206 protein-coding genes and 2 tRNA genes (2 of these 208 cut by a window edge) are annotated in these 227716 nt (G+C 66.2%); 121 read left to right on the forward strand and 87 right to left on the reverse strand.

Going from position 1 to position 227716, the window contains the following annotated elements:
* From QX108_RS17320 to trmB, 10 genes are all read left to right on the forward strand, one after another.
* Positions 1-373: the 3' portion of a Fur family transcriptional regulator gene (locus QX108_RS17320; protein WP_172113526.1), read on the forward strand. The gene continues 80 nt to the left of window position 1, outside the view; only the last 373 of its 453 coding nucleotides appear in the window; its start codon lies beyond the left edge, outside the window; the stop codon is at positions 371-373.
* Complete coding sequence (locus QX108_RS17325) at positions 366-1085, forward strand: HAD family hydrolase (RefSeq protein ID WP_315723013.1); 720 nt, start codon at positions 366-368, stop codon at positions 1083-1085. Before QX108_RS17320 ends, QX108_RS17325 begins: the two co-directional genes overlap by 8 nt.
* Before the next feature lie 56 nt (positions 1086-1141).
* Positions 1142-2545: a tRNA (N6-isopentenyl adenosine(37)-C2)-methylthiotransferase MiaB gene (gene miaB, locus QX108_RS17330; RefSeq protein ID WP_315780867.1), complete on the forward strand. Its 1404-nt coding sequence runs from the start codon at positions 1142-1144 to the stop codon at positions 2543-2545.
* A gap of 4 nt (positions 2546-2549) precedes the next feature.
* The gene (locus QX108_RS17335; protein WP_172113529.1) at positions 2550-3587 is read left to right on the forward strand and encodes a PhoH family protein; all 1038 of its coding nucleotides are present in this window, start codon (positions 2550-2552) and stop codon (positions 3585-3587) included.
* 63 nt (positions 3588-3650) lie between these two features.
* Positions 3651-4160, forward strand: coding sequence for an rRNA maturation RNase YbeY (gene ybeY / locus QX108_RS17340; protein WP_315780869.1), 510 nt, complete (start codon positions 3651-3653; stop codon positions 4158-4160).
* A 2-nt stretch (positions 4161-4162) separates the two neighbouring features.
* Positions 4163-5338 carry a hemolysin family protein gene (locus tag QX108_RS17345; protein ID WP_315723021.1) on the forward strand — a complete coding sequence of 392 codons (1176 nt, stop codon included), beginning with the start codon at positions 4163-4165 and terminating at the stop codon, positions 5336-5338.
* Positions 5339-5349: 11 nt separating this feature from the next.
* Entirely contained in the window at positions 5350-6945 is a 1596-nt protein-coding gene (gene lnt, locus QX108_RS17350; RefSeq protein ID WP_315781355.1) for an apolipoprotein N-acyltransferase, read from the forward strand.
* Between the two features lie 234 nt (positions 6946-7179).
* Positions 7180-7596 (forward strand): helix-turn-helix domain-containing protein, encoded by a 417-nt coding sequence (locus QX108_RS17355; protein ID WP_006615449.1) that lies wholly within the window; start codon positions 7180-7182, stop codon positions 7594-7596.
* Positions 7597-7920: 324 nt separating this feature from the next.
* The gene (locus QX108_RS17360; protein ID WP_315780871.1) at positions 7921-9051 is read left to right on the forward strand and encodes a M20 family metallopeptidase; all 1131 of its coding nucleotides are present in this window, start codon (positions 7921-7923) and stop codon (positions 9049-9051) included.
* Positions 9048-9782, forward strand: a complete 735-nt coding sequence (gene trmB / locus QX108_RS17365) for a tRNA (guanosine(46)-N7)-methyltransferase TrmB (protein WP_315780873.1) — start codon at positions 9048-9050, stop codon at positions 9780-9782. The genes QX108_RS17360 and trmB overlap by 4 nt, the downstream gene beginning before the upstream one ends.
* A gap of 10 nt (positions 9783-9792) precedes the next feature.
* Here trmB and QX108_RS17370 read toward each other — a convergent pair whose 3' ends face one another.
* A complete protein-coding gene (locus tag QX108_RS17370; protein ID WP_315723027.1) occupies positions 9793-10869 on the reverse strand; it encodes a DUF2336 domain-containing protein in 1077 nt (358 codons plus the stop codon).
* 426 nt (positions 10870-11295) lie between these two features.
* Here QX108_RS17370 and rimP point away from each other — a divergent pair, with 426 nt between their 5' ends.
* From rimP to rpsO, 7 genes are all read left to right on the forward strand, one after another.
* Positions 11296-12057, forward strand: coding sequence for a ribosome maturation factor RimP (rimP, locus tag QX108_RS17375; RefSeq protein WP_315780875.1), 762 nt, complete (start codon positions 11296-11298; stop codon positions 12055-12057).
* Between the two features lie 14 nt (positions 12058-12071).
* Complete coding sequence (gene nusA / locus QX108_RS17380) at positions 12072-13685, forward strand: transcription termination factor NusA (RefSeq protein ID WP_315723031.1); 1614 nt, start codon at positions 12072-12074, stop codon at positions 13683-13685.
* A 66-nt stretch (positions 13686-13751) separates the two neighbouring features.
* Entirely contained in the window at positions 13752-14465 is a 714-nt protein-coding gene (locus tag QX108_RS17385) for an RNA-binding protein (protein WP_172132526.1), read from the forward strand.
* A gap of 77 nt (positions 14466-14542) precedes the next feature.
* Entirely contained in the window at positions 14543-17302 is a 2760-nt protein-coding gene (gene infB, locus QX108_RS17390; RefSeq protein WP_172113538.1) for a translation initiation factor IF-2, read from the forward strand.
* Positions 17303-17463: 161 nt separating this feature from the next.
* Positions 17464-17880 (forward strand): 30S ribosome-binding factor RbfA, encoded by a 417-nt coding sequence (rbfA, locus tag QX108_RS17395; RefSeq protein WP_172113685.1) that lies wholly within the window; start codon positions 17464-17466, stop codon positions 17878-17880.
* Entirely contained in the window at positions 17880-18974 is a 1095-nt protein-coding gene (gene truB / locus QX108_RS17400) for a tRNA pseudouridine(55) synthase TruB (protein WP_315723037.1), read from the forward strand. Before rbfA ends, truB begins: the two co-directional genes overlap by 1 nt.
* Before the next feature lie 2 nt (positions 18975-18976).
* Positions 18977-19246 (forward strand): 30S ribosomal protein S15, encoded by a 270-nt coding sequence (rpsO, locus tag QX108_RS17405; protein WP_009025947.1) that lies wholly within the window; start codon positions 18977-18979, stop codon positions 19244-19246.
* A 209-nt stretch (positions 19247-19455) separates the two neighbouring features.
* Here the strand turns inward: rpsO and QX108_RS17410 are convergent, their stop codons facing one another.
* On the reverse strand, positions 19456-19608 hold the full coding sequence (locus tag QX108_RS17410; protein WP_315729253.1) for a hypothetical protein: 153 nt from the start codon (positions 19606-19608) through the stop codon (positions 19456-19458).
* Here QX108_RS17410 and pnp point away from each other — a divergent pair.
* Positions 19607-21763: a polyribonucleotide nucleotidyltransferase gene (gene pnp / locus QX108_RS17415; protein ID WP_315723040.1), complete on the forward strand. Its 2157-nt coding sequence runs from the start codon at positions 19607-19609 to the stop codon at positions 21761-21763. The two genes, QX108_RS17410 and pnp, sit on opposite strands and share 2 nt — an antisense overlap.
* A 270-nt stretch (positions 21764-22033) precedes the next feature.
* Positions 22034-22483 (forward strand): GNAT family N-acetyltransferase, encoded by a 450-nt coding sequence (locus QX108_RS17420; protein ID WP_315780878.1) that lies wholly within the window; start codon positions 22034-22036, stop codon positions 22481-22483.
* 81 nt (positions 22484-22564) lie between these two features.
* Here the strand turns inward: QX108_RS17420 and QX108_RS17425 are convergent, their stop codons facing one another.
* The 4 genes from QX108_RS17425 to fabA all read right to left on the reverse strand — a co-directional run bounded on the left by QX108_RS17425 (position 22565) and on the right by fabA (position 27530).
* A complete protein-coding gene (locus QX108_RS17425; RefSeq protein WP_315780880.1) occupies positions 22565-24538 on the reverse strand; it encodes an autotransporter outer membrane beta-barrel domain-containing protein in 1974 nt (657 codons plus the stop codon).
* Between the two features lie 228 nt (positions 24539-24766).
* On the reverse strand, positions 24767-25567 hold the full coding sequence (gene fabI, locus QX108_RS17430; protein ID WP_315780882.1) for an enoyl-ACP reductase FabI: 801 nt from the start codon (positions 25565-25567) through the stop codon (positions 24767-24769).
* 141 nt (positions 25568-25708) lie between these two features.
* Entirely contained in the window at positions 25709-26932 is a 1224-nt protein-coding gene (gene fabB / locus QX108_RS17435; protein ID WP_315780884.1) for a beta-ketoacyl-ACP synthase I, read from the reverse strand.
* A gap of 76 nt (positions 26933-27008) precedes the next feature.
* Positions 27009-27530 carry a 3-hydroxyacyl-[acyl-carrier-protein] dehydratase FabA gene (gene fabA, locus QX108_RS17440; protein ID WP_172113547.1) on the reverse strand — a complete coding sequence of 174 codons (522 nt, stop codon included), beginning with the start codon at positions 27528-27530 and terminating at the stop codon, positions 27009-27011.
* A 475-nt stretch (positions 27531-28005) separates the two neighbouring features.
* Here fabA and irrA point away from each other — a divergent pair, with 475 nt between their 5' ends.
* A complete protein-coding gene (gene irrA / locus QX108_RS17445) occupies positions 28006-28479 on the forward strand; it encodes an iron response transcriptional regulator IrrA (RefSeq protein WP_042340464.1) in 474 nt (157 codons plus the stop codon).
* A 117-nt stretch (positions 28480-28596) separates the two neighbouring features.
* Here irrA and QX108_RS17450 read toward each other — a convergent pair whose 3' ends face one another.
* On the reverse strand, positions 28597-29118 hold the full coding sequence (locus tag QX108_RS17450) for an SH3 domain-containing protein (protein ID WP_315781358.1): 522 nt from the start codon (positions 29116-29118) through the stop codon (positions 28597-28599).
* A 352-nt stretch (positions 29119-29470) separates the two neighbouring features.
* On the opposite strand from QX108_RS17450, the gene QX108_RS17455 reads away from it, so the two are divergent.
* Positions 29471-30472 carry a 2-hydroxyacid dehydrogenase gene (locus QX108_RS17455; protein ID WP_172113548.1) on the forward strand — a complete coding sequence of 334 codons (1002 nt, stop codon included), beginning with the start codon at positions 29471-29473 and terminating at the stop codon, positions 30470-30472.
* A 211-nt stretch (positions 30473-30683) separates the two neighbouring features.
* Here QX108_RS17455 and QX108_RS17460 read toward each other — a convergent pair whose 3' ends face one another.
* A complete protein-coding gene (locus QX108_RS17460) occupies positions 30684-31487 on the reverse strand; it encodes a molybdopterin-synthase adenylyltransferase MoeB (RefSeq protein WP_315780887.1) in 804 nt (267 codons plus the stop codon).
* Between the two features lie 140 nt (positions 31488-31627).
* On the opposite strand from QX108_RS17460, the gene QX108_RS17465 reads away from it, so the two are divergent.
* Together QX108_RS17465 and QX108_RS17470 are read left to right on the forward strand one after the other, a co-directional pair.
* Positions 31628-33001: a peptidoglycan-binding protein gene (locus QX108_RS17465; protein ID WP_315780890.1), complete on the forward strand. Its 1374-nt coding sequence runs from the start codon at positions 31628-31630 to the stop codon at positions 32999-33001.
* 449 nt (positions 33002-33450) lie between these two features.
* Positions 33451-34254 carry a ParA family protein gene (locus QX108_RS17470; RefSeq protein ID WP_315780892.1) on the forward strand — a complete coding sequence of 268 codons (804 nt, stop codon included), beginning with the start codon at positions 33451-33453 and terminating at the stop codon, positions 34252-34254.
* A 320-nt stretch (positions 34255-34574) separates the two neighbouring features.
* Here QX108_RS17470 and QX108_RS17475 read toward each other — a convergent pair whose 3' ends face one another.
* Positions 34575-35057, reverse strand: a complete 483-nt coding sequence (locus tag QX108_RS17475) for a cyclic nucleotide-binding domain-containing protein (RefSeq protein ID WP_315780894.1) — start codon at positions 35055-35057, stop codon at positions 34575-34577.
* Between the two features lie 60 nt (positions 35058-35117).
* A complete protein-coding gene (gene mutM, locus QX108_RS17480) occupies positions 35118-35999 on the reverse strand; it encodes a bifunctional DNA-formamidopyrimidine glycosylase/DNA-(apurinic or apyrimidinic site) lyase (RefSeq protein ID WP_315780895.1) in 882 nt (293 codons plus the stop codon).
* Between the two features lie 105 nt (positions 36000-36104).
* On the opposite strand from mutM, the gene ubiE reads away from it, so the two are divergent.
* The 12 genes from ubiE to QX108_RS17540 all read left to right on the forward strand — a co-directional run bounded on the left by ubiE (position 36105) and on the right by QX108_RS17540 (position 54891).
* Positions 36105-36866 carry a bifunctional demethylmenaquinone methyltransferase/2-methoxy-6-polyprenyl-1,4-benzoquinol methylase UbiE gene (gene ubiE, locus QX108_RS17485; RefSeq protein WP_315780896.1) on the forward strand — a complete coding sequence of 254 codons (762 nt, stop codon included), beginning with the start codon at positions 36105-36107 and terminating at the stop codon, positions 36864-36866.
* Positions 36863-38437: a 2-polyprenylphenol 6-hydroxylase gene (gene ubiB, locus QX108_RS17490; protein ID WP_315723065.1), complete on the forward strand. Its 1575-nt coding sequence runs from the start codon at positions 36863-36865 to the stop codon at positions 38435-38437. Before ubiE ends, ubiB begins: the two co-directional genes overlap by 4 nt.
* A gap of 273 nt (positions 38438-38710) precedes the next feature.
* Positions 38711-40126 carry a bifunctional phosphopantothenoylcysteine decarboxylase/phosphopantothenate--cysteine ligase CoaBC gene (gene coaBC / locus QX108_RS17495; protein ID WP_315723067.1) on the forward strand — a complete coding sequence of 472 codons (1416 nt, stop codon included), beginning with the start codon at positions 38711-38713 and terminating at the stop codon, positions 40124-40126.
* A complete protein-coding gene (dut, locus tag QX108_RS17500) occupies positions 40123-40581 on the forward strand; it encodes a dUTP diphosphatase (RefSeq protein WP_315723069.1) in 459 nt (152 codons plus the stop codon). The genes coaBC and dut overlap by 4 nt, the downstream gene beginning before the upstream one ends.
* Before the next feature lie 194 nt (positions 40582-40775).
* Complete coding sequence (locus QX108_RS17505; RefSeq protein ID WP_315780899.1) at positions 40776-43283, forward strand: sensor histidine kinase; 2508 nt, start codon at positions 40776-40778, stop codon at positions 43281-43283.
* Positions 43280-44809 (forward strand): tRNA (adenosine(37)-N6)-threonylcarbamoyltransferase complex ATPase subunit type 1 TsaE, encoded by a 1530-nt coding sequence (gene tsaE / locus QX108_RS17510; RefSeq protein WP_315780901.1) that lies wholly within the window; start codon positions 43280-43282, stop codon positions 44807-44809. Before QX108_RS17505 ends, tsaE begins: the two co-directional genes overlap by 4 nt.
* Positions 44810-45068: 259 nt before the next feature.
* Positions 45069-45374 carry a PilZ domain-containing protein gene (locus QX108_RS17515; protein WP_172113558.1) on the forward strand — a complete coding sequence of 102 codons (306 nt, stop codon included), beginning with the start codon at positions 45069-45071 and terminating at the stop codon, positions 45372-45374.
* Positions 45375-45527: 153 nt separating this feature from the next.
* Positions 45528-46250, forward strand: a complete 723-nt coding sequence (locus QX108_RS17520; RefSeq protein WP_172113559.1) for a nucleotidyltransferase family protein — start codon at positions 45528-45530, stop codon at positions 46248-46250.
* Positions 46251-46699: 449 nt separating this feature from the next.
* Positions 46700-49846, forward strand: a complete 3147-nt coding sequence (addB, locus tag QX108_RS17525; protein WP_315780904.1) for a double-strand break repair protein AddB — start codon at positions 46700-46702, stop codon at positions 49844-49846.
* The gene (addA, locus tag QX108_RS17530; protein WP_315780906.1) at positions 49840-53313 is read left to right on the forward strand and encodes a double-strand break repair helicase AddA; all 3474 of its coding nucleotides are present in this window, start codon (positions 49840-49842) and stop codon (positions 53311-53313) included. The genes addB and addA overlap by 7 nt, the downstream gene beginning before the upstream one ends.
* Before the next feature lie 99 nt (positions 53314-53412).
* Positions 53413-53736, forward strand: a complete 324-nt coding sequence (gene trxA / locus QX108_RS17535; protein ID WP_006611141.1) for a thioredoxin — start codon at positions 53413-53415, stop codon at positions 53734-53736.
* A gap of 141 nt (positions 53737-53877) precedes the next feature.
* Entirely contained in the window at positions 53878-54891 is a 1014-nt protein-coding gene (locus QX108_RS17540; protein WP_315781360.1) for an ATP-dependent DNA ligase, read from the forward strand.
* On the opposite strand, the gene QX108_RS17545 is transcribed toward QX108_RS17540, so the two are convergent.
* The 12 genes from QX108_RS17545 to aroA all read right to left on the reverse strand — a co-directional run bounded on the left by QX108_RS17545 (position 54892) and on the right by aroA (position 67092).
* The gene (locus QX108_RS17545) at positions 54892-55632 is read right to left on the reverse strand and encodes a metallophosphoesterase family protein (RefSeq protein ID WP_315723082.1); all 741 of its coding nucleotides are present in this window, start codon (positions 55630-55632) and stop codon (positions 54892-54894) included.
* A 12-nt stretch (positions 55633-55644) separates the two neighbouring features.
* The gene (locus tag QX108_RS17550) at positions 55645-56982 is read right to left on the reverse strand and encodes a folylpolyglutamate synthase/dihydrofolate synthase family protein (protein WP_315780909.1); all 1338 of its coding nucleotides are present in this window, start codon (positions 56980-56982) and stop codon (positions 55645-55647) included.
* Positions 56979-57917, reverse strand: a complete 939-nt coding sequence (accD, locus tag QX108_RS17555; RefSeq protein ID WP_315723086.1) for an acetyl-CoA carboxylase, carboxyltransferase subunit beta — start codon at positions 57915-57917, stop codon at positions 56979-56981. Before accD ends, QX108_RS17550 begins: the two co-directional genes overlap by 4 nt.
* A gap of 94 nt (positions 57918-58011) precedes the next feature.
* Positions 58012-58848 carry a tryptophan synthase subunit alpha gene (gene trpA / locus QX108_RS17560; protein ID WP_315780911.1) on the reverse strand — a complete coding sequence of 279 codons (837 nt, stop codon included), beginning with the start codon at positions 58846-58848 and terminating at the stop codon, positions 58012-58014.
* Positions 58845-60068 (reverse strand): tryptophan synthase subunit beta, encoded by a 1224-nt coding sequence (gene trpB / locus QX108_RS17565; protein WP_315780913.1) that lies wholly within the window; start codon positions 60066-60068, stop codon positions 58845-58847. The genes trpA and trpB overlap by 4 nt, the downstream gene beginning before the upstream one ends.
* Positions 60065-60724: a phosphoribosylanthranilate isomerase gene (locus QX108_RS17570; RefSeq protein WP_315780915.1), complete on the reverse strand. Its 660-nt coding sequence runs from the start codon at positions 60722-60724 to the stop codon at positions 60065-60067. Before QX108_RS17570 ends, trpB begins: the two co-directional genes overlap by 4 nt.
* 80 nt (positions 60725-60804) lie before the next feature.
* Positions 60805-61197, reverse strand: coding sequence for a lipopolysaccharide assembly protein LapA domain-containing protein (locus tag QX108_RS17575; protein WP_315723096.1), 393 nt, complete (start codon positions 61195-61197; stop codon positions 60805-60807).
* 77 nt (positions 61198-61274) lie between these two features.
* Positions 61275-61598 (reverse strand): integration host factor subunit beta, encoded by a 324-nt coding sequence (locus QX108_RS17580; RefSeq protein ID WP_172113569.1) that lies wholly within the window; start codon positions 61596-61598, stop codon positions 61275-61277.
* A 169-nt stretch (positions 61599-61767) separates the two neighbouring features.
* Positions 61768-62748: a signal peptide peptidase SppA gene (gene sppA / locus QX108_RS17585; RefSeq protein WP_315723098.1), complete on the reverse strand. Its 981-nt coding sequence runs from the start codon at positions 62746-62748 to the stop codon at positions 61768-61770.
* Positions 62749-63161: 413 nt separating this feature from the next.
* Positions 63162-64871, reverse strand: coding sequence for a 30S ribosomal protein S1 (gene rpsA / locus QX108_RS17590; RefSeq protein ID WP_011923367.1), 1710 nt, complete (start codon positions 64869-64871; stop codon positions 63162-63164).
* A 248-nt stretch (positions 64872-65119) separates the two neighbouring features.
* Positions 65120-65758 carry a (d)CMP kinase gene (gene cmk / locus QX108_RS17595; RefSeq protein WP_315780919.1) on the reverse strand — a complete coding sequence of 213 codons (639 nt, stop codon included), beginning with the start codon at positions 65756-65758 and terminating at the stop codon, positions 65120-65122.
* Positions 65755-67092 (reverse strand): 3-phosphoshikimate 1-carboxyvinyltransferase, encoded by a 1338-nt coding sequence (gene aroA / locus QX108_RS17600; protein ID WP_315780921.1) that lies wholly within the window; start codon positions 67090-67092, stop codon positions 65755-65757. The genes cmk and aroA overlap by 4 nt, the downstream gene beginning before the upstream one ends.
* A gap of 149 nt (positions 67093-67241) precedes the next feature.
* On the opposite strand from aroA, the gene QX108_RS17605 reads away from it, so the two are divergent.
* The 3 genes from QX108_RS17605 to QX108_RS17615 all read left to right on the forward strand — a co-directional run bounded on the left by QX108_RS17605 (position 67242) and on the right by QX108_RS17615 (position 68223).
* A complete protein-coding gene (locus QX108_RS17605; protein WP_172113573.1) occupies positions 67242-67649 on the forward strand; it encodes a TIGR02300 family protein in 408 nt (135 codons plus the stop codon).
* Between the two features lie 81 nt (positions 67650-67730).
* A tRNA-Ala gene (locus QX108_RS17610) sits at positions 67731-67806 on the forward strand.
* A gap of 165 nt (positions 67807-67971) precedes the next feature.
* Positions 67972-68223: a GIY-YIG nuclease family protein gene (locus tag QX108_RS17615; RefSeq protein ID WP_315780924.1), complete on the forward strand. Its 252-nt coding sequence runs from the start codon at positions 67972-67974 to the stop codon at positions 68221-68223.
* Positions 68224-68227: 4 nt separating this feature from the next.
* On the opposite strand, the gene QX108_RS17620 is transcribed toward QX108_RS17615, so the two are convergent.
* Entirely contained in the window at positions 68228-68686 is a 459-nt protein-coding gene (locus QX108_RS17620) for a MarR family transcriptional regulator (RefSeq protein WP_315780926.1), read from the reverse strand.
* A gap of 174 nt (positions 68687-68860) precedes the next feature.
* On the opposite strand from QX108_RS17620, the gene QX108_RS17625 reads away from it, so the two are divergent.
* The 9 genes from QX108_RS17625 to QX108_RS17665 all read left to right on the forward strand — a co-directional run bounded on the left by QX108_RS17625 (position 68861) and on the right by QX108_RS17665 (position 76708).
* Positions 68861-69286, forward strand: coding sequence for an organic hydroperoxide resistance protein (locus tag QX108_RS17625; RefSeq protein ID WP_172181901.1), 426 nt, complete (start codon positions 68861-68863; stop codon positions 69284-69286).
* Positions 69287-69441: 155 nt separating this feature from the next.
* On the forward strand, positions 69442-70644 hold the full coding sequence (locus tag QX108_RS17630; RefSeq protein ID WP_315780928.1) for a CaiB/BaiF CoA-transferase family protein: 1203 nt from the start codon (positions 69442-69444) through the stop codon (positions 70642-70644).
* A 192-nt stretch (positions 70645-70836) separates the two neighbouring features.
* Complete coding sequence (gene ugpB / locus QX108_RS17635) at positions 70837-72153, forward strand: sn-glycerol-3-phosphate ABC transporter substrate-binding protein UgpB (protein WP_315723112.1); 1317 nt, start codon at positions 70837-70839, stop codon at positions 72151-72153.
* 85 nt (positions 72154-72238) lie between these two features.
* Positions 72239-73120: a sn-glycerol-3-phosphate ABC transporter permease UgpA gene (ugpA, locus tag QX108_RS17640; protein WP_315780930.1), complete on the forward strand. Its 882-nt coding sequence runs from the start codon at positions 72239-72241 to the stop codon at positions 73118-73120.
* Positions 73120-73968, forward strand: a complete 849-nt coding sequence (ugpE, locus tag QX108_RS17645; protein WP_315780932.1) for a sn-glycerol-3-phosphate ABC transporter permease UgpE — start codon at positions 73120-73122, stop codon at positions 73966-73968. Before ugpA ends, ugpE begins: the two co-directional genes overlap by 1 nt.
* 113 nt (positions 73969-74081) lie before the next feature.
* On the forward strand, positions 74082-75161 hold the full coding sequence (locus tag QX108_RS17650) for a sn-glycerol-3-phosphate import ATP-binding protein UgpC (protein ID WP_315780934.1): 1080 nt from the start codon (positions 74082-74084) through the stop codon (positions 75159-75161).
* Between the two features lie 132 nt (positions 75162-75293).
* Positions 75294-75719 (forward strand): Hsp20 family protein, encoded by a 426-nt coding sequence (locus QX108_RS17655; protein WP_006613108.1) that lies wholly within the window; start codon positions 75294-75296, stop codon positions 75717-75719.
* A 58-nt stretch (positions 75720-75777) separates the two neighbouring features.
* Positions 75778-76041 (forward strand): DUF1150 family protein, encoded by a 264-nt coding sequence (locus QX108_RS17660; protein ID WP_009026315.1) that lies wholly within the window; start codon positions 75778-75780, stop codon positions 76039-76041.
* Between the two features lie 160 nt (positions 76042-76201).
* Positions 76202-76708 carry a GNAT family N-acetyltransferase gene (locus QX108_RS17665; protein ID WP_172132551.1) on the forward strand — a complete coding sequence of 169 codons (507 nt, stop codon included), beginning with the start codon at positions 76202-76204 and terminating at the stop codon, positions 76706-76708.
* A gap of 441 nt (positions 76709-77149) precedes the next feature.
* Here the strand turns inward: QX108_RS17665 and ptsN are convergent, their stop codons facing one another.
* From ptsN to QX108_RS17700, 7 genes are all read right to left on the reverse strand, one after another.
* The gene (ptsN, locus tag QX108_RS17670; RefSeq protein ID WP_008962742.1) at positions 77150-77611 is read right to left on the reverse strand and encodes a PTS IIA-like nitrogen regulatory protein PtsN; all 462 of its coding nucleotides are present in this window, start codon (positions 77609-77611) and stop codon (positions 77150-77152) included.
* A 328-nt stretch (positions 77612-77939) separates the two neighbouring features.
* A complete protein-coding gene (gene hpf / locus QX108_RS17675; protein WP_172113584.1) occupies positions 77940-78542 on the reverse strand; it encodes a ribosome hibernation-promoting factor, HPF/YfiA family in 603 nt (200 codons plus the stop codon).
* A gap of 72 nt (positions 78543-78614) precedes the next feature.
* Positions 78615-80252, reverse strand: a complete 1638-nt coding sequence (rpoN, locus tag QX108_RS17680; protein ID WP_315780937.1) for an RNA polymerase factor sigma-54 — start codon at positions 80250-80252, stop codon at positions 78615-78617.
* 211 nt (positions 80253-80463) lie between these two features.
* Entirely contained in the window at positions 80464-81498 is a 1035-nt protein-coding gene (gene lptB / locus QX108_RS17685; protein WP_315780939.1) for an LPS export ABC transporter ATP-binding protein, read from the reverse strand.
* A gap of 389 nt (positions 81499-81887) precedes the next feature.
* Complete coding sequence (locus tag QX108_RS17690; RefSeq protein ID WP_315723129.1) at positions 81888-82580, reverse strand: LptA/OstA family protein; 693 nt, start codon at positions 82578-82580, stop codon at positions 81888-81890.
* A gap of 4 nt (positions 82581-82584) precedes the next feature.
* Positions 82585-83286: an LPS export ABC transporter periplasmic protein LptC gene (gene lptC, locus QX108_RS17695; protein ID WP_172113588.1), complete on the reverse strand. Its 702-nt coding sequence runs from the start codon at positions 83284-83286 to the stop codon at positions 82585-82587.
* 148 nt (positions 83287-83434) lie between these two features.
* Entirely contained in the window at positions 83435-84049 is a 615-nt protein-coding gene (locus tag QX108_RS17700) for a ribonuclease D (protein ID WP_315723132.1), read from the reverse strand.
* Positions 84050-84517: 468 nt separating this feature from the next.
* Here QX108_RS17700 and QX108_RS17705 point away from each other — a divergent pair, with 468 nt between their 5' ends.
* From QX108_RS17705 to QX108_RS17750, 10 genes are all read left to right on the forward strand, one after another.
* A complete protein-coding gene (locus tag QX108_RS17705) occupies positions 84518-85489 on the forward strand; it encodes a TRAP transporter substrate-binding protein (RefSeq protein ID WP_172113590.1) in 972 nt (323 codons plus the stop codon).
* Positions 85490-85608: 119 nt separating this feature from the next.
* Positions 85609-86154 carry a TRAP transporter small permease gene (locus QX108_RS17710; protein WP_172113591.1) on the forward strand — a complete coding sequence of 182 codons (546 nt, stop codon included), beginning with the start codon at positions 85609-85611 and terminating at the stop codon, positions 86152-86154.
* The gene (locus QX108_RS17715; RefSeq protein WP_315780943.1) at positions 86145-87437 is read left to right on the forward strand and encodes a TRAP transporter large permease; all 1293 of its coding nucleotides are present in this window, start codon (positions 86145-86147) and stop codon (positions 87435-87437) included. Before QX108_RS17710 ends, QX108_RS17715 begins: the two co-directional genes overlap by 10 nt.
* Positions 87438-87588: 151 nt before the next feature.
* A complete protein-coding gene (locus QX108_RS17720; RefSeq protein ID WP_315780945.1) occupies positions 87589-88002 on the forward strand; it encodes a hypothetical protein in 414 nt (137 codons plus the stop codon).
* On the forward strand, positions 87989-88222 hold the full coding sequence (locus tag QX108_RS17725) for a hypothetical protein (RefSeq protein ID WP_315723140.1): 234 nt from the start codon (positions 87989-87991) through the stop codon (positions 88220-88222). The genes QX108_RS17720 and QX108_RS17725 overlap by 14 nt, the downstream gene beginning before the upstream one ends.
* A 14-nt stretch (positions 88223-88236) precedes the next feature.
* Positions 88237-88749 (forward strand): hypothetical protein, encoded by a 513-nt coding sequence (locus QX108_RS17730; protein WP_315780947.1) that lies wholly within the window; start codon positions 88237-88239, stop codon positions 88747-88749.
* Positions 88746-89147: a hypothetical protein gene (locus tag QX108_RS17735; protein WP_315780949.1), complete on the forward strand. Its 402-nt coding sequence runs from the start codon at positions 88746-88748 to the stop codon at positions 89145-89147. The genes QX108_RS17730 and QX108_RS17735 overlap by 4 nt, the downstream gene beginning before the upstream one ends.
* A gap of 164 nt (positions 89148-89311) precedes the next feature.
* Complete coding sequence (locus QX108_RS17740; protein WP_315780951.1) at positions 89312-89698, forward strand: hypothetical protein; 387 nt, start codon at positions 89312-89314, stop codon at positions 89696-89698.
* 130 nt (positions 89699-89828) lie between these two features.
* Positions 89829-90821 carry an NAD(P)-dependent oxidoreductase gene (locus QX108_RS17745; RefSeq protein WP_315781362.1) on the forward strand — a complete coding sequence of 331 codons (993 nt, stop codon included), beginning with the start codon at positions 89829-89831 and terminating at the stop codon, positions 90819-90821.
* A gap of 1206 nt (positions 90822-92027) precedes the next feature.
* On the forward strand, positions 92028-92462 hold the full coding sequence (locus QX108_RS17750) for a hypothetical protein (protein WP_315723150.1): 435 nt from the start codon (positions 92028-92030) through the stop codon (positions 92460-92462).
* A gap of 45 nt (positions 92463-92507) precedes the next feature.
* Here the strand turns inward: QX108_RS17750 and QX108_RS17755 are convergent.
* The 3 genes from QX108_RS17755 to QX108_RS17765 all read right to left on the reverse strand — a co-directional run bounded on the left by QX108_RS17755 (position 92508) and on the right by QX108_RS17765 (position 94672).
* A protein-coding gene (locus tag QX108_RS17755; protein WP_315780953.1) for an IS5 family transposase occupies positions 92508-93244 on the reverse strand; the annotation gives its coding sequence in 2 pieces (ribosomal slippage) (positions 92508-92906 and positions 92909-93244; 735 coding nt in all).
* A 75-nt stretch (positions 93245-93319) separates the two neighbouring features.
* The gene (locus QX108_RS17760; RefSeq protein WP_315780955.1) at positions 93320-93616 is read right to left on the reverse strand and encodes a hypothetical protein; all 297 of its coding nucleotides are present in this window, start codon (positions 93614-93616) and stop codon (positions 93320-93322) included.
* Between the two features lie 969 nt (positions 93617-94585).
* Positions 94586-94672 (reverse strand) — tRNA-Leu (locus QX108_RS17765).
* 225 nt (positions 94673-94897) lie between these two features.
* Between QX108_RS17765 and QX108_RS17770 the strand changes: the two genes are divergently transcribed.
* Entirely contained in the window at positions 94898-95866 is a 969-nt protein-coding gene (locus QX108_RS17770; RefSeq protein ID WP_315780957.1) for a complex I NDUFA9 subunit family protein, read from the forward strand.
* Between the two features lie 155 nt (positions 95867-96021).
* Here QX108_RS17770 and QX108_RS17775 read toward each other — a convergent pair whose 3' ends face one another.
* Positions 96022-96828: an undecaprenyl-diphosphate phosphatase gene (locus tag QX108_RS17775; protein WP_315780959.1), complete on the reverse strand. Its 807-nt coding sequence runs from the start codon at positions 96826-96828 to the stop codon at positions 96022-96024.
* Between the two features lie 357 nt (positions 96829-97185).
* On the opposite strand from QX108_RS17775, the gene QX108_RS17780 reads away from it, so the two are divergent.
* Both QX108_RS17780 and queG read left to right on the forward strand, forming a co-directional pair.
* Positions 97186-97878 carry a glutathione S-transferase family protein gene (locus QX108_RS17780; protein WP_315723158.1) on the forward strand — a complete coding sequence of 231 codons (693 nt, stop codon included), beginning with the start codon at positions 97186-97188 and terminating at the stop codon, positions 97876-97878.
* Positions 97827-99005, forward strand: a complete 1179-nt coding sequence (gene queG / locus QX108_RS17785; RefSeq protein ID WP_315781363.1) for a tRNA epoxyqueuosine(34) reductase QueG — start codon at positions 97827-97829, stop codon at positions 99003-99005. The genes QX108_RS17780 and queG overlap by 52 nt, the downstream gene beginning before the upstream one ends.
* Positions 99006-99016: 11 nt before the next feature.
* On the opposite strand, the gene QX108_RS17790 is transcribed toward queG, so the two are convergent.
* The gene (locus QX108_RS17790) at positions 99017-99802 is read right to left on the reverse strand and encodes an alpha/beta hydrolase (RefSeq protein ID WP_315780962.1); all 786 of its coding nucleotides are present in this window, start codon (positions 99800-99802) and stop codon (positions 99017-99019) included.
* A gap of 323 nt (positions 99803-100125) precedes the next feature.
* Between QX108_RS17790 and infC the strand changes: the two genes are divergently transcribed.
* Positions 100126-100665, forward strand: coding sequence for a translation initiation factor IF-3 (infC, locus tag QX108_RS17795; protein WP_172113690.1), 540 nt, complete (start codon positions 100126-100128; stop codon positions 100663-100665).
* 72 nt (positions 100666-100737) lie between these two features.
* Here infC and QX108_RS17800 read toward each other — a convergent pair whose 3' ends face one another.
* Positions 100738-101103, reverse strand: a complete 366-nt coding sequence (locus QX108_RS17800) for a hypothetical protein (protein WP_315780963.1) — start codon at positions 101101-101103, stop codon at positions 100738-100740.
* A 262-nt stretch (positions 101104-101365) separates the two neighbouring features.
* Here QX108_RS17800 and rpmI point away from each other — a divergent pair, with 262 nt between their 5' ends.
* The 7 genes from rpmI (at position 101366) to QX108_RS17835 (ending at position 108039) form a co-directional block, all read left to right on the forward strand.
* Positions 101366-101566 carry a 50S ribosomal protein L35 gene (gene rpmI, locus QX108_RS17805; RefSeq protein ID WP_008539890.1) on the forward strand — a complete coding sequence of 67 codons (201 nt, stop codon included), beginning with the start codon at positions 101366-101368 and terminating at the stop codon, positions 101564-101566.
* Positions 101567-101643: 77 nt separating this feature from the next.
* Positions 101644-102003 carry a 50S ribosomal protein L20 gene (gene rplT / locus QX108_RS17810; protein ID WP_172113603.1) on the forward strand — a complete coding sequence of 120 codons (360 nt, stop codon included), beginning with the start codon at positions 101644-101646 and terminating at the stop codon, positions 102001-102003.
* A gap of 143 nt (positions 102004-102146) precedes the next feature.
* Positions 102147-103229, forward strand: a complete 1083-nt coding sequence (gene pheS, locus QX108_RS17815) for a phenylalanine--tRNA ligase subunit alpha (RefSeq protein WP_315723164.1) — start codon at positions 102147-102149, stop codon at positions 103227-103229.
* Positions 103230-103384: 155 nt separating this feature from the next.
* The gene (locus QX108_RS17820) at positions 103385-103882 is read left to right on the forward strand and encodes an endonuclease domain-containing protein (RefSeq protein ID WP_315780966.1); all 498 of its coding nucleotides are present in this window, start codon (positions 103385-103387) and stop codon (positions 103880-103882) included.
* Positions 103879-106287 (forward strand): phenylalanine--tRNA ligase subunit beta, encoded by a 2409-nt coding sequence (pheT, locus tag QX108_RS17825; RefSeq protein WP_315780968.1) that lies wholly within the window; start codon positions 103879-103881, stop codon positions 106285-106287. The genes QX108_RS17820 and pheT overlap by 4 nt, the downstream gene beginning before the upstream one ends.
* The gene (locus QX108_RS17830; RefSeq protein WP_315780970.1) at positions 106284-107060 is read left to right on the forward strand and encodes a sulfite exporter TauE/SafE family protein; all 777 of its coding nucleotides are present in this window, start codon (positions 106284-106286) and stop codon (positions 107058-107060) included. The genes pheT and QX108_RS17830 overlap by 4 nt, the downstream gene beginning before the upstream one ends.
* A gap of 34 nt (positions 107061-107094) precedes the next feature.
* Positions 107095-108039 (forward strand): MBL fold metallo-hydrolase, encoded by a 945-nt coding sequence (locus QX108_RS17835; RefSeq protein WP_315780972.1) that lies wholly within the window; start codon positions 107095-107097, stop codon positions 108037-108039.
* Between the two features lie 159 nt (positions 108040-108198).
* Here the strand turns inward: QX108_RS17835 and QX108_RS17840 are convergent, their stop codons facing one another.
* Positions 108199-109602 carry a flavin monoamine oxidase family protein gene (locus tag QX108_RS17840; RefSeq protein ID WP_315780974.1) on the reverse strand — a complete coding sequence of 468 codons (1404 nt, stop codon included), beginning with the start codon at positions 109600-109602 and terminating at the stop codon, positions 108199-108201.
* A gap of 191 nt (positions 109603-109793) precedes the next feature.
* On the opposite strand from QX108_RS17840, the gene QX108_RS17845 reads away from it, so the two are divergent.
* Complete coding sequence (locus QX108_RS17845; protein WP_315780976.1) at positions 109794-110801, forward strand: YiiX/YebB-like N1pC/P60 family cysteine hydrolase; 1008 nt, start codon at positions 109794-109796, stop codon at positions 110799-110801.
* Positions 110802-110877: 76 nt separating this feature from the next.
* Here the strand turns inward: QX108_RS17845 and QX108_RS17850 are convergent, their stop codons facing one another.
* Positions 110878-111153 (reverse strand): metal-sensitive transcriptional regulator, encoded by a 276-nt coding sequence (locus QX108_RS17850; RefSeq protein ID WP_315723178.1) that lies wholly within the window; start codon positions 111151-111153, stop codon positions 110878-110880.
* A gap of 50 nt (positions 111154-111203) precedes the next feature.
* Here QX108_RS17850 and QX108_RS17855 point away from each other — a divergent pair, with 50 nt between their 5' ends.
* The gene (locus tag QX108_RS17855; protein ID WP_409998527.1) at positions 111204-113891 is read left to right on the forward strand and encodes a heavy metal translocating P-type ATPase; all 2688 of its coding nucleotides are present in this window, start codon (positions 111204-111206) and stop codon (positions 113889-113891) included.
* A 246-nt stretch (positions 113892-114137) separates the two neighbouring features.
* The gene (locus QX108_RS17860) at positions 114138-114890 is read left to right on the forward strand and encodes a sulfate transporter family protein (protein ID WP_315780980.1); all 753 of its coding nucleotides are present in this window, start codon (positions 114138-114140) and stop codon (positions 114888-114890) included.
* On the opposite strand, the gene QX108_RS17865 is transcribed toward QX108_RS17860, so the two are convergent.
* The 4 genes from QX108_RS17865 to nth form a co-directional block, all read right to left on the reverse strand.
* Positions 114828-116447 carry a DHA2 family efflux MFS transporter permease subunit gene (locus tag QX108_RS17865; protein WP_315780982.1) on the reverse strand — a complete coding sequence of 540 codons (1620 nt, stop codon included), beginning with the start codon at positions 116445-116447 and terminating at the stop codon, positions 114828-114830. The genes QX108_RS17860 and QX108_RS17865 overlap by 63 nt on opposite strands.
* Positions 116444-116965: an isoprenylcysteine carboxyl methyltransferase family protein gene (locus tag QX108_RS17870; protein WP_315723185.1), complete on the reverse strand. Its 522-nt coding sequence runs from the start codon at positions 116963-116965 to the stop codon at positions 116444-116446. Before QX108_RS17870 ends, QX108_RS17865 begins: the two co-directional genes overlap by 4 nt.
* A complete protein-coding gene (locus tag QX108_RS17875; RefSeq protein ID WP_315780984.1) occupies positions 116962-118014 on the reverse strand; it encodes a type III polyketide synthase in 1053 nt (350 codons plus the stop codon). Before QX108_RS17875 ends, QX108_RS17870 begins: the two co-directional genes overlap by 4 nt.
* Before the next feature lie 385 nt (positions 118015-118399).
* Entirely contained in the window at positions 118400-119233 is an 834-nt protein-coding gene (gene nth / locus QX108_RS17880) for an endonuclease III (protein WP_315780985.1), read from the reverse strand.
* Positions 119234-119255: 22 nt separating this feature from the next.
* Here nth and QX108_RS17885 point away from each other — a divergent pair, with 22 nt between their 5' ends.
* Together QX108_RS17885 and QX108_RS17890 are read left to right on the forward strand one after the other, a co-directional pair.
* Entirely contained in the window at positions 119256-119789 is a 534-nt protein-coding gene (locus QX108_RS17885; protein ID WP_315780986.1) for a DUF2244 domain-containing protein, read from the forward strand.
* A gap of 568 nt (positions 119790-120357) precedes the next feature.
* Entirely contained in the window at positions 120358-121257 is a 900-nt protein-coding gene (locus tag QX108_RS17890) for a bifunctional helix-turn-helix domain-containing protein/methylated-DNA--[protein]-cysteine S-methyltransferase (protein ID WP_315780987.1), read from the forward strand.
* A gap of 1818 nt (positions 121258-123075) precedes the next feature.
* Here the strand turns inward: QX108_RS17890 and QX108_RS17895 are convergent.
* The 8 genes from QX108_RS17895 to dnaK all read right to left on the reverse strand — a co-directional run bounded on the left by QX108_RS17895 (position 123076) and on the right by dnaK (position 130322).
* On the reverse strand, positions 123076-123699 hold the full coding sequence (locus QX108_RS17895; protein WP_172132578.1) for a 2,3-bisphosphoglycerate-dependent phosphoglycerate mutase: 624 nt from the start codon (positions 123697-123699) through the stop codon (positions 123076-123078).
* Positions 123700-123723: 24 nt separating this feature from the next.
* Entirely contained in the window at positions 123724-124542 is an 819-nt protein-coding gene (gene dapB, locus QX108_RS17900; RefSeq protein WP_315780988.1) for a 4-hydroxy-tetrahydrodipicolinate reductase, read from the reverse strand.
* 82 nt (positions 124543-124624) lie between these two features.
* On the reverse strand, positions 124625-124927 hold the full coding sequence (locus QX108_RS17905) for a DUF1330 domain-containing protein (RefSeq protein WP_315780989.1): 303 nt from the start codon (positions 124925-124927) through the stop codon (positions 124625-124627).
* A gap of 33 nt (positions 124928-124960) precedes the next feature.
* The gene (gene pyrF / locus QX108_RS17910; protein WP_315780990.1) at positions 124961-125692 is read right to left on the reverse strand and encodes an orotidine-5'-phosphate decarboxylase; all 732 of its coding nucleotides are present in this window, start codon (positions 125690-125692) and stop codon (positions 124961-124963) included.
* Positions 125693-125698: 6 nt separating this feature from the next.
* Positions 125699-126277: an NAD(P)H-dependent oxidoreductase gene (locus QX108_RS17915; protein ID WP_315780992.1), complete on the reverse strand. Its 579-nt coding sequence runs from the start codon at positions 126275-126277 to the stop codon at positions 125699-125701.
* A 45-nt stretch (positions 126278-126322) separates the two neighbouring features.
* Positions 126323-126925 (reverse strand): class I SAM-dependent methyltransferase, encoded by a 603-nt coding sequence (locus tag QX108_RS17920; RefSeq protein WP_315723208.1) that lies wholly within the window; start codon positions 126923-126925, stop codon positions 126323-126325.
* A 228-nt stretch (positions 126926-127153) separates the two neighbouring features.
* The gene (gene dnaJ / locus QX108_RS17925; RefSeq protein ID WP_315723210.1) at positions 127154-128284 is read right to left on the reverse strand and encodes a molecular chaperone DnaJ; all 1131 of its coding nucleotides are present in this window, start codon (positions 128282-128284) and stop codon (positions 127154-127156) included.
* Positions 128285-128426: 142 nt separating this feature from the next.
* Positions 128427-130322 carry a molecular chaperone DnaK gene (gene dnaK, locus QX108_RS17930; RefSeq protein WP_172113627.1) on the reverse strand — a complete coding sequence of 632 codons (1896 nt, stop codon included), beginning with the start codon at positions 130320-130322 and terminating at the stop codon, positions 128427-128429.
* Positions 130323-130843: 521 nt separating this feature from the next.
* On the opposite strand from dnaK, the gene QX108_RS17935 reads away from it, so the two are divergent.
* On the forward strand, positions 130844-131779 hold the full coding sequence (locus tag QX108_RS17935; protein ID WP_315723213.1) for a hypothetical protein: 936 nt from the start codon (positions 130844-130846) through the stop codon (positions 131777-131779).
* A gap of 14 nt (positions 131780-131793) precedes the next feature.
* On the opposite strand, the gene QX108_RS17940 is transcribed toward QX108_RS17935, so the two are convergent.
* Complete coding sequence (locus tag QX108_RS17940; RefSeq protein ID WP_315780995.1) at positions 131794-133320, reverse strand: hypothetical protein; 1527 nt, start codon at positions 133318-133320, stop codon at positions 131794-131796.
* 180 nt (positions 133321-133500) lie between these two features.
* On the opposite strand from QX108_RS17940, the gene pncA reads away from it, so the two are divergent.
* Complete coding sequence (gene pncA / locus QX108_RS17945) at positions 133501-134220, forward strand: bifunctional nicotinamidase/pyrazinamidase (protein ID WP_315780997.1); 720 nt, start codon at positions 133501-133503, stop codon at positions 134218-134220.
* A gap of 19 nt (positions 134221-134239) precedes the next feature.
* On the opposite strand, the gene QX108_RS17950 is transcribed toward pncA, so the two are convergent.
* A complete protein-coding gene (locus tag QX108_RS17950) occupies positions 134240-134935 on the reverse strand; it encodes a class I SAM-dependent methyltransferase (RefSeq protein WP_315780999.1) in 696 nt (231 codons plus the stop codon).
* A gap of 249 nt (positions 134936-135184) precedes the next feature.
* Between QX108_RS17950 and QX108_RS17955 the strand changes: the two genes are divergently transcribed.
* Positions 135185-136270 carry a glycosyltransferase family 2 protein gene (locus QX108_RS17955; RefSeq protein WP_315781001.1) on the forward strand — a complete coding sequence of 362 codons (1086 nt, stop codon included), beginning with the start codon at positions 135185-135187 and terminating at the stop codon, positions 136268-136270.
* On the forward strand, positions 136267-136866 hold the full coding sequence (locus QX108_RS17960) for a class I SAM-dependent methyltransferase (RefSeq protein WP_315781003.1): 600 nt from the start codon (positions 136267-136269) through the stop codon (positions 136864-136866). Before QX108_RS17955 ends, QX108_RS17960 begins: the two co-directional genes overlap by 4 nt.
* On the opposite strand, the gene QX108_RS17965 is transcribed toward QX108_RS17960, so the two are convergent.
* The 3 genes from QX108_RS17965 to hrcA all read right to left on the reverse strand — a co-directional run bounded on the left by QX108_RS17965 (position 136867) and on the right by hrcA (position 140415).
* Positions 136867-138384, reverse strand: a complete 1518-nt coding sequence (locus tag QX108_RS17965; RefSeq protein WP_315781005.1) for a hypothetical protein — start codon at positions 138382-138384, stop codon at positions 136867-136869.
* A gap of 202 nt (positions 138385-138586) precedes the next feature.
* Entirely contained in the window at positions 138587-139207 is a 621-nt protein-coding gene (gene grpE, locus QX108_RS17970) for a nucleotide exchange factor GrpE (RefSeq protein WP_172113634.1), read from the reverse strand.
* Positions 139208-139326: 119 nt separating this feature from the next.
* Positions 139327-140415: a heat-inducible transcriptional repressor HrcA gene (gene hrcA, locus QX108_RS17975; protein ID WP_172113635.1), complete on the reverse strand. Its 1089-nt coding sequence runs from the start codon at positions 140413-140415 to the stop codon at positions 139327-139329.
* 175 nt (positions 140416-140590) lie between these two features.
* On the opposite strand from hrcA, the gene rph reads away from it, so the two are divergent.
* The 3 genes from rph to hemW are packed head-to-tail and all read left to right on the forward strand — an operon-like array spanning position 140591 to position 143089.
* Positions 140591-141304: a ribonuclease PH gene (rph, locus tag QX108_RS17980; RefSeq protein ID WP_172113636.1), complete on the forward strand. Its 714-nt coding sequence runs from the start codon at positions 140591-140593 to the stop codon at positions 141302-141304.
* On the forward strand, positions 141301-141945 hold the full coding sequence (gene rdgB / locus QX108_RS17985; RefSeq protein WP_315723230.1) for an RdgB/HAM1 family non-canonical purine NTP pyrophosphatase: 645 nt from the start codon (positions 141301-141303) through the stop codon (positions 141943-141945). Before rph ends, rdgB begins: the two co-directional genes overlap by 4 nt.
* Positions 141932-143089 (forward strand): radical SAM family heme chaperone HemW, encoded by a 1158-nt coding sequence (hemW, locus tag QX108_RS17990; RefSeq protein ID WP_315781008.1) that lies wholly within the window; start codon positions 141932-141934, stop codon positions 143087-143089. The genes rdgB and hemW overlap by 14 nt, the downstream gene beginning before the upstream one ends.
* A gap of 40 nt (positions 143090-143129) precedes the next feature.
* On the opposite strand, the gene QX108_RS17995 is transcribed toward hemW, so the two are convergent.
* On the reverse strand, positions 143130-144350 hold the full coding sequence (locus tag QX108_RS17995) for a penicillin-binding protein activator (RefSeq protein ID WP_315723234.1): 1221 nt from the start codon (positions 144348-144350) through the stop codon (positions 143130-143132).
* 304 nt (positions 144351-144654) lie between these two features.
* On the opposite strand from QX108_RS17995, the gene rsmI reads away from it, so the two are divergent.
* From rsmI to QX108_RS18015, 4 genes are all read left to right on the forward strand, one after another.
* Positions 144655-145614, forward strand: coding sequence for a 16S rRNA (cytidine(1402)-2'-O)-methyltransferase (rsmI, locus tag QX108_RS18000; RefSeq protein ID WP_315781011.1), 960 nt, complete (start codon positions 144655-144657; stop codon positions 145612-145614).
* A complete protein-coding gene (locus QX108_RS18005; protein WP_315781013.1) occupies positions 145601-146011 on the forward strand; it encodes a YraN family protein in 411 nt (136 codons plus the stop codon). Before rsmI ends, QX108_RS18005 begins: the two co-directional genes overlap by 14 nt.
* Before the next feature lie 33 nt (positions 146012-146044).
* Positions 146045-146986, forward strand: coding sequence for a glutathione synthase (gene gshB, locus QX108_RS18010; RefSeq protein ID WP_172113642.1), 942 nt, complete (start codon positions 146045-146047; stop codon positions 146984-146986).
* Positions 146987-147106: 120 nt separating this feature from the next.
* Positions 147107-147922 (forward strand): exodeoxyribonuclease III, encoded by an 816-nt coding sequence (locus QX108_RS18015; RefSeq protein ID WP_315723242.1) that lies wholly within the window; start codon positions 147107-147109, stop codon positions 147920-147922.
* A 72-nt stretch (positions 147923-147994) separates the two neighbouring features.
* On the opposite strand, the gene QX108_RS18020 is transcribed toward QX108_RS18015, so the two are convergent.
* Both QX108_RS18020 and QX108_RS18025 read right to left on the reverse strand, forming a co-directional pair.
* Positions 147995-148438 carry a cyclic nucleotide-binding domain-containing protein gene (locus tag QX108_RS18020; RefSeq protein WP_172113644.1) on the reverse strand — a complete coding sequence of 148 codons (444 nt, stop codon included), beginning with the start codon at positions 148436-148438 and terminating at the stop codon, positions 147995-147997.
* 66 nt (positions 148439-148504) lie between these two features.
* Positions 148505-149191, reverse strand: coding sequence for a response regulator transcription factor (locus QX108_RS18025; RefSeq protein ID WP_006612692.1), 687 nt, complete (start codon positions 149189-149191; stop codon positions 148505-148507).
* A 276-nt stretch (positions 149192-149467) separates the two neighbouring features.
* Between QX108_RS18025 and QX108_RS18030 the strand changes: the two genes are divergently transcribed.
* The gene (locus QX108_RS18030; protein WP_315781016.1) at positions 149468-149989 is read left to right on the forward strand and encodes a L,D-transpeptidase; all 522 of its coding nucleotides are present in this window, start codon (positions 149468-149470) and stop codon (positions 149987-149989) included.
* A gap of 20 nt (positions 149990-150009) precedes the next feature.
* Complete coding sequence (locus tag QX108_RS18035) at positions 150010-150795, forward strand: hydratase (protein ID WP_315781019.1); 786 nt, start codon at positions 150010-150012, stop codon at positions 150793-150795.
* Between the two features lie 25 nt (positions 150796-150820).
* Here QX108_RS18035 and QX108_RS18040 read toward each other — a convergent pair whose 3' ends face one another.
* Positions 150821-151507 carry a YggS family pyridoxal phosphate-dependent enzyme gene (locus tag QX108_RS18040; RefSeq protein ID WP_315723250.1) on the reverse strand — a complete coding sequence of 229 codons (687 nt, stop codon included), beginning with the start codon at positions 151505-151507 and terminating at the stop codon, positions 150821-150823.
* A gap of 113 nt (positions 151508-151620) precedes the next feature.
* Here QX108_RS18040 and QX108_RS18045 point away from each other — a divergent pair, with 113 nt between their 5' ends.
* The gene (locus QX108_RS18045; protein ID WP_315781021.1) at positions 151621-153321 is read left to right on the forward strand and encodes a diguanylate cyclase domain-containing protein; all 1701 of its coding nucleotides are present in this window, start codon (positions 151621-151623) and stop codon (positions 153319-153321) included.
* A gap of 24 nt (positions 153322-153345) precedes the next feature.
* Here QX108_RS18045 and QX108_RS18050 read toward each other — a convergent pair whose 3' ends face one another.
* Positions 153346-154332: a GGDEF domain-containing protein gene (locus QX108_RS18050; protein ID WP_315726533.1), complete on the reverse strand. Its 987-nt coding sequence runs from the start codon at positions 154330-154332 to the stop codon at positions 153346-153348.
* A gap of 325 nt (positions 154333-154657) precedes the next feature.
* On the opposite strand from QX108_RS18050, the gene leuS reads away from it, so the two are divergent.
* From leuS to holA, 3 genes are read left to right on the forward strand one after another with little or no spacing between them, the layout of a single operon-like run.
* The gene (gene leuS / locus QX108_RS18055; RefSeq protein WP_315781024.1) at positions 154658-157282 is read left to right on the forward strand and encodes a leucine--tRNA ligase; all 2625 of its coding nucleotides are present in this window, start codon (positions 154658-154660) and stop codon (positions 157280-157282) included.
* Complete coding sequence (gene lptE, locus QX108_RS18060) at positions 157269-157820, forward strand: LPS assembly lipoprotein LptE (RefSeq protein WP_172113650.1); 552 nt, start codon at positions 157269-157271, stop codon at positions 157818-157820. The genes leuS and lptE overlap by 14 nt, the downstream gene beginning before the upstream one ends.
* An 18-nt stretch (positions 157821-157838) precedes the next feature.
* On the forward strand, positions 157839-158867 hold the full coding sequence (gene holA, locus QX108_RS18065) for a DNA polymerase III subunit delta (protein WP_315723257.1): 1029 nt from the start codon (positions 157839-157841) through the stop codon (positions 158865-158867).
* Between the two features lie 399 nt (positions 158868-159266).
* Here holA and QX108_RS18070 read toward each other — a convergent pair whose 3' ends face one another.
* The 7 genes from QX108_RS18070 to hemJ form a co-directional block, all read right to left on the reverse strand.
* Positions 159267-160160: a ParB/RepB/Spo0J family partition protein gene (locus QX108_RS18070; RefSeq protein WP_315723259.1), complete on the reverse strand. Its 894-nt coding sequence runs from the start codon at positions 160158-160160 to the stop codon at positions 159267-159269.
* Between the two features lie 158 nt (positions 160161-160318).
* Positions 160319-161170 carry a ParA family protein gene (locus tag QX108_RS18075; protein WP_172113653.1) on the reverse strand — a complete coding sequence of 284 codons (852 nt, stop codon included), beginning with the start codon at positions 161168-161170 and terminating at the stop codon, positions 160319-160321.
* Positions 161171-161201: 31 nt separating this feature from the next.
* Positions 161202-161849, reverse strand: coding sequence for a 16S rRNA (guanine(527)-N(7))-methyltransferase RsmG (gene rsmG / locus QX108_RS18080; RefSeq protein ID WP_315781027.1), 648 nt, complete (start codon positions 161847-161849; stop codon positions 161202-161204).
* Between the two features lie 17 nt (positions 161850-161866).
* Entirely contained in the window at positions 161867-163756 is a 1890-nt protein-coding gene (gene mnmG, locus QX108_RS18085) for a tRNA uridine-5-carboxymethylaminomethyl(34) synthesis enzyme MnmG (protein WP_315781030.1), read from the reverse strand.
* Between the two features lie 235 nt (positions 163757-163991).
* Positions 163992-165326, reverse strand: a complete 1335-nt coding sequence (mnmE, locus tag QX108_RS18090) for a tRNA uridine-5-carboxymethylaminomethyl(34) synthesis GTPase MnmE (protein WP_315781032.1) — start codon at positions 165324-165326, stop codon at positions 163992-163994.
* Between the two features lie 404 nt (positions 165327-165730).
* Positions 165731-166996 (reverse strand): transcription termination factor Rho, encoded by a 1266-nt coding sequence (gene rho / locus QX108_RS18095; RefSeq protein ID WP_008965552.1) that lies wholly within the window; start codon positions 166994-166996, stop codon positions 165731-165733.
* 239 nt (positions 166997-167235) lie between these two features.
* Positions 167236-167658: a protoporphyrinogen oxidase HemJ gene (gene hemJ / locus QX108_RS18100; RefSeq protein WP_315781034.1), complete on the reverse strand. Its 423-nt coding sequence runs from the start codon at positions 167656-167658 to the stop codon at positions 167236-167238.
* Between the two features lie 414 nt (positions 167659-168072).
* On the opposite strand from hemJ, the gene QX108_RS18105 reads away from it, so the two are divergent.
* Genes QX108_RS18105 through dnaQ form a run of 4 tightly spaced genes read left to right on the forward strand, consistent with a single transcriptional unit; the run spans position 168073 to position 170898 of the window.
* Entirely contained in the window at positions 168073-168912 is an 840-nt protein-coding gene (locus QX108_RS18105; RefSeq protein WP_172113658.1) for a pyruvate, water dikinase regulatory protein, read from the forward strand.
* A gap of 10 nt (positions 168913-168922) precedes the next feature.
* Positions 168923-169531 carry a Maf family protein gene (locus tag QX108_RS18110; RefSeq protein ID WP_315723272.1) on the forward strand — a complete coding sequence of 203 codons (609 nt, stop codon included), beginning with the start codon at positions 168923-168925 and terminating at the stop codon, positions 169529-169531.
* A 35-nt stretch (positions 169532-169566) separates the two neighbouring features.
* The gene (coaE, locus tag QX108_RS18115; RefSeq protein ID WP_315781036.1) at positions 169567-170166 is read left to right on the forward strand and encodes a dephospho-CoA kinase; all 600 of its coding nucleotides are present in this window, start codon (positions 169567-169569) and stop codon (positions 170164-170166) included.
* 33 nt (positions 170167-170199) lie between these two features.
* Positions 170200-170898: a DNA polymerase III subunit epsilon gene (dnaQ, locus tag QX108_RS18120; RefSeq protein ID WP_315781038.1), complete on the forward strand. Its 699-nt coding sequence runs from the start codon at positions 170200-170202 to the stop codon at positions 170896-170898.
* 60 nt (positions 170899-170958) lie between these two features.
* On the opposite strand, the gene secB is transcribed toward dnaQ, so the two are convergent.
* The gene (gene secB / locus QX108_RS18125) at positions 170959-171447 is read right to left on the reverse strand and encodes a protein-export chaperone SecB (protein ID WP_172113662.1); all 489 of its coding nucleotides are present in this window, start codon (positions 171445-171447) and stop codon (positions 170959-170961) included.
* A 390-nt stretch (positions 171448-171837) separates the two neighbouring features.
* Here secB and QX108_RS18130 point away from each other — a divergent pair, with 390 nt between their 5' ends.
* From QX108_RS18130 to QX108_RS18140, 3 genes are all read left to right on the forward strand, one after another.
* Positions 171838-172539 carry a Tim44/TimA family putative adaptor protein gene (locus tag QX108_RS18130; protein WP_315723280.1) on the forward strand — a complete coding sequence of 234 codons (702 nt, stop codon included), beginning with the start codon at positions 171838-171840 and terminating at the stop codon, positions 172537-172539.
* A 164-nt stretch (positions 172540-172703) separates the two neighbouring features.
* Complete coding sequence (locus tag QX108_RS18135; RefSeq protein WP_315781040.1) at positions 172704-174335, forward strand: murein transglycosylase A; 1632 nt, start codon at positions 172704-172706, stop codon at positions 174333-174335.
* A 12-nt stretch (positions 174336-174347) separates the two neighbouring features.
* On the forward strand, positions 174348-174923 hold the full coding sequence (locus QX108_RS18140) for a Smr/MutS family protein (RefSeq protein ID WP_315723284.1): 576 nt from the start codon (positions 174348-174350) through the stop codon (positions 174921-174923).
* Positions 174924-174926: 3 nt separating this feature from the next.
* On the opposite strand, the gene QX108_RS18145 is transcribed toward QX108_RS18140, so the two are convergent.
* The 5 genes from QX108_RS18145 to hslV form a co-directional block, all read right to left on the reverse strand.
* Positions 174927-176048, reverse strand: a complete 1122-nt coding sequence (locus tag QX108_RS18145) for a hypothetical protein (protein ID WP_315781042.1) — start codon at positions 176046-176048, stop codon at positions 174927-174929.
* Positions 176049-176267: 219 nt separating this feature from the next.
* Positions 176268-177572 carry an ATP-dependent protease ATPase subunit HslU gene (hslU, locus tag QX108_RS18150; protein ID WP_315723288.1) on the reverse strand — a complete coding sequence of 435 codons (1305 nt, stop codon included), beginning with the start codon at positions 177570-177572 and terminating at the stop codon, positions 176268-176270.
* A gap of 6 nt (positions 177573-177578) precedes the next feature.
* Entirely contained in the window at positions 177579-178091 is a 513-nt protein-coding gene (locus tag QX108_RS18155) for a GNAT family N-acetyltransferase (protein WP_315781045.1), read from the reverse strand.
* A 12-nt stretch (positions 178092-178103) separates the two neighbouring features.
* Positions 178104-178703, reverse strand: a complete 600-nt coding sequence (locus QX108_RS18160; protein WP_315723293.1) for a DUF2585 domain-containing protein — start codon at positions 178701-178703, stop codon at positions 178104-178106.
* A gap of 3 nt (positions 178704-178706) precedes the next feature.
* Complete coding sequence (gene hslV / locus QX108_RS18165; protein WP_006612664.1) at positions 178707-179267, reverse strand: ATP-dependent protease subunit HslV; 561 nt, start codon at positions 179265-179267, stop codon at positions 178707-178709.
* 198 nt (positions 179268-179465) lie between these two features.
* Between hslV and hisB the strand changes: the two genes are divergently transcribed.
* The 7 genes from hisB to coaA all read left to right on the forward strand — a co-directional run bounded on the left by hisB (position 179466) and on the right by coaA (position 184242).
* Positions 179466-180059 (forward strand): imidazoleglycerol-phosphate dehydratase HisB, encoded by a 594-nt coding sequence (gene hisB, locus QX108_RS18170; protein WP_315781047.1) that lies wholly within the window; start codon positions 179466-179468, stop codon positions 180057-180059.
* A gap of 25 nt (positions 180060-180084) precedes the next feature.
* Positions 180085-180609 (forward strand): DUF2628 domain-containing protein, encoded by a 525-nt coding sequence (locus QX108_RS18175; protein ID WP_172132602.1) that lies wholly within the window; start codon positions 180085-180087, stop codon positions 180607-180609.
* The gene (hisH, locus tag QX108_RS18180) at positions 180606-181256 is read left to right on the forward strand and encodes an imidazole glycerol phosphate synthase subunit HisH (protein ID WP_315781050.1); all 651 of its coding nucleotides are present in this window, start codon (positions 180606-180608) and stop codon (positions 181254-181256) included. The genes QX108_RS18175 and hisH overlap by 4 nt, the downstream gene beginning before the upstream one ends.
* A gap of 59 nt (positions 181257-181315) precedes the next feature.
* Positions 181316-182050: a 1-(5-phosphoribosyl)-5-[(5-phosphoribosylamino)methylideneamino]imidazole-4-carboxamide isomerase gene (gene hisA, locus QX108_RS18185; protein ID WP_315781052.1), complete on the forward strand. Its 735-nt coding sequence runs from the start codon at positions 181316-181318 to the stop codon at positions 182048-182050.
* A gap of 11 nt (positions 182051-182061) precedes the next feature.
* Positions 182062-182838: an imidazole glycerol phosphate synthase subunit HisF gene (hisF, locus tag QX108_RS18190; RefSeq protein WP_315723304.1), complete on the forward strand. Its 777-nt coding sequence runs from the start codon at positions 182062-182064 to the stop codon at positions 182836-182838.
* A gap of 90 nt (positions 182839-182928) precedes the next feature.
* Entirely contained in the window at positions 182929-183252 is a 324-nt protein-coding gene (locus QX108_RS18195; RefSeq protein WP_315723306.1) for a phosphoribosyl-ATP diphosphatase, read from the forward strand.
* A 33-nt stretch (positions 183253-183285) separates the two neighbouring features.
* Positions 183286-184242: a type I pantothenate kinase gene (gene coaA / locus QX108_RS18200; protein WP_315723308.1), complete on the forward strand. Its 957-nt coding sequence runs from the start codon at positions 183286-183288 to the stop codon at positions 184240-184242.
* Between the two features lie 515 nt (positions 184243-184757).
* Here coaA and QX108_RS18205 read toward each other — a convergent pair.
* From QX108_RS18205 to QX108_RS18215, 3 genes are all read right to left on the reverse strand, one after another.
* A complete protein-coding gene (locus QX108_RS18205) occupies positions 184758-186998 on the reverse strand; it encodes a PAS domain-containing hybrid sensor histidine kinase/response regulator (protein WP_315781055.1) in 2241 nt (746 codons plus the stop codon).
* Between the two features lie 136 nt (positions 186999-187134).
* On the reverse strand, positions 187135-187614 hold the full coding sequence (locus QX108_RS18210) for a hypothetical protein (protein WP_315781056.1): 480 nt from the start codon (positions 187612-187614) through the stop codon (positions 187135-187137).
* 101 nt (positions 187615-187715) lie between these two features.
* Positions 187716-189254 carry a YifB family Mg chelatase-like AAA ATPase gene (locus QX108_RS18215; RefSeq protein ID WP_315781058.1) on the reverse strand — a complete coding sequence of 513 codons (1539 nt, stop codon included), beginning with the start codon at positions 189252-189254 and terminating at the stop codon, positions 187716-187718.
* A gap of 228 nt (positions 189255-189482) precedes the next feature.
* On the opposite strand from QX108_RS18215, the gene QX108_RS18220 reads away from it, so the two are divergent.
* Complete coding sequence (locus QX108_RS18220) at positions 189483-190568, forward strand: DUF2336 domain-containing protein (RefSeq protein WP_172132611.1); 1086 nt, start codon at positions 189483-189485, stop codon at positions 190566-190568.
* Positions 190569-190584: 16 nt separating this feature from the next.
* On the opposite strand, the gene QX108_RS18225 is transcribed toward QX108_RS18220, so the two are convergent.
* From QX108_RS18225 to QX108_RS18235, 3 genes are all read right to left on the reverse strand, one after another.
* A complete protein-coding gene (locus tag QX108_RS18225) occupies positions 190585-191352 on the reverse strand; it encodes an outer membrane lipoprotein carrier protein LolA (RefSeq protein WP_315726535.1) in 768 nt (255 codons plus the stop codon).
* Between the two features lie 176 nt (positions 191353-191528).
* Positions 191529-194003 (reverse strand): DNA translocase FtsK, encoded by a 2475-nt coding sequence (locus tag QX108_RS18230; RefSeq protein WP_315781061.1) that lies wholly within the window; start codon positions 194001-194003, stop codon positions 191529-191531.
* Positions 194004-194014: 11 nt separating this feature from the next.
* Positions 194015-195229 carry an aminotransferase class I/II-fold pyridoxal phosphate-dependent enzyme gene (locus QX108_RS18235; protein ID WP_315781063.1) on the reverse strand — a complete coding sequence of 405 codons (1215 nt, stop codon included), beginning with the start codon at positions 195227-195229 and terminating at the stop codon, positions 194015-194017.
* 898 nt (positions 195230-196127) lie between these two features.
* Here QX108_RS18235 and bamA point away from each other — a divergent pair.
* Positions 196128-198632: an outer membrane protein assembly factor BamA gene (bamA, locus tag QX108_RS18240; RefSeq protein WP_315781066.1), complete on the forward strand. Its 2505-nt coding sequence runs from the start codon at positions 196128-196130 to the stop codon at positions 198630-198632.
* Between the two features lie 864 nt (positions 198633-199496).
* On the opposite strand, the gene QX108_RS18245 is transcribed toward bamA, so the two are convergent.
* A complete protein-coding gene (locus tag QX108_RS18245) occupies positions 199497-200255 on the reverse strand; it encodes an SDR family oxidoreductase (RefSeq protein ID WP_315781068.1) in 759 nt (252 codons plus the stop codon).
* Positions 200256-200437: 182 nt separating this feature from the next.
* On the opposite strand from QX108_RS18245, the gene QX108_RS18250 reads away from it, so the two are divergent.
* Positions 200438-201964 (forward strand): malonyl-CoA synthase, encoded by a 1527-nt coding sequence (locus QX108_RS18250; protein WP_315781070.1) that lies wholly within the window; start codon positions 200438-200440, stop codon positions 201962-201964.
* 7 nt (positions 201965-201971) lie between these two features.
* Here QX108_RS18250 and QX108_RS18255 read toward each other — a convergent pair whose 3' ends face one another.
* Positions 201972-202229, reverse strand: coding sequence for a hypothetical protein (locus QX108_RS18255; RefSeq protein ID WP_315723327.1), 258 nt, complete (start codon positions 202227-202229; stop codon positions 201972-201974).
* A 572-nt stretch (positions 202230-202801) separates the two neighbouring features.
* Here QX108_RS18255 and sdhC point away from each other — a divergent pair.
* The 10 genes from sdhC to QX108_RS18305 all read left to right on the forward strand — a co-directional run bounded on the left by sdhC (position 202802) and on the right by QX108_RS18305 (position 214712).
* Positions 202802-203200, forward strand: a complete 399-nt coding sequence (sdhC, locus tag QX108_RS18260) for a succinate dehydrogenase, cytochrome b556 subunit (protein ID WP_015663402.1) — start codon at positions 202802-202804, stop codon at positions 203198-203200.
* 20 nt (positions 203201-203220) lie between these two features.
* Positions 203221-203595 carry a succinate dehydrogenase, hydrophobic membrane anchor protein gene (gene sdhD, locus QX108_RS18265; RefSeq protein WP_172113083.1) on the forward strand — a complete coding sequence of 125 codons (375 nt, stop codon included), beginning with the start codon at positions 203221-203223 and terminating at the stop codon, positions 203593-203595.
* Positions 203596-203598: 3 nt separating this feature from the next.
* A complete protein-coding gene (gene sdhA, locus QX108_RS18270; RefSeq protein WP_172113060.1) occupies positions 203599-205437 on the forward strand; it encodes a succinate dehydrogenase flavoprotein subunit in 1839 nt (612 codons plus the stop codon).
* A gap of 34 nt (positions 205438-205471) precedes the next feature.
* Complete coding sequence (locus QX108_RS18275) at positions 205472-206254, forward strand: succinate dehydrogenase iron-sulfur subunit (protein ID WP_172113059.1); 783 nt, start codon at positions 205472-205474, stop codon at positions 206252-206254.
* Between the two features lie 121 nt (positions 206255-206375).
* Positions 206376-208526, forward strand: coding sequence for an ATP-binding protein (locus QX108_RS18280; RefSeq protein ID WP_315781073.1), 2151 nt, complete (start codon positions 206376-206378; stop codon positions 208524-208526).
* A gap of 60 nt (positions 208527-208586) precedes the next feature.
* Positions 208587-210542, forward strand: a complete 1956-nt coding sequence (locus QX108_RS18285) for an ABC transporter ATP-binding protein/permease (RefSeq protein WP_315781075.1) — start codon at positions 208587-208589, stop codon at positions 210540-210542.
* Between the two features lie 136 nt (positions 210543-210678).
* Entirely contained in the window at positions 210679-211506 is an 828-nt protein-coding gene (locus tag QX108_RS18290) for an FkbM family methyltransferase (protein WP_315781077.1), read from the forward strand.
* A gap of 91 nt (positions 211507-211597) precedes the next feature.
* Positions 211598-212083, forward strand: a complete 486-nt coding sequence (locus QX108_RS18295) for a pyridoxamine 5'-phosphate oxidase family protein (protein WP_315781079.1) — start codon at positions 211598-211600, stop codon at positions 212081-212083.
* On the forward strand, positions 212083-212301 hold the full coding sequence (locus tag QX108_RS18300) for a hypothetical protein (RefSeq protein WP_315781081.1): 219 nt from the start codon (positions 212083-212085) through the stop codon (positions 212299-212301). Before QX108_RS18295 ends, QX108_RS18300 begins: the two co-directional genes overlap by 1 nt.
* Before the next feature lie 245 nt (positions 212302-212546).
* The gene (locus QX108_RS18305; protein WP_315799597.1) at positions 212547-214712 is read left to right on the forward strand and encodes an OmpA family protein; all 2166 of its coding nucleotides are present in this window, start codon (positions 212547-212549) and stop codon (positions 214710-214712) included.
* Positions 214713-215131: 419 nt separating this feature from the next.
* Here QX108_RS18305 and QX108_RS18310 read toward each other — a convergent pair whose 3' ends face one another.
* The 6 genes from QX108_RS18310 to QX108_RS18335 all read right to left on the reverse strand — a co-directional run bounded on the left by QX108_RS18310 (position 215132) and on the right by QX108_RS18335 (position 224629).
* On the reverse strand, positions 215132-219013 hold the full coding sequence (locus tag QX108_RS18310; protein WP_315781083.1) for a CHAT domain-containing protein: 3882 nt from the start codon (positions 219011-219013) through the stop codon (positions 215132-215134).
* A gap of 775 nt (positions 219014-219788) precedes the next feature.
* Positions 219789-221126, reverse strand: a complete 1338-nt coding sequence (argG, locus tag QX108_RS18315; protein ID WP_315781085.1) for an argininosuccinate synthase — start codon at positions 221124-221126, stop codon at positions 219789-219791.
* Between the two features lie 102 nt (positions 221127-221228).
* Entirely contained in the window at positions 221229-222008 is a 780-nt protein-coding gene (locus tag QX108_RS18320) for a phosphatase PAP2 family protein (RefSeq protein ID WP_315781087.1), read from the reverse strand.
* Between the two features lie 39 nt (positions 222009-222047).
* Entirely contained in the window at positions 222048-222527 is a 480-nt protein-coding gene (locus tag QX108_RS18325) for a hypothetical protein (RefSeq protein WP_315781089.1), read from the reverse strand.
* Positions 222528-222689: 162 nt separating this feature from the next.
* Positions 222690-223901, reverse strand: coding sequence for a 23S rRNA (adenine(2503)-C(2))-methyltransferase RlmN (gene rlmN, locus QX108_RS18330; protein ID WP_315781091.1), 1212 nt, complete (start codon positions 223899-223901; stop codon positions 222690-222692).
* 101 nt (positions 223902-224002) lie between these two features.
* Complete coding sequence (locus tag QX108_RS18335) at positions 224003-224629, reverse strand: invasion associated locus B family protein (RefSeq protein WP_172113049.1); 627 nt, start codon at positions 224627-224629, stop codon at positions 224003-224005.
* A 335-nt stretch (positions 224630-224964) separates the two neighbouring features.
* Here QX108_RS18335 and QX108_RS18340 point away from each other — a divergent pair, with 335 nt between their 5' ends.
* The 4 genes from QX108_RS18340 to QX108_RS18355 all read left to right on the forward strand — a co-directional run.
* Positions 224965-225939, forward strand: a complete 975-nt coding sequence (locus QX108_RS18340; RefSeq protein ID WP_315781093.1) for an NADPH:quinone oxidoreductase family protein — start codon at positions 224965-224967, stop codon at positions 225937-225939.
* A gap of 512 nt (positions 225940-226451) precedes the next feature.
* Positions 226452-227444, forward strand: coding sequence for a hypothetical protein (locus tag QX108_RS18345; protein ID WP_315781094.1), 993 nt, complete (start codon positions 226452-226454; stop codon positions 227442-227444).
* Positions 227445-227450: 6 nt separating this feature from the next.
* Positions 227451-227579: a hypothetical protein gene (locus tag QX108_RS18350; protein ID WP_315781095.1), complete on the forward strand. Its 129-nt coding sequence runs from the start codon at positions 227451-227453 to the stop codon at positions 227577-227579.
* 12 nt (positions 227580-227591) lie between these two features.
* Positions 227592-227716, forward strand: the start of a protein-coding gene (locus tag QX108_RS18355; protein WP_172113046.1) for a TAXI family TRAP transporter solute-binding subunit. It continues 1051 nt past the right edge of the window; the window shows 125 of its 1176 coding nt (coding positions 1-125); it begins with the start codon at positions 227592-227594; its stop codon lies off the right edge, out of view.

Consider the following 227716-nt stretch of genomic DNA (forward strand, 5'->3'; position numbering starts at 1 on the left):
CGAGCAACGCCGGGTCATTGCCCGTGTGCTCGCCGAAGCCTGCGACCATCCCGACGTCGAAGAGCTCTACCGGCGCTGCGTCGCCGTCGACGACAAGATCTCGATCTCGACGGTCTACCGCACCGTGAAGCTGTTCGAGGACGCCGGCATCATCGAGCGTCATGACTTCCGTGAGGGCCGCGCCCGCTACGAGCAGATGCGCGACAGCCATCACGATCATCTGATCAACCTGCGGGACGGCAAGGTGATCGAGTTCACCTCCGAGGAAATCGAGAAGCTGCAGGCGGAGATCGCGCGCCGGCTCGGCTACAAGCTCGTCGATCATCGGCTCGAGCTCTATTGCGTACCGCTCGACGAAGAGACGAATGGCTGACGTCACGCCGGCTTCCAACCTCGATCTGGTCATTTTCGATTGCGATGGCGTGCTGGTCGACAGTGAGGTGATCTCCTGTCAGGCCCACGCCGACGTTCTCACGTCGTGTGGCTATCCGATCACGGCCGATCAGGTGTTCGATCGCTTCCTGGGACGCTCTTCCAAGCAGGCGACATTCGAAGTCGAGGCTGAGCTCGGCCGCAGCCTTCCCGACGATTTCAATGCCAGGCTGCAGGACCAGCTGTTCCGCGCCTTCGAGCAGGATCTGCGCGCCGTGGACGGCATCGGCCAGGCGCTCGACGGCATCGACGTGCCGGTCTGCGTCGCCTCCTCCGGCTCCCACCAGCGCATGCGCGTGAGCCTCGGCGCGACCAGGCTGTATGATCGCCTTGCTCCGCACATCTTCTCGTCCTCCCAGGTCGAGCACGGCAAGCCCGCTCCGGACCTGTTCCTGTTCGCGGCGGCCCAGATGAAGGCGCGGCCCGCGGCCTGCGTGGTGGTCGAGGACAGCCTCGCCGGGATCCGGGGCGCGCTGGCCGCCGGCATGACCGTGCTCGGGTTTCACGGCGGCAGCCATTGCCGTCCCGGCTATGCCGACAGTCTGCGGGCGGCCGGTGCAACGCTGGTTTTCGACGACATGCGGCAATTGCCACTCATTCTCAGCAGGCTCGGCGAGAAAACCGTCCCCCTCGCTGGATTTTCGGCCGTCTAGCCTATATCTGAGCCCCGCGCCGAAATTGGCGTGCCCCCGACCGCATGCAAGGGTTCATGACGCCGCCGCGCAAGCTGCACATCAAGTCCTATGGCTGCCAGATGAACGTCTACGATGCCCAGCGCATGGTGGACACGCTGGGGGCCGAGGGCTTCGTCGAGACCGCCGATGCCGGCGACGCCGACCTCGTGATCCTCAACACCTGCCATATCCGCGAGAAGGCCTCTGAAAAGGTCTATTCGGAGCTCGGGCGTCTCAGGGTGGCCAAGGAGGAGGCTGCAAAGTCGGGGCGCGCGATGCAGATCGCCGTGGCCGGTTGCGTGGCCCAGGCCGAGGGCACCGAAATCATCGCGCGCGCCCCGACGGTCGACGTCGTGGTCGGGCCGCAAAGCTACCACCATCTGCCGGAGTTGCTGGCACGTGCTGGACGGGGCGAACCGGCGATCGAGACTGAATTCCCGGCGGAGGACAAGTTCGGCCTGCTGCCCAGGCCGAGCCGCGAGGCCATCCGCGCCCGCGGCATCTCGGCCTTCGTGACCGTGCAGGAAGGCTGCGACAAGTTCTGCACCTTCTGCGTGGTGCCATATACCCGCGGCAGCGAGATGTCGCGCCCGGTGGCGCGGATCGTCGATGACGTCATTCAACTGACCGAGAACGGCGTCCGCGAGATCACGCTGATCGGCCAGAACGTCAACGCCTATCACGGTGAAGGTCCCGACGGCCGCGCCTGGACGCTCGGGCGGTTGCTCTATCGCATCGCTGAGATTCCCGGCGTGGCGCGGATCCGCTACTCGACGAGCCATCCCAACGATGTCGACGACGACCTGATTGCGGCGCATCGCGACCTCCGATCGGTGATGCCGTTCGTGCACCTGCCGGTGCAGTCCGGTTCCGACCGGATCCTCGGCCTCATGAATCGGAAACATAACGCGTCCGACTATCGCAAAGTCGTCGACCGTTTTCGCGCGGCCCGCCAGGACATTGCATTCTCTTCGGACTTCATCGTCGGGTTCCCCGGCGAGACCGAGGAAGATTTTCGTGCCACCCTCGCGCTGATCGACCAAATCGGCTACGCTGCAGCCTATTCATTCAAGTATTCGCCGCGTCCGGGAACCCCGGCCGCGGACATGCAGGAGATGGTGTCAGCGACCGAGATGGACGAGCGATTGGAGCGCCTCCAGAGCTTGATCGACAGCCAGCAGGCGGCCTTCAACAGGGCTGCAATTGGCGCGGTTGTCGACGTGCTGTTCGAACGCGCGGCCCGCAAGCCCGGTCAATTGGTCGGACGGACAGCCTATCTGCAGCCGGCCCATGTGATGGCGTCCGACGACATCATCGGTCAGGTCCTCCCCGTGCGGATCGACAGCCTCGAGCGCTACAGCCTGCTCGGCGAACTCGTCACGACGACAACGGCTCCGATTCCGGACGCCGCCCTGCCCCTTGTGTCCATCGGAGGCTGAGCACTTGCCCAAGAGCGCATCGGATTCCTCTTCGCTCGCTCCCAGCCGCAAGTTCGACCGCGACATGTCCATGCCCCCCGAGACTCAGGTCGTCATCGATTTCGACGACAACCGCGCCGCTTCAGCCCTCGTCGGGCCCTACGGCCAAAACCTCGCTTTGCTCGAGCGCAGGCTCGGCGTCGTCGTCGACTCGCGCGGCAACCACATCACGATCGGCGGCTCGCGTGACGGCTGCGATGCCGCGCGCCGGGTGCTGGAGTCGCTCTATGCCCAGGCCGTCAAGGGACAGGATCTGGCGCAGGGCGATGTCGAAGGCGCAATTCGCGCCGTGGTCGCGCAGGGATCGCTGTTCGAGTTCGACGCCAAGGGCGCCAAGAGCGGGTTCGAGAGCATCAACCTGCGCAAGCGGCCCGTGCGCGCCCGCACGGCCGCGCAGGATTCCTACATCCGCGCGCTGAAGCGCCATGAGCTGGTGTTCGGCATCGGCCCGGCCGGCACCGGCAAGACCTGGCTCGCGGTTGCGCATGCCGCGCAGCTGTTCGAGCGCAAGGAAGTCGATCGCATCATCCTGTCGCGGCCTGCCGTCGAAGCCGGTGAGCGGCTCGGCTTCCTGCCCGGCGACCTGCGCGAGAAGGTCGATCCATATTTGCGCCCGATCTACGACGCGCTCTACGATCTGATGGATGCGCGCGTGGTCGAGCGCGCGCTGCAGGCCGGCGAGATCGAGATCGCGCCGCTCGCCTTCATGCGCGGACGCACCTTGACCAATGCCGCAATCATCCTCGACGAGGCGCAGAACACGACATCGATGCAGATGAAGATGTTCCTCACGCGTCTCGGCGAAAACAGTCGCATGATCATCACCGGCGATCCCTCGCAGGTCGACCTGCCCAACGGCCAGACGTCGGGCCTCGCGGAAGCTGCGCGGCTACTCGACGGCGTCGAAGGGATCGCGCAGGTGAGGTTCACCGGCGAGGACGTCATTCGCCACGAGCTGGTCGCGCGCATCGTTGCAGCCTATGAAGGCCCGAAGGCCCGCTGACCTCAGAGCAAGCACGCCGATCGGCGCGTGATATCAGCGCCATCCGCACAGAACTCGATCAGGATGCCACAAAGTCCCATTCCAACCACCGAGGTGATCGTCGCAGCCGAGTGCTGGCAGGACCAGCCTGACGCCGAGGACGTCATACATCGCGCCATCATCGCCGCAGCGGAGACGGTGGACGCCGACGTCGGCGAGGCCGAGGTCGCAGTGATGCTGACGGACGATGCCGGCATCCGCACCCTGAACAACAATTGGCGCGGCATCGACAAGCCGACCAACGTATTGTCGTTTCCGGCGCTGCAGCCGACCGGACCGCGGAGCGATGACGATGCGCCGCGGATGCTCGGCGACATCGCGATCGCCTATGAGACGATGCGACGCGAGGCCGACGACGAGCAGAAGCCGTTCGACCAGCATCTCAGCCATCTCACGGTGCACGGCTTCCTGCACCTGATCGGCTATGATCACGAGACCGACGAAGAGGCCGAGGAGATGGAGGCGCTGGAGCGCGAGATCCTGGCCCATCTCGGCATCCCCGATCCCTACGCCGACCGGGAACGGACGAATTGACCATGGCCGATTCCGAGCCCATCCACGACAACCCGCGCAACACGCGCAATCTTCCGGCCGTGGTGCCGCCCTCCGAGCTCGGCCGCTCGCCGAGCGAAAACTGGCTACTGCGCGCGCTGCGCAATTTGTTCGGCTGGAAGGGCGGCGGCTCGGTCCGCGACGACCTGCAGGTCGTGCTCGATGCCTCGACACCCGACGACATCGGCTTCTCCGCAGTCGAGCGCACGCTGCTGCGCAACATCCTCGATCTGCATGAGCGTCGCATCGCCGACGTGATGGTGCATCGTGCCGACATCGTCGCGGTCCGGCGCGACATCACGCTCGGCGAACTGATGAGCCTGTTCGAGAGCGCGTCGCATTCGCGCCTCGTCGTGTACAACGACACGCTCGACGACCCCGAAGGCATGGTGCACATCCGCGATCTGCTCGCCTACACCACCGCGCAGGCGCGCGTTCCGGATGACGTGAAGGCGCGGCGCAAAAAGCCGCTGCCGGCCGGTCTCGATCTCAAGGCCGTCGACCTGTCGATGCCGCTGTTCGAGGCCAACATCATCCGCAAGCTGCTCTACGTGCCGCCGTCGATGCGCGCGATCGATCTGCTGGCGCAGATGCAGGCCTCGCGCATCCACCTGGCGCTGGTGGTCGACGAATATGGCGGCACCGACGGGCTGGTTTCGATCGAGGACATCGTCGAGCAGATCGTCGGCGAGATCGACGACGAGCACGACAGCGACGAGCCGCCGGCGATCATGCGCCAGGCCGACAACGCCTTCATCGCCGATGCCCGCGCGAGCCTCGACGACGTCCGCCGCGTCATCGGCGAGGAGTTCGTCACCGGTGAAGCCGGCGAGGGCGTGGAGACGCTGGGCGGCTATCTCGTCAACCATGTCGGCCGGCTGCCCGTACGCGGCGAGTTGATCTCCGGCCCCGGAAATTTCGAGGTCGAGGTGCTCGACGCCGATCCGCGCCGCGTCAAGCGCCTGCGGATCGCGCCGCGCAAGGAGCGGCCCGTGCCAAGGCCGCCACGCGAGAGCCGCCGCCGCGAGGCCGCGCCGGACGTGACTGCACCGGACACGGGCGCACCGGCTGAGCCGCCGCGGCCGGCAGAGGCCGGCCCGGTGCCGCATGGTGACGGCAGCAGCCCAGCCCAAGGCGGCGACGGAGCGAACTCACAGTGATCCGTCCCTCGATGATCCGCGGCCTCGCCCTTGGCGTCGTGCTGGCCTGGGGCTGGAAGCGCGCCGGCATCGCGATCGCCGCCGGCGCCCTCTCCGCACTGGCGATGGCGCCGTTCAACGCTTGGCCCGTGCTTGCACTCACCTTCCCGGTGCTGGTCTGGCTGATCGACGGCGCGGCAGCGGGGCGGCGCCGCGGCATCCCGGCTGCAGCCCTCACCGGATTCTGCTTCGGCATGGGCTATTTCGTGCCGGGCCTGTACTGGATCGGCAACGCGTTCCTGGTCGATGCGCAGACGTTCGCCTGGCTGATGCCGTTCGCCGTCCTCGGCCTGCCGGCCTATCTGGCGCTGTTCCCGGCATTGGGCTTTGCCGTGGCGCGGCTGATGTGGACGCGCGACTCCACCCGCATCCTCGCGCTGGCGGTCTGCCTGACCGCGAGCGAGTGGCTGCGCGGCCACGCGCTGACCGGCTTTCCCTGGAACGCCTTCGGCTATGCGCTGTCGCAGCCGCTGGCCCTGGCGCAATCCACCTCACTGATCGGCCTCTGGGGCATGACGTTCCTGACGGTCGCGATCTTCGCCAGCCCGGCCGTGCTGATCGACGGCAAGACCTGGCGCGCCCGCTTGCGGGTGCCGGCCGCTGCCGCCGCTCTCCTCGTCCTGATGGGCGTGTTCGGCGCCGTCCGGCTCGGCCTGAACCCGACCGCCTTCGTTTCCGACTTCAGGCTGCGGATCATGCAGCCCAACCTGCAGCAGGACGTCAAATTCAACTACGGCGCCAAGGCCGAGGTGATGCGGCGCTATCTGGCGCTGTCGGACCGCGCCGCGGGGCCGAAGGCGACCGGCGTGCGCGACACCAACGTCCTGATCTGGCCGGAATCTGCGTTTCCCTTCTTCCTGACCCGTGAGGCGGACGCGATGGGGCAGATCGCCGATCTGCTGTCGCCGGGCACGGTTCTGATCACCGGTTCGGTCCGCGCCCCGGACGGGCCCCGCAACACGCCGATCACCCGGGCCTACAATTCGATCTATGTGATCGATCACGACGGCACCGTGCTCTCGGTCTACGACAAGCTCCATCTGGTGCCGTTCGGCGAGTTCCTGCCGTTCCAGAACCTGCTGGAGCGGATCGGCCTGGAGCAGCTGACGCGGGTGCAGGGTGGCTTCATTGCAGGCACCGTGCGACGCAACCTGGACGTGCCACACGCACCGCGTGTTCTTCCTTTGATCTGCTACGAGGCGATCTTTCCGAGCGACGGCGTGCCCCACGAGGAACGTCCGGGTTGGATCGTCAACCTGACCAATGATGGCTGGTTCGGTATCTCGACCGGTCCTCATCAGCATCTGCAGCAGGCGCAGTGGCGCGCCATCGAACAGGGCCTTCCATTAGTTCGATCAGCGAACACGGGTATCTCAGCGGTGATCGATCCTGTCGGCCGCATCACGTCGCAACTCTCTCTCGGCGCCGAAGGCGTGCTCGATTCCGCGCTGCCTCTTGCGCTGCAGCCCACAGTTTACGCGCGATTAGGCGACATTCCGGCCGCAATCCTGTTAGTGCTCGCCCTGAGCACTGTCGTTCGCAGACGTGTTGCTCAAAAGCTTCCCTGACGACAGCAAGATCTGAATTCTTTCCGGCTGCGTAAGATTTTTTTTGACAAGCAAAACCCCAAGTGTTGACAGATAGCTGCTGCAATTCGCATTCTCGCGCGGCAGCATGAGCCGTCCAGTCTGTTGCTCAGCCCGTCTTCGTTAGTACGATCTGCGCGCAGAAATTGACGGTGTGAGCGCCTGAGGCATACTGCGACCGCCTCGTTCCGAGGCCTGATTCTAAGGAGTTGAGAGATGTCGACGAAAGCGCCCAACCCTGTTGACAAGCATGTCGGCAGCCGGGTGCGGATGCGCCGTATCATGTTGGGCATGAGCCAGGAAAAACTTGGTGAGGCTCTCGGACTCACGTTCCAGCAGATACAGAAGTACGAAAAAGGCACCAATCGAGTCGGCGCCAGCCGGATCCAGCAGATCTCAGAAGTCCTGCAGGTCCCTGTCTCGTTCCTGTTCGAAGGCGTCCCCAGTGGCGGGACCAACGGTGAGGCTTTCGGCGAGGGCGCTTCTCCCGCCTATGTATCTGATTTTCTGGCAACCTCCGAAGGACTGGCGTTGACCCGCGCATTCACGCGGATCCACGATTCCAAGCTTCGGCGCAGCATCGTCGACCTGGTCGAGCAGATTGCTGATCGCGAGGCTCCGGAGGAAGGCTAGCTGATGCGCCGGCGCTGACATTCCTATTGCGGACACTCTCATATGAATGTCAGCGCCTCGGGGGGCCATTAGCAGACCACGTTTGGCGAACGACGCACTGGGCACGCGCCGTTCCGCCGGACGAATGAGCCGATAGACAGACCAGATCACGACCAATAGAGCGCGATGGCTATCCCTCGGGAAATGCTGTCGCGCTCTAAATCATTTTGTGCGCATGTGGCGCGGGAGCTGGCGGCACGCCGGCTCGCCCGGGCGAAAACCGGCACTCAGCGCCATCCTCCCCGACTACCATTTGCTAACCATAGAGAACTGCTCGCAAAGCTCATGATCGCTGACAGCAATCCGTTCGATAGTCGCACAATTCTTGAAGGCATCCGCCGCTGGGTGGAGATCGAGACCCCAACCGAGGCGCCCGATCGCGTCAACGAGCTGGCTTCGCTGGTCGCCGAGGGCTATCGCGGGCTCGACGCCTCGGTCGAACGGATCGCCGGCCGCGATGGCTGCGGCGACCATCTGCTGGTGCGCTCGGCGTGGGGACAGAACGAGCCGGGCATCCTCGTGCTCAGCCATCTCGACACGGTGCATCCGCTCGGCTTCATCGAGCGCCTGCCGTTCGCGATCGACGGCGACGTCGCGTTCGGCCCCGGCATCTACGACATGAAGGGCGGCGCCTATCTCGCTTATCACGCCTTCCGTCAGCTCTGCGCCAACGGAGAGCGACCGCCGCTCGGCATTACTCATTTGTTCGTCTCGGATGAAGAGATCGGCAGCCCCACCTCCCGCGCGCTGATCGAGGAGGAAGGTCGCAGGGCCAAATACGTGCTGGTGACCGAGCCGGCGCGCGACGGCGGCAAGATCGTCACCGGACGCAAGGGCGTCGCGCGCTTCGACGTCGCGATCCGCGGCGTCCCCGCCCACGCCGGCGCGCGTCCACAGGATGGACGCAGTGCGATCCGCGAACTCGCCAACGTGATCCATGCGCTCGAAGCACTGAACGATCCCGCGCGCGGCGTGACGGTGAATGTCGGCGTGGTCCGGGGCGGTACGCGCCCGAACGTGATCGCAGAGGAAGCCTATGCGGAGGTCGACGCGCGGCTGCCGACGCCTGCGGATGCCGACGAGATCGTGCCCAAGATTCTTGGTCTCACATCCCGCAGCGAGGGCGTCACCGTCCAAGTGAAGGGCGAGGTCAACCGGCCTCCCTATGTCAAAGGCAACGCGGGCGCAGCCTTGTTCGAGCACGCCAGATCGCTGGCGGAAGAGATCGGCTTCGAGCTCGCCGACACCTACACGGGCGGCGGCTCCGACGGCAATTTCACCGCGCCCTTCACCGCAACGCTCGATGGGCTCGGCGTCGACGGCAAGGGCGCGCATACGCATTACGAGCAGATGTACATCTCCTCGATCGAGCCGCGGACGCGGCTTCTCCATCGTCTCTTCCAGACCCTGCGATGAGCGCCACAACCACCATGCCCGTCGATGACGATGACACCGGCAATGAGGCTCTGCATGGCCAGGGCTCGTTCTTCGGCCGGCGCAAGGGCCACAAGCTCCGCGCGCACCAAGCCGACCTGGTCGAGAACCTGCTGCCGCACCTCGCGCTCGATCTTTCCGCCTCTGCCGAATTCGTGCTGCCGGCGCTATACGATCCCCCCGTCGAAGCGCTGCGGCTGGAGATCGGCTTCGGCGGCGGCGAGCATCTGGCTGCAGAAGCCAAGGCGCATCCGACCACCGGCTTCATCGGCTGCGAGCCCTACGTCAACGGCATGGCCAAGATCCTGTCCGCGATCGAGGCCGACAACATCGGCAATGTCAGGCTGCTGGCGGGCGACGCCGCCGAGCTGCTCGCCTGGCTGCCGCCGCAGTCGCTGCAGCGGATCGACCTGATCCACCCCGATCCCTGGCCGAAGCGACGGCACTGGAAACGGCGCTTCGTGCAGGACGCAACCATCGCCGCGATGGCGCGCGCGCTGAAGCCTGGCGGCGAATTCCGCTTCGTCAGCGACATCGCCGACTATTGCGCCTGGACCTTGTGGCACCTGCTGCGCTCGCCCGACTTCGTCTGGACGGCGGAGCGAGCCGATGATTGGCGACTGCCCTGGGCGGGCTACACGATGACGCGCTACGGCCGGAAAGCGACGCGCGAAGGCCGCGTCGCCAACTACCTGATCTTCCGGCGGCGCTAGTTCCAGCGCGTCAGTGCCGCGTTCTCCAGAATGCAACGACGCGCTCGGCGGTCGATGACAGCAGACGCGCGTAGTTGAGCTTGATCGCATCGATGTCGCGCTGTGCCGGCACGCGCTTGCGCCCGAGCCGGAGCACGATCAGCGCCTGCACGGTGCCCCAGTCGAGCCCGATCTTGCGCCCGAGAATGAGCAGCGGGTCATGGCGGTCGCCGGAGACGAGACGATCGAGCGTTGCGAGCTTGAGCCCGGTCATCGCAGCCAGCGCAGCGATGACCTCCTCATATTTGTGCGCGCGCGCAAATCCGAGCAGTGCGGCCTCGTCGAGCGCGTTCGCTTCATAGAGCGCCAGAATGATCCGCTGCGCGGGAACGAAATTGCGCTTGCCGTCGCTCCGGCCGGCCGCATCGCCGGGCTTCGCCACGGCCAGCCTGATCTTCGCCTGCCGCTCCGGTCCGACCACATCGAACAGCCGCCGCTTGACGACGTCGAGCGCGCCATCGAGCAGTCTCTTAAGATGATCGTCGGAGAGATCCTCGCGCTTGCCGACCGTGAGCGTCAGCACGCCGTCGAAGCTCGCGCGATTGATCAGCTCGGTATAGCCGGGCGCGGAGAACGCCGCACCGGCATTGGCTGCGGTCCGCCGCACCACATCCCTGTCACCACGCCGCACCAGCACGTCGGTCATGTCGGCCGACAGACGTGGACGCTCGGCTATGGCCAGCAGATGGCCTTGGCCCTTGTCGCGCGCCACGTCGATGAGCACGTCGTCGTCGAGCACGGGAGAACGACGCAGCAGCGGACCGGCCACCGCAACCTCGTCGTCACGGGCGAGCTGGCCGACGACGGCACGCGGCGCCCGGGCAAGCCGCGACAGCCGCTCGGCCAGATCGATCCGCGTTTGCTGATCCGCGAGCGGGACCAGATCGATCAGCAACCCATCGAACAGATTGATGTGCTCGGGACGCAGCCTGCCGGCATCTTCGAAAAACAGGTCGGCGATGCGGCGTGTCGCCTCGAGGCCGCGCTCGGCGTCACGATGCCTCACGATCCCGTCGAGTCCGGGGATCAATGCGGTGGCGGGGGTCATGATGTCTACCCGATACGCAACACAACAGACGTCCGCGCGCTCCGCCCCCCCTCATGCTCCAGAGCAAAGCGCCCGAATTCATTCTGTTTTTAGCGGATCTTGGTGAATGAAGGGTTAGACACCTGATGTCGAGCCGTTGCGTGCGTCCCCGGCCGGATCGCCGACGCGACGGGCTTTCTGCAGTTCCGGGCCTGTTTGGCGGAGACGACCCTTTTGGCCGAGACGACCCTTGCCGTCAGGCGCCAAAGCGGCTATATGAGCGCCATCAAACATCATCTCATATACGATCGCGTAGTGAGGGTGGGCCCTTCCGGACCCGCTCTTTTTTGTTACCTGGATCGCCCTGCCATCGGCGCGATCGATCCGGTGAGCGCGATCGGCCAGGCCTGACGGCCGCAAGCAGCAAGACACGCGATCGACGCCTCGATGACGGAACCGACCCTCGCAACCGCTGAGACCGACCTTCTGACCGAGCCCCGGCTCGTCGTCGAGCCGGGCGTGGCGGCGCGCGTGGCTGCCGTGGCCGACCCGGTGTTGCAGGCAATGGGCTACCGGCTGGTGCGGATCCGCATCTCCGGCGAGTCCGGCTGCACGGTGCAGGTGATGGCCGAACGTCCCGACGGCACGATGCAGATCGAGGATTGCGAGGCGGTGTCGCGGGCCCTGTCGCCCGTGCTCGACATCGCCGACCCGATCGACCGCGCCTATCGTCTCGAGATCTCCTCGCCGGGTATCGACCGGCCGCTGGTCCGCCGCTCCGATTTCGAGCGTCACATCGGCCATCTCGTCAAGATCGAGATGGCCGTGGCCTATCAGAACCGCAAGCGCTTCCGCGGCATCATCAAAGGCGTCGAAGGCGATGGCGTGCGCATCACCCGCGACGACGTGGCGAAGGACCAGGACCCGGACGTCGTGCTACCGATGGCGGACATTGGCGACGCCAAGATGGTGCTGACCGACGAGCTGATCGCCGAGTCCATGCGCCGCGGCAAGGCCGCCGAGCGCGAGAAGAAGCGCGACCTCGGATTGGCGCCACCGCTGGCGCCCCACGCCAAGCCGGCGGCCCAGGCCAAGCCGAAACCGAAGTTGAAGGACAAGCAGCCGGTCAAGAAGCCGCTGCCGACCAACACCAAGAAACATCGCCTCGCCGCCGACCGCGCGCGCAGAGGCGAGATCGATCCTGATTAGAGGAGACTAGACCCATGGCCGTCAGCGCCAACCGGTTGGAACTGCTGCAGATCGCCGACGCCGTCGCGCGCGAGAAGTCGATCGACCGCGGCATCGTGATCGCCGCCATGGAAGACGCGATCGCCAAGGCCGCCCGCGCCCGCTATGGCAGCGAGACCGACGTGCATGCCGAGATCGATCCGCGCAAGGGTGAGCTGCGGCTGTCGCGCCACATGCTGGTGGTCGAGAAGGTCGAGAACCCCTCCAACCAGATCTCGCTCGATGATGCCCGCCGCGCCAATCCGGGCGCGCAGATCGGCGACACCATCGCCGACACCTTGCCGCCGCTCGAGTATGGCCGCATCGCCGCGCAGTCGGCCAAGCAGGTCATCGTGCAGAAGGTGCGCGAGGCCGAGCGCGACCGGCAGTACCAGGAGTTCAAGGACCGCATCGGCGACATCGTCAACGGCGTCGTCAAGCGCGTCGAATATGGCAGCGTGATCCTCGACCTCGGCCGTGGCGAGGCGATCATCCGCCGCGACGAGATGCTGCCGCGCGAAGTGTTCCGCAACGGCGACCGCGTCCGCGCCTATGTGTTCGACGTGCGCCGCGAGACCCGCGGTCCGCAGATCTTCCTGTCGCGCACCCATCCACAATTCATGGCCAAGCTGTTCGCGCAGGAGGTGCCGGAAATCTATGACGGCATCGTCGAGATCAAGGCGGTCGCCCGCGACCCCGGCTCGCGCGCCAAGATCGGCGTCGTGTCGCGCGACTCCTCGGTCGACCCGGTCGGCGCCTGCGTCGGCATGCGCGGCTCGCGCGTGCAGGCCGTGGTGAACGAGCTGCAGGGCGAGAAGATCGACATCATCCCGTGGTCGCCCGACATCGCGACCTTCGTGGTCAACGCGCTGGCGCCGGCGGAAGTCGCCAAGGTCGTCATCGACGAGGACCGCGAGCGCATCGAGGTCGTGGTGCCCGATACCAACAACCAGCTGTCGCTGGCAATCGGCCGCCGCGGCCAGAACGTCCGCCTTGCGTCGCAGCTGACCGGCTGGGATATCGACATCCTCACCGAGCAGGAGGAATCGGAGCGCCGCCAGGCCGACTTCGAGAACTCGACCCGCGTGTTCATGGAATCGCTCAACGTCGACGAGGTCGTCGGCCAGCTGCTGGCGTCCGAGGGCTTCACCTCGGTCGAGGAACTGGCGCTGGTCGATCTGAAGGATCTCGCCGGCATCGAGGGCTTCGACGAGGAGACCGCGACCGAGTTGCAGACCCGCGCCCGCGAATTCCTGGAGCAGCAGGAGGCCGAGCTCGAGGCCAAGCGCAAGGAGCTCGGCGTCGAGGACGCCGTGAAGGCGGTGCCCGGCGTGACCACCAAGATGCTGGTCAAGTTCGGCGAGAACGACATCAAGACGGTCGACGATCTCGCCGGCTGCGCCACCGACGATCTGGTCGGCTGGACCGAGCGCAAGGACGGCGGGGAAGCCACCAAATTCCCCGGCATTCTCGACGGCCTCGACGTATCCCGCGACGACGCCGAAGCCATGGTGATGCAGGCCCGCGTCAAGGCGGGCTGGATCAGCGAGGCCGATCTCGCCAAGGCGGAGGCCGATGCCGAGGATGAATCCGAAGAACAGACCGCCTGAGCCATGGACGCCGTGATGACAGCCGCCATGACCATGATCGCTTGAGATGAGGAGCCGCATCACCGCATGCTCGCTTTGGCCGACCCCGAGCTCGACAATGGACCGCGGACCGACAAGTCCGCGACCATGCGCATGTGCGCGGTCAGCCGCGAGGTGCGGCCGATCGGCGAGCTGATCCGCTTCGTCGTCGGCCCGTCGGGCGAGGTCGTGCCCGACATCAAGCGCAAGCTGCCCGGGCGGGGGTTGTGGATCACCGCATCACGACAGGCGGTTGCGGAAGCGGTGCGGCGTCACCATTTCAGCCGCGGGTTCAAGGCGAACGTCCGCGTCCATCCGACACTTGCTGAGGATCTCGAGGCCTTGCTGGCCCGCAGCGCGATCGAGGCGCTGGGCATCGCCGCCAAGGCGGGCCAGGTCGTCTCGGGTTTCTCCAAGGTGGAAGCGGCGCTGTCGCAGCGCCAGTCCCGGACCACATTGGCGGCCCTGATCCACGCAGCGGACGGCGCAGCCGACGGGATTCGCAAGCTCGACGCGCTGGTCCGGACGCCTGACGGCGACCAGGGCCAAGCCCTGCCATTTCCGATCATCTGCTGCCTCACTTCGGCAGAATTGGATTTGGCACTTGGGCGCTCAAATGTGATACATGCTGCCGTGCTCGCAGGCCCGGCGAGCAGGACATTCCTGTCGCGCAGCCAGACACTGGTCCGATACCGGTCGGCCGACGCTGACAAGATTGCCGGAACCGCGGCCACGAAATCTGCTTCGACTTCGACGACATAGCTACGAATACGCGACGATTGCACGAATGGGACGGTGCGGCAGACCCGCACGCTGGTAAACGAGATTAGGACGACTGAATGGCCGATCAAAACACTCCGGGCGACAAGAAACTCGGTGTCCCGAGCAAGACCTTGACGCTCAAGCCGCGCGTCGAGACTGGCACGGTGCGTCAGAGCTTCCCACACGGCCGGAGCAAGCAGGTGGTGGTCGAGAAGCGCGGCACCAAGCGCCGCGTCGGCGATGGGGCGCCCGATGCGCCGCATGCGCCGGAGCCGACCGTCGCCAAGGCGCCACCGCCGCCGCCTCCGAGCAACCGCCCGTCCGGGCCGCGTTCGTCCGGACCTCAACGCAGCGGATCCGGCGTCGTGCTGCGGACCCTGACCGAGGATGAGCGCTCGGCCCGCGCCAGCGCGCTGGCCGATGCCCGCGTCCGCGACATCGAGGAACGCCGTCAGGCCGAGGAGGAAGCCCGCCGCCGCGCCGAGCGCGAAGCCGCCGAACGCGCCGAGCGCGAGGCTGCCGAGGCGCGCCGCAAGGCCGAGGAAGAACGTCATCGCCATGAAGAGGAAGCCAAGCGCAAGGCCGAGCTCGAGGCCAAGAAGCGCTTCGGCGAAGGCGAGGCGCCCCGCCCGACGACATCGTCAGCGCCGCAGCCCACGGTGACCGCGCCGGCCAGGCCCGCGCAGGCTCCGGGTCGCCCGCAAGGCGCGCCGGGCAGCCGGCCGCAGCAGATCGGCACCAGCTCGCGCCCCGGTGGCGCGCAGCCCGCCGGCGCACGTCCTGCCGGAGCCCGCCCGGCCGGCGGTGGCCCGCTCGGCCGCGCACCGGGTGTCGCCGCAGGTCCCGACGAGGATGAGGGTCCGCGGCAGATCCGCCGGGGTCCCGGCGGCGCCGCGCGTCCGGCCCCGCCGCCGAAGACCACGCACAAGCCAGGCCCGCAGAAGCAGCGCGGCCGCTTGACCGTTGTCACGGCGCTCACGGCCGATGACGTGCGCGAGCGCTCGATCGCCTCGTTCCGCCGCCGCACCCAGCGCCTGAAGGGCCATGCCGCCAATGAGCAGAAGGAAAAGCTGATCCGCGAGGTCACGATTCCGGAAGCGATCACGATCCAGGAGCTCGCGAACCGCATGTCGGAGCGCGCGGTCGACGTGATTCGTCTGCTGATGCGCCAGGGCGCGATGCACAAGATCACCGACGTGATCGATGCCGACACCGCGCAGCTGATCGCCGAAGAGCTCGGCCACACCGTCAAGCGCGTCGCCGCGTCGGACGTGGAAGAGGGCCTGTTCGACGTCGTCGACGATTCGACCGACACCGAGCCGCGTTCGCCGGTCGTGACCGTCATGGGCCACGTCGACCACGGCAAGACCTCGCTGCTCGACGCGCTGCGCCACGCCAACGTGGTCTCGGGCGAGGCCGGCGGCATCACCCAGCACATCGGCGCCTATCAGGTGACGGCGCCGGATTCCGGCAAGAAGATCACCTTCATCGACACGCCCGGCCACGCCGCGTTCACCGCGATGCGCGCCCGCGGCGCCAAGGTCACCGACATCGTCGTGCTGGTGGTCGCGGCCGATGACGGCGTGATGCCGCAGACGATCGAGGCCATCAACCACGCCAAGGCGGCGAAGGTGCCGATGATCGTGGCGATCAACAAGATCGACAAGCCCGATGCCCGTCCCGAGCGCGTCCGCACCGAGCTGCTGCAGCACGAGGTGCAGGTCGAATCGCTGGGCGGCGAGGTCGTCGACGTCGAGGTGTCCGCCAAGAACAAGACCAATCTCGATCGTCTGCTCGAGATGATCGCGCTGCAAGCCGACATCCTCGACCTGAAGACCAATTCGGATCGTCCGGCCGAGGGCACCGTGATCGAAGCCAAGCTCGATCGCGGCCGTGGTCCGGTCGCCACCGTGCTGGTCCAGCGCGGCACCCTTCGTGTCGGCGACATCATCGTCGCCGGCGCCGAGATGGGCCGCGTCCGCGCGCTGATCTCCGATCAGGGCGAGACCCTGCAGGAGGCGGGTCCGTCAGTGCCGGTCGAGGTGCTCGGCTTCAACGGTCCGCCGGAAGCCGGCGATCGTCTCGCCGTGGTCGAGAACGAAGCCCGCGCCCGCCAGGTCACCAGCTATCGTGCGCACCAGAAGCGCGAGAACGCCGCTGCCTCGATCTCCGGCATGCGCGGCTCGCTCGAGCAGATGATGTCGCAATTGAAGACCGCGGGCCGCAAGGAATTCCCGCTGGTCATCAAGGCCGACGTGCAGGGCTCGCTGGAAGCCATTCTCGGCTCACTGGAGAAGCTCGGCACCGAGGAGGTCGCCGCCCGGATCCTGCATGCCGGCGTCGGCGGCATCAGCGAGTCGGACGTGACGCTGGCCGAAGGCTTCAACGCCGCGATCATCGGCTTCTCGGTCCGAGCCAACAAGGAAGCCGCCGCGCTCGCCAAGCGCAACGGCATCGAGATCCGCTACTACAACATCATCTACGACCTCGTGGACGACGTGAAGAAGGCGATGAGCGGTCTGCTTGCGCCGACGCTCCGCGAGACCATGCTCGGCAATGCGCAGATCCTCGAGGTGTTCAACATCTCCAAGGTCGGCAAGGTCGCCGGCTGCCGCGTCACCGACGGCACCGTCGAGCGCGGCGCCAATGTCCGCCTGATCCGCGACAACGTCGTGGTTCACGAGGGCAAGCTGTCGACCCTGAAGCGCTTCAAGGACGAAGTGAAGGAAGTGCAGGCCGGCCAGGAATGCGGCATGGCTTTCGAGAGCTACGGCGACATGCGTGTCGGCGACGTCATCGAGTGTTATCGCGTGGAGACCATTCAGCGCTCGCTGTAAGTCCGAATCCTACAGAGCGCGCTGCGATCAAGTGAGCAGCGATTCCGCGCATCTGCGGAATCGCTGCGCATCTTGAACTTAACCAAGCGTCGTTGAACTCAATCAGAATGATCCTCTCGCCCGCGCTCACGCCGGGCGATGATCCGTTGGATTTTTGAAAAATGCCTCGCCATCACCAGAGAGGGAGCGCAGCTTCCGGCGGCTCGCAGCGTCAGCTGCGCGTGGCCGAGACCGTGCGTCACGCTGTCGCCGACATTCTCAGCCAGGGTCACGCGCATGATCCGGACCTGGAGGGACACATCATTACGGTGCCCGAAGTCCGCATGTCCCCAGACCTGAAGCTCGCCACGATCTACATCATGCCGCTCGGCGGACGCGACACCGACGTCGTGCTCGCCGCGCTCGAGCGCAACAAGAAGTTCCTGCGCGGCGAAGTCGCGCGCCGCGTTAACCTGAAATTTGCACCTGACATCCGCTTCCGCGTCGACGAGCGATTCGACGAAGCAGAACGGATCGAGAAATTACTGCGAACACCTGCGGTGCAGAGAGACCTCCATTCGGATTCGGAAGAGAGCTGATGACCATTCCCCCCGAAACCGGCACTGTCGATGCGCTGAGCGCCGAGCCGACCGTTGTCAAAACCAGCAATTTTTCCGACGGGCGCACGCCGCGCGACAACAACGACCCGCGCAGCAGACAGAAGCAGGGTAACCAGCCTCGCCGCGACCGCCGCGACGTCCACGGCTGGGTCGTGCTCGACAAGCCGATCGGCATGACGTCGACGCAGGCGGTGGCCATCCTGAAGCGCCTGTTCCAGGCCAAGCGCGCCGGCCACGCCGGAACGCTGGATCCGCTCGCCTCCGGAGGTCTGCCGATCGCGCTGGGCGAAGCCACCAAGACCGTTCCGTTCGTGATGGACGGCCGCAAGCGCTACCGCTTCACGGTGTGCTGGGGTGAGGAGCGCGATACCGACGACACCGAGGGCCGCGTGGTCCACACCAGCGAGCAGAGGCCGGACGCGGAGGCCATTCGCGCGCTGCTGCCGCAATTTACCGGCCGGATCGAGCAGACGCCGCCGCGCTATTCCGCCATCAAGATCCAGGGCGAGCGCGCCTATGACCTCGCCCGGGATGGCGAGGTCGTCGAGTTGCAGCCGCGCCCGGTCGAGATCCACGAATTGACCCTCGTCGACCAGCCCGACCCCGATCACGCGGTGTTCGAGGCGGAATGCGGCAAGGGAACCTATGTCCGGGCGCTGGCCCGCGACATGGGCCGAATCCTCGGCTGCTACGGCCATATCAGCGCGCTCCGGCGGACCCTGGTCGGGCCGTTTACCGAGAACGACATGATTCCGCTGGAACAGTTGGAGGCTTTGTGCAATAGAGCCGCGTCCGGTGAGGGAAGCCTCGCCGACGCACTGCTGCCCGTTGAGACCGCGCTGGACGACATCCCGGCACTGGCCGTCACTCGGGCTGATGCGGCAAGGCTCCATCGGGGCCAGGCCGTCTTGTTGCGCGGACGGGATGCGCCCCAAAGTAGCGGCACAGTCTATGTCACGGTCGCAGGCCGCCTTCTGGCGCTTGCCGAAATTGGCAATGGCGAACTCATCCCCAAGCGCGTGTTCAACCTGACCGGACTGACTGCCAGCTCCGGTCGCAACGAAAGAGACTGACGATGTCGGTGACCGCAGAGCGCAAGGCGGAAATCATCAAGGCGAATGCCACCAAGGCCGGTGACACCGGTTCTCCCGAGGTGCAGGTCGCGATCCTGTCTGAACGCATCAACAACCTGACCAGCCATTTCAAGACCCACGGCAAGGACAACCACTCCCGCCGCGGCCTCCTGAAGCTGGTGTCGACCCGCCGTTCGCTGCTGGACTATCTGAAGAAGAACGACGAGGCGCGCTACAAGGCGCTGCTCGAGAAGCACAACATCCGTCGTTGAGCTTCGCTGTGGAATGAGCGCGCGCGAGTTCGCGCGCGTGATGGCATGGTCCCGAGAACCCCGCAGATCGCGGCGTTCGCTAAGTCCGGGATCATGCGGTCTGGCCGGAATCCGGAAAGAAGCGATACGCTGACCCGCCGATTCCGCCCAGGCCGTGCAGTACGCCTCAGCAGCAATCCGGCCGCTGGGCGTGACGGGCAAGGTGCCCGTTATTTACGAGAAGGATGGACGCCATCCGAAATAAGAAAACCATGGCAGGATCGCAGGGCGCTGACCGTATTCCAGCGTCCTGCAATCTTGCGCATGGTTTTTTTGTTTCCGGGGGGGCCGCCTTCGATCATCTCATGAAAGAAGATACCCATGTTTACCAAGCATTCCGTCGAGATCGACTGGGGTGGGCGTCCGCTCAAGCTGGAAACCGGCAAGATCGCCCGCCAGGCTGACGGCGCCGTCGTCGCCACCTACGGCGAGACCGTCGTGCTCGCGACCGTCGTCGCCGCCAAGGCGCCGCGCGAAGGCGTCGACTTCCTGCCGCTGACCGTCGACTATCAGGAAAAGACCTACGCTGCCGGCCGCATTCCCGGCGGCTATTTCAAGCGCGAGGGCCGTCCGACCGAGAAGGAGACGCTGGTCTCCCGCCTGATCGATCGTCCGATACGCCCGCTGTTCGTCGACTCCTGGCGCAACGAGACGCAGGTCATCGTGACCGTGCTGTCGCACGACATGGAGAACGATCCGGACATCGTTGCGCTGGTCGCCGCCTCCGCTGCGCTGACCCTCTCCGGCGTGCCGTTCAAGGGCCCGATCGGCGCCGCCCGCGTCGGCTTCGCCAATGACGAATACATCCTCAATCCGACGCTCGACGAGATGGCCGACACCCAGCTCGACCTGGTCGTCGCCGGCACGTCCGACGCGGTGCTCATGGTGGAATCGGAGGCCAAGGAGCTCAACGAGGACATCATGCTCGGCGCGGTGATGTTCGGTCACCGTCACTTCCAGCCGGTGATCAACGCGATCATCGAGCTCGCCGAGAAGGCCGCCAAGGATCCGCGCGACGTCGCAATCATCGACAACAGCGCGATCGAGAAGGAGATGCTCGGCATCGCCGAGCAGGACCTGCGCACCGCCTACGCGATTCCGATCAAGCAGCAGCGCTATGCCGCCGTCGGCGCCGTCAAGGAAAAGGTGATGGCCTACTTCTTCCCCGAGGGGCAGGAGCCGAAATACGACAAGCTCCGGGTCGCCGCGGTGTTCAAGGAGCTCGAGGCCAAGATCGTCCGCTGGAACATCCTGGACACCGGCAAGCGCATCGACGGCCGCGACGCCAAGACGGTCCGCAACATCGTCTGCGAGGTCGGCGTGCTGCCGCGTGCGCACGGCTCGGCGCTGTTCACCCGCGGCGAGACCCAGGCGCTGGTCGTGACCACGCTCGGCACCGGCGAGGACGAGCAGTACATCGACGCGCTGTCGGGAACGTACAAAGAGACGTTCCTGCTGCACTACAACTTCCCTCCCTACTCGGTCGGTGAGACCGGCCGCCTCGGCGGTACCAAGCGCCGCGAGATCGGCCACGGCAAGCTCGCTTGGCGCGCCATCCACCCGGTGCTGCCGCCGCACCACGAGTTCCCCTACACGACGCGCGTCGTGTCGGAGGTGACCGAGTCCAACGGCTCGTCGTCGATGGCCACCGTCTGCGGCTCCTCGCTGGCGCTGATGGATGCCGGCGTGCCGCTGAAGCGGCCGACCGCGGGCATCGCGATGGGCCTGATCCTGGAGGGCAGCCGCTTCGCCGTGCTGTCCGACATTCTCGGCGACGAGGATCATCTCGGCGACATGGACTTCAAGGTCGCGGGCACCGAGAGCGGCATCACCTCGCTGCAGATGGACATCAAGATCGAGGGCATCACCGAGGAGATCATGCGCGTGGCCCTCGGCCAGGCGCGTGATGGCCGCATCCACATCCTGGGCGAGATGTCCAAGGCGCTGACCGCAGCCCGCGCCGAGCTCGGTGAATACGCGCCGCGCATCGAGACCTTCAAGATCCCGACCGACAAGATCCGCGAAGTGATCGGCACCGGCGGCAAGGTGATCCGCGAGATCGTCGAGAAGACCGGCGCCAAGGTCAACATCGAGGACGACGGCACCGTGAAGGTCGCGTCCAGCGACGGCGAGGCGATGAAGGCCGCCATCAAGTGGATCAAGTCGATCGCCTCCGACCCGGAGGTCGGCCAGATCTACGACGGCACCGTCGTCAAGGTGATGGAGTTCGGCGCCTTCGTGAACTTCTTCGGCACCCGCGACGGCCTCGTGCACATCTCGCAGCTGGCCGACAAGCGCGTGCAGAAGACCTCCGACGTCGTCAAGGAAGGCGACAAGGTCAAGGTCAAGCTGCTCGGCTTCGACGACCGCGGCAAGACCCGGCTGTCGATGAAGGCGGTCGACCAGACCACCGGCGAGGACCTCGAAGCCAAGCAGAAGGACGCGCCCGCCGAGGCGCGCGAAGCCGCCGGCGAGTAAAGCCGCGCGGGCTTGGATGAGACACATTGGATGAGACACAAAGGGCGGCTTTCGAGCCGCCCTTTTTGTTTGCCGGTCGATCCGCGTCATTTCGAGCGCAAGCGAAGCAATCCAGGGACGCGCCCGAACCAAGGGACGCGCCCGGGAGGACTCTGGCGTGCTTCGTCGCCGAGCCCGGCATCGGGCCGCGCATCGGGATCCGCTGGCTCCTCGCAATGACGATGAAGAGGGCTTACCTTCCCTCGACGTCCCGCTGGAGGCCTACGTCCGATGTCCGAGCCGATCATCCGTCCCGCGAGGCCGGACGAATATGACGCCATCGCAAGTCTCTGGATGGAAAGCTGGTGCTCGACCGGGCTGGAGCGCCCGAGCGACGCGCTACTGGGCCTGCTGAAAATGCGCGTGCCGCGCGAGGTGGCCGGCGGCTGGAGTCTCTATGTCGTCGATGACGGCGGCGCGCTCGCGGCGATGCTCGCGATCGACATGCCCAAGCTCTATCTCGACCAGCTGATGATCGCTCCCTCTCATCAGGGCCGCTCGCTCGGCCGCCGTCTGCTCGGCTTCACCCGCGAGCTGCTGCCCGACGAGGTCTGGCTGCGCTGCGCCGAGGGCAACGAGAAGGCGTGGCGCTGGTACGAACGCGAGGGCTTCGTGCTGGAGAAGGCCGAAGCCGATCCGGTGCATGGCCGGATGATGAAGTACTATCGCTGGAAGCGTTGAAGCCGGCCAACGTCCGATCGCGTCGCGTGCATTTGCGACACGGCGGGGCCTTGCTGCCATGATGCGGCTGCACCTCGCCGGTCACAATTTGAGCTTCAGCACTGCATGGCCGGATTGCTGCACGAGACCGGATGAGGTCGCACTGACGCCATAGCGCATGCTCAACTCCAGGCGATCGGTGCCTGCAGTCGCGACTCCGAGGCCTGCCGAGTAGGTCCAGGGCGACAGGCCGAGGCCGCTGGTGACGAAGCCGTCGCCACCGCCCGAGAAGGCGGCACCGATCTGCAGCCGCTGGTTCAGAGCATTGTAGCCGGCACCGACATCGGCCGTCAGACGGACCTGGCGTGCGACCTGATAGACGGCCTTCAGGCCGGCGGTGGCCGTCAGCTCCTGATAGGTCTGGGGATCGACATTCAGGCTGAAGCCGCCGGCGCCGCTCTCGCGATAGGCGTTGCTGCGGACCATGCCATAGTCGAGGCGCAGCGACGGAATGAGCGCGAAACTGTCTGCCAGCGAGATGCGCGTCTTGAGGCCGGCGCCTCCATGGCCCGAAGAGGAGCGATAGCTTCCGCCGGCCGACATGTTCGCGAAGCTGAGCGAACGGCTTTCGCCATTGTCGCTCCATCCGCCGTCGAGCTGATAATCCAGCATCAGGTCGGGCCGGATCGCGTAAGCTCCGTACAGTCCGAGCTGATAGGATGACAGGCCGAGACGGTTCGGCACGGCCTCATCGCTTCCGGTGATCGTCTGCCGCGAATAGCCGAACACACCGCCGACCATCGCCCGCGGCGAAAGCGCGGCATCGGCGCCAAAAGCCAGGCCGCCACCAGAGGCACCGTAGCCCGCAATGCCATCGCGGTCCGCCTGCCGTGCGGTGCCGCCGAGCGGCTGCATCCAGACATGCCGGCCGGTACAGCCGATATCGTCGAGCCGGTTGATCATCGTCTGCCGAAACGCCTGCTGCGTCACGTAGGTCGCCTGCGACGCCGCGCCGGTGAGCACAGGCAACGTCTGCTTGACGGCATTGCTGAGCGAAGGGCCGCTGAGATTGTCGAGCGCGGCAAATCCCGGCGCCATCGACCCGCTCCAGCCCGCCGACGTCGTCGACAACCGGTACAGCATGTCGGCGGCCTCCAGGCCGACGCGGCCGCCGGCCGACCGAAGCGCCGTGCCATAGGGCTGGATCAGCGCCATCGTCGCCAGATCGCCGGTCATGCTTCCCGTGAGATCATAGGTCGAGGTGACCATCTGCGCATTCGACGCGTTGCCGCTCATCGCACCGTAGAGGCTGGTCAGGCTGCCACGGGACAGCGTGTTGAACAGGACGCTTCCCTCCGGGGTGACCGAGCCGAGCAAGGTGAAGCCACCCGCTGTACTGCCCGCCGGCGCAATCCCGGCACCCCAGAAATAGCCGTTCTGATAGCTGGTGATGACGAACCGGCCGGGCGCCTGGGTGCCGAACAAGGCCGGGCTGACGATCCGCCACGGCGTTCCCTCCGTCCAAGCCCATTGCGGCACCGAATTGGCGGGCACCGGGGCTGATGGCGGTGGCGTGAAAGTCGCGGGATCGTAGGGCAGCATGTAGGCCCAATGCGTCACCAGCAGGCTGTCGCCGGTGATCATCTGCATCTCCATGCTGGTCACACCGTTGACCGCGCGCATGTATCCCAGCCCGACCGTCGCCGTGCCGCCTCCGGTCGGCGTGAACAGCATCGTGATCTGGCCGCTGGTGGTGACGAAGCCCTGGATGGTCGAGGTATCGGTCAGCAGCGCCGGACCGATCCTGAGCTGGGCGACGCTGGTCCCGGTGAAGGCGCCATTTGTTGCGGTGCCCAGAGTCCACAGCGTCTGATCACCGATGGGAACAGGGTTCGTGAAGCCGGTCTTCGGCGAGATGTAAGCCAGCAGCTGCGCCGTCGGCACGTACCAGTTCGTATTGGAGATCGTGGAGTCCCATACGGTCGATTGCGCCTGCGCCGGGAGGGCGCAGCCTGCGACACCTGTAGCGCCCATCATCGCGGACATCACGATGACGGAGGTTCTCCAACGCAGCATCGCATCGCCCCCACGACTTGTCTTGCTGCCGGCGCAACCGGCTTTCTGACAGCCGAGGCTGACGCATCGAAGATGCTGCAGTCTCGCATCGAGCGAAAACGTCGCTGCCGGAGTAGCGCCAAATAACGCCTGATTATCCGCGCGGACGGATCGTCTTCAACTGGGAAAAATCGAGCGGATCATCCAAGGCTGCCTTCGGGCAGCAGCCGGGAGCGGCGAAGGCAGGGGCTATTCGCCCTTGAGGTCCTCCGGCCGCGGCATCGAGATGACGTTGTAGCCGGAATCGACGTAGTGGATTTCGCCCGTCACGCCGCCGGACAGCTCCGACAGCAGATACAGCGCGGAGCCACCGAGTTCCTCCAGGGTGACGCCGCGACCGAGCGGCGAGTGCTTCTGCTGGAACGCGAACATGAAACGCGCATCGCCGATGCCGGAGCCGGCGAGCGTACGTACGGGCCCGGCCGAGATCGCGTTGACGCGGATGCCGCGGCGGCCGTAGTCGGCGGCGAGATAGCGCACCGACGCCTCCAGCGCCGCCTTGGCGACGCCCATCACGTTGTAGTTCGGCATCACCCGGTTCGAGCCGTCGAAGGTCAGCGTGATCATGCTGCCGCCGCTCTCCGGCATCAGCTCCGCGGCGCGCTTGGCGATCTCGGTGAACGAGAAGCAGGAGATCAGCATCGTGCGCGAGAAGTTTTCGCGCGAGGTGTCGGCGTAGCGGCCCTTCAGCTCGTTCTTGTCGGAGAAGGCCACGGCATGGACGATGAAGTCGAGCCCGCCCCAGGCCTCGCGCAGCGCAGAGAAAACGCCGTCGACACTGGCGATGTCCTCGACGTCGCAGGGCAGCACGTGCTTGACGCCGAGTTCGTCGGCAAGCGGACGCACGCGCTTGCCGAGCGCGTCGCCCTGATAGGTGAAGGCCATCTCGGCGCCGTGCGCAGCCAGCGTCTTGGCGATGCCCCAGGCGATCGAATGGTCGTTGGCGATGCCCATGACCAGACCGCGCTTGCCTGCCATCAGACCCTGCATGCTCACTCTCCTTCGTCATGCCGGGGCCGACCCAGCCGGGATGATCGTCAGTCTCCGAAGACGCCGATAGCCGGACAGCGGTGCGAAAGAGCTTCGCGCTGTTGTCCGGCCGGCGCCGAGGAACCAGTACCGTTCAAAATTCTAAGCGTCGAGGTGCTTGAAGACCAGCGTCGCGTTGGTGCCGCCGAAGCCGAACGAGTTCGACAGCACGGTGCCGAGCTTGGCGTTGTCGATGCGCTTGCGCACGATCGGCATGTCGGCGAACACCGGATCGAGCTCGGTGATGTTGGCGCTCTCGCAGATGAAGCCGTTCTTCATCATCAACAGCGAGTAGATCGCCTCCTGGACGCCGGTGGCGCCGAGCGAATGACCGGTCAGCGCCTTGGTCGCGGCGATCGGGGGGCATTTCTCACCGACGCCGAATACCTTCCGGATCGCCTCCATCTCGGGCGGATCGCCGGCCGGTGTCGAGGTCGCGTGCGGATTGATGTAGTCGATCCTGGTCTTCACCGTCGACAGCGCCATCTGCATGCAGCGCTCGGCCCCCTCGCCCGACGGCGCGACCATGTCGTAGCCGTCCGAGGTCGCGCCATAGCCGACGATCTCGCCATAGATCTTGGCGCCGCGTGCCTTGGCGCGCTCGAGCTCTTCCAGCACGAGGACGCCGGCGCCGCCGGCGATCACGAAGCCATCGCGGCTCACATCATACGGACGCGACGCGGTCGCGGGCGTGTCGTTGTGCTTGGACGACATCGCGCCCATGGCGTCGAACAGCACCGACAGCGTCCAGTCGAGCTCCTCGCAGCCGCCGGCGAACATCACGTCCTGCTTGCCGTACTGGATCATCTCATAGGCATTGCCGATGCAATGGTTCGAGGTCGCGCAGGCCGACGAGATCGAGTAGTTGACGCCCTTGATCTTGAACCAGGTCGCGAGCGTCGCCGACGCTGTCGAGGACATCGCTTTCGGCACTGCGAAGGGGCCGACCCGCTTCGGACCCTTGGTGCGGGTGATGTCGGCGGCCTCGACCAGCGTGCGCGTCGACGGCCCGCCGGATCCCATGATGATGCCGGTGCGGATGTTGGACACGTCGGAGGATTCGAGTCCGGAATCCTGAATTGCCTGCTCCATCGCGACGTGATTCCACGCCGCGCCTTCACCGAGGAAACGCATCGCGCGACGGTCGACCACCTCGGTCGGATTCAGCGTCGGCGCACCTTGCACCTGCGAACGAAAACCAAGCTCGGCATATTTCTCAGCACGGGAGATGCCGGACTTCGCCTCGTAAAGGCTCGCCAACACCTCCTGGGTGTTGTTGCCGATCGACGAGACGATGCCCATGCCCGTGATGACGACCCGCCTCATGATGTCCGCCTCGCCTTGCTCGTGTGTTCTGTTGCAGTCACGCCTGCTGCACTGTCGGTCGTCGCAGCCCGTCGGTTCAAGACGGCGCGGCGCCCTGCTTGAACAGGCCGACCTTCAGGTCCTTGGCGCGATAGATAATCTCGCCATCCATCGAAAGCCACCCGTCGGCAATGCCGAGCACCAGCTTTGAGCGCATCACCCGCTTGATGTCGACGTTGTACACAACCTTGCTGGCGGTCGGCAGAACCTGGCCGGAGAATTTGAGATCCCCGAGGCCGAGCGCGCGGCCGCGTCCTGCGCCGCCGGTCCAGCCGAGGAAGAAGCCGACCATCTGCCACATCGCGTCGAGGCCGAGACAGCCCGGCATGACGGGATCGTTCTTGAAATGGCAGCCGAAGAACCAGAGATCCGGCTTCACGTCGAGCTCGGCGCGGACCAGACCCTTGCCGTACTCGCCGCCGGTCTCGGTGATCTCGACGATCCGATCGAACATCAGCATCGGCGGCAGCGGCAGCTGCGCATTTCCGGGGCCGAACAGCTCCCCGCGGCCGCAGGCCAGCAGGTCTTCGTATTCATAACTGCCGCGCCGATCCAGCATGCTTGATGCGCCTTTCTCAACGATCCCCGTCGAACGATCCCAGGTGGAAAATGTGCCGCGCGAGATGCTCCTTCGCGCGTCGACCCGTCCATGCCCCCCGCCTGCCTTGCCGCCATTCCCCCGGCGCGAACGTTCCACGATCGCGCCGGACGACGATGACCTCTGCCGGCTGGCGGCCCCGCGCCGGATGATCGAAATGGCAATGGCTGCCATGTCGTCCGGCCGCGCCCGCCAAGGCAGGTCAAATCGGGTCCGCGCGCTCTCTAACATAGGGGATTGCGGCGTCAATGCGCGTGTCCGGGTAATTTGACGGCGGACCGGGACGCGCAACCGGGCCGCGTACGAATTGCAGTTTAGGGGCGTTCTAGATAGGTTAGTTGCGATAAGCTTGCATCTGACGGGGTTTCTTCCTATATCGGGATGGGTCAGTGTGAATTTTTTGGTGCTTGAAGTGGACGCCAGCAACAACGCTTCGATGAGTGGTCACGACCGGGCCAGTCCGGAAGGGCTGGGGACTGGGCGGCAGCCTGCGCTCAATGGCTGCCCGTGGCATGACGTCAACGAAATGCTGCAGACTGCGGGGCTGCGTCCGACGCGCCAGCGCATGGCTTTGGGCTGGCTGCTGTTCGGCAAGGGTGCGCGGCATCTGACCGCCGAAATGCTGTACGAGGAAGCGACGCTGGCCAAGGTTCCGGTGTCGCTGGCCACCGTCTACAACACGTTGAACCAGCTGACGGATGCTGGATTGCTGCGTCAGGTCAGCGTCGACGGCACCAAGACCTACTTCGATACCAACGTCACGGCGCACCACCACTTCTATCTCGAGAACAACCACGAGCTGGTCGACATTCCTGACCAGCATCTGGCGCTGTCGAAGCTGCCGGAGGCTCCGGAGGGTTACGAGATTGCGCGCATCGACATGGTGGTCCGGCTGCGCAAGAAGCGCTGAGACGCGGCAACGATCTCAGACAATCATCTCGGTCGAACCGATGCCCGCGCCCGGCGCGGGCATTTTGATGTCGAGAGTGCATCGGCATCGTGGCCAACACCGCCCGTCGACGACGCGTCAGTTCACCTGCTCGTCGGCATAGACGCCCCACAGTCGCTGCTGCTGGATCCAGCCCTCGAAGCCATTGCCGAGCACGCGGCACCAGCCATTGCCGCACTTCTTCACCTGCGCCACGACCCCTGCCTGCAGCCGCGCCGTGACCGCGCTGGTCGCGTCGGCGCTCTCATAGATCGGCGCGAGCTCGTCCTTGTTCTTCATCGTGACCACAGCGGTGCGGCGTCCGGACAGCAGCGAGTGGTAGACCCAGCCTTCCGAGCCCTCGGAATCGCGCACACGGCGCCAGTTCTCATATTCCGCGGTGATCTCCACCGGCAGTCCGGAGCGGGTGTAGACCCAGGCCACGTCGTTGTCCTTGGTCGGACCGGCGCGGACGTTCACATGGTCGGATTTCAGGCTGACATAGCGCGGCACCGGCAGTCCGCTGGCGCTGAGAGCCGAATCCTTGGCCAACGCACCGCCGACCCCATCGAGCAGACAGACAACGAGAACTGCGACCGCACCGAAACGCCCCAACGCCATTGAACTCAACTCGCTCTCCCTCGCAAGGAACGCGCACTCGTCGCGTGCGATCCTTCGCCCGATCCCCATTGAACCGCCCGGCTGCCCCCCTTCGTGCACAGAGAGGGCTTGCCGAAAGCGCCAGTCCCGACCCGCCGTTGGCTTCTTGTCTTGGCCCGGCCTTCTGCTAGACAGGACCGAACACAAGCGGCCAGGAAGCGCCTGAGAATCGCTCGCGAAACCCTGTCAGGGACGGATCGGCCCACCCGCGAGATCCGACACGACCAGTCCAGGGAAGCGCTCTTCTCAAGCGACGACGGTAGTTTCGGCGAACCCGGTTAATGAGGTCTGAAGGATCTCATGAGAGCAGCACATGTCAGGTAGGAAAAAGCCCCTCGTCGTGGTGACACGCAAGCTGCCGGACTCCGTCGAGACCCGCATGCGCGAGCTGTTCGACGCGCGGCTCAATCTCGACGACGAGCCGATGAGCCAGGAGCAGCTCGCGGACGCCGTGCGGACCGCCGAGGTGCTGGTTCCGACCGTGACCGATCACATCACCGCGGACATTCTCAATCAGCCCGAATGCAAGCTGCGCATGATCGCCAATTTCGGCAATGGCGTCGACAATATCGACGTCGCGGCGGCGGTGGCGCGCGGCATCACCGTGACCAATACGCCGAAGGTCCTCACCGAGGACACCGCCGACATGACCATGGCGCTGATCCTGGCGGTGCCACGGCGGCTGATCGAGGGTGCCTCGATCCTGACCGAGGGCAAGAATTGGGCGGGCTGGTCGCCGACCTGGATGCTCGGCCACCGCATCGGCGGCAAGCGCCTGGGCATCATCGGCATGGGCCGCATCGGCCAGGCGGTGGCGCGACGCGCCCGCGCCTTCGGCCTGCAGATCCATTATCACAACCGCCGCCCGGTCGCCCCCGTGATCGCCGACGAACTCGGCGCCACCTATTGGGAAAGCCTCGACCAGATGCTGGCGCGGATGGACATCATCTCGGTGAACTGTCCGCACACCCCGGCGACGTTCCATCTGCTGTCGGCGCGAAGGCTGAAGCTGATCCGCAAGGATGCCTACATCGTCAACACCGCGCGCGGCGAGGTGATCGACGAGGAGACGATGACGCGGCTGATCGAAGCCGGCGACATCGCCGGGGCCGGCCTCGACGTGTTCGAGCACGAGCCCGCCGTCAATCCTCGCCTGGTGCGGCTGGCGAAAGCCGGCAAGGTGACCCTGCTGCCGCATATGGGCTCGGCGACCATCGAAGGCCGCGTCGAGATGGGCGAGAAGGTGATCATCAACATCAAGACCTTCCTCGACAACCACCGCCCGCCGGATCGCGTGCTGCCGAGCATGCTGTAGGCCCGCCAGCCAGCCTCACACACGGTGTCGTCCCGGCCTTGAGCCGGGACCCATACCGCGTGATGTCTGTAACGGGCATGCCGCCCGTACCCGCGCCTCATGGCCTTCACGGAGTATGGGTCCCGGATCGGCGCTCACCGACGCGTTGCGTCGATGAGCTTGTCCGGGACGACGGCGGATGTACGGCGAGCCACTCGGCCCGCGCCACGCATCACTTCCGATGCGCGCTCAAATCCGCAATCACCAGCCCATCGCCATTGAGCGGATTGGCCGGATCACGCCCATAACGCAGCGTCTCGAAGCGCATGGTGCGCGCGTCCAGCATCAAGAGCCGGCCCACCAGGCCCTCGCCAAAGCCGACGATCTCGCGAATCGCCTCCAGCGCCATCATCGATCCGAGCATGCCGGCAAGCGCGCCCATCACGCCGGCTTCGGCGCAGGCCGGCACGGTGCCGGGCGGCGGCGGCTCCGGGAACAGGCAGCGATAGGTCGGATTGAATGCGCCCTTGTCATTGCGCTCATGCGCGCGGATCGTCGTCAGCGACGCATCGAAGGTCCCGAGCGCGCCTGTGATCAATGGCTTCTTCGCCAGGAAACAGGCATCGGATGCGAGATAGCGGGTGTCGAAATTGTCCGAGCCGTCGAGCACGAGATCGTAGCCGCTGATCAGCTCGAGCGCGTTGTCGGCGTTGAGCCATCCACGATGCGCCACGACATCGACATGGGGATTGAGCGCGTTGATGCGCTCCGCGGCGCTGTCGACCTTCGGCCTGCCGATGTCAGGCGTCGCGTGGATGACCTGGCGCTGCAGATTCGACAGCGACACCACGTCGTCATCGACCACGCCGATCGTGCCGACACCGGCGGCGGCGAGATACATCAGTGCCGGCGCGCCGAGCCCGCCGGCGCCGATCACCAGCACCGACGCACGCTTCAGCGCCGCCTGACCGGGACCGCCGACATCGCGCAGCACGATGTGACGGGCATAGCGCTCCAATTCCTCGTCGCTCAGCATCGTACAGGTGTCCTTCCGCTGTCGCATCGCGATCAGCCGACCATGGAGACGGGAGATCTCCCCACTGAACCGCCGCCGGATTGTGACCGACCAAGCAGATGTGCTTATTTACGTCAGCGGCAAGAGCAGCGGGATTTGTCATGAGACGGCTGGCCACGGCAACCTTCATCTGCGCGATCGCCGCGTGCGCGTCAGCGCAAGCGCAGACCACGCCCGCACCCGTACAAGGCCAGCAGCCCGGCATCAAGCCCAAGCCCGTCGCGGCCCAGGCGATCCGGCCGGGCGTGCAGGCCCCCGCCGACACCGCCAATGCGATGGGACAGGCCGAGCGGCTGGCGCTGCAATCCGATCTCGCCTGGGTGGGCCAATACAATGGCGCGATCACCGGCGACGTCAGCGAGCGCATGGTCAATGCGATCAAGGAGTACCAGAAGCTCAAGGGCGGCAAGCCGACCGGCGTGCTCAACCCGCAGGAGCGCGCCGTGCTTGCGGACACCGCACGCCGCAAACAGGAGAGCGTGGGCTGGAAGATCATGACGGAGCCCACCAGCGGCGCGCGCGTGGGCATTCCGACCAAGCTGGTGCCGCAGCAGACCAGCGACGGCAACGGCTCGAAATGGACCTCCCCCACCGGCACCGTGCAGGTCGTGCTGTCCCGGCGCAAGGAGGCCAATCCGACCACGGCGGCGCTGGCCGACCGCGAGAAGAAGGAGCCGGGCCGCACCGTCGACTACAGCGCCGTGAAGCCCGATTTCTTCGTGCTGTCCGGACTGCAGAACCTGAAGAAGTTCTACATCCGCGGTACCTTCAGGGGCGATGAGGTGCGCATCCTGACCATCCTCTACGACCAAGCCACCGAGAACACGGTCGAGCCGGTCGTGATCGCGATGTCGAGCGCCTTCAACGCCTTCCCGCCGGCGGCGCTGGCCGCTCAGCCGGCGCCGCGACGCAAGGTCGATTACGGCACCGGCCTCGTCGCCAGCCAGGACGGTGCCATCATCGCGGACCGCGAGGTCACCGATGGCTGCGTCGCGATCACCATTCCCGGCTTTGGACATGCCGAGCGCGTCGCAGAGGACAAGGAGCGCGGGCTGGCGCTACTGCGCATCTATGGCGCGCGCGGTCTCAAGCCCTTGATGCTGTCCGGCGGCAACGCGAAATCGACCCTCGACATCGTCGGCATCGCCGATCCGCAGAGCCAGGGCGGTGGTGCCGGAATCAGCAACGTGAAGGCGCAGCTCACCGGCAATGGTTCGGGCGACACCTCGCTGGCGCCGGCGCCTGGCCTTGGCTTCTCGGGCGCGGCTGCGCTCGACGGCGACGGCAAGTTCGCGGGCGTCGTGCTGCTCAAACCCGCCATGGTGGCGGGAGCTGCCGCGGTGCCGGCAGCTCAGGCCGCGCTGGTCAGCGTCGATGCGACCCGCGCCTTTTTGACGTCGCATGGCGTCAAGCCCGATGGCAGCTCACTCGACGCCAAGGCTGCAACGGTCCGGGTGATCTGCGTTCGCAAATAGCGCACGCCCCCGAGGGTCTGCCGCCTCCCCGGCGAAGCGCGCATCGCAGCGCGAGCAGGCGTTTACGCAAAATTAAGCATGTCATTTTACAAAAAATTAAGGGCCCAACGGCGGCCGGCGGGGATCTGACGTGCAGCATCGCGACTGCATCGGATGATGCTCGTCGATGCCGAGCGCTCCTGCGCGGCGCGATCGCTCAACTTCCTAGCACCTTGCTATCAACTCGGAACGGCTCCCGCCGTAGTCAACCGGTCTGTCCAATCGCAGGCCGAGCGTGAGATAGTTCGAACAGTTTCTGTCGGCGTGCTGATTCGGACCACCGCGATCCTTTCATGTTGGATCGGGCCGGGACTGTCCTGAGCGAGAATAGCTCCGCATAGTGCAATCGCGATGCAACTCAGCTTTGGCGTTCTCATTAGTTCCGTCAACATCCGAAGGACTGTTCCCCGATGTACACGATCGTTTTGGCCACGCAGAAGGGCGGCAGCGGCAAGAGCACGCTCGCCATCGGTCTCGCCGTGGCGGCCCAGCAGGCCGGCCACAAGGTGCGCGTGATCGAAACCGACCGCCAGGGCACGCTCACCAAATGGCAGGCGCGCCGCAGCGCCGGCGAGCCGATCGTCGAGGCCGTGTACGATGCGAAGATGATCGAGCCCCGCCTGGAGGCATTGGCCCGCGACGGCGTGACCGTGTGCGTGATCGACACAGGCGCCGGCATCACCGCCTCGACGACAGCGGCGATCCGCTATTGCGATCTCTGCCTGATCCCGGCGCGTCCCAGCGTCGCGGACATCGAAGCCACGGCGCCGACGCTCAGCGTCGTCCGCGCGTGGCGCAAGCCGTTCGCCTTCGTGCTCAACCAGGCGCCCATCCGCGGTGGCCACCGCATCAGCGACGCGACGTCAGCGCTCGATGCCGATGCGCCGCGCGACATCGCCGAGGTGCTGGCCCAACCTTTCATCATGATGCGCAACGACCATCAGGATGCGCTTGCCGCCGGCCTGGGCGTCAGCGAGTTCGACACCGAGGGCAAGTCGGCGCAAGAGATCAAGAGCCTGTGGCGCTGGACCGCCGGCAAGCTCGCCGGCGACCACGTCATGCACGAGGCGGGCGAGCTGAAGGACGCCAGCGAGCACGCCGAGCTCGAATTTCCGATCATGCTGACGCCGCAGCCGGAAGAACCGAAGCTGCCGGTGGCTCGCGTGTACCCGACCTGGGCCGACAACGGCATCAACTGGAAGGCGGGCTTGTAGTTCTCTGCTTGGATAGAAGCCTTCGCCGCAAAGGCGGTATGCTCCCTCGCCCCGCTCTTGCGGGGAGAGGGTTGGGGTGAGGGGCAGCCGTACGGGAAGTTTGCATGTGAGCCTCCTCTACAGTCACGTTGAACGATCTCCGCTAATTAGTTGCTCGGTCATGCCCGGGCTCGTCCCGGGCATCCACGCCGTGCCGAACATGCCGAACGACGTGGATGGCCGGGACAAGCCCGGCCATGACGACTTGGAAACAGTCGGGCACCAAAGTCCGATCGTCGGTGCAGTTCGCCTACTCGCAGCACGGCTGGGAAAGAACCGCGCTATCGGGTCCCGCCCTCCCGCATCTCCAGCATCTTGATGCGCGCATCCGCGCGACGCAGGCGGCGGCACAGCTCGCGATTGATGTTCTGCATCACGATGACATAGGCCTGGATATCGGCCTTGTAGAACGCATAGAGCTCGCGTGCCGTCAGCTCGTACAGCACCGTCGGCGTCTCCGCCACGACCGTGGCCGACCTGTTCTGCATCTCCAGCAAGGTCATCTCGCCAAAGAAGTCGCCAGGCTCCAGATTCGACATGTGAATCACACCGCCTGTCGGCAGACGCTCGCTGACCTCCAGTGTGCCGCCGTGGACCACGAACATCGAACGTCCCGGCTCGCCCTCGGCGACGACGGTGGCGCCTGCCTCAAAGCGACGTTCGACCAGCATGGACATGAGCCGCTCGAGACTCGCGTCCGACAGTCCGCCGAAGAACGGCGTGGCGAGCAGGAATGCCTTCAGGTCGGGCGAGCTGACAGCCATGGCGCGAGTATACGCCCGCACCGGGCCCCTACAAGCGCACCGCGGGGGAAGCGCCGCACCTCAGCGCTGGCACTTCGGGCACCAGAAGGTCGAGCGGCCGTTCTGCACGAACCGCTTGACCACGCCGCCGCAGCCGTCCGTCCGGCACGGCTCGCCCTCGCGGTCATAGACCTGGAACGAATGCTGGAAATAGCCGAGCTCGCCGGTGGTCTGGCGATGGTCGCGCAGCGACGAGCCGCCGGCACGGATCGCCTCGTTGAGCACGGTGTGGATGGCATCGACCAGCCGCCTGGCGTGATCCGTCGGCTCGCCCTTTTTTGTGGCCAACGTCGCGGCCAGCCGCCGCGGCGAGAGGTGCGAACGGAACAGCGCCTCGCAGACATAGATGTTGCCGAGCCCGGCGACGACGCGCTGGTCGAGCAGCGCCGCCTTGAGGCTGGTCTTCTTGCCGGCGCAGGCGCGCGCCAGCATCGCGGCGTCGAACGCATTGCCGAGCGGCTCCGGCCCCAGATCCTTCAGATGCGGCTCGGTCTCGATCTCGCCGCGGCCGATGATCTTCATGAAGCCGAAGCGGCGCGGGTCGTTGAAGACGATGTCGGCGCCGGAGGACATGTGAAACACGACGTGGTCGTGCACGCTGTCCTTGCCGCGCGGAGTGTGAAACTCGCCCGGCGTCTCCTCGTCATCCTGCTTGATCACCCGGAACGAGCCGGACATGCCCAGATGCATCAGCAGCACGTCGCCGGAGCCGAGATCGGCCAGGAGATACTTCGCGCGACGGCCGAGTCCCCTGACGGTCTGGCCCTGCAGGCGCTTCGCAAAATCGGGCTGAAACGGAAACCTCAAATCGCCGCGCCGGGCCTCGGCGGTGACGATGACGGCCCCTTCCATGACCGGCTGCAGCCCGCGCCGGACGGTCTCGACTTCGGGCAGCTCGGGCATCCCTGTTCATTTCACCTTTTGCAACGGCGACCATTCACCTTGTCCGGCTGACGTGATAGCGCCTTGGCCGCACCGGCGCTATGGTGCCGTATCGGAGTAAGGGTGATGGATCAGACGGACCAGACCACTCATTTCGGCTTCAGGGACGTGCCGCTGGGCGAGAAGCAGGCGCTGGTGAACGACGTGTTTCACAGCGTGGCCTCCCGCTATGACCTGATGAACGACCTGATGTCCGGCGGGCTGCACCGCGTCTGGAAGGACATCATGATCAACACGCTGAACCCGCCGAAGAGCGACGCGCCGTTCGCGCTGCTCGACGTCGCCGGCGGCACCGGCGACATCTCCTTCCGCGCCGCCAAGAAGGCCGGCGCAGGATTCCATGCGACCGTGTGCGACATCAATGGCGACATGCTCGAGGTCGGCCGCCAGCGCGCGGTGAAGCAGTATCTCGACGACAAGGTGTCGTTCGTCGAGGGCAATGCCGAGAAGCTCGCCTTCCCCGACCGCTCCTTCGACGCCTATACGATCGCCTTCGGCATCCGGAACGTGCCGCAGATCGAGTTGGCGCTCGCCGAGGCGTATCGCGTGCTCAAGCATGGCGGCCGCTTCCTGTGCCTGGAATTCTCCACCGTCGAGGTGCCCGGGCTCGACAAGCTCTACGACCTGTTCTCGTTCAACGTGATCCCGCAACTCGGCCGCGCCGTCACCGGCGATGCCGAGTCCTACCGCTACCTCGTCGAATCGATCCGCCAGTTTCCGCGCCCCAACGCGTTCGCCGAGATGATCTCGGCCGCGGGATTCTCGCGCGTGTCCTGGCAGACCCTCTCCGGCGGCATCGTCGCGCTTCATTCCGGCTGGCGTTTGTGATCTCTGCCCTCACTCATATTACGCGGCTCGCCCGGGCCGCCCTGGTGTTCGCGCGCGAGGGCGTGTTCGGCGCCGTCGATCCCAGCCTGGCGCCACCGCCCGGCCAGCTCGCACTGAAGCTGGCGCGCCTGGTCGAGCGACCCGGCGCCAAGTCCGGGCCAAGATTGTCGCGGGCGCTGGAGCGGATGGGGCCGGCCTATCTCAAGCTTGGCCAGTTCCTGGCGACGCGGCCCGACGTCGTCGGCGTCATCATGGCGCGCGACCTCGAATCGCTGCAGGACCGGCTACCGCCATTCCCGCAGGCCGAGGCCGAGGCGGTCATCGCCACCGCGCTCGAACGTCCCATCAGCCAGCTGTTCACCTCGCTCGGCCCTCCGGTCGCGGCCGCGTCGATCGCGCAGGTGCATCGTGGAGAGGTCGAGCGCGACGGCATCCGCCACGCGGTCGCAGTCAAGGTGCTCAGGCCGAACGTCGCAGCGCGGTTCCGCCGCGACCTCGCGGACTTCTTCTTCGTCGCCGAGAAGGCCGAGGCGCATTCGTCGGAAGCGCGCCGTTTGCGCCTGGTCGAGGTCATCAACACGATGTCGCGCTCGGTCGCGATGGAGATGGACCTTCGCTTGGAGGCGGCCGCGCTGTCCGAGATGGCGGAGAACATCAAGGACGATCCGGACTTCCGCGTGCCCGCGGTCGACTGGGACCGCACCGCCAACACCGTGCTGACCATGGAGTGGATCGACGGCATCGCGCTGAACGACCACGTCCGGCTCGCTCAGGCCAATGTCGATCTGCCCGATGTCGGCCGCAAGGTGATCCAGAGCTTTCTGCGCCACGCGCTGCGCGACGGCTTCTTCCACGCCGACATGCATCCGGGCAACCTGTTCCTGGACAAGCAGGGCCGCCTGGTCGCGGTCGATTTCGGCATCATGGGCCGGCTCGGCATGAAAGAGCGGCGCTTCCTGGCCGAAATCCTGCTCGGCTTCATCACCCGCGACTATCGCCGCGTCGCCGAGGTGCATTTCGAGGCCGGCTACGTGCCACCACACCATTCGGTGGAGAATTTCGCGCAGGCCATCCGCGCCATCGGCGAGCCGATCCACAACCGCACGGCCGAAGAGATCTCGATGGCCAAGCTGCTCACGCTGCTGCTCGAGGTCACCGGCCTGTTCGACATGCGTACCCGCCCCGAGCTGATCCTGCTGCAGAAGACCATGGTGGTGGTCGAGGGCGTGGCGCGCGGCTTCGATCCCAAGCTCGACATCTGGAAGGTCGCCGACCCCGTGGTCCGCGAGTGGATCGAGCGTAATCTCGGGCCCATCGGCCGCATCGAGGGCGCCGTCACCGGCATCGGCGAGTTGGCGCGACTGACCGCCACCGTGCCGGTGCTCGCCGCCCGCGCCGCCGCCGTGCTCGAGAACCTGGAGACGATGACCCGCGACGGCCTCCGTTTGTCACCGGAAACCATCGCCGCGATGGGCCGCACCGAAGGCAAGAAGAGCCGCTGGCGCGCCATCGCGCTGTGGGTCATCGCGCTGACGTTCATCGGCATCCTGTTCGCGGTGCTCAGGCTTTGATGCGACGACAGCGCCGCCCTCTCCACGGGGTCATTCCGGGGCGCCCGCAAGGGCGAGCCCGGAATCCATATCCCCGAGCCGTCGTTTGACGAAGACGGGCGCCACTGCGATCTCGCGACCCACAGCCTTTCGTGGTTATGGATTCCGGGCTCGCGCTGCGCGCGCCCCGGAATGACGGCAGCTGAGAGCTGGGCTCCATGGGCCGCCTTCTGATTGCACTGCAATCAGTTTATGCTAGCATTGCTTTCACAACGACAATGCTGGGAGGCGGTCATGGCGAGCCTGACCATCCGCAAGCTCGACGATTCGCTGAAAACCTACCTGCGCCTGCGCTCCGCGCAGAACGGCCGCTCCGTCGAAGAGGAAGTCCGCGTCATCCTGCGCGCCCTGATCGAGCCGGTCGATCCGTCCGAGCCGCCTTCGGCTCCCGCTCCGGCCGAGCCGCTCGTGCCGCAGCCCGGCCTCGCGCGCGAGGCCCGCGTCACCCTGATCATCGGCGGCGGCATCGCCGCGTACAAATCGCTCGACCTGATCCGACGCCTCCGGGAGCGCCACATCCAGGTCCGCTGCGTCATGACGAAAGCGGCCACGCAGTTCGTCACCGAGCTCGCGGCGTCGGCGCTGTCCGGCGACCGCGTCTTCACCGACCTGTTCGACGCGCGCAGCGAGTTCGACGTCGGCCACATCCGGCTGGCGCGCGACTGCGATCTGATCGTGGTGGCGCCCGCGACCGCCGACCTCATGTCGAAGATGGCGCAGGGCGCGGCCGATGATCTCGCCAGCGCCATCCTGCTCGCCGCGAGCCGGCCGATCCTGCTGGCGCCGGCGATGAATCCGATGATGTGGAGCAATCCCGCAACGCGGCGCAACGCCGCGACGCTGCAGCGCGACGGCATCCACATGATCGGGCCGAACGCCGGCGAGATGGCCGAGAAGGGCGAGGCCGGTGTCGGCCGCATGGCCGAGCCGACCGAGATCGCCGACGCGGTGGTCGCGATGCTGAAGCCGCCTGTGCCGCGCCCGCTCGCCGGCCGGCGCGTGCTGATCACGGCGGGACCAACCCATGAGCCGATCGACCCGGTGCGCTATATCGCCAACCGCTCCTCCGGCAAGCAGGGCTTTGCCATCGCCGCCGCCGCGCAGGCCGCGGGCGCCGACGTGCGGCTGATTTCGGGACCCGTCGAGCTCACCGATCCCAAGGGCGTCAGGGTCACGCATGTCGAATCGGCGCGGCAGATGCTCGACGCGGTCGAGGCGGAATTGCCGGCGGATGTCGCGATCTTCGCCGCGGCAGTGGCCGACTGGCGCGTGGCCAATGAAGGTGGGCAGAAGCTGAAGAAGACCGAGAAGGCGATCCCGCCGCTGCAGCTGGTCGAGAACCCCGACATCCTCGCCACCATCTCGAAGCTCAAGGAGAAGCGTCCCGGCCTGGTCATCGGCTTCGCGGCCGAGACGGAACATCTGATCGACAACGCCAAGGCCAAGTTCGCGCGCAAGGGCTGCGACTGGATCGTCGCCAACGACGTTTCGCCGGCAACCGGCGTGATGGGCGGCGACCGCAACACCGTGCATCTCTTGACGAAGGACGCCGACGGCGTCCATGTCGCGTCGTGGCCGATCATGACCAAGGACGAGGTTGCGACCGCCTTGGTCGCCGAGATCGCCAGAACCGTGGGGCCTTCTGCGTGAGCCAGACCATCGCGATCGACGTACAGATCCTGCCGCATGGCCAGGGGCTGCCGCTGCCGGCCTACCAGACCGCGCATGCCGCCGGCATGGATCTGCTCGCGGCCGTTCCGGCCGATGCGCCTGTCGTGCTCGGCCCCGGCAGCCACGTCATGGTGCCGACGGGACTCTCGCTTGCACTGCCCGACGGTTACGAGGCGCAGGTGCGGCCGCGCTCGGGGCTCGCGGCACGGCACGGCGTCACCGTGCTGAACTCACCCGGCACGGTCGACGCGGACTATCGCGGCGAGGTCTGCGTGCTGCTGATCAATCACGGCCAGGACGCGTTTACGATCAAGCGCGGCGAGCGCATCGCGCAGATGGTGATCGCGTCGGTCGTGCGCGCCGAGCTCACGATCACTACGACGTTGTCGGAGACGGCGCGTGGCAGCGGCGGCTTCGGCTCGACGGGCCGTTGAACTACGGGGACTTCGCCACAGTTCCGACTCGGCTATGCCCATCGATGAACGCATTTTCATCCCGTGCAACCACCGTTCACGGTCTGGACTCTTACCGCTGGAGTCCCGAAGCGGTTATTGTTGATTGATTCGTGAAACGGCGCGGTCGACGCGATATCGGCGCCGCGCGGAACTTCGTGCGGTTTGGGGCAAATATGTCGGGCGTGATCGTGGTGATGCGTCAGACGCTGCTGTCGTGCACGTCACTCGCGCGCAAAGGCCTGATGGGTCTCGCTGCGACTGCGCTTGCGCCGGCAACACCGGTCCTCGCAGGCGATGGCGTGCCGGCGGATACCATCTCTACGCTGTTCGAGCTGAGCCGGTCTGATGTCGCCGAGGTCACGGCGATGCTGGCGCTGCTCGGCTTCTCCGTGGTCGCGGCCATCGCGCTGGTGCGCACGCGCCTGGCTGCTGCGCGAAAGGAGGCGCGGCTGCGCGCGGATGTCGCCGAGCTGCAGTTGCAGGCCGACCGCTACCGCGCGCTGCTGTTCGCCGAGCCGCAGATCCTGATCGCCTGGCCGGCCGGCGGCCATCGTCCGCAGATCTCCGGCGACACCTCGATGCTGGTGCCATCCGATCAGCCGCAGCGCATTCTCGCCTTCGGAACCTGGCTGCCGCCGGAGCCCGCATTGCAGCTCGACCGCGCGGTCGAGGCGCTGCGCGAGGCGGGTGAAGGGTTCATGCTCAATCTCACCACCTCGCACGGCCATGCGATCGAGGTGATGGGACGTGCCATCGGCGGCCAAGCCATCGTACGGATGCGCGAGCTCTCGGGCCTGCGCCGCGAGCTGGCCGAGACCCAGCTCAGATTGAAGGCGCTCGGCGAGGAGACGGAATCTCTGCGCGCGCTGGCCTCCGCCCTGCCCTGGCCGATCTGGGCACGGCAGGCCAACGGCGCGCTGTCTTACGTCAACGCCGCCTATGCCCGCGCCGCCGACGCGCGCGACATCCCCGATGCGATCAGCCGCAATCTCGAGCTGCTCGATTCCGCCGACCGCACCGACCTGCAGCGTGCGCTCGGCGCCGGCGGACATTTCGAAGGCCGGCTGCCGATCGTCATGGGCGGCGAGCGCCGCATCCACGACGTGCGCGCCTTCACGCTCGGCGGCGGCAGTGCCGGGGTCGCCATCGACGCCAGCGAGGTCGCGGCGCTGACCGACGCGCTGGTGCGCATGCACGAGGCGCACCGCCGGACGCTCGACCAGTTGTCGTCAGGCGTTGCCGTATTCGACGGCCAGCGTCGCCTCGCCTTCTATAACGACTCCTATCGCCGGCTCTGGGATCTCGATCCGACGTTCCTCGACGGCCAGCCGGATGATTCCTCGGTGCTCGACCGCCTGCGCGCCGCGCGCAAGCTGCCCGAGCAGGCCGACTTCCGCGCCTGGAAGGCCAAGCTGCACGAGGCCTATCGCGCGGTTGAGGCCGCCAAGGACACCTGGTTCCTGCCCGACGGGCGCGCCATGTCTGTGATCACCACGCCCAACCCCGAGGGCGGCGTCACCTATCTGTTCGACGACGTCACCGAGAGCTTTGCGCTGGCCCGCCGCTATGACGGCCTGATCCGGGTCCAGCGGGAGACGCTGGACAGCCTCGCCGAGGGCGTTGCGGTGTTCGGCAGCAACGGCCGGGTCGAGCTGTTCAATCCGGCCTTCGCCAAGATGTGGCGGCTGTCGCCGGATCGCCTGCGCGAGCATCCGCATATCGACACCGTCGAATCCTGGTGCCGCTCGCTCTATGACGACAGCGTCGCCTGGCGCACCATCCGCGAGGCCATCACCTCGATCGAGAACCGCCTCGACGTCGCGCTCAAGCTCGAGCGCAAGGATGGCAGCGTGCTCGACTGCATGAGCCGGCCGCTGCCGGACGGCGCGACCATGCTGACGTTCCAGGACATCACCGACACCGAGAACGTCGAGCGTGCGCTGCGCGAGAGCAACGAGGCGCTCGAAGCCGCCGGCCAGATGAAGATCGACTTCGTCCACCACGTCTCCTACGAGCTGCGCGCGCCGCTGACCACGATCATCGGCTTCGCGCATTTCCTGTCGGATCCGTCGACCGGCCCGCTGACGCCGAAGCAGGCGGAGTATCTCGACTACGTCACCAAATCGACCAATGCGCTGCTGGCGCTGACCAACAACATTCTCGACCTCGCCACCATCGATGCCGGCGCGATGAAGCTCGAGCTCGGGCCCGTGGACGCCGCCAAGGCGATCGAGGCCGCCGCCGAGGGCGTACAGGACCGTCTCGCGACCGACCGCATCCGCCTCGAGGTCGAGGTCGCCGCCGACGTCGGCAGCTTCGTTGGCGACGAGCGCCGCGTCGTGCAGGTGCTGTACAATCTGCTCGCCAACGCCGTCGGCTTCTCGCCGCAGGATTCCACCGTGATCGTGTCCGCTCGCCGCACCGACCACAGCGTCGCCTTCGCGGTCACGGATTCCGGGCCGGGCATTCCGGCCGATATCAAGGACCAGATGTTCGACTGGTTCGTCAGCCGCTCGCAGGGCTCGCGCCATCGCGGCGCCGGGCTCGGCCTGTCGCTGGTGCGCTCCTTCGTCGAGCTGCACGGCGGCAAGGTGCGGATGGATTCGGTGGTCGGCAAGGGCACCACGGTCACCTGTGACTTCCCGACCGACCACATCGCGCAACGCAACGCTGCGGAATGACCGACCGACAGACATTCACGACCGCGCTGGCGGACGAGACCGCAACCGCCGCCCTGATGGCCGACCTCGCCTTGCTGATCGGCCCGGGCGTGCTGATCACGCTCACGGGCGATCTCGGCGCCGGCAAGACCGCTGCGGCGCGGGCGATGATCCGCTATCTTGCCTCCGACGACGAATTGGAGGTGCCCAGCCCGACCTTCACCCTGGCGCAGAGCTACGACCTGCCGAGCTTCCCTCTGGTCCATGCCGATCTCTATCGGATCAGCGACGCCTCCGAGCTGGAGGAGATCGGACTGTCGCCATTGCCCGAAGCGACGGTGGTGCTGATCGAATGGCCCGAGCGCGCCGGCGATGCACTGCCGCAGGATCGCATCGACATCGCGCTGCGCCACGATCCGTCCCAGGGTGACAGCGCGCGCAGCGTCGAGATCGCCGGCACCGGCAAGGCGGCTGCGATCGTTGCGCGGCTGAAGGCGCTGCGCGACTTCCTCGCCGAGGCCGGTCACGCCAAGTCGCGCCGCGAGCGCATGGCCGGCGATGCCTCGACCCGCTCCTATGCACGGCTGCACAAGGGCGAACGCGTCTTCATTCTGATGAACTCGCCTAAGCGCCCCGACGGCCCGGCGATCTACAACGGCAAGCCTTATAGCGGCGCCGTGCATCTCGCCGAGGACGTCCGTCCCTTCGTGGCGATCGCAGGCGCGCTGCGCAGCCGCGGCATCTCAGCGCCGAAGATCAACGACGCCGATCTTGACCACGGCTTCCTGATCACCGAGGACCTCGGCCGCGAGGGCGTGATCGAAGGCGAACGGCCACGGCCGATCGTCGAACGCTATGAGGCCGCGACCGATCTCCTGGCCGCGCTACACGCGCAGGACGTGCCCTCGGTGCTGCCGCTGGCGCCGCAGGTGACCTACGAGGTCCCAACCTTCGACGTCGACGCGATGCTGATCGAGATCAGTCTGATGCTCGAATGGTACCTGCCGGATCGCGGGGTGGAGCCGTCGCAGGTGCTGCGCGCGGAATTCCTGGAGATGTGGCGCGACCTGCTGGAAGCACCGCTCGCCGGCAAACAGACCTGGGTGATCCGCGACTATCACTCGCCCAACCTGCTGTGGCTCCCGGCGCGCGAGGGCATCGCGCGGGTCGGCGTCATCGACTTCCAGGACGCGGTGATGGGTCCGCCGGCCTACGACGTGGTCTCGCTGACGCAGGACGCCCGCATCGATGTGTCGGCCGATATCGAGCAGGCCCTGCTCGCCCGCTACGTCGCCGCCCGGGCCGCCGCATCCACCGACTTCGACGCCGACGCCTTCCATGCCGACTACGCCATCCTGTCCGCCCAGCGCAACACCCGCCTGCTCGGCACCTTCGCCCGCCTCAACCGCCGCGACGGCAAGCCGCACTACCTCAAGCACCAGCCCCGCATCTGGGACTATCTGCACCGCTCGCTGGCGCACACCGCGCTCGACCCGGTGCGGGCGTGGTACGCCGCAAACGTGCCGCCGCCGGCGGGCGTGAGCTGAGGCACGATCGCGCCTCCAGAAAGGCCGTCGTCCCGGCGAACGCCGGGACCCATACCGCGGACGCTATCGAGGGACGGGACTGGCAGTTGACCGCCTCACCACGGCCGGTGGCTATGGGTCCCGGCTCGAGGCCGGGACGACGGGGGTGTGGGCGGCGGCTCCGCGTCAAACCACACCCCCCGTAGCTTTACCGGTTCTTAGCCATCCCCCTTTACCTTGCCCCCACGGTGCCCAGCGCCGGGCGTGAACGGAGGTTGCGATGGCAGAGCGGATGAAGGGCGAGCGCGTCGTCTTCGAGCGCGGCATTCCGGCTTTCATGATGGGCATCGACGGCACCTGGCGGCGCAACTGCACCATCGAGGACGTCTCCGAGACCGGCGCCAAGCTGACGGTCGAGGGCTCCGTCGAGGGCCTGCATCTGAAGGAATTCTTCCTGCTGCTGTCGTCGACCGGCCTCGCCTATCGGCGCTGCGAGCTGGCCTGGGTCAATGGCGACCAGATCGGCGTCACCTTCCTGAAGCAGGGCAAGAAGAAGAGCAACAAGCGGGCCACCGCCGAGGCCTGATCAGATCGCCGCCTGCGTCATCTTGCGTCGGGGACGGCCAGCGCCGCCGTCGCATATTCGTCATCGGGCCGGGCTATCGCAGCCGATCGAGACGTTGCACTTTTTCACGTGCTATGATTCGCTCGCGCCACTTCTGATCGAGATTGTCCGAAAATGCCCGTCAAGCCGCACAAAGCCATGGTCCTCGCCGCCGGTCTCGGATTGCGCATGCGACCGCTGACGGAGACGATGCCCAAGCCGCTGGTGCGCGTCGCCGGCCGTCCGCTGCTCGACCACGTGCTCGACCGCCTGGCCGATGCCGGCGTCACCGAGGCCGTCGTCAATGTGCATTACCTTGCCGACCAGATCATCGAACACACGGCGACGCGCAGCTCACCGCGCGTGACCATCTCCGACGAGCGCGACCAGGTGCTCGGCACCGGCGGCGGCGTCGTCAAGGCGCTGCCGCTGCTCGGCCACGCGCCGTTCTTCCATGTCAACTCCGACACGATGTGGATCGAGGGCGTGCGCCAGAACCTGGCGCGCCTCGCCGATGCGTTCGACCCCGAGCGCATGGATATCATGCTGCTGATGGCGCCGACTGCGACCTCGATCGGCTATTCCGGCCTCGGCGACTACGCCATGCTCGCCGACGGCAGCCTGCGCAAACGCAGGGAGCACCAGGTGGTGCCGTTCGTCTACGCCGGCGCGGCGATCATCTCGCCTGCGATCTTCGACGGCGCGCCGAAGGGCGAGTTCTCGCTGACGAAGATGTTCGACAAGGCCAATGAGCAGGACCGCCTGTATGGCCTGCGCCTCGAAGGCGTCTGGATGCATGTCGGCACGCCGGCTGCGGTGATCGAGGCGGAAGAGGCGCTGCTGGAGAGCGCGGCGTAATATTTGGCCGACGCCGTCTCCTCAAGTTCGGTGTCGTCCCGGCCAAGCGCTGGCGTCGCGCAGCGAGGCCAGCGCGCAGAGCCAGGACCCATAGCCACCGGCGGGCGTGTTGCGACGGCTCGTCGTGACCATCCCGCAACAAACCCAAGCCTGTGGTTATGGATCCCGGGTCGGCGCCTCCGACCGCGCTGCGCGCCGTCGAAGGCTTGCCCGGGACGACACCGAATGTAAGGACGCCGCCTGATCAACTCACTGACGCCGGTGGGGACACGCTGACCGGAAGGTACGCCTCGCGCCAGGAAGAACTGCCGCGCCTGACCGGGCAATCACGGCGACCGTGCACCGTTGCGCGCCGTCCGACCTATCAACACCCATCCACACCCCCGATATGACCTTGCGCGCCGCGCTCCCTATATAGACGCCCACAGACAACCCGCGAATCGCAGGCCATGCGCGTCTTCACCGTTCCCATCTCGGCGCCGTTCCTGCGCAGCGTGATCGCGGCGCTGGTGGACGGCCGGCTGGTCGACGGGTTCGAGGCGCGCAGCGACCCGGCGCGCCTCGCCACGGCGACGCTGTATCTGCCGACACGCCGCTCGCTCCGCGTCGCGCGCGAAATGTTCCTGGACGAGCTGAAAACCGATGCCGCGGTGCTGCCGCGCCTGGTCGCACTCGGCGACATCGACGAGGACGAGCTCGCCTTCGCGGAGGATCGCGACGCGTTCCTCGGGCCAGCACCGCTGGAGATCCCGGAACGGCTCGACGATCTGCAGCGCCGGCTCACACTGGCGCGGCTGGTCGCGGCCTGGGCCAAGACACCGGTTTCAGCGCCTTTGGTGATCGGCGGTCCCGCCTCGACGCTCGCGTTGGCCGGAGACCTCGCGCGTCTGATCGACGACATGGTGACGCGCGGCGTGTCGTGGGACGCGCTCGACGCGCTGGTGCCCGATCAGCTCGACAAATACTGGCAATATTCGCTGGAGTTCCTGCGCATCGCGCGCACGGCGTGGCCGGCTTATCTTCAGGAGATCGAGCGGATCGAGCCGGCCGCGCGGCGTGATCTCCTGATCGCCGCCGAAGCGGCGCGCCTCTCGGCGCATCCCGACGGTCCCGTGATCGCGGCGGGCTCCACCGGCTCGATGCCGGCGACTGCAAAATTCCTGCTCGCGGTGGCCAAGCTGCCGCATGGCGCCGTGGTGCTGCCCGGGCTCGACACCGATCTCGACGACGCCGCGTGGAATTCGATCGGTGGCGCCCGGGATCGCGCGGGCCGCGTGTTGACGCCGCCCGCGGTCAACCATCCGCAATATGCGATGCACCTGCTGCTCAAGCGCTTCGGCCTGGAGCGGCGCGATGTCATTCGACTCGTGCCTCCCGGTCGCGGCGGCCGCGAGGTGCTGATTTCGGAAGCGATGCGGCCGTCGGAGGCGACCGCGGTGTGGCACGAGCGGCTGCGCCAGTTCGACATCGCCGCCAACATCGCCGAAGCGATGGACAATCTGTCCGTGGTCGCTGCACCCAATCCGGAAATGGAGGCGCTGGCGATCGCCACCGCCATGCGCGAGGCGCGCCATCTCGGCAGATCCGCCGCGCTGGTGACGCCGGACCGCGCGCTGGCGCGCCGCGTGATGGCGGCGCTGACGCGCTGGCACCTGACCTTCGACGATTCCGGCGGTGACGCGCTGCTGGAAACGCCGGCCGGCATCTTCGCGCGCCTTGCCGCCGAAGCCGCCGCGCGCGGCCTCGAGCCGCCGACGCTGCTGGCGCTGCTCAAGCATCCGCTGTGCCGGCTCGGCCGCGCCGCGACTGGCTGGAAGACTGCGATCGAGACCTTGGAGCTCGCTCTGCTCCGCGGGACACGACCTCAAGCGGGGTCCAGCGGTCTGGCGCGCGACTTCGCGCGTTTCCGTGACGAGCACACCAAGCTGCACCAGGGCGAAGCATCGTCGCTGCACCGTGCCGAGCCGCGCGCGCGGCTCCGGCCAGAGCAGCTCGACCAGGCCGGCGCGCTGATCGCGCAATTGCAGGCAGCGCTCGCACCGCTGGAAAATCTCGCTTCTCCTCGCCCGCAGGACTTCGCCGAGCTCGCCGCTCGGCATCGCGAGGTGCTGATCGCGCTGTCGACCGATGATGTCGCTCTCACCACCGCCTTCACCGACCGCGACGGCGCGGCGCTGGCGCGCTGCTTCGACGATCTCCTCGCCTCCGGCGAGCGCTGCGGCCTGATGGCGCCGCTGTCGGATTATCCGGACCTGTTCCACACCGCCTTCTCCGATCGCGCGGTGCGCCGCCCCGAGCGCCACGGCGCGCAGCTTCAGATCTACGGTCCGCTCGAAGCGCGTCTGATGCAGGCCGACCGCATGATCATCGGCGGTCTCGTCGAGGGCATCTGGCCGCCGGCGCCGCGCATCGATCCCTGGCTGAGCCGCCCGATGCGGCATCAGCTCGGCCTCGATCTGCCCGAGCGCCGCATCGGTCTCTCCGCGCACGACTTCGCGCAGCTGCTGGGTGCACCCGAGGTGATCCTGACCCACGCCGCGAAATCCGGCGGCGCGCCGGCCGTGGCGTCGCGCTTCCTGCACCGCCTCGAAGCCGTCGCCGGCGCCGAGCGCTGGAAGGCGGCGGAGGCGCGCGGCGACACCTATGTCCGCTATGCCGAGGTGCTGGACCAGCCCCGCGAGGTGAAGCCCGTCGAGCAGCCGGCGCCGAAGCCGCCGCTGGAGGCCCGGCCGCTGCGCATGTCGGTGACCGCGATCGAAGACTGGCTGCGCGATCCCTACACGATCTTCGCGCGCTACATTCTCAGGCTCGATCCGCTCGATCCCGTCGACATGCCGCTGTCGGCCGCCGATCGCGGCTCGGCGATCCACGAAGCGATCGGCGAGTTCACGCAGACCTATGCGAAGGAGCTGCCGCTACACCCGGCGCATGCGCTGCGCGTCATCGGCGAGAAGCACTTTGCGCCGCTGATGGAGCGGCCCGAGGCGCGCGCGCTATGGTGGCCGCGCTTCCAGCGCATCGCCGGCTGGTTCGCGGCCTGGGAGACCGCGCGGCGCGAGCAGATCGGCGCGATCACCGCGGAGATCCGCGGCGAGATCGGCATTCCCCTCGGCAAAGACCGCACCTTCATGCTGTCGGCGCGCGCCGACCGCATCGAGCAGCGCGCCGAGGGCACCTACGCCATTCTCGACTACAAGACGGGACAGCCGCCGACGGCGAAGCAGGTGCGCATGGGCCTGTCGCCGCAGCTGACGTTAGAGGCAGCGATCCTGCGCGAGGGCGGCTTCGACGGCATTCCCGCCGGCAGCATGATCAGCCAGCTCGTCTACGTCCGACTGTCCGGCAACAATCCGGCGGGCGAGGAGCGCATTCTCGAACTCAAGATCAACAAGAGCGACACGCCGCAGCATCCGGACCAGGCCGCGCAGGAGGCGCGCAACAAGCTGGAAGAGCTGATCCGCAGCTTCGAGGATCCCAACCAGGGCTACACCTCGCTGAACCTGTCGATGTGGGCGAACCGCTACGGCAGCTATGACGACCTCGCGCGCATCAAGGAATGGTCGGCCGCCGGCGGCCTGGGAGTGGAGGAATGGTGAAGGCGCCCCGCCCCATTCCGCAGGCCGTGCGTGACGCGCAGACCCGCGCCTCGAACCCGGCGGCGTCGGCCTTCGTGTCGGCCAATGCCGGATCGGGCAAGACCCATGTGCTGGTGCAGCGCGTGATCCGGCTGCTGCTCGACGGCGTGCCGCCGGAGAAAATTCTCTGCATCACCTTCACCAAGGCCGCCGCCGCCAACATGGCCGAGCGCGTGTTCTCGACGCTCGGCCATTGGGTCACGCTCGACGACGACGCGCTCGACGACGCGATCAAATCCACCGGCATTGTTGCATCCGACAAGAAGCTCCGCGCAGCAGCGCGAAAGCTGTTCGCCAGCGCGCTGGAGACGCCGGGCGGATTGAAGGTGCAGACCATCCACGCGCTGTGCACGCGGCTGCTGCAGCAGTTTCCTTTCGAGGCCAACGTGCCGGCGCGGTTCTCGGTGCTCGACGACCGCGACCAGACCGAGATGATGGAGCGCGCCAATCTCAAGGTGCTGCTCGATGCCTCCAGGGCGCCGGACAGCGCGATCGGGCGTGCATTGCAGGTGGCTATGGCCAATGCCGCCGATTCGACGTTCAAGGAGGTCGTGCGCGAGGCCTGTCTGAGCCGCGATCATTTCATGGCCTGGACTGACGGTGCCGGCCGTGTCGAGGTCGCCGCGCAGCATCTCGGCGAAGTGCTCGGCATCCGCGCTGATGAGACGCTGGAGGCGATCGAGCGCGACATTCTCGATGGTCCCAATCTGCCGCGCGCGGATTGGACCGAGATTGCCGCGCGTCTCGACGGCGGGGCCAAGACCGATCAGAAGCAGGCCGATCAACTGCGTGCGGCGCTGGCGTTCTCGGGCAGCGATCAGGTCGACGAATATCTTCGCGTCTTCCTCACCGACGACAAGGAACCGCGCAAATCGGTGCTGACCAAGAGGCTCGCCGAGAACAATCCCGGCCTTGCCGGGCTGTTCGAGTCGGAAGCGCGCCGGCTCGATCGCCTGATCGAGAAGCGCCGCGCCGCCGTCGTGCGTGACCGCACCGAGGCGCTGCTGCAGATCGCGACCGCCGCCGCGGCGAACTATCGCCGCGAGAAGGAGGAGCGCGGGCTGCTCGACTATGACGACCTGATCGACAAGACATTGGCGATGCTGAACCGCGTCTCCGCCGGCTGGGTACACTACAAGCTCGACCGCGGCGTCGATCACGTGCTGATCGACGAGGCGCAGGACACCAGCCCGCGGCAGTGGGATATCGTCGCCCATATCATCGAGGAGTTCACCTCAGGCGCAGGCGCACGCGACGGGCTGACGCGCACGATCTTCGCGGTCGGCGACGAGAAGCAGTCGATCTTCTCGTTCCAGGGCGCCGACCCGCACGAGTTCGACGCACGGCGGCGGCAGTTGCAGAAGCGCTTTACCGATGCCGGCCTGCTGTTCGATCCGGTGTCGTTCACCTATTCGTTCCGCTCCGGGCCGACCGTGCTGCACGCGGTCGATCACGTGTTCAGGGAGCGCGAGGTCTACAGCAGCATCCATTCGCCCGATATCGGCTACCCCATCCACAACGCACTTACCGATGCCGGGCCGAGCCTGGTCGAGCTGTGGTCGTTGTGCGAGCGCGACGACCGCAAGGAGATCGAGGGCTGGCGCGCGCCGTTCGACGGCGTCTCGGTGACGAGCCCGGAAGTGAAGCTGTCGCGGCGCATCCAGGCCGAGATCAAGCGGCTGATCCGCGTCGGCACCATGACCGGCCATGACGGCGCGCGGCGGCGGCTGAGCTATGGCGACATGCTGATCCTGGTGCGCCGGCGCGGCAATGCGTTCGATGCCGTGATCCAGGCGCTGAAGCACGCCGGCATTCCCGTCGCGGGTGCCGACCGCCTCAAGCTCACCGAGCACATTGCGATCATCGACCTGATGAACCTCGCCGACGCGCTGCTGCTGCCGCAGGATGACCTCGCGCTGGCGACCGCACTGAAGAGCCCGCTGTTCGGGCTCGATGATGATGACCTGTTCAAGCTCGCGTGGCAGCGCCGCGGCAGCTTGCGCGAGGCGCTGAGTGCGCAGGCCGCTGACGACCCGCGGCTGCAAGCGGTCGTGCGACGCTTGCAGCAATGCGAGCGCCGAGCGGCCGAGGACACGCCGTTCGCCTTCTATGCCTGGCTGCTCGGCGGCGATGGCGGGCGGCTTCGCATCCTGGCGCGGCTCGGCCATGAGGCCAATGACGCGCTCGACGAATTCCTCGAGCTCGCGCTGTCCTACGAGCGCAAGGCGCCGGCTTCGCTGCAGGGTTTTGTCGCCTGGCTGCGCGCCGCCGATACCGAGGTGAAGCGCGACATGGAGATCTCGCGCGACGAAGTGCGTGTGATGACCGTGCACGGCGCCAAGGGCCTCGAAGCTTCCGTGGTGTTCCTGGTCGATACGACGTCGTCGCCGGCGGATTCGCAGCGGCTGCGGCTGATCCACGTGCCGCATGGCAATCAGGAGATCGTGGTCTGGGCCGGCCGCAAGGCCGACGATCCGCAAGCCGTGGCGGCGGCGCGCGCGGCGATGCTGAAGGAGACCGAGGACGAATATCGCCGGCTGCTCTATGTCGCGATGACGCGCGCCGCGGATCGGCTGGTGATCGGCGGGTGCATGCCGGGCAACATGAACAACGTCCGCGGCGGCAGCTGGTACGACCTGATGGCGCGCGGCCTCGACGCGGCGGGCCTGCAGGTCGAGGTGATCGAGACCGAGGACGGACCGGTGAAGCGCTACGCGCGGGCCGAGGACATCGTCGAGACCGCCAGGGACGAGGCGCGGCAGATCGTGGAGACAGCCGTCGAGCTGCCGGCCTGGCTGCGCACGGCCGCAATCGAGACGCCCGGCGAGGTGGCCGTGCTCCGGCCGTCCGATCCCTCGGCCGACGAGCGGCCGGTCCGCTCGGGCGAATCGCTGGCCGCTCGCAGTCTTGCGATGCAGCGCGGCACGCTGGTGCATCGCTTGCTGCAGTCACTGCCCGACGTGGCGCCGAAGCGGCGGCGCGATGCCGCGTTGCGTTATCTGCTGCGCAATGCACCGGACTGGCCGGAGGACGAGCGCGAAAAGCTGACCGAGCGCGTGCTGACGGTGATCGCCGAACCGCGCTTTGCCGCGGTGTTCGCGCCCGGCAGCCGGGCCGAGGTGTCGATCGTCGGCCGTTTGGCGCTCCCCGGTCAGCCGCGCGCGCTGGTGTCCGGCCAGATCGACCGTCTGGTGGTGGCCGAGGCTGAGGTGCTGATCGTCGACTTCAAGACCAACCAGCAGCCGCCCTCGGACCTCGCAGAGGTGCCGCAAGCCTATGTCCGCCAGCTCGCGCTGTACCGCGCCGTGCTCGGCCAATTGTACCCGGGACGGGCCGTACGGGCCGCCCTGCTCTGGACCGAAGCCCCTGAATTCATGGAGCTTCCAGCCTCCGCGCTGGACGCCATGCTGCCATCCCAGCACGACTGAGTGAGCGTGCTTGACCCGGCATCAGGCCATTCATACTTTGACACCCACGCAGAGGCGGCGCATCCGTGCCGCTCCCTCCAACCCAATGAGGTAAATTCCATGGCCGCCGTAGCCAAGGTTTCCGACGCCGATTTCGAAAGCGAAGTGCTCAAGGCCGACGGTCCGGTCGTGGTCGATTTCTGGGCCGAGTGGTGCGGTCCGTGCCGCATGATCGCGCCGGCCCTCGACGAGATCGCGAGCGCGATGGGCGACAAGGTCAAGATCGTCAAGCTGAACGTCGACGAGAGCCCGAAGACGGCCTCGAAGTATGGCGTGATGTCGATCCCGACCCTGATGGTGTTCAAGGGCGGCGAGATGGCCTCCCGCCAGGTCGGCGCTGCGCCGAAGGCCAAGCTGCAGCAGTGGATTTCGTCGTCGATGTGACGACTAGGAACCAGGATTTTTCTCGAACGGCCGGCGGATTCGCCGGCCGTTTGCGTTGAGGGGTATGTTTTCGCGTTTTCGGATGTCGCCATGCCCGCCCGTGCTCATCGCTCGCCCTCCCGCAAGTCAGGCCTTCTGGCCATGGAGGCGCGCTCGGTGGAGGCGATCCCACGCGGCGAGGAATGGCAGTACGAGCCGAAATGGGACGGCTTCCGCTGCCTGCTGTCGCGCGACGGCGCTCATGTGACGATGCAGTCCAAGGCCGGCGAGGACCTCGCGCGCTACTTCCCGGAGATCGTCGCCGCCGCGCGCGAGCTCAAGGCGATCAGCTTCACGCTCGATGGCGAGCTGGTGGTGCCGCAGGCGACATCGTTCTCGTTCGACGCGCTGCTGCAGCGAATCCATCCCGCCGCCAGCCGGGTCAAGAAACTATCCGTGGAGAAGCCGGCGCTGTTCCTCGCCTTCGACCTGCTGGCGACGGCGAAGGACAAAGAGCTGGTCGCGCAGACGCTGCACGAGCGGCGCCCGGCGCTGGAAGCGTTCGCCAAGGCGAATTTCACTGCTCATCTGACCTTCCGGCTCTCGCCCGCGACCACACGCTTCGCGACGGCGCAGGACTGGCTGGCGCAGTCCGGCGGCGGGTCCGACGGCGTGATCGCCAAGCGGATCGACCTTCCCTACCAGGCGGGAAATCGCGACGGCATGCAGAAGATCAAGCGGTATCGCTCCGCCGATTGCGTGATCGGCGGCTTCCGCTATGCAACCAACAAGGGCGCGAACGGCCGCAAGCTGGTCGGCTCGCTCCTGCTCGGGCTCTACGACGATGACGGCCTGCTGCACCACGTCGGCTTCACGTCCGCGCTGAAGGCGGCGGAGAAGCCCACGCTGACCGACAGGCTCGAACCGCTGATTGCACCGCCCGGCTTCACCGGCAATGCGCCGGGCGGGCCGAGCCGGTGGTCGACTGAGCGCTCGGCGGAATGGTGTCCGCTCAAACCGAAGCTGGTGATCGAGGTCTGCTACGACCACTTCTCCGGCGAGCGTTTCCGCCACGGCACCTCGATCCTGCGCTGGCGTCCGGACAAGGCGCCGAAGCAATGCACGTTCGAGCAGCTCGCGCAGAAGGTCGCCGATCCCATGAAGCTGCTCGCCTGATCAGCGGATCCAGCCGGTCGCCAGCGCCGAGGCGAACTCTGCGTCGCCATTGGAGCGCGCCAGCTCGGCCATCGCGCGATGATCGTAAGGGACATGGCGGAAGCTGACGCTCCAACCGGCCGGCGTCAGCTCCAGGATCGCGTAGCGCGCGTCGGGGCTGCCGGCCTGCACGACATGCGGATGGGGGACGTTGTAGGAATAGCCGGGGCTGCCGACGCTGCCAGGATTGACGATGAGGCGGCCGTCACGCAGCCGCACGGCCCGCGCGGTGTGCGTATGGCCGCACAGGATCAGCGATTGCGAAATACCGACGGCCCGTTTCTCGATCTCATCGAGCGTCGCGCAGGTGATCGCGCCGTCCGGCGCCACGCTCTCCAGCCAGTAGACGTTATCGTCCTCAGGCGTCGCATGGCACAGAAACACCTGATCGCGATAGACCGCCGTCGCCGGGATCGTGCGCAGCCAGTCGAGATGCCCAGCGTCGAGCTGCGGATAGGCCGGGCGCTCCCACGCGCCCATTGTCTCGAACGGGCGGTCGATCAGCCAGCGATCATGATTGCCGCGCACATGCACGGCATCGAGCGCCATCAGCCTGTCGAGCGACTTTCGCGCATCGAGCGGGCCGCTCGCCATGTCGCCGAGATCGACGATCTCGGTCACGCCTTGCGCACGGATATCGGCGAGCACGGCTTCGAGTGCGAGATGATTGCCGTGGACGTCGGCGATCGCGGCGAAGCGCATATGGTGTTGTCCTCAGGTCGGCGGCGTGCCGTTGAGGTCGAGCACGTGGCCTGCGAGATAAAGCGACCCCGTGATCAGAATACGCGGCGGCACCTCATAGGCAAGCCGCGCGATGCCGGCGAGCGCGGACGCCACGCCGTCCGCGATCTCGACGCGCATGCCGAGCGTGCGCGCAGCCGCCGCGAGATCAGTGGGCGCCATCGCCTTGCTCTCGTTCGGGATCGGCACGACGATGATGTGGCGCGTCAGCCCGGCGAAATTGGCGAGGAAGGCCGCGGCATCCTTGTTGCCCATCATGCCGACGATGACGACGAGCTGCCGCGAGATACGCTCTTCGAGATCGCCGATCGCGGCGGCGACGACGCGGCCGCCTTCGGCATTGTGGCCGCCGTCGAGCCAGATCTCCGCACCCTGCGGCGCGATCGCGGTGAGCGCGCCGTTCGACAGCCGCTGCATCCGCGCCGGCCACTCGGCATTGACGATACCGTCCTCGAACGCCTTCGTCGTCAGCTTGAACTGATCGAGCGCGCGCAGGGTCGCGATCGCGAGCCCCGCATTGTCGAACTGATGCCGGCCGAACAGTTTGGGCGCCGGAAGATCAAGAAGACCGCGATCGTCCTGATAGACGAGACGGTTGCGCTCGACGCTGACGTGCCAGCTCTCGCCGGCGGCAAACAGCGGCGCGCGCTGCCGCCTGGCCTCCCGCTCGATCACCGCCATCGCGTCCGGCTCCTGCGCCGCCGAGACCACCGGGCAGCCGCGCTTGATGATGGCGGCCTTCTCGGCCGCGATCAGCGCGCGGGTGTCGCCGAGGAATTCCATGTGGTCCATGCTGATCGGCGTCAGCACGGACGCCGCGACCTGCTCGACCACGTTGGTCGAATCGAGCCGGCCGCCGAGTCCGACTTCCAGGAGCACGACATCTGCCGGATGTCTCGCGAACAATACGAACGCCGCGACGGTCTTGACCTCGAAGAAGGTGATCGGCGCGCCGGCGTTCACCTGCTCACAGGCGAGCAGAGCGTCGATCAGTTCATCATCCTCGACAAGCACACCGCCGCCGACCTGGCCGAGCCGATAGCTCTCGTTGATGCGCACCAGCCAGGGCGAAGTGAAGACATGAACGCGCAGCCCCGCCGCTTCGAGGATCGCGCGGAGATAGGCGACCGTGGAGCCCTTGCCGTTGGTTCCGGCGACATGGATCACCGCCGGCAGCTTGCGCTCGGGATGATCCAGCTGCGCGAGCAGCCGGTGCATGCGTTCCAGCCCGAGCGAGATCTTGCTCGGATGCAGCGCGGAGAGGCGCGTGATCAGCTCGTCGAGCGAAGGCTTTGCGGCGGAAGCGTTCACGCGCTCGTTGCGACCGCCGGCGCTTCCGCCGCTTCGGCGGGCTTGGCCGGCGGCGGCAGCTGCGGCGCGGGTTTTGGCTGTTCGACGGCCGGCGCCTTGGTCAGCAGCCGGCACAGCCGCGCCAGGGTCGGGCGCAGGTCATGACGGTGCACGACCATGTCGACCATGCCGTGGTCGAGCAGATATTCGGCACGCTGGAAGCCTTCGGGCAGCTTCTCGCGAATGGTCTGCTCGATGACGCGGGCGCCGGCGAAGCCGATCAGCGCGCCGGGCTCGGCGATGTGGACGTCGCCCAGCATCGCATAGGACGCGGTGACGCCGCCGGTGGTCGGATTGGTCTGCACGACGATGTAGGGCAGTTTGGCTTCGCGCAGCATCTGCACGGCGACCGTGGTGCGCGGCATCTGCATCAGCGACAGGATGCCTTCCTGCATGCGGGCGCCGCCGGAGGCCGCGAACACGATGAACGGCGACTTCTTCTCGAGCGCGAGCTCCAGCCCGCGCACGATGGCTTCGCCCGCGGCCATGCCGAGCGAGCCGCCCATGAAGTCGAAATCCTGCACCGCGATGACGACGCCCATGCCTTCGAGCTTGCCGAAACCGACCTTCACGGCATCGTTCATGCCGGTGCGCGCCCGCGCATCCTTGATGCGATCGGCATAGCGGCGCTCGTCACGGAATTTCAGCGGGTCGGGCGTCACCTCGGGCAACGCGACGTCGAACCAGGTCTCGTTGTCGAACATCGACTTCAGCCGCGCGCCCGCGCCCATGCGCATGTGGTAGTTGGAGCCGGGAATGACGAACTGGTTCGCCTCGACGTCCTTGTAGAACACGAGCTGTCCGGAATCCGGGCACTTGATCCAGAGGTTCTCCGGCGTCTCGCGGCGCAGGATGTTGCGGATCTTCGGCCGGACCACGTTGGTAAGCCAGTTCATGAAAAGCTCCGTTTGGCGGTCGCCCGGATATATGGCGGGACGGCAGCGCCACGGCAAGCCATGCCGCGGCGCTCCCTACACGAGTGGTTGATGGCTATTCCGCGGCCTGCTGGGCGCCCCGGACGCCCCGGGCCAGGGCGGCTGCCAGGTCGGCGACCGCGCTGACGGTCTTGGGCGTGGCGCGGCCTTCGGCGTCCAGGCTCGCCTTCAGCGCGTCGACCAGGGCGGTGCCGACCACGGCGCCGTCGGCATTGGCAGCGATGGCGCGGGCGGTCTCCGGTGTCCGGATGCCGAAACCGACGCAGACGGGCAGCGCCGTGTGACGCTTGATTCGCGCCACGGCGGCGCCCACGGCAGAGGAATCCGCGGCAGCCGCGCCGGTGATACCGGTGATCGAGACGTAGTAGACGAAGCCGGAGGTGTTCGCGAGCACGGCCGGCAGCCGCTTGTCATCGGTGGTCGGTGTCGCCAGGCGGATGAAGTTGAGCCCGGCCTTGAGAGCCGGAATGCACAGCTCGGTGTCCTCCTCCGGCGGCAGGTCGACGATGATCAGGCCGTCGACGCCGGCGCTCTTGGCGTCATCGAGGAACGTGTCGACGCCGTAGATGTAGATCGGATTGTAGTAGCCCATCAGCACGATTGGCGTGTCAGCGTCGCTCTCGCGGAAGCTGCGCACGAGACCAAGCGTCTTCTTCAACGTCATGCCTGCCTTCAGCGCGCGCAGGCCAGCCGCCTGGATCGACGGTCCATCAGCCATCGGATCGGTGAACGGCATGCCGATCTCGATGATATCAGCGCCCGCCTGCGGCAGCGCCTTCACGATCGCGAGCGAGGTCTCCGGATCGGGGTCGCCCCCCATCACGAAGGTGACGAACGCCGAGCGGCCTTCCTTCTTCAACTGCGCGAAGCGCGCATCCATCCGGCTGGTCACTGTGCCCTCGCCCTTCCACGCAGAATGTCGCCGACCTGCGGCACGTCCTTGTCGCCGCGGCCGGACATGTTGACCACCATCAGGTGGTCTTTCGGCTTCTTCGGCGCGAGCTCCATCACCTTGGCGATGGCATGCGCCGGCTCGAGCGCCGGGATGATGCCCTCGAGCCGCGACAGCAGCTGGAACGCGGCCAGCGCTTCCTCGTCCGTCGCCGAGAGATAGTTCACGCGGCCGACGTCGTGCAGCCAGGAGTGCTCCGGTCCGATGCCCGGATAGTCGAGGCCGGCCGAGATCGAATGCGCCTCGTCGATCTGGCCGTCCTCGTTCATCAGCAGATAGGTGCGGTTGCCGTGCAGGACGCCGGGACGGCCGCCGGCGATCGAGGCGGCGTGCAGATGGGTGAGGCCATGGCCCGCGGCTTCGACGCCGTAGATCTCCACCGAGGGATCGTCGAGGAACGGGTGAAACAGGCCCATTGCGTTGGAGCCGCCGCCGATACAGGCAATCAGCGAGTCCGGCAGGCGGCCTTCGGCCTCCTGCATCTGCGTGCGGGTCTCGGCGCCGATCACCGACTGGAAGTCGCGCACCATCATCGGATAGGGGTGCGGGCCGGCGACCGTGCCGATGCAGTAGAACGTGTTGTGGACGTTGGTGACCCAGTCACGCAGCGCCTCGTTCATCGCGTCCTTCAGCGTCTTGGCGCCGGACTGCACCGGCACCACCTTGGCGCCCAGCATCTCCATGCGGATCACGTTGGGCTGCTGCCGCTCGACGTCGACGGCGCCCATGTAGACCACGCAGTCGAGCCCGAAGCGCGCGCACAGCGTCGCCGTCGCCACGCCATGCTGGCCGGCGCCGGTCTCGGCGATGATGCGCTTCTTGCCCATGCGGCGCGCGACCATGATCTGGCCGAGCACGTTGTTGACCTTGTGCGAGCCCGTGTGATTGAGCTCCTCGCGCTTGAAGTAGATCTTGGCGCCACCGAGATGCTCGGTCAGGCGCTCCGCGAAATACAGCGGCGAGGGACGGCCGACATAGTGCTTGAGATAGCCGGTCATCTCGGCATGGAACGCCGGGTCGGCCTTGGCCTCGGCATAGGCCTTTTCCAGATCGAGGATCAGCGGCATCAGGGTTTCGGCGACGAAGCGGCCGCCGAAAATGCCGAAATGACCGCGGTCATCCGGACCGCTGCGGTAGGAATTGGGAATGGCTGTCGTCATTGAACGCTCAACTCTTCAGCGGCCCGCGCCGCGCGAATGAAATTCCTGATCAAGTCGCAATCCTTCACGCCCGGCGTCCGCTCGACGCCGGACGACACGTCGACGCCGCCAGCGCGCGTGGTCCGCACGGCCTCGGCGACGTTATCGGCGCTCAGGCCACCCGAGACCATGAAGGGTCGATCGAGCGTCAGCCCTTGAAGCACATGCCAGTCGAACGTGGCCCCCAGTCCGCCCGGGCGCGTCGCATCCTTCGGCGCCCGCGCGTCGAACAGGATGCGGTCGCAGACGTCGGCATAGCCGGCCAGCGGCGCGAGGTCGGCGGCCGTCTCGACGGGAATGGCCTTCATGACCGGCAGGCCGAAGCGCTGCTTGAGGTCGCGAATCCGCGCGATGCTCTCGCGGCCATGCAGCTGAAGGAGATCCGGGCGCAGGGTCTCGACGATGTTCTCGAACGTCGCATCATCGGCATCCACCGTGAGCGCAACCTTGAGCGCGCGTCCCCTGGACTGCTGGCCGAGCTCGCGCGCGGCGGTCAAACCGACATGGCGAGGCGACGGCGGAAAGAACACGAACCCCACCATGTCGGCACCGGCGTCGAGCGCCGCGCCGAGCGTGTCGGGCGTGGTCAGGCCGCAGATTTTGACGAGCAGGGACATCACTGAACAACGCACGTCCGGGCGGAAAGGATCACCAGCGCCCGACAGCTTCCGAAGGCCGGCCGGGCATTGCGCGCCTTCTACAACGCGGCGCCCTGCTTGTCTCGCCCATAAGGGGCGAACAGCCGGGCCGGAGCAACCGGAACCAGGGATTGTGCCGAGCCTTGGTTGGCACGTGCCGCTGCGCTCAGTTGCGCGATCTGGGCCCGGGCCGCGTCAGCCTCGGCCTGATGGCGGCGTGCGGCCCGTCGCCAGCGGCGCTGGCCGATCCAGGTCGCGCAGCCGCCGGCGATCACGCCCAGGATCGCAACTGCGAGGATCAAGGCAAACAGCGGGACCGAGGCCGCAAGCGCCGGATCCGTCGCGTTGAACGGATCGAACGATACGGTAACGAAATGCCGATTGGCGACGGCAAAGACGACGAACAACACCAGAAGCGGAAGGACGATCACAACCGTGAGGAATTTTCGCATGCGCTCGCTCGTATCAGTCTGGCTGGACTCGCCTCGAAATCAGCCGCGAACGACCGGCACGTTCGGCGCGAAACGCGTCACTCGTCGGTATCGTCGGACTCGGCGCCAGCGCCACCGGGATGGTCCCGATTCAGCCGCTCGCGCATTTCCTTGCCCGTCTTGAAGAACGGGACGCTCTTCTGGTCGACCGGGACATGGGCGCCCGTCCGTGGATTGCGCCCGGCGCGGGCCGGCCGGTGCTTGACCGAGAACGCACCGAAGCCACGCAGCTCGACACGATCACCGCGGGCGAGCGCCGCGACGATCTCATCGAGGATCGCATTGACGATGTTCTCGACATCCCGCTGGTAGAGGTGCGGGTTGTGCTCGGCGATACGCTGAACAAGCTCGGATTTGATCATCGAGAAAATGTACCCGGGGAGACAGTCCCATTTCCGTGAAAATATGCAGGACTGTCAAGACGCTAAATCATTCATCGGGCCCGTGAATCGGCTTTCGTGGCCCAATCTCGGGTCACGCCGCGGCACACGCTCCACGTGTCAATCGTCATGACCATGGTCTTGGCGGGTTTCAATTCCCCGGCGCGGGCGTCCACAGCGCCAGCATGCCGTCGAGGCCGATCCGATCGACGGCCTGGACGACGCCGGTGCGCTCGATCTGCCGCGCGATGCCGGACAGACCGACGGCGTCGAGCGCCACCGAGGTCGCGGTCCGCAGGAAGGTGAGGTCGCCGAAGCGCGGCACCAGCTTGTAGTCGCGGACCGGCAGATCTTTCTTCACGTTCTTGTTGGCCACCAGCCAGGCGACCGCGGTCTTCTCGTCGCCGAGTTCGTCGATCAACTTGAGCTCGATCGCCTGCCGTCCGGTAAAGACGCGGCCGTCGGCCACCTTCTCCAGCTGCTCATCGTTCATGGCGCGGCGATCCTTCACCAGCCCACGGAACCAGGCATAGGAATCCTTGACCAGGGCGTCGAGCGCGGCGCGCGCTTCCGGGCTGGTCGGCTCATAGCCGTTCGGCGCGGCCTTCAGCGGCGAGGATTTCACCTCCTCGATCTTCACACCGACCGTCTTCAGCAGCTCGCTGACATTGGGATACTGGAACAACACGCCGATCGATCCGACCAGCGAACTCTGCTGCGCGACGATGTGATCGGCGGCGATCGCGCCGATGTAACCGCCGGAGGCGGCGAGCCCCTCGACCACGACGACGAGCGGCTTCTTCGCCTTCAGTCGCACCAGCGAATCGTAGAGCTGCTCGGAGCCCGCGGTGGTGCCCCCCGGGGAGTTGATGTGAACGACGACGGCCTCGGCCGAAGAGTTCTCGAGCCGCTCGAGCGCCTCGACGCGCTCATGGTCGCTGCGGATCAGGCCCTCGATGTTGACGCGGGCAATCGAGCCGGAGGTGGACAGCGCGGTGCGCCCGCGCGGCGACATCGCGAGGCCGACGGCGGAAAGAGCAGCAACCGCAATCAGCACCGCGACCACGCGCCAGAACGTCAGCTTGCGGCGCAGCCTGCGGCGATCGACGATCACATCGGAATCTAGCGACATGGACAGCTCCTGGAAGTCTCGGCGCGTTTTGCATCCGCAGCCTGAATATCTCGTTATCCGATTACATCAATCGCGGCGCAATTTGAAGAAAGGAAGGCTCGCCCCGGGGCCACCGAAGGGTCGGGGGGCTCGGCGCAGGCTTGCCGTTTTCGACCATCGAATTTTGCGCTCATCTTTCTCCACGTCGTCATGGCCGGGCTTGTCCCGGCCATCCACGTCGTTCGGCTTCTTGGGAGCCACGTGGATGCCCGGGACAAGCCCGGGCATGACGGAGTAACTAAGCTCCAGGTTCGTTCGCCGCGACATATGAGCATAGGCGATAGGTGGGACGCGGTCTGGACGACATGTCTCGGCGCCACAAAAAAAGCCCCGGCCGGAGCCGGGGCTTTGATCTCGTCACGCGGTCCGAAGCCTTACTTCGAATCGCGGTTCTTGAGGGCGGTGCCGAGAATGTCGCCCAGCGTCGCGCCCGAATCGGACGAGCCGTACTGCGCGATGGCTTCCTTCTCTTCCGCGACTTCCAGCGCCTTGATCGACACCTGGACCTTGCGGGCCTTCTTGTCGAACTGGATCACGCGGGCATCGACCTTCTCACCGACGGCGAACCGCTCGGTGCGCTGATCGTTGCGATCGCGCGCCAGCTCGGAACGCTTGATGAAGGTGGTGAAGTCGGTGCCGGTGATCTTGACGTCGATGCCGCCGTCCTTGACGTCCAGCACTTCGCAAGTCACGACCGCACCCTTCTTGACATCGCCCGGCTCGGCGAAGGGGTCGCCTTCGAGCTGCTTGATGCCGAGCGAGATCCGCTCCTTCTCCACGTCGACGTCGAGCACCACGGCCTTGACCATGTCGCCCTTCTTGTAGTTGTCGATGACCTGCTCGCCCGGCAGCTTCCAGTCGAGGTCCGACAGATGGACCATGCCGTCGACGTCGCCTTCGAGACCCAGGAACAGGCCGAACTCGGTCTTGTTCTTGACCTCGCCCTCGACCACCGAGCCCGTCGGATGCTTCTCGACGAAGACCTCCCACGGATTGCGCATGGTCTGCTTGAGACCGAGCGAGATGCGGCGCTTGACGCTGTCGACCTCGAGCACCTGCACTTCGACCTCCTGCGAGGTCGACACGATCTTGCCGGGGTGCATGTTCTTCTTGGTCCACGACATCTCGGAGACGTGGATCAGGCCTTCGATGCCCGGCTCGAGCTCGACGAACGCGCCGTAGTCGGTGATGTTGGTGACGCGGCCATGGAAGCGGGCCTGCAGCGGGTACTTGGCCTCGATGCCCTGCCACGGATCGTCCAGCAGCTGCTTCATGCCGAGCGAGATGCGGTGCGTCTCGTGGTTGATCTTGATGATCTTGACCTTGACCGTCTGACCGATGGAGAGCACCTCGGTCGGATGGTTGACGCGGCGCCACGCGATGTCGGTGACGTGCAGCAGGCCGTCGATGCCGCCGAGGTCGACGAACGCACCGTAATCAGTGATATTCTTGACGACGCCGTCGATGACCTGACCCTCTTCGAGGTTCTGCACCAGCTCCTGGCGCTGCTCGGCGCGGGTCTCTTCCAGCACGGTGCGGCGCGACACGACGATGTTGCCGCGGCGACGATCCATCTTGAGGATCTGGAACGGCTGCGAGTTGTTCATCAGCGGCGCGACGTCGCGGATCGGACGGATGTCGACCTGCGAGCGCGGCAGGAAGGCGACTGCGCCATCCAGATCGACGGTGAAGCCGCCCTTGACCTGGTTGAAGATGACGCCGTTGACCTTTTCGTTGTTCTGGAACGCCTTCTCGAGCTTGCCCCAGCTCTCCTCGCGGCGCGCCTTGTCGCGCGACAGCACGGCTTCGCCGAGCGCGTTCTCGATGCGGTCGAGGAACACTTCGACCTCGTCACCGACCTTCAGCTCGCTGTCGCGGCCGGGACCGGAAAATTCACGCAGCGCCACGCGGCCTTCGGTCTTCAGACCGACGTCGATGACCGCCATGTCCTTCTCGATCGCGACGACCTTGCCCTTGACGACGGAGCTTTCCTGAAGGTTGCCCTTCGTGAAGGACTCGTCCAGCATCGCGGCAAAATCATCGCGGCTGGGATTGTAGGAATTAGCAGAGATACTCGAAGCCATTGGTTCTCCAGATGCGGACATTCTCGCCAGCTTGGGGTTGATCGGCGCATCGGATGGGCAGTGCCTGGAGGTCCACAAATCCCCAGACGTCCGCGGGTGCGCAAAAAGCGCAACGACGCGGGCCGGCAATGCCTGCACATGCGATACGTATGAAGTTCGTCCGGCTGATCGGACCCGATTGAACCGCAATCGAGCTATCGACGGTCAAGGGCGGGAGCGGGCAGTTCCTCCAATGACATCAGCGGAAATCAAACCCGCTGACGGCCCGCTCGAACGGCCTCGACGATGTCGATGGCGGCCCGGACGCCGCCCTCTATATCCAAATGGGAGTTATCAAGCAAGTAAGCATCCGGGGCTTGTTTCAAAGGGGCAACGGCCCGGTTCTGGTCGCGTTCGTCGCGCGCCAGGATGTCGGCCAGAATGGCCGTCTCGTCGGCCGGCTCGCCCCGGAAGCGCGCCTCGAGGGTGCGGCGATGTGCCCGGATCTTGGGGTCGGCCACGACGTAGATCTTCACCTCAGCGTCCGGACAGATCACGGTTCCGATGTCGCGGCCGTCGAGCACGGCGCCCGGCGGCTGGGAGGCGAACTGGCGCTGGAACGCCAGCAGCGCCTCGCGCACTTTGGGGAGTGCCGAGACCACCGAGGCCGCCGAGCCGACCTCATGCGAGCGGAACGCCGGATTGTCGAAGGTCGAAGGATCCAGGGTCATGGCGACCTCAGCCGCCCGCGCTTCGTCCTTGAGGTCGATGCCGGCCGTCAGCAGCGCATGCGCGACCGCCCGGTAGATCACGCCCGTATCCAGATGCCTGAGGCCATAATGCGCCGCGAGGCGCTTGGCCATGGTGCCCTTGCCCGAGGCAGCCGGTCCGTCGATGGCGATGATCATGCGAAATCCGCGCCCGCCTTGCGCATCAGCGGGATGAAATCGGGGAAGCTGGTGGCGATGAAGGCGGTGTCGTCGACCGTGACCGGCTTGTCGGAGGCGAGGCCCATCACCAGCGCGGACATCGCGATGCGGTGATCCATGTGGGTGGCGACGAGGCCGCCGCCAGGAACGTGACCGCGGCCCTCGACGATCAGATCGTCGCCGGAGATCTCGACCTTGACGCCGTTCACGCGCAGCATCGCCGCGGTGGCTTCCAGCCGGTCGGATTCCTTGACCCGCAGCTCGTGCAGGCCGCGCATCACGGTCGTGCCCTCCGCATAGGCCGCGGCGACGGCAAGGACGAGGTATTCGTCGATCATCGACGGCGCGCGCTCCGGCGGCACCACGACGCCCTTGAGCTTCGAGGCGCGCACACGCAGCCGGGCCATCGGCTCGCCGGCATCGCCGCGGACGTCGTCCTCCTCGATCGAGGCACCCATCTCGCGCAAGGTCGTGAACAGGCCGGTGCGCAGCGGGTTGGTCATGACGTCCGACAGCACGAGATCCGAGCCGTCGACGATCAGGGCGGCGACCAGCGGGAACGCGGCCGAGGACGGGTCGGCCGGCACGATGACCGGCGCGCCGCGCAGCTCAGGCTGGCCGGTCAGCGCGATCCGCCGGCCATGCGATCCTTCCGGCGTGGTGACGATCTCGGCGCCGAAATGCTTCAGCATCAGCTCGGTATGGTCGCGGCTCGCCTCCTGCTCGATCACCGTGGTGACGCCGGGGGCGGAGAGGCCGGCCAGCAGCACGGCCGACTTGATCTGCGCCGAGGCGACCGGCGTGCGGTACTCGATCGGAATTGGATTGCTGGCGCCCTGCAGGGTTAACGGAAGCTTGCCGCCCTCGGCGCTGGCGGTCACCTTGGCGCCCATCAGCGCCAGCGGATCGAGGATGCGGCGCATCGGCCGGCTGCGCAGCGAGGCGTCGCCATCGAACACGGCGGTGATCGGGCAGCCGGCGACCGCGCCCATGACCAGCCGGCAGCCCGTGCCGGAGTTGCCGAAATCGAGCGTCGCGGCGGGCTGGGCGAAGCCGCCGACGCCGACGCCATGCACGGTCCAGGCGAATTCGCCCGCACGTTCGACCTTGGCGCCAAGCGTCTGCATCGATTTGGCGGTATTGAGGACGTCCTCGCCCTCCAACAGGCCGGAAATCCGGGTTTCACCGACCGACAGCGCACCCAGGATCAGCGCCCGATGCGAGATCGACTTGTCGCCGGGCACGCGAATCGTGCCCGCAAGAGGGCCGGACGCGCGGGATTCGAGTGGGGTCGGGGCGGCTGACGTGCTCACGGCGGGATCCTCGTGTTTCCGAGCGGCAGGTATCACAGGGCCCCGCGCCCGTCACGGGCCGTGATTTCCGGTTGAAAGCGCTATTGACAGCGGCGCGGCAACTAGCCAAGTGAGACACCGCTTTTCAGACATTGCCAGGACGCCTGCACGTGGCCAAATCCGAGCTCGGAACCAAACGCATTTGCCCGACTACGGGCAAAAAGTTCTATGACCTCAACAAGAATCCGGTGATTTCGCCCTACACCGGCGAGGTCGTGCCGATCGCGCCCGTGGCTCCGACCCGCGCCATGCGCGGCGAGGCGGCTCGGGCCGCGGCGACGGCCGACGTGGCGCCGGAGGCCGCGGAGGCCGAGGAGCTGGTGTCGCTCGAGGAGGCCGATGCCGAGGAGAACACCGGCAAGGTCAAGGCGGTCGTTCCCGAATCGGAAGACGACATCGAGATCGACGAGACGCTCGACGACGACGAGGATGATGACTCGACCTTCATCGCCGACGAGGAAGAAGGCGACGAGGATGTCACGGACATCATCGGCGATGTCGGCGGCGACGAAGAATAATCGTTGAAGGTACTTGAGATCAGCCGCGAACTGTGGTTCACGGTGCTCCCCGGCGGTCACCCAGACCGCCGGTTCGGTTCAGGGGCCATAGCTCAGCTGGGAGAGCGCTTGCATGGCATGCAAGAGGTCGGCGGTTCGATCCCGCCTGGCTCCACCACGCTTCGCCCTCCGGGCTACGCGTGGCGCAGCCACGACGGAGCCCGAAGGGCGAAGCGTGGTGCCCGGCGAAGCCACTTGGCGAAGCCGGGCTTAGAATGGCTGACAAACTCCTTTTTTCACCACAGACTGCGCGCCAGCGGCCCATTGCAGCGAGCGCCTCTCCATGTGGTACGTCTACATCATCCGGAGCCTCGCCTTTCCCGAGCAGGAATACATTGGCGCGAGCGCGGACATCAAACAGCGCCTGAAGGATCACAACGCTGGGCGCTCGGCCCATACCTCCGAATTCGCGCCTTGGATGCTCGTCTGGTATTGCGCCTTTCCTGACAAGCACCGCGCGTTGGCGTTTGAAGCCTATTTGAAGTCGCATTCAGGCCGCGCCTTTTCGAGGAAGCGCCTGCTCGGTCCGGCTTGAGCCCTCACTCCACCGCCGCCTCCAGCCGCTCCCGCAGCTTCACCAGCCTGCCGTGCAGATCCGCCAGCTCCGCGATCGAGCAGCCTGTTGCGTCCAGGATCGCCGGGGGCACGATGGCCCGCGCCTTCTCGCGCAACGACGCACCCTGCGCGGTCAATGTGACCAGCACCTGGCGCTCGTCCTGCGCCGATCGCGTCCGCTTGAGCAGATGCAACGCCTCCATCCGTTTCAGCAGCGGCGTCAGCGTGCCGGAATCCAGGAACAGCCGCTCGCCGATCTCCTTCACCGACAGACCATCGCCCTCCCACAGCACCAGCATGACCAGATACTGCGGATAGGTCAGGCCAAGGCGGTCGAGCAGCGGCTTGTAGACGCGGTTGAACGCGTGGGCCGTCGAATAGACCGCGAAACAGAGCTGGCTGCCGAGCTGGAGCGGCACGTCGGCTGTCGTCTTCTTGGGCATGGTCACACCAGGAATGGATCGTCCGGCACATCTTGGGCGTTGCGGGAGGGCGGCGGCAACGACGGGGAAACGCCAATCACGATTATTCTACCGAACAATTATATTGTGCGCAATCGAATTGCGTGCAATATACGCCTCACTGAATTCCACTCCACACCCACCCGGAGACACCCCATGTCCGTGAACGTGCTCTACAAGACCAGCGCCAAGGCCACCGGCGGCCGCGACGGCGAGGCCGCGACCCTCGACGGCTCGCTGAGCGTCAAGCTGTCCACCCCGAAGGAGCTCGGCGGTGGCGGCGGCCCCGGCAACAATCCGGAGCAGCTGTTCGCCGCCGGCTACGCCGCCTGCTTCATCGGCGCGATGAAGTTCGTCGCGTCCCAGGGCGGCCCGAAGGTTCCGTCCGATGCGTCGGTGACGTCCACGGTCGGCATCGGCCCGCGCTCCGAGGGCGGCTTCGGCATCACCGTCGAGCTCGCGGTCTCGCTGCCCGGCCTTGCCAAGGCGGATGCCGAGGCGCTGGTCGAGAAGGCCCATCAGGTGTGCCCTTACTCGAACGCCACCCGCAACAACGTCGACGTCAAGCTGTCCGTCGTCTGAGGTTGAATTCCGCCCTGCGGCAGGGGTTGCGTCGCGCTCCTGCCGCAGGCCGGCCCTCCGTTTTCGCCAGGGCGGCATTCGCGCAAGCTCGTTTGCGCGAGCGCTGCGGCAATGCTTAATGACCGCGAGTTGAAACCAACCTCGCGATCGTCCTGATGACCCCTCAATTTGCTCCCGGCGCCATGGCCGGCCTGCGCGTGATCGATCTCACGCGCGTGCTCGGCGGCCCCTATTGCACGCAGATCCTGGCCGATCACGGCGCCGACGTGATCAAGGTCGAGCCGCCCGCCGGCGACGAGGTCCGCGACTGGGGCCCTCCGTTCCACGACGAGGACGCGGCCTACTTCGTCGGCATCAACCGCAACAAGCGCTCGATCGGCCTCGACCTCGCCTCCGAGGGCGGCCGCGTGGTGCTCTTGAAGATGCTCGAGACCGCCGACGTGCTGATCGAGAACTTCAAGCCCGGCACCCTCGAGAAATGGGGCATCGGCAGCGACGTGCTGCGCGAGAAATTCCCGGGGCTCGTGCACTGCCGCATCTGCGGCTTCGGCGCCGACGGGCCGCGCGGCGGCAATCCCGGCTATGACGCGATCATCCAGGCGATGACCGGCATGATCGCGGCGACCGGCTCGCCCGAGAGCGGCCCGATGCGAATCGGCGTGCCCTTGGTCGACATCACCACGGGCCTCTATGCCGCGATCGGCATCCTGATGGCGCTGTCGGAACGGCAGCGGTCGGGACAAGGCCAGTTCCTCGAAATCACGCTATACGAAACTGGCCTGGCGATCATGCATCCGCACACCGCCAACTACTTCATGCACGGCAAGCCACCGTCGCTGACCGGCAACGAACATCCGAATCTCGTTCCCTACGCCATCTTCCCGACCAAGACCGACGACATCTTCATCGGCGTCGGCAATGACGGCACGTTCCGCAAGCTCGCCAAGGAGATCGGCCGCCCCGAGCTCGGCACCGATCCGCGCTTCGCGCGCAACCGCGACCGCGTCGCCAATCGCGAGGCGCTGCGCGCCGAGCTCGCCGCCGTGTTCCGCCAGTTCGAGGCCGAGCCGCTGTGCGACCGCCTGCTCGCCGCCGGCCTGCCCGCCGGCCCGGTGCAGAAGATCGATCAGGCACTGACCAATCCGCACACGCTCTACCGCGGCGATGTCATCGAGAAGGACTGGTACAAGGGGGTGGCCTCGCCGATCCGGCTCGGACGCACCAAGCCGAGCCTGCGCTCCACGCCGCCGAAATACAGCGAGCACGCCGAGGAGGTGCTGAGCGAATTCGGCTACTCGCCGAGCGAGATCGAATCGCTGCGGGCCGCTGGAACCGTCTGCACGGAACGCAAACGCTGACCGCATCGCACGCGCTCCCGTCGCCGCGTCGCACCACGGCGCGGTAACGGAGAGATGCGATTTACCGCTTTTCGCGGACGCACTGCGCGTGGCTTTCCCGCGTCAGGTCATACGTCTATACATTCACATAACTGTCATCTGGCGCTGTTAACGGCCGCCACGACCGATGACGTTCATGGGAGGATCTTTTTGATGTCATTTCGACAATTCGCTGCTGCGACTGCCGTTGCAGCCACCTTTGGTTTTGCGGCGTCACCCGCACTCGCGGTGACTGAAATCCAGTGGTGGCACGCCATGACCGGCGGCAACAACGACATCGTCAACAAGCTCGCCGAGGAATTCAACGCCTCGCAGAGCGACTACAAGGTCGTGCCGACCTTCAAGGGCGCCTATCCCGACACGATGAATGCCGGCATCGCCGCGTTCCGCGCCGGCAATGCGCCTCACATCATGCAGGTGTTCGAGGTCGGCACCGCGACAATGATGAGCGCCAAGGGCGCGATCAAGCCGGTCTACGAGCTGATGAAGGAGGCCGGCGAGCCGTTCGACCCGAAGGCCTATCTGCCGGCGATTACCGGCTACTATTCGACCTCCAAGGGCGACATGCTGTCGTTCCCGTTCAACTCGTCTTCGATGGTGATGTGGATCAACAAGGACGAGCTGAAGAAGGCCGGCGTTGCCGAGATCCCGAAGACCTGGCCGGAAGTGTTCGACGCCGCCAAGAAGCTGAAGGCTGCCGGTCACGAGACCTGCGGCTTCTCCAATGCCTGGGCGTCCTGGGCCCATATCGAGCAGTTCTCGGCCTGGCACAACGTGCCGATCGGCACCAAGGCCAACGGCCTCGACGGCTTCGACACCGTGCTCGAGTTCAACAGCCCGCTGCACGTCAAGCACCTGCAGAACCTCGTCGAGCTGCAGAAGGACAAGACCTACGACTATTCCGGCCGCGGCTCGGCCTCCGAGAGCCGGTTCGGCTCCGGCGAATGCGCGATCTTCATGACCTCGTCGGGCTACTACGCCACCGCCAAGAGCACCGCGAAGTTCGACTTCACCTCGGCGCCGATGCCATATTATCCGGACGTGCAGGGCGCACCGCAGAACTCGATCATCGGCGGCGCCTCGCTGTGGGTGATGGGCGGCAAGACGGCGAACGAGTACAAGGGCGTCGCCAAGTTCTTCACCTTCCTGTCGGACACCAACCGCCAGGCCAAGCTGCATCAGGAGTCCGGCTATCTGCCGATCACCACCGCGGCCTATGAGAAGACCAAGACGGACGGCTTCTACGACAAGAACCCCGTGCCGCAGACGCCGCTGAAGGAGCTCACCAACAAGCCGCCGACCGAGAATTCGCGCGGCCTGCGCTTCGGCAACATGGTGCAGATGCGTGACGTCTGGGCCGAGGAGATCGAGGCCGCACTCGCCGGCAAGAAGACCGCCAAGGAGGCGCTCGATTCCGCCGTTGCCCGCGGCAATGCGATGTTGCGCACCTTCGAGAAAACGGCCAAGTAAGGAAACGGCAAAGTCAGGCCGTCCCAGAGGCTTCCTCTCCCACCGGAGGGGAAGCCTCACTTCTATCCCTCACGCGGCGCGCTCCATGGAAAAGTCGGTCGTCTTCAACGGCAAGCTCCTGCCCTACCTGCTGCTGGCGCCGCAGCTCGCGATCACGCTGATCTTCTTCTACTGGCCGGCCAGCCAGGCGATCTGGCAGTCGTTCCTGCGCGAGGACGCCTTCGGCCTCAATTCCGAATTCGTCGGGCTCGAGAACTACCAGGCGCTGTTCGCCCAGCCGGAGTATTACACCGCCATCGGCACGACCGTGGTGTTCTCCTCGCTGGTGACCGTGTTGTCGCTGGGCGTCGCGCTCTTGTTCGCCACCCAGGCCGACAAGAATCTCAAGGGCGCCTCGGTGTACAAGACGCTGATGATCTGGCCCTATGCGGTGGCGCCTGCGATCGCCGGCGTGCTGTGGTTCTTCATCTTCCATCCGACCTTGGGCACCCTTGCCCGGCCGCTGCGCGTCATGGGCTTCGACTGGAATCCGATGCTCAACGGCACGCACGCGATGATGCTCGTCGTGATGGCGGCGGTCTGGAAGCAGGTCGCCTATAATTTCCTGTTCTTCCTGGCCGGCCTGCAGGCGATCCCCAAGAGCGTGATCGAGGCGGGTGCGATCGACGGCGCCGGTCCGCTGCGCCGGTTCTGGACCATCATCTTCCCGCTGCTGTCGCCGACCACCTTCTTCCTGCTCGTCGTCAACATCGTCTACGTGTTCTTCGAGACGTTCGGCATCATCGATGCGGTGACCTCGGGCGGACCGGCCGGCTCGACCACCACGATGGTCTACAAGGTCTTCGCCGACGGACGGCTCGGCGGCGACCTCGGCGGCTCGGCGGCGCAGTCCGTGGTGCTGATGGTCATCGTGATCGCGCTGACCGCGATCCAGTTCCGCTATGTCGAGCGCAAGGTGCAGTACTGATGGTCGAGCATCGCCCGCTGCGGGACCTCGTCGCCTATATCGTGCTGTCGCTGGGCGTGCTGATCTTCGCCTTCCCGGTCTATGTCGCCTTCATTGCCTCGACCTACGACGCGGCAACCGTCGTCAGCGGCAATTTGCCGCTCACGCCGGGCGGCCGGATGCTCGAGAACTACTATCGCGCGGTCTTCGTCGGCGGCTCGCGCTTCATGAACCAGCCGGTCGGCGTGCTGCTCCTGAACTCGTTCGTCACCGCGATCGGCATCGCGGTCGGCAAGATCCTGATCTCGATCCTGTCGGCGTTCGCGATCGTCTACTTCCGCTTCCCGTTCCGCAAGACGGCGTTCTGGATCATCTTCATCACCCTGATGCTGCCGGTCGAGGTCCGCATCTACCCGACCTACAAGGTCGTCGCCGACCTGCGCATGCTCGACACCTATGCCGGGCTGATCCTGCCGCTGATCGCGTCCGCGACCGGCACGCTGCTGTTTCGGCAGTTCTTCATGACCATTCCGGACGAGCTGCTGGAGGCCTCGCGCATCGACGGTGCCGGACCGCTGCGGTTCTTCTGGGACACGCTGCTGCCGCTGTCGATGACGACGGTCGCGGCGCTGTTCGTGATCCAGTTCATCTACGGCTGGAACCAGTATCTCTGGCCGCTGCTGATCACGACCAAGGATTCGATGCAGACCATCGTGATCGGCATCAAGAAGATGCTGACCACCACCGACGAGCTCGCCGAATGGCAGCTCGCGATGGCGACCGCCGTGCTGGCGATGCTGCCGCCGGTCGCCGTCGTCGTCTTCATGCAGCGTCTGTTCGTGAAGGGTCTGGTGGAGACGGAAAAGTGAAGAGGAGGCGAATGGCGAATAGCGAGTGGCGAATAGGGATATTCGCCCGACGGTTCGCTTCAGCCCCTTCCCTATTCGCTACCCCCTATTCGCTATTCGCTTCCAGGTAACCCATGGCCAACGTCACGCTCCGCAACATCCGCAAGATCTATCCCGGCGGCTTCGAGGCCATCAAAGGCATCGATTTCGAGGTCGGTGACGGCCAGTTCTGTGTGCTCGTCGGCCCCTCCGGCTGCGGCAAATCCACGCTGCTGCGGATGGTGGCCGGACTGGAGACGGTCTCGGCGGGCGAGATCGACATCGGCGGCCGCGTCGTCAATGCGATCGAGCCGGCCGAGCGCGACATCGCGATGGTGTTCCAGAACTACGCGCTCTACCCGCATATGACCGTCTACAACAACATGGCGTATGGGCTGCGCAATCGCGGCATGGCGGAGACCGAGATCAAGACACGCGTCGACGACGCCGCACGGATCCTCGAACTCGGCACCATGCTGGAACGGAAGCCGCGGCAGCTGTCCGGCGGCCAGCGCCAGCGCGTCGCGATGGGCCGCGCGATCGTGCGCCAGCCGAAAGTGTTCCTGTTCGACGAGCCGCTGTCGAACCTCGACGCCAAGCTGCGCATCGCGATGCGGGTCGAGATTCGCAAGCTGCAGCGCCGGCTCGCGACGACGGCCATCTACGTCACCCACGATCAGCTCGAAGCGATGACGCTGGCCGACATCCTGGTCGTGATGAATGGCGGCAAGGTCGAGCAGATCGGGAATCCACTCGAGATCTACCAGAAGCCGGCGACGACCTTCGTGGCGTCCTTCATCGGCGCGCCGCCGATGAACCTGATGCCTGTCGATGGCGTCCGCGCCCAGCTGCTCGGCGCCGACGCGGTTCCCGCAGACGCCGGCCAGCTTGGAATTCGGCCCGAGGATTTCGAGCTGGGAGACGCCGTGCCGGCGGGCGGGATCGGCCTCGACCTTCGGGTCGACGCCATCGAGCATGTCGGGGCGGAGACCTATCTCTACGGCGCGCGCCAGGACACCGGCAGTGATGACAGGCTCGTCGCCACCGCAAACGACGTCATCGTGCGGCTGCCGGGCACCGCGGCTCCCGATGTCGGCACCCGGATCCGGGCGGTTGCGCCCCGGGCCAAGCTGCATCTGTTCTCGGCCGACGGCCGGCAAAGGCTGTCAGTCTAGCTCTTCCACAGCCACGTGGTTCCGGCCCTCGGGGGTGCTTGAACGCCCCGGGGATCGTGACCATATTGCTGCTCAAGGGATGCCATCAGGGTCCCGAAACGTCAAAGTCGCTTCGAGAGGACTTTGTAAACCATGTCTCGTGTTCCTTCGCTCTCCAGCCCGTTCCTTCTGGGCTTCGACGAGATCGAGCGTGTGCTCGACCGCGTCGTCAAAGGTGCCGACGGCTATCCGCCCTACAATATCGAGCGGTTCGAACGCACCAATGGCCAGCCCGAGCGTCTGCGGATCACGCTGGCGGTGGCGGGTTTCACCCGCGACCAACTCGATGTCACCATTGAGGAAAACCAGCTCGTCATCCGCGGCCGGCAGCAGGACGACAAGACCCGGCAATACATTCATCGCGGCATCGCCGCGCGCCACTTCCAGCGCACCTTCGTGCTGGCGGAGGGAATGCATGTGCTCGGTGCGGACCTGAAGAACGGGTTGTTGTCGGTCGATCTGGCCAGGCCGGAGCCTGAGCGGATCGTTAAGACAATAGCGATCAATGAACACGAATAATGGTTCGATGGAACGAGTAGCGGACTCGACCGCTTGAGTCTCAGAAGGAGTCGAGACCATGACTGAAGGTAATGTTGCGTCGGAATCCCCCGTCTCCCTGGAGTCGCTGGCCACCTTGGGCGAGGGCCACATCGCTTACGTGAAGCAGATCCGCTCCGAGGACGTGCCGGGGCTGTTTCCGCAGGCACCCCACATCGCGCCGGGACTGAAGCTGTTCGCCTTGCATGCCGCTGACGGCACGCCGATCATGCTCACCGACAGCCGCGAAGCCGCGATTGCGAATGCGTGGAGCCACGAGCTGCAGGCCGTAAGCGTCCACTAGGCCAGACCGGGAGGTCATGCGCGACGGCGTCTTGCGAGACGCCGTTGTTGTGAGACTCAAGCGGCTCATGCACCCTCTACGAGGGCGGTCCCCAGCCAGGGGACGGCCCTTTTTTCTTGCCAGTTTTTCTTGCCAGTTTCTTGCCATGACGATCGTCGAGATGAGTCCGTTGATCACACCGGTGAGCGCGGCCGAGCTACGAAGCGACGCTTCGCTATCGACGGGTCTGCTCGCGCTCAACAATGCGCATGCGTCCGAGCTGTCCTGGCTGACGCCCGAGGCGCTCGCACGTCTGATCGGGCAGGCGTGGCGCGCTTGGCGGATCGGCGACGCCGATGCACTGATCATCGCGCTGGACCAGAACGTCGACTACGACAGTCCGAACTATCGCTGGTTCCGCGCCCGCTATGATCGCTTCATCTATGTCGATCGGATCGTGGTGGCGCAGAGTGCGCGCGGCCAGGGACTCGCGCGCCTGCTCTACGACAGCCTGATTCGCGACGCGCAAACAGCGGCGCACCAGCGCATCGTCTGCGAGGTCAATCTCGACCCGCCCAATCCGCAGTCCGATGCCTTCCACGCCGCGCTCGGCTTCGAGCCGCTGGCGACAGCCGGCATCCACGGCGGCACCAAGACGGTGCGCTATCTGATCAAGCCGTTGACCTAGCGCGCAATGCGTTTGGACGGACTCGCATGATGCTCCGGACTGCCGCAATCACCGCTCTCCCCGTTCCCTCCCCCCTTGTGGGGGAGGGTCAGGGAAGGGGGTAGCCGCGGGCGCAATCGACGACGCATTGGCGGATGGCTTCAACAACGCGTCCGGCGTTCGGCCTCGGATGCGCATCGGTGACGCGAAGAGCTGAGATCCTTATTTGAGGAACGACTCGCTCGGCATTTTCCCTTGCCGCTGGCGCGATCCGTTGTGCTGGCGGTCGCTCACCAACTGCGTGCGGCATCCTGGGCCACCCCCCTCCCTGACCCTCCCCCACAAGGGGGGAGGGAACGGAGAGACTGGTGATTGTCGAAGTCTCAGCATGAGGCTATTGCGCGGGAACGCAACACGCGCTGGAAGCAGGCAGAAGCGGGCAACCAGGCGCGGAAGCAGTCGTCAGGCCGCCGAGGCCGGCGGCAGGGCCAGCACCGAATAGATCGCCTGGGCATCGCGCGAGGCGCGGAGCTTCTTGGCGACGTCCTGGTCGCGCAGCAGGCGCGCGATGCGCGCCAGGGCCTTCAGATGGTCGGCGCCGGCACCTTCCGGCGCCAGCAGCAGGAACACCAGATCGACCGGCTGGCCGTCCATGGCCTCGAAATCGATCGGCCGCTCGAGGCGGGCGAACAGGCCGAACAGCTTTTCCAGCTTCGGCAGCTTGCCGTGGGGGATCGCCACACCATAGCCGACGGCGGTGGTGCCGAGCTTCTCCCGCTGCAGCAGCACCTCGAACACGTTGCGTTCGTTCTGCCCGGTCAGCGCAGCGGCACGCGCCGCAAGCTCCTGCAGCGCCTGCTTCTTACTGATGACCTTCAAAGCCGGCAGGATCGCCTCGGGTGCGACCAGATCGGTAATCGGCATAGGGCGTTCCGAGGTGATTGAACCGTCAGTGTGCGAAATAGGTCGGGACAGACCAGCGTCAAGAAGCTGAGGCGGCAGGCGGGCTTAACCCGTGTCCGATGCGAGGGGCTTCTACCCCAACGCAACGGCCGTGCCAACACCCGCAAGCATGTTCCCGCTGCCTATCCTTAAAGATCGCCGGAGCGTGGCAGCCTGAAGGCACCAACGTTCCGACCGCCTCATCGCACCCGTTCACGACCGTGGCGTGACGTCGCAATCGGCCCGCCAACCACCTGATCAGGAACCGATTTTCCCCTTGCCGCGCGGCCTTCCGACCGCGTCCGTACGTCTACGGCTTCACGGCGGGAGGATCGACCCAGCCGATGTTGCCGTCGGCGCGGCGGTAGATGATGTTCACCCGGCCGCTGGAGCCGTGCTGAAAAACCATGCAGGGCGCGCCCGAAAGATCGAGCTCCATGACCGCTTCCGACACCGACAGCCGCTTCAGCGCGGTGGTGTTCTCGGCGATGATCACGGGACTGTAGCCGGTGATCTCCTCGTCGCTTTCGGCCGGCGCCTCGATCACGTAGCTCGGCGCATCGAGCACCGCGCCATCCAGACTGGCCAGAGCCGCGCTGGCTGCATGGGATTTGCGTGCCGAGCGGTCCTTCAGCCGGCTCTTGTAGCGGCGCAGCCGCTTCTCGATCATCAAGAGCGCCTGGTCGGCGCTAGCATAGGCGTCCGGCGCGTTGGATTCGGCCTCGAGCGTGATGCCCGAATCAAGGTGCAGTGCGCAATCGGTCTTGAACCCGAAACCATCCTTGGAGAGCGTGACGTGACCGGAATAGTTGCCGTCGAAATATTTGCGCAGCACCTCGTCGGTGCGCTCGCTGACGCGCCCACGCAGCGCTTCGCTGACGCTGATGCTCTTTCCGGAAATCCGCAGGGTCATGTGTCGCCTCGATTCATGTGAACCGAGTATGACACTAAGCCTATTTGGTTAAGGCGCAATCTTGAGCTGCGGTCAAACTGACGCGGTATCCCGGGTGCGATCGGCGCTGGCCGGCGACGACAGGGCATGGGCCAGCATGCTCTGCTTGTCGCGGCGGCGCTGCACCGAGGACGGGATTCGCATCGCCTCCCGGTATTTCGCGACCGTGCGGCGCGCAATATCGATGCCCGCGGCGCGCAGCTTCTCGACGATCGTGTCATCCGAGAGAATTGCGGAGGGATCTTCCGCATCGATCAGCTGCTTGATGTGGTGGCGCACCGCTTCCGCCGAATGCGCTTCGCCGCCATCGGCCGACGCAATCGAGGCCGTGAAGAAATACTTCAGCTCGAAAGTGCCGCGATTGGTCGCCATGTATTTGTTGGCGGTGACACGCGACACCGTCGATTCGTGCATCTGGATCGCATCCGCGACGGCCTTGAGGTTCAAGGGCCGCAGATGCGCGACGCCGTGCGTGAAGAAGCCGTCCTGCTGGCGCACGATCTCGGTCGCCACTTTCAGGATCGTGCGCGCGCGCTGATCGAGTGCACGCACCAGCCACGTCGCATTCTGCAGGCAATCGGTGAAGTAGGACTTGTCGCCGTCCTTACGGATCGTCTTCGAGAGCTCGGAGTAATACACCTGATTCACCAGGACGCGCGGCAGCGTGTCGCTGTTGAGCTCGACCAGCCAGCCGCCATCGGGACCGGGGCGCACATAGACGTCGGGCACCATGGTCTGCGTGCGCGTCGTGCCGAATTTGAGACCCGGCTTCGGGTCGAGCCGTCGGATCTCGCCGATCATGTCGACGAGGTCCTCGTCATCGACGCCGCACAGCTTGCGCAAGGCGGCAAAGTCGCGCTTCGCCAGCAGGTCGAGATGCTCGACCAGCGCCTGCATCGCCGGATCGTAGCGATCGAGCTCGCGCAGCTGGATCGCGAGGCATTCGCTTAAGTTGCGTGCGCAGATGCCGGGCGGATCGAAGGTCTGCAACACGCCAAGCACGGCATCGACATCGGCCTGCTCGGCGCCGAGACGATCGGCGGCCTGGCCGAGATCAGCCGGCAGATAGCCCGCCTCATCGACGAGATCGATCAGATACTGGCCGATCATGCGGTCGGCCGGCGAGACGAACGCCACCGCGGCCTGCTCGGCGAGATGATCGGACAGCGTCGTCTCTGCCGCCACGAAGGCTTCGAGATTGTAGTCCTCGTCACCGGAAGCGCCGCCGCCCCATTCGGTATAGGTCGTGGGCGCGGCGTCCTGCGCGGTGCGTGCCGCCGCTTCCGCAGGCTCCTCGGAAAATACGTTTTCGAGCCCGGAATCGAGCGTTTGTTCGATCTCCGTACGGGTGCCGAGATCGCGGCTCATCCAGTCCTCGGGCGCGCTCTCGTAACTCTCGCCGCTGCTGCCGCCACCCTCGGCGAAATCTTCGCCGCCGCCTTCGCCGCCCTCGGAGAACTCGCCGCGCTCGGACATCTGCTGCTCGCCGGCGACCGGCGCCTCGGGACCGTCGCTCGCGCGCTCCAGCAGCGGGTTACGCTCCAGCTCCTCTTCGACGAACGTGGAGAGGTCGAGATTGGACAGCTGCAGCAGCTTGATCGCCTGCATCAGCTGGGGCGTCATCACCAGCGACTGCGACTGGCGGAATTCTAGTCTCTGCGTCAACGCCATGGGAGCAAGAACATTCCCTTACTGGTCCAATTCTTGCTTATCCTAATCTGCGCGCGATGTACACGGCTTGACGAATAAGAAAAACGGAGTATGGCGCGGCGAGAGGACGAGGTTACCGGTCCTCGCAAGTCCCTTCGAAACAGCGTTAAGCGCAGTATTTTCCTCGGCTGTCGCAGGGGCGACAAAGCCGACAAACAGCGCGTCCGGTATCCTACAGCCTGAACTCCTCGCCCAGGTAGAGCCTGCGCACGTCGGGATCGGCGACGATCTCCTCGGGGCTGCCTTCGGTGAGAATCTGCCCGGCATAGACGATGTAGGCGCGGTCGGTGAGCCCCAGCGTCTCGCGGACATTGTGGTCGGTGATCAACACGCCGATGCCGCGATTGGTGAGATGGCGCACCAGCTGCTGAATGTCGCCGACCGCGATCGGATCGATGCCGGCGAACGGCTCGTCCAGCAGCATGTAGTTCGGGCGCGTCGCCAGCGCGCGCGCGATCTCGACACGGCGGCGCTCGCCGCCGGACAAAGCGATCGACGGCGATTTGCGCAAGCGCGTGATGGTGAATTCTTCCAGCAGCGCATCGAGCTCGCGCTCGCGCTTCTTGCGTGACGGCTCCACCACTTCGAGGACGGCGCGGATGTTCTGCTCCACGGTGAGGCCGCGGAAGATCGAGGCTTCCTGCGGCAGATAGCCGATGCCGAGCCGCGCGCGCTGGTACATCGGCAGCCGTGTGACGTCGTGACCGTCGAGCTCGATGGCGCCGCAATCGGCCTTGATCAGCCCGGTGATCATATAGAACACGGTGGTCTTGCCGGCGCCGTTCGGGCCGAGCAGGCCGACGGCCTCGCCGCGGCGGACATAGATCGAGACGCCGCGCACCACCTGGCGGCTGCCAAAGCTCTTCTCGATCGAATGCACCGCGAGGAAGCCGGGACGGCGCAACAGCTGCACACCGCCGCCCGCACCGTTGCTGCGCGGCTTGGCCGGCGTCGGCGACGATTGCGGACGCTTGCGCTGGATCTGCTCGGTATTCTGCGGCGAGCGCGGATTGATGCGCATCGCGGGCTGCGGCTCGCCGCGAGCGGACTCATTGCGGACGGAGTCGGCGAGCACAGCCAGGGGATCGTCGACCTGCGACGGATTGAACGGATCATCCATGGCCGTGATGTCGTCGCGCCGCCGCGCCGAGCCACGCTGGCCGCGCTTGGCGGGACGCCCACGAAACATGCCCAGTAGATCCACCATCCCCGCTTCGCTTACGCCCTTCGAGGCTGCCCGTCACCGGCCGCAGCGCTGGCTCGCCCGCTCACCGCGAGCGAACGCATCTCACCTCACTCGCGGATCACAGGAGCCGCGAGGCCGGCCAAAGCGCGAGCAACGCCCGCGCTCCGGAGTTCATCGTTTGACGGCGAAGTCGCGGTCGCGAGAGCAGGCGACCGCTCGCAAGATCGCAATCGTGTCCGGCATCACCCGCCGCGGTCCAGGCAGCGGCGTTGAGATACGCCAACTGTACCGTCCTGCAACAGAATCCGCCGACCGCTAGATAGAGGCGCTTGCGGCAGGGTTCAACTGCAGCCGCGAGCGTTCCGTTAAATAATTGAGATCACTCAGTTTGTGATCACTTGGCTTTAAGATCACTTGGGTTTGCCTGGACCGAGCTGGAGCGGCGGGGCAGACCCGGCGCCCGAGGCTGTCGACGGACCGCATCCGCCGCCGGTGCCCGAGCCTGAGCCCGCATTCGGCAGCAGCACCTGCACGCCCCTGCCGCTGTCGGATTCGACCCGCGACACGCCGGTCGTCATGTCCACCGTGAGACGGTCGCCGCGCATCACGTTCTTGCACTGGGTCAGCACCACGCCGCCCTGCATCGTGATCATGTTGGTCTTGGTGTCGTAGACTGCGGTCTCGCCGGTCACGACCTGGTCCTTCTGCGTCACCTTGACGTCGCCGCGCGCCTCCAGCCGGCGGATCGCCGAGCTGCCGTCCGGACCCGGCGTCGCAGCCGGCGTGGCCTTCGTCGACTTGGCGCCGCCCGCCTGGGCACCGCCGTCATAGAACACCACCAGCGACTTCGAGGTCATGGTGGTGTCGCCCTGCACGACCTTGACGTTGCCGGTGAAGGTCGCCTCCTTCTTCTTGTCGCGCATCTCCAGCGAAGCCGCCTCGATCTGGATCGGCTGGTCGCGGTTCTGCGAGAACCCCTGCAGCGCGTTCGGCACGCCGGTGGTGGCGCTCTGCGCCTGCAGCGAATCGGCGAGCGCGATCAGCACCAGCGCGGCGACGCCGGCACCGCGCAACGCTGCGGGAATCAAACGGCAGGTCGTCATGGGATCACTTCACGTTGCGGGCCGTACGGCCAGGATCGGCGCTCGCCGTCGTGGCCGGCGGCGGAGTCATGTTCTCGAGGTTCATCACCACATTGCCTTCGAAGCGGATCACCTCGCCATTCTCGGTGATGCGCAGCCGGTCCGCCGACAGCGTGCCATTGGTGAGCTTGACGTCGACGCGCTCGTCCGAGCTCACGGTGCCCTTGGCCATGTCGACCGAGGCCCGGCTCAGCCGCGCCTCATAGCCGGTCGACGTCGTCAGCAGGATGTCCTTCTTCAGCTCGAGCTGTTGCTGCTTGGTATCGAACACGCCGGTATTGGCCTTCAAGGTCACCGTCGACTGGTCCTCCATGAGCACCTTGGCGCGGAGGATGTTGAGCTCGACGTGATCGGGGTCGGTGAGGTCCTGCACCGCGCTCTTGGCGACGAGGTCGTAGGGCCGCTGGTCCGGCGTGAAGCCGGTCAGATGCGGCGTCTCCATCGTGATCTTGCGGCCGGAGATCACCACGTTGCCGGAGAGATTGCCGGTATCGACGGTGACGCGGAAATCGTTGAACAAGGCGACGTAGAGAATGACGGTCATCGCCACGCCCACCGCCGCCGGCACCGCGATTCGCATCGCGCGCACGAGGCGGCTGTGGCGCGCCGCGACGGCGAAGCGCGCCTGCAGAGTGGGGTCATAGGCGGGGTTATGGACCGAGTTCACCAGGGCTCCGACGGGCACAAGACGCGCGCAACAGTGAGCATTCTACCATGGCCATGCCCGCCATTGCAGCCTGGAACTGGCGCGAAATCGCGACGCAGGGCCCCTCTCGATCATTAAGAGAGATTAATGATCGTGAACGGGCCGGGCCTCAGGAATGCGCGAAGATGTCCTCTGCCTCGAAACCGCCGAGATCGAGCGTCGCCCGGTGCGGCAGGAACGCGAAACAGGCCTGGGCCAGCGCCAGCCGCCCTTCCCGCGCCAGCATCACGTCCAGCTTCTCGCGCAGCGCATGCAGATGCAGCACGTCGGAGGCGGCGTAGGCGAGCTGCGGCTCGCTCAATGTATCGGCGCCCCAGTCGCTCGACTGCTGCTGCTTCGACAGATCGACGTTGAGCAGCTCGCGGACGAGATCCTTGAGGCCGTGGCGGTCGGTATAGGTGCGCGCCAGCCGCGAGGCGATCTTGGTGCAATACACCGGCTGCGGCATCACGCCGAAGGTATGATACAGCGTCGCCACGTCGAACCGCGCGAAGTGGAAGAGTTTCGTGATGTCGGGATTGCCGAGCAGCGCCTTCAGGTTCGGCGCGTCGGTGTGCCCCTTGGGGATCTGCACCACGTCGGCCGAGCCGTCGCCGGGCGACAGCTGCACCACGCAGAGCCGGTCGCGGTGCGGATTGAGCCCCATCGTCTCGGTGTCGATCGCGACCGAGGTCGTGTAGCGGGACAGATCGGGCAGGTCGCCACGGTGCAGGCGGACGGTCATGGATGTCAAAACCTCGGTCGAATCGTGTCGGACGCGACGGGCCGAAGCGACGCCGCAGGAAGCGCTCAGGAGCCGGCTGTAGCCCGGCGCCGGTAACCAACCTGCAAACGCGCGGGCGCCGGCCCGGGATCTGCTGAGGGAATGCCAGCCCGGCCGCCCCGACGCAAGGGCCGGACCGGAGGCCGAAGACCGCCGTCGAGACCAGCCGGCCGCGTCTCGGCGGTTGTGCTGCGGGACGATCACCTCCCGCAAGAGCGGGCTCATCCGCCCGTTTGCATCGCAGCAAGAACGCCGCCCGTCGATCGATGCAAGTCTTGCATTGATCGATGCTGCCTTTGGCTTGGACAGACAATGCCGGCCCCCCTAGGCACGACGATGGCGCTTGACTTCGGATCTGGAGTGGAGCGACCCAAGGCGGCCGACAGCACCTGCCCAACGACGGCACAATCACATGAGGAGGAAACCGAGATGAAGACACTGACAGGGATCATTGCGGCCGCCGTGCTGGCGGTCTCATCGCCCTTGGCGAGCGCCCGCGATTTCCGCTCCGCCGACGTGCATCCCGCCGACTATCCGACCGTCGAAGCCGTCAAGTTCATGGGCAAGCAGCTCGCGGCCGCGAGCGGCGGCAAGCTCGGCGTCAAGGTGTTTCCGAACGGGGCGCTGGGCTCCGAGAAGGACACGATCGAGCAGCTCAAGATCGGCGCGCTCGACATGATGCGCATCAACTCCTCGCCGCTCAACAATTTCGTGCCCGAGACCGTGGCGCTGTGCCTGCCCTTCGTGTTCCGCGACACCCAGCACATGCGCAACGTGCTGGACGGCCCGATCGGCGACGAGATCCTCGCCGCCATGGAGCCCGCCGGCCTGATCGGCCTTGCCTATTACGACAGCGGCGCGCGCTCGATCTACACGGTCAAGGCGCCGGTCAAGTCGCTCGCCGACCTCAAGGGCCTGAAGATCCGCGTCCAGCAGTCCGATCTGTGGGTCGGCATGATCCAGAGCCTCGGCGCCAACCCGACCCCGATGCCCTATGGCGAGGTCTACACCGCGCTCAAGACTGGCCTCGTCGACGCCGCCGAGAACAACTGGCCGTCCTACGAATCCTCGCGCCATTTCGAGGCCGCCAAGTACTACAACATCACCGAGCACTCGCTGGCGCCGGAAGTCCTCGTGATGTCGAAGAAGGTCTGGGACACGCTCAGCAAGGAAGACCAGGCGATGGTCCGCAAGGCCGCGAAGGAATCCGTGCCGGTCATGCGCAAGCTGTGGGACGAGCGCGAGCAGGCTTCCCGCAAGATCGTCGAAGCCGCCGGCGTCCAGGTCGTGACGGTCGCCAACAAGCAGGAATTCGTCGACGCGATGAAGCCGGTCTACCAGAAGTTCGCCGGCGACGAGAAGCTCTCGAGCCTCGTCAAGCGCATCCAGGATACGAAGTAAGCGACTTCGACGTCTCGACGTCAAAGTCGCAACGTCGAAGACATCGACCAAGAACAACAAACAGACATCCGGCGTCGCCATCCGGCGGCGCCGGAGCAAAGCCAGGGGAGGGACGGGGAATGACGGACCCACATGTCGGAGACCACGAGCACGGGGAAGGACGGCCGTCGCGCGGTCCGCTGTCGCGGATCAACGCGATCATCGCGCGGCTCGGCATGTATCTGTCCGTCGCGGGCCTGCTGGTCATCGTCACCATCGTCTTCTACCAGGTGTTCGGCCGCTACGTTCTGAACTCCAGCCCGACCTGGACCGAGAATCTGGCGCTGGTCCTGATCCTCTATGTCACCCTGATCGGCGCCGCCGTCGGCGTCCGCGACGCCGGCCATATCGGCATGGACAGTCTTCTCGTCATGCTGCCGGACGCCACGCGCGAGAAGATCGAGCTGGTGATCCACGTGCTGGTCGCGCTGTTCGGCATTGCGATGGCCTATAACGGCTGGATCCTTGGCGCCTCCGTCGGCACCGTGAAGATCGCCAATCTCGGCCTGCCCGAGCTCGTCCGCTACATCCCGCTGGTCGTGTCCGGACTGCTGATCGTCTCCTTCTCCATCGAGCACATCATCGCCCTGCTGCGCGGTGAAGAGGTCGTCCCGTCATGGAACTGATCATTCTCGGCGCCACCTTCTTCGGCTTCCTGATCCTCGGCGTCCCCGTGGCGTTCGCGATCGGCCTCTCCGCGATCTGCACCATTCTCTACGAAGGCCTGCCGGTCGCCGTCATCTTCCAGCAGATGATGTCGGGGATGAACATCTTCTCGTTCCTGGCCATCCCGTTCTTCGTGTTCAGCGGCGAGCTGATGCTGCATGGCGGCGTCGCCGACAAGATCGTGCAGCTCGCCAAGAACCTCGTGGGGCACATCCGCGGCGGGCTCGGCATGTCCAACGTCGTCGCCTGCACCTTGTTCGGCGGCGTCTCCGGCTCGCCGGTCGCCGACGTCTCGGCGATGGGTGCGGTGATGATCCCGATGATGAAGAAGGAAGGGTTCGACACCGACTACGCCGTCAATGTCACCACCCACGCCTCCCTCGTCGGCGCGCTGATGCCGACCAGCCACAACATGATCATCTATGCGCTCGCCGCCGGCGGCAAGGTGTCGATCGGGGCGCTGATCGCGGCGGGCCTGCTGCCGGCGCTGGTGCTGATGGTCTGCATGCTGGTCGCGGCCTACGCCGTCGCCGTGAAGCGCGGCTATCCCGCCGGCAAGTTTCCCGGCTGGTCGGAGGTGGCCCGCTCGTTGGCCGCGGCGCTGCCGGGCCTGCTGATCGTCGGCATCATCCTGGCGGGCATCCTGTCCGGGGTGTTCACAGCGACCGAGTCCGCCGCCGTCGCGGTCACCTACACGATCCTGCTGACCTTCTTCATCTACCGCACCATGACCCTGCAGAACTTCCTGCGGGCCGCGGCCAAGGCGGTGAAGACCACCGGCGTGGTGCTGCTGCTGATCGGCGTCTCCACCATGTTCCAGTACCTGATGGGACTTTACGAAGTCGCCGATTTCGCCGGCGACCTGATGAACAAGGTCTCGTCGCAGCCCTGGATCATCTTCCTGCTGATCAACGTCATCCTGTTCCTGCTCGGCACCTTCATGGACATGGCGGCGACGATCCTTATCTGCACGCCCATTTTCCTGCCGATCGCGATGAAGGCGGGCATGGACCCCGTGCAGTTCGGCATGCTGATGCTGATCAACTGCGCGCTCGGCCTCAACACCCCGCCGGTCGGCACCACCCAGTTCGTCGGCTGCGCCATCGGCGGCATCTCGGTCGGCGCCGTCATGCGCACCATCCTGCCGTTCTACGGCGCGCTGATCGCAGCACTGATGTTCGTGACCTACGTTCCCGGCTTCTCGCTGTGGCTGCCGCGGCTGCTGATGGGGTATAAGGGGTAGCTGTGCCGAGGTTCGCCGGCTTCGGCCGGCGAACCTCGGGCGCATCCCCTGCTGCGTTCGTTCTCGACTTGCCGCCACTGCCTGCCAAGCACTCGACATCTGTCGTCGGTAGCAATACGGGTGAACGAGCATGGCCGCACTGTCACACTTCTTGAATCTCGATCTCGTGCTGACGTCGCGCGCCGACCTCACGCCGCTGATCACGCATCTGGACCAGAGCATCTACGTTCTGCATCATCAGGAACACGAGCAACAATTTTTGCTGGTGCTGGAGATCAACGATGCAGGATCCCGGCATCCGACCGCATGCACGGAGCAGTTCCTGACCGTGATCGAAGCGCTGCCCGAGCCCGCAAAGGCGCTGTGGGACAGCTGCACGTCGCGCACGTTCTCCTATGGCTTCGAAGGCGGTCGCGACTTCCCCGCGCTCGACGTGACGATCCCTGCCGATCTCCTGCTCCGGATCGCTGGGCTCGGTGCGGATGTCGGCATCACCGTGTATCCCTGTCAGATCGGCGACGAAGATGGCCCCGAACGGAAGGACGCCCGAGATGCACTACCCTGACGGTCAGATCGCGAGACTCGGCGACGAGGTGAGCGTCGCTGGCATGAGCGGCAGGGTCGTCTGCTCGATCGACACCAGCGAGTACTCCGACGACTATCCGGAACAGGCCTGGGCCTATCTGCAACGGGGTGTCATGATCGTTTGGGACCGGCAGGGCCTGACACATTATGACGAACCGGAGGCCGGCATGATCCTGGTCCGGCGTCACCGAGAGGTTTAGTTGGGACGAGCGCCATGAGATTTTTGCCGCGCGCCGAGACGCGTGCGCTGGAGCAGAGGCTCGGGCGAGAGGTCGCTTCCCACGGCGAGCCCAAATCCATTCTCTACTACAAGAGCGGCAGGCGCGACTATTCCGCCGCTGCAAATGCGATCGCGCACGCGGCCGGAGCCATGTCCGAGGCGACGCTGCTGTTCCTGTTCAGTGTGAGCGGCGACGGCTACGGCGAGCACGACGCCCATGACGAGCGATGGCGCGATTACCGGCGATGGCGGACCGCGCATGGCGAGACCCGCCGGCTGTACGACGCGCCGGGTCACCGGTTCGAGGCAGGCGAAGCGGCGCTGCTGTCCGAACTGATCGGCTTCACGCTCGATCTCGGCTGGGATGCGGTGTTGACCGCGACGCCTGGACGCCAGCTACTCGTCCTCTCTCATGACGACCGGCTGGAGGTCTATCGCGGCTTCGGCGGCGGCGCGCTCGTCAGGCAGCTGATCGCGGTCGACGGCTGGCAACGCGCCGAACGATGATGAAGACAGGGGCGACCATGGCCGGCCGGCGACCTCTGTGCATCGTGATCCGCATCCCCAGCACCACGCTGTCGCGCGACGAGTTGGAGGCGGCGTTGAGAGGCCGGCTCAGCCGCTACGAGCCATCCGGGGATGGCACCTCGGCCTACGCCCAGATCGACATCGCGGATGAACCCGATGCATGGGCCGCGGCACTCGATTGCCTGCAATCGGCGGGAGACGCCTTGCGACGCCTGAACGCCGACGGCCGCATTAAATCGCCGGTCCTCGACATCGCCGTGCCCTTTCCGTCGTCACTGGCGGCGACCTCCTTGAAGGTCCCTGCCGCCCTGGCAGCGGTCGCCGGTCAGGCCGGCATCAGCATCGAGATTTCGATCTATTGCACATGTGACAATTGACGTTCGGCCCCATCGATGTGCCGCCCGTCGGGACGGCATGCCGCGCCAGCAGTGGATGGCGCCATGGGTCCGCTGCGTCGAACCGCCTTGCAACGACGGACACAAATGAAGAAGGCAGGCCGGAGCGGGCGAGGTGTCCGGACGCCGGCGACGAGGAGCCCGTCATGAAGCCGTTGCTGGAACAGGTCGACCGCGAGCTGATGCAGGACGACCTGCTCATCCGTGTCGCCTCCGGCCTGTGCGGCGGCGTGGTGACGCTGGTCGGCGTGCTGCTGCTGGTGGGCTTCGCGGCCCGCGGCGTCGACCGGTTTCCCGGCGGATGGCCGCTGGCGATGACGATCGTCATCCTGGCCTTTGTCTTTGGCGTCCCGCTGCTGCTGCGCAGCGTGACCTCGCGCCGCACGGCGCTCGGACGCTTCCTCGCCCGTCACGCCACACTGGGCGCGCTGCGCCATCCGGATGATTTCACGCTGTGGATCATGCTGCCGGCGATCGCGCTGACGGTGATGCTGCGCCGGCTGGGCGTCAGCGGCGAGGCGGAGACCGAGTAGGCGGCCATTGCCCTGATCGCGGCAGATTCATGGGTTTGCCACCCGCGTCGGTTCGGGTCACGGTCCGGCGCGCGGCGCCCTGCTCTCGATCCATCCGCATCGCCGACATCACCGGCAGGTCGTTTGCGCGATCGACACCGGCGAATATTCAGACGACTATTCCGAGCGTGCCTCCGCCAACCGGCAGCGCTGGCGACCATCGTCGAGATGGTCAGGGCCCAATGAAGAGGAACTTGCAATGGGCGCAATCGGATTCATCGGTTTGGGCGTCATGGGCGAGCCGATGTGCCGCAATCTCGCTCTCAAGTCCGGCGCCACGGTGCTCGGCTTTGATCGCGCGGATGCACCGCTGCAGCGACTCGCCGCGGTCGGCGTCGTCAGGGCCACATCGCTCGCGGAGCTGGCGCGCGAGGCGGAATTGATCTTCATGGCGTTGCCGAGCGGCAAGCATGTCCAGGCCGTGTGCGACGGCGACGACGGCCTGCTCCGTCACGCCGAGGCGCGTCACACCATTGTGGACCTCGGCACCTCGCCGGTGCAGGCCACCCGCGAGCTCGCGGCGCGTTTCGCGGCCAAGGGCGCCGCCTACGCCGATGCACCGATCGCCCGCACCCGGCAGGCGGCCGAGGACGGCACCTTGAGCGTGATGGTGGGGGCCGATGCGGCGACGGTTGAAAGAGTGCGGCCGCTGATCGCGATGTTCGCCACCGACATCACCCATTGCGGCGGCGTCGGCGCCGGCCAGGTCGTGAAGATCCTCAACAACATGGTGCTGATGCAGACCGTGGTGGCGCTCGGCGAAGCGCTGGAGACCGCCAAGCGCGCCGGCCTCGATCCCACGCTGCTGTTCGAGACCCTCGCCAAGGGCTCCGCCGACAGCTTCGCGCTACGCAACCACGGCATGAAGGCGATGCTGCCCGACACATTTCCCGAGCGCGCGTTCTCGACCGAATATGCGCGCAAGGACATCGGCTACGCCCTCGATCTCGCCAAGTCCGTGCAGATCGATCTGCCGGGCGCGGAGCTCGCCGAGCGACGGCTCGGAGAGGCGATCGCGGCGGGGTATGGCGATCTGTACTGGCCGGTGCTGGCGCGCGTGATCGCGGCGTCACGCACGGAGTGACTCATCGAGCCTTCGTTGGCCGCTCTCGACCGCGGAGAGCGTCTGTGACGGCGAGCTGATAGGGGCATCCTCTTGCGTCTATAAGCCCGAAGCCTCGCCGCATCGCTGGAGCCGATCCAGGGCTCTCTTTTGCCGGCTTCGATGAGACAAGCGGAACGGGCGGCCTGCCCCTTGCGGATATGACACGGTATGGGTCCCCCGCCTCGCGGGGAGGACACAGGCGGTTGATCCTCGCGGGACATCTTCTTCGACAATCCCGTACACAACCAGCGCCCCGCCTTACATGAAAGACCTAAAGTGTTGTAATAACACAGATAATTTACAAGATGATCCCCGAGACATTTCCGCAAGCTCGATCTCTCAGACCTGGGTGCGTTGCGGCTCGGAGGCAACTCGCCATCGTGCGTCGCATCGCCGGCAGAGACAGGAGGTCGAGTTGTCGGAAAACAATGCGAAGTATTCAGCCCTGGTCGAGATCGCTAAGTGCAGCGGCGATCTTAAGCGAAACTATGGCGCCAATCGGGGCGCGCTGCTGACGTTGCTGCTTGCATATATGATCACACGACCCGTCCGCGTGGTGGGATTGGCATCAGCCATCGTTCTAAGCAGCCCCCTTTGGGCCGCTAAACTCAGCTGGTTCGGTTGGGCCGCCCGCTTGCTGCACAACTGATTCCATAGAAAGACAAGCTACTGACAACTTAGATGGTAGAAAAACTAGAACGGCCCATGCGAGATGCGCGCCCAATTCCCACCTGAGATGATCAAGGATCTTGTCCGGCTTCTGGCATCAGCAACTGCTGAGACCAAGGCCTACGATGTACCCGCACTATGCCGCCGAACGAGTCTTCGTGATGGAAGCGAAGACGAAGCATACTCTAGCAGATTCCGGTATGCGCAAAGCCGCCTCCGTCACCTCCCCTGGTTGGCGGCCGTCGTTACTGATGATCCGGGAGCTGCGGCGTTGCGCAACGCATCGATAGGAGCTGGGTGCGCGCGCATGGCCGCCGGCGGGCGGCTGCCGAGAAGCAACAACCCGGCATTAACCGCGGCGTCAATTTGAAGGATGACGCGCTCCGCATGCCGTATGATCAGTCCCAGCCGGAGCCGGGTCGCAGTGCCGCGCTGAACTTCACGTAAGGGGGCTAAAGGCTGCACGACGCGGGAGGCTCATGCGCGGCGCGCGAGGATCACAAGGAAGCGCAAGATATGCTCGATGACGTGTTGAGCGGCTTGATCGGTGGCCTTCTCGCGAAGAGCATGTCGAAGGTGTTTCCACCGCAGGAGGAACACGAGTTGGCTCACGTTCCCTTTGATGCCATCCGGCAGCGGAACAAATGGCTTTATCGCGGTGCAGGAGGCGCCTTCTTGCTTGGTTTTCTCCTGCCGCTGCTGGCTCTCGCGACGGGGAGCGCGAACGCGCCCTGGCGCAACGAATGGCTGTGTGGCGTCATCTTCGGTCTTCCATTCCTGACCTTCTACGTCCTCTTGGGGGCGATCTGGGCGTTTCGTGGAAGACCACGGCTGCGAGAATTCGTGTTCTATGCCGAGAGACAGATGGAGACGAACATATTTGTATGCCACACGATGGGCGTACCTATTGCGGTGCTGGGCGTAGCGTCGCTTGTGTTGACGCTCAGCTAGCCGAGAGCAGAACTCCTGCTAGGGCGTGGACTCATAAGCCCTGGCCTAGAGGCGGGTTGAGCCGAGTGCGACTGCCGCGAGAAAGTTGCGAGCGAGCTTGTCGAAACGGGTCGCGATGCGCCTGAAATGCTTGAGCTTGCAGAAGAAGCGCTCAACCAGATTTCGCTTGCGATAGATGCGGCGGCTGACGGAGCGTTGGACCACTCGCTGGCTGGTGGAGGGAATATGAGCCCTAGCTCCGTGGGCTCTGATCATGTGCAGGAGGGCATCGGCGTCGTAACCACGGTCGGCCACAACATCACGGCATTTGAGCCCTTGGAGCAGAAATGGCGCAGCACGCAGATCGTGGGCCTGCCCCGGGGTTAGCATCAGCCGGACCGGCAGTCCGTTCTCGTCGACGACCGCATTGATCTTGGTGCTCAGTCCTCCACGAGAACGGCCAATGGCGTGATCCTCGCCCCCTTTTTACCCCCAGCGGCGTGCTGATGGGCGCGGACGATAGAACTGTCGATCAGCGCCATCGACTGCGGCGAGCGAGCTGCCAACACCTCGAAGATCTGGACCCAAACGCCTGCCTTGGCCCAGCGGTTAAAGCGGTTATAGACCGTCGTGTAAGGGCCATAGCGTTCCGGAAGATCTCGCCAGGGCGAGCCTGTCCGCAGCACATAGAAGATGCCGTTGAGAACCCGCCGGTCGTCGACCCGACCGACACCGCGCGGCTTATTCGGCAGCAAGGGCTTGATCAAAGCCCATTCTCGATCGCTCAGGTCAAACCGCGCCATTTCGCCCCCCCAAATCACCTAAGGGGAGTGAATCACCGTCCGTCAGCTAACGGAATCCATTTATGAGTACAGAACCTAGTCGGCCGACCTGCGCTTTCCATAGACGTCACATAGCACGACAGCCATCGACCGATGCCCCGGTCTGGCATCGACAAACATCTCGTCCGCGAGTTGCAGCCGGTTCATGAACTTGACCTGAAAGTCGCTCCAGCCGCCATCGCACCAGGCGCGAAGCAGCAAGGGCCCATTGGTCTGCTCGTCTCTCAGCTCGTAACCGAGGGAGTGAGGTTCTACGAGATGGCGTCTGCCTTGATAGACGAAGGCCAATAGTGCTCGCGTCGCGATCGCATCACAGATGATCCTGGTGCTCATGGGCCCTCACGACGAACTAAACGCTCCCTCATCCTGGCATTGCTTTTAGTCCGCATAGCAGCCATCTCCAAACTGCCCGTCGTGCCAGTCTGTCGCAACATCTGGGCTTGCACCGTCGGGCAAATCAGCTGCACATTTCCGCGCGTCCCTGCTGCCGCATGAGGGGCGTGTCGCGACCGTCACGAGACGTTGGCAGTGGGATGCGATGGGCGTGTGTCGTTGCAGCGTGAGCTAATCGCGCGGACGAACGGCGATGCACGCACGGTCAAGTCGCGTGGTCCTGATATCCCGATGCTGATATCAACTCATGTCGAAGCTTCGCCTCGCGTGGGGATGGTGGCCAGCAAGCCGGCGCACCAGGGAGAACGCGAAGCAGCCGTTAAAACCGTTGCGCAGGGAGGGCCGGATGATCCGGCGCGTACCTGTGGTTCCTGCCGCCAGCATTTTTTCTCGCTGGCGGGCCATGGGTGCAGTCGGCACCCGGCTCTCCCTGCGCCCTCAGAATTTCGAGGGCGAGACCATCAGCACAGCTCGGGCGCGGATGCGTCGCGAGGCTGACAGATCTTGCCTGAACGAGAAAGACCACGGCGGTCATGGTGATCATTCAACACGAAGGCGGTGCCCACCCTCCCCTGGAGGGGGAGGGTCGCCTCACGGAGAGCGAAGCGAAACGTGAGGCGGGGTGGGGTGATCTCTCCTCTGGCGCTGGCGTGCGTGGAGAGATCACCCCACCCCGCTCGCCCGCTTCGCGGGCGATCGACCCTCCCCCTCCAGGGGAGGGTGGGAGCTCGCGGCCGCCCCGACATCCCAAAATCGAAACCGAGCTCAAAGCGTCAGCCGCAATGCGCGACAATGCCTGCTCGCATGAGCGACATATCATGCGCCGTCAGCATCTTCGGGATGTCAGGGGAAATTCTAGAAGCCGAGCCTCAGCTCGGCGGCGCCACGCGGAGCTCGAAGAGCGAAGCGTGGTGCCCAGGAAAGGACTCGAACCTTCACGGCCGTTAAGCCACTGGCACCTGAAGCCAGCGCGTCTACCAATTCCGCCACCTGGGCATGTGGAGGCGGTGTGTACGGATCGAACGGCGGCTTGTCAAACCGCTCGGAGCCCAAGATGACAATTTTTCTCACCCCAGGCGCAAAAACACGGCTCCCTTTTCCGCGGTGCGGGCGATGGGCTATACAACGGCGCAAGATGGCGGGCCGCGGGGTGCGAATCGCCGCTGACAGGCTTCTCGTCCGGGGCGGATCGACCGCCCGGCTATCCCAGGAATGATCCCAATGGCATCGAATCTGGACACCCTCGTCACCGTGTTCGGCGGCTCCGGCTTCGTCGGCCGCAACGTCGTCCGGGCGCTGGCCAAGCGCGACTACCGCATCCGCGTCGCGGTGCGCCGGCCGGAGCTCGCCGGCCATCTGCAGCCGCTCGGCCGCGTCGGCCAGATCCACACCGTGCAGGCCAATCTGCGCTATCCCGACTCGGTCGCGGCGGCGCTGCGCGACAGCCATGTCGCCATCAACCTCGTCGGCATCCTGACCGAGAGCGGCGCGCAGACCTTCGACGCCGTCCAGGCGGAAGGCGCCGCCACCGTCGCCAAGGCCGCGGCCGCCGCGGGCGCCCGGCTGGTGCATGTGTCGGCGATCGGCGCCGACGCTGAATCGGCTTCCTCTTACGCGCGCGCCAAGGCCGCCGGCGAAGCCGCCGCGCTGGCCGCGGTGCCGGAGGCCGTGATCATGCGGCCGTCGGTGGTGTTCGGCCCCGAGGACCAGTTCACCAACCGCTTCGCGGGCCTCGCCCGCATCGCGCCGTTCCTGCCGCTGGTCGGCGGCGGCGAGACCAAAATGCAGCCGGTCTATGTCGGCGACGTCGCGAATGCCGTGGCCGACGCCGTGGACGGCAAGGCGCAGGCCGGCGCAACCTATGAGCTGGGCGGACCGGAGGTGCTGAGCTTCCGCGAGATCCTCAAGATCATCCTCGACATCACCGACCGCGACCGCGCGCTGCTGCCGCTGCCGTTCGGGCTGGCGAAGCTGCAGGCCACGTTCCTGCAATTCGCGCCGGGCCCGCTGAAGCTGACGCCGGACCAGGTCGAACTGCTGCGCCACGACAACGTCGTGTCGGAGGCCGCGAAGGCGGCCGGGCTGACCTTGCAGGGCCTCGGCATCACGCCGGATTCGCTCGAGGCCATCGGCCCGCAATATCTCTGGCGCTTCCGCCCGGCGGGGCAGTTTCAGCGCAAGAATGCGTGAGGGGCACAGCTGTTAACCGCCGTCATTGCGAGGAGCCAACGGGTCCGCGCAAAGCGCGGCCCGATGACAGGCTCCGCGACGAAGCAATCCAGAGCCGCGCGGCGTAGCCCTGGATTGCTTCGCTTCGCTCGCAATGACGAGTGGTGAGAGGCGGACTACTTCCCGAGCGCCAGCGCGATCAGGCCCAGCGTGCCGACGATGACGCGCCACCAGGCGAACAGCACGAAACCGTGGCGGGTGACGTAGCCGAGGAAGGCCTTCACCACGATCATCGCGGTGATGAAGGACACGACGAAGCCGATCGCGATGAGGCCGAGGTGATCCGACGTCATCTCGGCGCGGCTCTTGTAGAAGTCGTAGACGAAGGCGCCGACCATGGTCGGGATCGCCAGGAAGAAGGAGAACTCCGCGGCCGAGCGCTTGTCGCCGCCGAGCAGCATCGCCGCCACGATGGTGGCGCCGGAGCGCGACACGCCGGGAATCATCGCCATGCACTGCGCGACGCCGATCCACAGATACATCAGCAGCGGATAGCGCGTGGCGTCGTGCTCTCGCGGCTTGAGGTCGATCTGGTCGACCCACAGCAGGATGGCGCCACCGACGATCAGCGAGAAGCACACGACCCAGGGATCGAACAGCAGCGCCTTGATGTATTTGCCGGCGATCAGGCCGACGATGACGGCAGGCAGGAACGCGATCAGCACGCCGATGATGAAGCGGCGATCATCGGGATTGGTGAGGGCGCCGATGGCGACGCGGGACAGCTTGAAGAAGTACAGCGCGACGATGGCGAGGATGGCGCCGAGCTGGATCAGGATCGCAAAGCTCTTCCAGAAGCCTTCATCGCCGAGCCCGAAGAAGCGTTCCGCGAGCAGGAGATGGCCGGTCGAGGACACGGGAAGAAACTCGGTGACGCCCTCGATGATGCCGAGAAGCACCGCCCGCAGCGTATCTGACATCATTGATCCGATCCATGATTGCCGGCAAAACGCCGCCCTTCTCGCCTATTCGGCTGCCGCCCGCAATTGCAAAAAGCGCTGCGGGCGGCCACATCGGATGAATGAACCGGCGCGTCGTCGGCGATACGAATCAGCAAGAGGTGACGCCGGAACGCGGATCCGGCGGGGTGATTCGCGGTCCCGGACACGCCGTTTCCCGCATGCCGGCCCGTCGCCCTACTGCTTACACTTTCGCCGACCATGCGCTAATGGTCCGATTCGCAAAGCCGCCGTGCGCCGGTATCGGGACCAGGACTCGGTGCGAACCGATGCTTGATTGTTCGTTAAGCGCCAGTCACCGCGGAATCGTCGAAAGGCTCCATGTACACGCTCTACCACCATCCCTTCTGTCCGCATTCGCGTTTCGTCCGGCTGGTGCTCGGCGAATACGGGCTCGACCTGCGCCTGGTGGAGGAACGCGCCTGGGAGCGCCGCGAGGCGTTTCTCGTGCTCAATCCGGCCGGCACGACGCCGGTGCTCTCGGTCGACGGCATGCCGGCGGTGCCCGGCGTCGGCGTGATCGCCGAGTTCATGGATGAGACCTGCGGGCCGGATGCGGGCGACCGCCGGCTGATGCCGACCTCGCCGGCCGAGCGCATCGAGGTGCGCCGGCTGATGGACTGGTTCAACACCAAGTTCTTCGAGGAGGCCTCGAACCTGCTCGTCACCGAGCGCATCTACAAGCGTTTCATGAACGAGGAGGACGGCGGCGGACCGCCGTCGACCGACGTGATTCGCGCCGCCAAGACCAATGTGCGCTATCACCTCGCCTATATCGGCTGGCTGGCGCAACGGCGCAATTTCCTGGCCGGCGACCGCCTGACCTATGCCGACCTCGCCGCCGCCGCGCATCTCTCCGCGATCGATTATCTCGGCGACGTGCCATGGATCGAGGACGACGCCGCCAAGGCATGGTACGCGCGGGTGAAGTCGCGACCCTCGTTCCGGCCGCTGCTGTCCGACTGGCTGGCCGGCGTGCCGGCATCGCGCACCTACGTGGATCTCGACTTCTGAGCGGCGCCGCGCCAGACGCCCTGAGGGCGGCGCTGGCGGCCGAGGCGCTGGAGCTCGGCTTCGATTGCGTCGGCATCACCGCGCCGGTCGTGAGCCCCGAGCGCACCGCCGCCTTCGAGCGCTTCCTCGCGTCGGGCCAGCACGGCGACATGGACTGGCTGGCGCGAGAGCCCGCGCGCCGCACCGATCCGAAGACGCTGTGGCGCGAGGTTCGCTCGGTGATCATGCTGGGCGTCAATTACGGTCCGGACGAGGACCCGCGTGCGATCCTCGCCCAGCGCAGCCGCGCCGCGATCTCGGTCTATGCCCGCGGCGACGACTATCACGACGTCATCAAGAAGAACCTCAAGACCTTGGCGCGCTGGCTGGTCGCGCAGGCCGGCTGCGACGTGAAGGTGTTCGTCGACACCGCCGCCGTGATGGAGAAGCCGCTGGCGGAAGCAGCGGGGCTCGGCTGGCAGGGCAAGCACACCAACCTGGTGTCATCAGGCTTCGGCTCGTGGCTGTTCCTGGGCGCGATCTACACCACGCTGGAGTTGCCGGCCGACGCGGCGGAGAAGGATCATTGCGGCTCATGCCGGGCCTGCCTCGACAGCTGCCCGACGGCGGCGTTCCCGGCGCCCTACAGCCTCGATGCGCGGCGCTGCATCTCGTATCTGACCATCGAGAACAGGGGGCCGATCCCGCGCGAGTTCCGCCGAGCGCTGGGCAACCGCATCTATGGCTGCGACGACTGCCTCGCCGCCTGCCCGTGGAACAAGTTCGCCCAGGCAGGACGTGAGGCGAAGCTGGCCGCGCGCGAACAGCTGCGGGCGCCTGATCTGGCCGAGCTGGCGTCGCTCGACGACGCCGCGTTTCGCGCGCTGTTCACGAAGTCACCGGTTAAGCGCATCGGCCGCGACCGCTTCCTGCGCAACGTCCTGATCGCGATCGGCAACTCCGGTGACGTGGCGCTGCTGCCGGCCGCCGAGCGGCTGACCGCCGATCCGAATCCGCTGGTTCGCGGCGCCGCTGTCTGGGCGCTCGGTCAGCTGCTCGACCCGACCTCATTTGCCCAACGTGCGACCGGCGCACTGGCAACGGAGGCCGACGACAGTGTCCGTGCGGAGTGGCAAGTGCGATGCTGACGACGGTTGCCTCAGCCCATCTCGCCGACGGCCGCCAGCATGCGCGCAATGTCCTGCGGCCGCGACAGCCGGTGGTCGCCATCCTGGATCATGGTCAGCACCACATCCTCTGCCGGCAGGCGGTGGGTCAGCGCAAAGGCATGCTGCCAGGGCACGTCCGGGTCCTGCGCACCCTGCAGGATGCGCACCGGGCAGCCGACATTGATGGCGCTGCCGAGCAACAGGTGGTTGCGGCCGTCCTCGATCAGCGCCCGCGTGATCGGATAGGGCTCGCCATACTCGGACGGGCGCATCCAGACGCCATGGGTCTCGATCTCGGTCCGGATCTCCTGAGAGAAGCCCTTCCACATCAGCTCCTCGGTGAAGTCGGGCGCCGGGGCGATCAGGACCAGGCCGGCCAGCGTCGCGTCGCCCGGGGCCTTCAGCAACTCGCGGGCCAGCAGCAGCGCCATCCAGCCCCCCATCGACGAGCCGATCACCACCTGCGGCCCGCGGCAGAACTGCCGGAACACGGCTACGCTCTCCTCCAGCCAGCGGCCGATGGTGCCGTCGACGAAGCGCCCGCCGGATTCGCCATGGCCGGAATAGTCGAATCGGACGCAGGCGCGGCCGCGCTCGGCCGCCCAGGCGTCGAGCGCGAGTGCCTTGGTGCCCTTCATGTCGGAATTGAAGCCGCCAAGCCAGAACAGCCCCGGCGGCGTGCCCGGACGCGCCCGCACCGCGATCTGGCGCGACTGCTCGCCGGCGCCGACAGCGATGAAGGCAGGGAGATCGGTCGATTGGATAGCTTGGTTCATGGATCGTTACCTGGTGGCGGACGTTGTGTGGGCGAGCCGGCCGTTTCCGTCAATCGGGTCGCGGGGATACCGTGCGGCTTGCGAAAGCGATGCGCGCACTCTATGTCCCCGGGCGGAACCACAAGGCTCGGCCCGCGCAGTGAGCGCCCGTCCTGGCCGGCTGGTCCCTTTTGGGGGAATAAGCCGTCACGCTGACTGCGCGTGCGACGCAAGTGCCGCGAGGACGGGGCGGAATTTCGACGCACCGAGCACGCGCGACCTTGCCCGCAAAGGCATCTTCCTTCAAACTAGCCGCCTTCTTCCACAACCTTGGAGAACTACCCATTCGCCGCCCCAATCGAGCCCCGCCCGCTGCCGTCAAAGACGGGCCGCGCACCAATGATGAGATTCGCAATGCGCAGATCCAGCTGATCGACGCCGAAGGCACCAACCGTGGTGTCGTCGAGACCGTTGTCGCGATCAAGATGGCGGCCGAGGCCGGCATGGACCTGGTCGAGATTTCGCCGAACAATTCGCCTCCCGTCTGCAAGATCATGGACTACGGGAAGTACAAATATTCGGCGCAGAAGAAGGCCGCCGAGGCCCGCAAGAAGCAGAAGGTCGTCGAGATCAAGGAGATCAAGCTCCGTCCGATGATCGATGACCACGACTACGACGTGAAGATGCGGGCGATGCAGCGCTTCTTCGAAGAGGGCGACAAGGTCAAGATTACCCTGCGCTATCGCGGCCGCGAAATGGCGCACCAGGAGATCGGCACCAAGCTGCTCGACAAGGTGAAGTCCGACGTGGCGGCGTTCGCCAAGGTCGAGCAGGACGCCAGGTTCGAGGGCCGTCAGGTCGTCATGGTACTGGCCCCGCGCTAGCCCCACGGGATACCGACGCGCCAAACCGGGCCCGCCACGCGATTGGCGGGCTTTTCTCTTGGAGCGGCCCGGTCAGGACCGCGTCGCCTGCCACCGCCCGCTGCAGGTCCCGGCCGAGCCTTTTCCGCTCCAGCGGCCGAAGCCCGAGGTCGCGCCCAGCCGCCCGTTACCGCTGGCCGAGGAGCCGCCCTGCGAGACCCGCACCGTGACGGCGCCGCCGCGGCCGACCGTGCCGGTGATGTTGGCGGAGCCCGCCGAGGTCACCCGCCCGCCGCTGATCTGTACCGGGAAGCTGTAGCCCTGGTCGCAACTGCCGGCCTCGGTGATGATCAGGACGGTCCAGGGACCGTCGAAGCCGGCGGCGCGAGCCGGAGCGGACGACACGATTGCGGCCGCGGCCAGGGCGGCGGCGGCAGTGGAGGGGACGATGCGGACCATGAGCGGACCTCGGCTTGGTTAATGGAAGCTGATCATGGGTCGGAATAGCTGATTCCGTGGTTCGACGTTGCCAAGCGCCATTGTCTCTGGCATAAGCGCGGCCTTCGTCGCCCGGCTGATCAAGGGCTGCCGTGGCGATGACCTGTGCGGGTGGATCCTGGTTTGGATCCGAAACCTGAGCACAACCAACGCTCTAACGAGCAATTTCGCCGGACGGCGCCGCTCTCGCGGGCGGCTTGCCGTTGGCATGAAGGAGAGCCAAATGCCCAAGCTGAAGACCAAATCCGGCGCCAAAAAGCGCTTCAAGGTGACTGCCACCGGCAAAGTGATGCACGCCCAGCGCGGCAAGCGCCACGGCATGATCAAGCGGACGAAGAAGCAGATCCGGCAGCTGCGCGGCACCCGCGTGCTGTTCAAGACCGACGGCGACAACGTCAAGAAGTACTTCTTGCCGAACGCCTGACCGGCCTCTCGCTTCCGAAACCCTGGCCGCCTCAAAGCCGCGGCTGATCGTCATCTCTGAATCCAAGGATTTCCGTCATGTCTCGCGTCAAACGCGGTGTGACCGCTCACGCCAAGCACAAGAAAGTCTTCAAGGCCGCCAAAGGCTATTACGGCCGCCGCAAGAATACGATCCGCACCGCCAAGCAGGCCGTCGAGAAGGCCGGCCAGTATGCGTTCCGCGATCGCAAGCGCAAGAAGCGCACCTTCCGCGCGCTCTGGATCCAGCGCCTGAACGCCGCCGTGCGTCCGTTCGAGCTCACCTACAGCCGATTTATCGACGGCCTGTCCAAGTCCGGCATCACCGTCGACCGCAAGGTGCTGTCGGATCTCGCGATCAACGAGCCCGCCGCGTTCGAGGCGATCGTTGTGAAGGCCAAGGCGGCGCTCGCCGCCTGATCGCCTTCCGCATCGTGAGGACTTCAAAAGCGGCCGACGCTCTCGGCCGCTTTTTGCTGTCCGGTGCCATCACTGCTTTCGCTTGACCCCTGTCGCCGTCGCGGCGACAACCCAGCCGCCTTTTGTCCGCGGAGATTTTGCCCGTGTCCGACCTCGCCTCGCTCGAAACCTCGATCCTCGACCAGATCGCCGCCGCCGGCGACGAAGCCGCGCTGGAGGCGGTGCGCGTCGCTGCCCTCGGCAAGAAGGGCTCGATCTCGGCGCTGCTCGCCACGCTCGGCAAGATGTCGCCGGACGAGCGCAAGACGCAGGGCGCGGCCATCAACCTCGCCAAGGACAAGGTCACGCAGGCGCTGACCGCGCGCCGCGACGTGCTGAAGGCCGCAGCCCTCGATGCGCGCCTCGCCGCCGAGACCATCGACGTCACTCTGCCGCTGCAGGATACGCCGGCCGACACGGGGCGCATCCATCCGCTCAGCCAGGTGATGGACGAGCTGACCACGATCTTCGCCGACATGGGCTTCTCGATCGCGGAAGGTCCCGATGTCGAGACCGACGACTACAACTTCACCAAGCTGAACTTCCCGGAAGGCCATCCGGCGCGCGAGATGCACGACACGTTCTTCTTCAATCCGAAGGAGGACGGCTCGCGCATGCTGCTGCGGACCCACACCTCGCCGGTGCAGGTGCGGACGATGCTGAGCCAGAAGCCGCCGATCCGCGTGATCTGCCCGGGCCGCACCTATCGCATCGATTCGGACGCGACCCACACGCCGCAATTCCACCAGGTCGAGGGCCTGGTCATCGACAAGGGCTCGCATCTCGGCCACCTCAAATGGATCCTGCACGAGTTCTGCAAGGCGTTCTTCGAGGTCGACCACATCAACATGAAATTCCGGCCGTCGTTCTTCCCGTTCACCGAGCCGTCGCTCGAGGTCGACATCCAGTGCCGCCGCGACAAGGGCGAGATCCGCTTCGGCGAGGGCGAGGACTGGCTGGAGATCCTCGGCTGCGGCATGGTGCACCCGAACGTGCTGCGTGCCTGCGGCATCGATCCCGACGAGTATCAGGGCTTCGCCTGGGGCATGGGCATCGACCGCATTGCCATGCTGAAATACGGCATGAGCGATCTGCGCCAGCTGTTCGAAGGCGACGTCCGCTGGCTGTCGCATTACGGCTTCAAGCCGCTGGAGGTGCCGACCTTGGCGGGAGGATTGAGCACGTGACGATTGTCGGGCTCGATATCTCGGCCCGGACGGTCGGACTCCCTCTCCCGCTTGCGGGGGAAGGCTGGGTACTTTGCATGCTTGGCTCGGCAAACACCGGTCTCTCCGTTCCCTCCCCCCTTGTGGGGGAGGGTCAGGGAGGGGGGTAGTCCAGGATGCCGCACGCAGACGTCACCGAGCGCCAGCGCAACCGAGCGAAGCAACTTCGCCGTGCGATGACGCGCGCCGAGACGCTGCTGTGGCGCCACATCAAGGCGAACCGGATCGATGGCATCGGCTTTCGCCGGCAGGTGCCTTTTGGCAACTACATCGCAGACTTCGTCTGCTTTTCGGCAAAGCTCGTGATCGAACTCGACGGCGAGTCGCACGACTTTTCCGAACGTCAGTCGAAGGACGCCGCCCGCGATGCATTCTTTGCAGCGGAAGGTTTTCAGGTCCTCCGCTTCACCAATGAGCAGGTGACCTCGAATCTGGAAGGGGTCGTTGAAGCTATCCGCCAAGCGATCGACGCTCGCGCCCGCGGTTTACCCCCCTCCCTGGCCCTCCCCCACAAGGGGGGAGGGAACGGAGAGAGCGGTGCGAGCAGCCAAGATAATTCACCAGACAATTCACACGATATGCACAACAGCAAGATCCGAGGCATGCAGCCATGAAATTCACGCTGTCCTGGCTGAAGGACCATCTCGACACCGATGAGCCGGTGGAGAAGCTCGCCGACAAGCTCACGATGATCGGCCTCGAGGTCGAGCATCTCGAGGACAAGGCGAAGCTGCTCGCGCCGTATAAAATCGCGCGCGTCGTCTCCGCCGAGCAGCACCCGAACGCCGATCGCCTGCGCATCTGCATGGTCGACACCGGTGATGGCGGCGCGCCGGTGCAGGTCGTCTGCGGCGCGCCGAATGCGCGCGCGGGGCTGGTGTCGGTGTTCTCGCCGCCGGGCACCTACATTCCGGGCAAGAACATCACGCTGTCGGTCGGCACCATCCGCGGCGTCGAGAGCCGCGGCATGCTGTGCTCGGCGGCCGAGCTGCAGATCTCGGACGATCACGACGGCATCATGGAGCTGCCGGCGGATGCACCGATCGGCAAGCCTTACGCGGAATGGGCCGGCCTCGGCGATCCCATGATTGAGATCAATTTGACGCCGAACCGCCAGGACTGCACCGGCGTGCACGGCATCGCGCGTGATCTCGCCGCGGCCGACATGGGCAAGCTCAAGGACCCCGGCATCAAGCCCATCAAGGGCGAATTCCCCTGCCCCGTGACCGTCGCGGTCGAAGACAACAAACTGTGTCCGGGCTTCGCGCTGCGGCTGGTGCGCGGCGTCAAGAACGGCCCGTCGCCGAAATGGCTGCAGCAGCGGCTGACCTCGATCGGCCTGCGTCCGATCAACGCGCTGGTCGACATCACCAACTACATGACCTTCGACCGCGCGCGTCCGCTGCACGTGTTCGACGCCAAGAAGGTCAAGGGCAATCTGGTCGTCCGCCGCGCCCGCGACGGCGAGACCCTGCTCGCGCTCGACGGCCGCACCTACACGCTCGACAAGTCGATGTGCGTGATCGCCGACGATGCCGGCGTCGAATCACTGGCCGGTATCATGGGCGGCGAGGCCTCGGGCTGCGACGCTGATACCACCGACGTGCTGATCGAATCGGCGCTGTGGAATGAGATCAACATCGCCCAGACCGGCCGCAAGCTCGGCATCAATTCGGACGCGCGCTACCGCTTCGAGCGCGGCGTCGACCCGGCCTTCATGGTGCCGGGCCTGGAGATGGCGACCAAGCTCGTGCTCGATCTGTGCGGCGGCACGCCGTCCGAGACCGTCGTCGTCGGCAACGCCTATGGCGATGACCGCATCATCGACTTCCCCATCACCGAGGTGAAGCGTCTCGCCGGCATCGAGGTGCCCTTCCCGGAGATGCGGCGGATCCTGACCCATCTCGGCTTCACGCTGGCCGGCACCGGCCCGGTCGTGAAGGTCGCGGTGCCCTCGTGGCGCAGCGATGTGCACGGCAAGGCCGATATCGTCGAGGAAATCGTCCGCATCGTCGGCGTCGACAAGGTGCCGATGACGCCGTTCGAGCGCGGCGACGCGCCACGCAAGCCGGTGCTGACGCCGCTGCAACTGCGCACCCGCCGCGCCAAGCGCGCGCTCGCCGCGCGCGGCATGGTCGAGGCGGTGACGTGGTCGTTCATCTCCAAGCCTGCGGCCGAACTGTTCGGCGGAGGGAAGGCCGAGCTCGCGCTCGCCAATCCGATCGCGTCCGATCTTTCCGACATGCGCCCGAGCCTGCTGCCGAGCCTGATCGCCACCGTGCAGGCCAATGCCGACCGCGGCTTCGGTGACGTCGCGATCTTCGAGGTTGGGCAGATCTTCAAGGGCGATCGCCCGGAGGATCAGTTCGTGGCCGCCAGCGGCATTCGCCGCGGCATCGCATCCTCCAAGGGACTCGGCCGCCACTGGAGCGGCTCGCAGGCGGCGAATGCCTATGACGCCAAGGCCGATGCGCTCGCAGTCCTCGCCGCGGCCGGCGCACCGATGGCCTCGCTCCAGATCGTTGCGGGCGGCCCGCCCTGGATGCATCCGGGACGGTCCGGCACCATCCAGATGGGCCCGCAGAACGTGCTCGGGCATTTCGGCGAGTTGCATCCGCGCACGCTGGAAGCGCTGAAGGCCGACGGTCCGCTGGTCGCCTTCGAGGTCATCCTGGATCGCATCCCCGCGGCCAAGGCGAAGCCGACGCGCGCCAAGCCGGTGCTGGAGCTCTCGGCGTTCCAGCCGGTGTCGCGCGACTTCGCCTTCATCGTCGATCGCAAGGTCAAGGCCGGCGACATCGTGCGTGCGGCGCAGGGCGTCGACAAGAAGCTGATCACGGACGTCACCGTGTTCGACGTCTACGAGGGCAAGGGCATCGACGACGGCAAGAAGTCCGTCGCGATCGCCGTGACCTTGCAGCCGCGCGACAAGACGATGACGGACGAGGAGATCGACGCCGTCGCGGCGAAGATCACCGCCGACGTGGCCAGGAAGACCGGCGGCACGTTGCGCGGATGAGCCTGTCCGGGCTCATTCCGTCCGACCTCAGCCCGTTTGCGACGGTCGCATTGGCGATCACGGCCTTGATCGCAGCGACCGCGCGCGGCTTCTCCGGATTCGGCTCGGCGCTGATCTTCATGCCGCTCGCGAGCAGCTTTGCTGCGCCCCGGCTCGTCGCGCCGTTGCTGCTGGTGATCGACTTCGTCTCGATGGCACCGACCGTGCCGGCCGCATGGCGCGAGGCCGATCGCAAGGCAACCGCCGTGATCGTCGCCGGCGCCCTGGTCGGCGTGCCACTCGGCACCTGGTTCCTCACCCGGCTCGATCCGGTGACGGTGCGCTGGATCATCACGGGCTTCGTGATCGCGCTCCTCGCGCTGCTGCTTTCCGGCTGGCGCTATCGCGGCAAGGAGTACACGGCGCTGTCGGTCGCCGTGGGCGCCGTCTCCGGCTTCTGCAGCGGCGTGGCGCAGACCGGCGGCCCGCCGATCGTCGGCTATTGGCTGGGACGGCCGATCCCCCCCAAGATCGCGCGGGCGAACATCGTCCTGTTCTTCGGCGCCTCGGATCTCTTTGCCATGATCAGCTATGCGAGCAGCGGCCTGATCACCTGGGATTCGCTCAAGCTCTCGCTGCTGATCGGCCCGGTCTATGCGCTCGGCGTCGCGTTCGGCGCCTCGCTGTTCGGTCGCGCCAGCGAGCACGTGTTCCGCGCCATCTGCTATGCGCTGATTGCGATTGCCGTGATCGCGGGCCTGCCCGCTCTCGACGGCGTGCTCGGTCGGGGCTAGCTTCCCCCACAACGAGACCGACCGGGAGGACGCCATGATCGATCGCCGCACAATGCTCTCGCTTGCGTTGGGCACGGCCGGAGCCGTTGCAGCGCGATCCGTGTTTGCGCAAGGCACGAAGACCGGCACACGCATCGTATTCCTCGGCACCAAAGGCGGGCCTCGGGTCGGTGAGGGCGCATCCAATCCGGCCAACCTGGTCGTCGTCAACGGCACGCCCTTCGTGATCGATTGCGGCATTGGCGTCAGCCGCCAGCTCGTCAGAGCCGGCGTGCCGATTCCGTCGGTGAAATACATTCTGATCAGTCACCATCATTCGGATCACAATCTCGAATACGGCAACCTGGTCTACAATGCCTGGGCCGCGGGATTGTCGACACCCATCCAGTCGTTCGGGCCGAAGGGGCTGGAAGCAATGACCAGGAGTTTTTGGACAACCAACAAGTTCGATGTCGACACCCGCATCGAGGACGAGGGCCGCCCCGATCCGCGACCGCTGCTGATTGCGAAGGACATCGATGACGATGGCGTCGTCCTGAAAACGGCGGACGTCACGGTGACCGCGTTCCGCACGCCGCATCCGCCGATCACCGACAATTTCGCCTACAAATTCGAGACGGCAGACGGCACGATCGTGTTCTCGAGCGACACCGCCTACAATCCGAAGCTCGCAGACTTCGCAAGGGGCGCCGACGTGCTCGTGCACGAATGCCTGTACGTGCCGGCCGTCGACCGGCTGGTGCTGAAGACGAAGAACGGATCGACGCTGAAGAAGCATCTGCTCGAAAGCCACACCACCACCGAGGATGTCGGCCGCATCGCTGCGGCGGCCGGTGTGAAGGTGCTGGTGATGAGCCACTTCGTTCCGGGTGACGATCCCGAGGTAACCGACGAGGATTGGACGCGCGACGTCAAGAAGAACTACGCAGGCCGCATCATCGTAGCGAAGGACCTGATGGAGCTGAAGCTGCCGGTGTAGGGTAGGCAAAGCAGCTGCCGTCAGGCGGCAGCGTGCTCACCATCGAACCGCAAACTCATCAGCAGGATGGTGGGCCCGGCGCCACAACGATCTCGAACGCGGACACAGCACGGCTGCGCCTTTGCCCATCCTACAGTCGTCAAGATAAAATCGTGCGGCTCAATCCTCCGGGGAAGCCGCCCGCCCCTTGCGGCGGCGGTTGCGCGGCCGCTCGTTCTGTTCCGCCTCGGGATCCTTCAACGCTCCGATCCGGCGCAGCGCAGCTTCGGCGGCGCGCTCGCCGGAATCCCAGGCGCCGTCGACGGTGCCCCACAATGTTTCATGCGTGGCTTCGCCGGCGAGAAACAGTGGCCCCAGGGGCTCGCTGAGGATCTTGCGGGCGCCCTGGCTGCCGGGCGCCGCCGCCGACATCGCACCGAGCACGCCCGGCACCTGGCTCCAACGCGTTGCCGCGGAGGACTTCACGGCAGCGGCAGCTTCACTGCCGAACAGCTTGCCGATCCACTCTTTGGCGAAAGCGGTCATGGCCGCCTCGCCCTGGGCCGAGAGGTCGCGACCGAACGAACCGGCGACATCGACGGTGCACAGCGACGAGCCGCCGATATTGGCGAGCAACAAGCCCGTCCGATTCGAGTTGCTCTGCTCGACGATCACCTCGTCGCGCGACAGGCCGAGCGGATTGCCCGACAGCATCAATGCGATGTGATCATAGCTGCCCAGGCTCAGCTTCGCCGCGGCCTCGAGCTGACGCTTCGGCAACTCCGGCGTGAACTTGATCGCGCCCGACGCCAGCACGTTCGTCGATACCGTGAGGATGACGGCGCGCGCTGCGATCCGTCCCGCTGGCGTTTCCACGGCGACCTCGCGGTTGCTCCACACGATGCGCGTTGCCGGCGTCGACAGCGACACCGGCAACGATTCGCCGAGCTTGCCGACCAGCGTGCCCAAACCCTGGCGGCACGCGAGCGGGGCGCTGCGGTCCTGGGCACGCGCCTTGTCAATGGCCGAAAGATCAGCGAGATCCTTGCCGGTCGCGCCGGCGCCGAGCACGAAGGCTGTGGTGTTCCCCCAGTCGCCGAGGTCCTTGGGCAGCGCCGCCGCGCAGGACGTATCGAGCTTGCCGCGCGCGGCCTCGTCGATGGCGCGGTTGGCGCGCACCAGGCCGGCGAGGAACTGCTCGGTCTCTCCGGGCCGCGCGTTGCGGCGGCCGACGCGGATCTTCTGGCCGATGGGCGCTGCCACGACGTCGACGCCAACACCGCGGGCGAGCTTGCCGATCGGATTGCTGTCGGCATTGAACAGCCAGCGTGCACCGCGATCGAACGGCAGGCCGAACGTCGCGGCATCCGTGCTGCAGCGGCCGCCGATCTGCGGCGATGCTTCGATCAGGATCACCTTGCGGTTGGCGGCGACGACACGGCGGGCCGCAGCGATGCCCGCAGCTCCCGCCCCGATCACGACGATGTCAGCTTCGCGTGGAACGGCCGCCTGCGCGCTGCGGAGGACGGGCATGGCGGCAAGCCCCGCGGACGCAGAGAGGAAGCCGCGGCGCGTGAAGTTCATGTCATGGTTTCCGAAAGCTTTTGAAGGCAACGAATTCGTCGAATTTGCCGCATCTATCGCGCTGCGGCAACCGGGATGGTAAACGTGATACCGTCTGCGACGCTTCGACTATGAACCAAATTGCAACCGCAATCGACCATCATGGAAGAAGGGAAAAGCAGGCGGCCGGCAAGGACCGCCCGGGGAGCGTTATGGGTATCGTGCTCGATCAGATCGGCAGGCTGATTGCCGCCTATCTCCAGAAGGAGATCCCGGGCTATGAGCCGTTCACGCCCAGCGATCCCGACTATCTGCGCAAGGACGTTCAGCCCGGCGACGTGCTGCTGGTCGAAGGCAACAGCCGCATTTCCGGCATCATCAAATACCTGACACAGTCGACCTGGTCGCATGCCGCGCTCTATGTCGGCCCGATCGACGGCGCTGTCGAGCCTGACGGCGAGCCACATGTGCTGGTCGAGGCCTATGTCGGCGACGGCGTGATCTCGGCGCCGTTGTCTAAATACTTCGCCTATCATACGCGCGTCTGCCGGCCCGTCGGCCTCACCTACGAGGATCGCCACACGGTCTGCCGCTACGCCATCAACCGCATCGGCTTCGGCTACGACACCAAGAACATCGTCGACCTGATGCGCTATCTGATTCCAATGCCGATCCCGCAACGCTGGCGTCGGCGCATGATTGCGCTGGGCTCGGGCGATCCGACCAAGATGATCTGCTCGGCCCTGATCGCGCAGGCATTCGACGCCGTCCGCTATCCGATCCTGCCGAAGATTACGCGCGCGCCGTCGCGGCGGGCCAAGCGCGAGATCCTGCACATCCGCGATTCATCGCTGTACATGCCGCGCGACTTCGACATCTCGCCGTATTTCGAGATCGTCAAACCGACCATCGTCAACGGCTTCGACTACACCACGCTCCACTGGGCCGACAAGCAGAAGCCGCTCGCGGAGGTAGCGGGCGAGTTCGCCGTGTTTCCAGGAGCCGTCACATCGCCGCCGCTCGTTCCTGAAGCGGCTGACGAAGAAGCGGCGCAGCCGGTTGAGGCTGAGGAAGTGATGATCGAGAAGGTGAGCGAGCGGCTGGTTGTCAGCGAGCATTTCCTCGTCGCCGAGCCCGTGCGGAAGGTCGCGCCGCGCCGAGTTGCACCGCGGCGCGAGTACAGTCCGAGGACTGACACAAGGGTCTCACATCGAGCGTAGCGCGTTCTCCCCGTTCTCCAGGGGGAGAGGATTGCATCGCGATCGCGGCTAACAGCCCGCTTCCGAACGACGGACCTTACCGGTCCGACCGGCTGATCACATCCATCAGTTCCGCGATCTTCTGGCGCTGGTCGGCCTTGTCACCGGAGGCGATCGCGTGCTCGACGCAATGCCCGACATGGTCGCGCAGGATCTCCTCCTCGACACGACGCAGCGCGGCGCGCACTGCCGAGATCTGTGTCACGATGTCGATGCAGTAGCGGTTGTCCTCGACCATCTTGGAGAGGCCCCTGACCTGCCCTTCGATCCGGCTCAAACGTTTCTGACAGGAAGTCTTGATGTCGTCGCGCATGGGCTCTATATACCCCTACAGGGTATAGGTTTCAAGAGGCGAGGCTGGCAATGTCGGAAACCGAACGCGGGCATGGTGTCGCATCGAAGCAATCCGGCGAATGCGGCTGTGGATCCGGGACAGACACGGCTGAAACCAGACAAACCCCGACGGCTGCAGAGGCGTGTTGCAGTGATCGTGCCGAACCCGCCTCGACGGACGCCGGTGGTTGCTGTGGCGGACACGACCATGCGCCGCCTGCTCCGGTGAAGGCCAAGGACCCGGTCTGCGGCATGTCCGTCGACCCGCTGACGTCGAAGCACCGCTTCGAGCACGCTGGGCAAACGTTCCATTTCTGCTCTGCGGGCTGCCGCACCAAGTTCGCCGCCGACCCCGCAAAGTATCTCGCGCCCGCTGCAGCTCCAGCGTCCTGCTGTGGCGGCCACGATCACCATGCGCATCCGCAAGATGACACGAAGGTCATCGACCCCGTCTGCGGCATGAGCGTCGATCCCGCCACGTCGAAGCATCGCTTCGACCACGACGGCCACACCTTCCATTTCTGCTCTGCGGGCTGCCGCACCAAGTTCGCCGCCGAGCCTGCAAAATATCTCGGCGAGCGCGAGCCACCGCCGGAGATGCCGGCGGGGACCATCTACACCTGCCCGATGCATCCGGAGATCCGGCAGGAAGGCCCGGGCACCTGCCCGATCTGCGGCATGGCGCTCGAGCCGGATGTGATCAGCCTGGACGACGCGCCCAATCCCGAGCTCGCCGACATGACCCGACGGTTCTGGATCGGCGCGGTGCTGGCAGCACCTGTGGTCGTGCTGGAGATGGGCGGGCACCTCGTGGGCGGTCATGGCCTGATCGATCCCATGTTGTCGAACTGGATCCAGTTCGCGCTGGCGACGCCAGTGGTGCTGTGGGCCGGATGGCCGTTCTTCGTGCGCGGCTGGCAATCGGTCCAGACCCGCAATCTCAACATGTTCACGTTGATCGCGATGGGCACAGGGGTGGCCTATGTCTACAGCGTGATCGCGACCTTGATACCGCAGGCGTTTCCACCGGCATTCCGCGGCCATGGCGGCACTGTCGCGGTGTATTTCGAGGCGGCTTCCGTCATCACCATCCTGGTGCTGCTCGGCCAGGTGCTGGAGCTGCGCGCGCGCGAGGCGACCTCTGGCGCGATCAAGGCGCTACTGCAGCTCGCGCCGAAGACGGCGCGGCGGCTCGACGCCGACGGCAACGACCACGAGGTCGAGATCGCCGAGCTCGCGGTCGGCGATCGCCTGCGTGTGCGGCCCGGCGAGAAGGTGCCAGTCGACGGCGTCATTCTCGAAGGCCGTTCCTCGCTCGACGAGTCGCTGGTGACGGGCGAGTCGATGCCGGTGACCAAGGATGAAGGCGAGCGCGTCATCGCCGGCACCCTGAACCAGACCGGCAGCTTCGTGATGCGCGCCGACAAGGTCGGCCGCGAAACCCTGCTGTCGCAGATCGTGCAGATGGTCGCCGACGCGCAGCGCTCGCGCGCGCCGATCCAGCGGCTCGCCGATCAGGTCGCGGGCTGGTTCGTGCCGACGGTGATTGCCGCCGCCATCACCGCCTTCGTCGCCTGGTACGCATTCGGCCCCGAGCCGCGCTTCGCCTTCGGGCTCGTCGCCGCCGTGAGCGTGCTGATCATCGCCTGCCCCTGCGCGCTCGGCTTGGCTACACCGATGTCGATCATGGTCGGCGTCGGCCGCGGCGCGCAGGCGGGCGTGCTGATCAAGAGCGCCGAGGCGCTGGAGCGGCTGGAGAAGGTCGACACGCTGGTCGTCGACAAGACCGGCACGCTCACCGAAGGCAAGCCGAAAGTCACCGCGATCGTCACCGCTGATGGCATCGACGAGGCCGACGCGCTGCGGCTCGCCGCCAGCGTCGAGCGCGCGAGCGAGCATCCGCTCGCCGAGGCGATCGTCCGTCACGCCAGCGAGCGCAAGCTCAAGCTGGCCGAGGTCAAGAACTTCGACGCCCCGACCGGCAAGGGCGCGCGTGGCGAGGTCGATGGCAAGGCGGTGGTGCTCGGCAACCCGACCTATCTCGCCTCGCTCGGCATCATGACCGATGCGCTCGGCGTCGAGAGCAAGCGTCTGCGCGAGGAGGGCGCCACCGTGATCACGATGGCCGTCGACGGCAAGCCGGCGGCACTGTTCGCGATCGCCGATCCGGTCAAGGCGTCGACGCCCGAGGCGCTGAAGGCGCTGGCGGCCGACGGCATCAAGGTGATCATGCTGACCGGCGACAACCGCACCACGGCGACCGCGGTCGCGCGAAGAATCGGGATCACCGAGGTCGAGGCCGAGGTGCTGCCGGAGCAGAAGAGCGCAGTGGTCGCGCGTCTCCGCGCCAGCGGCAAGGTGGTGGCGATGGCCGGCGACGGCGTCAACGACGCGCCGGCGCTGGCGGCGGCCGATGTGGGCATCGCCATGGGCACCGGCACCGACGTCGCGATGGAGAGCGCCGGCGTCACCTTGCTGCAGGGCGATCTCGGCGGCATCGCGCGGGCGCGCAAGCTGTCGGCGGCTGTCATGAGCAACATCCGCCAGAACCTGTTCTTCGCGTTCATCTACAACGCCGCCGGCATCCCGATCGCGGCGGGCATCCTCTATCCCGTGTTCGGCATCCTGCTGTCGCCGATCATCGCGGCCGCCGCGATGTCGCTGTCGTCGGTGAGCGTCGTCGGCAACGCGCTGCGGCTGCGAGCGACGCGGCTGTGAGGAGGCGTACAGCCTATCCTTCGTCATTGCGAGGAGCCAACGGGTCCGCGCGAAGCGCGGCCCGATGACAGGCTCCGCGACGAAGCAATCCAGAGTCCCGCCCACCACCCTGGATTGCTTCGCTGCGCTCGCAATGACGGACGAAGCAGTCTGGGCGCATCGTCTTGCGGTGGGGAGGATGGACTTGCCGAAGCCCTCGGCCATGTCTACCTCCTGACGCGGGGTTCGCAGAGAGGGTCCACGACCATGATCGATGCCGCCATCAAGGCGCTTTCGCAGATTCTGTCGCCGCCGATGCGCTCGATCCTGTGGCGCTCGATCGGGCTGGCATTGGTGCTGGTCACGGTGCTTGCCATCGGCCTGCAGCGGCTGCTGACCTGGCTCGCCACCGCTGGCGAGGGCTGGGCCGAGACGATGCTCGGGCCGAATTCGCACGGCACGCTGGAGGTGCTGACCTGGATCATCTCGATCGCGGCCGGCTTCGGCGTCGTGTTCGGCGGCATCATGCTGATGCCGGCGATCACCTCGGTGATCGCGAGCCTGTTCGTCGATGACGTCGCCGACCTGGTCGAGCGCGAGCACTATCCGGCCGAGCGGCCCGGCGTCGCGCTGCCGTTCGGCATCGCCATGATGGAGGGCCTGAAGGCCGCCGGCCTCACCATCCTGATCTATCTGGTCGCCCTGCCCTTCGTGTTCCTGGCCGGCGCCGGCTTCGTGATCTTCTTCATCGCCACCGCGTGGCTGCTCGGCCGGGAATATTTCGAGCTCGCCGCGATGCGCTTCAGGCCGCCGGCGGAGGCCAAGGCGATGCGGCGCGACAATGCGGTGACCGTGTTCACGGCCGGACTGATCATCGCCGCGTTCGTCACCATTCCGATCGTGAACCTGGCGACGCCGCTGTTCGGCATGGCCTTCATGGTCCACCTGCACAAGCGGCTATCGGGGCCGCGGCCCGAGCTGATCGAGCCGTCGCCGGAGCGCCGGCTGCGCAGCCTCTAGCGCCATCATCCGCGGCGACAGGCTGGCGGGCTTGTTGCGGGCGAAGGGAATGAGAACGAAGCCGAGCAGCGCCACGCCGGCGAGCATCGCCCAGGCCTCGTTGACGCAGAGCGCGAGCGAGGCCTTCTCCACCAGCGGCCGCACATAGGCGATCGCCTGCTCCTCCGTGACGCCACGCGGCCGGTTGCGTAACAGCTCCGGTGCGAGCCCGATCGCCTTGGCGGTCGCGGTGTCGCCGGCCATCAGGCGGTCACGGAACGCCTGCGCATGCAGCGTGACGCGGCCATAGATGACGGTGTCGATCAGCGCGATACCGATCGCGCCGCCGAGATTGCGCATCAGGTTGAACAGGCCGCTGGCATCGGCGACCTCGGCCGGCGGCAGATCGCCGAGCGCGATCCGCGTCGGCGGCAGCAGGCAGAACATGATGCCGATGCCGCGCACCACCTGCGGCCAGAACATCTCCTGATAGTCGGCGGTCGGCGGCTGGAAGGCGCTGGCGGCGAGACCGATGCTGAACAGCGCGAAGCCGAACGCGGTCAGGACCCGCGCGTCGACCTTGCCGTCGAGCGCCGTCACCAGCGGGGCCGCGACCAGTTGCGCGACGCCCGTCACCAGCATGATCTTGCCGATCTCGAACGCATCATGGCCGCGCGCGAAGGCGAGGAACACCGGCATCAGATACACCGAGCCGAACAGGCCGATGCCGAGGCAGAAGCTCGACAGGCAGCCGAGCGTGAACGAGCGGCGCTGGAAGCTGCCGATGCGCAGGATCGGATCGCCTGACGCCAGCAGGCGCTGGATCAGCAAGGTGAGACAGGACGCGCTGAGCACCAGCAGCGCAATGCAGTTCGACGACAGCCAGCCGCCCTTCGGCGCCTCCTTCAGCCCGAGCTCGAGGCTCCCCAGGGAGACCGCGAGCAGCATCAGCGCGAACAGATCGAGCTTCTCCAGCTCGCCCAGATCCATCCGCTGCTTCGGCAGCAGGCTCGGCGTCATCAGCGCGGCGATGATGCCGGGCACGATGTTGATCAGGAACAGCCAGGGCCACGACCAGGTGTTGGTGATGAAGCCGCCGACCACCGGGCCGATGGTCGGCGCGAGCACCGCGACCACGCCGCCGATCGTCGTCGCCACCGCATGCAGCCGCGACGGAAACAGCAGGAACACCGCGGAGAACACCACGGGGATCAGCAGGCCGCCGAAGAAGCCTTGCAGCACGCGGAACGCCAGCAGCATGTGGAAGCTGACACTGAACGCGCAGCCGAGCGACGCCAGCGTGAACACGCTGACGGCGCCGGTGAACAGCCAGCGCAGGGTGAACACGCGCGTCAGCAGGCCGGTCAGCGGAATCGCGATGATCTCGGCGATCAGATACGCCGTCTGGATCCAGCTCATCGCGTCCGGCGTGATGCCGAGCGCCTCCTGGATGGTCGGCAGCGACGTCGCCACCACCTGGATGTCCAGGATCGCCATGAACATGCCGACGCACATCAGGACGAAGCCGAGCCAGGTGGCGAGGCTCGGCGTCTCCTCCGGCGCGGCCGCAGCACTCATGCGGTCTGGCCGCCACCGATGCCGCCGCCGGAAACGCCGGAGAGCGCCTCGGATTCGGCGCGGATGCGGATGAACAGCACGGCGGCGTTGAGGCCGGAGAAGATCAGCGCGATCAGCGGCAGATGCAGCGCCAGCGGCAGCAGCGCGATCTCCGCCGTCACGACCATGTAGTTCGGATGCGAGATGTAGCGGTACGGTCCGTCGCTGACCAGCGGCGCGCCGGGCAGGATGATGATCCGCGTGGTCCAGCGCGGGCCCAGGGTCGCCAGCACCCACCAGCGCAGGCCCTGCAGCAGCACGAAGGCTGTAAGCAGCCAGGAATCGACCTCCTGGTCGACGCCGAGCAGCCACAGCGACACCAGCCAGGCGGCGTGCATCGAGATCATCAGCGGATAATGATCCGCACCGACCTCGACCGCGCCCATGGCGCGGAGGCGGCGGGTGTTGTGGCGGGCGAGCACGAGCTCGCCGAGCCGTTGCATGGTGACGAGGGCGAGGACGAAGGCGGCGAAGGTCATGCGGCGTGCCTCAGTGAAACGCAGCTTGCGGTGAACCCGGGTCCGAGCGCCGTCAGCACCGAGCGCGGCGGCAGGCCTTTCGCCCGTGCGCGCTCCAGCACGAACAGCACGGTTGGCGCGGACATGTTGCCGTAGTCGGCGATGATCTCGCGCTCATGATCGAGCGTGCCCTGCCCGATCGACAGCGCGCGCTCCAGCGCGGTGATCACCTTGGCGCCGCCGGGATGGCAGACGAAGCGATCGACGTCGGCGGCGGACAGCTTCATGTTGCCGAGGATCTCGTTGACCGCCGGACCCATGTTCTCGGTGACGAAGTCCGGAATGGTGCGCTGGAAGATCACGCCGAAGCCTTCGGGATCGACGCTCCAGCCCATGATGTCCAGCGTATCCGGCCACAGCTTCTCGCCGGCCGCCTCGACACGCGTCGCGCCACCGTCGCCGGCGCGCAGGATCGCGGCCGCGGCGCCATCGCCGAACAGGCTGAGCGCAACGATGTTGGCCTTGCTCAGCTCGTCGTGACGCACGGCCAGCGTGCACAGCTCGAACGTCACGAACAGCACGTTGGTGCCGGGCCGCGCCTGCGCCAGCCGCGCGGCGATCGACAGGCCGGAGACGCCGCCGGCGCAGCCGAGCCCGAACACCGGCACGCGCGAGACGTCGGAGCGAAAGCCTATGCGGCCGGCGACGCGCGCTTCCAGGGTCGGCGTCGCGATGCCGGTCGAGCTCACGCTGACGATGGTGTCGATCTCATCAGCTCTGAGATCCGCCTGCGCCAGTGCCTTGTTGGTCGCCTCGACAAACAGCGCCTCGGCGCCGTCGAGATAGGCCTCGGTGCGCTCCGGCCAGCCGCGCCGCTCCATGTACCATTCGATCGGCTTGACGCCGTAGCGGGCGCGGATGCCGGTGTTGGCGAACAGGCTCGCCATCGTGTCGAACTGCGGGAAGCGCGGCGACAGCACCACGCGCGCGGCTTCCATCACCTCGTTCTGACGGAACTGATGCGGAGGCACAGCGGTCGCGAGCGACACGAGGGCGGCAGTGTGGTCCATGCAAATAATCCTTCCCCGTCCCGGCGCAGAAAGTCCGAGAACGCGGAAGTTGTCACGCGCCGCTCACATCGCCCGGATTACGCCTGTCATCTTATGACCAATGCGGGCAGCGATGTGGCCCGGCCATGGTGAGAGCGCGTCAGCGCGTGACGCTAAAGTGACTGTCAAATGCGATTTGGAGCTGCAACCTGAAAGGGAGATTCACGTAGGCCCCGCTGTCATCGTCCGCGAAAGCGGACGATCCAGTACGCCGCGGCCCCTCGGTTCAATCACGACTGCCGCGGCGTACTGGATGCCCCGCCTTCGCGGGGCATGACAGTTGTGGATACGGCAAGAACGCACCCCGGAGAAAACAGCTGCGGACGCAGCGAGACCTTCGTCTTCCTCAGGCGGTCTTCTCCGGCCAGCGGCAGAGGTCCTTGATCAGGCACAGCTCGCAGCGCGGCTTGCGGGCAAGGCAGGTGTAGCGGCCGTGCAGGATCAGCCAGTGATGGGCGTGCAGCATGAACTCGGCGGGGATCACCTTCTCCAGCCCGAGCTCGACCTCCAGCGGCGTCTTGCCGGGCGCCAGACCCGTGCGGTTGCCGACGCGGAACACGTGGGTGTCGACCGCCATCGTGTGCTCGCCGAACGCCATGTTGAGCACGACATTCGCGGTCTTGCGCCCCGCGCCCGGCAGCGACTCCAGCTCGGGCCGGGTGCGCGGCACCTCGCCGCCGAACTCGGCGATGAGCTTCTGCGATAGCGCGATCACGTTCTTGGCCTTGGTGCGGAAGAGGCCGACGGTCTTGATGTAGTCGCGCACCGCGTCCTCGCCGAGCGCCAGCATCTTCTGCGGCGTGTCGGCGACCGCGAACAGCGGCCGCGTCGCCTTGTTGACCCCCGCGTCGGTCGCCTGCGCCGACAGCACGACCGCGACAAGCAAGGTGTAGGGATTGACGTGTTCGAGCTCGCCCTTCGGCTCCGGATTGGCCTGCGCGAACCGGCTGAAGGCTTCGCGGATCTCGGCCGGGGTCCAGGGTTTCGTGGCCTTCAACCCTTTCTTGACCGGCTTGACCGAGCTTGCCCCCGCCTTTGCAGCCGGGCTGATCTTGCCGGCCTTCTTCGCCGTTTTGGATGCGGATTTGGACGCTGCTCCCGGCGCGGCCTTGGCCGCCTTTTTGGCGGGCGTGCGAACCGGGACCGGCTTGGCGCGTTGGGGGCGGGTGATTTTGGCCATGATCCGGGTATACTGAGGCCCCATGACGCCAGGCAATGCTTTTGCGTATCAGGAGACCGGCAACGCCGCCGCTGATCCCGAGCTGTTCTCGGCCCGGCTGACGCCGCATCGCTCGCTCGGCCGCACCGGCTTCCTGGTGCTGATGGCCGTGGTCTGCGCCATCAGCTTCATCGGCGGCATCGCCTCGGTGATGATGGGCGCCTGGCCGGTGCTCGGCTTCTTCGGCCTCGACGCGCTGGCGATCTACTGGGCCTTCCGCGTCAACTTCCGCCGCGCCAACGCCTACGAGGACGTGACGATCACCCTGACTGAGCTTCGCCTGCGCCGCGTCAGCCACAAGGGCCACGTCATGGAATGGCGCTTCAACCCGCTCTGGGTCCGCCTCGACCAGGAAACCCACGAGGAGTTCGGCATCGAGCGGCTGTATCTGGTGGCGCGCGGCCAGCGCGTCGCGATCGCGAGCTTCCTCGGGCCGGAGGAGAAGGCGAGCTTTGCGAAGGCGCTCACGGCGGGGCTGCAGGCCGCAAAACGCGGCCCGGTGCTGAATCCGCTCTAACTTTCCCACTCCACCACACGCACCGTCATTCCGGGGCAAGGCCGCAGGCCTTGAACCCGGAATCCCGAGCTTGCCTGGCGTTCTTTTCCAACAACCGCGATTCCGGGTTCAATCGCCAATGCGCGTCGCGCATTGGCGATTGCCCCGGAATGACGACGAGGATGTCACAACGCTCGCCCCAACATCGGTGCGCTCCCTCTCCCCGTCCTTCACGGGGAGAGGGTCGGGGTGAGGGCCGCCACAACCACCGACCGCGCCGAAGGCCCGCCACCTCGCCGCCCGGCGGCAGTACCGCCGTCATCTCCGCTGTCGTTCCGGGGCGCGCGCAGCGCGAGCCCGGAACCCATACCCACAGGACGTCGTGTGGGGCACGCCGCTCATGGGCATCTCGCCTCACCCTTCATCCTGAGGGTATGGATTCCGGGCTCATTCGCGCTTGCGCGCGAATGCCCCGGAATGACGGAGCAAACCAACCACGGGCACGGGCCCAGGCCACTCACATCCACCCCTAGCCCCCCGATCGGAAATCGGGTGGAGTGCCCTCCCCGGCCGCCCTACATCCGGACTCATGATGACCCTCGCCATTCACGATTCCGCCCTGGCCAAGCCGGGCCCGCAACAATCCGCTGCGCTGCGCGACTACGACGCCGTGCGCCGCGCGATCGCGTTCATCTCCGAGCACTGGCGCCGGCAGCCGACCATCGAGGACATGGCCGACGCCGCCAGCCTGACGCCGGACGAGCTGCACCATCTGTTCCGGCGCTGGGCCGGGCTGACGCCGAAGGCGTTCATGCAGGCGCTGACGCTCGACCACGCCAAGGGCCTGCTGAAGGGCTCAGCGAGCGTGCTCGACGCCGCGCTCGACTCCGGCCTGTCGGGCCCCGGCCGCCTGCACGACCTGTTCGTCACCCACGAGGCGATGTCCCCCGGCGAATGGAAGACCGGCGGCGCCGGCACGACGCTGCGCTACGGCTTCCACCCCTGCCCGTTCGGCATGGCGCTGGTCATGGCGACCCCGCGCGGCCTCGCCGGCCTCGCCTTCGCCGACCCCGGCGAGGAGGCGTCCGCACTCGCCGACATGAAGAGCCGCTGGCCCCGCGCCGAATACGTCGAGGACGTCCCCGGCACCGCCGGCCTCGCGCAGCGCATCTTCGACAAGGCGCTGTGGCGCCCCGAGCAGCCGCTGCGCGTCGTCCTGATCGGCACCGATTTCGAGGTCCGTGTCTGGGAAGCCCTGCTCAAGATCCCCATGGGCCGCGCCGTCTGCTACTCCGACATCGCGACGCGGCTGGAGTCGCCAAAGGCCTCGCGCGCGGTGGGCGCGGCAGTGGGGAAGAACCCGATCTCGTTCGTGGTTCCGTGTCATCGCGCGCTGGGGAAGACGGGCGCGCTGACGGGATACCACTGGGGCCTGACGCGCAAGCAGGCGATGATCGGGTGGGAGGCTGGGCAGGTGGGGATGGGTTAAAAGAGCCAAGATGCCACATGTGAATCACGTCAGGCTGCCTCTCACAAGCGTTCCTTCTTGCTAGTAATGAGCCCGATTTGGCGCAGCGTTCTTGGCCGTACCGCTACCTAAGCAGTATTTCGTCCCGCGCGATAGAACCCGGACGTACAGACGATCGACTACACTGAGAACCTCTCTGCACGGGTATGGCTTAGTGTCATGTAACCTGACCTACGCTTCTTTCACCGCTAAAGAGGGCATGGATGTCCCACTGAGGTTGAGAACTGACTTATGACTCGGCTTCGCAAAAGCGTTCAGCACTGCATCAGTCTGATTGGACTGTTCGCGGTCATTGCGCTCACAGTCGAGCCAACAAGTGCATGTCGTGTATTTTATTCGGCGGAGAACCGCGTCTCAACAGCATATGTTCAAGGCGAGGTGAATGCGGTCGTATTAGTTCAAATCAAACGGGCAAACTACACGAGTGAGCAGCGGTATGACGCTCACCCGTGGCAGGCGACCGCGTCTATCGAGAATATATTATGGGGCACCTACTCGGGCGGGCCGGTGACCATCGACGGAGGCAACGGCTCAGCATCATGCGATCTCGGATTCTCAATACCGAGTGCAGGCGACGAATGGATTGTCTACATCTCGAAGATAAGTAATCTTGCGTGGATCGCTCTCCCCAAACAAGTGGCGCTCCAAGTCGATCCAAGCATCCGAACGCAAATGCACGATCCAGGCTATTACGTCGGGTTGCTTCTCATTGTGCTGATGACGGGCTGCGTGGTCACCGGACTCTTCCGAGCATGGTTACGACCATCCCATAAGGAGGCGTAAGTGCGCCACTACGGTTAAGGGAAGTTTCCAAGCCCCCGTGTGTCGCTCGCTCCCGGATCATGGATCATCGATAGCAGAGTCTCGGGCACATTCATCTTTCGGGGCCCGTTTCCAAGAAAGCTCATTGCTATTTTTCCGAATTCATGTTTCTATCCTGCATCCCGCCTCAACGAGAGGGGCGTTGCGCGCGATCGTCACGACACGCGAGGTGGGGAGGCGATGGCCGCGGTCTGCCGCAGCGTGTCCTGATGGGCGCGCCGACGAACGGTGGGACCGTGGACGTGAAGTCGCAGCGTCCTGACACCCCGATGCTGGTGTCCCGCGCAATGCGCAAGCATTGTCGCGCATGGTGGCCAACAAGCCCGGCGCACCAGGGAGACTGCGTATAAGCGTGAAGACCATCGCGCAGGGAATGCCGGTTGTTCTCGGCTGAACCTGTGGTGACTGCCGCCTGCTTTTTTTCTGCAGGCGGGCCATGGGTGCGGCCAGCATCCGGCATTCCCTGCGCCCTCTCGATTGTTAGAGGGACATGGTTCGAGCACGACTCGGGCGGATGCGCCGCGAGGTCGTGGAGCTGTGGGCGGGGCTGTTTGAGATGTGAATCGGGGAGATGATCGGCGGACGACTACGCGGAGGAGCCGTGGCACGTGATCACGGCACTACTTGGCCTCAGTACCGGTCGTCGTTGAGTCACTCAGGCCGTCATGGCCGGGCTTGACCCGGCCATCCATCTGCTTGGAAAGAGTCTCGCGAAGGGGATGGATGCCCGGGTCAAGCCCGGGCATGACGAGCTAACAGATGAGTAGGGTCTCTGGGGTGACGTCGCTTAGGAGGCACTGCCCGTGGGTGCGGCCCCTCACCCCAGCCCTCTCCCCGTAAGAACGGGGCGAGGGGGCGCACCGGCGGCGGGGCCGGGAGTGGGGCTTCAACTCACGAAGGGCGCCATGACTCACAAAAGGCGCGGTCAACTGCCGGGACTGGTCGCGCGTGCGACGGCTAGCCCGCCAGATCCAGCTTGGACTCCACCGTCGAATCGGCCTTCAGCCGGTAGATGATCGGCACGCCGGTCGCCAGCTCGCGCTTCAGGATGCCTTCCGGCGTCAGCTTCTCCAGCACCATGATCAGCGCGCGGAGCGAGTTGCCGTGGGCCGCCACCAGGGTGCGCTGGCCGCGGAGGACGCCGGGGAGGATCTCCTGCACGTAGTAGGGCAGCGCGCGGGCGAGGGTGTCCTTGAGGCTTTCGCCGCCGGGCGGGGGGACGTCGTAGGAGCGGCGCCAGACGTGGACCTGCTCCTCGCCCCATTTGGCGCGGGCGTCGTCCTTGTTGAGGCCGGAGAGGTCGCCATAGTCGCGCTCGTTGAGCGCGAGGTTCTTCGACGTCGGCAGGCCGGGCTGGCCGAGCTCGTCGAGGATCAGCTTCAAGGTGTGCTGGGCGCGGGTCAGCTCGGAGGTGAAGGCGACGTCGAAGGTCAGGCCTTGCGCCTTGAGCTTGCGGCCGGCGTCCTTGGCCTCGCTGACGCCCTGCTCGGTGAGGTCAGGATCCTTCCAGCCGGTGAACAGGTTCTTCAGGTTCCACTCGCTCTGGCCGTGGCGCACCAGCACCAGGAGACGTTCGCTCATGCTAACAGATCCACTTGCGTTGACTTAAAACAGGTCCTTGAGGCCGAGCACGTCGTCCATCGTGTAGTAGCCCGGCGGCTTGCCATGGGCCCACAGCGCTGCCTTGAGCGCGCCATGGGCGAAGATCATGCGGTCCTCGGCCTGGTGCGACAGCACGAGGCGCTCGGAGGGACCGGCGAAGATGACGCTGTGATCGCCGGCTGCGGTGCCGCCGCGCAGCGAGGCGAAGCCGATGTCGCCGGAGCGGCGCGCGCCGGTGTTGCCGTCGCGGCCGCGCGCGGAGTGATCCTCCAGCGCGATGCCGCGGCCGTCGGCGGCGGCGCGGCCCAGCATCAGGGCGGTGCCCGAGGGCGCGTCGACCTTGTGCTTGTGATGCATCTCGAGGATCTCGATGTCGAAATTCGCGTCGAGCGACTTCGCCACCTGCCGGACCAGCGCGGCCAGCAGATTCACGCCGAGGCTCATATTGCCGGACTGCACCACGATGGCGCGCTTGGTGACGCTCTTGATGACGGCGTCGTCCGACGCCGACAGGCCGGTGGTGCCGACGACATGGACGATGCCGCGCTCGGCGGCGATGGCGACATTGGCGATGGTCGCGGCCGGCACGGTGAAATCGAGGATGCCGTCGGCGTCGGCCGACATCGCCCAGAGATCGGCCGACAGCTTGATGCCGTTGGCCGGAAGGCCGGCGAGCATGCCGGAATCCTTGCCGATCAGCTCAGAGGTCGGTGCCTCCAGCGCGCCGGCCAGCACCGCGCCCTCGCTGTCAGCGATCGCACGCACCAGGGCCCGGCCCATGCGGCCGCCGGCTCCTGCAACGATCAAGCGCATCCTGGACATGTCGTATTCCTCCGCCCCGTCAGGGGCTATAGCCGGGGCCGCTGGCGGCGGCAACCGAGGCCGCCGCGGAGCCGACCTGCGCTCAGGGCTGCGGGCCGTCATAGCCCTCGATGATCACCAGATCGCCTTGCGAATGCGGCACGCGCATCGCGACCAGGCGCTGGTATTCCGGGGAATTGTAGCACGCGAGCGCGGTGGCGTAGTCCTCGAACTCGATCACGACGTTGCGCGAGCGCGAGGTGCCTTCGCGGGTCTCGTACTGGCCGCCGCGGACCAGGAACTTGGCGCCGTATTGATGGAACACCGCGCCGTTCTGCGCGACGTACTCCTTGTAGCCGTCCATGTTGTGCACGTCGATGCGGGCGATCCAATAGGCCTTGGGCATCCCTGGGGTCTCCTTGTTGTCGGGCGCTTCTGCTTACGAGCGATTGGTCTTGCCGACCAGCGCAACGGCGGCGGCGATGTCGGCGACGATGGCCTCCGCAGCGGCAGCGGGATCGGCGGCGCCCGTGATCGGGCGGCCGACGACGAGGCGGTCGGCACCGCCGGCGATCGCGAGCGCCGGCGTCATGATCCGCTTCTGGTCGCCGACGTCCGAGCCTGCGGGGCGGATCCCCGGCGTCACCAGCTGCATGTCGGGGCCGACCAGCAGGCGGACCAGCTGGGTCTCCTCCGGCGACAGGATCAGGCCGTGGATGCCGATGTCGCGGGCCTGCACGGCGCGGTGGGCGACGAGCTCCTTGACGGTCATCGCGTAGCCGGCGGCGGCGAGGTCGGCATCGTCGTAAGAGGTCATCACGGTGACGGCGAGCAGCTCGAGAGAGGAGCCGGCGGCGCCGGCGAGCGCGGCTGTCATGCTCTGCGAGAATCCGTGCACCGTGAGGAAGCGGGCGCCGAGCTTGGCGATCTGCCGCGTGGCGCGCTCGACCGTGGTCGGGATGTCGTGCAGCTTGAGGTCCATGAAGACGTGCTTGCCGTTAGCCGCGAGGCGCTCGGCGAGGCCGAGGCCGCCGGCATAGGTCAGCTCCATGCCGATCTTGTAGAACGTCACGCTGTCGCCGAGCGTAGCGATCATCGCCTCGGCCTCGGCCACGCTGGGCAGGTCGAGGGCGACGATCAGGCGGTCGCGTGGAGCAATCTCGGTCGGCATGTCACCTCACGGGGTCTGTTGCGCTGTTTCGATCAGCTGCCGCACCAGCGCGTCGAGCGCGTTGACGTCGGCCGGCAGCCTGAGCCGATCCATGTCGTTGTAGGCGTTGTCGGCGAAGGCCAGCGCGAGCTGGTTCGGGATCACCGTGGCGTTGCAGGCCGTCAGCATCAGCCGCAGGGCCGAGAGCGCACGGGCGCCGCCGAAGCGGTTTTCGGAGGCGGCCGCGATCGCGAACGGCCGGCCGCGGAACACCGCGCCGCGGCCCTCCGGCGGCTCGTCGACGCGCGACAGCCAGGCGATGGCGTTGCTGAGCAGCGGCGGCACCGAGCCGTTGTATTCGGGCGTCACCAGCAGCACGCCATCATGCGCGTCGATCATCCGTTTCAGATCGATGGCCGCGCGCGGCACGCCGGAGCCAGCCTCGAGGTCGGCATCGTAGATCGGCAGCGGAAAATCGGCGAGCGAGATGCGGGTGACGTCGGCGTCGGCCTGCACGAACCGATAGGCGGCAGCTGCGGCCAGCCTCGCATTGTGCGAGCCGGCGCGGGTCGAGCCGGGAATGACGAGGATTTTCAGCGCGGACATCGTGCGGCCGGGAAGCGACCCGCCGCGCAAAACCGCGGCTGCCGGTCAGGGCTTGCGATACACCCAGACGCGCGCCGGCGGAAGGTTCATCCAGATGCGCTCGGACGCCTGGGTGGTGACGCCGGGCAGCGACTTCGGAATCGGCGGCACGACGGAATAGGTGAACTGCACGAATGGCGCGTTCGGCGACATCGCCGCGAACGCATCGCGGACCAGCTTCATGCGCGTCAGCATCGGCTTGGTCACCAGCGGCAGGCCGGAGACGACGGCCGAGGCCGGCGCGCCCAGCACGTTCCACAGCGTGTCGCGGAGACGATAGGCGTCGCCCTGCACCACCTTGGCCTGCGGGTAGCGGTCGCGCAGCAGCGCGCAGAAACTCGGATTGTATTCGACCAGGACAAGCCGCTTCTGATCGATGCCGTGCTCGACCAGTGCGGCCGTAATCGCGCCCGTGCCGGGCCCGAGCTCGATCACCGGACCGGTGCCATGAGGATCGACATACTGCGCCATGGTCCGGGCCAGCAGCCGTCCCGACGGCATGACGGCACCCATGTGCAGCGGCTTCTCGATCCATGAGCGGAGGAAGCGCACTTCGTCGTCCAGACGGAGAGGCTTTTTCGACGCACGCACGGACGTTTGCAGGGGCATCTCAGTACCAGACGGGACCGTTTTCACGGCGATGTCAGAAAAGAGTCACAAAGACGTATAGGTCGCAGGCGGGGCGGTCAAGCCGAACCGTAACTCACGATTAAGGCTGCTGGGTCCGCAGTCTTGCGGATGCATCTGGTCTTTTTTTGCTGTGCAGAGCAGCAGACGCCGTGAAATCCCGCGACTGAGATCATTCGGCAACATCCCGGCCGACCGCCGCGCTCAGGCTCAGCTCGCCGCCTTGCCGAAGAAATCCTTGACCTTGGTAAAGAAGCCGGCGGCTTCCGGCTGGGTGGCACCGGACGACAGCTTCTCGAACTCGGCCAGCAGCTCCTGCTGCTTCTTCGTCAGGTTCTGCGGCGTCTCGACGACGACCTGGACATACATGTCGCCGGTCTGGCGCGAGCGCAGCACCGGCATGCCCTTGGCGGCGATCCGGAAGCGGCGGCCGGACTGGGCGCCAGCGGGAATCTTCACCTTGGTCTTGCCGTTGTCGATGGTCGGCACCTCGAACTCGCCGCCCAGCGCGGCCGTCACCATCGAGATCGGCACGCGGCAATGCAGGTCGGCGCCGTCGCGCTGGAAGAACTCGTGCTGAGACAGCGACAGGAAGATGTAGAGGTCGCCGGGCGGCCCGCCGCGCAGGCCCGCCTCGCCCTCGCCGGCAAGACGGATGCGGGTGCCGTCCTCGACGCCCTGGGGAATGTTGACCGACAGCGTACGGTCGCGCGTGACGCGGCCGGAGCCGGAGCATGACGGGCAGGGATCCTCGATCATCTGGCCGCGGCCGTGGCAGCCCGGACAGGTGCGCTCCAGGGTGAAGAAGCCCTGCGCCTGGCGGACGCGGCCGGCGCCGCCGCACATCGCGCAGGTCTTCGGCTTGGTGCCGGCCTTGGCGCCGGTGCCCGAGCAGGAGTCGCAGGTGACCGAGACCGGAATCTCGATCTGCGCGGTCTTGCCGAGGAACGCCTCCTCCAGCGTGATCTCCATGTTGTAGCGCAGGTCCGCGCCGCGCTCGCGGCCGGTGCCGCCGCGCCGCTGTCCGGCCATGCCGAACAGGTCCTCGAAGATGTCGGAGAACGACGACGCGAAGCCGGCGCCGAAGCCATGCGGACCGCCGCCCGCGCCCTGCTCGAACGCGGCGTGGCCATAGCGGTCATAGGCGGCGCGCTTGTCGGCGTCGCGCAGCACCTCATAGGCCTCGTTGATCTCCTTGAACTTCACCTCACTGGAGGCATCGCCCGGATTCTTGTCCGGGTGCCATTTCATGGCGAGCTTGCGGAACGCCGTCTTCAGCTTGCCCTCGTCGGCATCGCGTTCGACTTCCAGGGTCTCGTAATAGCAGCGCTTGGTGGACATCAATCAAACCCGCCCGAACATCGTCAGACCTGAACGGCTCGCGCGCATCCGCGCGCCGGTTCAATGAAAATGACCCCCATCCAACGAGACGCTGGCTGCGCTCTTTGGCATGGGGGTCATGGCTATCAGCCTCTACCGTCGTTTAAGCAGATTTCTTCTTGTCGTCGTCGACCTCGGTGAACTCCGCGTCGACGACGTCATCCTTGGCAGCATCGCGGGCCGCGTCGCTCTCGGCCTGCTGCTTGTACATGGCCTCGCCGAGCTTCATCGACGCCTGGGCCAGGGTGTTGGTCTTGGCCTTGATCGCCTCGGCGTCGTCGCCCTTCAGCGCTTCCTTCAGATCGCTGACGGCGTCTTCGATGGCGCGGCGCTCGCTCTCGGCGACCTTCGAGCCATGCTCGGCCAGCGCCTTCTCGGTGGAATGCACCAGCGCGTCGGCATGGTTCTTGGCGTCGACCGCCTCGCGGCGCTTCTTGTCCGCGGCGGCATTGGCCTCGGCGTCCTTGACCATCTTGTCGATGTCGGCTTCCGACAGGCCACCCGAGGCCTGGATGCGGATCTGCTGCTCCTTGCCGGTCGCCTTGTCCTTGGCCGAGACGTTGACGATGCCGTTGGCGTCGATGTCGAACGTCACCTCGATCTGCGGCATGCCGCGCGGCGACGGCGGAATGCCCATCAGGTCGAACTGGCCGAGCATCTTGTTGTCGGCCGCCATTTCGCGCTCACCCTGGAAGACCCGGATGGTGACCGCGTTCTGATTGTCCTCGGCGGTCGAGAACACCTGGCTCTTCTTGGTCGGGATCGTGGTGTTGCGGTCGATGATGCGGGTGAACACGCCGCCCAGCGTCTCGATGCCCAGCGAGAGCGGGGTCACGTCGAGCAGCAGCACGTCCTTGACGTCGCCCTGCAGCACGCCGGCCTGAATCGCAGCACCGATCGCCACCACCTCGTCGGGGTTGACGCCCTTGTGCGGCTCCTTGCCGAAGAACTGCTTCACCATCTCCTGGATCTTCGGCATGCGGGTCATGCCGCCGACCAGCACCACTTCGCCGATCTCGCCGGCGGTCAGGCCGGCATCCTTCAGCGCCTTGCGGCACGGCTCGATGGTCTTCTCGACGAGGTCGGCCACCAGCGCCTCGAACTTGGCGCGGGTCAGCTTCATCGTCAGATGCTTCGGACCGGACTGGTCCGCGGTGATGAAGGGCAGGTTGATCTCGGTCTGCGTGGTCGACGACAGCTCGATCTTGGCCTTCTCGGCAGCTTCCTTGAGGCGCTGCAGAGCGAGCTTGTCGTTGCGCAGGTTGATGCCCTGCTCCTTCTGGAATTCGTCGGCGAGGTAGCTGACCAGACGCATGTCGAAGTCTTCGCCGCCGAGGAAGGTGTCGCCGTTGGTCGACTTCACCTCGAACACGCCGTCGCCGATCTCCAGGATCGAGACGTCGAAGGTGCCGCCGCCGAGGTCGTACACGGCGATGGTGCCGGCCTTGGTCTTGTCGAGGCCGTAGGCGAGGGCAGCCGCAGTCGGCTCATTGATGATGCGCAGCACCTCGAGACCGGCGATCTTGCCGGCGTCCTTGGTGGCCTGACGCTGGGCGTCGTTGAAATAAGCGGGGACGGTGATGACCGCCTGGTCGACCTTCTGGCCGAGATGGGCCTCCGCGGTCTCCTTCATCTTCTGCAGGATGAAGGCGGAGACCTGCGAGGGCGAATAGGTCTTGCCGTCGGCCTCGACCCAGGCGTCGCCGTTGCCGGCCTTGACGATCTTGTAGGGGACGAGCTTCTTGTCCTTCTCGACCATCGGGTCGTCGTAGCGGCGGCCGATCAGGCGCTTCACTGCGAAGAAGGTCCGCTCGGGGTTGGTCACCGCCTGGCGCTTGGCCGGCTGACCGACCAGACGCTCGCCATCGTCACTGAAGGCGACGATCGACGGCGTGGTCCGCATGCCCTCGGCGTTCTCGATGACTTTCGACGATTTGCCGTCCATGACGGCCACGCACGAATTCGTGGTGCCGAGATCGATCCCGATGACCTTTCCCATGGTCTCATATCCTTCTTTTTGCGGCAGGTTGGGTGGGGCCCTGACGGCGCCCCCATCCAAAACCCCCTCAGATCAAATGCTCGCGATATTGCGACGATGAGCGTCATATAGGAGGGGGGGAGGCACCCGCAAGGACCGGAGGAGACCCGCGAGCGCGGAAAAGCCGCGGATTTTTCGGCGCTCCGTGAAAGCCCCGACGGGGAGGCGGAGTGCCCGCCCGGCGTCGCGCGCGTTGCGGACAGAGCGCCGGCTCCGTGACTGCGCCCGACCCGCCATCAGCGCTCCCTCGGGCCGCAAAGTCGCCCTCATTCGGGCACGGCCGGCAACCTCGATCATGCTTAGCGAAACCATAAAGCTCCGTGGCCAAGAACCTGAACGCGTCCCTGCCGGCGGAACTTCTGGTCGCACCCATCGACCTGTTGCGGCCGCGGTAAACCCGCTACAAGGCACCCATCCGAGGACGGCCACCGCGGGGACGATCACGGCCGTCGAACTGGTTTGTGAAACGAGGCAGCTTCCTCATGATGTTCTCCCGACTTCTCGCCGCGGCGCTGGTCTCGATCTCCCTGCTGCGACCGGCGCTGGCGGCGGATGCCATTTTCCCGCCCGGCGTCCGCATCGGGCTCGCACCGCTGGTCGGGCTCAGCAAAGCCAAGACCTTCTCCGGCTTCGAGACCGAGGATCAGAGCGTCAAGGTCCTGCTGACCGAATTGCCGGCCGGGGCCTATGGCGAGGTCAAGAATGCGTTCACCGCCAATCCGGCCGGCACCGGCGGCATCAAGCCGGAAAGCATCGAGACATCAGCGGGCACCGCCTACTACACCGTGGAGAACGGCCGTGACGGCGCCACCCCCGTGCGGCGCTACTCCATGATCCTACCCGGCACCGGCTTCTCCGGCTATGTGGCCGTGCAGATTCCGGAGACCGCTAGCAAGATCTACACCGACGACGCCGTGCGCCAGATGTTCGCCTCCGCGGTGGTCCGCAAGGACGTGCCGATCGACGAGCAGTTGTCGATCATGCCCTTCAAGGTCACCGAGCTCTCCAATTTCAAGACCGTCCGCACCCTGGGACCGGGCGCGCTGATCCTGGCGGACGGCGACGAGGACAAGGGATTCGAGGCGGCCCCGTTCGTGGTGATCGGGCTGATCGCCGGCGTGGCGCCCGAGGCGGGCGACCGGGCGCGCGTGGCGCAGCAGGCGGTGACGACCATTCCCGGCGTGCGCGATGCCCGCATCACGATGTCCGAGCCGATCCGCATCGACGGCCTGCCGGCCTATGAGACGCGGATCGACGCCACCAGCGGCAAGGACAATACGCCGGTCACCGTCGTGCAGTGGTTGCGCTTCGGCGGCCCGAACACGCTGCGGATCATCGGCAGCGCGCCGCGCGACCAGTGGTCGGCGGCCTTCCCGCGCTTCCGCGCGGTCCGGGACGGGATCCAGCCAAGGGGCTAGCCCACGGCCGAGGTTCACTCAGGCTCGCGGACATAGATGTCGATGTCCTGCACCGTCTCGGTGCGGCGATAGCTCCGCATCAGGCGATCGAGCTCGGGGCTGGCGTGAAGCCATTGGCCCCAATCGCCGGTCAGATTGTCGACCAGGACGATCGACGGCCGCGAGCGCCTGATATCGTCGGCGAGCCAGCGGCGTTCCCGTTCCGTGTACGGATCGAGCCGCGCCAGCACGTGCGCGTCGGCTCCGCTGTCCCGGGCGAATTCCTCATAGCTCGACGCCAGCAGGCACTGCTCGCGCGAGGCCCATACGCCGCCGACGGCGCGCGTCAGCGGATGGGGAATGCCGGGATCGCCCGACACCACCATGATGGTCGGATGCGCGATGCCGAGACGGGCGATCGCCGGCTGCAGAAAGCGCGCGTCGAGGGCGCGGTTGAACCAGACCAGCGCCGGCACCAGCAGCGCTGCGCCGACCACCCATGTCGCCAGGCCCCGCCGCGCCGGGGCGCCCGCTTGGACCGAAGGGGCGGCGGTGACGGCGTAGAAGAAGCCGAGCAAGGCAAAGGCCAGCATCGGATAGGAATGGTAGGGCCAGCCCTTGCGCTGCAGAAGATAGACCATAAGGAACGCGGCCGAGGCGCTCAGCAGCAACATCAGGGTCGGCGTCACGCCGCTGCTGCGCTTCAGCAGCAGCGTCGCGACCAGGGTGAGCGCATAGAGCAGGATGGCCGGCTTCGCAATCATGGTCGGTAGCGGCAGGCCGATCGAATAGACGTCGCGGAGAACCGGCCACATGTCGCTGAAGAATTCCGGAAACAGCAGCACGGTGCAGAGGCTGTAGACCGACACCAGCAGCGCCGCGATGAGGTTCTCCGGGGCGAGCAGCAGGCGCGCCGACCTCAGATGCACCGCCACGACGCCGAGCACGCACAGCATGGCCAGCGCGAAATGCGGCTTGAAGCAGAGCGCCAGTCCCAGCCCGATGCCGGCAATCGCGCTCGCCCAGAGCGGCGGCGTCTCGCGGTTGATCCGCAGCGCCAGCACCGCAAGCGCCGGCACGAGCTCGATCACCGCGATATGCTCGCGCTGCCCGAAGCACTGGGCGGGCAGCACGGCAAGAACGGCGAGCGTAATCAGCGCCAGCGGCCATCGCTGGCGGGGCGCCAGCGCCGCGGAGTCGCGCAGGATGAGCATGCTCACGGCGAGCGACGACGCGATGGCCACGAACAGCAGGACGTCGAGCACCAGCTCCGCGGGCACGCCAATGCCACGCGCGATCAGGATCGCCGGGACATAGACCAGCACCGCCATCGGCGGATTGGTCTCCATGATCTCCGAATACAGCCGCTGGCCGTCGAGCCAGCGCTCGCCTGCGATCAGCAGCCAACTCACATCCGTGTTCGCGGCCACCAGATGCCGCATCAGGATGCCGGCAGCGAACAGCAGCAACAGGGGTACCCAGACCGGCAACGCCGGCCATCGCAGCGTGGCGTTGCGCAGCGGCTGCAGTTGACCGCCGTCCGCATCGAGATTCGTGGTCATGGTACCGGTCCCCACCCGTAGATTTACGGACCATACCCATGCACCTTTAACGAATTGCTGCTTTCACTCGTGACAATCTTGGGTTTAAGATTGGTAACGCAGTGCGGTTGCCTGCGGCGGCGGAAGAGATCCGGCAGGCCCGATCGACACGTCCGTTCGAGCTGCCTCGACCCCGGGAGGATGAGAATGAACCGACGGCAGATTCTCCGGCTGCTCGGCAGCTCGGCCTTTGCAGCGTCGATCGCCGGGCAGGCTGGCGCAGCCGCGTCGATCAAGCCCGACGACACCTCGGCGCTGCTCGTGATCGACGTGCAGAACTGCTTCCTTCCGGGCGGCAGCCTCGCGGTGAAAGACGGCGAGCAGGTCGTGCCCGTCGTCAACAGGATCGCGAAGGCGTTCAGCCATGTGGTGCTGACGCAGGACTGGCACACGCCGGCGCATGTCTCGTTCGCCTCCAGCCACCCCGGCAAGAAGCCGTTCGAGCTGATCGACCTGGCCTATGGCAAGCAGGTGCTGTGGCCGGATCATTGCGTGCAGGGCACCGACGGCGCGGCGCTGTCCAAGGATCTCGCGATCCCGCAGGCCGAGCTGATTCTGCGCAAGGGCTTCCACAAGGACGTCGACAGCTACTCGGCGTTCACCGAGGCGGACGGGAAGACCAGCACGGGGCTCGCGGCCTATCTCAAGGCGCGCGGCATCAGCAAAGTGTTCGTGGCCGGACTGGCGACCGATTTCTGCGTCGCCTGGACCGCGCTCGACGCGCGCAAGGCGGGGCTCGACACCTACGTGATCGAGGACGCCTGCCGTGGCATCGACACCCAGGGCTCGCTGGCCAAGGCCTGGACCGACATGACGGCGGCCGGTGTGAAGCGGATCACCTCCGGGGACATTGCTGCATGAACGGCAGCAGCGCTGGAGATCAGGATTTGCGCGCCAGCGCGGCGTATTGAGCCCCGAGCGGCAGCCAGCCGAGCATGTCCTCGAGCGGCCGCAGCCGCGCCAGCGCCCGCGGGAAAAACAGGCTGTACTGGATCTGCGGCGAGCTCCAGCCCGCGGCCTGCAACGATCTCGACAGCTGGCGCGCGAAGATCAGCTTGGCGTTCTCGTCGAACGGGCAGGTGTTGACGGCGTGGACCGTCAGCGGATTAAGCGGATTGTGCTCGAACACCGCGATCAGGCCCCCCGGACGCGTGATCCGGTGCAGCTCGCGCAGCCAGGCCACGTGCTCCTCGTGAGGGATGTGGTGGAACACGCAGGCCGAGAACACCACGTCGAAACGATCGGACTCGCAGGGGATGCGGTCGTTCTCGATCAGCAGGGTTTCGCCGCTGCCGGGATGACGCTGCCGCGCGAGCGCGAGGCTTCGCTCCGAAACGTCCGACGAGATCAGCGTCGCCTCTGGAAAGTACCGCCGGAAGAACGGAATCGAATTGCCGATGCCTGCGCCGAAATCGCAGATCTGCGACACCTGCAGCCGATCGCGATCGGTGATCTGCTCGAGCAGCCTGATCTTGTATTCGGCGAAATACGCCGGATCCTCGCCAGTGATCGCGATATTCGCACGATGCTGTTGGTCATAGGCGTCAGCGAAGCGGTCGAATTCAGCTTTGTCCATCGTCCACACTGCTGCGTCTGAAGCGGTGCTCGAAGAAGGCAGGCGCCAGCCCAATACCGTCCTGTCCTGTATAGCCGGCAATGTTTAACTCCAGGCTGCCATTGCGCGGATCAATAGATCGCGCCTACTCCGAAGTACTACGTAGATTGCGCGCGCTGCTAGCTAATTTCGTGAACAATTAACGCGTCGTCATCAACGATCGCGACATGCCGCCAAGCTGTCCTTTCCGGTAATATGAGGCCCTCAAATTTGTCAGACGCGCAGGACGAGATGCCGCGCCCCGGCAAGATGTTCGTCTCGATCGTTGTGCCCTGCTACAACGAGGAGGAGGGCCTGCGCGAGTTTCACCGCCAGATGACCGCGGCCGCGCGGGCGCTGTGCGGCAACCGGTTCGAACTGATCCTGGTCGACGACGGCTCCACCGACAAGACCTGGCAGGTGATCAACGCGCTGCTCGCCGAGGATCGCAACGTCGTCGCCGTCAAGCTGGCGCGCAACCACGGCCACCAATTGGCGCTGACCGCAGGGCTCTCCACCGTGCGCGGCGACCTGGTGCTGGTGATCGACGCCGACCTGCAGGATCCGCCCGAGCTGCTGACGCCGATGTACGAGATGATGGCGCGCGAAGGCGCCGACGTCGTCTATGGCCAGCGCCGCAGCCGCGCCGGCGAGACCCGCTTCAAGAAATGGTCGGCCGAGGCCTTCTACCGCCTGCTCGCGAAGATCACCCGCGTCCACATTCCCGTCGACACCGGCGATTTCCGGCTGATGAGCCGGCGCATCTCGGACCAGCTCGTGCAGATGCCGGAGCACGATCGCTTCATCCGCGGCATGGTGGCCTGGCTCGGCTACAAGCAGGTGGCCTACGAATATGACCGCAAGCCGCGCTTCGCCGGCAGCACCAAATATCCACTGCTGAAGATGATCAGCTTCGCCGCCGACGCGCTGGTCAGCTTCTCGATGGTGCCGTTGCGGATCGCCACCTATGTCGGCGCGCTGCTGACGACCGGGCTGACCTTCGTCGGCATTGCCGCAATCATCAGCTGGATCTTCTCAGGCACTGTGCCCGGTTGGACCAGCTTGACTCTGCTCGTCGTCATGATCTCCTCGGTGCAGCTGCTGGTGCTCGGCCTCATCGGCGAATATGTCGGGCGGATCTACATCCAGTCCAAGAACAGGCCGCTGTTCCTGATCTCGCGGATTCATCGGCGCGGCCGCGTGCCACAGCTGTCGACCGATTCGCTGGAGACGATCGAGAGCCCGCCGCTCAACACCTTGCTGGCGCATTCCGGGCCGGAGCTGCGCCGCTCGGTCTATGACGAGGCCTCCTCGTGAAGGAGCTATTGAAGCATCCGGCGCTGTACCAGGCCTATCAGAACGCCGGCGGCTTCTTCGGCGCGCGGCTGAAGGCGATCCGGGACTATCTGACCCTGCGTCCGGGCATGCGCGTCATCGATATCGGCTGCGGCCCCGGCTACATCCTGCGTCATCTTCCCGACGGAATCGACTATACGGGCTTCGACGTCGACGAGGCCTATATCGCGCATGCGCGGCGGTCCTTCGGCCATCTCGGCACGTTCCATTGCCGGCATTTCGATGCGGCCGCGGCCCTGGAGTTTGCCGGCGCCGATGTCGTGATGATGAACGGCGTGCTGCATCACATCGCCGATGACGAGTTGAAGACAACGCTCGCCAACATCCGCGACGTCCTCGCCGCCGATGGCGTGCTGTTCACGCTCGACGGCTGCTATCGCGACGGACAATCGCGGATCGCGAAATGGCTGCTCGACAACGATCGCGGTCACTTCGTCCGCGATCGTGACGGCTATTACGACCTGCTGCGCAGCGCCTTCGCCCGCGTGAAACTCGAGATCAGGGACAACTACTCGCGCGTGCCCTACACCTTCGCAATCGGCGTCGCGCAGAAATAATCACTCCGCCCGTTCGAGGATGTCGACACCCTCGACCGTTCCGACCAGCCGATACGACTTGAGCAGCTCTGACAGTTCGGCATCGGCGCGCGTCCAATCACCCCAGCCGCCCCTGAGATTGTCGACCAGCACCAGGTCGGGATTGCCGTTCCTGAAGTCCTCGACCAGCCAGTTTCGCTCCAGCGCCAGATACGCGTTGAGCCGGGCGTCGGTCGCCGCGTCCACCGACGTCCGCTCGCGCGTCAGCCGGACGAACTCGCGAATCCACAGATTCTCCTGACGCGACACCCAGACGCCGCCGATGTCCCGCACCAGCGGATGACCGATCGCCGCCTCGCCGCTCAGCACCAGCAGGCGCGGATGCGGCTTGAGCTTGGCCAAAGCCTCCGGCAGTGGACCGACGCCAATTCTCGTGTTGAACCATTGCAGGCCGAGGGCAAAGGCCGCGATCAGAATCACGGCCGTCGCTGCGCCGAAGCGGCGCGGCTGCGAGGTGGCGTCAGTGTCCGTCAGCACGGCGTAGCCCATCGTGAGCATGGCGACCGCGACCATCGGATAAGAATGATACGGCCAGCCGCGGCGCTGCAGAAAGAACGAGATCGCAAATCCGAGGGAGGCAAGAATCAAGGCGAGCAACGGCCCATCGAGCCTGCCGCTCCGTCGCGTCAACGCGACGGTCGCGAGCGCGACGACGAGGAGAAGCGTCGCCATGTTCAGGAAGATGACGGACGGCGACATCGACCACGACAGATAGGTGTCGCGCACCAGCGGATAGGTGACGGTGAAGTACTCGGGATAAAGCAGGTAGGTGCCGAGACTGACGGCCGACACGATCATGCCGGCGATGATGTTCTCGGGGGCGAACGTCTGAAGCCATGCGCGGGAACGGACGACACCCGCCAGAATGCAGAACAGGGCGGGGAACGTGAAGAATGGTTTGAAGGCGAGCGTGATACCGACCCCGATTCCGGCAACGATGACCGCCCAGGCCGGCACGGGCTCGCGCTCGCTGCGCAACGCATACACCGCGAGCCCCGGCAGGAAGGTGAGCGTGGCGATATGCTCACGCTGGCCGAACACGTGCATCGGCAGGATCGTCAGGACGGCCGCAGCCCAGATCGCGAACGGACCCCAGCTCAGGGCTGCCGATGATTGCGACAGCCGGATGATGCGTGAGGTGACGTAGAGCGAGCCGGCCGCCAGCAACAGCAGCTGCGCGTCGATGACATGACGCGGATCGACATGCAGCAGGCGCCCCAGCGCGACGCCCGGCAGATAGGCGAACGCCGCCATCGGCGGATTGATCTCGATGATGTCGCGATAAAGCTTCTGGCCGTCCAGCATGCGCTCGCCGACCACCAACAGCCAGCTGACGTCGGTATTCAACGGAACGACCTGGCGCAGCAGGATGGCGATGATGAACACGGCGCCGATCATCAGCCACGGCGTCATGGCCAGCCGCTCACGCGCCGGCGGAGCCAGCGACTGGCGCGTCACAGCTTCGAACTGGGAGCTCATGGAACGATCCTCTGCGAGAGTCGGCCTGACGCTAGCGGAGGTTGGTTAAGGCGCAATTTGCCGGTGCCGGGGATCTGTCTGGTGGGGGCGGCAACGCCGACACATGCCAAGTCAGACGGCATTGAGGCGCCGCATCCGATTCCGGATCGGCGCCTCTCGTCTTCAAATGAAGCTGGACGTCAAAACCGCAGCAGCGGCCGCGTCAGGCCGCGCTGTTCGACTGGTCGTTGCCGGCCGCCGGCGCCGCCTTGGCGCCGCCCTTGGACACGCCGACCAGCGCCGGGCGCAGCACGCGCTCGCCGATCATGAAGCCGGCCTGGACGACTTGCACCACGGTGCCCGACGGCACCGACGCATCCGGGACCTCGTACATCGCCTGCTGGAAGTTGGGATCGAACTTCTGCCCCGTCGGATCGAACTTCTTGACGCCGTTCTTCTCCAGCGTATTGAGCAGCGAGCGCTCGGTGAGCTCGACGCCCTCGATCAGCGACTTCAGGCCGGGATCGGCATTGTCCCGCGTTTCCGCCGGCACGGCATCGAGCGCGCGCTGCAGATTGTCGGCGATGTCGAGCACGTCGCGCGCGAAGCCGGTGATGCCGTACATCCGCGCGTCGGCGACCTCGCGGGCGGTCCGCTTGCGCAGGTTCTCCATCTCGGCCAGCGTGCGCAGCATCCTGTCGCGTGCTTCGGCGGCCTCCTTGGCGAGAGCCTCCGCTGAGCCGGTCTCGGGGTCGTCAGGCATGATGTAAGGTTTGGAGACCACGGGTTCGCTGGCCTGCGCCGGGTTTTCCGGATCGTTCTTGTGCAGGTCGGGATCGGTCATTGACAGACTCGCAAGTTCGGCTGACGGGTTTGTGATATGGGCGGGATATCGTGCTTTGGGCGTGGAAAATCAAGCACGGCCTGACGGCGGCGCCCTTTGCGGGTTAACCATGTCGAATGTCAGCCGCCCAACAGACGGCTGACCAGACGTGCCGCGTAATCGACGGTCGGAATCACGCGGGCATAGTTCAGGCGGGTCGGGCCGATGACGCCGAGCACGCCGACGATGCGTCCGGTGGCGTCCGAATAAGGCGAGACGATCGTCGACGAGCCGGACAGCGAGAACAGCTTGTTCTCCGAGCCGATGAAGATGCGAACACCTTCCGCGCTCTCCGCACGCCCGAGCAGATCGACGACGCCGCGCTTGGTCTCGAGATCGTCGAACAACCGGCGGACGCGTTCGAGATCTTCGAGTGCATGCAGATCCTCGAGCAGATTGGCGTGACCACGCACGATGAGCTGACGGTCGTCGCTGTCACCGCCCGACCAGCTGGCGACTCCTGCGGCGATCACCTTCTGCGTCAGCTGATCGAGCTCGGCCCGGTCGCGCGCCAGTGCCGTCTCGAGCTCGAGCCGGGCTTCCGCCAGGGTCCGTCCGCGAATCCGCGAATTGAGGAAATTGGCGGCCTCGGTGAGCGCCGAGGACGGCACGCCGGGCGGCAGCGTCAGCACGCGGTTTTCGACCTGACCGTCCTCGCCGACCAGCACGACCAGCGCGCGCTCCGGCTCCAGGCGGACGAATTCGATGTGCTTCAGCCGCGTGTTGGACTTGGCGGTGAGAACCACGGCGGCGGCACGGGTCAGACCGGAGAGCCGTGTCAACGCCTCGTCCAGCGCCGCTTCCACGGACTGGGCGCGGCCGACGGAGGCAAGCTGGCTCTGGATCGCCTGCCGCTCGGCCTCGGTCATGTCGCCGACCTGCATCAGGGCGTCGACGAAGAAGCGCAAGCCCGCCTCGGTCGGCAGCCGGCCGGCCGAGGTATGCGGCGCATAGATCAGGCCGAGCTGCTCCAGATCGGCCATCACGTTGCGCACGGAGGCCGGCGACAAGGGAACCGCGATCAGCCGCGAAATGTTGCGCGAGCCGACGGGCTCGCCGGTCGCGAGGTAGCTCTCGACGATCTGGCGAAAGATCTCGCGCGACCGCTCATTGAGCTGCGCGAGCCCCGCGGGCGGTGTCATCAGGTTGATCGGATCGTGGTGGGCCACCAGATATCCTCCTCACCCATCTGCATGTAATTTGGCCATGCGGCGGCTCGGTGGCAAGCCGATCTTGAGCGGGTGCTCCGGCGCTGATTCGCGCCCGATTATGCCCTTGCCGCTGCGGGTCCCGGCTCCTACAAGGCCGATCAGATGGGCCTTCTGCCTTTTTACGGAGAGAATCATGCGGCCGAGCCGCCGTGCACCGGATGAATTGCGGGCCGTGAGCCTGGAACGCGGCGTCGTCAAATATGCCGAGGGCTCCTGCCTGGTGAAGTTCGGCGACACCCATGTCCTGGTCACCGCCACGCTCGAGGACAGGCTGCCGCCCTGGCTCAAGGGCCAGGGGCGCGGCTGGATTACCGCCGAATACGGCATGTTGCCGCGCGCCACGCTGGAGCGGACCCGGCGCGAGGCCTCGGCCGGCAAGCAGACCGGGCGCACCGTCGAGATCCAGCGCCTGATCGGCCGCTCGCTGCGCACCGCGATCGACCTGGAAGCGCTCGGCGAGCGCCAGATCACGGTCGATTGCGACGTGCTGCAGGCCGATGGCGGCACCCGCACCGCCTCGATCACCGGCGCCTGGGTCGCGCTGGCCGACTGCATCCGCTGGATGAAGTCGCGCAACATGATCAAGACCGAGGTGCTGCGCGCCAACGTCGCCGCGATCTCCTGCGGCATCTACAACGGCACGCCGGTGCTCGATCTCGACTATGCCGAGGATTCCGAGGCCGAGACGGACGCCAATTTCGTCATGACCGGCGACGGCCGCATCATCGAGGTGCAGGGCACGGCGGAGAAGACCCCGTTCACCGAGGCCGAGTTCCTGGCGCTGATGGCGCTGGCACGCAAGGGCGTCGCCCGGCTGGTCGATTTGCAGAAGATGGCGGTCGCGTGAGCAGCAGCCACCGCAAGCTCACCGGCCGCATCGTCATTGCGACCCACAATCCCGGCAAGCTCGCCGAGATGCGCGAGCTGCTGGCGCCCTACGGCATCGAGGCGGTTTCGGCCGGCGAGCTCGGGCTCGGCGAGCCCGACGAGACCGGCGAGACGTTCGAAGCCAATGCCCGCATCAAGGCGGTGGCCGCGGCAGAGGCTGCGCAACTGCCGGCCTTCGCCGACGATTCGGGCATCGTGGTGCATGGGCTCGACGGCGCGCCGGGCATCTACTCGGCGCGCTGGGCCGGCCCGGGCAAGGACTTCACTGCGGCGATGACGCGGATCGAGCGGCTGCTGCAGGAGCGTGGCGCTGTCAGCGCCGACCGCCGCGGCGCCCATTTCGTCTCGGCGCTGTGCGTCGCCTGGCCTGACGGCCACATCGAGGAGGTCGAGGCGCGGGTCGACGGCACCCTGGTCTGGCCGCCGCGGGGCACGGCCGGCTTCGGCTACGACCCGATGTTCCTGCCCGACGGGCACGATCGCACCTTCGGCGAGATGACCAGCATCGAGAAGCACGGATTGCCGCCGCTCGGCCTCGGCCTGTCGCACCGGGCCCGCGCCTTCGTGAAGCTCGCGGAGATCTGCCTTGACCAGCGCTGACAGCGAAGCGTTCGGCGTCTATGTGCACTGGCCGTTCTGCCTGTCGAAATGTCCGTATTGCGACTTCAACAGTCACGTCCGCCACGCCGCCATCGACCAGGAGCGTTTCGCCCGCGCCTTCGCGCAGGAGATCGCGACCACCGCCGCCCGCATTGGACCCCGCACCGTCACCTCGATCTTCCTCGGCGGCGGCACGCCGTCGCTGATGCAGCCGCAGACCGTCGGCGCGATTCTGGATGCGATCGGCAAGCACTGGCGCGTCGCCGGTGACGTCGAGGTGTCGCTGGAAGCCAATCCGACCAGCGTCGAGGCGACGCGCTTTGCCGGCTATCGCGCCGCCGGCGTCAACCGCGTCTCGCTCGGCGTCCAGGCGATGGACGATGCCTCGCTGAAGATGCTGGGACGTCTGCACACGGCGGAGGAAGCGATGCAGGCGGTGGCGATCGCGCGCGGCGCGTTCGACCGCTATTCCTTCGACCTGATCTATGCCCGGCCCGACCAGACGCCGGCGATGTGGACCGAGGAGCTGGAGCGCGCGATCGGCGAGGCCGCCGAGCATCTGTCGCTGTATCAGCTCACGATCGAGGAGGGCACGCCGTTCTTCGGGCTGCATGCCGCCGGCAAGCTGAAGACGCCCGACGAGGGCCTGGCGCGCACGCTGTACGACGTGACGCAGGAGATCTGCGCCCGTCACGGCCTGCCGGCCTATGAGATCTCCAACCATGCCCGTCGCGGCGCGGAGTGCCGGCACAATCTCGTCTATTGGCGCGGCCAGGAATATGCCGGCATCGGTCCCGGCGCCCATGGCCGGCTCGACATTGACGGCATCCGGCACGCCACCGCGACCGACAAGCGGCCCGAGGCCTGGGTGATGCGGGTCGAATCCACTGGACACGGCGTCATGACGGACGACCTGCTCAATCGCGAGGAGCGCGCCGACGAGTTTCTGCTGATGGGGCTCCGGCTCGCCGAAGGCATCGACCCACGGCGTTATGCCGCGATCTCGGGGCGAGCACTCGATCCGCGCCGCATCGCGCTGCTGCGCGAGGAGGGCGCGATCGCGGTCGACACCGACGGACGGCTGCGCGTCACGCAGGAGGGTTTTCCGGTGCTGGACGCCGTCGTCGCCGATCTCGCCGCCTGAGGCGGCCGGCGCACTCGTCTTCGTTTGCGTCGCGCTGAAGCTAGGTCGCGCTGAAGCTCTTGGGCGCACCGGCCACGGCCTGCGCGCCGCCGCTGCCGACGCGCATGACCGCGAGCCCGCGCTCGTTGGTGCCGTCGCTGCGGAACCGAAACAGCCCGTCGATCCCGGCAAAGCCGGATGAGTTGGTCAGCACGTCCGGCGCGAAGCGTTGTGCGCCTTGCGTGCGCGCCAGCGCGGCAACCAGCGCCACGGCATCATAGGCCAGCGTTGCCGTGCGCACGGGATCGCCGCCAAAACGCGTGCGGTAGCGGCCGGCGAAGGCACGGAAGCCCGAAGGATCGGGCGCGGCATAGACACCGCCTTGCATGCTGGCGCTGTTGTAGACGCGCGGATGGTCCCACAACCCGGTGCCCAGCAGCTGGATGTTGCGCAGGTTCGCACCGGCCGCCGTGAGCGCATCGGCGGTTGCCACGACCGAATCGCCGTCGTCGGCCAGCAGCAGCGCATCGGCGCCGCCGAGCGCCTGCGCCACGGCCCGTGCGGGCATCGTGCGGTCGCCGGAATATTTCTCGAACGCCACGATTCGTCCGCCGCGGCGGGTGACGGCCGTCTTGAAGGCGCCCTCGACGACGGTGCCATAGGCATTGTCCGGGAGCAGCGCGGCAAAGGAACGTTTTCCCACGCTCGCGGAATAGTCGACGATGCGGGTGGCATCGGACTCCGGCAGGAAGCTCAGCAGATAGACGCCCCGTCCGGCGACGCTCGAATCGGTCGAGAAGGCGATCACCGAGACGTTGCGCGTCCGCGCCACCTGCGCGGTCGCCGGCACCGAGCCGGCGAACAACGGCCCGAGGATGATCTCCGCGCCTTCGTCGCACGCCTGTTGCGCGCTTTGCTGCGCGCCTTGCGGACTACCGGCGTCGTCCTTGATCAGGAGCTGGATGTTGGGGTTCTGAAACTCGGCCAGCGCCATCTCGGCCGCGCTCTTCATCGATTGCGCGGCGACGCCGGCGTTGCCCGATGCCGACAGCGGCAGGATCAGCCCGACCTTGACCTGACCGTTACCGGCCACCGCCGGCTGCTGCGGCGGTCCGGCGGGCGCCGTGGGCTGCTCGAATGGGTTCGAAAGCTGGCCGAAGCCCTGCTGGACGTTAGAACATGCCGACAGCAGCGGCGCGCCGAGGATCAGGCCAAGCGCCGTTCGCCGGGCAACCCCCTGGGGTCCCGGACCGTGAGAACTGGGATGACGCGGGCCCACCATGGCATCTCTTCGCTCGGCCGAGACCGGCCACAAGTTCCCCAACCGCACGTCCCCCAGGCCGTGCTGATTCACTCATATTGTCGACGAATAGTTAAGCAAAACAAAAGGCTGTCAGAGCCACACAGAATATCAAATCGACGTTTTGCACGGCCTATCCCCTGCTCGAAGCAATGCCCTTTGAAGTGCATTTTCGAACTTGAAGCTCTGATGAACGGCGCGGCCGGTCATGCTGGTTGGACCTTCACATTCATAGAACCACTGTTCCACGGTGGCATTCCCAGCCCCGGCCCTTTAAATTACCCCGATGGGCGCCAAGGCAATCCCGAACATCTCGCCGGACGACGGCAAATCTTCCACCTCATGGACATATCTGGTGGCGGGGCAGCGCGTGATGGCGCAGCGGGCGCGGCCGGGCCTGTACCTCGTGGCAACACCGATCGGCAATCTCGGCGACATCACGCTGCGCGCACTGGAGACGCTGGCCGGCGCTGACATCATCTTCTGCGAGGACACGCGAATCACGCGGCGGCTGGCCGAGCGCTACGGCCTAGGCGCCGAGCTTGCCGCCTACCACGAGCACAATGCCGAAGCGGTCAGGCCGAAGATTCTGCAGCGCCTGTCCGAGGGCGCGGCCATTGCGCTGGTGTCGGACGCCGGCACGCCGCTGATCTCAGACCCCGGCTACAAGCTGGTTCGCGCCGCCTGCGAGGCTGGACACGGCGTCACGGCCCTGCCGGGCCCCTCCGCGGTGCTCGCCGCGCTGAGTGTCGCGGCGCTGCCGACCGACCGGTTCTTCTTCGAAGGCTTTCTTCCCGCCAAGCAGCAGGCGCGGCGCACGCGGCTGGCGGAGCTGGCGCGCGTCGAGGCCACGCTCGTGATGTTCGAGGCGGGAAGCCGCGTGCAGGAAACGCTCGCCGATCTCGCCGACGTCATGGCGGGGCGGCAGGCCGCGATCTGTCGCGAGCTCACCAAGCTGCATGAGGAAGTTCTCCGCGGCCCCGTGCGCGCGCTCGCCGCCCAGGCCGACGAGCTCGAAACGCGCGGCGAGTTCGTGCTGGTGATCGGGCCGCCGCCGCGCGATGCCGCGGTGCTGACGCAGGATGCGCTGGACGCGCTGCTCAAGGATCTCCTGCCGCGGTCGAGCGTCAAGGACGCGGTCATGCATGCCGTCGAGTTGTCGGGCCGGCCACGCCGCGAGGTCTATGCGCGCGCGCTCGAGCTTGCCAAGGACGCGCGGTCGGGAGAGGCCGATGGCGAAGACTGAGCGTGCGTCCCCCGACAAGCCCGTCAAGACCGCCGCGCCGGAGCGCGTCGCCGCCTTCCGCACCGGCCTCTCGGCCGAAGCCCGCGCCGCCGCACTGCTGATGGCCAAGGGCTATCGAATTCTCGCCAAGCGCTTCCGCACGCCACATGGCGAGATCGACATCATTGCGCGCAAACGCGACCTCGTCGCCTTCGTCGAGGTCAAGGCGCGCGCCTCGCTCGACGACGCCGCCTATGCGGTGACGCCGCGCCAGCAGCAGCGCATCATCAATGCCGCGCAGGCCTGGCTGATGGCGCATTCCGATCATGCCGAATTGGAGCTGCGCTTCGACGCGATTCTGGTTGCGCCGCGCAGCCTGCCGCGCCATCTGGTGGCGGCCTTCGACGCCAGCACCTGACATGAACTGATCGCAGAGAGCAGGGACCTGCCCATGAAACTGAACGTCGCCGTCCAGATGGACCCCATCGCGCGCATCAACATCCGCGGCGACTCGACATTTGCCATGCTGCTCGAAGCACAGCGGCGCGGCCATGGCCTGTGCTACTACACGCCGGACAAGCTGTCGCTGCGGGGCGAGGAGCTGTACGCTCCGGTGCAGGCGCTGACGGTGCGCGACCAGGTCGGCGACCATTTCACGCTCGGCGAGCCGAAGCCGACGGCGCTGACCTCGTTCGACGTCGTGCTGCTGCGGCAGGATCCGCCGTTCGATCTCGCCTACATCACCTCGACGCATTTCCTCGAGCGCATCCATCCGAAGACGCTGGTGGTGAATGACCCCGCCAGTGTGCGCAATGCGCCGGAAAAGCTGTTCGTGATGAACTTTCCGCAGCTGATGCCGCCGACCTTGATCTCGCGCGATCTCGACGAGATCAACGCCTTCCGCGATCAGCACGGCGCCGTGGTGATGAAGCCGCTGCACGGCCATGGCGGTGCGGCGGTGTTCCGCGTGATGCCGCAGGACATGAATTTCGGCTCGCTGTTCGACATGTTCTCGGTGACGTTCAGGGAGCCCTGGGTGATCCAGCGCTTCCTCCCCGAGGTGAAACATGGCGACAAGCGCATCATCCTGGTCGACGGCGAGTTCGCCGGCGCCGTCAACCGCGTGCCGGCGGCTGACGATCTGCGCTCCAACATGGTGCGCGGCGGCGCCGCGCAGGCGACCGATCTCAGCGCGCGCGAGCGCGAGATCTGCGACACGCTGGGTCCGGAGCTGCGCGCGCGCGGCCTGCTGCTGGTCGGCATCGACGTGATCGACGGCAATCTCACCGAGATCAACGTGACCTCGCCGACCGGCATCCGCGCGATCTCGCGGCTTGGCGGCCCAGACATCGCCGCGCGCGTGTGGGACGTGATCGAGGCCAAGCGGCGCTGATGTCCTCACGCATCATGGCTGGGGATAAGCTCGCGGATATCACGGCCTGCGCTGTCTCCGGCCCGTTTCGTCGTCAGCCCGAGCGCTGACGACGGCTCAATTCATGCTATCGCAGATCCCATGCGTCTCGTCCTGACCACCTGGAACATCAACTCGGTGCGCCTGCGCATCGACCTCGTCGCCAAGCTCATCAAGCAGGTCAGGCCCGATGTGCTGTGCCTGCAGGAGACCAAGTGCATCGACGATGCCTTCCCGCTGAAACGGTTCAAGCGGCTCGGCTATGAGCACATCGCGCTGAACGGGCAGAAGGGCTATCACGGCGTCGCCGTGATCTCGAAATGGCCGTTCGAGGATACGAACGTCCGCACGTTCTGCGACAAGGTGGACTCACGCCACATTACGGTGGCGTTCGGCGAGAAGGCGCGGCTGGCGCAGCCGCTGGTGTTGCATAATTTCTACGTGCCCGCCGGCGGCGACATTCCCGATCCCGCGCTCAATCCGAAGTTCGAGCACAAGCTGCAATTCCTCGACGAGATGAAGTCGTGCGAGCCGCTGCATCCACGCGGCGACGACCGCCACATCCTGGTCGGCGATCTCAACGTCGCGCCGCATGAGCACGACGTCTGGTCGCACAAGCAGCTGTTGAAGGTGGTCTCGCACACGCCGATCGAATGCGAGAAGCTCTTGGCGGCTCAGACCCAGGGCGAATGGGTCGACGTCGCGCGCGAGCGCATCGCGATGTCGGAGAAGGTCTATACATGGTGGAGCTATCGCGCCGCCGACTGGACCATCGGCAATCGCGGCCGCCGGCTCGACCACATCTGGGTGTCGCGCGCGCTGAAGGACCGTGTCAGCGATTTCAGCATCCTGCGCGACGCCCGCAGCTGGGAGCGTCCGTCGGACCACGTGCCGGTCACGGTGACCTTGGACGTTTAACAGCGTCCGAATTCTTGCACGGGCTCGCTGCGATCTCCGTTCACCTCTCCCCGCCGGGGAGAGGTGAAGATCTCACGACGTCAGCTTGGCGCCGGCCATCAGGATGTCGTTGGCGATTCGGCTGGCGCGGTGGGCGAATTCGTCGCGCAGGCGGCGCGCGGCCACGGCGTCGCTCTCCAGCACGCGCTGAAACAGGCTGCGAGAGATGCGCACCACGGTGGAATATTCCAGAGCGGTGGCCGTCGCCGGGCGGCGCATCTCGACCAGCAGCGCCAGCTCGCCGATCAGCATGCTGGGCCTGGCGACGATCTCGGCGCCGCCTTCGTCGCTGACACTCAGCGCGCCGCGCTGGACGACATAGCCGCAATCGGCCGTGTCGCCCTCGCGAAACAGGGTCTCGCCGCTCTGGATGTTACGCTGCTCGGAGCCGATCGCGATCATGCGCAGTGAATCGCTTCCCAACAGACGCAGGGTCGGGACGCGCTCCAGCAGCGCAATATCGTCTTCGATCGACATCGAGGGCCCGGGGAAGGCGAAATGGAACCAATATCATAGACGGCAAACCGCCAATCCCCGAACGTATCACGGCACCAGCTTGTAGCCACCGGCCTCCGTCACCAGAATCTCTGGATTCGCGGCATCTTTCTCGATTTTCTGCCGCAGACGGTAAATGTGGGTCTCCAGCGTATGGGTGGTGACGCCGGAATTGTAGCCCCAGACCTCCTGGAGCAGGGTCTCGCGCGACACCGGCTGCTGGCCGGCGCGGTAGAGGAAACGCAGGATCGCCGTCTCCTTCTCGGTGAGGCGGACCTTGCGGGCGTTGGCGCCGGTCAGCATCTTCGAGCCCGGCCGGAAGCTGTAGGGGCCGACCGAGAACACCGCGTCCTCGCTCGCCTCGTGCTGGCGCAGCTGGGCGCGGATGCGCGCCAACAGGACGGCGAAGCGGAAGGGCTTGGCGACGTAGTCGTTGGCGCCGGATTCGAGGCCGAGGATCGTGTCCGAATCAGTGTCGTGTCCGGTCAGCATGATGATCGGCGCCTTGAAGCCGCCCTTGCGCAGCGACCGCACCACCTCGCGGCCATCGGTATCGGGCAGGCCGACATCCATCAGCACCAGATCGGGGGAATTGGCCTTTGCCGCGCTGGCGCCCTTGGCGCCGGTGTCCACCGCCTGGGCCTCGAACTCGTCATGCAGCGAGAGCTGCTCCATCAGGGTGTCGCGCAGATCGGTGTCGTCGTCCACGATCAGGATCTTGCGGGCATTGGCCATTGGTACAATCCTCTTGGTGGCGCCGGCGGGAATCCGGGAGGTGGCGCCGTCAACGGTGGGCAAACAGGCTCATCAGCCCTGTTTCGTCTTGAAGTAGGGGGCTGTTACCGATTCACAAGCGCCGGCTACTCTACTCCAGAATTGGGCAGGGAATGCGATGAATGTCCTGGTCGACCCTCGCGGCGGACCATTCGCCGACATTAAGGCAATTGCCGGGCAATGCATGGCAATGAAAAGGCACGTTGTTTCATATCTTTATCGACGAGAGTTGGTGGCATGCCAGCATCGCTGATCGCGATCAGCACCAAGGCCGGGTGCCGGCAGCGCGGCTGGCTCAAGGTCTGGGGCTACGTCATCCCGGTCGCTCTCGGCCGCGGCGGCATCCTGGCCAACAAGCGGGAGGGCGACGGCGGCACTCCGCGCGGCACCTTCTACCCGCGCCGGCTGTGGTGGCGCGCCGACCGGCACCCGCGCCCGCGCACCTCGCTGCCGGTCCGGCTGATCGGCTCCGAGGACGCCTGGTGCGAGGATCCCGCCGACCGGCACTACAACCAGCCGATCCGGCTGCGCGGCGACCAGCCCGGCGACCGGCTGGCGCGCCCGGACCATCTCTACGACTTCATCATCGAGATCGACCACAACACGCGGCCCCGGATCGCGGGGCGCGGCAGTGCCGTGTTCCTGCATCTGGCGCGGCCGCATTTTGGTCCGACGGCCGGCTGCGTGGCGATGACCCACCCGGCGATGCTGCGGCTGTTGCAAAGGATCGGGCCGCGCACCAGGATCGTCATCGCATAAGAAGAGACGGGGAGGACATCATGCGCGCGACCGATCAGCCTGCCGGCGCCTCGGCCATCCTGCGCTCGCATTGGCAGCAGGGGAGCAAGCTCGCCGAACTGCCGCCGGAGCTGCGTCCCCATGACCGCGCCGCCGGCTATGCGATCCAGGCTGCGCTCGAGAACCACTCGGACAAGCCGTTGTTCGGCTGGAAGATCGCGGCCACCAGCGAGGCGGGACAACGCCATATCAATGTCGCCGGTCCGATGGCCGGGCGGATCCTCGCCGAGACGGTGCTGCCGGTGGGCGGCGCCGCTTCCATGGCCGGCAACGCCATGCGCGTGGCCGAGCCGGAATTCGCCTTCCGCCTCGGTGTCGACCTGCCGCCGCGGCCCACACCTTATGATGTCGCCGAGGTGCTCGCCGCCGTCGCCACGCTGCACCCCGCAATCGAAATCCCGGATTCGCGCTTCACCGATTTCGTCGGCGCCGGCGAGGCGCAGCTGATCGCCGACAATGCCTGCGCGCACCAGTTCGTGCTGGGCGAGCCGACCACGGCGGATTGGCGCAGCCGCGACCTGGTCGAGGAGCGCCCGCGAATCAGCCTGCGCGGCGAGACCTTCATCGGCCATGGCCGCAACGTGCTCGGCGATCCCCGCGTGGCTCTGGCCTGGCTGGTCAACGAGCTGCGGCAGCTCGGCATCCCGGTTCGAGCGGGGCAGGTGGTCACCACCGGCACCTGCCATCCGCCGCTGCCGATCGACAGCGGCGACGTGATGGAGGCCGACTTCGGCGATCTCGGACGGGTGTCGGTCCAATTCGAATGAGAGGCAGGAAGGTGAGGCAAGTGCCTCAGCGATGCCCGAAGATCGCCGAGCCGACCCGCACATGGGTCGCACCAAACTGGATCGCGGTGGCGAAGTCCGCGCTCATGCCCATCGAGAGATTCGCAAGACCATTGCGCGCCGCGATCTTGGCCGTCAGGGCGAAATGCGGGCCCGGCGCCTCATCGACCGGTGGAATGCACATCAGGCCTGAAATCTGAAGGCCGTAATCCTTGCGGCAGGCCGCAAGGAAGGCGTCGGCGTCGCCGGGCGCGATGCCCGCCTTCTGCGGTTCCTCGCCGGTGTTGATCTGGACGAACAGCTGCGGATGCCGACCCTGGGCCGCAATCTCCTTGGCGAGCGCCGCGCACAGGCTCGGGCGGTCGACCGAGTGGATCGCGTCGAACAGCGCGACCGCCTCCTTCGCCTTGTTGGACTGCAGCGGTCCGATCAGGTGCAGCACCAGACCCGGATGCGCCGCCATCAGCGCCGGCCACTTGCCCTTGGCCTCCTGGACGCGGTTTTCACCGAAATCCCGTTGGCCGGCCACGATCACCGGCTCGATCGCATCGGCTGCGAAGGTCTTGGAGACGGCAATCAATGTCACCGAGGCGCGTTCACGCTTCGCATCGCGGCAGGCGCGCAGGATCTCCTGCTCGACGGCGGCGAGGGCGGGAGGGGCAGACGAGGTTGAGGCATTCGAGGCATCGGGCACGATGGAGGTCCGTGGATCGGTAGATTTACGGGTTTGGGTGCAATTTTACAGAGTTCGAGAAAGGGTTCTTGAACCCTTCTCCTTACCCTTCACGGCCGGGGTAGGGGAAAGAAATGCCAAGCATCCGCTTCAATCGCAATAGAGTGAAGCTGAACCGGCTGATGGGGATCCGCGCACGCCTGGCGTTGCTCGCCCTGATCCTGGTGGCGCCGCTGATGTTGGAGCGCGCCCGGTCGCTGGAAAGCGCCAGGACCCGGCAGATCGCGCTCGCATCCGAGGAATTCTTTGCTCTCGCGCGGCAGAGTGCCGACATGCAGCGCGAGGTCATCATGTCGGTCGAGACGGTGCTGAAGTCGACCGCCTACGTTCGGGCGTCGGCCACCGGCGTCAGCCGCAGCTGCGACATGATGCGGGCCAGCCTGCCGGCGACGCTGCCCTGGATCCGCACCCTGATGATCGCCGGCCGCGACGGCCGCATTCAGTGCTCCACCAACAATCAATATGTCGGGCTCGACTTCAGCGACCGGCCGTATTTCCGCGGCGCGCAGGAATCGCGCGACTTCGTCTTCAGCGATTATCTGCTGTCGAAGCCGACGCACATGCCGATCGTGATGGCCGCCTATCCGGTCGGTGCGATCACCGGTGAGCCGGATGCGGTGATGCTCGCCAGCGTGAACCTGGAATGGATGTCCAAGATCATGAGCAATCTTGGCAATCGCCCGGGCATCACGGCGGTGCTGATCGACAGCGAGGGAACCGTGCTGGCGGCGCCGGCCGACCGGACCGAGCTGATCGGCCGGCCGCTCGACAGCGTGCCGCTGCTGTCGGCCGTCGCCGAGACGGCGATGAGCTCGAGCAAGCCGACGGAGACGATGAGCTTCACCGCCGCTGACGGCTCCAAGCGCGCCATCACCTTCACCCGCATCGCCGACACCGGCTCGCGCCTGATCGTCAGCATCGACGAGACCCGCGTGACCGCTGCGATCGACCGCGAGATCCGCAACGCCTATCTGCAGGCGGGCCTGGTCTGCCTGATCGTGCTATTGGGTGCGCTGATCGCCGCCGAGAAGCTGATCGTTCGTCCCGTCAGCATGCTCGCCGCCACCGCCAAGCGCTTCGGCCATGGCCACTGGTCGGCGCGGGTCGCGACCAAGCATCTGCCCTCCGAGTTCGTGCCGCTGGCGAAATCCTTCAATGCGATGGCCGCCAAGCTGGGCCAGCGTGAGCGCGAGCTGATCGCGGCCAACGACCGGCTGACGGTGATGGCGTCGATCGACATGCTCTCGGGCCTCGCCAACCGCCGCGGCTTCCAGAACCGGATCGACATCGAGTGGGCGCGCGCCGAGCAGAACGGCAGCGAGCTGTCGCTGCTGATGATCGATGTCGATCATTTCAAGCTCTACAACGACACTTATGGACATCCCGAGGGCGACGCCTGCCTGTCACGCCTCGGCGAGACGCTGTCGCAGATCGCAGGCTCCACGACCGCCTTTGCAGGCCGCTATGGCGGCGAGGAATTCTGCCTGCTGCTGCCGGGCATGAATGCGAGGCAGGCGCTCGAGATCGGCGAGCAGGTCCGCGCCGCCGTGCTCGACCTGGAGCTGCCGCATGCGACCTCGGCGCATCGGTGCGTCACCGTCAGCGTCGGAGTCGCCTCGACGCGCGCGCACGAATCGCTGACGTCCGCCGATCTGATCGAAGCCGCCGATGCCGCGCTCTATGCCGCCAAGCATCGCGGCCGCAACACGGTGGCTGCGCATGGCTTCGGCGATGTCGACGACGACGACAGCAGAGACGTCGCGCGCGCCGGCTGATCCGGCGGGACGCCCCTGCGAGGATCAGCCGACCGCCAGCTTGCGGTCGAGCTCGAGCTCGGTGACGACGCGATTGCGGCCGAGCTTCTTGGCCAAGTAGAGCGCACGGTCACAGCGATCGATCAGATCGGCCATCGACTCGCCGAACTGGAACTGGCCGACGCCGATCGACACCGTGATCTGCGGCAATACCTCGCCGGTCGAGCGCCGGGTGAACTGGCAATCGGCGATGGTGCGGCGGATACGCTCGGCGATCGCCGTGCAGCCTTCGAGGTCAGTCTGCGGCAGCACCGCAATCAGCTCCTCGCCGCCGTAGCGGGCCGGCAGATCCTTCTCACGCACGCGCTCACGCAGTGCCTTGGCCACCAGACGCAGCACCTGGTCGCCGACGCCGTGGCCGTAATTGTCGTTGAACTTCTTGAAGTGGTCGACGTCGATCAGGAGAATGCTGAGCGGCTCGTCGCGCTCCATGGCCTCGATCTGGACGAGACGGAAGAATTCTTCGAGCGCGCGCCGGTTCGGCAGGCCCGTTAGCGTATCGGTGCGCGCGCGCTGCTCCGATTTGTTGAGCGAGTCCCTGATGGTGTCGAGCTCGCGCGACTTCTCGGCGAAGCTCGCCTCGAGCTTCGCGGCGCGCGCGGTCGCCTGGGCGAGCTCGCTGACGAGGCTCTCGATCAGGATCTTCGGATCGACGCCCTGCTCGCTGCGTTCGGCGACGCCGTCGATCGCCTCCATATGCGTGCGGTTGTCGGCGATCGCGGCAGTCAGATAACTTTTGGCGGAGTCCATCACGCCATGCAACTGCTGCGAGACTTTATGGACGACGGCCGCTTCCGTGCCCTGCTGGCCGATATAGGTGTCGAACAGCGCCTGATTGGTGGTCTTGTCGAACTTGCGCTTGTTGCTGACGAGGATGTCGACCGCGCGCTTGAGGTCGGACGCCGAGCCCAGTGAGTATTTGAACCACAGATGGAAGTTGTTAGGCGTCGGTGGCACGCGCTGTTGAGCCATGGATTTCATGGCCTTTTCCGCGACAGTCGTCGCGTACTCGAAGTCAAGCTCGTCGAACGTAGCGCCGGACACGATGAGGAGTGATCCCAGATGCGGGCTTGAAGCCTGGATGTATGCACTCAGTCTCCCATTCAAGTCTTAACCGCGCCTCAACCCGACCTCCGACACCCCCGGCGAGGCCCGCAAAAAACGCGCGATTACCGTCGCTTAGCAGCTGCACGAAATGGTATCATCATCTGCCGCCCCATTGACCGAGGTGCCGCTTTTGTGGCCTAGTCCGCCGTCGAAAAACTGACGCGAATCCTCGAAAATTATAAGCGATTCCATGACATCCGAACGCTACAACGCCCGTGAAGCCGAGCCGCGCTGGCAGCGCGAGTGGGACGACAAGGCGATCTTCGCCACCAAGAACGACGATCCGCGTCCGAAATACTACGTACTCGAGATGTTTCCCTATCCGTCGGGTCGCATCCATATCGGCCATGTCCGTAATTATACGCTCGGTGACGTACTGGCGCGGTTCATGCGCGCCAAGGGCTTCAACGTGCTGCATCCGATGGGCTGGGACGCGTTCGGCCTGCCGGCGGAGAACGCCGCGATCGAGCGCAAGGTGGCGCCGAAGGCGTGGACCTACGACAACATCGCGGCGATGAAGAAGCAGCTGCGCTCGATCGGCCTGTCGCTCGACTGGGCCCGCGAGTTCGCGACCTGCGACCCGTCCTACTACAAGCACCAGCAGAAGATGTTCCTCGACTTCATGCAGGCGGGGCTGGTGGAGCGCGAGAAGCGCAAGGTGAACTGGGATCCGGTCGACATGACCGTGCTCGCCAACGAGCAGGTCATCGACGGCCGCGGCTGGCGCTCCGGTGCGGTGGTCGAACAGCGTGAGATGAACCAGTGGGTGTTCAAGATCACGAAGTACTCGCAGGAGCTGCTGGACGCGCTGGACGGCCTGGACCGCTGGCCGGACAAGGTGCGGCTGATGCAGCGGAACTGGATCGGCCGCTCCGAGGGCCTGCTGATCCGCTTCGCACTTGATCAGGCGACGACGCCGGCCGGCGAGACCGAGCTGAAGATTTTCACCACCCGTCCCGACACGCTGTTCGGCGCCAAGTTCATGGCGATCTCGGCGGACCATCCGCTGGCGCAGGCAGCGGCCGCCAAGAATCCGGAGCTCGCCGCGTTCATCGCCGAGATCAAGCGCATCGGCACCGCGCAGGAGGCGATCGACACCGCGGAGAAGCAGGGCTTCGACACCGGCATCCGCGCCGTGCATCCGTTCGACCCGAGCTGGACCCTGCCGGTCTATGTCGCGAACTTCGTGCTGATGGAATATGGCACCGGCGCCATCTTCGGCTGCCCGGCACATGACCAACGCGACCTCGACTTCGTCAACAAATACGGCCTCGGCAACACGCCGGTGGTCTGCCCGGAAGGACAGGACCCCGCGAGCTTCGTCATCACCGACACCGCCTTCGACGGTGACGGGCGGCTGATCAATTCGCGCTTCCTCGACGGCATGACCATCGCGCAGGCCAAGGACGAAGTCGCCAAGCGGCTGGAGAGCGAGCAGCGCGGCGGCGCTGCCGTCGGCGAGCGCCAGGTCAATTTCCGCCTGCGCGACTGGGGCATCTCGCGGCAGCGCTATTGGGGCTGTCCGATCCCGGTGATCCACTGCGCCAAATGCGATGTCGTGCCTGTGCCGGCCAAGGACCTGCCCGTGGTGCTGCCGGATGACGTCACCTTCGACAAGCCGGGCAACGCGCTGGACCATCATCCGACCTGGAAGCACGTCACCTGTCCGACATGCGGCGGCAAGGCCACGCGCGAAACCGACACCATGGACACCTTCGTGGATTCGTCCTGGTACTTCGCGCGCTTCACCGATCCGTGGAACGAGAGCGCGCCGACGACGCCTGAGGTCGCCAACCGGATGATGCCGGTCGACCAGTATATCGGCGGCGTCGAGCACGCGATCCTGCACCTGCTGTACAGCCGCTTCTTCACCCGCGCGATGAAGGCGACCGGGCACGTCGCGATGGACGAGCCGTTCGCCGGCATGTTCACGCAGGGCATGGTGGTGCACGAGACCTACCAGAAGGCCGACGGCACCTTCGTCAATCCGGCCGAGGTCAAGATCGAGATCGGCGGCAATGGCCGCCGCGCGGTGCTGACCGCGACCGGCGAAGACATCACGATCGGCCCGATCGAGAAGATGTCGAAGTCGAAGAAGAACACCGTCGACCCCGACGACATCATCGAGAGCTACGGCGCCGACGTCGCGCGCTGGTTCATGCTGTCGGACTCGCCGCCGGATCGCGACGTGATCTGGAGCGACGAGCGGGTGCAGGGCGCGGCGCGCTTCGTCCAGCGTCTCTGGCGGCTGGTCAACGAATCGGTCGCGGCAACGGCGGAGGTCCCCTCCTCCCGTCCCGCCACGTTCGGCCCGGACGCGCTGGCGCTGCGCAAGGCCGCCCATGGGGCGCTGGACAAGGTGACCGGCGGCATCGAGCGGCTGCACTTCAACGTCTGCCTGGCGCATATCCGCGAATTCGCCAATGCGCTGGCCGACGTGCTGGCAAAGCCGGCCAAGCCGGCGCCGGACCTGGCGTTCGCGATTCGCGAGGCGGCGGGCATCCTGGTGCAGCTGTTCTCGCCCATGATGCCGCATCTGGCCGAGGAATGCTGGCAGGTGCTGGGTCACTCCGGCCTGATCTCGGAGGCCTCCTGGCCGCAAATCGAACGAGATTTGCTGGTTGAGGACAGCATGACCCTGGTCGTGCAGGTCAACGGCAAGAAGCGCGGAGAAGTCACAGTCGCCAGCAACGCGCAGAATCCGGAAATTGAGTCTGCCGTTTTGGCCCTCGATGCAGTAAAACTGACGCTGGACGGCAAGCCCGTCCGCAAGGTGATCATTGTTCCCAAGAGGATCGTGAATGTCGTCGGCTAGGTTTCGGATCGCTGCACGCCTGGTTGCCGTGGCCGCATTGGCCGGGCTGACGGCCGGCTGCTTCCAGCCGATGTATGCCGAGCATGCCGACGGCACGCCGGGCCTGCGCGAAAAGCTGATGGGTATCGAGCTGCCGCCGGTCGACAAGCCGAACGCCTCGCCGGAGGCGCGCATCGGCGTCGACATCCGCAACGCGCTTGCGTTCAAGCTCTATGGCACCGCGACCGGCACCGCTCCGACCCACAAGCTGGTGCTGAGGTTCCAGACCAGCCGGTCCTCCCTGATCGTCTCGCAGACGACCGGCCTGCCGACCACCGAAAACGTCGGCCTCGACGTGCAGTACAATCTGGTCGATCTGGCCACGAACAAGTCGGTGATGACCGGAACGACGTTCGCTCGGACGTCCTACGACATCCCCGGCTCGTACCAGCGCTTCGCCCGTCAGCGCGCGTTCCGCGATGCCGAGGATCGCGCCTCCGAGGAGGTGGCCGAGAAGATCAAGACGCGGCTCGCGGCCTATTTCACCGCGGGCACCTGATCCACGGCTGACAACGCCGTGGTCGCGCTGCGCGGACGAGACATCGATGCCTTCCTGGCCAGACCGGACGCTGCGCGTCCGCTGATCCTGCTGTATGGCCCGGATGCCGGTCTGGTCCGTGAACGGGCCGAGGCGCTGATCGCCTCCGCGGTCGATCATCCCGACGATCCGTTTTCCGTGGTCAGGCTCGATGGGGACGAGCTTGCCGCCGAGCCGTCGCGGCTCGTCGACGAAGCCATGACGGTCCCACTGTTCGGCGGCCGCCGCGCCATTCGCGTCCGTGCCGGATCGCGCAATTTTGCCAGCGGCGTCGAGACGCTCAGCCAGATGAATGTGCGCGACTGTCGCATCGTGATCGAGGCCGGCGACGTCAGGCCCGATTCGCCGCTGCGCAAGATCTGCGAGAAGGCAGCGTCCGCGGTCGCGATCGCCTGCTACCCGGACACCGAGCGCGATCTCGCCAAGCTGATCGACGACGAATTGCGCATCGCCAGCCTGCGCATCTCGCAAGATGCGCGCGCCTATCTGATGGCGCTGCTCGGCGGCGACCGGCAGGCGTCACGCAACGAAGTGCGCAAGCTGACGCTGTTCGCGCATGGCGAGGGCGAGGTGACGCTCGACCATGTGATGGCCGTGGTCGCGGACGCCTCGGAGATGAAGCTCGACCCGATCGTCGACGGCGCCTTCGGCGGCAAGCCTGACGTGGTCGAGACCGAGTTCGGCAAGGCGATGATCGCCGGGACCTATCCTGGCGTGATCATTTCTGCTGCGCAGCGACATGCAGCATGGCTGCACAAATCGGCGCTCGCCGTCGCTTCGGGGACGCCGGTCTCATCCATCCTCGAAGGCGGTTTCCCGCGGCTGCACTTCTCGCGCAAGCCGAGTGCCGAGACGGCGCTGCGCAACCTCTCCCCTGCCCGGCTGCTGCCGATCATCGACCAGCTCGCGACCGCTGCGCTCGACATGCGCAAGCAGCCCGGGCTCGCGGCGGCGATCGCGCAGCGGACGCTGCTGTCGATCGCCGTGAACGCGCGGCGCAAGGGATGACGGGGTTCGGGACGCTGACTCACTGAAGCGGCGCCGACAATGGCAGTCCCAGTGGACACCAGAGATCGCCCTACAATCTCCGCCGTCATTCCGGGGCGCCCGAAGGGCGAGCCCGGAATCCATCGGGCCACTGCATCCGCCGAGAGATGGATTCCGGGCTCGCGCTGCGCGCGCCCGGAACGACGGCGGGGAGAGCGGGAGCCGCGTTGGGCAATCGCGATCAGGACAGAAGGTCGTATGCGATGGCGTCGGCCGAACAGCTCTTCCCAGTCAGTAGCTCATCATGCCCGGGCTTGACCCGGCCATGACGAAGGTGAGGGCTGAGCAACGAACTAACAGGAAGCGGCGCAGTCCTGGGACGCCGTCGCGACGACGCGAGCGACGTCAAAGAGCTCACACCTAACCCTGCTCCAGCCGGCGCATCACCTCGTCGAGCTGCTCCAGGCTGCGGTAGGTGATCTGCACGGTGCCGCCAGGATCGCGGTGGCTGATCGAGAGGGTGAGGCCGAGCGCGTCGCCGACCCGCTTCTCCAGCGCGAGGGTGTCGGCATCCTTCTTTTCTGGCGTAGCGCTGCCAGTGCTGCGCGGCTTTTGCGGCTTGCGCTCGGGGACGCCCTCCTCATGGGCGAGCGCCTCGGTCTGCCGCACGTTCAGCCCTTCGGCGATGATCTTCTTCGCCGCCGACATCGGATCCGGCAGGTTGATGAGCGCGCGGGCATGACCGGCCGAAATCTGCCCTGTCGCGATGAAGCCCTGCACCTCGGCCGGCAGCTTGGTCAGCCGCATCATATTGGCGACGTGGCTGCGGCTCTTGCCGACGATCTTGGCGATGTCTTCCTGGTTGCGTTTGAACTCGTTGGCGAGGGCGTGATAGCCCTGCGCCTCCTCCATCGGATTGAGATCCTCGCGCTGCACGTTCTCGATGATCGCGAGCTCGAGCGCGTCGCTGTCGCTGACATCGACCGGAACGATCGGCACCTCGTGCAGGCCCGCCGCCTGCGACGCCCGCCAGCGCCGCTCGCCGGCGATGATCTCGAAGCGATCCTGCTGGCCCTTGATCGGACGCACCACGATCGGCTGGATCACGCCGTGCTGCTTGATCGAGGCGGAGAGCTCCGCAAGCTCGCCGTCGGAAAACGTCTTGCGCGGATTGCGCGGATTCGGCTTGAGAAACTCGATCGGCACCTTGCGCTGATTGCGCGGCCGCTCCGGCGGCGCGCCGGCTTCGCGGTTCACGTCACCAATCAGACTTGCAAGCCCCCGGCCCAATCGCGATCGCGACTCGTCCGCCATCGCCTTCTCCTTTGGATTCACGTCACGCTCCGCTTGCGTCTGCTGCCGAACCGCAGCGTCGGCGCAATGAAAAGAGATCGCGAATCCCGCAGCCGCGATCCGCGTCATCCTGCGATGAGACCCGGGTGACGCGGAGCCACCCGGAGCAAAGGTATTGATCAGTTGGTGCGCAGGTCGCGCTCGCGCTGGATCACCTCGGTCGCGAGCTTGAGATAGGCCTCGCTGCCGACGCACTTCAGGTCATAGACCAGCACCGGCTTGCCGTAGGACGGCGCCTCCGAGATGCGCACGTTGCGCGGGATCATCGTGTTGTAGACCTTCGACCCCATGAACTGGCGCACGTCGGCGACCACCTGGTTGGACAGGTTGTTGCGCGAGTCGAACATCGTCAGCACGATGCCGTGGATCGACAGGTTCGGGTTCAAGGTCGAGCGCACCTGCTCCACGGTCTGCAGCAGCTGCGACAGACCTTCGAGCGCGAAGAACTCACACTGCAGCGGCACCAGGATCGCATCCGATGCGGCCATGGCGTTGACGGTCAGCAGGTTCAGCGACGGCGGGCAATCGACCAGCACGTAGGTGTAGTCGTTCTCCGGCGAGACGTTGTTGTTGAGTCCGGCGATCGCATCGCGCAGACGGAAGGCGCGGTTGGCGCTGGTGCCGAGCTCGAGCTCGAGACCCGACAGATCCATGGTCGACGACGCGATGTGCAGCCGCGGCACCGCGGTCGCGACGACGGCGTCGCGCAGCGAGGCCTCGCCGATCAGGACGTCATAGGTCGAGCAGTTGCGGCTGCCGCGGTCGATGCCGAGCCCGGTCGAGGCGTTGCCCTGAGGATCCAGGTCGACGATCAGCACACGCTCGCCGATGGCAGCCAGCGCCGTGCCGAGGTTGATCGCAGTCGTGGTCTTGCCGACCCCGCCCTTCTGATTGGCGAGCGCCAGGATGCGCGGATGCCCGTCCGGATGAGGGGCTCTATCTTCTTGATAAATCTGATCAATTACGGCCATGCGCGATCGCCATTGGTTGTCTTCGCGGAATTCAGCTCTGTCGCTCGATGCAATCGATTGCGACGATCCAGCCCTGCCCGCCCGTCCGGCTGGAATGAAGTTTCGGCTCAATTTTCCAATACTTAGTAGATTCGGTCAATTCCGCTTCTACATCTTGACCCTTGAGAAACAGCGCTTTGGCGCCTTTTTTCACCAAGGGCTCCGCAAAGCCGATGAGTTGATGTAGCGGAGCCAGCGCGCGTGCGGTCACGCAATCGACTCGCCCGCTCCACTTCTCCACGATATCCCCGATCTCAGACAAATGCACGATCCCAGGTGCGCCTGTGACGCGAATTGCTTCGCGCAGGAAGGCCGCTTTCTTGGCGATGCGCTCGACGAGATGGACCTGTGCGCCGGGCCGCTCGGCCAGGGCGCACGCCAGGACGACGCCGGGAAAGCCACCGCCGCTGCCGAGATCGACCCAGATCTTCGCGTCGGGCGCGAGATCGAGCAGTTGCAGCGAATCCGAAATGTGCCGCGTCCAGAGGTGCGCCAAGGTTGAGGGTGCGACAAGGTTGGTCTTGGCCTGCCACTCGAGCAGCAGCGTGACATAGCGGTCCAAGCGCTGCTCCGTTTCACGTGAAACAGGAGTCAGCGCGAGCGCCGCGGCCTTGTCCGCCTCGTGCACCTTGTTGACCATCGCTGAGCCGGAGTGTTTCACGTGAAACGTGCCTCAGCCGCGGATTTGCCGCGCGCTTCGCGCCGCAGATACGCCGCGAGGATTCCCAGTGCCGCCGGCGTCATACCGTCGATCCGGCCCGCCTGCCCGATCGTCCAGGGTTTGGCCGCTGTCAGCTTCGCCCTCGCCTCGTTCGAAAGCCCGGGCACGAGGGCGTAGTCGATGTCGCCAAGCACCAGGCCTTCGTCGCGGCGAAAGGCGTCCACATCCTCGCTCTGCCGGCGGACATAGACATCATATTTGGCGTCGATCTCGAGATGGGTCGCGATAACCGGGTCGATCGTTCCGAGCTCTGGCCAGACGGCTTGAACCTGGGCGAAGCCGACCTCGGGATAGGCCATCAGCTCGAAGGCCGATCGTCGCTGTCCATCGCGATTCAAAGTCAGGCCATGCTTGGCCGCTTCGTTCGGCGTGATCGTCAGCGACCTCGCATGCGCGCGGGCCGCTTCGAGCGCATCCATCTTGGCGCGATGGAAGCGCGCCCGATCGCTGCCGACGCAGCCGAGCGCAATGCCCTTGTCGGTGAGGCGCTGATCGGCATTGTCCGCACGCAGGGTCAGACGATACTCGGCGCGTGAGGTGAACATCCGATAGGGCTCGGTGATCCCCCGCGTCACGAGATCATCGATCATGACGCCAAGATAGCCGTCGGCGCGATCGAACATCACCGGCTCCCCCGCTCCCGCGGTGAGCGCGGCGTTTAGACCGGCGACCAAGCCCTGGGCTGCCGCCTCTTCATAGCCTGTCGTGCCATTGATCTGACCGGCGAGGAACAATCCCTTCATCCGCTTGGTCTGCAACGTCGGCTCCAGCTCACGCGGATCGACGTGGTCGTATTCGATCGCGTAGCCTGGCCGGATCATCCGAACACGCTCCAGTCCTGGAATGGTCGGCAGCAGCGCCAGCTGCACCTCCTCGGGGAGCGACGTCGAAATGCCGTTGGGATAGACCGTCGTATCGTCGAGTCCCTCTGGCTCCAGGAAGATCTGGTGGCCGTCGCGGTCTCCAAAGCGGACGATCTTGTCTTCGACCGACGGGCAATAGCGTGGTCCCGTCGACTTGATCTGTCCCGAGTACATCGGCGAGCGATGGACATTGGCCCGGATGACATCGTGGGTCGATGGTGTGGTCCGGGTGATGCCGCATTGGATCTGAGGAGTCGTGATCTTGGCGGTCAGCACGGAGAACGGCTCCGGCGGATCGTCGCCCGCCTGCATCTCCACCGCAGACCAATCGATCGTGGTCCCATCCAGCCGCGGTGGCGTCCCTGTTTTCAGACGGCCGAGACGAAATCCAAACGCCTCGAGCGACCGCGACAAACCCAGCGCCGGCGCCTCGCCGACACGACCGGCCGGCCAGGTCTTGTCACCGAGATGGATGAGACCGCGGAGGAAGGTGCCCGTGGTGATCACCACGGCACCGCAAGAAAAGGCACGGCCATTCGCCAGACGAAGTCCGACAACACGTCCGTCGGTGACGACCAGTTCGTCCGCTTCGCCTTCGATCACGACGAGGTTCGCCGTCGCCCGGATCGCCTCCTGCATCGCCATGGCGTAGAGCTTCCGGTCGGCCTGAGCCCGCGGACCACGGACCGCGGGGCCCTTCCGGCGATTGAGAACGCGAAACTGGATGCCTCCGGCATCGGCGACCCGCCCCATCAGACCATCCAGCGCATCGACTTCCCGAACCAGATGGCCCTTGCCCAATCCACCGATGGCGGGATTGCAGGACATGGCGCCGATGGTCGCAAACTGGTGGGTGACCAGCGCGGTGCGGGCGCCCATGCGTGCGGAAGCCGCGGCGGCCTCAGAGCCGGCGTGGCCGCCGCCGATGACGACGACGTCGTAGGATGTTTGATGCTCGCTCATGACCGGATATCTAGCGCTTGCCGGCAACGCCCGGAAGACGTTTCACGTGAAACACTGGAGAGCGAGGGCCGCGTGGTGTTTCACGTGAAACAACCTCGTGCCCCGGCAACCTGCTTTGTTTCACGTGAAACAACAGCTGAGGTTCCAATGGCCCTGTTTCACGTGAAACAATTGACGGTCGGTTAACCAAACAACGCTTTGTTAAGTATATCTCTCCCGACCAGGTATGGACTGCCTACTTCCCGACGCAGAACTCGCGGAAGATGACGTCGAGCAGATCCTCGACATCGACCCGGCCCAAAAGGCGTCCGAGCGCGAGCGCCGCGATCCTCAATTCCTCCGCAACAAGCTCCTCGCCGAGGTTGACGGCGGCGATGCTGCGGCGAAGAGCTGCGGCTGTCTCGCTGAGCAGCGTACGCTGCCGCTCTCGCGTGATCAGCCCACTCTCGGTCGATCCAAAATAGTCGCGAGCAAAGCCGACCAACGCCTTGAGCAATGCCGGCAGTCCCTCTCCGCTTCGCGCTGAGATCGCAAACAACGGACTTCCACTCCGAGCCGAGACCGTGCCGACGCTTTCAAACGTCGGCAGATCGATCTTATTCCGGACAAGCCAGACCGGAACGTCCTCCTGGGGCTCGGCCACCTGATCATCTTCAGCCAGCCAAAGCACCAGATCGGCCTGGGCGGCACGATCCCGGGCGCGCCTGACACCCTCCCGCTCGACCGGATCGTCCGTGTCCCGGATTCCAGCCGTGTCGATCATCGTCACCGGATATCCCTCGAGGTCGAGTTGCACCTCGATGAGATCCCGCGTCGTGCCGGCATGCGGCGAGACGATCGCCACCTCGCGCTGAGCGAGCTGATTCATCAGAGTCGACTTGCCGGCATTCGGTGGTCCCGCGATCACCACGGTCAGACCGTCGCGCAGCCGCTCGGCCCGGCCCTGCGCCGACAAAACGGATTCGATCTCCGTCAGCAGCTGCTCGATCCGCGACAGCGCCGGCGCCATCAGCTCGGTCGGCACGTCACCTTCGTCGGCGAAGTCGATTCCCGCCTCGATCAGCGCCGCGGCCTCGACGATCTGCTCGCGCCAGCTCCGCGCTCTGTCACCGAGCAGACCCTTCAGCTGCCGCAGTGCCTGGCGGCGCTGGCGATCAGTATCGGCATGTATGAGGTCGTCGAGACCTTCCGCCTCGGTCAGGTCGATCTTGCCGTTCTCGAATGCGCGCCGCGTAAACTCGCCAGGTTCTGCAGCGCGCAGCTGCGGCATCACAGCAAACACCGAGAACAGTGTCGCGATGACCGCGCGACTGCCATGGACATGCAGCTCGGCGACATCTTCGCCGGTCGCACTCGCCGGGCCTGGAAACCACAGCACGACGGCATCATCGATCGGCTCGCCCTGGCCCTCCCGAAGCATGACTCGCGTCGCCATCCGCGCCATCGGGATCCTTCCGGCGAGCGTCTGAAGAGCTGCGCCGGCATACGGGCCGGACAGTCTGACAATCGCAATCGCGCTAGGCAGGCGTCCGGAGGACAGCGCGAAGATGGTCTGGTCGCGAGGATGCATGATCCTCAGTTGGGCTCAGCTGCGCAGAAAGACAATCGGTTTACCGCGGCATGCTTTACGCCGACTGCCGATGCGGGGGCGATCCTCAATCCGCTCATCTCTGGCGACTTCTGCAGCAGCGTCCGGAAGGATAGGACCAGCACGCCGGCCTCAGCGTCGCGACTGATCTCAGCAGCATAAGCGGAGAGCGATGATTTCGGACGCCGGCATAGACGTAGATGTCTTTGCTGATCGACCGTCACCGCTGGTGACATTCTCGCTCTCTCATTCCGCCGAGCGCCAGCGGGGGTACCGGGGCAGGACGAGCAGTGCCGGCGGCCGCTTGGTCTACAAACAGATGAGTCCAGAAACAGAAAGGGCGCCCCGAGGAGCGCCCTTTCCAAAGTCTCGAGGTCCGGTCCCGATCAGGTGTTCATCGACTCGAAGAACTCGGCATTGCTCTTGGTGCTGCGGAGCTTGTCGAGCAGGAAGTCGATCGCGTCCATGGTGCCCATCGGATTGAGGATGCGGCGGAGGACATACATCTTCTTGAGGTTCTGCGGCTCGGTGATGAGCTCTTCCTTGCGGGTGCCGGAGCGGGCGATGTCGATCGCCGGGAAGGTCCGCTTGTCCGCGACCTTGCGGTCGAGGATGAGCTCGGAGTTGCCGGTGCCCTTGAACTCTTCGAAGATGACCTCGTCCATACGGCTGCCGGTATCGACCAGCGCGGTCGCGATGATCGTCAGCGAGCCGCCTTCCTCGATGTTGCGGGCGGCACCGAAGAAGCGCTTCGGGCGCTGCAGCGCGTTGGCGTCGACACCGCCGGTCAGCACCTTGCCGGAGGACGGCACGACGGTGTTGTAGGCGCGGCCGAGACGGGTGATCGAGTCCAGGAGAATGACGACGTCGCGGCCGTGCTCGACCAGGCGCTTGGCCTTCTCGATCACCATCTCCGCAACCTGGACGTGACGGGCGGCCGGCTCGTCGAAGGTCGACGACACGACCTCGCCCTTCACCGAGCGCTGCATGTCGGTGACTTCCTCGGGGCGCTCGTCGATCAGCAGCACGATCAGATAGCACTCCGGATGATTGGCCGTGATCGAGTGCGCGATGTTCTGCATCAGCACGGTCTTGCCGGTGCGCGGCGGCGCCACGATCAGCGCGCGCTGGCCCTTGCCGATCGGAGCGACGATGTCGATGACGCGCGGCGACAGATCCTTGCGGGTCGGATCTTCCAGCTCGAGGCGGAAACGCTCGTCCGGAAACAGCGGCGTGAGGTTGTCGAAATTGACCTTGTGCTTGGACTTCTCGGGATCCTCGAAGTTCAGCGTGTTGACCTTGAGCAGCGCGAAATAGCGTTCGCCCTCTTTCGGGCTGCGGATGTGACCCTCGATGGTGTCGCCGGTGCGCAGGCCGAAGCGGCGGATTTGCGAGGGCGAGACATAGATGTCGTCGGGGCCGGGCAGGTAGTTGGCATCCGGCGAACGCAGGAAGCCGAAGCCGTCGGAGAGAACCTCGACGACGCCCTCACCGATGATGTCGGTTTCCTGGATCGCGAGCTGTTTGAGGATGGCGAACATCAGCTCCTGCTTGCGCATCGTGCTGGCGTTCTCGACCCCGTTTTCCTCCGCAAAGGAGACGAGCTCGGCCGGCGTCTTTGACTTGAGGTCCTGTAGTTTGATTTCCCGCATTGGGGTGGTCCTGTGGAAGCGACTTGGGAGGGATGCGAGGTGGCTGTGGGAAGGCGGACGAAATGAGGTCCGCAGGTCTGAGCAAGGTTGGCGCCGATGAGGCACCAGACCTGATGCGGCGGCCGGTCAAGCCGGAACGCAACCACATCCGCCTGCGTGGGGTGGGATAGTCTTAATATAGAAAATTGCGCCGCTGTCCGCAAGGCATCTCGGGCGCAGCGGTATTCCAAGAGATCCGATCAGAATGGCTTGACGATCACGAGAATCACGATTCCGATCATCAGGACTGTCGGTACCTCATTGACATAGCGATAGAATTTCTGGCTGCGGGTATTCTTGTCGGCGCCGAATTCCCGCACCCAGCGGGTGAACAATCCATGCACGCCGGACATGATCAGGACCAGCAGGAATTTCGCGTGGAACCAACCGCTGGTATACAAGTGACCCGCCCAGGCGAGATACAGTCCGGCCAACCATGTCACGGTGATCGCCGGATTGATGATGGCCTTGAGCAGCCGCCGCTCCATGACCTTGAACGTCTCGGACTGCTTCGAGCCGATCTCGGCGTCGCAATGATAGACGAACAGCCGAGGCAGATAGAGCATGCCGGCCATCCAGGCGATGACGGCAATGACGTGCAGGGCCTTGATCCACTCATACATCGGAAACGGGTGACCCTCTCGGCTCGTGATCAGCTTGCGTGCCGAGACATATCCGCTCGCTCAGTCCCCTCCAAACCAAATAATTTTAGAATCTTAAGGTTTGAGTCTAGGTAGCGGTGGATTGGACTCATGCAATGTCATCCGCGAGCTGCCCGCAGCTTGTTCACATCCTTCAACAGGCCGGACTCGAGCCCCGACTCCTTGGTGAGTCCAATGTGATTCAAATGCTTGCCGAAAACGTTCGACAGCTTATCCCAAGACAAATACAGCCTGTCCCGATATCATCGGCTCGTCGCCTCGCGTTTTCCCGGACGGCGTCCATGTGCAGAAGATTCGGGGTTATACAGAGGGGCCGGCCGCCGGCTGCTTTTTGGCCCCATCCTTCACAGGGATTCACAGATCGTTAAGGATTTGATGCCCACCACCGGAAATTACTTTCACCTGCATTTGGTTTCCGACTCGACGGGCGAAACCCTGATCACGGTCGCGCGAGCGGTGGCCGCGCAATACGCCAATGTGACGCCGGTGGAGCATGTCTATCCGCTGGTGCGCAGCCAGAAGCAGCTCGACCGCGTGCTCGACGAGATCGAGGAAGCGCCGGGCATCGTGCTGTTCACGCTGCTGGAGAAAGATTTGGTCAGCCGGCTCGAAGCCAAGTGCCAGCAGATCAACATTCCGAGTCTCTCGATCATCGGTCCGGTGATGCAGCTGTTCGAGGCCTATCTCGGCGCATCCACCGCCGGGCGGGTCGGCGCGCAGCACGTGCTCAACGCCGAATATTTCGCGCGGATCGATGCCCTGAACTACACGATGCTCCACGACGACGGCCAGATGGTCGACGGTCTCGAGGAAGCCGACGTGGTTCTGGTGGGCGTGAGTCGCACCTCCAAGACCCCGACCTCGATCTATCTCGCCAACCGTGGCGTCCGCACCGCCAACGTGCCGCTGGTGCCGGGTATTCCGATTCCGCATCAGCTGGAGACGCTGAAGAAGCCGCTGGTGGTCAGCCTGCACGCAACGCCCGAGCGTCTCATCCAGGTGCGACAAAATCGGCTGCTCAGCATGGGTGCCGAGACCGGCAATGAGAACTATGTCGACAAGCAGTCGGTGACCGATGAGGTCGCCTACGCGCGCAAGCTCAGCGCAAAGTTCAACTGGGTGATGCTCGACGTGACGCGCCGCTCGATCGAAGAGACGGCGGCCGCGATCCTGAAACTCTATACCGACCGGCAGCGGCAGCGCCTGCCGGAATGAGTTGACGACGATGACCCTATGGTGTGGTGACGAGCCGCTCGTTCTGGCCTCGCAGAGTCGCGCGCGGCGCCTGTTGCTCGAGAATGCCGGCCTCGCCTGCGAGGCCGTGCCGGCGGATGTGGACGAGCGGGCCATTCAAACCGAGGCCGGGCTGGTCGCGCCCTATGAGGTTGCGCTCCACCTGGCGACCGCCAAGGCTCGCGCCGTCGCGGCGACCAGGCCTGGCTCCTATGTCCTCGGCGCTGATCAGACCCTGGCTCTCGGCGAGCGCATGTTCAACAAGCCCGCCGGCCGGCAGCAGGCGATGCACCAGCTGCTGGCGCTGGCCGGACGCACCCATGCGCTGCATTCGGCGATCGCGGTCGTGCGCAATGGCGAGGTGCTGTTCTCCCATGTCGCCGTCGCCTGGATGACGATGCGGACCCTGAGCGAGAGCGACGTCGCCGCCTATCTGGACACGGCCGGCCAGGCGGTGATGTCGAGCGTCGGCGCCTATCAGCTCGAAGGTCTCGGCGTGCATCTGTTCGATCGCATCGACGGTGATCACTTCACCATTCTTGGCCTGCCGCTACTGCCGTTGTTGGCGTATTTCCGCGACGCTAGGCTGCTCAGGTTCTGACGACGGCGCCGACACGGCCACGGGAGCGAATGGGGATGAGAGTGCTCGGGCTGACCGGCTCGATGGGGATGGGCAAGTCGACGACGGCGAAGCTGTTCGCGGAAGCCGGTGTTCCCGTCTACGACGCCGACGCCACCGTCCATAGGGTCTACGAGAGCGAGGCGGCTCCCGCGGTCGAAGCCGCGTTTCCCGGGACGACCGTCGACGGCAAGGTCGACCGGCCGAAATTGTCGGCGAAGGTGGTCGGCGACCCCGAAGCCATCCGCCGTCTCGAAGCCATCGTTCACCCGATGCTGCGGTCCTATCACCAGCGGTTCTTGGATGACGCCGAGCGATCCGGTGTACCGGTCGCGGTCGTCGATGTGCCGCTGCTGTTCGAGACCGGCGGCGACAAGCGTGTCGATGCCGTGGTCGTGGTCTCGACGTCGCCGGAGATCCAGCGCCAGCGTATCCTGGCGCGCGGCACAATGACCGAGGACGCGCTCGATGCGCTGCTGGCGCGGCAGATGCCGGATGCCGAGAAGCGCGCGCGCGCCGATTTCGTCGTGGATACGTCCAATGGGATAGAGCCGGTGCGGGCGCGGATCCGCGACATCCTGGCCGAGGTCGTTAAGATGCCGCAGCGGCGCGCCTGATTCGCCAGTGCTGCTGGATCTATGGACTGACCGATGCGTGAGATCGTGCTCGACACCGAAACCACCGGCCTCGACGCCCTGCGCGGCGACCGCCTGGTCGAGATCGGTTGCGTCGAGATCATCAACCGGATGCCGACCGGCCAGGTCTTTCACCGCTACATCAATCCCGAGCGCGACATGCCGGCGGAGGCCTTCGCGGTCCATGGTCTGTCGAGCGAGTTCCTGGCCGACAAGCCGCTGTTCCACGAGGTGGTCGAGGACTTCCTGGCGTTCATCGGCGATGCGCCGCTGGTGATCCACAACGCGTCCTTCGACATCGGCTTCATCAATGCCGAGCTCGACCGGGTGAAGCGGGCGGCCATCCCGCGTGACCGATTGGTCGATACGCTGCTGCTGGCCCGGCGCAAGCATCCGGGCGTGTCGAACCGGCTCGACGATCTCTGCTCGCGCTATGCGATCGACAATTCACGGCGCACCAAGCACGGCGCGTTGCTCGATGCGGAGTTACTGGCCGAGGTCTATGTCGATCTGGTCGGAGCGCGGCAGTCGCAGCTGATCCTGACCCAGGATACGCAGGAGATCCGCGTGGGCACGGCCGGCGATACGCCGCGTCGTCAGCGTGACGTCCCGCTGGCTCCCCGCGTCACGGACGCCGAGCGGGAGGCGCATCGCGCCTTCATCGCAACCCTCGGCGACAAGCCGATCTGGATGGAATTTTGGCCGGTGTCGTGATCCCCGGCCATCTGCCGCGGATCACGCCCGTCAATCATCTTTCAATCAAGTTTCGACGGATCAGCTGGGCCGGCCCTGCGCGGCCTCGGCCGCGGCCTGGCGCTCCATGTTCTGGCGGTACAGGCCGACGAAATCGACCGGGTCGAGCATCAAGGGCGGGAAGCCGCCGTCGCGCACCGAGTTGGCGACGATCTCGCGGGCGAACGGGAACAGCAGCCGCGGGCATTCGATCAGCAGCATCGGCGACAGGTTCTCGCGGGGAATGTTCACCAGCCGGAACACGCCGCCATAGACCAGCTCGAAGCTGAACATGACCTGGCTGCCGCTCTCGGCCTTGCCCTCGATCGTCAGCGTCACCTCGTATTCGGTCTCATTCAGGGCGTTGGCGCCGACATTGATCTGGATGTTGATCTGCGGCGCCTGGCCCTGCGGCGCCAGCGATTGCGGCGCGTTGGGGTTCTCGAACGAGAGGTCCTTGATGTATTGCGCCAGCACGTTGAGTTGAGGAGGAGGGGCCGCCTCGGACGTGGCGCCGTTACCGTTGGTCATCGAAGTGTTCTCCTGGCACAAAAAGGCGGTTCGTTGCGGCGCGTGGCTACCATAGGGCCGGCTTGTTCCACAAGGACGAGCCTTCCGAAGCTTCCGCAACGGTCAATTATGGTTGTTCCGGAACGGTCTGCCACCATTTGTCGCACGTTACGGCTGCAGCCGCGTCGCCAGCGTTCACCCGGGCCTGGGACGCGGTGATCCGATTTCCCCTTGGCCGTGAAACGGGTTAGGATCGTAGTGCCACAATGTGCCATTGGCCCGGCCCAATTCGATGACTACATCCTCCGGAGACGGACCGTTTCATGGGTCTTTACCCGGTTCTTGGTAAACGGGCTCCAGTGGCCAGACCCCGCGTCCGGCCCGACAAGTCAGTCAGAAAGCGAACACGACGTGGACATTTATACCATCATCTTCCTGGCGTTGGCGGTCTTCATCTTCGTGCGCCTGCGCGCCGTGCTCGGCCAGCGCACCGGCAACGAGCGAACCCCATTCGATCGCGCAGCCCGGAACGCCGTGCAGGGCGCGCCCGATAATCATGTGATGCCGGTTCCCGGCGCGCCGATCGATCCGGCAGGCCCCGCCACGGGCGCTGATTTCGGTGCGCCGAGCGATCGCTGGCGCGGGGTGGCCGAGCCGGGCACGCCGCTCGCGCGCGGCCTCGACGCGATCGTCGCCAGCGACTCCTCGTTCGATCCCCGCCATTTCCTCACCGGTGCGCGCAGCGCCTATGAGATGATCGTGCTGGCCTTCGCCAATGGCGACCGCCGCGCGTTGCGCGACCTGCTGTCGTCCGAGGTCTATGACAGCTTCGACTCCGTCATCAAGGAGCGCGAGAGGCAGGAGCAGAAGACCGAGACCCGCTTCGTCTCGATCGACACCGCCGAGCTCGTCGGCGCCGAGGCGCGCGACCGCACCGCTCAGCTGACGGTGCGGTTCGTGTCGCAGATGATCTCCGTGACCCGCGACAAGATGGGCAACATCGTCGACGGCAATCCGGAGAAGGTCGCCGACATCACCGACATCTGGACCTTCGCCCGCGACACCGGTTCGCGTGATCCGAACTGGAAGCTGGTCGGCACCGGCAGTCATTGACGAGGACCGTGTGGCCCGGACCTTGTGCGGTCCGGTTTCGGAAAGTTCGCACCTGCAGTCGACACCGGCCACGGCCGCGAATGGAGCAAGACGACGGGCGGCGCTGATTTCTTGATCCCGTTTTTTCAGAATTTCGCGTTGAGTGGTACTTTGACGGTGCAAGCATGGTTCGCGAAATTTGGAAGCGGGGCTTTTCCGCCCGTAGCCTCAGATATTGGACGCCGGCGCTCGCCTTGAGCGTCGCCGCTGTGGCGCTTGCGCCTTATGCGGCCGAGGCCGTGCGCGCCCGCCACCGGTCGGCCGCGCCTGTTGCGCCAGTTCGCCACCTGCCCTACCCCACGCTCGACTGGCCGCTCGAGATTACCAACAGCCAGTATCTGCCGCTGGGATGGAGCGAGGTCCCCGGCTGGAACGATGACGATCAGCTCGCGGCCTACCGGACCTTCCGCGCCAGCTGCAAGCCGATTGCGGCGAGGCCCAACGGCGCAGCGACGGAAGACAAGGCACTCGGCGATTCCCTGCGTGATCCCTGTCGTGAGGCGCGTTCGTCCGACCTCGCCGACAACGCCGCGGCGAAAGCCTTCTTCGAACGCCACTTCGAGCCGCTGAAGATCTCCAAGCTCGGCGACGCCGACGGGTTCGTCACCGGCTACTACGAGCCGGTCATCGAGGGCTCGCGGACACAGAACGAGGTCTACAACGTTCCGGTCTATCGGCGTCCGTCGAACCTGTTCGTCCGCGGCTTCAAGCAGGATGCGACGAGCCTGCCCAACAAGGGTCCGGTGTATCGCAAGATCGGGCGGCGCAAGCTGGTCCCCTATTATGACCGGGCGGAGATCGAGGACGGCGCCATCGAGGGCCGCGGCCTGGAGATCGCATGGCTCAGGAACCAGACGGACTTGTTGTTTGCACAGATCCAGGGATCCGCGCGCATCAGCCTCGACGACGGCTCGACCGTGCGCATCAACTACGACGCCTATAATGGCCATCCCTACACGCCGGTCGGACGCGTCCTGATCGAGCGCGGCATCATCCCGCGCGAGCAGATGTCGATGCAGCGCATCCGCGACTGGATGGAGCAGAATCCGGAAGGCGCCAACGAGCTGCGCCGGACCAACCGCTCCTACATCTTCTTCCGCGAGGTGCAGCTGTCGGACAAGGATGAGGCCGTCGGCGCGCAGGGCATTCCGCTGACGCCGGGCCGCTCGATCGCGGTCGACAAGTCGCTGCACGTCTATGGCACGCCGTTCTTCATCACCGGCGAACTGCCGATCGAGTCCGAGAAATCCAAGACCGCCTTTCATCGGCTGATGATCGCGCAGGATACGGGATCGGCGATCATAGGCCCTGCCCGCGCCGATCTCTATTTCGGCGCCGGACAGGAGGCCGGCAAGGTCTCGGGCCGGCTCAAGCACAACATGCAGTTCGTGATGCTGGTGCCGCGCAGCCTCGATCCGGTCGCGCGCGGCCGCAAGATGCCGCTGCCGGATGCGCGGCCGTCGGAGAAGATCGCAAAACTGTTTCCGCAGGTGCTGCCGAAGGAGCCGGCCAAAGATACGGCCAAGGATACGGGGCAGGATCAAGCGAAGGGTCGGGACCAGGCCAGCGTGACCGCCTCTCCTTCCAAGGATGCCAAGGCCCCTGCCCCGGCCGCCAACGCAAGCGCGGCGACCACCGTCGCGCAGAACGTGGCGGCCCCGCAGCCCGTGCCACTGCCTGAGGCCCGGCCGCGACTGGAAAGTGATCGCAATATCCGCCGATTGCGCTATGGCAGGCGCCACCGCAACCATCGATGAACCGCCGTTGCCATGTCACATGATCCCGAGCCGCCGCGCGGCCGTCGCAAGCGCGGCCTCTCCGAGGACGAGCGGGCGCTGTGGGAGACGGTCGCCCGCCAGGTCAAGCCGCTGCGCAAGACGCCGCGTCCGCTGCGGCTCCACCCGCCAATGGCAACGGCCGAGCCGCAGGCCGACAAAGCGATGACGACGCCGCGACCGGTCGCGCCCGTTGTCATCCCCAAGCCGGTCAGGCCGGCGATCCCGCCGCTGGTGTCGCTCGGGCGGAAGGAGCGCTCGAAACTGTCGCGCGGGCGCAGCGAGATCGATGCGCGGCTCGACCTGCACGGCATGACCCAAAGCCGAGCGCACCAGGCGCTGCATCACTTCCTGCATCGTGCCCAGCATGACGGTCTCACCTTCGTGCTCGTCATCACCGGCAAGGGCACCATCGGCGCCGATCCCGAGCGTGGCGTGCTCCGGCGCCAGGTGCCGCATTGGCTCAGCCTGCCCGAATTCCGCACGCTGATCGTTGGTTTCGAGGAAGCCCATGTCGGCCACGGCGGCGCCGGCGCGCTCTATGTCCGCATCCGTCGTCCGCGCGGCTGAGGCTCAGAACGGCCGGATGATGCCGACGCGCGGGATAGCGGTGACGATCCAGCCGAGGATCGTGGTCCGACGATCGTCGGAGTCGATAGGAGAAATCGGTCTTGCGGCCGGCAGCGTCTTCACCGCATGCAGCATCAGGATCATGCAGACCACCCAGCTCGAGATCCAGCGCGAATAGTCGAACACCATCGCGAACATCACGAGATAGGCGAGGCTGATGACGATCAGCGCGGCGACGACGATCCGGCGATGGTGCCGCTCTTCGAGCGCGGCGATGAGATCTCTGAAAGTGCGCCACAGCGGCAGATGCAGCCAGAGCAGCAGCGCATAGACCGGCATGCCGAGCAGGTTCGACGGCATCCGGGCCCAGGTGTCCTGCACCTCCTTGGCGAGCGGCTGGTACCAGACATAAGCGAACTGCAGCAGCTCGGTGCGTGACGGATCGACCATGCGCGTCTGCAGGTAGCGTACGAAGTCGGCCTCGGCCATCGGCATGGTACCGGCGAACTGCGCCGCCAGGAACAACACGCCCAGACCAATCAGTGCGGCCGTACCGACCGCGAGGTCGAGCCGCGTGACGGTCCGCGGCAAGTAGTAGCGCAACACGACGATGGCGGCGATGGTCGGTACATACATCAAAAGATGGATGTGGTGGATCAGCACCAGCACCGCGGAGATGATTGCCGCAAGCAGAACGTAACTCAGTGAGCTCGCCGGCACCAGCAGCAGGATGATCGCGCCAAGGCAGCCATAGATGTCGAAATGACCGAGCGCGAACAGGAAATTCTTGAACACGAACGGCGAGCCGGCGATGAACACGAACAATGGCAGGTGCGCGTGGTCGAGGCAGAAGGTGCGTCGGAACAGCTGCACGAACAGAGCGAACGTGATCAACCAGACGAGGCCGGCCAGCGCGAACACCAGCCAGACCGGCACCTTCGCGGTGAACAGGCCGACGACGGCGCCGATCAGCGCGCGCTTGATGAAGCCGTGGTGATAGTCGACCAGCAGGTGGATGTAGGGGATGTAGGGCGGCAGCGTGAGCTTGTGCAGGAGCACGCCGAGCATGATCGCGGCGTTGACGGCGAGCATCAGCCGCCAGTGTCTCGCATATGCGCCGGTCATGCCGCGGCCGATCGAATGACGATGTTGCCACGGCTGCTGCCACACCCACCAGTGTCGTCCCGGCCTCGAGCCGGGACCGATAGCCACCGCTGTCTGTGGTGAGGCAGGGCTGGAGCCGCCATCTTCAGCTACTATCAGCTTCGGTGTTTCTGGGTGCCGGCTCAAGGCCGGGACGACGGCGGAGTCGGAGGCGAGTTCGAGGCTAACACTGACGACCGCTTACAAGATGAACCGGCTCAGATCCGCATTCTTGGCGAGGTCGCCGATATGCTGCTGCACATAGGCGGCGTCGACGCGCATGGTCTCGCCGGTGCGGTCGGACGCCGTGAAGGAGATATCGTCGAGCACGCGCTCCATCACCGTCTGCAGGCGGCGGGCACCGATGTTCTCGACCGTCGAGTTCACCGCCACCGCGATGTCGGCGAGCGCATCGATCGCATCGTCGGTGATGTCGAGCGTCACGCCTTCGGTCTTCATCAGCGCGACATATTGCTTGATCAGCGACGCCTCCGGCTCGGTCAGGATGCGGCGCATGTCGTCGCGCGTCAGCGCCTGCAGCTCGACACGGATCGGCAGGCGACCCTGCAATTCCGGCAAGAGATCCGACGGCTTGGCGATATGGAACGCGCCGGATGCAATGAACAGGATGTGGTCGGTCTTGACCGCGCCGTGCTTGGTCGAGACGGTGGTGCCTTCGATCAGCGGCAGCAGGTCGCGCTGCACGCCTTCGCGGGAGACGTCGCCGCCGTGGCGGTTCTCGCGCACGCAGATCTTGTCGATCTCGTCGAGGAACACGATGCCGTTGTTCTCGACCACACTGATCGCCTCCTGCACCAGCTGGTCGCTGTCGAGCAGCTTGTCGGACTCTTCTGCAATCAGGAGGTCGTGCGAGGCTTCGACCGTGACGCGCCGCGTCTTGGTGCGGCCGCCGAGCTTGCCGAAAATGTCGCCGATCGAGATCGCGCCCATCTGCGCGCCCGGCATGCCCGGGATTTCGAACATCGGCATGCCGCCGCCGGACGACTGCGTCTCGATCTCGATTTCCTTGTCGTTCAGCTCGCCGGCGCGCAGCTTGCGGCGGAACGAGTCGCGGGTCGCAGCGCTCGAATTGGCGCCGACGAGCGCATCGAGCACGCGCTCCTCGGCGGCCAACTGTGCGCGGGCGGCGACGTCCTTGCGCTTGCGCTCGCGCACCTGGTGGATCGCGACCTCGACGAGATCGCGGATGATCTGCTCGACGTCGCGGCCGACATAGCCGACCTCGGTGAATTTCGTGGCTTCCACCTTGAGGAACGGCGCGCCCGCGAGCTTGGCCAGCCGCCGCGCGATCTCCGTCTTGCCGACGCCGGTCGGGCCGATCATCAGGATGTTCTTCGGCAGCACCTCCTCGCGCAGGCCCGTATCGAGCTGCAGCCGCCGCCAGCGGTTGCGAAGGGCGATGGAGACCGCGCGCTTGGCGTCGGCCTGGCCGACGATGAAGCGGTCGAGTTCGGAGACGATTTCGCGAGGGGAAAAGTCGGTCATGGGGCTCTAGCTAGGCTCGGATGGGCGGCGAGGCAAGTCGGCGGGATCGCAGGACATCAGCAGCGCGGGACCATCGGGCGTGTCGACCAGACGCTCGCGCCGGAATCCCGCCTTTTCATAGGCGCGAATGGCGCGCGCATGGGTCGGCGACGGGTCGGTCACCACGCGCGGGACGCCGCGCTGAAACATCAGGCCACAAAAGGTCCGGAGGGCGAGCGGACCGTGGCCCCGCCCAACACGCTCGGCGCCGGCGATGAACAGATCGATGCCGCGGGTGCCGTCCGGCTGCGGCAAGAAGCCGTCGTTCCATTGGGTGAGGGCATAGCACTGCAGATAGCCGGCCGGTTCGTGATCCATCAGCATGATGTATTGATCCATGGCCGGCTCGTCGCGATCGCCGTCGATCAGCGCGTATTGCTCGTCCGGATCGCCCCACCACTCCCGCACATGCGGCTGCTGCAGCCAGTCGCGGATGGCGGGCAGGTCGCCTTCGGTCATCGGACGAAAGCCAAGGTTCATGACGCCCTGCCCTCACAGCAGCGGCGGGCCGGCCTGCCATTGCCGGATCGCCTCGGTCGGATAGACCAGCATCAGGATGTTGAGCGTCAGGTTGTCGCGAATGTGCAACCCGACGCCGATCTCGAACACGATCGCGATCAGCACGGTCAGCCAGACCGGCAGCACCCGCGCCAGCAAAAAGCCGGTCATCATGGCCAGCGTGTCGCCGACGGAGTTCACGATGCTGTCGCCGAAATAATCCAGCGAGATCGTCGCCGCACGATAGCGCTCGATGATGAGACTGGAGTTCTCGACCAGCTCCCAGGCGCCCTCGATCAGCATAGAAATGATCAGCCGGCCCTGCCACGGCAGCCGCGGCACGAGCAGCGCCGTCAGCGCGTAGAACAGGAAGCCGTGGATGACGTGCGAGAACGTGTACCAGTCGGCGAGGTGCTGGGAGTTCTCTGAGCTCTGCACCACGCCATGCCACAGCTTGACCGTGCCGCAGGCGCAGATCGGCAGCCGCCCCATCGCGAACAGGATGGCGGCCTGTAAAGCCAGCAACGTAAGCACCAGCCCGAGCCACAGCCCGGGTGACCGGCGGGACGCGATGCTGATCCCGTCGGCGGTCATCGTCTACTCGGCCGAGAGTGCTTCGATGGTGATGTTGCGGTTGGTGTAGACGCAGATGTCGGCGGCGATGTCGAGCGACTTGCGCACGATGCTCTCGGCGTCCTTGTCGGTGTCGATCAGCGCCCGCGCCGCCGCCAGCGCATAATTGCCGCCTGAGCCGATCGCCATCACGCCCGCTTCCGGCTCCAGCACGTCGCCGGTCCCGGTCAGCACCAGCGAGACCTCCTTGTCGGCGACGATCATCATCGCCTCCAGCCGGCGCAGATAGCGGTCGGTCCGCCAGTCCTTGGCGAGCTCGACGGCCGCCCGGGTCAGCTGCCCCGGATATTGCTCCAGCTTGCTCTCCAGCCGCTCGAACAGGGTAAACGCATCCGCCGTGGCACCGGCAAAGCCGCCGATCACGTCGCCCTTGCCGAGCTTGCGCACCTTGCGGGCGTTGGACTTGATCACGGTCTGGCCGATCGAGACCTGGCCGTCGCCACCCACGACCACCCTGCCCCCCTTGCGGACGGTCAGGATCGTAGTGCCGTGCCAGACGGTGGGCTCATGGGAAGATGCGTGCATGGAAAGTCCCTTGGGTTGATGGCCTGATTTAGGCGCTCAGGGCCCGGGATACAATTACCGCGTCCCTGCCCTGCCCGCGCCGGGCCTTGAAATCCGCTCACCATGGTCCGAGATCAGGCTCAGGGAGCGCCATCCCGCAGTAGCTAAGGTGTCATCCGCCTGATAAAAGGGCCGCGTTTTCAAGGGAAAGCTGACCCCATGCGTAGCGCGTCCATCAAGCGCAAGACCAAAGAGACCGACATCGAGGTGTCCGTGAACCTCGACGGCACCGGCGCCGTGAACATTGCGACCGGTATCGGCTTCTTCGATCACATGCTGGATCTGCTCGCCCGCCATTCCCGCATCGACATGACCGTCAAGGCGGTCGGCGACCTGCATATCGATTTCCACCACACCACCGAGGATGTCGGCATCGCCCTCGGCCAGGCCGTGCGCCAGGCGCTCGGCGACATGGCCGGCATCACTCGCTACGCCTCGATCCACATGCCGATGGACGAGACGCTGACCCGTGTCGTCATCGACGTCTCGGGCCGGCCGATGCTGGTGTTCCGCACGACCTTCGCCCGCGACAAGATCGGCGAGTTCGACACCGAGCTGGTGCGCGAATGGTTCAATGCGTTCGCGATGAACGCCGGCATCACCCTGCATGTCGAGACGCTGTACGGCGAGAACGCCCATCATATCGCCGAATCCTGCTTCAAGGGGCTGGCGCGGGCGTTGCGGACAGCGCTCGCGGTCGATCCGCGCAACCAGGGCGAAGTGCCATCCACCAAGGGTCAGCTCGGCGGCTGACCGCCTCCCCCAAGGGATTATCGACATGCCCGTCTATACGATCCACGCTCCCCTCGCCGCCGGGGCCGATCTGCGTTCGACGGATCGCTTCGTGTTCATCCGCGACGGCTTCCATTTCTGGGCCGCCGTGCTCGGCGCCGTCTGGCTGGCCTGGCACCGGCTGTGGCTCGCGATGCTCGGCTGGATCGTGCTGATGATCGTCGTCGACGTTTTGCTGGTCCGGATCGGGATCGGCGGCGGCACGATTGCGCTGGTCGATCTGCTGCTCGCGGTCCTGCTCGGGCTCGAAGCCTCCAGCCTCAAGCGCTGGAGCTACTCGCGCGGCAAATGGCGCCAGCTCGATGTCGTCGTGGCCGACGATCTCGACGCCGCCGAGCGCCGCTTCTTCGAGCGCTGGGCCGCAAGGCGCAGCGATCTCGGTTACGACAACTACACCGTTGATCGCGGCGCCGCACCGCCGACGCGTGACAACGGCAATGGACAGCATCCGCCGCCGCTGCCCCATGCCAGCATCATTGGCTTGTTCCCCGAACCCGGAGGTGGACGATGAGCGTCGCAATCATCGATTACGGCTCCGGCAATCTGCATTCCGCCGCGAAAGCGTTCGAGCGCGCCGCGCGCAGCATGGAAGATCCGCAGAAGGTCGTGGTCACCCGCGATCCCGACACGGTGTATCGCGCCGACCGCATCGTGCTGCCCGGCGTCGGCGCCTTCGCCGATTGCCGCCGCGGCCTCGACGCCGTCGACGGCATGCTGGAGGCGATGACCGAGGCCGTGCGCCACAAGGCGCGGCCGTTCTTCGGCATCTGCGTCGGCATGCAGCTGATGGCGACGCGCGGCAAGGAGCACGTCACCACCGACGGCTTCGATTGGGTCTCCGGCGACGTCGAGAAGATCACGCCACGCGACGAGAGCCTGAAGATCCCGCATATGGGCTGGAACACGCTCGACGTGCTCAGGGAACATCCGGTGCTGGAGAAGCTGCCGCTCGGGCCGAACGGGCTGCACGCTTATTTCGTGCACTCCTATCACCTCAATGCCGTCAACGAGAACGAGGTGCTGGCGCGCGCCGATTATGGTGGGCCGATCACCGCCATCGTGGGCAAGGACACCGCCATCGGCACGCAATTCCACCCCGAGAAGAGCCAGCGGTTCGGTCTCGCTTTGATTTCCAACTTCCTGAAATGGAAGCCGTGAGCGCCGTCTCCTGTTCGCCTGAAGAGGCGGGCAGGGCGCGCTCTTGAGAGACACCAGACATGATTCTGTTTCCTGCCATCGATCTGAAGAACGGCCAGTGCGTGCGCCTGGAGCAAGGCGACATGGCGCGCGCCACCGTGTTCAACCTCGATCCCGCCGCCCAGGCCAAGAGCTTCGCCGACCAGGGCTTTGAATATCTCCACGTCGTCGATCTCGACGGCGCCTTCGCCGGCAAGCCGATGAACGCGCAGGCGGTCGAGGCGATGCTGAAGGTCGTGAAGATGCCGGTGCAGCTCGGCGGCGGCATCCGCGATCTCAAGACGGTCGAGGCCTGGCTCGGCAAGGGCATCACCCGTGTCATCATCGGCACTGCCGCGGTGCGCGACCCCGAGCTGGTGAAGACGGCTGCGAAGACTTTTCCCGGCCGTGTCGCCGTTGGCCTCGATGCGCGCGACGGCAAGGTCGCGGTGGAAGGCTGGGCCGAGACGTCCGAAGTCACCGCGCTCGATATCGCCAAGCGGTTCGAGGACGCGGGCGTCGCGGCGATCATCTTTACCGACATCGCGCGCGATGGTTTGCTGAAGGGTTTGAATCTCGACGCCACGATCGCGCTCGGCGACGCCATCTCGATCCCCGTGATCGCCTCCGGCGGCCTCGCCTCGATCGACGACGTCAAGGCGATGCTCACACCTCGCGCCGGGAAGCTCGAAGGCGCCATCGCCGGCCGTGCGCTCTATGATGGGCGGCTGGATCCGGCGGAAGCGCTGGCGCTGATCCGCGCGGCGCGCGGGTAAGGGAGAACAGCATGTTCAAGGTCCGCGTCATTCCCTGCCTCGACGTCAAGGACGGACGGGTGGTCAAGGGCGTCAACTTCGTCAACCTGCGCGACGCCGGTGATCCGGTGGAGGCGGCGATCGCCTACGACGCCGCCGGCGCCGACGAGCTCTGCTTCCTCGACATCACCGCGACCCACGAGAATCGCGGCATCATGCTCGACGTCGTCCGCCGCACGGCGGAAGCCTGCTTCATGCCGGTCACGGTCGGCGGCGGCGTCCGCACCATCGACGATATCAAGACCCTGCTGCGCTCCGGCGCCGACAAGGTCTCGATCAACTCGGCGGCAGTGGCGCGGCGCGAGTTCGTCAAGGAAGCCGCCGAGAAGTTCGGCGAGCAGTGCATCGTGGTGGCGATCGACGCCAAGTCGGTGCCACGGGCGGGGGGCGGGTCGCGCTGGGAGATCTTCACCCATGGCGGCCGCAAGACGACCGGCATCGATGCGATCGAATATGCCCAGGAAGTGGTTTCTCTCGGCGCCGGCGAAATCCTGCTGACCTCGATGGACCGCGACGGCACCCGGCAGGGGTTCGACCTGCCGCTGACGCGGGCGGTGGCCGACAGCGTGCCCGTCCCGGTGATTGCCTCCGGCGGCGTCGGCAATCTCGATCATCTGGTCGACGGCATCCGGCAGGGCAGGGCGACCGCGGTGCTCGCCGCCTCGATCTTCCATTTCGGGGAATTTACCATCCGGCAGGCCAAGGAGCACATGGTGCGCCAGGGCCTGCCGATGCGGCTCGATCCCTGACGACATTGCGCCGCAAAAATGTTAGATGAACGCGGATCCGGCCGCATTGGGCGGATCCTGCGTTCCGAGTCCTGGCTCGAGTCCTGGCTGATGTCCCGCTTCACGCTTCACGATCTGGCTGCCATCATCGACGCGCGCGCCGCGGCCGATGGTGAGACGTCCTATACGCGCAAGCTGCTCGACAAGGGTCCGGCGCAATGCGCCAAGAAGATGGGCGAGGAGGCGGTCGAGACGGTCATCGCCGCCGTCGGCACCGACCGCGAGCATCTGATCTCCGAAAGCGCCGATCTGCTGTTTCATTTGTTGGTGCTTTTGAAGTCGCGCGACGTCCGGCTCGAGGAGGTCGAGGCGGCGCTCGGCAAGCGGACCGGTCAATCGGGGCTGGAAGAAAAGGCGTCGCGCAAGACGGAGTAGGGCGCGACGGCGGGGGAAACGAAGGGCAGCGTCATGGATATGCGCACCACCGAACAACAATATAATCCGTACCGCGTCTTCACCCGCCAGCAATGGGCCGAGTTGCGCAACGATACGCCGATGACCTTGGAGCCCGGCGAGTTCTCGAAACTGCGCTCGATGCACGACCGCCTCGATCTGCAGGAGGTGGAGGACATCTACCTGCCGCTGTCGCGCTTGCTGTCGATGTATGTCGATGCGGCGCAGCGGCTGTACTACGCGCAGCGCCAGTTCCTTGGCATCCGCGACCGCAAGATGCCCTACATCATCGGCGTCGCCGGCTCGGTCTCGGTCGGCAAATCCACCACCGCACGCGTGCTGCAGGCGCTGCTGACGCGCTGGTCGCCGCGGCCGAAGGTCGATCTCATCACCACCGACGGTTTTCTGTTTCCGAACGCCGTGCTCGAACGGCAGGGCCTGATGCAGAAGAAGGGCTTTCCGGAGAGCTACGACAAGGCACGGCTGCTCGCCTTCCTCTCCGACATCAAGGCCGGCCGCCATCCGGTGCGCGCGCCGGTCTACTCGCATCTCAGCTACGACATCGTGCCCAATCAGTGGACCGAGATCGACCAGCCGGACATCCTGATCGTCGAGGGCGTCAACGTGCTGCAGACCGGGCCGCTGCCGCGTGACGGCAAGGCGGTGCCCGTGGTGTCGGACTTCTTCGATTTCTCGGTCTACATCGACGCCGACGAGGCGGTGCTGCGCAAATGGTACGTGAAGCGCTTCCTGTCCTTGCGCGACACCGCATTCCACGATCCGCGTTCCTACTTCAACCGCTACGCGCTGTTGTCGGACGAAGAGGCCATCGCGACGGCGATCGCGATCTGGGAGCGCACCAACCTCGCCAATCTCGAAGACAACATCCTGCCGACACGCCCCCGCGCGACCTTGATCCTGAAGAAGGGCGCGGACCACGAGATCGAGACGGTGGCGCTGCGGCGGTTGTGAGTTCGCCGTGTAGCTGCACAAACTTCGCGACTTGTCGCGGGCCGAATAGTCTCTCCGTCATTCCGGGGCGCGCGAAGCGCGAGCCCGGAATCCATAACCACAATCGGTCATGTGAACCGAGCTGCTCGTGGCCAAGGTCTTCAACAAAGAGCGGCCTGTGGCTATGGATTCCGAGCTCATTCGAGCTGCTTCAAAATGGCTGCGCCATTTTGCGCGCGAATGCCCCGGAATGACCCGGGGAGAGAGCTTGCCTTGCGTATGCCCACTTACTGCCCGGCTTATTAGGCTTGCGCGGCGCAACCTCTCCCCGCCCTTTTGCGGGGAGAGGTCGGATTGCGCAGCAATCCGGGTGAGGGGCATGGCACATACGCAGCCGCGTCGCAGGTCCAACGGACGGGCAGTGCTGCACTGAGCGGCAGATATTTGGCACCACCCGTGTGGCTGCCCCTCACCCCGACCCTCTCCCCGTGAAGAACGGGGAGAGGGAGCACACCTCCCGTGCTACAAACTGATAACTATGCCGCCACCTGCCGTGCGGCCGCCAGATTGGCCAGTGCCTCGTCCAGCTTGTCGCGGTCGATCGGCTTGACCAGGAAGCCGTCCATGCCCGCCTCGAAGCAGGCATAGCGATCCTCGACCAGCGTGTTCGCCGTGAGCGCCAGGATCGGCGTGCGGCGGCCGGGCTCACTGGCCTCGAGCGCCCGAATGCGCTTGGCGGCAGCGATACCGTCGAGCTTGGGCATCTGCACATCCATCAGGATCAGGTCGTAAGGCGTGCCGGCCGAACGTGCCGCGAGCCAGGAATCGAGCGCGGCCTCGCCATGCACGGCGATGTCGGCATGATGCCCGAGCTTGGTCAGCAGCGAGCGCATCAGCAGCGCATTGATGTCGTTGTCCTCGGCCACGAGAATCGACAGGCCCGCGCCGGCGCGCGCCGCAATCGGCGGCGCGATCATCGGAACGGGATCGTCGATCAGCGCCGAGGCGGCGCCATCGGCGTCAAATCCGACACGCGCAGCAAGCGATGCGGCCCGCAGCGGTTTCACCAGATAGAAGTTGAACGGGGCGGTCGGCGCCAGCTCGTGGCGGCTCACCGGCGTCACCAGGACGATCAGCCGCGTCGTATGACGCTGCGCCGTCATGCCGAGGCCGCGCGCCGTCTCGCTGCCGATGGCATCATCCACCAGCACGGCGTGCCAGGCCCGCTCGGGCAGCAGCGCCTCGGCGACCTCGGTCTCGGCGACGAGACAGGTCTGCGCGCCCCAGTTCTGCAGGCGCCGCTCGATCAGCTCGGCCTGCAGGCCGGGCGGCGCGATCAGCATGATCGACTGTCCGGTCAGGTCGGGCCCGCGAAAACTGTTCTGCTCGCCGCGCTCCAGCGCCGCCGGCAGCGGCACGGAAACCTCGAAGGTCGAGCCGGCGCCGAGCTCGCTCTGCAGGCTGATCCGGCCCCCCATCCGCTTGACGATGCGGTCGGAGATCGCCAGCCCAAGGCCAGTGCCGCCGAAGCTGCGCGCGACGCTGTCGTCGGCCTGCTCGAACTCGCGGAAGATGCGCTCCTGTGCCTCGGCGGCGATGCCGATGCCGGTGTCGCGCACCTGGAAGCTGATCTCGTTCGGCCAAATGCCGGGCTCGGCGATGACAGCGACGCCGCCATTGCTCGTGAACTTGATCGCATTGCCGGCTAGGTTGAGCAGCACCTGGCGCAGCCGCGCGGCATCGCCGGTCACCCAGGTCGGCAGCCGCTCATCCATGTAGGCCGCAATTTCCAGCTGCTTGGCTTGGGCGCGCGGCGCCAGCAGCTCGGTGATCTCCTCGATCAGCGCGGCAAGCGAGAACGGCTGCGCCTCCAGCGCCAGCTTGCCGGCCTCGATCTTGGAATAGTCGAGCAGCTCGTCGATCAGCGACATCAGCGCTTCGCCGGATGTGCGCACCGCCTTGGCGTAGGTGGTCTGCTCCGGCGTGAGCTGAGTCTCAAGCAGCAGCCCGCTCATGCCGAGGATGCCGTTGAGAGGCGTGCGGATCTCGTGGCTCGCCATCGCCAGGAAACGCGACTTGGCGCGGTTGGCCGCATTGGCCTGATCGCGGGCGTCGGCGAGCGCGCGCTCGGTCTCCGTGCGGTCGGTGACGTCACGGCCGACACATTGCAGCACGGCGGGGTGTCCGGCGTCGGAGCGCACCAGCGCCTCGCGCCAGGCGATCCAGCGCGGCCCGATCGCGCTCTCGATGCGCTGGTCGTGCACGCGCGTTCCGCTGGGCTCCAGCGCGCTGTCGCCCTGCTCGATCAGCGCGAAGGCGAAGCGGCTGCCGACCAGGTTCTCGCGATCGAGACCGGCCATCTGGCAATAGGCGTCGTTGACGAAGATGATGCTGCCGTCCTGCTCGCGCATCACGATGAGGTCACCCTGCTGCTCGAACAGATTGCGCGCGCGCTGCTCGGCCTCCTGCAGCTCCCAATTCCGGTCGGCCAGCACCTCGTTGTGGAGCGCGATCTTCTGAAACTTCTTCGCGACGAAGCGCAGCCGCATGCTCAGCGTGGCCAGGCCGACGCAGGCGAGCGCGAACAGGAAGCTCGCGCCGATCGCAAAGGTGTGCGGATTGTAGCCGGAATTCTCGGAGATGCTGGCCTTGATGAAGCCGTAGGCGCCGCCGAAGCCGGCGGAGAAGATCATCAGCGAGCGCAGGATCGCGACGATGGTGCGATGACGGCGTATGAACCGGCGCAGGCGCAGCCTGATGCGAAAAAACGGTCCCATGTCCATCTCCCCCGGTGCCGTCGATCCCATGTCGTGGCCGACCCGCACCATGCGGCGTCGGTATTGCCGAGACTTTGAAAGGTCATGCAGGCCCGACCTGGCGCTGCAGAGATGGTGAACCGGGCGTTAGCCCGGCTCACAGAACCGGGTTGGCCGGCGACGATGCGTGGCCACGGGCCGCGACGATCAGCGCGGCGGCCTCTCTTGCCGTGGTGCGGCTGGAGCGGACGTAGATGCGATAGTCGAAATCGCCGTCGGCCGCGGCGTCGACGCTGAGATAGATGCGCGGCGCACCCGGAAGCGGATCGGCGGCGATTGCCACGAGCTGCGTTGCGGCGCTGATGCGGCAGCCCCGATCCTCCCTCGCGGGAGCATCGTCGACCACGACGAAATCCGCCGTCTCCGGACGCTCCGCCAGCGCCACGCGGACGGTGGCCAGCGCGGGATCGTCGGTGAAGTCGACATGGAGATCGGCGGGATAGGGCGCGGAGCCGAGCGAGACGGTGTCGGCACCGACGGCAATGCAGGGCTGCGGGGAGGGCGCCAATTCGAGCTTGGCAACAACCGCTGCCGCGATCAGCGGCACGGCCGACACGAGGACCTTGAAACGCAACATGACACGCACCGACGCGGAAGGCCTGATGACGAAACGCGGGCCTTATGGTTGTCGGAGCGTAAAGAGAAGTCGTTACCAGAGTGTTGAAAAAGACGAGGCGTTCACGCCGCATGGCGATTGTCTTCCGCCAGCGCGCGATACGACAGCGCCTCCGCCAGATGCAGCCGGCCGATGGTCTCGACATGGTCCAGATCGGCCAGGGTGCGGGCGACGCGCAGCACGCGGTGATATCCGCGCGCCGACAGGCGCATCGTCTCGGCGGCCTCGCGCAGCAGCTTCTGGCCCGGCGCATCGAGCTTGGCGATCTCGTCGAGCACGGCGGCGGGCGCCTCGGCGTTGGTCCTGATCTGCGGCAGGCCCGCTTTGACATAGCGGGCGCGCTGCAGGTCGCGCGCGGCGGCGACGCGGGCGGCGACCTCGGCGGAGCCTTCCTTCGACGGCGGCAGGATCAGGTCCGCGGCCGTGACGGCCGGCACCTCGATGCGCAGATCGATGCGGTCCATCAGCGGGCCGGAGATGCGCATCTGATAGTCCGACGTGCAGCGGTCGATGCGGCCGCGCTTGCAGGCATAGCCGGGCTCGAACGCCTTGCCGCAGCGGCACGGATTCATCGCGGCGACCAGCATGAAGCGGGCAGGGTAGGTGACGCGGTGGTTGGCGCGCGAGATCGAGACCTCGCCATTCTCCAGCGGCTGGCGCAGCGAATCCAGCACGCGCGGATCGAACTCCGGCAGCTCGTCGAGAAACAGCACGCCCTGATGCGCCAGCGAGATCTCGCCGGGCCGCGCGCGCAGGCCGCCGCCGGTCAGCGCCGCCATGCTCGCGGAATGATGCGGGCTGCGGAACGGCCGCCGGTTGGTCAGCGCGCCGCCCTCGATCTCGCCGGCGACCGAGGCGATCATCGAGACTTCCAGCAGCTCGGCCGGCGACAGCGGCGGCAGGATCGACGGCAGCCGCGCCGCCAGCATCGACTTGCCGGCGCCGGGCGAGCCGATCATCAGCAGATGATGCCCGCCGGCGGCGGCGATCTCGAGCGCGCGCTTGCCGCTCTCCTGGCCCTTGATGTCGCGCAGGTCGAGCAGGCTGGCGGGTGCCTCCTGGATTTTCGGCTGCGGCCGCGACAGCACCTGCGTGCCCTTGAAATGATTGGCGATCTGGATCAGCGACGTCGCCGCGATGATCTGCAGGTCCGGGCTCGCCCATGCCGCCTCGGCGCCGCAGGCCGCCGGGCAGATCAATCCTTCCTCGCGCGCATTGGCGCCGATCGCCGCCGGCAGCACGCCCGCCACCGGCGCGATCGAGCCGTCGAGCCCGAGCTCGCCGAGCACCGTGAAGCCGCTGAGCGCATCCGGCGGAATCGCCCCGATCGCGGCCATCAGCCCGAGCGCGATCGGCAGATCGTAATGGCTGCCTTCCTTGGGCACGTCGGCAGGCGCCAGATTGACGGTGATCCGCCGCGCCGGCAGCGCCAGCCCCGAGGCGATCAGCGCCGAGCGCACCCGCTCGCGCGCCTCCGACACCGCCTTGTCCGGCAGCCCGACGATCGCGAATGCCGGCAGGCCGGGTGCAACCTGGACCTGCACGTCGACCGCGCGGGCCTCGATCCCCTCGAAGGCAACGGTGGAAACGCGCTGGACCATGATGCCCCTCCCGCCCGAGAGGCTAGCGGAAGCGGGCGATATCCGCAAGAACAATACGGGAACATAGGGGCCGCTTGGCGAGGCAATCCATTAACGACGGCCCTGTGCAGCCTCCTGCGACCGCACTGAGCTTAACGCCCCTTTAGTCCGGCCTTCGCATTCTTTCGCAAATTGCTGATCGACCTGCGCCCGATCACAGCGACGGGTGCCGACAAGAAGAGATGTGTGATGCCCCCAGCGCCTTCGGCCGCTCCGGCCGCCAAGTCGCCCGCCGCCAAGTCGCCCGCCGTCGAGGCGCGGACGGTGTCCGAGCTCGCCACCGACATTCTGCGACGCACGACGAGCCTGTTCCTGGCCGGGCCGCGGCCGGCGCCCGCCGAGCAGCTCGATCTCTACGACCAGATGTTCGCCCGCCTGATGCCCCAGGTGGCGACCGACGTGCTGGCCGAGCTGAGCATGGCGCTCGCCGGCGTCGAGCGCGCGCCTTACGGCACCGCGCGGCTGCTGGCGGTTCATCCGGAGCTGCGTGTCGCCGGGCCGATGCTGGCGAAGGCACAGGTCCTGACCGAGCGCGACCTTGCCGAGTTCATCAGGAGCTCGAGCCCGGCGCATCTGGTTGCGATCGCCGCCCGCCGGGGCATCGGCGACAGCCTCACGACACAGCTGATCGCGCGCGGCTTTCCGCCGGTGCGCATGGCGCTGGCGCAGAACCTGACCGCGAAACTGTCCGAGGACGGCTATCGCAGCCTGTTCAAGATCGCCGAGCGCGACGAGGATCTCGCCGAGAAGCTGGCGCTGCGCAACGATCTGCCGGCCAAGCTGTCGCGCGCCTTCGTCGCCGCCGCGAGCGAGGGCGCCCGCACCCGCTTCATCAAGGCGGCGCCGCCCGCCACCCGCGCCACGCTGCAGGCTGCTCCGACACGCTCGGCCGGCGCGGCGATGCGCGCGATCTGGGATTACGAGCAGGTCAAGGCCGAGGTCGCCACGCTCAACCGCAGCGGCAAGCTCGGCGACTCCGCCGTCAACCGCTTCTGCGTGACCGGCGATTTCCCCGCGGTGATCGCGGCGCTGGCGCTGCTCTGCGTAGTCTCGATCGAGACGATCGAATCGCTGTTGCAGGAGGATCGCCTCACGGACCTGCTGCTCGCCTGCAAGGCGGCGCGGCTCAGCTGGGCGACCACCGCCATGATCCTGCGCGCCCGACCGAGCTGCGACGCGATCGCGGCCGACGATCTCGACGAGGCGCGCAAGCGCTTCGAGAAGCTCGCGCTGTCGGAAGCGCAGTGGAAGGTGCGCGGGCTCGAAGCCGGCTGAGCACGAAGCGGCTGCGTCAGCCCGGCGGCGTCGACGGGTAGGTCGTGAAGTCGATCTTGAACATCGCCGGATCGAGCTTCTTGGTGGTGTCGAGATTGTAGACGGCGACCGTCGTGTCGTAGCCCTGCGGATCGGTCACGGTCCACTGCTTGAGCTGGCCGTCCTTGGCGCCGAGCATCAGCATCAGCCGGCTGGTGCCGATCAGCGCCTGCTTTTCCTCGATCGTGATCGTGACGTAGAGATCGTCGGCGGCGACGGCGATCACGTTGGTGTCCTTCAGCAGGTCGATGCGGTCCGACAACAGATAGCGCAACGGCGTCTGCGAGAGCGGATAGACGTCCTGGGTCGCCAGCTTGCGGTCGCGGACGACCAGCGACGAGCCGTCGGCCACGATGTCGATCGGCGTCGGCGGATCATATTCGAAGCGCACCTTGCCCGGCTTCTGGATGTAGAAATCGCCCTTGGTCTTGCTGCCGTCGGGGCCGACCTGGACGAAGTTCCCGACCAGCGTCTGCAGCGACGACAGATAGGCACTGACCTTGGCGGCCTGCGCCTTCTGGTTGGCGTCGAACGAGGTGAAGATGCTGGCCGGCACGTTGCGCCGCGGATCGGGAATGACCGGGTTGGGCGGCACGGTCTGGGTGGTCGTCTGACCGCCGCGCTGCTGCTCGGAGGCGCTGAGCTGGGAGCCGCTCTTCGCCGCGGATTTCGGGGCCGGCGTGGTCTGGGCGGTCGCGTGGCCGGCGACGCCGGTCAGGGCGCTGGCCGCAACGGCGCAGGCCATCAGCCGGGCGGACAGGCGGCGTCCGGGCGGAAGCGAAAAGGGGTTGTTCAACAAGGGGCTTTTCAAAACGACGTCCTGATTCTTACGCGTTTCTATCGTGGTTCGGTCGGTCAGCGTGATCGTAATTGCGTGAAGTTACGACCTGGAAACGGCAGATCTGGGACCAAAGGGCGCCGTCAGAACCCGCCTTCCTCCTCGGGCACCAGGATCTCGCGCTTGCCGGCGTGGTTGGCCTGGCCGACGATGCCTTCCTGTTCCATGCGCTCCATCAGCGAAGCGGCCTTGTTATAGCCGATCTGCAGCCGGCGCTGAATGTAGCTGGTGGAGGCCTTGCGGTCGCGTTTGACCACGGCGACCGCCTGGGAGAACAGGTCGTCGCCCCCGCCGCCGCCCATGCCGGTGGCGTCGAACACCGCGCCGTCCTCCTCGCTCGGTTCCTCGGCGGTGACCGCCTCGAGATATTCCGGCGAGCCCTGCGCCTTGAGGTGGCGCACCACCTTCTCGACCTCCTCGTCGGAGCAGAACGGGCCGTGCACGCGGCTGATGCGGCCGCCGCCGGCCATGTAGAGCATGTCGCCTTGGCCGAGCAGCTGCTCGGCGCCCATCTCGCCGAGAATGGTGCGGCTGTCGATCTTCGACGTCACCTGGAAGGAGATACGGGTCGGGAAGTTCGCCTTAATGGTGCCGGTGATGACGTCGACCGACGGACGCTGCGTCGCCAGGATGACGTGCAGGCCGGCGGCGCGCGCCATCTGCGCGAGGCGCTGCACCGTGCCCTCGATGTCCTTGCCGGCGACCATCATCAGGTCGGCCATCTCGTCGACGATGATGACGATGTAGGGCAGGGGATCGAGGTCGAGCTTCTCCTCCTCGTAGATCGCCTTGCCGGTCTCCTTGTCGAAGCCGGTATGGACGGTGCGCGTCAGCTCCTCGCCCTTGTTGCGGGCTTCCGCGAGGCGCGCATTGTAGCCGTCGATGTTGCGCACGCCGAGCTTGGCCATCTTCTTGTAGCGCTCCTCCATCTCGCGCACGGCCCATTTCAGCGCGACGACGGCCTTCTTCGGGTCGGTCACGACGGGCGTCAGCAGATGGGGAATGCCGTCATAGACGGAGAGTTCGAGCATCTTCGGGTCGACCATGATCAGCCGGCACTGGTCGGGCCGCAGGCGATAGACCAGGCTGAGGATCATAGTGTTGATGGCGACCGACTTGCCCGAGCCGGTGGTGCCGGCGATCAGCATGTGCGGGGTGCGGGCGAGGTCGATGATGATGGATTCGCCGCCGATGTTCTTGCCGAGGCAGAGCGGCAGCTTGGCGACGCTCTCCGTCGCCTCCTTGGCCACCAAGAGCTCGCGCAGATAGACCTTCTCGCGATGCACGTTGGGCAGCTCGATGCCGATGGCGTTGCGGCCGGGCACGACGGCGACGCGCGCCGACAGCGCGCTCATCGAGCGCGCGATGTCGTCGGCGAGGCCGATCACGCGCGACGACTTGATGCCGGGCGCCGGCTCCAGCTCGTACAGCGTGACGACCGGGCCGGGATGCGCCTTGACGATCTCGCCGCGCACGCCGAAATCCTGCAGCACGCCTTCCAGCGCGCGCGAATTGGCCTCCAGCTCGCTCTTCGACAGCGGCTGGCGATCGGAGGATTTCGGCGCCGCCAGCATCGAGACCGACGGCAGGTCGTATTTGTCGTTGGACTTTTTGGCAGGAGTCTTCGGCGCCGGCTTCTTGCGCGACTTCGGAGCAGGCTCCTCCTCCTCTTCGTCCTCCTCGTCTTCGCCGGCCTCTTCCTCCTCGCCCTCGTCTCCGTCCATCTCGGGCGCGAGCGTCGGCTTCTTCTGGCCGCGCGCCAGGCTCGGCTCCTGCCGGCCGGCCGCGGCCGTGCGCGGCTGCGGGCCGGAGGAGACCAGCGCGCGATAGGCCGTCGAGAGGAACCAGCCGATCTGTGCCTTGGCGCTCATGATCGCGTGGAACACCCAGCCCAGCCGGATCGCCTTGCGATCGTCGTCATCCTCGGGGTCGGACAGCGGCGTATCATCCTCCTCGTCGGCAAGCAGGCTCGGATCGGCGTCCTTCGCGCCCATGCCGCCGGCCACCAGCAGGCAGCCGATCATCGCGACCAGCAGCAGCGTGCCGAGCACGAGGCGGTAGATCAGGCCGGGCGGTCCGAACACCACGGCCGGCGCGCGTACCAGGGCATCGCCGACGACGCCGCCCAAACCGGTCGGCAGCGGCCAGGCATGCGAGCGCGGCCAGCAGCTGGCGAGGCCCGCGGCGATGACCGCGCCGAGAACCCAGGCGCCGAAGCGCAGCGCCTCGCGGTCGAACGGCCGGTGCGTCATCATCCGCCAGCCGCGGATCGCCAGCGGCAGGATCGCCATGATCGAGCCGAGGCCCAGGATCTGCATCAGCAGGTCGGCACTGATCGCGCCGGGATAGCCGACGATGTTGCGGATCGCGCGCGAGGTGGCGTGGGACAGGCTCGGGTCCTGCACCGACCAGGTCATCAGTGCCGCGGCGGCGACGCCGCACAGCGCGATCAGACAGAGGCCGGCGAGCTCGCGCAGCCGCCGCACCAGCGCCTCGCGCAGCGAGGTCGGCAGATGGTTGACCAGGGGAATGACTCGTTCGATCGCCGGCATCCGCATCCGCCCCGCGATTACCCCAACGTCTCGACCAGCCGGTGCAGCGCCTCGCCGGTCGAGGCGGCGTCAGCGACCAGCGCCAGCCGGATATAGCCGACGCCCGGATTGAAGCCGTTGGGTTGCAACCGCGCCAGATAGCTGCCGGGCACCACGCGCACGCCAGCGTCGCGATACAGCCTGACCGTCACCTCCTCGTCACCGCCGCGATCGGCGACGTCGAGCCAGACGCAGAAGCCGCCATCGGGTCTCCTGTAGCCGTAGCGGTTGCCGATGATCTGGTCGGCGAGATCGAACTTGGCGCGGTACAGCCGCCGGTTCTCCTCGACGTGATCCTCGTCCGCATAGGCGGCAACCGCGACGTGCTGCAGCGGCACCGGCACCTGCGGCGCGGCGACGTTGCGCAGCTCATGGAAGGCGGCGAGAAACTTGCGGTCGCCGGCGGCGAAGCCGATCCGCATGCCCGGCACGTTGGAGCGCTTCGACAGCGACTGGAACGCGACGACGTTGCTGTAGTCGGGCCCGGCATGCTCGAGCATGCTGCCGGGCGCCGCCTTCGTGTAGATCTCCGAATAGCATTCGTCGCTGAAGATCAGGAAGCCGAAGCGGTTGGCGAGCCGGACCAGCTTGCGCATGTAGTCCGCTGATGCCACGGATCCCTGCGGGTTCGCCGGCGTGGCGATGTAGAACGCGACCGTGCGCGCCAAGGTCGCCTCGTCGATCGCGTCGAGGTCCGGCAGGAAGCCGTTGTCGCGCGTCGTCGGCAGATAGACGGAGTCGCAGCCGGCGGTGCGGGCGCCGACGCCATACACCGGATAGAACGGGTTCGGCATCAGGATCGCGGGCTTGCCGCGGCGCGGGCCGACATGACGAAGCGCGGCATGCGCGGCGAAGAACAGGCCCTCGCGGCTGCCGTTCAGCACCAGGATTTCATGCTCGGGATCGACCGCGCGCGGCAGCGCGAATCGGCGCGCCAGCCAGCCGGCCGCCGCCTTGCGAAACGGCTCGATGCCCTTGGCGGCGGGATAGCGGCCGAAATCCGCGATGTGCTGCGCCAGCACCGGGCCGACGAAATCCGGCACCGGATGCTGCGGCTCGCCGACGGCGAGCGTGATCATCGGCTTGCCCGGCTGGTAGGGGGCGAGCAGCTCGTTCAGCCGCGCAAACGGCGAGCGTTCGCTCTCCGAATGGCTGGCGCCAGCGGGCGCGGGGGATGAAGCGGTCATTGCCATACGTAAAACGCGCGCCAAACCAGTGGAAGCCGCCGATCGCCCATGAACCGGTGCCGTTGCGGTCACCATAGGTGGGGCGAGGTTAAGACGCGATTAACCATCGGCGCTGCCGCCCGTTTTGATCGCTTTTCCTCGCCCGATCCAGAGGCAATTTCGCAACAGCGGCGGACATTGTGGTGATTCGGGCGCCGGCGGAGGGAACCGGTCGGGCGTCGGATAGGCCGGCAGCCGCGAGCGCGCTCTCCGATACAGCGCCCGCTCCCCTTGTGGGAGAGGGCATCAACGGCTTTTCCGCGCACGCGCTTGGGTGAGGGGTCTCTCTCCGCGCGCGTCACTCGTGGAGAGAAACCCCTCACCTAACCGCGCCTGCCGCACCCTCGTACATGCCCTCTCCCACACGGGGGCCCACACGGGGAGAGGGCGCATCTGCTGGCATCGCGTCAACTCGAAGAACGGGCGGCCCGGTGCGCCGGAATAAGCATGGGAATCTGCGCGCACCGGGCCTTGGCCGAACTACTTGGGGGCTTAGTTCGGATGCTCACCAGTTAGCACGATCGTTTTTCCGGCGTATTGCCGGTGTTCGTCGTTTTGTAGAATTTGATGTCGGAAGACGTCCCGTGCTGCGCGGCCCGGCCGATTTCTTAACGGAGATGTCCACGCCGGCTGTGGCTTCCCGGTGCCAGTGAGAATGCCGCACTTCAGTATGGGCGGATAGCTGCGGGCCCCTCGCTGCGCTGTTAGTTTGTCTGACCGGAAATACTTCGTCACACCCGGCATCAATCGACATTTCGCGAAACGAGATTGGCGCATCTCGACCATCTTTGACGGGCATCACCGATTCCCGTGGGCGTGCCGACAGGTGCGGCGCGCCGGAGACTTCCATTTCGAAAGAGCGTCGATGATGCGTCTGAGACTGCCGGGCTTGCTTGCCCTGATGTTGCTGGCCATGCCCGTTTCGTCGCTGCCCGATAGGGCGGTGGCGGCGCCCGCCGTGGCTGCGAGCTCGATCACCGTCGAGGGCAACAGGCGCATCGAGGCCGACACCATCCGCTCCTACTTCAAGCCGGGAGCTGCCGGCACGCTCGACGCCGGCCAGGTCGATGACGGGCTCAAGGCGCTGGTCGGGACCGGGCTGTTCGCAGACGTGAAGATCGAGCAGCAGGGCGGCCGGCTGATCGTCCGCGTGGTCGAGAACCCCGTGATCGGCCGCGTCGCCTTCGAGGGCAACAAGAAGGTCAAGGACGAGCAGCTCACGGCCGAAGTGCAGTCGAAGCCGCGCGGCACGCTGTCGCGCCCGATGGTGCAGTCCGACGCGCAGCGCATCGCCGAGATCTACCGCCGCTCCGGCCGCTACGACGTGCGCGTCACGCCCGAGATCATCGAGCAGCCCAACAACCGTGTCGACCTCGTCTTCACCGTGGAGGAGGGCGCCAAGACCGGCGTCAAGTCGATCACCTTCGTCGGCAACAACGCCTATTCGGCGGCGCGGCTGCGCGACGTGATCAAGACGCACGAATCGAATTGGCTGAGCTTCCTCGGCAACAACGACATCTATGATCCCGATCGCGTCGAGGCCGATCGCGACCTGATCCGCCGCTTCTACCTGAAGAACGGCTATGCCGACGTCCAGGTCGTGGCCGCGCTGACCGAGTACGATCCGGAGAAGAAGGGGTTCCTGGTCACGTTCCAGATCGAGGAAGGTCAGCAATATCGCGTCGGCTCGGTGCAGTTCCAGTCCAGCGTCGCGGCCCTCGACGGCAACACGCTGCGGGGCTATTCGCGTGTCAGTGTCGGTGCGCTGTACAACGTCGAGCAGCTCGAGAAATCGGTCGAGGAGATGCAGATCGAGGCCTCGCGCCGCGGCTTCGCCTTCGCGGTCGTGCGTCCGCGTGGCGATCGCAACATGGAAGCGCACACCGTGGCGATCGTGTTCTCCGTCGACGAGGGGCCGCGCAGCTATATCGAGCGCATCGTGATCCGCGGCAACACCCGTACCCGCGACTACGTCATCCGCCGCGAGTTCGATCTCTCCGAGGGCGATGCCTATAATCGCGCGCTGGTCGACCGCGCCGAGCGGCGGCTGAAGAACCTCGACTTCTTCAAGGACGTGAAGATCTCGGCGGAGCCGGGCTCGTCCAGCGACCGCGTCATCCTGGTGGTCAACCTCGAGGAAAAATCCACCGGCGACTTCTCGATCTCCGGCGGCTATTCGACCACCGACGGTGCACTCGCCGAGGTGTCGATCTCCGAGCGCAATTTCCTCGGCCGCGGTCTCTATGCCAAGGCGGCCGTCACCTACGGGCAATATACCCGCGGCGTGTCGCTGTCCTTCGTCGAACCCTATCTGCTCGATTACCGCATCGCGCTCGGTCTCGACGTCTCCTATCGCCAGCAACTCGCCAACAGCTACACCAGCTACGGCACGCGCACCGTCGGCTTCAGCCCGCGGCTCGGCTTCCAGCTGCGCGAGGACCTGTCGTTGCAGCTGCGCTACTCGCTGTACCGGCAGGAGATCACGCTGCCGTCCTACCTCGCGAACTGCAACAACAACTCGGCCAACGGGCTGCTCGCCTTCAACCCGACGCCGGCCTATATCCAGAGCGTGCTCGGCGGCGTGGATCCGACCAATTCGACCAGCTCCGGCGTCTACGGCTATGGCTGCTACGGCGACGGCGAGTCGAGCCTGGCGGTCCGCAAGGAGCTGAACGACGGCGCGGCGCTCACCTCGGCGCTCGGCTACACCTTGACCTACAACACGCTCGACAACACCAAGAACCCGACCGACGGTCTCTTGATCGACTGGCGCCAGGACTTTGCCGGCGTCGGCGGCAATGTCAGCTATCTGAAGTCGGCGGTGGACGCGAAGTACTTCACGCCGCTGGTGGCCGATATCGTCAGCGTCATCCATCTCCAGGGTGGCGTGCTGAACAAGATCGGCGACAAGGACCTGCGCATGCTCGACCACTACCAGATGGGTCCGACCTTGGTGCGCGGCTTCGCCTCCAACGGCATCGGCCCGCGCGACATCACCTATCGCAGCTTCGGCGTCACCGGCGACGCGCTCGGCGGCACCAAATATTGGGGCGCCTCGGCCGAGCTGCAGATGCCGTTCTGGTTCCTGCCCAAGGAAGTCGGCCTGAAGGGCTCGGTCTACGCCGATGCCGGCTCGCTGTGGGGCTACCAGGGCCCGACCTCCTGGGCCGCGACTGGCGAGGTCAATACGTCGACCTGCAAATGCGCGATGCAGTATGACGACAGCAAGGTCGTCCGCTCCTCCGTCGGCGTCGGCCTGATCTGGGCCTCCCCGTTCGGCCCGCTCCGCTTCGACTACGCGGTGCCGCTGTCCAAGGGCAAATACGACGTCGTGCAGGAGTTCCGGTTCGGCGGCGGCACGTCGTTCTGAGGCGAGGTGCACGCGGGATCGTCGAGTTCGCTCCAGCCAGGCTCTCCGCCGTCATCCCCGGGCGCGCGCCGCGCGAGCCCGGGATCCATGACCACAGGCCGTGGTGAGACGGCAGGTGGTCGACATCGTGCGACCCACTGCGGACACGGCGTATGGATTCCGGGCTCGTGCTGCGCACGCCCCGGAATGACAGTGGTGAACGTCGTTTTCAGCATCCCCCTCACGCGCAAACTGCCCGTCGTGTTAGTTTGTCGCAGCATCGGGCCTTGTGCCGTCGGGCAAATCACCTGCACATTTCCGCGCGTCCCTGCTGCCGCATGAGGGGCGTGTCGCGACCGTCACGAGACGTTGGCAGTGGGATGCGATGGGCGTGTGTCGACGCAGCGTGACTTGGTTGCGCGGACGAACGGCGAGGCACGCACGGTCAAGTCGCGCGGTCCTGACATCCCGACGCTGATGTCAAGCGGGTGCCGGCACGTCTGCGTGTCGCGCTCGTGATGGTGGCCAGCAAGCCGGCGCACCAGGGAGAACGCGAAGCAGCCGTTAAAACCATTGCGCGGGGAAGGCCGGGTGTTCTCGGCCAGACCTGTGGTACCTGCCGCCTGCATTTTTTTCCGCAGGCGGGCCACGGGCGCGGCCAGCGCCCGGCCTTCCCCGCGCCCTCTGTTTTGAAGAGGGCGGTGACTTTCAGCACAACTCGGGCGCATCGTGTCGCGAGAACGTCTCCGCATATTTGACTGTCATGCCCCGCCAAAGCGGGGCATCCAGTACGCCGCGGCCTATGGATTCCATCACTGGCGTCTCGGAGTACTGGATCGCCCGGTCAAGCCGGGCGATGACGCCGAGGGTGGCGATCGATCCTTCTCACTCCCTGTTCGCCGGCGTCTGGATGAAACCCCGATTCCACGTCGGGCTGATCAGGATCTCGTTGACGCACACCCGCGGCGGCATGTTCGCGACGAACGCAATCGTCCGGCCGAGGTCCTCCGGCTGCAGCATGCGCGCCTGCTCCTCGGCGCTCGGCACCACCGGGCGCTGCTCCAGGATCGGGGTCGCGACCTCGCCCGGCATCAGGCAACAGGCGCGCAGGCCGTTCGCACATTCCTCCATGTTGAAGGAGTGCGTCAGCGCCAGCACCGCGTGCTTGGTCGCGGTGTAGGCCGGGCCCGGCATCTTCGAGACATGGCGGCCGGCCCAGGACGAGACGTTGATGATGGTGCCGTCCTGCTGCTTGCGCATCGCCGGCAGCACCGCCTTCATGCAATACAGCACGCCGTTGAGATTGATCTCGACCAGCTGGTTCCAGCCCTCGAGCGTCATGTCGTCCCAGCGCCGGCGCGGCACGTTCACGCCGGCCGAATTGACCAGGAGATCGATGCGGCCGTGACGCATCAGGATGGCGTCGGCAGCCGCCTGCACGTCGGCGGCCTTGGCGACATCGAGCACGGCGGCCTCGGCGGCGCCGCCATCGCCTGCGATCCGCGCCACCACGGCATCGAGCGCCGCCTTGCGCCGGCCCGACACCACGACGGTCCAGCCATCCGCGGCCAGCGCCAGCGCGCCGGCCTCACCGATCCCGGTGCCGCCACCGGTGATCCACGCGACCCGTTTCCCCTTGGTCATTTCCTTGCGTCTCCCGTTGCCTTCGAAAGGGCGTTTTTGCTAAGGCAGCCTCGATCAGAGACGGCAATCCAGGCGACGCCGCCGCTGCCATCCGCCGTCCCGGCCCTTTTCGTCTTCGTCGAGCGCGTTGTTCCGCCGGCTGATACAGCCGGCCCAGCCGCGCTCTTGAGGGGAATGTTTGCATGAACCACGCCGCCAACGCCAATCTGTTTGCCCGCCTGTTCGACGGCCTCGACGATCCCAGCCGCCTGGCGATCGAGACCCATGACGGCCAGCGCATCTCCTATGGCGACCTGGTCGCGCGCGCCGGGCAGATGGCGAACGTGCTGGTGGCGCGTGGCGTCAAGCCGGGTGACCGGGTCGCGGCGCAGACCGAGAAGTCGGTCTCCGGTCTGGTGCTTTATCTGGCCACGGTCAGGGCCGGCGGCGTCTATCTGCCGCTCAACACGGCCTATACGCTCAACGAACTCGACTATTTCATCGGCGACGCCGAGCCGACGGTCGTGGTGTGCGATCCGGCCAAGGCCGAGGGCATCGGCGCGCTCGCGGCCAAGGTCGGCGCCAAGGCGGAAACGCTGGATGCGTCGGGCAAGGGCTCTCTGACCGAGGCGGCCGACAAGGCCGACAGCGCGTTCACCACCGTGCCGCGCACATCGGACGATCTCGCCGCGATCCTCTACACGTCCGGCACCACCGGCCGCTCCAAGGGCGCGATGCTGTCTCATGACAACCTCGCCTCGAACTCGCTGACCCTGATCGACTACTGGCGCTTCACCAGGGACGACGTGCTGATCCACGCGCTGCCGATCTATCATACCCACGGCCTGTTCGTGGCCAGCAACGTCACGCTGTTCGCGCGGGCGTCGATGATCTTCCTGCCGAAGCTCGACCCGGACCTGATCATCAACCTGATGGCGCGCGCCACGGTGCTGATGGGTGTGCCGACCTTCTACACGCGGCTGTTGCAGAACCCGCGGCTGTCGAAGGAGACGACCAGCCACATGCGGCTCTTCATCTCCGGCTCGGCCCCGCTGCTCGCCGACACCCATCGAGAGTGGTTCGCGCGCACCGGCCACGCCGTGCTGGAGCGCTACGGCATGACCGAGACCAACATGAACACGTCGAACCCGTATGACGGCGAGCGCGTGCCCGGCGCGGTCGGCTTCCCGCTGCCCGGCGTCTCCGTGCGCGTCACCGATCCCGAGACCGCCAAGGAGCTCGCGCGCGACGAGATCGGCATGATCGAGGTGAAGGGCCCGAACGTGTTCAAGGGCTACTGGCGGATGCCGGAGAAGACCAAGTCGGAATTCCGCGACGACGGCTTCTTCATCACCGGCGACCTCGGCAAGATCGACAGCCAGGGCTACGTCCACATCGTCGGACGCGGCAAGGATCTCGTCATCTCCGGCGGCTTCAACGTCTATCCGAAGGAGATCGAGAGCGAGATCGACGCCATGCCGGGCGTGGTGGAATCCGCCGTCATCGGCGTGCCGCATGCCGATTTCGGCGAGGGCGTCACCGCCGTCGTGGTGAAGCATCCGGGCGCCGACGTCAGCGAGGCCGGCGTGCTCAAGGGTCTCGACGGCCGACTCGCCAAGTTCAAGATGCCCAAGCGCGTGTTCGTGGTCGACGAGCTGCCGCGCAACACCATGGGCAAGGTGCAGAAGAACGTGCTGCGTGATCAGTACAAGGACATCTATACGAAGTGACGACGGCTTAACGCCGTCGCGCGATCGCGAGACCTGCGAGTGCGGCCAGCGGCGGCGCGGCGCAGATCAGCACGAGTTCGAGCACGGCGAGCGATGCGATCTCGTGCTGGATGGCGAGCGCGGCACAGGCCGCGAACAGGCCGGCGGCGGTGAAGCCGAGCACGCAGGTCAGCGGCTCCTCGGCGGGCTCATGCGAAGACGCCTTGCGCGCCGGCAACGCAGCCGGGCGTTCGGTCGTCGTCGGCCGTACCGTGGGAACGGGCATCGGACCTCCCTCGCATGCGCCGTTTTCCCGGCGTTCCCGCGCAGCCTAGGCCGCTTCGTCGAACGCCGACATGCGACAAAATGGACCGGCCGAGAGGCCTGTGCGGGACGGAGGAACGCCCGCGGGCGGGTGGCGATTGGCCTCGGCGGCGCGTGGTCGGGAGGTCGGAGGCCTCGCTCGGGTCCCGCGAATCCATCCGATCAGGTTTGCAGATTCAGCGGCCCCGACAGCCGCGCCTCGGCGAAACCGGGGAGGCCACGACCGTAGTTAAGCGGTGAATCAATGCTCCACGATCTACGTTATTTTAGGGTCCGGGAATGCAGAGCGCAGCGGAAGCGAGGGAATAGAGATGAATCTTAGTTCGCTGCATCGGGAGGCGCCCCCTTCTGGTATGCCACGGCGGCCATTGATCCTTTCTTCACCTGTCCCGTAACATTGAATCGCCGTTCGGTTTCGAGGCATTTGTCCGTTGCAACACCTGTTCCTTCTCCGTAAATAAAGGCCGCCTTGCCGATCCACACGGCCGCAAGCCCCTTCCGTTCACGGCCCACAAGAAATCATCAAAGCAACCAATGACAGCCAGGATCGAACGACCGCTTTCGCCGCATCTGCAAACCTACCGCTGGACGCTGACGATGATCCTGTCGATCGTCCATCGCGCCACCGGGGTTGCACTATATTTCGGGACGCTGCTGCTGGCCTGGTGGCTGATCGCCGCCGCATCCGGCCCCAGCGCCTATTCCTACGTCCAGGGCTTCATGGGCAGCTTCCTCGGCCGTCTGATCGTGTTCGGCTACACCTGGGCGCTGCTGCACCACCTGTTGTCCGGCATCCGCCACTTCGTCTGGGACCTCGGCTACGGCTTCAAGGCCAACGAGCGCGAGGCGCTCACCTGGGGCGCCCTGATCGGCGGCATCTTCCTGACCGTTCTGGTGTGGATCGTGGCTTACGCAGTGGGAGGCGGCCGATGAGCAACGCACGCGCGAAATCGATGCGGACCCCGCTCGGCCGCGTCCGCAATCTCGGTGCGGCCCATTCCGGCACCGGTGATTTCTGGCGCCAGCGCATCACCGCGGTGGCGATGACCCTGCTGATCGTGCCGGTCGTGGTGGTCGTGATCATGCTGCTCGGCCGCAACCAGGCCGGTGCGGCGCAGATCCTCGGCTCGATTCCGATCGCCGTGATCATGCTGCTGTTCGTGATCGCGAGCTGCTGGCACATGAAGATCGGCATGCAGGTGGTGATCGAGGACTACGTCCACAACGAGCCGCTCAAGCTCGTTGCGATCATGGCCAACAACTTCTTTGCGGTGACCGTGGCGCTCGCCTCGATCTACGCCCTCATCAAACTGTCCACTGGAGTCTAGCCCATGGCCGGCGGAGCAAATGGCAGCGCGAACGGCGCGCCCGCGACGAACGGAAAAGCCTACCCGATCGAGGACCACACCTACGACGTCGTCGTGGTCGGCGCCGGCGGCGCGGGCCTGCGCGCCGTGGTGGGCTGCAGCGAGGCGGGCCTGCGCACCGCCTGCATCACCAAGGTGTTTCCGACCCGCTCGCACACGGTGGCGGCGCAAGGCGGCATCTCGGCCTCGCTCGGCAACATGCATCAGGACGACTGGCGCTGGCACATGTACGACACCGTCAAGGGGTCGGACTGGCTCGGCGACCAGGACGCGATCGAATACATGGTGCGCAACGCGCCGGACGCCGTCTACGAGCTCGAACATTGGGGCGTGCCGTTCTCGCGCACCGAGGATGGCAAGATCTACCAGCGCCCGTTCGGCGGCATGACCATGGATTACGGCAAGGGCCAGGCGCAGCGCACCTGCGCCGCCGCCGACCGCACCGGTCACGCGATGCTGCACACGATGTATGGCCAGTCGCTGCGCCATGCGGCCGAGTTCTTCATCGAGTTCTTCGCCATCGACCTGATCATGGACGACCAGGGCGTCTGCCGCGGCGTGATCGCGCTGAAGCTCGATGATGGCACGCTGCATCGCTTCCGCGCCCAGACCACCATTCTCGCCACCGGCGGCTATGGCCGCGCTTACGCCTCCTGCACCTCGGCGCACACCTGCACAGGTGACGGCGGCGGCATGGCGCTGCGCGCCGGCCTGCCGTTGCAGGACATGGAGTTCGTGCAATTCCACCCGACCGGCATCTACGGCTCCGGCTGTCTGGTGACCGAGGGTGCGCGCGGCGAGGGCGGCTATCTCGTCAACTCCGAGGGCGAGCGCTTCATGGAGCGCTATGCGCCGTCCGCGAAGGACCTCGCCTCGCGCGACGTCGTCTCGCGCGCGATGACCATCGAGATCCGCGAAGGCCGCGGCGTCGGCAAGAAGAAGGACCACATCTTCCTGCATCTCGACCATCTCGATCCGAAGGTGCTGGCCGAGCGTCTGCCGGGCATCTCCGAGTCGGCCAAGATCTTCGCCAATGTCGACGTCACCCGCGAGCCGATCCCGATCGTGCCGACGGTGCACTACAACATGGGCGGCATCCCGACCAACTATCACGCCGAGGTGCTGACCAAGAAGGACGGCGACGACAATGCGATCGTCCCCGGCCTGATGGCGGTGGGTGAGGCGGCCTGCGTCTCCGTGCACGGCGCCAACCGTCTCGGCTCCAACTCGCTGATCGACCTCGTGGTGTTCGGCCGCGCAGCAGCGCTGCGGCTGGCCGAGAAGCTGACGCCAAACGGCAAGCAGCCCGATCTGCCGAAGGATTCTGCGGACCTCGCGCTCGGCCGTCTCGATCACTACCGCCATTCGTCCGGCGGTACGCCGACGGCGAAGCTGCGCGAGAGCATGCAGCACGTGATGCAGACCAATTGCGCCGTGTTCCGCACCGGCGAGGTGCTGCAGGAAGGTCACAACCTCATTCACAAGGTGTATGGCGGCATCGGCGACATCGCCGTGTCCGACCGCTCGCTGGTGTGGAATTCCGACCTGATCGAGACGCTCGAGTTTGACAATCTCATCGCGCAGGCGGTGGTGACGATGGACTCCGCGGTCAATCGCACCGAGAGCCGCGGCGCGCATGCGCGCGAGGACTTCCCGGATCGCGACGACAAGAGCTGGATGAAGCATACGCTGGCGTGGATCGACAACAAGGACGGCAAGACCACGATCGATTACCGCCCGGTGCACAACTACACCATGACCAACGACGTCCAGTACATTCCGCCCAAGGCGCGGGTGTACTGAGCCCGTCCGTCATAACCTGAGAAGGCCTATCGAAATGGCTGAGTTCGCACTTCCGAAGAATTCGCAGATCACCGGCGGCAAGACGTGGCCGAAGCCGGCGGGCGCCACCGAGGTCCGCGAGTTCAAGGTCTATCGCTGGAATCCGGACGACGGCAAGAATCCGAGCGTCGACACCTACTACGTCGACGTCAACGATTGCGGCCCGATGGTGCTCGACGGCCTGATCTGGATCAAGAACCACATCGACCCGTCGCTGACCTTCCGCCGCTCCTGCCGCGAAGGTGTGTGCGGTTCCTGCGCGATGAACATCGACGGCCAGAACACGCTCGCCTGCACCCGCTCGATGCACGACGTGAAGGACGGAGCGGTCAAGATCAATCCGCTGCCGCACCAGCCGGTGGTCAAGGATCTGGTGCCGGACCTCACCAACTTCTACGCCCAGTACGCCTCGATCGAGCCGTGGCTGAAGACGACCTCGCCGACGCCGCAGAAGGAATGGCGGCAGAGCCACGAGGATCGCGAGAAGCTCGACGGCCTCTACGAGTGCATCCTGTGCGCCTGCTGCTCGACCTCGTGCCCGAGCTACTGGTGGAACAGCGAGCGCTATCTCGGTCCGGCCGCGCTGCTGCAGGCGACGCGCTGGGTCAAGGACAGCCGCGACGAGGCGACCGGCGAGCGGCTCGACAATCTCGAGGATCCGTTCCGGCTGTACCGCTGCCACACCATCATGAACTGCGCCAAGGCCTGCCCGAAGGGGTTGAACCCGGCCGAGGCGATCGCCGAGCTCAAGCTCAAGCTGGTCGAGCGGCAGATCTAGCCGCCCGGCAGGGTTCGCCCTTGTACCTTCGCGCCCGGAAACGTCATAAGTTCCGGGCGCAGCTGGTTTGTCGCCAGCAACGATTGCGTTAAGCTCGTGGCCTTCTGGGGCCGGAGCGACCGTGCAGACCGCACAACGCAAATCGCTGACGATGCTGCGCTGGATGATGGTCGCATCGCTGGCGTTGCCTGTCGCGCTGTTCCTCATCGCGGGCTATGTATCCTACGGCACGACCTACGAGGAGGCCGACCGCGAGATCCGCCGTTCGCTGGACGTCGTCCACGAGCACGCGCTGAAAGTGTTCGAGACCATCGACCGCAGCCTGTCGGAGATCGATGAGATCGTCCGCGACCTCACCGATGCGGATATCAAGGCGCGCGAGCAGGTGCTGCATGCGCGGCTGCGTCAACTGTCGGACGCGCTGCCGCAGCTGAAGTCGGCCTGGGTGTTCGACGCCCACGGCCGGCCGCTGGTCAACAGCATGCTCTACCCTGCACCGGACATGTCGTTCCTGGACCGCGACTACTTCGATGCCCATGTCAAGGAGAGCGTCGGCACCTTCATCGGCGCGACCTTGACGCCGCGCTCGCCCTACCAGGGCGCAGCCTTCTTCAGCATCAGCCGCCGCCGCCAGTCCGACGACGGCAGCTTCATCGGCATCATCCAGACCTCCGTGCTGCCCGATTATTTCGAGCACTTCTATGCCCGCATCGGACGTGCCCCCGGCAGCTACTTCGCGCTGCGGCGGTTCGACGGTCTCGTCCTCGCCCGCTTTCCGGTGACGGAGCGAAGCGCGGGCCCGGCGCCGCACGACATCCCGGCCATGGCGGCCGACACCGGCCAGCTGGTGACGGAGACCTCGCCGCTCGATGGGGTCGAGCGCCGCGTCGGCTACCAGCGTCTGGCCGGCTATCCTGTCTACGTCTCCGCCGGATTGGACACGGCGACGATCCGCAACCGCTGGCTTGGCACCATGAGCCGGCACCTGATCTTCGGCATTCCTGCGACGGTCCTGCTGATCATCTTCCTCACCCTCGCACGGCGGCGGACAGAGCACTTCTATGTCGAGGCCGCCCGGCGCCTGGAGGCCGAGGATGCACTCAGGCATGGCCAGCGCATGGAGGCGCTGGGTCAGCTCACCGGCGGCGTCGCGCACGACTTCAACAACCTGCTCACGGTGATCCGCGCCTCGGCCGACCTGCTGCGCCGCCCCAACCTGCCGGACGAGCGGCGGCAGCGCTATATCGACGCGATCTCGGACACCGTCGCGCGGGCGTCCAAGCTGACCTCGCAGCTGCTGGCCTTTGCCCGCCGCCAGACCCTGAAACCCGAGGTGTTCGACATCGGCCGCAGCGTCGTCACCCTGCGCGACATGACCAAGACCCTGGTCGGCTCGCGCATCGAGGTCGTGACCTCGGTGCCGCCCGAGCCCTGCTACGTCAATGCCGATGCCGGCCAGTTCGAGACGGCCCTGATCAACATGGCCGTCAATGCCCGCGACGCCATGGCCGGCCAGGGAGTTCTCAGCATCGCCGTTGCCCCCGCCTCCGATCTGCCAACTCCCGTCGCGCCGCACGACCGCCCGCCGCTCGGCTATGTCGCCATTGCGGTGCAGGACACCGGCATCGGGATCCCGCAGGACCAGTTCAGCCGCATCTTCGAGCCGTTCTTCACCACCAAGACCATCGGCCACGGCACCGGTCTTGGTCTGTCGCAGGTGTTCGGCTTCGCCAAGCAGTCCGGCGGTGAAATCGGGGTGACCAGCGAGGTCGGCCGCGGCGCCACCTTCACGCTCTATCTGCCGCGGGTGGCGCCTTCGCATGAGCCGCGGAGCGAAGCGGCAGGCCACGCGGTGCCGATCGGCGGGCGGGGCATGTCGGTGCTGGTGGTCGAGGACAACATCGATGTCGGGAGATCGGCGACCGAGGCGCTGGCCGAGCTCGGCTATCTCACCACGCTGGTCGACAATGCCAGGGACGCCCTGGAAGAGCTGGTCGGCGGCGCCAGCCGGTTCGACGTGGTGTTCACGGATGTCGTCATGCCGGGAATGACGGGACTCGAGCTCGCGGAGGAGATTCGCCGGCTCGATCTGAACATTCCCGTCGTGCTCGCGAGCGGCTACAGCCACGTCCTGGCCCAACAGGGCACCAATGGCTTCGAGCTGCTGCGCAAGCCCTACTCCATCGAGGAATTGTCGCGCGTGCTTCACAAGGTCGTCCCGGTGCCGCACCATCGCGCGCCGCCGGTGGCGCCGAATTCGGAGGTGGGTTGACCGGTTGCAAACTGGGAACCCCGACAGGGAACCTTCTACTCAGGCTGCTGTTATTGCGCCATGGGACAGGTCCAGGACACCGAGCGGCCCGCTGTTTCGGAGCCTGCGCCGGCGCCGATCATCGAGATCGCCGCCGAGAATGGCGATCACGTCGAGCCGCCGCCACCGGAGGTCGTCGAGCCCGATCCGGAGCTGACGCCGGAAGAGGCCGAGCAGGTTCGCAAGCGCTATCTGCTCACCCGGTTCTGGATCAGCGCACGCGGCTATTGGGGAAAAGCGGGCGATCGCCTGGCTTGGCCGCTCACGATCGGTCTCCTCGTCCTGATCGTCGGCACAGTCGCGTTCCAATACGGCATTAATGTCTGGAACAGGTCGATCTTCGACGCGATCGAGAAGCGCGATTCCGCGACCGTCTTTCATCTGACCGCAATCTTCTTCCCGCTGGCGATCGGCAGCGTCATCCTCGGCGTCGCGCAGGTCTATGCGCGCATGGCGATCCAGCGGCGCTGGCGCGCCTGGCTGACCAATAGCGTGGTGACGCGCTGGCTCACCAACGGACGCTACTATCAGCTCAACCTCGTCAGCGGCGATCATAAGAACCCGGAATACCGGATCGCCGAGGATCTGCGGATCGCGACGGACTCGCCCGTCGACTTCGTGGCAGGCGTGAGCTCGGCGCTGCTATCGGCCGTGACGTTCATCGTCGTGCTCTGGACCATCGGCGGTGCGCTGACGCTGCACCTCGGCGGCACCGAGCTGACCATCCCGGGCTTTCTCGTGATCGCGGCGATCGTTTACGCTGCCATCGCCTCGGGCTCGATCATGACGATCGGCCGCCGCTTCGTGCAGACATCCGAGGACAAGAACCAGGCCGAGGCCGACTTTCGCTACACCCTGACGCGCGTGCGCGAGAATGGCGAAAGCATCGCGCTGCTCGGCGGCGAGACCGAGGAGCGCGCCGGCATCGACAGGACCTTCGGCAACGTGCTGCAGCAATGGGCGCGGCTCGCCGGCCAGCATATGCGCACCACCCTGGTCTCGCAGGGCTCGAGCCTCATCGCGCCCGTGGTGCCGCTGCTGCTGTGCGCGCCCAAATTCCTCGACGGCAGCATGACGCTCGGCCAGGTGATGCAGGCGGCGAGCGCGTTCACGATCGTGCAGACGGCCTTCGGCTGGCTCGTCGACAACTATCCGCGGCTCGCCGATTGGAACGCCTGCGCTCGCCGTATCGCCTCGCTGATGATGTCGCTGGACGCGCTGGAGCGCGCCGAGCGGGGCGATGGTCTCGGCCGCATCAAGCGTGGCGAGACCACGGGCGAGGCGATGCTGACCCTGAATGATCTGTCGGTGACGCTCGACGACGGCACCGCGGTCGTCGGCGAGACCGAGGTCGTGGTCGATCCCGGCGAGCGACTGCTCGTCGCCGGTGAATCGGGGACGGGCAAGAGCACGCTGGTGCGTGCGATCGCCGGCCTCTGGCCGTGGGGCGGCGGCAGCATCAACTTCCACCCCGACCGCCAGCTGTTCATGCTGCCGCAGCGGCCTTACGTCCCCTCGGGCAGTCTCCGCCGCGCCGTCGCCTATCCGGGCGCCGCCGAGGACTGGAGCGTGGACCAGGTTGGAGAAGCGCTCCACAAGGTCGGCCTCGATCATCTCAGGGATCGGATCGAGGAGGAGGCGCCATGGGACCAGACTCTGTCCGGCGGCGAGAAGCAGCGTCTTGCCTTCGCACGCCTGCTGCTGCACATGCCCGACATCGTCGTTCTCGACGAGGCGACGTCCGCACTCGACGAAAAGAGTCAGGACCAGATGATGCAGATGGTGACGGGCGAGTTGCCCAAGGCGACGATCGTCAGCGTCGCGCATCGCGCCGAGCTCGAGGCTTTCCACAGCCGCAAGATCGTGCTGGAGCGGCGCAAGGGCGGCGCCAAGCTCGTCAGCGACATCGATCTCATTCCCCGCAAGGGCAAGCGCCGCCTCATCGGACGCTTCCTGCGCCAGCGCAAGGCGGTCTGACCGGCACGGAGACGTCGGCAGGCCTGGCGCGAGCCGGAGCGCCGTCGCGGTGACACCACAATGCGGCCATCTCGGCTGCATTGGAGTCGGCGGCAAAACCGGCTATCACTCGGCGCCCTCATTCCAGGACCCGACCTTGACGCCCGACAACGATCCTTCTCCGGCCCCTTTCGGAGCCTTCGCACCCAATGCCGCGCAGGCCCTGGTGATCCGGCTGGCGCATGGTTCGGGGCTGAAGCGCGGTGCATTCCGACCGATGCTGACGCGGCTCGTCAACCTGCTGCGGGCCGGACCGCTCGACGTCGACTATCAGGGCGCCAATTTCCGCTTCCACCATCAGGTCAGCGCGACCGAGCGCGGTGCGCTGTTCAATCCCGACTACAACCGCGAGGAGCTCGACTTTCTGCGCAGCCACCTTCCGGAGGGAGGCGTCGCCGTGGACGTCGGCGCCAATGTCGGGACATTCGCCTTGCCGCTTGCGCGTCACGTCGGGCCGCGCGGTCGCGTGATCGCGATCGAGCCGCATCCGGTGACCCATGCGCGGCTCAGCTTCAACCGCAATGCATCCGCGCTGGCCCAAGTCACGCTGGTCGCCGCTGCGGCGGGTGACAGCGACGGCGAGGTCATGATCGAAACCGACGGCGACAATCTCGGCGCCAGCCACGTCGTGACCGGCACCGCCGGCGGCGAGGCCTTCAGGGTCCCGTCGCTGCGGCTGCAGGCCATCCTCGAACGAGCCGGTGCAACACAGCTTGACGCGCTGAAGATCGATGTCGAGGGCTTCGAGGACCGCGTGCTGACCTGCTTCTTCCGCGACGCGCCCTCCGCGCTGTGGCCGCGGGCCATCGTGATCGAGCACTTGTCGCGCGACGAGTGGCAGAACGATTGTCTCGCCGACATGATCAGCCGCGGCTATCGCGAGGTCGGCCGCACGCGCAGCAACACCCTCCTCCTGCGCGACTGAGTCAGAGGGGATTCACGTCAGTTCCGCGGCACATGCCGGAACATCGCGGGGCTGCGCGGCGTTGACGTTCCTGATCATTCAGGAGCGAATCATGAGCACCGACGACATGCGCGATCAGGATCGCGTCTGGGACCTGATGAAGAAGATCGGCTTTGCCATGCTGGTCACCCGCGACGGTGACAGGCTGCGGTCGCGACCGATGAGCGCCTATCTCGCCCGCGACGAAGGCATGATCTACTTCCTCACCGATGCGCGGCATCACAAGGATGAGGAGATCGCGCGTTCGCCACAGGTGAACCTGGCCTTCGCCGATGCCGGCAGCCAGAAATACGTCTCGCTGACCGGCACCGCGGCCATCTCCAACGATCGGGCCAAGATCCGCGAGCTGTTCACGACGACGGCCAAGGCGTGGTGGGACAGCGCCGAGGATCCGAACATTCGCCTGCTGCGAATCACGCCTGATGACGCCGAGTTCTGGGATTCGCCCGGCACGGTCGTGAGCTACGTCAAGATGGCCACGGCTGCCGTGACCGGCACGCGGCCCGATGTCGGCGACAATCGCAAGGTCGCGATGTGATGCCGATCGAGCCGCCAGAAATCCCGCCTGCAACGCCCGGGCACCCCGTCGAGCCGCCGCCCGAGGAGCCGGTCGGCAACCCCAGCCCGGAAGTGCCGCCGCCGGTCCATGAGCCGGATACGCCGGCGCCGCCGCGTGAGCTGCCGGGACAGGCACCCGACGAAATACCCGGCCGTGGCCCGCTCAGTCCGACCACGCCCAATCCGGTCACGGATTGACCGCGATTGAACCGTGATCATGATGGACAAGAGAGAAGGCCGGCAGCGCGCCGGCTTTCTTCGCGTGGTGTTCCGCCAAGCCTTTGAAAATCAAGACTGAATGAAACATGAATGGCTCCGGTCCGGCGACCGGCTCGCGTCGAAATAAATCCCCTCGCGGGTTTGAACTGCGCCACAATCCAGCCTAACGCATAAACGTTGATCACTCCGTGCTTCAAAAAGAACGTTTCGGGAAACCAGGACACATGAGCAAACTTCGCGTTCTGCTGCTTGCGACGACCGCGCTGTCGGCGATGCAACTGACGAACTCCGCATCCTACGCGCAGAGCGCGCCCATGATCATGGCCCAAGGTCCGGGCGGGCCTGGCGGAGAGGTCGGTCCCGACGGTCGACCGAAGCAGCCGCAGCAGGGCCAGCCGCAACGTCAGGGGCCTGGCGCTGCGCCGCCGGCAGCACCTCCGCATCAGGCGCCTCCGCCGCCCGCTGCCGCGCCGCGCCCGGCGCCGCCTCCGCCGCCCCCACCGCCCGCTGCTGCACCGCGCCCAGCCCCGCCTCCGCCGCCCCCGCCGCCGCCGGCGGCCGCTCCGCGGCCGGCTCCTGCGCCGCCCCCGCCGCCTCCACCGCGCGCTGAACCGCCGCGTCCGGCTCCTCCGCCCCCGCCGCGTGCGGAGCCGCCGTCACGTCCCACACCGCCGCCGCCTCCGGCCGCCGCTCCGCCGGCACATTCGCCGGCACCGCCGCCCGTGGTGCCGCGTGAGCCTGCGCGTCCGACGCCACCACCGCCTGCCGCCGCGCCGGTCACGCCGCCTGCTCCCGCACGGCCGACCCCACCGGTGCCGCCGGCTGCGACTCCGGCGCCGCCGCCTGCCCCCAACGCGGCTCCAGGTCCGCGGCCGGGTTCGCCTCCGCCGCCCCCTCCGGCCGCGGCCGCGCCGCCGCATTCGCCGCCTCCGGGCGCCGCACCCTCGCCGCAGCCGTCCCCGGGCCAGACTCCGCCGCCCCCCGGCGCCGAGCCGCGTCCGGGCCGGCCGGGTGCCGGCGGACCGCCTCCGGGCGCCCAGCCGGGTGGCCCACCGCCGCGCGGCGCGCCGACGCCGCCGGCTGGAACGGTGGCGCCTGCACCGGGAACGCCGCCGTCACCGTCCCCGGCAACGCCTCCGGCAGCCCAGACGCCTGCGCCAGGCACGCCGCCGGTCGCCGGCAATCCGCCACCGGGCGGACGTCCCGGCACGCCTCCGGGCGGCCCCGGCGCACCCCCGCCGGTGGCAGGACCTGGCGCGGCCGGCCCCGGTGGACCGGGCGCTGGACCCGGTGCGGGCCCTGGCGCGCCGCAGGCCGGGCCGGGCGCTGTACCTCCGGCCGGACCGCCGGCGATGTCGAATCGCCCGCCACCGCAAGTGGCTGCGCCGATCCCGGCACCGCCACCGCCGACACCACAGCAGCTGACGCCGATCGCGCCGGGCGCGCCGCTGCAGGGACCGCAGCGCATGGACGACTTCCGCGGCCAGCGCCGCGAGGTCCAGGAAGGGGGCCGCACGCTGATCTACGAGCCGGGCCGCGTCATCGTGCGCGATCCGAGCGGCCAGTCCTTCGTGCGTCACGACGAGTTCGAGCGCTTCCGCTACGGCGCGCGCGACATCCGCGTGGACCGTGAGCGCGGCGGCGAGACCCGTACCGTGGTGATCCGTCCCGACGGCAGCCAGATCGTCACGATCACGGCGCCCGACGGCCGGCTGCTGCGCCGCATCCGCCGCGACATCGGCGGCCGCGAGATCATCATCATCGACAACACCTATCGTGATCCGGCCGCCGTCGGCGGCTTCTATGTCGACCTGCCGCCGCCGGAGATCCGCATCCCCTACAACCGCTACATCGTCGACGCCGAGGAGGCGCCGCCGGATGTCATCTACGACACGCTGATCGCGCCGCCGGTGGAGCGCGTGCAGCGGCGCTACTCGCTCGACGAAGTCCGCTACTCGCCCTCGGTGCGCCAGCTGATGCCGTCGATCGATCTCAACACGATCACCTTCGAGACCGGATCGTGGGAGATCGGGCCCGACCAGGTGGCGAAGCTGCAGGTCATCGCCGACGGCCTCAACCAGGCGATCCAGCGCAACCCGCGCGAGGTCTTCCTGATCGAGGGCCACACCGACGCGGTCGGCAACGAGACCGACAACCTGTCGCTCTCCGACCGCCGCGCAGAATCAGTGGCCACGCTGATGACGCAGCAGTTCGGCGTGCCCGCCGAGAACCTGACCTCGCAGGGCTATGGCGAGCAGTACCTGAAGGAGCAGACGCAAGGCCCGAGCCGCATCAACCGCCGCGTCACGGTCCGCCGCATCACCCCGCTGCTCAACGGCGGGCAGGCCGCCCTGCCGCCGCCGCCCCCGGGCACCGCGCCGCCGCGCTGAGGCGCGACGATTACTCGAAAATGAAAATGGCCGGGAGCGATCCCGGCCATTTTTGTCGGTGACAATCCTGTGGGTGGCAATCCGTCACGTCCCATTCGGTGTCGTCCCTGCGAACTCAGGGACCCATACCCACAGGACCCGGTTTTGCGACGGCTTGCGGCTCCAGCCAGCTCTCACCACGCCAGCCGGTGGTGATGGGTCCCTGCGTTCGCAGGCTGTGTGAAAACTCAAAATCCGAAACGCAACGAGAGTGACATTCTCGATTTCGATTCCAAAGTTGAGTGCGCTTGCAATTCGAGGCGGGGAAACGGTCTCAGACGACAAACTTGTTCTATCGCGATTGACCGCATTCGAGTTTTCACACAACCTGATCCGCAGGGACGACAGTGGTGGACAAGGCTGTCCGCGACCGCCCGACCTCACCCCAGTCCGAGCCGGGCGATGATCTCCTCGACCTCCTGTGCCTCAGACTCCAACCCCATCTTGCGGAACATCGCGACCGACCGCTGCAAAACCTCGCGAGCTTTACCGCGGGTCTCCTCTTTTGCCGCGAAGATTTGGCCCAGCGTGGAGCCGATCACAGCGATCCCGTCGGCCCGACCCAGGCGGAGGAACATCGCGTAGGCTTCGGTCATGCCCTGCAGAGCCTCGCGGACTCTCTCTCGGGCGAGATCGATTTGCGCGATGTTCCAAAGAGTCGCGGCGATGCCCTCGGCATCGCTGAGCTGCTGATAAATGGGCAGCTCTCCGTGTCGCCGCATGTGCAAGGCCTCGTCGAGATCGCCGCGCGCCGCGAGGATTTCAGCGATTTGGCCCGTGGTGACGGCGTGTGAGCGGATATCGCCGAGCTGTTGATAGACAGGTAGCTCTTCCTGTTGCCGGATGCGCAGGGCCTCGTCGAGATCGCCGCGCGCAAAGAGGACACTAGCGATTTTGCCCATGGTGATGGCGCGCTCGCGCATTTCGCCGAGTCTGTTGAAGACGGGCAATTCTTCCTGCTGCCGGATGCGCAAGGCTTCGTCTAGGTCGCCGCGAGCAGCGAGGATGTCGGCGATCTGGCCCATAGCAACGGCGCGCGCGCGGATGTCGCCGAGACTGTCGAAGACAGGCAGCACCTCCTCATTTGTGATCCGCAAGGCTTCGTCGAGATCGCCACGCGTCGCGAGGATTTCGGCGATTTTGGCCATGGTGACGGCACGTGAGCGGATATCGCCGAGTCTGTCGAAGACGGGCAACTGCTCGTGCTGCCGGATGCGCAAAGCCTCGTCGAGATCGCCGCGCGCCGCGAGGATGTCAGCGATTTGGCCCATGGTAATGGCGCGCCCGCGGCTCTCGCCCAGTCTCTCATAGACCGGTAGCTCTTCCTGTTGCCGGATGCGCAAGGCTTCATCGAGCTCGCCGCGACTCGCAAGGATATTGGCAATCTCGCCCCGTGCGATGATTGCGTTCAGCTCATGTCCTGCCATTTCGGCAAGGTTCCTGGCTTGCTCAAACGACGACTCGGCCTCTTCGAGGCGGCCGCTCTGCCGCAATCGTCGCGCACGTTCGAACACGAGCAGGCCGGCCTCGATCGGATCAATCGTAGCGCCGTTTGCTTTCTGCACCTCCAGCGAAGTGACCCCACGTTCGAGCAGTGTATCGGCCGCGGCGCCATCGCCGATGAACGAAAAAGCCCTGGCCGTTTCGCCAAGCAGCCCCCACGGCACGGGCCGATCCTGGGCATCGAGCAGCTCGACCGCGGCCCGGCCGAGCACCGCGGCGACCTCGGCCGAGCTTTGTTGCAGGCTGCGAAGGGCCGAAAATCCGCAAGCGTTGACGATGTCGGCGTCTTCGGCCATCAGCCCAAGCCACGTCAGCTCCAGGTCGCAGGCTTGGGGCCAGCGAGGTTGTTTGCTTGCTCCGCCCCAGGTGCCGAACAGGTCGCGCGCCGCCAAACGGGCGACCGCGCTGCGCTCGTTGGCGTCGAGCGGCGTCAGCCGCGCGGCGACCAGCGCATTCACGGCGAGCGCTCGCATGCTGCTGCCGACCACGTCGTCGTGCGGATCGAGGAGCCCGAGGTCGCGCAGGGTGTCGAGCGATGCCCCCGCCATCACCTTCTCTGCGACCGTCTCGGGCACCGGCAGCGCGAACAGCGTCAGCCGCCGGAGGGCCGCGCGTCCGGCATCGCCGGCGAGATCTAGCAGCGTCTCGATGGCGAGGTCTTCGAGCCATTGGCGGACATCATTGTCCGAGGGCAGCCCGCCTTGCGCCAGCCAGGCCTCCATCTGGTCGAGCGTCTGCGTGGCGTGTGCGATCGTCACCGCCGGCGATAGCACCAGCTTGCGGCCGATCAGGTCCTGCAATCCCGCATTGCCCCGCGCGATTCCGGGCACGCGCGCCAGCAGCGCCGCGCGTTCGGCCACCAGTCTCGCGCCGGCGTCGCGCTCGCGTGCGGTTCGGCCGCTGGTTGCGGCGTCCCGCTGGCGTAGCGCCAGCTTGGCTTGCGCGGCTCCTGACAGCGGCGGCAGCGGCAGGTCGCACAGCTTCTGCTCCAGCCCGTCCAGCACGAAGCGGAAGCGGCTGGTCAGCAGCAGGCGGCTGTTGCCACCGGCGGCGTCGAACGCCGACAGCACGGCGCGCAGGACCGGCGCATGCGTGGCCTTGACGATGTGGTGCCTGCGGCCATCGTCCCATTCCAGGATACGCTCGAGGTCGTCGATCACCAGCAGCACGGGGGCGACGTCCTTGCCGGCCTTGGCGCAGGGGCCGGAGAGCAGCCAGATCAGCTCCTGCTCCAGGCAACTGGCGTCCTCACGCACGCGCTGCGCCGCCGCGCGCACCGCCTCGGCGGCGACGCGGTCGCGCGCCAGCGCCTTCGCCAACGCCTCCATCACGTCGCGCGCGCCGTAATGCTCGAACACCACGGCGAGGCGCAGATCGGGGCGGCGGTTGGCGATCCGCGCCGCCAGGCTCGACTTGCCCAGCCGGCCCATGCCGTGCAGCAGCACGCCGGCATGCCGGCCGTCGCGCATTTCCCGCAGCGCCGTCTGCAACTCGCGTCGCCGGCCGACGAACATCTCGTGCGAGGCCACCGGCACCTGCCGGGCGTGCTTGATCAGGAACTCCTTCTCGCCGTACGTCGTGGGCAGCAGGCTGCGCGGGTCGCGGCCGCCGACGATCGGCCCGCCGCCTTGCGGCCCGCACCACAGCCGCGCCAGATGCCAGTCGCGCCGCCTGGGGTCGTCGGCCGCGGTGTTCAGCAAGGTGCGGCGCGCGTCCGCCACCGCGTCGGGCAGCGGCTTGCGGCCAGCGAGCCCATCATACAGGGTTGCGGCGAAGGCGATCGCGGCGGTGTCGCCGACCGAGCCGTCCCAGCCGAGCACCGCCGGCGCGCCGCTGTCGACCATGGTCTCGGCCAGCGATTGCGCCACCAGCCGGCCCCGCTGTGGCATGGCCTGCGCGGGGCCCGCCGCGGTGAGGCAGGCCGACAGGAAGACGAAGCGCGGCCGGTGCGCCCGCAGCGCCCCGATCAGCACGCCGGCCTCGGTGATCAGCGGATCGCCGGAATCGTCCTCCAGCAGCAGCACGGGTTTCGGATCGTTGTCGCCGTGACAGCAGAGGTGCAGCGCCTGCATCGCTTCCAGCTCGACCATGCGCTCGCCGAGCCGGTCCGGATTGCCGCTCTCCTCGACCAGCAAATCGAGCGCCGTGGTGCCGACCGCGCGCATGATGGCGCTTTCTTCGGCCTCGAAATCGAGCTCACCCTGGCCGCGCGGCGCCGCTGCCATGAAGACGAGGCCGAGACGGTGGGCACCGAGCGGCGGCGGGTCCTGGCGGCGGCCGAGCCGGCGCAGCGGCGAGAAGCCGAGCGGGACGTCGGAGGCGAGGTAGACGCCGTCGCGCGCGAGCAGCTCCCACGGCGCGCGCAGCAGCGCCGCCGCGGCCTCGGACGGGCGGAGCGTCTCGGTCGCGATCTCGAAATGCACCGGGCGCGACGCGCGGTCGAGTAGGTAGCAGAGATCACGCGCGGAGCCGTCGAGGAAGGAGAACAACTCGCGGCCGAGCACCAGCAGGGCGGCGGCGGGATCGTCGCGCTCCACCAGTTTGGCATAGCGCTGCGCGAACGATTTCAGCGCCGCGACCGCATCGGCATCGAGATGCCGCCGCGCGCCGACCCGCTCGCCGTTGCAGATCAGCTCGAAGCCGTCATGGTCGATCGCGATTCCGGTCGCCGTCATCTGCCTGCCCGTCGAGGCTGTGATCTCGCCCATCGCATATTCGGCTGAAACCCGGTTCCGCAGCAAGCAGGAGTTGTCGGGCACGGGACATCGCCTGCCGGAGCATCGGCGCTGCCCGTCGGGCGAATCAACGGCGCGATGTGCTGGCGACCGCTGTCGTTCGTGGCCGCCGCAACGATCAAAAACGCCTGCGCCCGAATGCCGATTTCGCGCTCGTTCTCAACGCGATCGCGTGCACGACATCCGCCTGGCGCAAATTTTCTCTTTCGTTTTTCAGAAATCCGTGCCATCTCCACGCCCATCCCGCCTCACCGAGAGGGGCGTACGCGCGGTCGTCACGATATGCGAGGCGGGGAAGCGGTGGCCGTGTCGGGTTGCAGCGTGGCTCTGTCGCGCGGACGAACAATTCCGGTGCGGACGTGAAGTCGTGTGGTCCTGGCCTCCCGATGCCGAGGTCAAGCCGATGCGGCGCTGATGCGCGGCGTCGATGACGGGGTCAATCAGCCGGTCCCCGGGGAGAGCACGAAAGAAGCGTTAAACCCATCGCGCGGGGAATGCCGGGATGTCTCGGCTGAACCTGTGGTACCTGCCGCCTGCATTTTTTTCCGCAGGCGGGCCATGGGGGCGGCCAGCTCCCGGCATTCCCTGCGCCCTCGAATGTTCGCGAGGGACCAAGGCGATCATCGCTCGGGCGTCATCACGCCGCGAGAACGACGACGCCTGTCTCGTCCCGATGCTGTTTGACATCTGAAGATGACCGCCGGTGCGAGCGAGCGTCGGCGTGATGATGGTTCGCGAGATGCCGCGAAAGCCGCCGCCGTCATGCCTGCGCCTGCGCAGGTGACGGCAGCAGAGGACGTCAGTCCTTGTCGTGGCCGAGCTGGAAGATCTGCGCGCCGTCCGGGCCCGACAGCAGGCCGGTGTCCGAATAGAGCTTCAGCTTGGTGCGGGTGTCGGTGATGTCGAGGTTGCGCATGGTCAGCTGGCCGATGCGGTCGGCCGGCGTGAAGGCGGCGTCCTCGACCTTCTCCATGCTCAGCCGCTCCGGCTGATAGGTCAGGTTCGGGCTCTCGGTGTTGAGGATCGAATAGTCGTTGCCGCGGCGCAGCTCCAGCGTCACTTCGCCGGTGATGGCGCGTGCGACCCAGCGCTGGGCGGTTTCGCGCAGCATCAAAGCCTGCGAGTCGAACCAGCGGCCTTGATAGAGCAGGCGGCCAAGACGCATGCCGCTGATGCGGTACTGCTCGATCGTATCCTCGTTGTGGATGCCGGTCAGCAGCCGCTCATAGGCGATGTGCAGCAGCGCCATGCCCGGCGCTTCGTAGATGCCGCGGCTCTTCGCCTCGATGATACGGTTCTCGATCTGGTCGCACATCCCAAGGCCATGGCGGCCGCCGACCGTATTGGCCTCCAGGAACAGCGCGACGGGATCGGTGAAGGTCTGGCCATTGAGCGCGACCGGCTGTCCCTCCTCGAACCGTACCACGACGGTCTCCGGCTTGACCGCGCAGTCCTCGCGCCAGAACGGCACGCCCATGATCGGGTTGACGATGCGGATGCCGCTGTTGAGGTTCTCGAGATCCTTGGCCTCATGGGTGGCGCCGAGCAGGTTGCTGTCGGTCGAATACGCCTTCTCGGCGCTCATCTTGTAGTCGTAGCCGTTGGCGGTCAGGAATGCCGACATCTCGGCGCGGCCACCGAGCTCGTCGATGAACTGCTGGTCGAGCCAGGGCTTGTAGATCTTCAGGTTGGGATTGGTGAGCAGGCCATAGCGATAGAATCGCTCGATGTCGTTGCCCTTGTAGGTCGAGCCGTCGCCCCAGATGTTGACGCCGTCCTCCTTCATCGCGGCGACCAGCATGGTGCCGGTCACGGCGCGGCCGAGCGGCGTGGTGTTGAAGTAGGTCGCGCCGCCGGTCGAGATGTGGAAGGCACCGGACTGGATCGCGGCGATGCCCTCATGCACCAGCTGGGTGCGGCAGTCGACCAGGCGCGCCTTCTCGGCGCCGAAGCTCATCGCCTTGCGCGGGATCTCGTCATAGTCGGACTCGTCCGGCTGGCCGAGATTGGCGGTATAGGCGAAGCAGCGCGCACCCTTCTGCTTCATCCAGAGCAGCGCCGCGCTGGTGTCGAGGCCGCCGGAAAAGGCAATGCCGACTTTCTCGCCCTTGGGAAGGCCTTTGAGGATCGTGGTCATGGGGAGTCCAACCGGTGTTGAGGGCTGCGCCGTTCAGAAATTCGGGCGCGGATAGCAGATTTCGCCCCGCTGGGCACGCGATTAATGTCGCAGGAGCCGCGCTCAGGCCGCGGGGCTGGTGTCCGGCTGGCGGCGGCCGAACAGGCGGCGCATCAGGCGGAAGCCCGGCATGGCAAAACGAGTCAGCGCGGCATCGACGCCGGCATCGGTCAGGCGCGTGGACGGCCAGCGGTAGATATAGCCGTGCAGCAACCAGATCACGAGGAAGGTGACGAGCCCGGCGGCGGCAATGTCGGTGAAGAAGTGGCCGCCGAACGCCATCCGCAGCACCGAGGTGGCGAGGCCGAACAGCACGGCGGCGCCGTAGGCGACCGGCCGGATGGCAGGCGGGGTGAGCGCGGCCGGCGCCAGCGTCCAGAATGCGGTGGCGCCTTCGCCGGAGAAGAACGAGCAGTTGCGGCCGCAGCCGCCGCGCGGATCCCAATATGGCACGAACTGCATGTCGCCGCCGAACTCGGTCACGACCACCGGGCGCGGCCGGCCCCAATAGGATTTGAAGGTGAAGTTGGTGAGCACGCCGGCCGACAGCGACAGGGTCAGCAGCAGGAAGGCGATGGTGCGGCCCTTCACCAGCAGCGGCCGGTCGGGACGGATCAGCTTCACGGCCAGCGCGACGATGGAAGGCAGGGCAATGCCCCAGGCAATCCACATCGCGGCGTCGCGCGCGAACGAGGCGGTGCCGTCGAGCTTCACGGGAAAGCTGCGGGTATGGGGATCGTAGAACAGCGCGGCAAGCTTGAGGTCGAGCTCGGGATAGACGCCGAACAGCACGCCGATGACGAGCGCGAGCGACAATGCGATGAAGAGGCCGTTGCGGTTCATGACGCGCGGTTTAGCGAAAGCGGGTGGCGATGGGAAGGCTCAGCGCGGCGATCCCGACGGGAGGGGCGGCGGCGGAAGCGGCGACGATTCGCGCCAGCGGCCGGCATTGCGGCCGGCGATTAGCCAATAGATCAGGCCACCGAGGATGCCCGCGCCGGTCAGGATCTCGAGCTGGCGGCGGACGATGCCGTCGAAGTGGAACGTCTCGGGATCGAACGGGATCAGGCCGAGATAGCAGGCGGCGCCGACCAGGCCGCCGCCGATGGCGTAAGCGAGCACGCTGCGGATGGAGAACGCCTCGGTGATCAGGGCGATCAGCAGCGCCGGGATCAGCGCGAAGCCGGATACGAAAATGAAGCCGAAGCCGATGATGATCTGGAGCGCGCTCTGGTCGATCGGACCGATGCCGATGTCGGAGAATTCCGGAATCAGGATCGCGGTCACCACGACAAGGCCTGCGACGAAGCATGCGAGCAGAAAGGCAAACGCGATCACGATGAGCCGGCCGATCAGCGCCATGGCGTCAATCTCATGTCAGACATGAAAGGTGCTGCTCCCGCATTCGTCATGGCCGGGCTTGACCCGGCCATCCATCTCCGACGAATTTTGCAGAGGGAGATGGATGCCCGGGTCAAGCCCGGGCATGACGAGGTGTGGCGTGGCGATGAAGGCGAACGACAACTAATCCGTCATTGCCATCGCGCGTAGCGCCTGGCGCTCCCGGGCGGACAGCTTCTCGGTCTCCGACTTCAATTGGCCGCAGGCGGCGAGGATGTCGCGGCCGCGCGGGGTGCGCACCGGCGAGGAGTAGCCGGCGTTGAAGACGTATTCGGAGAATTTTTCGATCTGCTCCCAGTCCGAGCATTCATAGGCCGAGCCCGGCCACGGATTGAACGGGATCAGATTGATCTTGGCCGGAATTCCCTTGAGCAGCTTGACCAGCAGCCGGGCATCGTCGAGCGAATCGTTGACGCCCTTGAGCATCACATATTCGAAGGTGATGCGGCGTGCATTCGACGCGCCGGGATAGTCCCGGCAGGCCTGCAGCAGCTCGGCGATCGGATATTTGCGGTTGAGGGGCACCAGCTCGTTGCGCAACTCGTCGCGGACGGCATGCAGCGAGATGGCCAGCATCACGCCGATCTCCTCGCCGGCGCGCTTGATGTTCGGCACCACGCCGGAGGTCGACAGCGTGATGCGGCGGCGGGAGATGCCGATGCCTTCATTGTCGGATACGATCAGCAGCGCGTCGCGCACCGCGTCGAAATTGTAGAGCGGCTCGCCCATGCCCATCATCACGATGTTGGTGACGAGGCGGTTGCCGAGCGGCGTCTCGCGGTCGGCCCAGTCGTTGAGCCGGTCGCGCGCCACCATGATCTGGCCGACGATCTCGCCGGCCGTCAGATTGCGCACCAGCCGCTGCGTGCCGGTATGACAGAACGAGCAGTTGAGCGTGCAGCCGACCTGAGAGGAGACGCACAAGGTGCCGCGGTCGGTCTCGGGAATGTAGACGCATTCGACCTCGTGAGCCTTCTGCAGGTCGTCGCCGCTCGGCAGCCGCAGCAGCCATTTTCGGGTGCCGTCGTTGGAAATCTGCTCAGCCACCACCTCGGGACGGTCGACCGTGAAGCGCGCGGCCAACGCGGTGCGCGTGTCCTTGGAGACCGAACTCATCTCGTCGAACGATTGGGCGCCGCGGAAATAGATCCAGTGCCACAGCTGCTGCACGCGCATCTTCTGCTGCCGTTCCGGCACCCCGAGCTCACCGAGTCTCGCGGCCAGCTCCGCGCGCGACAATCCGATCAGCGACGGCTTGGCCGGCGGCACGTAGGTTTCGAGCGGAATCTTCTCGAGGGGCGCGGCGGCGTCGCGCAGCCCGGCAGTCGTTGCCATGTCGATGGGCCCAAAATGCTGCCCGGCCGCTGCGGCCGAAGGCGTTCACCGGGGTTATATAACGATCCGGCCGGCAAATGCGACCCGTACGACCGGCGGTATCAGCGGCGGCAGTCCTGGGCGATGCGGTCGAGCGCCTGAGCGAGGCCCTTCAGCGAAAAGACGTCGGTGGTCTCGGTGCCCTTGGCGGAGACGCCCTTCACCACGGCCTCGGAGCCCTTGCGCATGGCTTCGACCATGCGCTCCTCCTCGGCGGCGTTCTTGATCCAGAGCCCGTCGCCCTGGGTGTACATCGCATAGGAGGCGCCGCCGACGTCGAGCGAGGCGTCGGAGCCCGGCTTCAACGCATAGCCGATCATGATCGACACCTCGTTGAACACCTTCTCGGACGGCCGGGTCGAGACGAAGGCATAGGCCGGATCACGCGGGCGATTGGCCGGATTGGTCTTGGAGGAGGAGGGCTTGGCCAGTGCGAAGCACACCTTCTTGCCGGCCGGCATCGCCGTGTAGGCGCCCCAGCCCCCGAACTGCCCGATCAGCGTCGGTTCCGCGCCGCCGATGCTGGGCACCGCCGGCTTGGTGTCGGCCTTGGGTGCGGCCTTCGGCTGCGGGGCGGGCGCGGCCTTGGGCTGCGCCTTCGGTGCAGCCGTCTGGGCTGCAGCCAGGCCTGGAACTCCGAGCACGAGCGCGCTGGCCGCCAGCGCTATCGACAATCGCAAAAACAACATGATTAAGCTAAGTCCCCCGCGATCTCGTTCCACCAACATTGTGACTGGAAAATGGCCCGGATTCGCAGACGGCCTGTGGCGAGGGATAGCGGCTTCGGGCGTTGCTTGCAAAGCCGGATCGATCGGGCGGCCCGGCGCAGCTTCGAGCATGTTGTCGACATCGCGCGCGACCGCGGCTGGGAGTGCATCGTCTTGAGCGCCATGTCGTTCCGAGAGACGGTATTTGGTCGGCGGACGAAGCGGCTGCCTCGCCTTGCCGATTGTCGCGCGATCGCAAATCCGGCATGACGTTCCAAAAGCCGGACACGATCCGGACAACAGCTGAAGGAGCGCCCATGAAAGCCATTCTCTGCTCGCAATTCTGCCAGCCCGACGATCTCGTGCTTGCCGACGTTCCTGATCCGGTGGCCGGCCCAGGCGAGGCGGTGATTGCGATCAAGGCTGCGGCGCTGAACTTCTTCGACATCCTGATGATCCAGGGCAAGTACCAGATCAAGCCGCCGTTCCCGTTCTCGCCTGGCGCCGAGGTCGCAGGCGTCATCGAGAGCGTCGGCGACGGCGTCACGGACCTCAAGGTCGGTGATCGCGTGGTCGCCTCCTGCGGGCACAACGGCGCAAGGCAGAAGATCGCGCTGCCGGCCGCGTCCATCGTCAAGATTCCCGACAATCTGGATTTCGACCGCGCGGCCGGCATCATCATCATCTACGGCACGGCGCTGCATGCGCTCGAGGACCGCGCCAGCCCGAAGCCGGGCGAGACACTGGCGGTGCTCGGTGCTGCCGGCGGAACGGGACTTGCCGCCTGCGAGCTCGGCAAGCTGATGGGCCTCAAGGTCATTGCCTGCGCGTCGTCCGACGAGAAGCTCGAATTCGCCAGGCAGCATGGCGCGACGCTGACCTTGAACTACGCCAAGGAGGATCTGAAGGAAGGCCTGCGCCGGCTGACCGACGGCAAGGGCGCCGACATCATCTTCGACCCCGTGGGGGGCGCCTACGCCGAAGCGGCGCTGCGCTCGATCGCCTGGGAGGGCCGCTTCCTGGTGATCGGCTTTGCCGCCGGCGACATCCCGAAAATGCCGCTCAATCTCGCGCTGCTGAAGGGCTGCGATATTCGCGGCGTGTTCTGGGGCGCCTGGACCCGGCTCAATCCGGCCAAGAACCGCGCCAATCTCGAGAAGCTGGTGCAGTGGACCGCGGAGGGCAAGCTGTCGTCTCATGTCGACCGCACCTTCCCGCTGGCGCAGACCGCCGACGCGCTCAAGGTGCTTGCCGGCCGCCAGGCCATGGGCAAGGTGATCCTGCATCCCTGAGCCTATGGGATGGAATAAGGGGGCGGCGCGACGCCGTCGCCCGGTTCGAGAGCTCGTGCAAGGGATCGAACCGAATGCGGGCCCGCAGTCGGGCGGGATGCTCCGCGTGCCTGCCGGGATGATCGCGGCCGATTGAGGCGCGCACAGCCCGGCAGTTGTGCGCAGGCCGCCCGTCCGTTCTCCCGAATCTGCAACCTGAAGCCGAAAATCCGAAAACGAGCGTTTCTTGGTTAACGCAACCCGGATCGATTGTGGCAGGGTTAATTCACCATGTTATCCCTTGTTATCTCGCCATTTCTCGATTTGTTGCTGTGCGACGTCGCACGTGCGTCGTCACAATCAGATCAAAATGTTTCCAGAATCATGCCGGGTCTCGTCCACTTTTAGTCGGATTCAATTAGTCAATTAGTTGTCGGCAGTGGGGTGCCTCTAGCAATCGTGACGTGTCTCGAGCTTCTGACGGGCTTGGGACCAAAAGTATGTTGCGTGAAGTTGAGATGGGGAAGAAGGCCATGGCTGAGCGGATGACGCGCGGGCGGTTCAACGACAGATCTTCAACCAGTCCTGATTTCAGGCCGTTCCCAGACGATCCTCCTCAGGAGCGCCCGCCGAATTATCGGTTTGGCCGGTCCGTTCAGGATCATTATCCGGCCGACGAATCGATGCCGATGTTCCTCTCCGAATATGACGGCGGCAACCAGATCGAGAGCACCGAGTTCGAAGATCAATGGCCGACGCGGGCGCGTCGCACCTCGATCTCCTCGCGCATTCTTCTCGCCGTGGTCGCCGCCGCGGGCGTCGCCGTGCTGTTTGCACTGGTCACCTCCGACGCAACGCGCGACCTGATCGCCAGCGCCAAGGCATCGATCGTCGGCTCCGCGCCGGATCCGACCGCGCCGCCCCAGGCGAGCGGCACGGAGCTGACCGCCCGCGACATGCAGCTCAACGAGCCGGCGCGGCTGGCGCCTGAGCCTCCGGCCGCGGCAGCGGCGCCGACGCAGATGGCCGCGGTTGCGCCGACCCGCGATGACATCGCCAACGCCTACCAGACCGCCCTGCAGAACCGGGTTCCGACGCCGCCCGCGCCAGCCCCGGCGCCCAGCGCCGCCGCTGTGCCTCCGGCCATGGCGCCGTCGTCCATCACCTCACCCGGTGCCGGAGCTGCGATCGTGGCGCCGGGTCTCGGCGCGGTGACGGCCGCGCCGCCGCCGTCCCAGGCTCGGCGGCTGGAGCCCGATGAGCTGTCGGGCATCATGAAGCGCGCCAAGGGGTTGCTCGCCGCCGGCGATATCCCGTCGGCCCGCCTGTTGCTCGAGCGTGCGGCCGAGGCCCAGGAACCTGCCGCCGCGCTGATGCTGGCGCAGACCTACGATCCTCACGTTCTCGGAACCAAGGACATCCGCAACATCAATGCTGATCCCGCCGCGGCGCGCAATTGGTACCGCCGTGCCGCCCAGCTCGGCTCGTCCGAAGCCCAGCGCCGGCTCGATCAGCTGCAGAATTGAAGCCACGTGACGGCAGCGCTGCCGCCGCGTTTCATTTTTTTCGTTTCACGCATGATCGTCGCGTCGTTCATGGGCAAGTCCGGGCATGTCCCGGTGCTGCACGCGTTCCGGCCGGCAATCATGTACCAGCTTTGATCGAGGGGACACATGCGACGTCTTGTTGGAGCGGCGTTCGCCGCAATGATGATAGCGTGCGGCTTTTCCGCTCACGCCGAGGAGGGCGAGTTCGATCCCGCCAAGGTCAGCGACAGCCTGAAGGCGATCTTCCAGTT

The organism is Bradyrhizobium sp. SZCCHNR1002, from assembly GCF_032381435.1.
In the GTDB taxonomy this organism is placed as follows: Bacteria; Pseudomonadota; Alphaproteobacteria; order Rhizobiales; family Xanthobacteraceae; genus Bradyrhizobium; species Bradyrhizobium aeschynomenes.

What these genes read in the sequence shown, in the direction of transcription:
- infB (WP_172113538.1), top strand. Translation starts at nt 14,543, where the DNA reads ATGGCCGATCAAAACACTCCGGGCGACAAGAAACTCGGTGTCCCGAGC.
- QX108_RS17715 (WP_315780943.1), top strand. Translation starts at nt 86,145, where the DNA reads ATGGAACTGATCATTCTCGGCGCCACCTTCTTCGGCTTCCTGATCCTC.
- QX108_RS17885 (WP_315780986.1), top strand. Translation starts at nt 119,256, where the DNA reads ATGACGCCAGGCAATGCTTTTGCGTATCAGGAGACCGGCAACGCCGCC.
- QX108_RS17650 (WP_315780934.1), top strand. Translation starts at nt 74,082, where the DNA reads ATGGCCAACGTCACGCTCCGCAACATCCGCAAGATCTATCCCGGCGGC.
- sdhD (WP_172113083.1), top strand. Translation starts at nt 203,221, where the DNA reads ATGCGGACCCCGCTCGGCCGCGTCCGCAATCTCGGTGCGGCCCATTCC.
- QX108_RS18225 (WP_315726535.1), bottom strand. Translation starts at nt 191,352, where the DNA reads ATGGCCTGCGCCGTTGCGGCCAGCGCCCTGACCGGCGTCGCCGGCCAC.
- rho (WP_008965552.1), bottom strand. Translation starts at nt 166,996, where the DNA reads ATGCGGGAAATCAAACTACAGGACCTCAAGTCAAAGACGCCGGCCGAG.
- QX108_RS18305 (WP_315799597.1), top strand. Translation starts at nt 212,547, where the DNA reads ATGAGCAAACTTCGCGTTCTGCTGCTTGCGACGACCGCGCTGTCGGCG.
- mnmG (WP_315781030.1), bottom strand. Translation starts at nt 163,756, where the DNA reads ATGAGCGAGCATCAAACATCCTACGACGTCGTCGTCATCGGCGGCGGC.
- QX108_RS18335 (WP_172113049.1), bottom strand. Translation starts at nt 224,629, where the DNA reads ATGTTGTTTTTGCGATTGTCGATAGCGCTGGCGGCCAGCGCGCTCGTG.
- QX108_RS17725 (WP_315723140.1), top strand. Translation starts at nt 87,989, where the DNA reads ATGCACTACCCTGACGGTCAGATCGCGAGACTCGGCGACGAGGTGAGC.
- QX108_RS17770 (WP_315780957.1), top strand. Translation starts at nt 94,898, where the DNA reads ATGGCATCGAATCTGGACACCCTCGTCACCGTGTTCGGCGGCTCCGGC.
- QX108_RS17905 (WP_315780989.1), bottom strand. Translation starts at nt 124,927, where the DNA reads ATGCCCAAGGCCTATTGGATCGCCCGCATCGACGTGCACAACATGGAC.
- rph (WP_172113636.1), top strand. Translation starts at nt 140,591, where the DNA reads ATGCGGCCGAGCCGCCGTGCACCGGATGAATTGCGGGCCGTGAGCCTG.
- QX108_RS17995 (WP_315723234.1), bottom strand. Translation starts at nt 144,350, where the DNA reads ATGGTGGGCCCGCGTCATCCCAGTTCTCACGGTCCGGGACCCCAGGGG.
- QX108_RS17915 (WP_315780992.1), bottom strand. Translation starts at nt 126,277, where the DNA reads ATGTCCGCGCTGAAAATCCTCGTCATTCCCGGCTCGACCCGCGCCGGC.
- hisH (WP_315781050.1), top strand. Translation starts at nt 180,606, where the DNA reads ATGAGCGTCGCAATCATCGATTACGGCTCCGGCAATCTGCATTCCGCC.
- hslU (WP_315723288.1), bottom strand. Translation starts at nt 177,572, where the DNA reads ATGACCGACTTTTCCCCTCGCGAAATCGTCTCCGAACTCGACCGCTTC.
- QX108_RS18230 (WP_315781061.1), bottom strand. Translation starts at nt 194,003, where the DNA reads ATGCGGATGCCGGCGATCGAACGAGTCATTCCCCTGGTCAACCATCTG.
- QX108_RS17775 (WP_315780959.1), bottom strand. Translation starts at nt 96,828, where the DNA reads ATGATGTCAGATACGCTGCGGGCGGTGCTTCTCGGCATCATCGAGGGC.
- QX108_RS18005 (WP_315781013.1), top strand. Translation starts at nt 145,601, where the DNA reads ATGGCGAAGACTGAGCGTGCGTCCCCCGACAAGCCCGTCAAGACCGCC.
- miaB (WP_315780867.1), top strand. Translation starts at nt 1,142, where the DNA reads ATGACGCCGCCGCGCAAGCTGCACATCAAGTCCTATGGCTGCCAGATG.
- QX108_RS17780 (WP_315723158.1), top strand. Translation starts at nt 97,186, where the DNA reads ATGTACACGCTCTACCACCATCCCTTCTGTCCGCATTCGCGTTTCGTC.
- QX108_RS17950 (WP_315780999.1), bottom strand. Translation starts at nt 134,935, where the DNA reads ATGGACAAAGCTGAATTCGACCGCTTCGCTGACGCCTATGACCAACAG.
- QX108_RS17665 (WP_172132551.1), top strand. Translation starts at nt 76,202, where the DNA reads ATGAGTCCGTTGATCACACCGGTGAGCGCGGCCGAGCTACGAAGCGAC.
- grpE (WP_172113634.1), bottom strand. Translation starts at nt 139,207, where the DNA reads ATGACCGATCCCGACCTGCACAAGAACGATCCGGAAAACCCGGCGCAG.
- rpsA (WP_011923367.1), bottom strand. Translation starts at nt 64,871, where the DNA reads ATGGCTTCGAGTATCTCTGCTAATTCCTACAATCCCAGCCGCGATGAT.
- ugpE (WP_315780932.1), top strand. Translation starts at nt 73,120, where the DNA reads ATGGTCGAGCATCGCCCGCTGCGGGACCTCGTCGCCTATATCGTGCTG.
- ubiE (WP_315780896.1), top strand. Translation starts at nt 36,105, where the DNA reads ATGGATCAGACGGACCAGACCACTCATTTCGGCTTCAGGGACGTGCCG.
- leuS (WP_315781024.1), top strand. Translation starts at nt 154,658, where the DNA reads ATGACATCCGAACGCTACAACGCCCGTGAAGCCGAGCCGCGCTGGCAG.
- QX108_RS18050 (WP_315726533.1), bottom strand. Translation starts at nt 154,332, where the DNA reads ATGGCTCAACAGCGCGTGCCACCGACGCCTAACAACTTCCATCTGTGG.
- nth (WP_315780985.1), bottom strand. Translation starts at nt 119,233, where the DNA reads ATGGCCAAAATCACCCGCCCCCAACGCGCCAAGCCGGTCCCGGTTCGC.
- truB (WP_315723037.1), top strand. Translation starts at nt 17,880, where the DNA reads ATGACCATTCCCCCCGAAACCGGCACTGTCGATGCGCTGAGCGCCGAG.
- QX108_RS17740 (WP_315780951.1), top strand. Translation starts at nt 89,312, where the DNA reads ATGAAGCCGTTGCTGGAACAGGTCGACCGCGAGCTGATGCAGGACGAC.
- QX108_RS18145 (WP_315781042.1), bottom strand. Translation starts at nt 176,048, where the DNA reads ATGACCGGCGCATATGCGAGACACTGGCGGCTGATGCTCGCCGTCAAC.
- QX108_RS17455 (WP_172113548.1), top strand. Translation starts at nt 29,471, where the DNA reads ATGTCAGGTAGGAAAAAGCCCCTCGTCGTGGTGACACGCAAGCTGCCG.
- QX108_RS17620 (WP_315780926.1), bottom strand. Translation starts at nt 68,686, where the DNA reads ATGCCCAAGAAGACGACAGCCGACGTGCCGCTCCAGCTCGGCAGCCAG.
- QX108_RS17860 (WP_315780980.1), top strand. Translation starts at nt 114,138, where the DNA reads ATGATCGATGCCGCCATCAAGGCGCTTTCGCAGATTCTGTCGCCGCCG.
- sdhA (WP_172113060.1), top strand. Translation starts at nt 203,599, where the DNA reads ATGGCCGGCGGAGCAAATGGCAGCGCGAACGGCGCGCCCGCGACGAAC.
- QX108_RS18245 (WP_315781068.1), bottom strand. Translation starts at nt 200,255, where the DNA reads ATGACCAAGGGGAAACGGGTCGCGTGGATCACCGGTGGCGGCACCGGG.
- QX108_RS17520 (WP_172113559.1), top strand. Translation starts at nt 45,528, where the DNA reads ATGCCCGTCAAGCCGCACAAAGCCATGGTCCTCGCCGCCGGTCTCGGA.
- QX108_RS17730 (WP_315780947.1), top strand. Translation starts at nt 88,237, where the DNA reads ATGAGATTTTTGCCGCGCGCCGAGACGCGTGCGCTGGAGCAGAGGCTC.
- QX108_RS18275 (WP_172113059.1), top strand. Translation starts at nt 205,472, where the DNA reads ATGGCTGAGTTCGCACTTCCGAAGAATTCGCAGATCACCGGCGGCAAG.
- QX108_RS17615 (WP_315780924.1), top strand. Translation starts at nt 67,972, where the DNA reads ATGTGGTACGTCTACATCATCCGGAGCCTCGCCTTTCCCGAGCAGGAA.
- hpf (WP_172113584.1), bottom strand. Translation starts at nt 78,542, where the DNA reads ATGACCCTGCGGATTTCCGGAAAGAGCATCAGCGTCAGCGAAGCGCTG.
- QX108_RS17875 (WP_315780984.1), bottom strand. Translation starts at nt 118,014, where the DNA reads ATGGACCACACTGCCGCCCTCGTGTCGCTCGCGACCGCTGTGCCTCCG.
- irrA (WP_042340464.1), top strand. Translation starts at nt 28,006, where the DNA reads ATGAGTGGTCACGACCGGGCCAGTCCGGAAGGGCTGGGGACTGGGCGG.
- addB (WP_315780904.1), top strand. Translation starts at nt 46,700, where the DNA reads ATGCGCGTCTTCACCGTTCCCATCTCGGCGCCGTTCCTGCGCAGCGTG.
- QX108_RS17625 (WP_172181901.1), top strand. Translation starts at nt 68,861, where the DNA reads ATGTCCGTGAACGTGCTCTACAAGACCAGCGCCAAGGCCACCGGCGGC.
- pheT (WP_315780968.1), top strand. Translation starts at nt 103,879, where the DNA reads ATGAAATTCACGCTGTCCTGGCTGAAGGACCATCTCGACACCGATGAG.
- QX108_RS17515 (WP_172113558.1), top strand. Translation starts at nt 45,069, where the DNA reads ATGGCAGAGCGGATGAAGGGCGAGCGCGTCGTCTTCGAGCGCGGCATT.
- QX108_RS17700 (WP_315723132.1), bottom strand. Translation starts at nt 84,049, where the DNA reads ATGACCGTCCGCCTGCACCGTGGCGACCTGCCCGATCTGTCCCGCTAC.
- ybeY (WP_315780869.1), top strand. Translation starts at nt 3,651, where the DNA reads ATGCCACAAAGTCCCATTCCAACCACCGAGGTGATCGTCGCAGCCGAG.
- QX108_RS18160 (WP_315723293.1), bottom strand. Translation starts at nt 178,703, where the DNA reads ATGACCGCCGACGGGATCAGCATCGCGTCCCGCCGGTCACCCGGGCTG.
- QX108_RS18140 (WP_315723284.1), top strand. Translation starts at nt 174,348, where the DNA reads ATGTCACATGATCCCGAGCCGCCGCGCGGCCGTCGCAAGCGCGGCCTC.
- secB (WP_172113662.1), bottom strand. Translation starts at nt 171,447, where the DNA reads ATGACCAACGGTAACGGCGCCACGTCCGAGGCGGCCCCTCCTCCTCAA.
- QX108_RS17545 (WP_315723082.1), bottom strand. Translation starts at nt 55,632, where the DNA reads ATGCGCTTCGCCGCGATCGCCGACGTCCACGGCAATCATCTCGCACTC.
- lptE (WP_172113650.1), top strand. Translation starts at nt 157,269, where the DNA reads ATGTCGTCGGCTAGGTTTCGGATCGCTGCACGCCTGGTTGCCGTGGCC.
- fabB (WP_315780884.1), bottom strand. Translation starts at nt 26,932, where the DNA reads ATGAGGCGGGTCGTCATCACGGGCATGGGCATCGTCTCGTCGATCGGC.
- lnt (WP_315781355.1), top strand. Translation starts at nt 5,350, where the DNA reads ATGATCCGCGGCCTCGCCCTTGGCGTCGTGCTGGCCTGGGGCTGGAAG.
- mutM (WP_315780895.1), bottom strand. Translation starts at nt 35,999, where the DNA reads ATGCCCGAGCTGCCCGAAGTCGAGACCGTCCGGCGCGGGCTGCAGCCG.
- QX108_RS18250 (WP_315781070.1), top strand. Translation starts at nt 200,438, where the DNA reads ATGAACCACGCCGCCAACGCCAATCTGTTTGCCCGCCTGTTCGACGGC.
- QX108_RS18020 (WP_172113644.1), bottom strand. Translation starts at nt 148,438, where the DNA reads ATGTCGATCGAAGACGATATTGCGCTGCTGGAGCGCGTCCCGACCCTG.
- QX108_RS18235 (WP_315781063.1), bottom strand. Translation starts at nt 195,229, where the DNA reads ATGGCAATGACCGCTTCATCCCCCGCGCCCGCTGGCGCCAGCCATTCG.
- accD (WP_315723086.1), bottom strand. Translation starts at nt 57,917, where the DNA reads ATGAACTGGCTTACCAACGTGGTCCGGCCGAAGATCCGCAACATCCTG.
- rsmG (WP_315781027.1), bottom strand. Translation starts at nt 161,849, where the DNA reads ATGGTCAACAAGGTGCACGAGGCGGACAAGGCCGCGGCGCTCGCGCTG.
- QX108_RS17935 (WP_315723213.1), top strand. Translation starts at nt 130,844, where the DNA reads ATGATGTTCTCCCGACTTCTCGCCGCGGCGCTGGTCTCGATCTCCCTG.
- QX108_RS18300 (WP_315781081.1), top strand. Translation starts at nt 212,083, where the DNA reads ATGCCGATCGAGCCGCCAGAAATCCCGCCTGCAACGCCCGGGCACCCC.
- rsmI (WP_315781011.1), top strand. Translation starts at nt 144,655, where the DNA reads ATGGGCGCCAAGGCAATCCCGAACATCTCGCCGGACGACGGCAAATCT.
- QX108_RS17965 (WP_315781005.1), bottom strand. Translation starts at nt 138,384, where the DNA reads ATGAGCTCCCAGTTCGAAGCTGTGACGCGCCAGTCGCTGGCTCCGCCG.
- rimP (WP_315780875.1), top strand. Translation starts at nt 11,296, where the DNA reads ATGACGGAACCGACCCTCGCAACCGCTGAGACCGACCTTCTGACCGAG.
- QX108_RS17575 (WP_315723096.1), bottom strand. Translation starts at nt 61,197, where the DNA reads ATGCGAAAATTCCTCACGGTTGTGATCGTCCTTCCGCTTCTGGTGTTG.
- QX108_RS17360 (WP_315780871.1), top strand. Translation starts at nt 7,921, where the DNA reads ATGATCGCTGACAGCAATCCGTTCGATAGTCGCACAATTCTTGAAGGC.
- mnmE (WP_315781032.1), bottom strand. Translation starts at nt 165,326, where the DNA reads ATGCATCCTCGCGACCAGACCATCTTCGCGCTGTCCTCCGGACGCCTG.
- fabA (WP_172113547.1), bottom strand. Translation starts at nt 27,530, where the DNA reads ATGCTGGATCGGCGCGGCAGTTATGAATACGAAGACCTGCTGGCCTGC.
- QX108_RS18155 (WP_315781045.1), bottom strand. Translation starts at nt 178,091, where the DNA reads ATGAACCTTGGCTTTCGTCCGATGACCGAAGGCGACCTGCCCGCCATC.
- dapB (WP_315780988.1), bottom strand. Translation starts at nt 124,542, where the DNA reads ATGTCCAGGATGCGCTTGATCGTTGCAGGAGCCGGCGGCCGCATGGGC.
- ptsN (WP_008962742.1), bottom strand. Translation starts at nt 77,611, where the DNA reads ATGCCGATTACCGATCTGGTCGCACCCGAGGCGATCCTGCCGGCTTTG.
- QX108_RS17690 (WP_315723129.1), bottom strand. Translation starts at nt 82,580, where the DNA reads ATGACGACCTGCCGTTTGATTCCCGCAGCGTTGCGCGGTGCCGGCGTC.
- sdhC (WP_015663402.1), top strand. Translation starts at nt 202,802, where the DNA reads ATGACAGCCAGGATCGAACGACCGCTTTCGCCGCATCTGCAAACCTAC.
- QX108_RS18215 (WP_315781058.1), bottom strand. Translation starts at nt 189,254, where the DNA reads ATGGTCCAGCGCGTTTCCACCGTTGCCTTCGAGGGGATCGAGGCCCGC.
- pncA (WP_315780997.1), top strand. Translation starts at nt 133,501, where the DNA reads ATGAGAATGAACCGACGGCAGATTCTCCGGCTGCTCGGCAGCTCGGCC.
- lptB (WP_315780939.1), bottom strand. Translation starts at nt 81,498, where the DNA reads ATGGTGGATCTACTGGGCATGTTTCGTGGGCGTCCCGCCAAGCGCGGC.
- QX108_RS17505 (WP_315780899.1), top strand. Translation starts at nt 40,776, where the DNA reads ATGTCGGGCGTGATCGTGGTGATGCGTCAGACGCTGCTGTCGTGCACG.
- QX108_RS17660 (WP_009026315.1), top strand. Translation starts at nt 75,778, where the DNA reads ATGACTGAAGGTAATGTTGCGTCGGAATCCCCCGTCTCCCTGGAGTCG.
- ugpB (WP_315723112.1), top strand. Translation starts at nt 70,837, where the DNA reads ATGTCATTTCGACAATTCGCTGCTGCGACTGCCGTTGCAGCCACCTTT.
- QX108_RS17850 (WP_315723178.1), bottom strand. Translation starts at nt 111,153, where the DNA reads ATGCGCGACGACATCAAGACTTCCTGTCAGAAACGTTTGAGCCGGATC.
- hslV (WP_006612664.1), bottom strand. Translation starts at nt 179,267, where the DNA reads ATGCACGCATCTTCCCATGAGCCCACCGTCTGGCACGGCACTACGATC.
- coaE (WP_315781036.1), top strand. Translation starts at nt 169,567, where the DNA reads ATGAGAGTGCTCGGGCTGACCGGCTCGATGGGGATGGGCAAGTCGACG.
- trpB (WP_315780913.1), bottom strand. Translation starts at nt 60,068, where the DNA reads ATGACGACAGCCATTCCCAATTCCTACCGCAGCGGTCCGGATGACCGC.
- QX108_RS18195 (WP_315723306.1), top strand. Translation starts at nt 182,929, where the DNA reads ATGTCCCGCTTCACGCTTCACGATCTGGCTGCCATCATCGACGCGCGC.
- QX108_RS17410 (WP_315729253.1), bottom strand. Translation starts at nt 19,608, where the DNA reads ATGGGTATCTTCTTTCATGAGATGATCGAAGGCGGCCCCCCCGGAAAC.
- QX108_RS17820 (WP_315780966.1), top strand. Translation starts at nt 103,385, where the DNA reads ATGCCGCACGCAGACGTCACCGAGCGCCAGCGCAACCGAGCGAAGCAA.
- QX108_RS17580 (WP_172113569.1), bottom strand. Translation starts at nt 61,598, where the DNA reads ATGATCAAATCCGAGCTTGTTCAGCGTATCGCCGAGCACAACCCGCAC.
- QX108_RS17470 (WP_315780892.1), top strand. Translation starts at nt 33,451, where the DNA reads ATGTACACGATCGTTTTGGCCACGCAGAAGGGCGGCAGCGGCAAGAGC.
- rplT (WP_172113603.1), top strand. Translation starts at nt 101,644, where the DNA reads ATGTCTCGCGTCAAACGCGGTGTGACCGCTCACGCCAAGCACAAGAAA.
- pyrF (WP_315780990.1), bottom strand. Translation starts at nt 125,692, where the DNA reads ATGCCGACCGAGATTGCTCCACGCGACCGCCTGATCGTCGCCCTCGAC.
- QX108_RS18210 (WP_315781056.1), bottom strand. Translation starts at nt 187,614, where the DNA reads ATGTTGCGTTTCAAGGTCCTCGTGTCGGCCGTGCCGCTGATCGCGGCA.
- QX108_RS17465 (WP_315780890.1), top strand. Translation starts at nt 31,628, where the DNA reads ATGAGACGGCTGGCCACGGCAACCTTCATCTGCGCGATCGCCGCGTGC.
- coaA (WP_315723308.1), top strand. Translation starts at nt 183,286, where the DNA reads ATGGATATGCGCACCACCGAACAACAATATAATCCGTACCGCGTCTTC.
- QX108_RS17425 (WP_315780880.1), bottom strand. Translation starts at nt 24,538, where the DNA reads ATGCTGCGTTGGAGAACCTCCGTCATCGTGATGTCCGCGATGATGGGC.
- QX108_RS17385 (WP_172132526.1), top strand. Translation starts at nt 13,752, where the DNA reads ATGCTCGCTTTGGCCGACCCCGAGCTCGACAATGGACCGCGGACCGAC.
- QX108_RS17355 (WP_006615449.1), top strand. Translation starts at nt 7,180, where the DNA reads ATGTCGACGAAAGCGCCCAACCCTGTTGACAAGCATGTCGGCAGCCGG.
- QX108_RS17325 (WP_315723013.1), top strand. Translation starts at nt 366, where the DNA reads ATGGCTGACGTCACGCCGGCTTCCAACCTCGATCTGGTCATTTTCGAT.
- QX108_RS18175 (WP_172132602.1), top strand. Translation starts at nt 180,085, where the DNA reads ATGCCCGTCTATACGATCCACGCTCCCCTCGCCGCCGGGGCCGATCTG.
- rlmN (WP_315781091.1), bottom strand. Translation starts at nt 223,901, where the DNA reads ATGGCAACGACTGCCGGGCTGCGCGACGCCGCCGCGCCCCTCGAGAAG.
- QX108_RS17830 (WP_315780970.1), top strand. Translation starts at nt 106,284, where the DNA reads ATGAGCCTGTCCGGGCTCATTCCGTCCGACCTCAGCCCGTTTGCGACG.
- QX108_RS18345 (WP_315781094.1), top strand. Translation starts at nt 226,452, where the DNA reads ATGGCTGAGCGGATGACGCGCGGGCGGTTCAACGACAGATCTTCAACC.
- QX108_RS17840 (WP_315780974.1), bottom strand. Translation starts at nt 109,602, where the DNA reads ATGAACTTCACGCGCCGCGGCTTCCTCTCTGCGTCCGCGGGGCTTGCC.
- QX108_RS17940 (WP_315780995.1), bottom strand. Translation starts at nt 133,320, where the DNA reads ATGACCACGAATCTCGATGCGGACGGCGGTCAACTGCAGCCGCTGCGC.
- dnaK (WP_172113627.1), bottom strand. Translation starts at nt 130,322, where the DNA reads ATGGGAAAGGTCATCGGGATCGATCTCGGCACCACGAATTCGTGCGTG.
- QX108_RS18025 (WP_006612692.1), bottom strand. Translation starts at nt 149,191, where the DNA reads ATGGCCAATGCCCGCAAGATCCTGATCGTGGACGACGACACCGATCTG.
- pnp (WP_315723040.1), top strand. Translation starts at nt 19,607, where the DNA reads ATGTTTACCAAGCATTCCGTCGAGATCGACTGGGGTGGGCGTCCGCTC.
- hisA (WP_315781052.1), top strand. Translation starts at nt 181,316, where the DNA reads ATGATTCTGTTTCCTGCCATCGATCTGAAGAACGGCCAGTGCGTGCGC.
- QX108_RS17870 (WP_315723185.1), bottom strand. Translation starts at nt 116,965, where the DNA reads ATGACCTTCGCCGCCTTCGTCCTCGCCCTCGTCACCATGCAACGGCTC.
- QX108_RS18105 (WP_172113658.1), top strand. Translation starts at nt 168,073, where the DNA reads ATGCCCACCACCGGAAATTACTTTCACCTGCATTTGGTTTCCGACTCG.
- QX108_RS17710 (WP_172113591.1), top strand. Translation starts at nt 85,609, where the DNA reads ATGACGGACCCACATGTCGGAGACCACGAGCACGGGGAAGGACGGCCG.
- QX108_RS18285 (WP_315781075.1), top strand. Translation starts at nt 208,587, where the DNA reads ATGGGACAGGTCCAGGACACCGAGCGGCCCGCTGTTTCGGAGCCTGCG.
- QX108_RS17345 (WP_315723021.1), top strand. Translation starts at nt 4,163, where the DNA reads ATGGCCGATTCCGAGCCCATCCACGACAACCCGCGCAACACGCGCAAT.
- QX108_RS18205 (WP_315781055.1), bottom strand. Translation starts at nt 186,998, where the DNA reads ATGGGACCGTTTTTTCGCATCAGGCTGCGCCTGCGCCGGTTCATACGC.
- hisB (WP_315781047.1), top strand. Translation starts at nt 179,466, where the DNA reads ATGCGTAGCGCGTCCATCAAGCGCAAGACCAAAGAGACCGACATCGAG.
- QX108_RS18255 (WP_315723327.1), bottom strand. Translation starts at nt 202,229, where the DNA reads ATGCCCGTTCCCACGGTACGGCCGACGACGACCGAACGCCCGGCTGCG.
- QX108_RS17540 (WP_315781360.1), top strand. Translation starts at nt 53,878, where the DNA reads ATGGAGGCGCGCTCGGTGGAGGCGATCCCACGCGGCGAGGAATGGCAG.
- trmB (WP_315780873.1), top strand. Translation starts at nt 9,048, where the DNA reads ATGAGCGCCACAACCACCATGCCCGTCGATGACGATGACACCGGCAAT.
- QX108_RS17630 (WP_315780928.1), top strand. Translation starts at nt 69,442, where the DNA reads ATGACCCCTCAATTTGCTCCCGGCGCCATGGCCGGCCTGCGCGTGATC.
- QX108_RS17800 (WP_315780963.1), bottom strand. Translation starts at nt 101,103, where the DNA reads ATGGTCCGCATCGTCCCCTCCACTGCCGCCGCCGCCCTGGCCGCGGCC.
- addA (WP_315780906.1), top strand. Translation starts at nt 49,840, where the DNA reads ATGGTGAAGGCGCCCCGCCCCATTCCGCAGGCCGTGCGTGACGCGCAG.
- QX108_RS17735 (WP_315780949.1), top strand. Translation starts at nt 88,746, where the DNA reads ATGATGAAGACAGGGGCGACCATGGCCGGCCGGCGACCTCTGTGCATC.
- QX108_RS17895 (WP_172132578.1), bottom strand. Translation starts at nt 123,699, where the DNA reads ATGAGCGAACGTCTCCTGGTGCTGGTGCGCCACGGCCAGAGCGAGTGG.
- dnaQ (WP_315781038.1), top strand. Translation starts at nt 170,200, where the DNA reads ATGCGTGAGATCGTGCTCGACACCGAAACCACCGGCCTCGACGCCCTG.
- QX108_RS17570 (WP_315780915.1), bottom strand. Translation starts at nt 60,724, where the DNA reads ATGTCCCTGCTCGTCAAAATCTGCGGCCTGACCACGCCCGACACGCTC.
- tsaE (WP_315780901.1), top strand. Translation starts at nt 43,280, where the DNA reads ATGACCGACCGACAGACATTCACGACCGCGCTGGCGGACGAGACCGCA.
- cmk (WP_315780919.1), bottom strand. Translation starts at nt 65,758, where the DNA reads ATGATCATCGCCATCGACGGACCGGCTGCCTCGGGCAAGGGCACCATG.
- QX108_RS18220 (WP_172132611.1), top strand. Translation starts at nt 189,483, where the DNA reads ATGCCCCCAGCGCCTTCGGCCGCTCCGGCCGCCAAGTCGCCCGCCGCC.
- gshB (WP_172113642.1), top strand. Translation starts at nt 146,045, where the DNA reads ATGAAACTGAACGTCGCCGTCCAGATGGACCCCATCGCGCGCATCAAC.
- QX108_RS18295 (WP_315781079.1), top strand. Translation starts at nt 211,598, where the DNA reads ATGAGCACCGACGACATGCGCGATCAGGATCGCGTCTGGGACCTGATG.
- fabI (WP_315780882.1), bottom strand. Translation starts at nt 25,567, where the DNA reads ATGCAGGGTCTGATGGCAGGCAAGCGCGGTCTGGTCATGGGCATCGCC.
- QX108_RS18030 (WP_315781016.1), top strand. Translation starts at nt 149,468, where the DNA reads ATGCCAGCATCGCTGATCGCGATCAGCACCAAGGCCGGGTGCCGGCAG.
- QX108_RS17750 (WP_315723150.1), top strand. Translation starts at nt 92,028, where the DNA reads ATGCTCGATGACGTGTTGAGCGGCTTGATCGGTGGCCTTCTCGCGAAG.
- hisF (WP_315723304.1), top strand. Translation starts at nt 182,062, where the DNA reads ATGTTCAAGGTCCGCGTCATTCCCTGCCTCGACGTCAAGGACGGACGG.
- QX108_RS17370 (WP_315723027.1), bottom strand. Translation starts at nt 10,869, where the DNA reads ATGACCCCCGCCACCGCATTGATCCCCGGACTCGACGGGATCGTGAGG.
- QX108_RS18035 (WP_315781019.1), top strand. Translation starts at nt 150,010, where the DNA reads ATGCGCGCGACCGATCAGCCTGCCGGCGCCTCGGCCATCCTGCGCTCG.
- QX108_RS18075 (WP_172113653.1), bottom strand. Translation starts at nt 161,170, where the DNA reads ATGGCCGTAATTGATCAGATTTATCAAGAAGATAGAGCCCCTCATCCG.
- QX108_RS17655 (WP_006613108.1), top strand. Translation starts at nt 75,294, where the DNA reads ATGTCTCGTGTTCCTTCGCTCTCCAGCCCGTTCCTTCTGGGCTTCGAC.
- QX108_RS18110 (WP_315723272.1), top strand. Translation starts at nt 168,923, where the DNA reads ATGACCCTATGGTGTGGTGACGAGCCGCTCGTTCTGGCCTCGCAGAGT.
- rpsO (WP_009025947.1), top strand. Translation starts at nt 18,977, where the DNA reads ATGTCGGTGACCGCAGAGCGCAAGGCGGAAATCATCAAGGCGAATGCC.
- bamA (WP_315781066.1), top strand. Translation starts at nt 196,128, where the DNA reads ATGATGCGTCTGAGACTGCCGGGCTTGCTTGCCCTGATGTTGCTGGCC.
- dnaJ (WP_315723210.1), bottom strand. Translation starts at nt 128,284, where the DNA reads ATGTCCACCAAGCGCTGCTATTACGAGACCCTGGAAGTCGAACGCGAT.
- QX108_RS17835 (WP_315780972.1), top strand. Translation starts at nt 107,095, where the DNA reads ATGATCGATCGCCGCACAATGCTCTCGCTTGCGTTGGGCACGGCCGGA.
- QX108_RS17450 (WP_315781358.1), bottom strand. Translation starts at nt 29,118, where the DNA reads ATGGCGTTGGGGCGTTTCGGTGCGGTCGCAGTTCTCGTTGTCTGTCTG.
- QX108_RS18320 (WP_315781087.1), bottom strand. Translation starts at nt 222,008, where the DNA reads ATGAACCGCAACGGCCTCTTCATCGCATTGTCGCTCGCGCTCGTCATC.
- sppA (WP_315723098.1), bottom strand. Translation starts at nt 62,748, where the DNA reads ATGTCGCTAGATTCCGATGTGATCGTCGATCGCCGCAGGCTGCGCCGC.
- QX108_RS18015 (WP_315723242.1), top strand. Translation starts at nt 147,107, where the DNA reads ATGCGTCTCGTCCTGACCACCTGGAACATCAACTCGGTGCGCCTGCGC.
- argG (WP_315781085.1), bottom strand. Translation starts at nt 221,126, where the DNA reads ATGACCACGATCCTCAAAGGCCTTCCCAAGGGCGAGAAAGTCGGCATT.
- hemJ (WP_315781034.1), bottom strand. Translation starts at nt 167,658, where the DNA reads ATGTATGAGTGGATCAAGGCCCTGCACGTCATTGCCGTCATCGCCTGG.
- QX108_RS17760 (WP_315780955.1), bottom strand. Translation starts at nt 93,616, where the DNA reads ATGAGCACCAGGATCATCTGTGATGCGATCGCGACGCGAGCACTATTG.
- ugpA (WP_315780930.1), top strand. Translation starts at nt 72,239, where the DNA reads ATGGAAAAGTCGGTCGTCTTCAACGGCAAGCTCCTGCCCTACCTGCTG.
- QX108_RS18325 (WP_315781089.1), bottom strand. Translation starts at nt 222,527, where the DNA reads ATGGCGCTGATCGGCCGGCTCATCGTGATCGCGTTTGCCTTTCTGCTC.
- QX108_RS17845 (WP_315780976.1), top strand. Translation starts at nt 109,794, where the DNA reads ATGGGTATCGTGCTCGATCAGATCGGCAGGCTGATTGCCGCCTATCTC.
- rpoN (WP_315780937.1), bottom strand. Translation starts at nt 80,252, where the DNA reads ATGGCGTTGACGCAGAGACTAGAATTCCGCCAGTCGCAGTCGCTGGTG.
- trxA (WP_006611141.1), top strand. Translation starts at nt 53,413, where the DNA reads ATGGCCGCCGTAGCCAAGGTTTCCGACGCCGATTTCGAAAGCGAAGTG.
- QX108_RS18045 (WP_315781021.1), top strand. Translation starts at nt 151,621, where the DNA reads ATGCCAAGCATCCGCTTCAATCGCAATAGAGTGAAGCTGAACCGGCTG.
- QX108_RS18340 (WP_315781093.1), top strand. Translation starts at nt 224,965, where the DNA reads ATGAAAGCCATTCTCTGCTCGCAATTCTGCCAGCCCGACGATCTCGTG.
- QX108_RS18135 (WP_315781040.1), top strand. Translation starts at nt 172,704, where the DNA reads ATGGTTCGCGAAATTTGGAAGCGGGGCTTTTCCGCCCGTAGCCTCAGA.
- rpmI (WP_008539890.1), top strand. Translation starts at nt 101,366, where the DNA reads ATGCCCAAGCTGAAGACCAAATCCGGCGCCAAAAAGCGCTTCAAGGTG.
- QX108_RS17790 (WP_315780962.1), bottom strand. Translation starts at nt 99,802, where the DNA reads ATGAACCAAGCTATCCAATCGACCGATCTCCCTGCCTTCATCGCTGTC.
- QX108_RS18070 (WP_315723259.1), bottom strand. Translation starts at nt 160,160, where the DNA reads ATGGCGGACGAGTCGCGATCGCGATTGGGCCGGGGGCTTGCAAGTCTG.
- nusA (WP_315723031.1), top strand. Translation starts at nt 12,072, where the DNA reads ATGGCCGTCAGCGCCAACCGGTTGGAACTGCTGCAGATCGCCGACGCC.
- rbfA (WP_172113685.1), top strand. Translation starts at nt 17,464, where the DNA reads ATGCCTCGCCATCACCAGAGAGGGAGCGCAGCTTCCGGCGGCTCGCAG.
- QX108_RS17705 (WP_172113590.1), top strand. Translation starts at nt 84,518, where the DNA reads ATGAAGACACTGACAGGGATCATTGCGGCCGCCGTGCTGGCGGTCTCA.
- QX108_RS17865 (WP_315780982.1), bottom strand. Translation starts at nt 116,447, where the DNA reads ATGAGTGCTGCGGCCGCGCCGGAGGAGACGCCGAGCCTCGCCACCTGG.
- QX108_RS17855 (WP_409998527.1), top strand. Translation starts at nt 111,204, where the DNA reads ATGTCGGAAACCGAACGCGGGCATGGTGTCGCATCGAAGCAATCCGGC.
- QX108_RS17920 (WP_315723208.1), bottom strand. Translation starts at nt 126,925, where the DNA reads ATGCCCCTGCAAACGTCCGTGCGTGCGTCGAAAAAGCCTCTCCGTCTG.
- QX108_RS17460 (WP_315780887.1), bottom strand. Translation starts at nt 31,487, where the DNA reads ATGCTGAGCGACGAGGAATTGGAGCGCTATGCCCGTCACATCGTGCTG.
- QX108_RS17890 (WP_315780987.1), top strand. Translation starts at nt 120,358, where the DNA reads ATGATGACCCTCGCCATTCACGATTCCGCCCTGGCCAAGCCGGGCCCG.
- coaBC (WP_315723067.1), top strand. Translation starts at nt 38,711, where the DNA reads ATGGCGAGCCTGACCATCCGCAAGCTCGACGATTCGCTGAAAACCTAC.
- QX108_RS17475 (WP_315780894.1), bottom strand. Translation starts at nt 35,057, where the DNA reads ATGGCTGTCAGCTCGCCCGACCTGAAGGCATTCCTGCTCGCCACGCCG.
- QX108_RS17420 (WP_315780878.1), top strand. Translation starts at nt 22,034, where the DNA reads ATGTCCGAGCCGATCATCCGTCCCGCGAGGCCGGACGAATATGACGCC.